Source organism: Enterobacter sp. DNB-S2 (genome assembly GCF_019443845.1).
Lineage (GTDB): Bacteria > Pseudomonadota > Gammaproteobacteria > Enterobacterales > Enterobacteriaceae > Enterobacter > Enterobacter asburiae_B.
In genome coordinates this window covers 1,086,961-1,317,646 of record NZ_CP050520.1, presented here as the reverse complement: position 1 = coordinate 1,317,646, position 230,686 = coordinate 1,086,961, and the positions used below count along the sequence as shown (strand labels likewise).

Sequence of the window (230,686 nt, the reverse complement as noted above, 5' to 3'; positions counted from 1 at the left end):
CACGGCTGCCGCCAGTCGGCCATCGACGGGCATAAAGAAATCAGCAAGCGCTGCCGCGAGCTGGGCGTGGACACCATCATCGTGTTCGACACCCACTGGCTGGTGAACAGCGCGTACCACATCAACTGTGCGGACCATTTTGCGGGCGTCTACACCAGCAACGAGCTGCCGCACTTTATCCGCGACATGACCTACGACTACGACGGCAACCCGGCGCTCGGCCAGCTGATTGCCGACGAGGCGGTGAAGCTCGGCGTGCGCGCCAAAGCGCACAACATCCCGAGCCTAAAGCTGGAGTACGGCACGCTGGTGCCGATGCGCTACATGAACGCAGATAAACACTTCAAAGTGGTCTCCATCTCGGCGTTCTGCACGGTTCACGACTTCGCCGACAGCCGCAGGCTGGGCGAGGCCATCGTCAGCGCCATCGAAAAATACGACGGCACCGTGGCGGTGCTCGCCAGCGGCTCGCTGTCGCACCGCTTTATCGACGACCAGCGCGCGGAGGAAGGGATGAACAGCTACACCCGCGAGTTCGACCGCCAGATGGACGAGCGCGTGGTGAAGCTGTGGCGCGAGGGGCAGTTCAAAGAGTTTTGCAGCATGCTGCCGGAGTACGCCGACTACTGCTACGGCGAGGGCAACATGCACGACACGGTGATGCTGCTGGGGATGCTCGGCTGGGACAAATACGATGGCAGGGTGGAGTTCCTCACCGAGCTGTTCGCCAGCTCCGGCACCGGCCAGGTCAACGCCGTTTTCCCGCTGCCCGCGTAAGGAGCCAACATGCCGCACTTTATTGCTGAATGTACCGACAACATCCGCGAGCAGGCCGACCTGCCGGGGCTGTTCGCCAAAGTGAACGAGGCGCTGGCCGCCACGGGCATCTTCCCCATCGGCGGCATCCGCAGCCGCGCCCACTGGCTGGACACCTGGCAGATGGCCGACGGCAGGCACGATTACGCCTTTGTGCATATGACGCTGAAGATTGGCGCCGGGCGCAGTCTGGAGAGCCGGGAAGCCGTGGGGGAGATGCTGTTTGCGCTGATCAAATCGCACTTCTCGGCGCTAATGGCGAGCCGCTATCTGGCGCTGTCGTTCGAGCTCGACGAGCTGCATCCGACGCTCAATTACAAACAAAACAACGTGCACGCGTTGTTTAAGTAATACCGTCCCCTCTCCCTTTGGGAGAGGGTTAGGGTGAGAGGAAATCTCTGCGGCCTGATGCCCTCACCCCGTCCCTCTCCCACAGGGAGAGGGAGAAAACAAACGTAAAACAGGATATCGCCATGCTCGACAAACATACCCATACCCTGATCGCCCATCGTCTGCATCAGGCGGAACAATCCCGGGAGCAGATCCGCGCGATCTCGCTGGACTACCCGACGATCACCATCGACGACGCCTACGCCGTCCAGCGCGAATGGGTCAGCCTGAAAATCGCCGAAGGCCGCGTGCTGAAGGGCCACAAGATCGGCCTCACCTCCAAAGCGATGCAGGCCAGCTCGCAGATTAGCGAGCCTGACTATGGCGCGCTGCTGGACGACATGTTTTTCCACGACGGCAGCGACATCCCGGTCGATCGCTTTATCGTTCCGCGCATCGAAGTGGAGCTGGCGTTCGTGCTGGCGAAACCGCTGCGCGGCCCGAACTGCACCATCTTCGACGTCTACAACGCTACGGACTACGTCATCCCCGCGCTGGAGCTGATCGACGCCCGCTGTCACAACGTTGATCCGGAAACCCAGCGCCCGCGCAAGGTGTTCGACACCATCTCCGATAACGCCGCCAACGCGGGAGTGATCCTCGGCGGCCGCCCGATTAAGCCCGACGAGCTGGATCTGCGCTGGATCTCCGCCCTGCTCTACCGCAACGGCGTGATCGAAGAGACCGGCGTGGCCGCAGGCGTGCTTAACCACCCGGCGAACGGCGTGGCGTGGCTGGCGAACAAGCTGGCGCCGTACGACGTGCAGCTTGAACCGGGGCAAATCATCCTCGGCGGCTCGTTTACCCGCCCGGTGCCCGCCAGCAGAGGCGACACCTTCCACGTCGACTACGGCAACATGGGATCCATCAGCTGCCGCTTTGTGTAAGGAGGCAACCATGCAAAACGCATTCAAAGCAGCGCTGAAGACGGGCCGCCCGCAAATCGGGTTATGGCTGGGGCTGACCAGCAGCTACAGCGCCGAGCTGCTGGCGGGGGCAGGCTTCGACTGGCTGCTGATCGACGGCGAGCACGCGCCAAACAGCGTGCAGACCGTGTTAACCCAATTACAGGCCATCGCGCCCTATCCCAGCCAGCCGGTAGTGCGCCCGTCGTGGAACGACCCGGTGCAGATCAAGCAGCTGCTGGACGTGGGCGCGCAAACCCTGCTGGTGCCGATGGTGCAAAACGCCGACGAAGCGCGGCTGGCGGTACGTGCCACCCGCTACCCGCCCGCGGGCATTCGCGGGGTCGGAAGCGCCCTGGCGCGCGCCTCGCGCTGGAACCGCATCCCGGATTACCTGCAGCAGGCCAACGACGCCATGTGCGTGCTGGTGCAGATTGAAACCCGCGAGGCGCTAAAAAATCTGCCGCAGATCCTCGACGTTGAAGGCGTCGACGGCGTGTTTATCGGCCCGGCGGATCTGAGCGCCGACATGGGCTTTGCCGGCAATCCGCAGCACCCGGAGGTGCAGGCCGCCATCGAGCAGGCTATCGCGCAGATCCTCAGCGCGGGCAAAGCGCCCGGCATCCTGATGGCGAACGAGCCGCTGGCGAAACGCTACCTCGAGCTTGGCGCGCTGTTTGTCGCCGTCGGCGTCGACACCACCCTGCTCGCCCGCGGCGCCGAAGCGCTGGCGGCACGCTTTATCGAACAACCGGTTACGTCAGTTAATAACAATAAATCCGTCTACTAAACGTAAGATCTGGAGCGCACCATGACGACCTCTACCCTGCAAACCCATGATAATAAAGCTGTTGAACATCGCGCCATTAACAAGCTGTTCCGACGCCTGATCGTCTTTCTCTTTATCCTGTTTGTCTTTTCGTTTCTCGATCGTATCAACATCGGCTTTGCCGGGCTGACGATGGGCAAAGATCTGGGCCTCACGTCGACCATGTTTGGCCTGGCCGCGACGCTGTTTTACGTCACCTACGTGCTGTGCGGGATCCCGAGCAACATCATGCTGGCGAAGATCGGCGCGCGGCGCTGGATCGCCGGGATCATGGTGGTGTGGGGCATCGCCTCCACCTGCACCATGTTTGCCACCAGCCCTGAAACGCTCTACGTTCTGCGCATGCTGGTAGGCATTGCCGAAGCGGGCTTCCTGCCGGGGATTTTGGTCTACCTCACATGGTGGTTCCCGGCCTATCACCGCGCCCGCGCCAACGCGCTGTTTATGATCGCCATGCCGGTGACCATGATGCTCGGCTCGATCCTCTCGGGCTACATTCTGGCGATGGACGGGCTGTGGAACCTGAAGGGCTGGCAGTGGCTGTTCCTGCTGGAGGGGCTGCCGTCGGTGGTGCTCGGCGTGGTGACCTGGTTTTATCTCAACGACACGCCGGATCAAGCTACCTGGCTCGACGACGACGAAAAGCAGGCGCTGAAAACGATGATCGCCCGCGAGCAGGAGGTCGCCATTGCCCAGTCCGTCACGCCGCGATCGACGCTGCGCGAAGTGCTGACCCCGGCGGTGCTGCTCTACACGCTGGCCTACTTCTGCCTGACCAACACGCTCAGCGCCATCAACATCTGGACGCCGCAGATCCTGCAAAGCTTCAACACGGGAAGCAGCAATATCGTCATCGGCCTGCTGGCGGCGATCCCGCAGTTTTGCACCATTCTCGGGATGATCTGGTGGAGCCGACGCTCCGACAGGCTGAAAGAGCGAAAAAAGCACACCATCCTGCCGTACCTGTTCGCCGCGGCGGGATGGATGCTGGCCTCGGCCACCGATCACAGCCTGATCCAGCTGCTTGGCATCATTATGGCCTCAACCGGATCCTTTACCGCCATGGCGATATTCTGGACCACGCCGGATCGGGTGATTAGCCTGCAGTCCCGCGCGGTGGCGCTGGCGGTGATCAACGCGATCGGCAACGTCGGATCCGCCGTCAGCCCGCTGCTGATCGGCATTCTGCGTGATGCGACCGGCAGCTTCAGCTCCGGACTGTGGTTTGTGGCCGGGCTGCTGGTGGTCGGCGCGCTGGTGCTGACGCGCATTCCGATGACGCAGCGCGAAAGCCTTGAGCGCGAGCCGGGCGTCGCGGCGCATAAGATCCACTAGGGAGCCGCCATGTGCCAGAGCCCCATTACCAACATCGACATCAGCAAGGAGTACGACGAAAGTCTGGGCACCGACGATGTGCACTACCAGTCGTTCGCGCGCATGGCGGCCTTTTTTGGCCGCGACATGCAGGCGCACCGTCACGACCAGTATTTTCAGATGCACTTTCTCGATACCGGGCAGATTGAGCTCCAGCTCGACGATCACCGCTACTCGGTGCAGGCTCCGCTGTTCGTCCTCACGCCGCCGTCGGTGCCGCACGCGTTTATCACCGAATCCGACAGCGACGGACACGTGCTGACGGTGCGCGAGGATCTGATCTGGCCGCTGCTGGAGGTGCTCTACCCCGGCACGCGGGAAGCGTTTGGCCTGCCGGGGATCTGCCTCTCGCTGGCCGACAGGCCGGACGAGCTGGCGGCGCTGAAGCACTACTGGCAGCTTATCGCCCGGGAATCCACGGAACAGCTGCCGGGGCGCGAACATACTCTGGTCCTGCTGGCGCAGGCGGTGTTTACCCTGCTGCTGCGCAACGCGAAGCTCGACGACCACGCTTCGGGCGGCATGCGCGGCGAGCTGAAGCTGTTCCAGCGCTTTACCCAGCTGATAGATGCCCACTACCACCAGCACTGGACGGTGCCGGAATACGCCAGCGAGCTGCACCTGACCGAATCCCGCCTGACCGATATCTGCCGCCGCTTCGCCAACCGCCCGCCGAAGCGGCTGATCTTCGACCGCCAGCTGCGGGAAGCCAGGCGGCTGCTGCTCTTCTCCGACAGCGCGGTCAGCGACATTGCCTGGCAGCTGGGGTTTAAGGATCCGGCCTATTTTGCCCGGTTTTTTAACCGCTTAGTGGGGTGCTCGCCGAGCGCGTATCGGGCGCAGAAAGTACCGGTGTCGCCTGTTCCCCTCTTCCAAAGGGAGAGGGAGTAACCGTCCCCTCTCCCTTTGGGAGAGGGTTAGGGTGAGGGAAATCACACTCTGCGATCTCTCGCGAAAAGTACCCGCCGTTGTCCCAATCGTCCCTTCACGTTCCGCCCCTCTCAGGCTTCAATTAAACAACAAAAACAAAACATAAATTTAACAACCTTATTCCGATACGAGGTCCCTATGAAGCCTGAAGATTTCCGCGCTGATGCCAAACGTCCGTTAACCGGCGAAGAGTATTTAAAAAGCCTGCAGGACGGCCGTGAGATTTACATCTACGGCGAGCGCGTCAAAGACGTCACCACCCACCCGGCGTTTCGCAACGCGGCGGCCTCCATCGCACAGATGTACGACGCGCTGCACAAGCCGGAGATGCAGGACACGCTCTGCTGGGGCACCGACACCGGCAGCGGCGGCTATACCCACAAGTTCTTCCGCGTGGCGAAAAGCGCCGACGACCTGCGCCAGCAGCGCGACGCCATCGCCGAGTGGTCGCGCCTGAGCTACGGCTGGATGGGCCGCACGCCGGATTACAAAGCCGCGTTCGGCTGCGCGCTCGGCGCCAACCCGGCCTTCTACGGCCAGTTCGAACAGAACGCCCGCAACTGGTACACCCGCATTCAGGAAACCGGCCTGTACTTCAACCACGCCATCGTTAACCCGCCGATCGACCGCCACAAGCCGGCGGACGAGGTGAAAGACGTCTACATCAAGCTGGAGAAAGAGACCGACGCCGGGATTATCGTCAGCGGCGCGAAAGTGGTGGCAACCAACTCGGCGCTGACCCACTACAACATGATCGGCTTCGGCTCCGCGCAGGTGATGGGCGAAAACCCGGACTTCGCGCTGATGTTCGTCGCGCCGATGGATGCCGAAGGCGTGAAGCTGATCTCCCGCGCCTCTTACGAGATGGTGGCAGGCGCAACCGGATCCCCGTACGACTACCCGCTCTCCAGCCGCTTCGACGAGAACGACGCGATCCTGGTGATGGATCATGTGCTGATCCCATGGGAAAACGTGCTGATCTACCGCGATTTCGACCGCTGCCGTCGCTGGACGATGGAAGGCGGCTTTGCGCGGATGTACCCGCTGCAGGCCTGCGTTCGCCTGGCGGTGAAGCTCGACTTCATCACCGCCCTGCTGAAGAAATCCCTGGAGTGCACCGGCACCCTGGAGTTCCGCGGCGTGCAGGCGGATCTCGGCGAAGTGGTGGCCTGGCGCAACATGTTCTGGGCGCTGAGCGACTCCATGTGCTCCGAAGCCACCCCGTGGGTCAACGGCGCGTATCTGCCGGATCACGCCGCGCTGCAAACCTACCGCGTGATGGCGCCGATGGCCTACGCGAAGATCAAGAACATCATCGAGCGTAACGTGACGTCCGGGCTGATCTACCTGCCGTCCAGCGCCCGGGATCTGAACAACCCGCAGATCGACCAGTATCTGGCGAAGTACGTGCGCGGCTCCAACGGCATGGATCACGTCGAACGCATCAAGATTTTGAAGCTGATGTGGGACGCCATCGGCAGCGAGTTTGGCGGCCGTCACGAGCTGTACGAAATCAACTACTCCGGCAGCCAGGATGAGATCCGCCTGCAGTGTCTGCGCCAGGCGCAGAGCTCCGGCAACATGGACAAAATGATGGCGATGGTCGACCGCTGCATGTCCGAGTACGACCAGCACGGCTGGACGGTGCCGCACCTGCACAACAACAGCGATATCAACATGCTCGACAAGCTGCTGAAATAGCGCAGCGGGAGGTTGCAATGCATTCAGATGAACAACGCCTGCGTTTTCGCGACGCAATGAGCAGCCTGTCGGCGGCGGTCAATGTGGTCACCACCGAGGGTGAGGCCGGACGCTGCGGCATCACTGCCACCGCCGTCTGTTCGGTCACGGACACCCCGCCGTCGGTTATGGTGTGCATCAACGCCAACAGCGCCATGAACCCGGTATTTCAGGGCAACGGCAGGCTGTGCGTTAACGTGCTGAACCACGAACAGGAGATCATGGCTCGCCATTTTGCGGGGATGACCGGTATGACGATGGAGGAGCGCTTTGCCCTCTCCTGCTGGCAGAAAGGACCGCTGGCGCAGCCGGTGCTCAAGGGCGCGCTCGCCAGCCTTGAGGGCGAGATTAGCCAGGTGCAAACCATCGGCACGCATCTTGTCTACCTTGTTGAAGTTAAGAACATTATTCTGAGTGACGCGGGACACGGTCTGATCTACTTCAAGCGCCGTTTCCACCCGGTCATGCTGGAGGCGGAAGCCGCCGTGTGATCCCCCCCTCGCGCTGGCCTTTTTTTCCGGCCAGCGCCGCTTTCTACAAAAACTCCTAAGGTTTCCGCTAAATCACGCCGTTATATACCCATAAGAGAAATTTTCTGTGACTGAATACTGACACCCTTTGTCAGTGCATCCGCATCATTCAGCGCATACCTAAATATACAGGATGACCTTATGGCTAAAACGACGCGGAGCCGCTCGGCTGAACGTCTGGTCGATATTCTGGTTGAGCTACATTTAAACGGTGTGGTAAACCGCAGTGCGCTAATGGAAAAATTTAAAATTACCGAGCGTACCGTCTACCGGGATTTAAATGCCCTCTCTCCCATTGTTGAGCATACCGGTAACGGGCTATATCGGCTGATCCATTCTGCACAATCGCCCGGCGGACAAGGCTTACATCACACCCTTGCTAACTTCCTGAATGCTGACAGCTTTTTCCCTGAAAGAAATATGGAATTCTGGCAAAAGCTTGAAACGCGCGTTGACGAAAACCATATTCTCATTCTTGGAAATGAGGCAGAACACACGGTAGAACGTGATATTCGCCGTCATTTAACGAAAATCGAGAGATCGATTAAAAACCATAATGTTTGTCAGATCGTTTATAAGGGAAAAACCCGTCTGATTAATCCCTATAAACTCATTAACAAAAAAAATATATGGTATTTACAAGCCACCGAAAATAGCCGCCTGAAATCCTTCTCATTGAGCCAGATTAGCTGGTTTGATATTCAGAAAACGACCTTCACGCCCGAAGAAAATGTCCTTGAGCTGCTGGAGAAAAGCCTCGACCCCTGGGTGTCTGAAAATACTTTCGCGGTGAAAATATTTATCAAAGATAATATTTCACATTACTTCCTGCGCCGCGATCTTCTGCCGGAACAGGAGCTGCTGGAGGAGCAGCAGGGCGGCGTCACGCTGCGCTGCCAGGCGGCGCACGAGAACCAGATCCTGCCGCTGCTGTTCTACTGGCTGCCCCATATTCAGATTCTGGAACCGAACTGGCTGAAGGAAAAACTGATTAGAACGCTGGAGAACTATCTGGCGGTAGAACGTAACCCGAATAATCAAGTGATCTCAATCACATAATTTCGCCCCCTGGCGGCGAGCCGGAACCGCTCGTCGCCCCCTTTGACCGCTCACCCGGCGCTTTCAACCACTCATTCATTTACCGTCCTTTACACGCGCGAGGATCTGGCACGATCGCTCCAGCATTAATCAATACCTCCTCACAACGAACCCTGACCCTTTTTTCTTTACATAAAAAACCAGGTCTTACTATGGATACTAAAAAACTACTGAAGCACGTGCCCTGGGCCTTACTCGGGATCCTCGGCGCTTTCTGTCTGGCGGTTGTCGCATTACGCCGGGGCGAACACGTAAGCGCCCTGTGGATCGTGGTCGCGTCCGTTTCCGTCTATCTTGTTGCTTATCGCTACTACAGCTTGTACATCGCGCAGAAGGTCATGAAGCTCGACCCGACGCGCGCCACCCCGGCGGTCATTAACAATGACGGCCTGAACTACGTGCCAACCAACCGCTACGTGCTGTTTGGTCACCACTTTGCCGCTATCGCCGGCGCAGGCCCGCTGGTCGGCCCGGTGCTGGCCGCGCAGATGGGCTACCTGCCGGGTACCCTGTGGCTGCTCGCCGGCGTGGTGCTGGCGGGTGCGGTGCAGGACTTTATGGTGCTGTTTATCTCTTCTCGCCGTAACGGCGCCTCTCTGGGTGAGATGGTCAAAGAAGAGATGGGCCGCGTGCCGGGGACGATCGCTCTGTTCGGCTGCTTCCTGATTATGATCATCATCCTAGCGGTGCTGGCCCTGATCGTGGTGAAAGCGCTGGCCGAAAGTCCGTGGGGCGTCTTCACCGTCTGCTCAACCGTGCCGATTGCGCTGTTCATGGGGATCTACATGCGCTTCCTGCGTCCGGGACGCGTGGGTGAAGTGTCGGTGATTGGTATCGTGCTGCTGGTAGCCTCCATCTACTTCGGCGGCGTGATTGCGCACGACCCGTACTGGGGCCCGGCGCTGACCTTCAAAGACACCACCATTACCTTCGCGCTGATTGGCTATGCGTTTATCTCCGCGCTGCTGCCGGTCTGGCTGATTCTGGCCCCGCGTGACTACCTCGCGACCTTCCTCAAAATCGGCGTTATCGTCGGTCTGGCGATCGGTATCCTGGTGATTAACCCGGATCTGAAAATGCCTGCGGTAACCCAGTACATCGACGGTACCGGCCCGCTGTGGAAAGGCGCCCTGTTCCCGTTCCTGTTCATCACCATCGCCTGCGGTGCGGTCTCCGGCTTCCACGCCCTGATTGCGTCCGGCACCACGCCTAAGCTGCTGGCGAACGAGAAAGACGCGCGTCTGATCGGCTACGGCGCGATGCTGATGGAGTCCTTCGTGGCGATCATGGCGCTGGTTGCCGCGTCTATCATCGAACCGGGTCTCTACTTCGCGATGAACACCCCGCCTGCGGGCCTCGGCATCACCATGCCAAACCTGCACGAGATGGGCGGTGACAACGCGGCGCTGATTATGGCGCAGCTGAAGGACGCGAGCGCACACGCGGCGGCGACCGTCAGCTCCTGGGGCTTCGTGATTTCGCCTGAGCAGATCATGCAAACCGCGAAGGACATCGGCGAACCGTCCGTACTGAACCGCGCCGGTGGCGCGCCGACGCTGGCCGTCGGTATCGCACACGTGTTCCACAAGGTGCTGCCGTGGGCGGACATGGGCTTCTGGTACCACTTCGGTATTCTGTTCGAAGCGCTGTTCATCCTGACCGCGCTGGACGCCGGTACCCGTGCGGGCCGCTTCATGCTGCAGGACCTGCTCGGTAACTTCGTGCCGTTCCTGAAGAAAACCGACTCTCTGGTAGCGGGCATTCTGGGTACTGCGGGCTGCGTCGGCCTGTGGGGCTACCTGCTGTATCAGGGCGTTGTCGACCCGCTCGGCGGCGTGAAGAGCCTGTGGCCGCTGTTCGGTATCTCTAACCAGATGCTCGCAGCCGTTGCTCTGGTGCTCGGTACCGTGGTCCTCGTGAAGATGAAGCGCACCAAATACATCTGGGTAACCGTTGTTCCTGCGCTGTGGCTGCTGCTCTGCACCACCTGGGCGCTTGGCCTGAAGCTGTTCAGCGCCAACCCGCAGCTGGAAGGCTTCTTCTTCATGGCTAACCAGTACAAAGAGAAGATTGCCGCAGGCGGCGCGGACCTGACCGCGCAGCAGATTGCCAACATGAACCATATCGTGGTGAACAACTACACCAACGCGGGTCTGAGCATTCTGTTCCTGGTGGTGGTGTACAGCATCATCTTCTACGGCATCAAAACCTGGCTGAACGTGCGCAACGCCGACGGCCGTACGGATAAAGAAACCCCGTACGTGCCGGTGCCGGAAGGCGGCGTGAAGACCTCTTCACACCATTAATCCGCAATCCTCCCCCTCTCCCTTTGGGAGAGGGCTGGGATGAGGGGAACATAAGCCCAGCGGACTCACATCGCCGGGCTTTTTCTGTCTGGAACCCACAATGTTTGGTAACTTAGGCGAAGCAAAAAAATACCTCGGTCAGGCGGCGAAAATGCTGATTGGCATTCCGGACTATGACAACTACGTTGAGCACATGAAGACCAACCATCCGGATAAGCCGTACATGACCTACACCGAATTCTTCCGCGAGCGCCAGGAAGCGCGCTACGGCGGAAGTGGAGAAGGCGGCGTCCGCTGCTGCTAAAGGAGAGACCATGACCCCGATTGCCGTTACCCTGCTGACCGGTTTCCTCGGCGCCGGTAAAACCACCCTGCTGCGCCACATCCTGAACGAACAGCACGGCTTCAAAATCGCCGTCATCGAAAACGAATTCGGCGAGGTCTCCGTTGACGATCAATTGATCGGCGATCGCGCCACCCAGATCAAAACCCTGACCAACGGCTGCATCTGCTGCACCCGCTCTAACGAATTAGAAGACGCCCTGCTGGATCTAATCGACAGCCGCGATCGCGGCGAGATCGACTTTGACCGCCTGGTGATCGAGTGCACCGGCATGGCCGACCCCGGCCCGATTATTCAGACCTTTTTCTCTCACGAGATCCTGTGCCAGCGCTACCTGCTGGACGGCGTAATTGCCCTGGTCGATGCGGTTCACGCCGACGAACAGATGAACCAGTTCACCATCGCCCAGTCTCAGGTGGGCTACGCCGACCGCATCCTGCTGACCAAAACCGACGTGGCGGGCGAAAGCGTTAAGCTGCGCGAACGCCTGACGCGCATTAACTCTCGCGCGCCGGTTTACACGGTGACGCATGGCGACATCGATCTGTCTCAGCTGTTCAACACCAACGGCTTTATGCTGGAAGAGAACGTCACCGCAAAACCGCGCTTCCACTTTATGGGAGACAGGCAAAACGACGTGGCGTCGATAGTGGTGGAGCTGGACTACCCGGTGGACATCGGCGAGGTTTCGCGCGTGATGGAAAACCTGCTGCTGTCGTTTGCCGACAAGCTGCTGCGCTACAAAGGGATGCTGTGGATTGACGGCGAGCCGAACCGCCTGCTGTTCCAGGGCGTACAGCGCCTGTACAGCGCAGACTGGGATCGCCCCTGGGGCGAGGAAGCGCCGCACAGCGTGATGGTGTTTATCGGTATCCAACTCCCGGAAGAAGAAATTCGGGCGGCGTTTGCGGGTCTGAAAAAATAACCGCTATGCATCTCCTCTCCCCTGTGGGGCTGAGGGATCCCCATAAAATATTACCTGCACAGACGGCCCCCTCTCCCTTGAGGGAGAGGGCTGGGGTGAGGGGGAACATACGGCTGTGGAGGTTATTCCGTTCACTTTATGTTTCTTGCTACTCTGTAACGATGTGACCGGTGAACGTGCCAGGGTGGCTCAGTCGCCGCCACCCTGGCAACCCGGGCTCCCGGCGGTAAATCGCCGCTGCGCGGTACCTTCGGCTTATTCCTTTCGGCTTATCGGGGACGGGCGGAGGTAACATCCCTGTAAAGCCCGCCCTCTCGGCGCATCCCTGCGCCTCGCCCCGGCCTGCAGGAAACGCCTCAGCGATTTACAGCCGGACCAGGTCGTCGCTATAAGCCCTTAATTTTCTTGAAACTACGCTCGTCGCTTTCAGTAAAAAATTACTGGAGATTCCTCAGCCTGGGGAAGAGGGTGTGGGGTAAACTTATTTCACCGCCTCCGGCAGCGTCACAATCCACAGCTCGCTGTCCGACTCCGGCTTTTTCAGCGGCTTCACGCTGAGCGTGGTTTCAACTGGCTTATCATCCAGCGTCAGCTTGCCTTCCGCGTTCACCCGATAATCCTTGAGCTTCTTGCCCTCGACCGGGTTTTGCATCGCCACCTTTACGCCAAAGTCGTTATCGTTCGCTACCGCAAGCGTTTTGCTGTCGATCAGCGCCAGCCCTTCGGCCTTCTCCTGCTGCCAGCCCAGCGCGCGCAGATCGACGACCTGCGTTTTAGCCGCAAGGGTAATGCCGCGCTGCGCCAGGGTTTTCTCATCATCAAACTCCGGGTATTCGCCCGGCTTGTCGAAGGTGGTCAGGTCGCTCGCCTTGCTGAGATCCACCTTGTAAATCAGGTTACGCATCCCGTCGTTTTTATCGCTTCCCTGCTCAATCAGCAGGATGTGCTGGTTATCGAGCGCCACGATGTCGCCGATTTTGGCGTCGCTGTTTTTGCTGTAGGCCGCGCTGTCGATAGGGTAACCGTACATCGCCGTTTTCCCGGTCGCCGGGTCGAAGCTCACCAGACGCGTAAACAGCGCCTGCTTTTTGCTCTTGCCGTCAATATCCAGCGTGCTTTGCACGGCGGCGATAATCCGCCCGTCCGGCATCCGGGTCAGGCCTTCAAAGCCCCGGTTCGCCTGGCGCCATTTGATGATGTTTGGCAGGCCGCCCGCGATGGATTTCTCCCCTTCCGCGGCCTGCGGCCCGTGGATCGCCAGGATCTTCCCTTTGCTGTCGACGTTAATCAGGAACGGGCCATATTCGTCGCACAGCCAGTAGCCGCCTTTCCCATCCGGCGTGATGCCTTCCGTGTCCAGCCCGCGGTTGTCGCCCTTCAGGATCTTGAGGGTGTCGCTGAACGCCACTTCATTGGTGGAGCCAATCACGCCGCTTTGCAGCGGCAGACCGTTAATCTCGCCTTTATCATCATGCAGCGGGCGGGCGTCGACAGCCTCCGCTTTGCCGTTCTGAACGCGGATGGTCATCAGCATCGGCGCGAAATCAGGCGTGACAAATATTTTGGCTTCGTTTTTACCCATTTTTGGCGCATCGGCGTTTGGACCGCGATCGGTCACGGTCGCAAAGGTCAGGGCGTCGCCCTGCTTGCCCGTAAACAGCAGGCCGGAGCCAATGCCCACGGGTAGTCCGTTCGGAAAGGCGCTGGCAAACGCGCCGCTGTAGCTCACGTGGGAGCCTTCAGGGAAGCTGACGACATAGCGCTCAGCAGTAGGCTGCGCCGCCAGGCCAGAGAAAGAGAGCGCACAGCCGATTAGCAAAGGAATAATTTTTCTTTTCATATTGTTAGCATCCAGTTAGTGAAGCCAACAACGTAAAGAATAAACGTGTCAGAAAAATGACATGAAAAGGAAACCGACCTGCGCGATTGAACGTATATTCATCGCTCGAAATGTAAGGCTTTGTTGTTTTGTGTGACAGGCGAAACATTTTTGGAAATTATTAGAAACCCAATTAATTCATCTCAAATCACTATCCCCGCCTCGTTCAGTTTATGTTTAGTCAAAAAACTAAACGGTTCCTAAATGCTAAAAACATCCCCTGTTGACACCCCGACAATCAAACATCATTGCAACAACTTCAATAAAAAAGTTAACAATATCAGTATAAAAACGCGATTTATATCACATTTGCAGTCATTAACATCGCTTGTTAAGGTGCGCCCAGATGAATTTAATGACGAGGCATAAAACATGAAAAAACTGAATATCCTTCTTCTTTCTGCTCTGGCTGCCGTATCGGGTTCCGCACTGGCGATGGGCGGCACCGTTGAGCAGGGTAAAAACTTTACCAACCTCAATCTGGAAATGGGGAAATCCTCATCCGGTGTTTATCTGGAAAGTAACTGGCTCAAAAACACCGACGACGGTACCCAGACCGGCGGCGTGGGCGCAGGCTACAACCTGGGTCTTGGCCCGGTGAGGCTGAATGCGGGTGCAAAAGCCATCTACCTCGGCCCGAAAAAAGGCGATAACGGCGTGGCGTTCCCGATTGGCGGCGGCGTAAACGTTGCCCTGACCGACAGCATCCACGTGTACGGTGAAGGCTATGTCGCACCAGAAGGCCTGAACAACAGCGTGAAAAACTACGTCGAAGCCAACGGCGGCATAAGCTGGACGCCAATTACGCCAGTGACCCTGAAAGTGGGCTACCGCCACGTGAGCGTGGACGGCAAAGACGGTCGTCCTGGCCACACGCTGATTGACGGCGCATATGTAGGCGGTGGAGTCACCTTCTGATGAAACACCGCATGACCGCGCTTTGCGTTCTGGGCCTCACGCTGATGCTCGCCGGCTGCGTCCAGTACAAATGGGTGAAACCGGGCGTCAGCGATGCGGAAATGAATAAAAAGCTCACGGAATGCGAAGCGCAGGCGCTGATCGATCTGCCCCCGGATAACGTCGTAACCGGATCCAGCTCGGAAAAAACGGACAAAAAGAACAAGAAAAAGGATATTTCCACGAGCTACACGGTTGAAGACGCGAATGAATATCGCCGGGATACGTTAGTTGACAGCTGCATGTTTAAAAGCGGCTGGGACAAGATCGAAGTGCAATAATCTCTTTAAAAAAACCTGCCGGCTGGCAGGTTTTTTTATGACCTCTTACTTATGCACCACCACCAGCTTCTGGTTCACAAACTCTTTGATCCCCAGATCCGACAGCTCGCGCCCGTAGCCGGAGCGCTTCACGCCACCGAACGGCAGCTCTGGCGCGGTATCGGTGAGCCAGTTGATGTACACCATCCCGGTCTCAATCCGCGACGCCATTTTCTTCGCGCGCTCGATATTCTGGCTGAATACCGCCCCGCCCAGGCCGTAGTGGGAGTCGTTCGCCAGCGCGACCGCCTCGTCGTCGTTTTTCACCACGTACATCTGCGCCACCGGGCCGAAGAACTCTTCGAAATACGCCGGGTTATCGCGGGAAATATTCGTCAGGATCGTCGGTTCGAAGAAACTCCCGTCGCGCTGCGCCGGTTTGCCGCCGTAGTGCAGCGTGGCGCCGTTTTTCACCGCCTCGTTAACCTGTCTGGTCAGCGTTTCGAGCGCATCTTTAGACGACAGCGGCCCCAGCGTGGTGCTTTCGTCCAGCGGATCGCCAATCTTCACCTGCTTAAACGCCTCGGTGAATTTGCTCAGGAAGGCCTCTGCAATCTTTTCATGCAGGATAAAGCGCTTCGCCGCGGTACAGACCTGCCCGGCGTTGTTGAGCCGCGCGTTAACGCCAATTTTCACGGCCTTCTCAAGGTCTGCGTCATCCAGCACCACGAAGACGTCGTTACCGCCCAGCTCCAGCGTGGATTTCTTGATGTGCTTCGCCGCCTGCGCCGCCACCACGCTGCCAGCCTTTTCGGAGCCGGTTAATGCGGCGCCCTGCACGCGATCGTCGGCAATGATGTTTGCCACCTGCTCGGACGAAATAAACAGGTTGGTCCACGCCCCTTCCGGCGCCCCCGCCTCGCGCACCAGATGGGCAAAGGTCTCGGCGCAGTGCGGCACGATGCTGGCATGTTTGGCGATGACGGGGTTACCCGCCGCCAGGTTTGGCGCCAGGACGCGCATCAGCTGGTAGTACGGGAAGTTCCACGGCTCAACGGCCATCAGCACGCCGATGGGGTGATGCTCCACCCAGGCTTCACCGAGCTCAGAGTCGTACTTCTCCGGGGCCAGGAACCGCTGCGCGTTGTCGGCGTAGTAGCGGGCGATCTGCGCGCACAGCTTCACCTCGCCGCGGCTCTGTTCGATGAGCTTACCCATCTCCTGGCTGGCGATTTTAGCCAGATCCTCCACGCGCTCGTCGATCAGATCGGCAAGCTTATGCAGCACCGGCAGGCGCTGGCTGATGTCGCCTTTCGCCCAGTCCGAATGATAAAGCGCATCGGCCGCCTTCAGCGCCGCTTCGATATCCGCGTCGGTATGTGAGGGGTATTCTTTGATGAGCTGGTTAGTGGCAGGATTTACTGTCTGATAAGCCATGTCGAATCTCCTTGTTTTACCGCTTAGGGTATTAAGGGTAGTCAACATGACTGGCTATGGACGTAAAGTTGGGTATATCCGGAAGGTTCTTAATGAAGCGCTGCCGGACGGTTCGCTGACGTGGTATAAAAAATTTTCAGAAGGAGCGCCCATGACCGATACCCGACATATCCGCCAGACTTTTCACCGCGCCTCAGGCCTTGAGCTGCGCAGCACCTGGCAGAGTACGCAGGCGTACAAACGCCACAGTCACCCTCAGCTCTCCATCGGCGCGATTGTGGAGGGCCAGACCTGCTGCGTGTGTCATGACAGAGAGTACATCCTTAACCCCGGGGACCTCATCGCGATCCCGGCCGGTGTGCCGCACAGCTGCAACCCCGTCGCCGGGCAACCGCGCAGCTACCATATGCTCTACATCGACACCGGGCTTCCGCTGGCGCTACAGGTGATTCGTAGCCCAACCCTGTTTGCCCATTACCTGGACGTTGTTGAGACCCTGTCTCCGGCGTCCCTTGAGACCCTGCTTTCTGCCCTTCCCCGCGCCGCGGATAACGCTGACGCGCTTCGCGCAACCAGCCAGCAGATTCAGCAGGCGTTTCTTTCCGATCTCACCTGCCCGCCTTCCCTCGACGAGCTTGCCCAACGCTTCTCGCTGCGCAAGGAGACGCTGATCCGCACCTTCAGGCAGGACACCGGCCTGACGCCGGGCAGCTTTCTCAACATCTCCCGCGTGGAGTACGCCAAGGCGCGTCTGCGCGCCGGGGATGATATTGCCGACGTCGGCTACCAGAGCGGCTTTGCCGACCAGAGCCATTTTCATAAGACCTTCGTCAGCTATACCGCCGCCACGCCGCGCCAGTACGCCACCGGCCGATCAATATCAGACAATAAATAGGCTCTGCAGCGCCGTACTCTGACCGCAGATTGTTAACTGAGGTCGCTATGGAACTGTTCTTCCCTTCCGCTTTTCTCGCCCTGGCGCTGACGCATTTTGTTGCCCTGCTAAGCCCGGGCCCGGATTTCTTCCTGCTGGTGGGCTACGCCGCGCGCTATCGGCTGCGGGGTAGCGCCGGACTGTGCCTCGGCATCGCCGCGGGTAACGCGCTGTACATCCTGCTGGTGATTATCGGCTGGAGCGCGCTGCGCCAGTTTACGTGGCTGTTTACGCTTATCGAGCTTTGCGGGGCGCTGTACCTGCTGTGGATCGGCTCGCATCTGATTCGCAGCCGCCAGCAGGCGCGGGCGCTGAATGAAACCCACCAGCGCTTCCCGTCGCTGCAAAAGCAGATCCTGCTGGGGCTCGGTTCGGCGCTGCTAAACCCGAAGAACGCGCTGTTCTATCTGGCGCTGATGACGGCCTTGCTGGGTCCGGACGTCACGCTGCTTCAGCAGGCGACCTGCGGCGTCTGGATGGTGGTGGTGGTGCTGGCGTGGGATCTGGCGCTGGTGTCGCTGATGGGGTTGACCGTGGTTCAACAGAAGCTCAGCCGTTCGCTGTGGCTGATAGAGCGCACGGCGGGGGTGGTGCTGATGGGATTTGGCGGGTGGGTGCTGTGGCGGCTACTGGAAAATATACGCTGAGATAGCGGGCAGCCTGACGCCGCCCGTTGCTTATTTTTTGTTTTGATCGCGCAGCATAGCTTCACGCAAAATGGCATTGAGCCTCGTCTGGTAACCTTTTCCAGGCCGTTTAAGCCACTCCATCACGTCAGCGTCGATACGTACAGATGCCTGAGTTTTGAGTGGCCGATAGAACTTCCCTCGCACCGCCCCTGACCACTGTTCATCTCCCGTGGCAGGGATATCGCTGTAATCAATCTCTGCTTCCGATTTTTCGGCTAGTGCTTTGAGCTCAGCCTCACGGCGAGCACTCATCTCAGGCGCACTACCGCGTTTATATTTAACCATGCTCATAACGGCTCCTCTCTTTACGGTCCGCCTTTCGTACGCTAATGATTCGAATGACTTCGTCACCACTTTCAAAACGTACCGTGTGTGCGACCATAATGACAATTAGACCATGTACAAGGCCAATGGTCTGCCAACGGAACTCTCCATTTTCATGACGATCCTGCAAAGATAAATGGTAAGGATCGTCAAACACCAGAACAGCTTCTTCAAAGCGGATCCCATGCTTAATGAGATTGCTTTTCGCTTTGTTGGTATCCCATTCAAACTCCGTTGGCATAGTGTACCCTTCCCTTATTGTATATACAAAAAAGCATATACAAAACGTTCGTAAATTGAACCGGTCGACATCGTTCAATTTCAATATCTGAAGGCGCATTCCAGAAGCTGAAACGCGGAGGTCCTTCTCCTTCTTTGCACTTTCCCCCCGCTTCCCTCTATCCTTAACCCATGGAAAAAATAGCTGAACTCAAACGCGCCAAGCTGCTGGCGCTGTCGCTGCTGCTGGTTGCCGCCGCAGCGTTTATCACCACCCTGTTCCTGCCGCAGACCTTCTGGGTGCGCGGCGTGAAGGCCATTGCCGAGGCGGCGATGGTCGGCGCGCTGGCAGACTGGTTTGCCGTGGTTGCGCTTTTCCGCCGGGTGCCCATTCCGTTTATCTCGCGCCATACGGCGATTATCCCGCGCAATAAAGACCGGATCGGCGACAATCTCGGCCAGTTTGTGCAGGAGAAGTTTCTTGATACCCAGTCGCTGGTGGCACTCATCCGCCGCTATGAACCTGCGCAGATGATCGGCGCCTGGTTCAGCAAACCGGACAACGCTCAGCGCGTCGGGCTGCACTTGATGCAGGTGATGAGCGGTTTTCTCGAACTCACCGACGACGGGCGTATTCAGCGGCTGCTCAAACGGGCGGTGCATAAGGCCATCGACAAGGTCGATTTCACCGAAACCAGCGCCGTTATGCTGGAGAGCATGACCAAAAACAACCGCCACCAGGTGCTGCTGGATGCGATCATCAACCGTCTGATTACCCTGATTCAGCGGGAGAGCACGCGGGACTTTATTGCCGATCAGATTGTCCACTGGCTGAAGACCGAACACCCGCGCAAAGCGATGGTGCTGCCCACCGAGTGGCTGGGCGATCAAAGCGCGGAGATGGTGTCGAACGCGGTGAACGCGCTGCTGGACGATATCAGCCACGACCGCACGCACCAGATCCGCCAGGCGTTCGACCGCGCCACGCTGAAGCTTATCGACAACCTGAAAAACGATCCGGAAATGGCGGCGAAAGCCGACAACATCAAGCACTACCTGAAAAACGATGAGGCGTTTAACCGCTATCTGGGAGAGATGTGGGCCGACCTGCGCCAGTGGCTGAAAGCGGATATGCAAAGCGAGGATTCGCGCGTGAAGCAGCGCATCGCCAACGCCGGGCTGTGGTTTGGCGAAACGCTGTCTAACGACGCCAGCCTGCGGGCGTCGCTGAACGAGCATCTGGAGCAGGCCGCGCACCGCCTCGCGCCGGATTTCGCCGCGTTCCTGACCCGCCACATCAGCGACACGGTCAAAAGCTGGGACGCCAAAGACATGTCCCGACAGATTGAGCTGAATATCGGTAAAGATCTGCAGTTCATCCGCGTCAACGGTACGCTGGTGGGCGGGACGATTGGCCTGATCCTGTTTTTACTCTCGCAGCTGCCTTCCGTGCTGGGGCATTAATCTACTTTGGGCGGCGCGATGACGTAGCGCGTCGCCTCGAAGCGGTTGAGGATCAGGTGCACCAGGAAGACCATCGTCAGCGTTGCGACCAGCGAAAAGGTAACGGAGGTGATGCGGTAGAGATCGCTGAACACCAGGTCAGTGTCCGGGTGCATGTTCTGCCCGAACATAATGCCGATGGTCGTGATGCTGGAGAACCCCACGCCCGCGCCCACCTTTTCCATCACGTGCAGACGCGCGCCAAACGCCAGCCCGAGGCCAATCAGCGGCATCATCAGCAGCATATGGCTGCTGTGATCATAGAGGATCAGCTGCACCACCAGAATGTAGAGGCAGCCCAGCACCACGCCGACCACGCGCCAGATCGAGCTCATCACCGAACCGCGGTAGTGCATGGGGAACAGAATTAAAATCCCCGCCATCAGCGCCGAAAGCGAATCGCTTAAGTCGCTGATCTGAAACACCACGAATATCAGCGTCGCCACGGTGCCGGAGAGCAGCGACTCGTGGCGCACGCGAGCATCGTCTTTCTCAATCAGCGGCGGCGGCCTGCGGGGCTCCACGTCAGGCAGGAGATAGTTCATCAGCGCGCTCAGGCACACCGCCATCACGCTCGCTTCGATGTTGGAAAACAGCAGCGTGTGCCAGCTGGTAGTGGGGTAGCTCATAAAATTGAGCATCACGCTCTGGCACACCACGCCCATTGAGCCAAACAGGAACAGCGGCCCCTTGCTCATAAAGCGAAAACGCATCACGTACAGGGCGAACACCACCAGCGTCATAATGACCGGCCATTGCGACAGATAGCCAATAATGAAGATCATTTCGACGCAGTTTAGCGCGGCGCTGAAGATAAACTGCTTCGCCACGTGGCGGTTAAACACCGGCACCAGCGACAGCAGCATGATCGGATAGACCACGAAAAATACGCCGTAGCTGGTGTTGTAGAAGCTGGAGATGCTGAGCGCAATCATCCCGGCGAAGACGATGCGCAGGGTCTGGCGAAAGTCGTTTGCCGTATAGACGATGTTGCCGTGCGGGGTAAACACCCGCGCCAGGGTGCTAATAGACATAGTGAAGCAGGCTCACCAGGTGGATCTGCATCCCGGAGAAAAAGCGCGCAAACGGCCCTTCGCTGTTATAGAGCTGCACGGTCGCGCGGGCGCCGGTCGGCAGATGCTTCGGCAGCGCTTCATCCAGCGTCACGTGAATGCGCATGCGTTGGGCATCGCGCACCCAGCGGTTGGAGGTTTCCGGCTCGGACAGCTGGCCGTTCACGGCCTCCTGACCCGCCAGTATCCCCGCGTCGCTGCTGGTCACGTGGGCGCGGAAAACGTGCCCCGGAAAGGCGTCAAACACCACGGCGGCATCGGTGCCCTGATGGGTATGGCGCAGGCTTTTTTCGCGAAAATCGGCGACGATATCGGTCTGGTTGTTCACCAGCGCCAGCGCGGCGGAGCCGGATGAGGCATAGAAACCAGGGCTTAACTGGAGGTTACTGACCGTGCCGTCCGCCTGGGCGTAGACCTTCGTCCAGCCGAGGTTAAGCTCTGCCTCATCCAGCGCGTTACGGTATTTTTGCAGCGTAACGTTGCGGTGCTCGTCCCGCTCGCCGCGCTGAATGCGCAGGTTATGGATATTGGCCTGGATAGAGCTGACGGACTGCTCGCTGCTCTGCCAGGTGGTGCGGACTTTGTCCAGATCCGCCTGCGAGACGTTCTGCAGGGTGCTCAGCTTCTGGTAGCGATCGAAGGTCACTTTATCGTTACGCGCGGTCAGCACGGCGGTTTTCAGGCTGGCCTGCGCGGCAGCGATCTGCGCATCCAGCTGGTCGTTGGAAAGGCGTGCCTGCTCAAGCGCGATTTGCGCCGCTTCCACTTTATTGCGAAACGGCGCGTCGTCGAGCTCAAACAGCAGATCGCCTTTCTTCACCTGGCTGTTGTTGTGGACATGTACCGCCGCCACGTAGCCGGAGACGCGCGGAGAAACCGGCGTCACCACGCGCATCACGGTGGAGTCCGGCGTCAGCGGGATCCAGATATCCGCGACGATAAAGTAGACAAACATCAGCAGGAAAGAGGCAATACTCACCCTTACCCAGCGGGCAAACTTTTGTTCAGGGGTCATTATTTTTCGGTCTTGTTATCTTCTTCGCGGATTGTCCGCAAATTGCAGGCGAATTGATTCAGGGTGGCGCTGAAAATGTCGATATGTTCCGGCGCGATGTTTTGCGATACGCGCGCCTGATAGGTCTCAATCACCCGAGTGAGCCTTTGTAATAGGGCTTTTCCCTCAGGCGTCAGCGTCAGAAGCCGGATGCGCTTGTCATAAGGCGATACGGAGCGCAGCAGGTAACCCTGCTTTTCCAGCTGTGTCAGGGTGCGCATCAGCGGCGGCAGTTCAATGCCCTGCACCTCCGCCAGCTCACTCACGGAGACGTTATCCCCGAGCTGATGAAGCTGCATCATCACCGTCCAGCTCGACTGGGTTAACCCGGTATCGAGAATGGCGTCGTCGATTACCGCACGCCACTGGCGCACGATCATCGCCATCCGCATGCCCATCGGCCTGCGGCTAAACAGTTCTTCTTCGCTCATGGGGAAACCTCTCGTCACACGCGGTAACGATAATAGTTATCAGGGTAAGTATCAAGAAACAAGAGGTAAAAGAGCAGGAATTGCGAAACGATTTTCTCCCTCTCCCCGTGGGAGAGGGTCGGGGTGAGGGCACCAGCCCGCAGCGAAGTTTAGCCGCTAAAAAGTCTCTGAACGGCACTTTTCCCCGAAGCCGTCACCACCACCTCCCTGTACCCCGCCACCCGCTGGATCCACCCTTTGCTTTCCAGATGAATGAGCAGCGCCGCGCCCGCCTCACCGCCCAGATGAAACCGCCGCTCGCTCCAGTCCAGGCAGGTGATCAATTGCCCTTCCACCAGCCGGGCGAGATGCCCGCTGGCCGTCGACGGCGCAACGTCCGCCGCCGCGCTCAGCTCAGTGGCTGTCCACGCCCGCCCGTCCATCAGCGCGCACAGCATCTTTACACGCGACGGATCGGCCATTGCGGCAGCCACCAGGAAAGGGACAGGATTTTGCCGTCGGTCGTCAGGCTCTGAAAACGTTCGATATCAATGAAGCCGTCGATGTCCGCCAGCAGAGGTTTGAGTTCGGCAGCGAGCTGCAGGTAGCGCGCCTGATGGGCGGGCGCGGCTTTGGCTTCGAAAATGACTGCAATCATGATGGTCTCTCCGTAGTGATGTCGGGGAGAGAATGCAGGGTAGAGAGGAACGATGCTTCGGCAAAGAGCGAAGTGTTGTGCCGGATGGCGCTGCGCTTATCCGGCCTGTGGGCTCCTGTAGGCCCGGTAAGCGCAGCGCCACCGGGCAGGTTTTAGCTCAGAATCGACCTCGGCTCCATAAACGCCCGAATTCCCCACTCGCCCATCTCGCGCCCCACGCCGGAGTGCTTAAACCCGCCGAACGGCGCTTTCGGCTCATGGGTAAGGGTATTCACCAGCACGCGACCGGAAACAATCTGCTGCGCCACGCGTCGCGCGCGGTTCGCATCGCCGCCCAGCACCATCGCGCTCAGTCCGTAGTCGGTATCATTGGCAATCGCGATCGCCTCCCCCTCGTCACGATAAGGGATCGCGCACAGCACCGGGCCGAAAATCTCATCACGGGCGACCGTCATCTGGTTGTTCACGTCGGCAAACAGCGTAGGGCGCACAAACCAGCCGTCTCGCGTGCCGTCTGGTCTCCCTTCACCACCCGCCAGCAGGCGCGCGCCCTCTTCGATTCCTTTACGGATATAGCCCTGCACCCGCTGCCACTGCTTTTCGCTGACCATCGGGCCGACGTCCGTCGCGCTATCGCGCGGATCGCCCGATTTCACCGCCGCCACGGCCTGCGCCAATGCGGCTTCGATCTCCGCCTTGCGCGCCTGCGGCACCAGAATGCGCGTTCCGGCCACGCACGCCTGCCCGCTGTTCATAAATCCGGCCTGAATCACCAGCGGGATCGCCTGCGCCAGATCCACATCATCCAGCAGGATCGTCGGCGATTTACCGCCTAACTCCAGGGTAACGCGCTTAAAGCTCTCCGCCGCGTTGCGCAGGATCGCCTTGCCGGTATTCGTCGAGCCGGTAAACGAGATTTTTGCCACGTCCGGATGACGGCTGATGGTTTCACCGACGGTTTCGCCGCGTCCGGTGACGATGTTAAACACCCCCGGCGGCAGCGCGGCATCGCGCAGCGCTTCGGTGACAATCCGGGTTTGCAGGGCGCTCATTTCGCTCGGCTTGATGACTGCCGTACAGCCCGCAGCCAGCGCGGCCGCCAGCTTGCCGCAGATAAACCCCGCGTCGCTGTTCCACGGCGTGATGAGCCCGGCCACGCCAAGCGGCGTCATCTGCACCGTCGCTGCGCCTGCGGGGGTGATAAATTCAAACGCCTCCAGCGCCTCAATGGCCTGAGCAATCACCTCCGCCGGATAGCTAGCCATCCACGCAGAGCGCGAGGCGGGCGCGCCGTACTCTTCAATGACCGCTTCCAGCAGATCGTCGTGACGGGCGGCCACGGCGGCGTGCATACGTTTTAGCGCCGCGAGGCGTTCCTGTTTAGTGGTCTGCGACCACGCCGGGAACGCCGCTTTCGCCGCCGCAACGGCGCGCTCCGCGTCAATCTCATCCGCCAGACGAACCTGGCCGATGACCTGCGCCGTCGCCGGGTTGTACAAATCAAACCACTCGTTGCCGTGCGGGGTAACAAATTCGCCGTTAATAAAGATCTGTTCGATGGTGTGCATATAAACCTCCTCAGGCTGTGTGAGCACAGTCTGTCACGGCTTCTCCATTCCGATAATCCACACTATGCTGCAAGGGTTGTTTCGATTTTCAGGATAATCTATGCATCGTTCAGGTCTGACAGAGCTGGAAGTGGTGATGGCGGTCGTGCGACGCGGCAGCTTTCGCGCCGCCGCGCAGGAGCTGGGCATGTCAGCCACGGCGGTAAGCAACGCCATCGCCGGGCTGGAGAGCCGCCTTGATACCCGCCTCTTTAACCGCACCACCCGCAGCGTGGCGCTCACCGACGCCGGACAGCGCTATGTGGCGCGTATCGGCCCGGCCCTGCAGGAGATCCGTCTCGCCAGCGAGGAGATCCACAGCGACACCGGGGAACCCGCCGGCACGCTGCGTCTGAACGTGCCGAACCATATTGGCACCCTGTTTCTGGACCAGCTGCTGATCGACTTTATGATCCGCTATCCGAAGATGCGCGTAGAGACCGTCAGCGAAGCGCGAATGATCGACATCGTCGCGGAAGGCTATGACGCGGGGATCCGCCTTGAAGAGTCCGTGCCGCAGGACATGATCGCCGTGCCGCTGACCGGGGAGATCCGCCAGCTGGTTACCGCCACGCCGGACTATTTTGCCCGTCACGGCATTCCACAGACGCCGGACGATCTGCTTTCGCATCAAGGGATCGGCATGCGCATGGCCCACGGCGGGATCTACCGCTGGGAGCTGGCGCGTCGGGGGGAAACGTACGCCCTTTCCGTCCCCCCGCGCTTTGCGACGTCCGATCTTTTTGCCTCGATCCGGGCAGTAAAAGCGGGATTAGGGGTGGGATTTTTGCCGGAACTGTATATCCGGGAAGAGCTGGAGCGTGGAGAACTGGTGAGCGTCCTAAACGACTGGGCGCAGCCCTTTGCCGGACTGCGCCTGTACTACCCCGGCCATCGCCACGTTCCGCCAGGCCTGCGGGCGCTGGTGGCAACGATCCGCGAGCGCGGGATTATTCCAGGTTAGCCTTGTTCAGCCCGTAAGCCGCGTCCAGCGAGCCCGGCGCCATGCGGGAGGTGATCCCCAGACGGTTCCAGGCGTTGATCGCCACGATGGCGAAGTTCAGCTCTGAAATCTCCACATCCGAGAAGTGCTCCGCCACGCTGCGGTACAGCGCGTCGCTCACGCCGTGAACACCAATCTGGGTCAGCGCTTCGGTGAAGGCCAGCGCGGCTTTCTCGCGGGCGCTGAACAGCGGGGACTCGCGCCAGGCCGCCAGATGGTACAGGCGCAGCTCGCGCTCGCCGGCGATTTTGGCCTCTTTCGAGTGCATATCCAGACAGAAGGTACAGCCGTTCAGCTGCGACACGCGAATGTCGATCAGGTGCTTCAGCGCCGGGTCGATGGAGGTTTTTGCCACCTCCATGCTCAGGGCGGACAGGGCGTTGGCGAGGGCGGGTGTAACTTTGTGGTGGTTAACGCGAGTGCTCATTGTCTTTCCTCTTTTTTGTGCGGCATATGTCATGCGATGCGGCAAATCTACGCCGTTCATGACATAGTAAAAAGATACAAAAAGCGTGAAACGAGGTAGGACATGAAGCCGGGCTATCACGAGATTTATTCCCGCTATCGCGACAACATCACGCGCGGCGTGCTGAAGCCGGGCGATAAGGTGCCTGCTATCCGCGTGCTTGCGGAAGAGCTGAAGGTGGCGCGTAAAACGGTCGAAACGGCGTATGCCATTCTGACGGGGGAAGGGTATCTGGTGAGCCAGGGGGCGCGCGGCACGCGAGTCAACCCGGATCTACTGTTGCCGGATAAGAGTGCCCCTGCGGAACAGCCCACCGGCACGCTTCCGGCATCGCTCATCAGCCAGCGCGAGCGGGCCGGGTTTCTGCGCCCCGGCATCCCCGCCCTCGACAGCTTTCCGTATAAAAAATGGCTGCTGCTGGCGGGACAGGCGACGCGCGCCATGCGTCAGGAGGAGATGCTCAATCCGCCCGTTCTGGGCTGGTATCCGCTGCGCCAGGCCATCGCCAGCTATCTTAATATTTCACGCGGGCTGTCCTGCAGCGCCGAACAGGTGCTGATCACCAGCGGCTATAGCGGCAGCCTGCGGCTGATCCTCGACACGCTTGCCAGCCGCAGCGACAAGGTGGTGTTTGAAGATCCGGGCTATTTTATGGGCCAGCAGCTGCTCAAGCGGATCGTGCCGCGCCTGCACACGGTGCCGGTCGACCGCTGCGGCATTGATACGGAATACCTGCTCCGTCACCATCGCGACGCCCGTTTTGTCATCGTGACCCCGTCGCACCAGAGCCCGCTGGCGGTCACGCTATCGCTGCCGCGCAAGCAGCAGCTGCTCGACTGGGCCAGCCAGAACGAGGCGTGGATCATCGAAGACGATTACGACGGTGAGTTTCACTACACCCGCAAGGTGCTGCCGTCGCTGAAAAGCCTCGACCAGCACGATCGGGTGATTTTTATGGGCACCTTCAGTAAAACCATCATGCCGTCGCTGCGCATGGGCTACGTGGTGATGCCCGCCAGCACCGTCGGGGCCTTTACCGACTGCGCGGACATTACCACCAGCGGCCAGCCGGTGCTGACGCAAAAGATCCTCACCGCGTTTCTCAACGAAGGGCATTTTTTCCGTCACCTGAAAAAGATGCGCGCGCTGTATCAGACCCGCCGCGACTGGATGATTGCGGCTCTCCGCGAGGTGTATGGCGATCTGTTTTTCACCGAGCAAAACGACGGCGGGATGCATATCGTGGCGTTCCTGACCAGAGGCAGCGGTGACCGGGAAGTGGCGCGCTGCTGGCAGGAACAGCAGCTGCAGGTGAATGCGCTTTCGGAGTGGTATCGCGGCTCGGGCAAACGCTACGGGCTGGTGATGGGCTATAACAACGTGCGGTCGTATGAAGAGGCGCTGGCGTTGCTGGAGAGGCCGAAGCGGCAGACGCTTGCGCTGTTGAGCTGAAATCGCCGGGTGGCGGCTACGCCTTACCCGGCCTACGGTTTAAACATCATTGCGGGACAACCCAACGTCCTTGAGCTGCTCGTCGCTCATCTGGCTCAGGATGCGCCGGGTACGGTTGATGCGATACCAGTTGCAGATCGTTTTGCCGATCCAGACAAACACGACGAACGGACGTTTTGAACGGTTCTCATAGAATTCCATGATGCTCTCCTCACTGTACCAGTGGGGTTATCATCCTGGAAATCGGCCTGTGCAATACAGACTCAAAAACAGCTTTTGTTTAACATACAGATCCGCTAAAACAGTATCTGCATGCCAATTTTTACGGCAATCTGTACTGGTTTTACAATCTGTATGGTGAAAACAAAGGATACAGCATGACGCGCTATCAACATCTCGCCAACCTTCTGGCAGAACGCATTGAACAAGGGCTGTATCGCAGCGGCGAACGTCTGCCGTCGGTGCGCACGCTGAGCCAGGAGCACGGCGTGAGTATCAGCACCATACAGCAGGCCTATCAGATCCTCGAAAATCTCCAGCTGATCACCCCTCAGCCGCGCTCCGGCTATTTTGTCTCGCCGCGCAAGGCCCTGCCGCCGGTTCCGGCCATGACGCGCCCGGTGCAGCGCCCCGTGGACGTCACCCAGTGGGATGAGGTGATGATGCTGCTGGACGCCCGCGCCGACAAAGAGATGATCTCCTTCGGCGGCGGCTCGCCGGATATTAACCAGCCGAGCCTGAAGCCCCTGTGGCGCGAGATGAGCCGCATCGCGCAGCATAATCCTGCCGAGATGCTGAGCTATGACGTGCTCGACGGCCGCCTGGAGCTGCGCGAGCAGATCGCCCGCCTGATGCTGGACGGCGGCTCCACCGTAGCGGCGAACGAGATTGTCATCACCAACGGCTGCCACGGCGCGCTGTCGATTGCCCTGCTCTCGGTGTGCAAGCCGGGGGATATCGTGGCGGTGGAGTCGCCGTCGTTTCACGGCACCATGCAGATGCTGCGCGGGTTTGACATCAAGGCGATTGAAATTCCTACCGATCCCGAGACCGGGATCAGCATAGAGGCGTTAGAGCTGGCGCTGGAGCAGTGGCCGATCAAGGCCGTGATTCTGGTGCCCAACTGCAACAACCCGCTCGGGTTTATCATGCCGGAAGCGCGGAAAAAGCAGGTCTTAGCCCTGGCCCAGCGGCACGATATCGTGATTGTCGAGGACGATATTTACGGCGAGCTGGCGGCGGAGTACCCGCGCCCGCGCACCATTCATTCGATGGATATCGACGGCCGCGTGATCCTCTGCAGCTCGTTTACCAAAACCGTGGCGCCGGGCCTGCGCGTCGGCTGGATTGTGCCGGGGCGCTATTACGACCGGGTGATGCACATGAAATACGCCGCGGGCGGGTTTAACGTGCCGGGCACGCAGATGGCGGTGGCGGCGTTTATTCGCGACGGCCATTACCATCGCCACGTGCGTCGTATGCGCCAGATTTATCTGCAGAATATGGAAACCTACACCTGCTGGGTGCGGCAGTATTTTCCGGCGGAGATTTGCGTCACGCGCCCGCAGGGCAGCTTCCTGCTGTGGATTGAGCTGCCGGAAAAGGTCGACATGGTGTGCGTCAGCAAGCAGCTGTGTCGGCTGAAGATCCAGGCCGCGGCCGGGTCGCTGTTTTCCGCCTCCGGGAAGTACCGCAACTGCCTGCGGATCAACGTGGCGCTGCCGCCGACGGACAAAAATCGCGAGGCGTTGAAGAAGATGGGTGAAGCGATTGTGATTGCGATGGAGGAGTAGTGCGGCCTGATGCCCTCACCCCGACCCTCTCCCACAGGGAGAGGGAGAAAACCGATCCTGTAGGCCCGGTAAGCGCAGCGCCACCGGGCAACAGGTAGGTTATTCGTCGAAGTACCAGTATCCCTGGTTAATCAGCCCGGTGAGCTCTTCAACAAACGCCGGGTTTTTCAGCGCATCGCCCAGCTCGGCCTGGCCGAGTTCGGTGTAGCGGCACAGCGCATCCGCCGCTTTCGCGTCTACCGTCTCCAGCTGTTCGCTGTTGATAAAGAAGCTGCCGTTGACGTTCAGCACGCGCAGGCCACTCAGGCGAGACAGCGTTTCGCCGCCCTGCAGCGCGTCCAGCACCTCTTCCGGCGCGTACGGCGGCTCGGCGGCGGCGATATCCAGCTCGTGGCGCGGCGTGGAGACAAAGCTGCCGAACCATTTTGTGAAATCATCCGGCTTGCTAATCATGTCGAACATCATCTGGCGAATGCGATCGAGCTCGTACTGCTCCACGCGGCCCGGGTGTTCGCGACAGGTCAGATCCGGATCGCTGTAGTGCTCGCCGCCCAGATCGTTTTCCAGCGCATAATCGGCGAAGCTGCTGATCAGATCGCGACCGTTCGGCCCGCGGAAACCGACGGAGTAGTTGAGCGCCGTCTCATGGGTAAAGCCGTCGTGCGGGAATCCAGGCGGGATGTAGAGGATATCGCCCGGGGCCAGATCTTCGTCGATGATCGGCTCAAACGGATCGACATGCAGCAGCGCCGGATGCGGGCAGAACTGACGCATCGGCAGCTTATCGCCCACGCGCCAGCGGCGACTGCCCATCCCCTGAATGATAAACACGTCGTACTGATCGATATGCGGACCCACGCCGCCGCCCGGCACGGAGAAGGAGATCATCAGATCATCCAGACGCCAGTCCGGCAGGACGCGGAACGGACGCACCAGCTCAGCTGCGGGCATATGCCAGTGGTTCACCGCCTGCGCCAGCAGCGACCAGCCGGTTTCGCCCAGATCGTCAAAGTGCTCAAACGGACCATTGCTGGCCTGCCATTTGCCGTTGAAATGGCTCACCAGACGGCTATCGACTTCCGGCTCCATCGCCAGCCCTGCCAGCTCGTCCGGGGTGATCGGGTCGACAAAATTCGGGAAGGCATTTTTCAGCACTACGGGTTGTTTTTGCCAGTATTTCTCAAGAAATTCCGGCCAGTTCAGGTTCAGTTGATACGCCATGGGTAGCACCAGTGAGAGGGGAAACAGGCGCGATTATAGGCAAGAAGGCAGAGGGGGAACTTGTCATGGGTCAAACGAGGGCGTGTAGGTCGGGTAAGGCGAAGCCGCCACCCGACACAAACACGCCGCGAAAACTTAATCCAGCTTCAGCTCGTCATAATGGGTAATCAGTTTACCCACGATGCCGTAGTCCAGCGCTTCTGCCGGAGACATCCAGAAGTTGCGATCGGTGTCTTTTTTCACTTTTTCCAGCGGCTGGCCGGTGGCGTCGGCGATCAGCTTGTTCACGCGATCCAGCATGCGGATGATCTCGCGCGCTTCGATCTCAATATCCGTTGCCTGACCGCGCACGCCGCCCAGCGGCTGGTGGATCATAAAGCGGGTATTCGGCAGCGAGTAGCGGTGCTCTTTTTTCGCCGCCAGGAAGATGGTGATCCCGGCGCTCGCCACCCAGCCGGTGCCGATGACGTGCACTTCCGGGCGGATGAACTTGATGAAGTCGTGGATGGTATCGCCCGCTTCCACGTGGCCGCCCTGGCTGTTGATGTACAGCTTGATCGGATCGTTGCTGACGCTTTGCAGCAGGATCATCTGGGTGATGACCTTCTGCGCCAGCTCCTGGTTGATCTCACCGGAGATCACAATCGAACGAGACTCCAGCAGTTTTTGCTGCAGAGCGCCCGCGCCGTTTGCCCCTTCCGCTTTTTCCTTGTCGCTATCTTTCAGTGTGTAGTGCATTGTTATTTCCTCAGCTTGTCGCGCTCAAAACCAGAGTGTAGCCTGTTTTACCGGTGAAAGTCCTCACAGACAAATAACGAGGGAGCTTATGAATATTGCCCATGTCGCACTCTGGACCCGTAGCCTGAACGCGCAGGTTCAGTTCTGGGAAACGGTGTTTGGTGGCCGCAGTAACGAACGCTACGTCAGTAAAAATCGCCCCGGTTTCGAATCACACTTTATTACGCTGGATGACGGGCCGACCATCGAGCTGATGACGCTGCCGGATCTGCCCGACGCCCCTGCGCACCCGGAGTTTATCGGCTGGGCGCATATCGCCATCAACGTCGGCAGCAAAGCGCAGGTCGACAGCATGGCCGGGCGTGCACAGGCCAACGGCACGCTGCTCAGCGCCCCGCGCATGACCGGGGACGGCTTCTATGAAGCGGTAATTGCGGATCCGGACGGCAACCGCATTGAGCTTGTGGGTGCATAAAATCAGCGTTTCGTTGCTTAGCCGCCCCGGTCACGTATCGCTATACTTCATCTTCATACGGTTATCATATTGTTAAATGATAATGATAGTTAATGTGTTAAGATGAAAGTCAGCATAAACAGTCCCTTACGTAACCGGCGGGATTGTTTGCATCCTCGACATGTAAATCAGCACCGGGGCGGTGAATGGAACACATTGTGTATGTGGTTGATGACGATGACGCAGTCAGGCAGTCCGTGATCGGGCTGCTGGATTCGGCGGACCTGAACGCCGTCGGCTTTTCATCGGCAGAAGCGTTTCTTCAACACCGCTTTGAAGAGCTCCCGTCGTGCGTGGTCCTCGATATGCAAATGCCCGCCATCTCGGGCTTTGAGGTGGCTGACGCCCTAAAGGACAGCGGGCGCGAGATCCCGATTATTTTTCTTACCGGCCACGGCACTATCCCGATGTCGGTGCGCGCCATTAAAGGCGGCGCGTACGAATTTCTCACCAAGCCCGTCGAATCCACCGCGCTTATCGACGCCATTGAGTCCGCGCTTCAGCTGGCGGAACACAACGCCGTGCGCAATAAAGAGCACTACGCCCTGAAGCAGCGCCACATGTCCCTCACCCCGCGCGAGCACGAGGTGCTGACGCTGGCGATAAGCGGCATGCTGAACAAGCAGATTGCCGCCGAGCTGGGCGTCAGCGAGATCACGGTGAAGGTGCACCGCCGCCGCGTGATGGAGAAAATGCAGGTGCGCTCCGTCGCGGAGCTGGTCAGGGCCGTTGAGCGCCTGACCAATAGCCAGCCTGCGGAGTAACCTTTACCCTTCCTGCGCCGCCAGCGGCAGCGCAAACGCGAACACCGTGCCGTACGGCTCGCGGCGGCGCGCGCTCAGCTTCCCGCAGTGGCGCTCAATGATGCTGGCGCTGATGGTCAGCCCCATACCCATCCCCTGCGCCTTGGTGGAGTAGAACGAGTCAAAAATCTGCTCCAGCCGCTCGGGCTCAATGCCGCTCCCGGTATCGGCGATCTCGACGATCACTTTTCCGTCCGCGTTGGCGGTGCTGAGGGTTATGGTGCTGGCGCGATCCTTCACCTCGGCCATCGCCTCTACCGCATTCATCACCAGGTTCAACAGCACCTGCTGGATCTGCACGCTATCGCCGGTGATAAAGCTGTTCTGCGCCTGTAACAGATAATCAACGCTGATGTGTCTCTGCTCCAGCTCGCTGCGGGAGAGCGTGATGATATGGTGGATCAGGTAGTGCATGTCGATGCGCGAGAAGGTGGGATCCTGCTTGCGCGTCAGGGACTGGATGCTGCGAATGATCTCCCCCGCCCGCGCGCCTTCCGCGGCGATCTCCTCCAGCCCCTCACGCACTTTATCCAGACGGGCGGGCTCGCGGTTGAGCCAGCGCAGGCTCGCCCCGGCGTTCGAGACGATCGACATCAGCGGCTGGTTGATCTCGTGGGCAATGGATGAGGTCAGCTGTCCGACGGTGGTGGCCCGGGACACCCGTGCCAGATCCGCCTGCGCGACCCGCATGGCATCCTCCGCCGCGCGCTGGCCGGTGATATCGGTGATGATGCCATAATACTCGTTCACCTCGCTGCCCACGCCCACCGGATCGCCAATCCCGAGGATGTAGCGCGTTGAGCCGTCGGTACGCTTAACGCGAAACTCCGCGCGCATGGAGAGCCCGTCGCGCACGCTTTGGGTGACGATGGCGCTGATGCGGGCGTAATCGTCCTCATGGACGAAGGTCAGAAACTCCGCCATGGAGATCGTCTTTTGCTGCCCGGGCAGGCCGAGAATGCGGGCGTACTCTTCCGAGACAAACATCAGATCCTGCTCCAGCTCCCAGCGCCAGCTGCCGGTGTGGCTGATCTGCTCGCCGAGCATCAGCGAGGTCTGGCTGGATCGCAGCTCTTTCTCCACCCGTCGGCGCTGGATGTTCTCCGCCAGCAGCTCGGCGTACAGCCGCGCCGTCTCCAGGGATACCGCGGCCTGGGCGCCCAGCAGGCTCACCACGCGCGAGTGCTCGGCGGTGAAGACCTCCGGCATCAGGCGGTTTTCGAGGTAGAGCACGCCTACCAGCCGCGCCTGTTTGAACATCGGGACGCACATGACCGCCGCCCCCGAGGTCACCAGATAAGGGTCCTGACTGAAGGGATGGAACTCCTCCGGCCTGCCGGTGCGGATCTCCTGTCCGGTGCGGATCACCGCCGCCAGCACCGACAGCGGCAGGTCGGTCGCCGTCGGCACGTCTTTCAGGATCCGCACCCGCACGCCCTCGGTGCTGGTCCAGGCGCTGGCCTCGATCTCCGGAATGAGGCTCTCGCTCACGCGCAGCAGCAGGCCCCGCTGCGCCCCGGCGCGTTCGAGCAGGATGGTCATCAGGTTTTCGATTAAGCGCTCAAGGTTAATCTCTTCCGACAGCGCGCGGGAGGCTTTGATGACGCTCTGGAGATCGCGGATCGTCTCATTCTGGGCGAACGCCACCGTGTCGTAGGCGCTGGCCTGCCCGGAGGCCAGCAGGTGCGGGAAATCCTGCTCCAGCTGGCGCACCTTGGCCTGCGCGCCCGCGCGTCCCCAGGCGGCAATCGAACCGCGGAAGTGGGCGTCCGAGGCGGTCGGGTAGCCGCAGGCCAGCGCGAACCGGCCCGCCAGCTCGTGGGCCAGAGCGTTGATCGGGTTAAACCCGCCCTCGCGGGAGAGCCGGACCGCCTTCTCATACTGCTCGAGCGCAATGCTGTTCATCCCGTCCAGACGCACGATTTCGGCGTAAATCAGCGCCTCTTTATCCGCGAACGTGCCGGGATTAACGCGCGCCCAGAGGGCGATTTTGTCGTAGTGGGCGTGAATGCTGCGGCGGTGGTTCGCCGAGAAGGTCTCCGGCGTCAGCTGACGTGACAGCGCCAGGGCGCTGTAAAGATGGTAATCCAGCAGATGGATATGCCCCGGCGCAGACCACGCGTACCAGCCCGCCATCTCAAGATCCGCCTGCGCGTCGGCATATTCGCCGCAGGTAAAGTGCGCCATGCCGCGATACAGCCAGTACCAGAACAGCATGGTGGCGTTCTTCTCCGGCGCCTGCTCCGGCGACGCGGGAAGCAGCGCCTCCGGCAGCACCTGCGACGCGGTCCAGGTGCCGATGACAGGCGTGCGCAGGAACTCAACGTAGCCGCGCTGGACCATCAGTATGGTCTCCACGTCCTGGAAGTGGGTTTTACGCACGAACGCCAGGCCGCGATCGATGCTGGTCAGCACCCCGTCCAGGTGATCGCCCCGCGAGAGGAAGTTAATCACCTGGTGGCAGGCCGCAAAGCAGGCCATCGTCATATCTCCATGGGTCACCGCCGAGGTGAAGCAGGCCTTCGCGCATTCGATGGTAAACGATAAAGGCTGGGTCCAGACGCTGAGCTGGTCGAGCGGCAGCAGGGTTTTGGCTTCGAAGGCGTCGTAGCCGTGGCGATTCACCAGCTCGCGGGCCAGGGTGCCGTACTGGAACCCGAGGCGGTACTCGGCGTAGCGGTGGCCAATCAGCACGCCAAACCAGGCCATCGCCGTGGTGGACGCGCCGGTAATGCCGTGGTCGAGAGTCAGGTGCATCATGCGGCAGAGCAGCAAAAAGTGCAGGCGCGGGCAGATGAAGCTGGCGCAAATGCTGGCGCTGTAGAGCAGGTTCATCACCGCTTCGGTTTCCGGGTTATCCATCCGCGACAGTTGGGCAAACAGGTTTTTCGGCGCGTCGGCCGTGCGGTTGCAAAACAGCGCCCAGGCCTCGTCGCAGTCGGCATCTTCCGGATAGCGGCTAATCTGGATCCCAAAAATCCCCAGCCAGCAGAGTGCCGCCTCCAGCGCCAGACGGCTGTCCGACTGGCGAATGTACACCTCCACCAGCAGGTTGGCCGCCAGCGCCTTTTCGGTCAGCCCGCCGGGGCAGCCGAGAATGGCGTCACACAGCTCGCGGGTGCGCTCCAGATGCCCCAGCGCAAACTCGCAGCCCGCCTCTTCGATATCGAGCATAAAGTCCGACACCGTCCCGGCGTTGCCCAGCGCTCTGGCGGTCTGGATATAGCCGAGCGCCGAAGGATAATTCCCCGAGCGCTTCGCGCGTCGCGCGGCCAGCAGGCTCAGCTCGCGGAACATCTCGCGCTGCGGGGCGGGCTGGATGCTGTCCAGCGCGGCAGTGACGTGGTGAACGGCGCGGAACAGCAGATCGTTCCCCGCCGCCTGACGCGCGGCGTCGGCCAGCAGGCTGGCGGTGGTCAGGTGAATATGGCTTCTCTCATGCCGATCCAGCAGCGCAAAGGCGGCCTCCTGCACCCGGTCGTGGGTGAAGGCGTACTTTTTTTCCGCCAGCACGATGAGCTGGGCCATCACCGCCGGGTGCAGCGCATAGCGCATTTCCGCCATCGACATGCCGACCACGCGGCAGATCATCTCCATCTCGCCCGTGCCGCCGAGGCAGGCAATGCTGCCCAGCAGGCGGCGCGTCTCGTCGGGCAGCTCTTCAAGCTGCTCCAGCACCAGGGTGACGAGGTTTTCGGTGTAATGCCTGGCGCGGATCGCCTGCAGATCGTAGTGCCACTTGTCCTGATATTTGTTGTGCACCACCAGGCCGTCATCCACGATGCGGCGGAAAAACTCGTGCACAAAGAGCGGGTTGCCACCCGTTTTCTCGTGGATCAGCGTGGCGAGGTCGGTCGTCGCCGCGCTGCGGGTGCGAAATACCGTCGCCAGCCAGCGCGCCACTGCTTTCACGGAAAGCGCCTGCGGGACAATCTCGCTCGCGTTTTGCGCCGCCTCCGGCAGGCCTGCCAGCAGCGCCTGCAGGGCGGCGTCGGGCACGGCGCTGATATCCCGGTGGGCCGCGACCACCAGCAGCGGAACAGCGCCGCAGTTCATCAGCAGATATTTGAGCGTGTGCAGGCTGGCGGCGTCGCTCCACTGGAGATCGTCGAGCACCAGTACCAGCGGGCAGCCCTGCGAGGCAAAGGTTTTTACCAGCGCCAGCACCATATGGCTGAAGCGCGCCCGGGCATCTATGGAAAACGTATCGGCCGAGAAGCGCGGCTTGCTCTCCAGCAGCAGGCCCAGCTCGGGCACCAGGCTGACGGCCAGCGCCTCGTGCCCCTCCAGGGCGCGAGACAGGCGGATTTTCCACTTCGCCACCTCCTCTGCGGGCAGCCCCAGCAGGTGCAGCGTCAGGGTGCGGAACGCGGAGCTTAATACGCCGTAGGGCAGCGACGGCGAAAACTGGTCGACTTTGCCCACCGCCAGCAGCACAGTGCGCTGCTGCAGCGTTTTAAGCGCCGTCGCGATAATTGAGGATTTGCCGATCCCCGACGGCCCGCCAATTGTCACCAGCTCCGGCACCAGGTTCTGACTCACCCGCTCAAACGCCGCAATAACGTCGTTCGCCTGCGGATGCGTCGCGAACAGGGAGTCCGCCAGATGGATCGCCGGAGTGCGGTCCTGCTGGCCGGGCGTAAAGGCGACGATCTCGCCCTCGCAGGTCAGCGTCGCCTGGCAGCGGCGGAGGTCGGCAATCAGCCCGTCGACCGTCTGGTAGCGGTTATCGGGGTGCTTTTCCAGCAGCTTCAGGATGATGGTCGACAGCATTCCCGGCACGTCCGGGCGGATCGCGTCCGGGGCCAGCGGCGCGGAGGCAATATGGTAATGCGCCCAGTTGTCCCGATCGTCCTCCCCCAGCTCAAACGGCAGGCGTCCGGTCAGAAGTTCATACAGCACCATGCCGAGGCTGTAGAGATCGCTGCGGCCGTCGACGGGGCGCTGGGTGCGGGTGGTGTGCTCCGGCGACATATACGCGGGCGTACCGCCTGAAACGGCAAGCCGGGTCTGGGTGATGGCATCGGAGAGACTGCTGGAAAGGCCAAAACTGCCCAGACGGCAGGTGCCGTCGTGATGAACAAAAATACTGCCGGGCTTGATATCGCCGTGGATCAGGTTTTGCAGATGCATCTGGCGCAGGGGAACGCAGATCTGGATCGCCATCTCGAGAAAGCGCGTGATGCCCGAGATCGCCCTGCCCGCGCGCCGCGCCAGCAGTTCAAACGAAAACGGGGCGTACACCAGCGCGAAGCGCCCCCGGTACTGCGTTGACGCAACGGCGCGAATGGCCCAGCTGTCCTGCAGCACGTCGCGCAGCGCAAACTCGTTTTTGAGCAGCCGGGTGGCCCGCTCTTCCTCTTCGTCGCTGACCGCGGTGGCGATAATGAACGAGCCGCCGGAATGAGGATGTCGCGCGTGCATCCAGGCGATTCCGCCCTCCTGCGCCAGCACGGTAAAAATCACATCCTCTTTAAGGACAAAAACCCGCCCCTGGTGAAGATTCCCCTGGGCGGGCCAGAATGCAGGCTGCTCGTGTTCGTTCATCCGCGATCCTTATTGTCGGCGGGCCATCTCCCGCTGAATATGATCCAGCAGAATATCGATGTTAATAGGCTTACGCAAAAATGCAGCGGCGCCCAGATCAAGAGCGTACCGCTGCATATTTTCATCAGCATGACCGGAGATAAAGAGCACGGGCGGAGGCGGTACGGCCAGCAGCCGCAGCTTTTCAAACAGCTCCAGGCCGCTCATGCCCCGCAGCTTGATGTCGGTGATCACCAGCGCCGCGCCGGACAGGGCGAAAGGATGGCTCAGAAACACCTCTGCCGAATCAAACGTATCGGCGGCATAGCCTTCCGACTCGAGGAGATTACTCAGCCCGCTGCGGACGGATCGTTCGTCATCAATGATGGCAATGCGCCACGGCAGCGTCATGCTCTCTTTCCTCTCACAAATCATTAAACGTCGCGATCGTCCTTCGCGGGCGCAGGGGGCGCCGTGCCGCTGATTTTCGGCACGCATTCGTGACGAAACCAGGCGAGGGTAAGCGGTTCGCGACTCAGTAAACGCCGTCCCACCGGGATGAGCTGCTCGCCCACCAGCATGCCAAACAGACCAAGCAGGGCGACAACCGGCGGTGCCGGGGAATGCACGTCGAGCAGGGCGTAAATTACCCCAGCAACCACGCCGCACACCAGCGAAATTATCCATGCTTTCATGACGACGCTCCCGTCTGCGATTTGACCTGCGGAACGGTCACCGGAGGCGGCGGCGCGCCGTCGCGGGATAACAGATGACGCGTCGCCTGTTCACCCGCCAGCATCCCCAGCAGGCCAATCAGCGCCAGCGCGGGCGGCGCGGGGGAGCGCACCTTCAGCACGGCATACATCAGGCCAATCAACACGCCTGCCGCAAGGGATATCAGCCCAGTACTCATTGTGAACTCCAGAGAAAGAGGCAGCGGCGAGCCGGATGAGGGACCAGCCCGCCAGCGGAACTTAGCGTGCCGGGACCGGCGCTAAGGTGCGGTGCTCGCTCTTCTGGCGAGACGGCGCTTTGTGCACCATGGTGTAGGCGTAATCGACGCCCATGCCGTACGCGCCGGAGTGCTCGCGCACGATATCCATCACCGCGGTGTAGGTCTCTTTACGCGCCCAGTCGCGCTGCCACTCCAGCATCACCTGCTGCCAGGTGACCGGGATCACGCCCGCCTGGATCATGCGCTGCATCGCGTAGTCGTGGGCTTCTTTGGAGGTGCCGCCGGACGCGTCCGCCACCATATAAATTTCGTAGTCGCCTTCCAGCATCGCGCACAGGGCAAAGCTGTTGTTGCACACTTCGGTCCACAGGCCGGCAACCACCACTTTCTTCTTGCCGTTGGCCTGCAGCGCGTCGCGCACCTTCTGGTCGTCCCAGGAGTTCATGGAGGTACGCTCCAGAATGTCCTGGCCCGGGAACACGTCCAGCAGCTCCGGATAGGTGTTACCGGAGAAGCTTTCGGTCTCAACGGTGGTGATGATGGTCGGGATGTTGAACACCTTAGCCGCTTTCGCCAGCGCCACGGTGTTGTTTTTCAGCACCTGACGGTCAATAGACTGCACGCCAAACGCCATCTGAGGCTGGTGATCTATAAAGATTACCTGACAGTTCGCAGGGGTTAACACTTCGAGCTTTGAAGAGGTCATAGCATTTTCCAGTGGTTAAGGGTGAAATCGCCGCGAGCGCCGCGACGATAAAGTCACCCTCATCCTGCGGTTTTCCGTCTTTGCGCGTAATTATCTCTTCGTATAGTTAACCTTAGGTATAGTTATACTTTGGTATACCTATCCTATTGTATAACTGGATCTTTGCCGAAACCGGTTCCCATAATCCTGACCATTCCCCTCTCAGTCAGGAGCAGTTTATGGTTACCCTTGGTAAAGCCGATCTCATTCTGGTTAACGGCCAGTTTCACACCGTCGATCGCGAGAACCCCGTCGCGGAAGCCGTTGCCGTGCGCGACGGAAAATTTCTGGAAGTGGGTACCGTCGCCGAGGTGATGCAACACCACTGCGACGGCACCAAAGTGGTCGACTTAAAAGGCCACACCGCCATCCCCGGCCTGAACGACTCGCACCTGCACCTCATTCGCGGCGGGCTGAACTACAACCTTGAGCTGCGCTGGGAAGGCGTGCCGTCGCTGGCCGACGCCCTGCGGATGCTGAAAGAGCAGGCCCTGCGCACGCCGTCGCCCCAGTGGGTGCGCGTGGTGGGCGGCTGGACCGAGTTCCAGTTTGCCGAGCGCCGCATGCCGACCCTCGATGAAATTAACGACGCCGCGCCGGATACCCCGGTCTTCATCCTGCACCTGTACGACCGCGCCCTGCTCAACCGCGCCGCGCTGAAGGTGGTCGGCTACACCAAAGACACGCCAAACCCGCCGGGGGGCGAGATCCAGCGCGACGCCAACGGCAACCCGACCGGGATGCTGATTGCCCGTCCGAACGCCATGATCCTCTACGCCACGCTCGCCAAAGGGCCGAAGCTGCCGCTGGAGCAGCAGGTGAACTCCACCCGCCAGTTCATGCGCGAGCTGAACCGCCTGGGGCTGACCAGCGCCATCGACGCGGGCGGCGGCTTCCAGAACTACCCGGAAGATTACGAGGTGATTGCCGAGCTGCACGAGAAAAAGCAGATGACCATCCGCATCGCCTACAACCTGTTTACCCAGCGTCCGGGCCACGAGCTGGAAGACTTTGAAAAATGGACCGACATGCTCACGCCGGGCCAGGGCAGCGACTTCTTCCGCCACAACGGCGCGGGCGAGATGCTGGTCTTCTCCGCCGCCGATTTTGAAGACTTCCTCGAACCGCGCCCGGACCTCGCGCCGGGGATGGAGGACGAGCTGGAGCGCGTGGTGCGCCATCTGGTGGAGCACCGCTGGCCGTTCCGCCTGCACGCCACCTATAACGAATCCATCAGCCGCATGCTGGACGTGTTCGAGAAGGTGAACCGCGACATTCCGTTCAACGGCCTGCACTGGTTCTTCGACCATGCAGAAACCGTTACCCAGGCCAACATCGACCGCATCAAAGCGCTCGGCGGCGGCATTGCCGTGCAGCACCGCATGGCGTTCCAGGGCGAGTACTTTGCCGAGCGCTACGGCATCGAAGCCACCCGCCACACGCCGCCGGTGGCGAAAATGCTCGAGACCGGCGTGCCGGTGGGCTTAGGGACGGACGCCACCCGCGTGGCGAGCTACAACCCGTGGACCGCGCTCTACTGGCTGGTCTCCGGCCGCACCGTCGGCGGGATGCAGATGTACGACCATAGCGCCCGTCTGGATCGCGATACCGCCCTGATGCTCTGGACCCAGGGCAGCGCGTGGTTCTCCAGCGAGCAGAATCAGAAGGGGCAGATCAAGGTCGGCCAGCTCGCCGATCTGGCGGTACTGAGCAAAGACTTCTTCCGCGTGCCGGAAGAGGAGATCAAGGGCATCGAGTCCGTCCTGACGGCGGTCAACGGCGATATCGTTTACGCCGCAGGCGCTTTTGGCCCGCTCGCGCCGCCGGCCATTCCGGTTCTGCCCGAGTGGTCCCCGGTGGTGAAGGTGCCGGGCCACTACCGCAGCGCGCCGCCGCAGGCCGCCCGCGTCGGGATGAGCGCCATCCATCACTGCAGCGGCCCGTGCGGGGTTCACAGCCACCAGCATGATTTCGCCCGCACGTCAGAGATGCCGGTGTCCGACGATAACGCTTTCTGGGGGGCGCTGGGCTGCAGCTGCTTTGCATTCTGATGAAAAACACCTTTGCTCCGCCCCGGGTCGACCTGGGGCTGTTCTTCCTGCGCCTGACCGGCAGCCTGCTGCTGCTGTACGTGCACGGCCTGCCGAAGGTGCTGCACTTCAGCGAAGAGCTGACGCGCATTGAAGATCCATTCGGCTTCGGGCCTTACGCCAGCCTGATCCCGGCGATTGTCGCCGAGGTGATTTGCCCGCTGTTTATCATTGCGGGCGTGTACACCCGCCTGGCGTGCGTGCCGATTATCGCCGTGCTGCTGGTGGCGATGCTGGCGGTCCACCCGAACTGGTCGATTGCCGAAGGGCAGTTTGGCTGGCTGCTGCTGATTATCTTCACCACCCTCGCCCTCACCGGGCCGGGCCAGTGGCGGCTGCAGCGTAAGACAGCGGAGAGGTACGCATGACGCAGGTTAACGACGTTCGCGACGCACACGTCGAGACGACGCCCGCACCGACGGTTTCGCCCTGGCAGCCGCTGAGCCAGCCGGTGTTCCGCATGCTGTGGATCGCCACGGTGGTCTCTAACGTCGGCTCATGGATGAGCGACGTCGGTATCAACTGGAGCATGCTGACCCTGAGCACCGACCCGCTGGATATCGCGCTGGTGCAGGCGGCCAGCAGCCTGCCGATGTTCCTCTTCGCCCTGCCGTCCGGGGTGATGGCGGACATCGTCGACCGACGTAAATACCTGCTCTTCTCCCAGCTTTGGGTGTTCATCGCCGCCGCCGGGCTGACGGTGCTCTCCTTCACCGGACACGTCACCCCCGCCGTTCTGCTGGTGGCGACGTTTCTGCTGAGCGTGGGCGCGGCGATGAGCTCGCCGCCGTTTCAGGCCGTGGTGCCCGATCTGGTGAGCAAGCCGGAGCTGGGCGCCGCCGTGGCGCTGAACTCGCTCGGGGTGAACATCAGCCGGGCGATTGGCCCCGCGCTGGGCGGTTTTCTGCTGTCGCTCGCCGGGCCGTGGATGGTGTTTGCCCTGAACGCGCTGTCCGTGGTCGGCGTGGCGTGGGTGCTGTGGCGCTGGCGTCCGGCACCGTCCATACAGCGCCTGCCGCCGGAGCACTTCTTCTCCGCGGTGCGCTCCGGCATCCGCTACGTGCACGCCGCGCCGGTGCTGCGCAACGTGCTGGTGCGCACCGTGGCCTTCTTCGTTTTCGGCAGCGCGGGCTGGGCGCTGCTGCCGCTGGTGGCGCGCCGCGAGCTGGGCTTAGGCCCGGCGGGCTACGGCGTGATGCTGGCGTGCATTGGCCTGGGGGCGATTGCCGGGGCCATTCTGCTGCCGCGCCTGCGCCAGCGGCTCGACGCCGACCGCCTGATGGTGGCCGCCAGCCTGACCTTTGCCCTCACCATGCTGGCGCTGGCGTTCGTGCGCCACGTCTGGCTGCTCAACCTGTTTGAGTTCTTCACCGGCTTCGCGTGGATTGCGGTGCTTTCAACGCTGAACCTCGGCGCGCAGCGCAGCGCCGCCCGCTGGGTGAAGGCCCGCGCGCTGGCGGTTTACCTGACGGTGTTCTTCGGCTCGATGACCGCGGGCAGCGCCATCTGGGGGCAGATCGCTTCCCGCTTCGGCACCCCAACCTCGCTGGTGGTCGCCACGCTGGGGATGGTGCTGGCGAGCGCGACGGTGTTCCGCTGGAAGCTGGGGAAAGATCCGGATCTGAACCTCGACCTGAGCGGCCAGCCGCTGGACGGCGTGGAGATCGATCTGCCCAACGAGCGCGGCCCGGTGCTGGTATCGCACGAGTACATCATCGACCCGAACAACACCAAGGCCTTCCTGGAAGCCGTACACGAGTTGCGCCGGGTGCGCCGCCGCGCCGGGGCGATGAGCTGGGCGGTATACGAGGATATTGAGCGCCCCGGCCTGTTTATCGAGACCTTCCTGATGGGCTCCTGGATTGAGCATCTGCGCCAGCAGGAGCGCCACACCATGAATGACCTCCTGCTGCAGAGCCGAGTTCTGGCTTTTCATCAGGGCACAACATCACCGGCAATACGCTACCTGGTCGCGCCGGTATAACCATAATCATCACCTGCACAGGAACACACTATGGCAACGTTTAAGGCAAAAGACGGCACGCAGATTTACTACAAAGATTGCGGCGCGGGCAAACCGGTTCTCTTCAGCCACGGCTGGCCGCTGGACGGCGACATGTGGGACAGCCAGCTGAACTACCTGGCCGAGCGCGGCTTCCGCGCCATCGCCTTTGACCGTCGCGGCTTTGGCCGCTCGGATCAGCCGTGGAACGGCTACGACTACGACACCTTTGCGTCCGACATCAACGACCTGATCACCACCCTGGATCTGCGCGACGTGACGCTGGTGGGCTTCTCCATGGGCGGCGGCGACGTGACCCGCTACATCAACAACTACGGCAGCGCGCTCGTGGCCGGTCTGGCGCTGCTGGGCGCGGTGACGCCGATCTTCGGCAAATCCGACTCCTTCCCGCAGGGTGTGGATCAGAGCGTGTTCGACGGCATTCGCGACGGACTGCGTAAAGATCGCGCCCAGTTCATCAGCGACTTCGCGACGCCGTTCTACGGCATCAACGCCGGGCAGACCGTTTCCGCCGGAGCCCTGACCCAGACGCTGAACATCGCCCTGCTGGCGTCTTTGAAGGGCACCATCGACTGCGTGACCGCGTTCGGCGAAACCGACTTCCGCCCGGATATGGCGAAAATCGACGTGCCGACGCTGGTGATCCACGGCAGCAACGACCAGATCGTACCGTTTGAAAGCACCGGCAAGCTGGCGGCGGAGATGATCAAAAACGCCACGCTGAAGGTGTACGACAACGCGCCGCACGGCTTCGCGCTGACCCACCAGGACCAGCTTAACGAAGACCTGCTGGCGTTTGTGAAGTCGCTGTAATTTTTTCCAGGCCGGGTAAGGCGCAGCCGCCACCCGGCGCTTTCGCTCCGCCAGCGTCACGTAGCCAATGATTGCTGAGACAGGACCTGCAGGCTGAAGGTGCGCGGCTCAAGCCTCGTCTGAGGTAAACACCATGCCCGCATAGGGCTTCTCCCGACACGCCGCCAGCCGCGCGGCGAGGCTGCCCACGTGCAGCTCCAGCTTGTGCCCGTCCGGGTCGAGAAAATAGAACGACGCCCCCTCGCTTTTGTTCTGCTTCCAGACGGTGACGCCCGCCTGCTCAAGCCTTTGCGAGAGCGGTTCAAAATCTTCTTCCACCACGGTAAACGCGTAGTGGGTGTAGTCGCTCTCCTGCGGCGGCACGTACTGGCGCGCCTCGTCGTACGACAGGCAGACCCACAGATCGCCGCAGGTGAGATAGGCCCCGGTATTCCAGCGGGCGTGCAGCGTCAGCCCCAGCAGCTCGTGCCAGAAGGTGACGCTTTTTTGCAGGTCGCTGACCGCGAGGGTCAGATGGTTGAGAGATTGCATCATGACGTGCCCTTTTGTTTTTCGCGCCGGACGTGGTACGGTAAAGAGATGAACATAAACCACGCCGTGCTCACCGTAAACCGCTGGTGGCTGCCTTCTTAAAGGCGGCACGGAGTTGTTTTCCCCATTTTCAGATAGCCGCCGAAAGGCGGCTTTCACATTTCTAAGACCCCTTTCGGCAACTGCACATTAAGGAGTCTTTATGAACGCAACCACCATCCTCACCGGCGACCGCCCAACCGGCCCGCTGCACCTTGGCCACTTCGTCGGATCGCTGCGCCAGCGCGTGGCGCTCCAGCAGACGCACAGCCAGTTTGTACTGATCGCCGACCTGCAGGGGCTGACCGACAACGGCAGCAACCCGCAGAAAATCCGCGACAACATTCCCGAAGTGCTGGCCGACTACCTCGCCGCGGGCATCGACCCGAACCTGACCACGATCTGCCTGCAGTCCGCCCTGCCCGCACTCGCCGAGCTGACGATGCTGTATATGAACATCGTCACCGTCGCCCGCGTGGAGCGTAACCCGACGGTCAAAAACGAGATTGCGCAGAAGGGTTTTGCCCGCTCGCTGCCGGTCGGGTTTATGGCCTATCCCATCAGCCAGGCGGCAGACATCACCGCGTTTAAGGCCGAGTGCGTGCCCGTCGGCGACGACCAGCTGCCGATGATTGAGCAGACCAACGAGATTGTGCACAAGATGAACAGCCTGCTGCCCGCCCCGGTGCTGCGCCACTGCAAGGCGATGCTGAGCGACACCAGCCGCCTGCCCGGCATCGACGGCAGCGCCAAGATGTCGAAATCGCTCGGCAACACGCTGCACCTTTCGGCCAGCGAAGAGACCATTCATCGTGCGGTCAGCGCCATGTACACCGACCCGAACCACCTGAAGGTGAGCGACCCGGGGCAGATTGAGGGGAACGTGGTGTTTACGTATCTCGACGCGTTTCATCCGGACAGGGAAAAAGTGGCGGCGATGAAGGCGCACTATCAGGCGGGCGGGCTGGGTGACCGGGCGTGCAAGAACGAGCTGGAGGGGTGTTTGCAGGAGCTGATTGCGCCGATGCGGGAGCGGAGGGCGATGTACATGCGGGATAAGGGGGAACTGATGGCGATGCTGAAGCGCGGAACGGAACGAGCACAGGGGGTGACGCAGGCGACGTTGAGGGAGGTGAAGGTTGGGCTGGGGGTGCCGGTGTTTAGTTAAGTTGGAATTAGCGGTGGAGTGAGTGGGAAGAGTACGAAGCCGCTAACTCGATTATTACGGAAATAAACGAGGCGCAATAAAGTATTAAATCCTTTATTAGCCAATGCCGTTTATCATTCTTTCAGGAATGCTATATTCATGGCTTCTTTATATTTTTAATGCGCGGCGTAAAATGATATGAGTAAGTTTATTATTTCCATGCTGAATACGTTACTGTGTGTTTTTGTGATTGCACTGTGCCTCATTTGCTTAGGCATCTCTGATAACTGGAAAGAATGCACTCTAGCTATAATCATTATTTTAGGAGGCACACACCTTACTTGTGTTTTACTGAATCGTGTATTGCCTCATAAGTTATCTATCTTAGAAGGAATACTGGAAGTATTGGGAGGACCACTATTAGTTATAGGCGCAATTGTGTGCTTTGATATATTCGAACCCTGGCCGCTAAAAATCATTGGGATGTTTGTGTGGATTGTTTTGATTTTTTTTGTACCTTCAATAATAAGCCCCAGGCGTTAACTCGGTCTATTAATCAATGTCTACGTCATTTCTTCACCCACGGAATCCAACATAATGTACCCCACTCTTTCGCAGGTCATTGAGATTGTACGTCAGTCCTCGGGACATCATCGCAAGCGCATTGATGAGAACCCCCTAATCGAAGCCGACTTTGATATATGCGGCATGGATGGCGATGCACTGATTGAAGACTGCGAGGCAGCGTTTGGCGTTACGCTTGTCACTGAAGAAGATGGCTATGAGAAAACTTTTTCCCTCGCTGAAAACGAGTTTCTTTTTAGCACCGAGGGCATAGATTACTTTGGTATCTGACGCTTAGTTCGCAGGCTACGAGGCATTCCGGAACCTGTGATACGCGATTTAACCGTTGGCGAACTCCATGCTGTGCTGGTTAAGGCTGTGAAAAAACGAATACATCATGATTGAGTGACTTCTAGCATAGTGCGGGCATGTGCTCACATGCCCGCGCATACTGGCTTGAAGTTTAAACAGCCTGCCCACTGCCACGCTTAATCACCGGAACATCGCCTGTATCATTCAGCGCTCCCGGAAATGTTTTCAACCACTGTGCGACTTTCTGCTTATTAATATTCACCACACTCATCCCTTCCAGGCATCCCCATAATTCTCTTGTATGCTGTGGCGTAATCACGATGCAGTCTTTCATGGCGCGGATTTTTACGGGCATGCCGTTGATAAAGCCCGCACGGGTTAACCACTCGCCGCCCAAAAGAAGGTATTTCATGTCTATGCGTGCATAGAGTTCACAGCAGGCGGCACTGTCCTGAGGCGTTTCCGCGCGCGGATGGACGGGCGCCGCGTTGAGCTGGTTGCCGTGTAAACGGCGGGCGCTGTTTTTGCGTACCAGCTCGCGGTTTTCAATCATGCCGGTGAAAGCGTCTGATTCTGTTTTGCAAACAGTAAACTCTGGCTTAAAATTCGTCGCAGCCATTTTCAACTCCTTGTAAGTTGTTTGTGGTTAGCGGTATGGGGGTGTTGCAGCACCTTCATATCGCGAATTCTTCGTTAAATATTCTTCGATAATTCCTTTGCCTTTCGGCGTAATTTCTGGTGCTCATTATACAGGGCTGAATATAAATACAGCGGTATGGTGTGGGGTAAATTTAGAATTTGCGAGGGGGATTCAGAAAATAAGGTTGAGTGCGGTAAGGTCATGTTTTTGTTAGTTGCAGGTTGATTGGTCTGGGTTTTGCGAGCATCATCGCATTTATTTACCTTCTACCGTAACGCGATGGCTTCCAGCAAAACTCTCGAACAGGCAATTGCCGACATCACCATCTGGCGCAAAGGCGAACAGCGTGCGCCGCATAAGCCTTTATTGCTTCTCTACGTGCTGGCGAACTATCAGCAGGGGCATGCGCGATTGTTTGATTATGGAACCGAGGTCCACGAGCAGTTGCTTAGCCTGTTAGAACGTTTTGGCCCGCAGCGGAAGGCGCATTACCCGAATATGCCCTTCTGGCGGCTGAAAGGGGACGGTTTTTGGGATCTTCAGAACACTAAGTTTTGTTCGACCACTGGCAGTAAGCAACCGCCCGTTAAAGAACTTGTGGAACATAACGTCGCTGGCGGGTTTGATGCAGAACACTTTGCGCTCCTGAGTAAGAACAAAAACCTGATCGGCTCGCTCGCGCAGCAGATCCTTGAAGCGCACTTTCCTGAGAGCATTCAGGAAGAGATCGCGGATGAGATGGGCTTTGATATTCAGCAGATCCGTAAGGGTCGCGATCCGCTGTTCCGCCAACAGGTGCTTCGCGCTTATAACTATGAATGTGCCATCTGCGGATTCAACATGCGGCATGATAACGCCTCCGTTGGACTCGAAGCCGCGCATATCAAGTGGAAGCAGTTTGGCGGGCCGTGTGAGATCCCAAACGGACTGGCGCTGTGTGCGATTCATCATAAGGCGTTCGATAAGGGATCGATTGGGCTGGATGAGAGTATGCGGGTACTCGTATCTGAGGCGGTGAATGGGGGCGGAATTGTTGGGCGGCTGTTCTGGGATTTTGCCGGGAAGCAGATTGCGCTGCCGATGGTGAAAGGGAATTATCCAAGGGAGGGGTTTGTGGAGTGGCATCGGAGGGAGGTATTTAGAGAATGAGTGCGAAGGCCGGACTCGAATTTCACACCTAATAGACTGATATCAATGTTTTTTAGAAACAGGGTTAAATAGTTATACCCGCACTTGTACCCACACGTTGTAATCCGTATAAAAAATTGACATTTCGAGTGGGTATAAAGCCATAGCAGTAGAACACTGTTATGGCTGTCGAAGCAAGACTCAGGCAGGCAGGAACGTTTTCTTCAGAGGCACCAAAAGTTTAGTCTCGATATCAACTTGTTCGTAGTTCTCAATAAGCGCACGGACGAGATCATCAAGCGTCCAGAGCGTTAGTGGTATCGTCGAACGGTCGGCTTCATATCGAGCATCTTTTGTAAAACCACCGGTACTGACATAAAGCCCGCGATCATCTTTATGGCGACCTCCGATAAAGCTGCGGATCTGTTGGCTTCCCATTTGCTCCCTGCGATGTTTTACCTCAACGATAATACGTGGATTTTCAAAACCGAATCCATCAGGTGAAGCAATGATATCTTTACCCCGATCGGCTCCCGCAGGTGACACCTGCGTTTTATAACCCATACTGCGTAAAACTCCGGCAACCAGATTTTGCATCTCGTCCCAGTCAAGAGAGTTAATGCGATCTTTGATACCTTCAAACGCGAGCATTTCCATATCGCGGAGCGGATCAGAAACGACCTCATCTTCATCCATCGCAATTGGATTCTGTGTAATCACATCTACAGTGGGTTTCTTATCCTGCAAAAGCTCTTCTAGAGCATATTCTGGAAGCTGGAAAACCGTCAGCGTAGAGCCCAATGTGTTTTTGGTAGCAACAGACAATCGATCGCGATCGATTTCTTCAGTATTCCATTTTACCTGTCGAGCGATTCCCATCCCCTCTTCCACCCATTCAGGGTGGTACTGGAAATCAGATGTAACTTTACCTAGCAGATAAGTACGGTTGGCAGGCGAATAGGTAATAACCCAATCACCCTTTTGGATTTCGTTCACAAAACGCCAGACCTGCGATGCACCAGAACGCGCAGTTCCCAGCTTTGTTAATGGATCTGCCTCCTGGTATAAGGCGAGTAACTGAGCTCGGGACAGGCCGGGTTTGACTAATGGAGCCAGCTGAGACCAACCGATGCCTACAATTTGCTTATCGCGAAAATCGTCATAGAGCTTGCCGCCGTCACCACGGATCATCCACATTCTGTTGCCCATAGCCGTCCCTTCATGAGGAAAAGAAATTAAGCTGGATCATAAGCTTGTTCGCAGTATGCGTCAAAACCATCAATAACGACGGCCCAGCATTCCCGGATTGTGCTTGCGATAATGTGCCCAGTTAAAATTACAGCTTCAATTTGCATGATATTTCGTCCATATAAGCAAAAGCACCGGCCAGTATCGGCAGGTGCTTTCTGGAATGAGTAAATAAGTAAGGAAAGCTGCAGTGTGAATCAGAAAGGTTATTCCCAATGTTCACTGTGCCGCGCTAATACGATTTCTTTTCAATAAACCAGTTGCCTGCCGCGCCCGCAGAATATCGACTGCCCGCAGATATGGGGACTGTTCCTGCCAGTTGAATCCCCTGCGATCGATACGAACCAGTTCGTACTTTTCTACCAAAAAGTTAACGGCATCGGCCAAAGTTATACCGGCATCGATATGTTCCTGAATTACCGTTTCATCACTGAATGGTGTGTCGTTGAGTGTCAGGCCATAATGTTGTTCCAGCAGGCATGCAAGCAGCATTTGCCACACTGCTACGGGCGACAGACATAGCGTCGCCGCCTGCGGAGTTGTTGCAGGTAGAGTTTTCATATTTGCTCTTGTGAAAGTAGTTAACGATGAGTGGGGTAAACGGCGATGTATACGTAGCCGCAACTGCCAAGGGTATCGGCTTCGCAGGTGAAACCATTGTGGTACAGGGTGACACAGTGGGCATGGCGAGGATTCATTTCACCAGTAGTCAGCATCGATTCCATCTGGCTGATAAAATGCGGGAATGCCACATCCAGCTTAAGACATTCTGCTTCGCTGAACTTACCGGTGATACTGGCCCGGTCAGCCAGATAGTGCAGCCGGTTTCCCACCTGTACCAGACGAGCGACAAAGCAAGGTGTCACATTACGATTCAGACCCCACTTGAGAAATGAATCGTTCTCTGAGTCAGTATATTTCATTGAAGTGCCCTCATATCCAGCCTCGCTCTGCAAACGACACAATTCCATCTGAACCGATAACCAGATGATCGAGAGTGTTCACATCAACCAGTACCAGCGCTTCTTTAAGCCTGCCCGTAATGTTGCGGTCACATTGGCTGGGCTCCGGATCACCCGATGAATGGTTATGCGCCAGCACAACAGCAGCAGCATTGAAGCGAAGCGCTGACTTCACCACCTTACGGGGATGGACCTGGACATGGTTAACCGAACCGGCAAATAGCGTTTCACTCTCCAGTAAACGGTGCTGGTTATCGAGATAGAGCACCATAAACACTTCCCGTTCTTGTCCTGCCAGCAGTAACCGAAGCCAGTCACGGGCAGCCGTGCTTAAGGTAAAGGACATGCCGGGCTGACGCAGATATTTATCCAGTAGATTGATAGCGCGGCGAATGGTGCGTTGGGCATAGGGAGTTAATCCGGAGGTCGCAGGTAGCAAATAACCATGCGGGGCCATAATCGCCAGTGGAAAGAGTTCAGGCTGCGTTGACACCGGGGATAATGCGGTATTCATGTCAGGTATTCCTCAGTCGATTAGATGCATAATGGCGCTGCATTCCGGATGGTTTAGCGCGTAGTCGCGTAAGAGATAATAGTGTTCAGTCATCGCGTCACACTCGGTGCGACAGGCATGGTGGTTGTAAGCCATCAGACAGGCGACCATCCCTGCAGCTTCACTGGTAAGCTCTGCGCCATTGCCGTTCATGCTGTTGAACAATGCCCACGTCTTATCGTGCTCTGACTCAGGAGCCATGAAAGCACCGCCGTTGCTGAGTGTCGAAAAGCGCCAGATACCACCGTGGTAATCGGCACACAGCCGATCCATCCAGGCGAAAATGCGAGGTTCAAGGGTTATCCATTGTGGGATGGAGCCAAAGTGCTGCGGCCAGAAGCCGATGCGTAGCTCGTCAGGGACCACCGAGGCAGTAATTGCGGTATGCTCCGCGAACTGATGATTTTGTGTATTCATTAAACTATCTCCTTATGCCGGAACTGTTGTTTAACGCCCGAAAAAATCGAGCATGTTTTCTGCCATTACCCACAGGGCACGATTGAGCTTCACATCACCATCAATACCGGTAACAGCACGGGTGCGGCTGCTTTTCCCCTGTGCGGTTCGCCCTGACAGACCTCCTTTCATCAGGTTCTCCTGCACGCGCTGGTAGACGGTCCACAGGTCATCGCTGTAGTCCTCCCGGCGACGTGGGGTCAGCAACTGCGATACCGTGACCGGCTGGTGGTCTTCACCAAAGCGATACTTCAGCGCGGCATTCGCCAGGGCGTTACGGGCGGGTTCTGGCAGTGCCAGTGACTGCATTACATCGCGCTTCTCCTCCACCCGGTCAAATACACCGAGCACTTCGTAAGCCCCTTCAATCACCTTCTCAACAACATTCCCTTTATGCGGTACCCGCACTTCGCCGAATGACTGGCCGCAGACCAGGCCGTTGGTACAGACGCCGCGAAATAGTCCCGGCAGCATCTGGTAGCTCGAGGAGCCGTCATGGCTGTTGAGCAGGATGATTTCCGGTACCTGATGCCCGGTAAGTTGACCGGCACGACGCAGGCGAAGCATGTGTTTGGTGTGTTCCCGCTTGCTCTGGTCACGGACCTTTGTCTGGCAGGCAAAGAACGGCTCAAAGCCTTCACGCTGCAGGCTTTCGAGGATGGTGATGGTCGGGATGTAGGTGTAACGGTCTGAACGAGATTCATGCTTGTCACTCCCGAACACGCTGGGGACATGACTCATCAGCTCTTCGTTGGTCAAAGGCCGGTCACGGCGTATCTGATTTATACGGCCAAAGCGGCTGGCTAATCGCATAGCTAACTCCTTATCTGATAATCAAATAAAAACAAAAAAGGCCATGTTCCCGAAGGAGCATGGCCTGTTGCTATCTGGTGTTGGTATGTTGTGGGGTGGAGAGGTCTGAAATGTAAGTAACTAATCGCTGTAATGTGTGGTCCGGCATTCACTGAGGTCAGACAGCTCTTTCTGCGTATTCTTCAGCCCCGGACTGAAGGTGCCGACTTTTTTATCGTTGACGTAAACATCAAAATTCGCAGCCTGGCTCAGGGCGTCAATAAATGACACCCAAGCATTGTCACCGTTTCGCCAGCCCAGGGATGACGGTAACGGATACTGACTGTTATCCATGACGACCGTTATTTCCGTCCCGTCGTCATGAGAACTTACTGATGTTCCATCAGGCAGGGTGAGATCAACACCGTGTTGCAGAATATTCTGCGCATCCGGATTGCCAGTACAGTTCAGATTAAACACCACCTTATCCGGGCTGGTAATGATATATTCGGTCACGCCCATCCCAAAACCACTCGTCCACATATTGGGAATAGCCTGTGCTGTTGATACAGAAGCCAGCATAGCTAATGTAACTATTACGTAAGGCAGTCGCATAATGTTGTCCTCAAATCATGTAATAAAGCTTTTGTTGTTTAAAACAATAAAGTAATGAAAAAACAGTTGGATTATTTTATTTGTTTGTAGCGAAACGCTTCTTTCCCGGCATAAATCCCGACGAGATCGTCATAACGAGGGTCCTTTTTATTCGGGCGGAACGTTACTTTCATATCCGGACTGCACATATCCTTTATGGTCAGATTGAATTCTTTACCTGGCGTAATGGTATACCCTATTGCCACATCGTCTTTACTGGGAGTGATCCACCCCCATATGCCACCCGGACAATCTCTGGAAGGTTTTCGAGCGAACAACAATAAACCATCCCATTGAATCCACTTCCGTCGCTGTACACAGTTTTCTGACCTGTCGGTGAGCATCGCACCAGAAGATATTCCCACTCTTATTATTCACTGCCGCAGGCAGGAACCCGCTATAAGGACGTGCTGCATGAGCATTACCTGCGATAAGTAAGGGGAACAACATGACTGGTAGTAAAGACAATAAGTTCAATTTTTTCATTGCATTAACCTTACATTTAATTATGGAGACCATCTCTAATCAGTTTGTCCGGATTGCCCCCGACTTTCTGATGGAGAAAATGAATTCAGCGACTGTTGAATAAAACGGAAATGAGGTAAGGCTAAGATAAAATGTTTGTCCTCCGACAGCTGATGGAGAAGCTCACTGCGAATAAATGTTTCCCGGGATGGCCTTACCAGATGAATCTCATCCAACCGGAAGACACGTAATTGCCTGTTATATTCAGCGACCAGATACCAGTAACCATCCAGGGCGATTAGCCGGTAAGGTGCAACGGCCTCATGACGCTCCCCTTCAGTCAGAATGGTGATGCGCTGACATCCCGAAATAGCTCTGACCAGCCTGTAGAAGCAGAGCTTTCCTGCGGGGGGATGAGGTCTGTCCTGATGCCATACCAGACAAGGTCGCTCATCACAGTCCAGCAGGCTGCTAACCAGTCGTCGGTCAAAGCCCGGGAAAACCCCGGCCAACCCCGTGCGGTCAGCAAAGGTCAGAATATCTATTTCCTGCCGCGTACTGTGAATATCTGAGCGCAGACTGCACTGCCCCTGGTAGTAATCCAGGTCGAGATACATCAGACGTTCCCGAAAGTCACGACGTAACGTGCGCTCTGACACCCCGAATTCAGTTGCCAGTTTGCGAATAAACAGAGTTTCACCGGACACCAGGCGGCTGATAATCAACGACAACCTGACGGCAAGCCGGTCATGTCGCCGCTCCTGAAACGTCATGAAAGATTTCTCCTGAGAAGTTAACTCTCTGAATTAATGCTGATTACTTTAAAGGAAGGGATGGACAGGGTATGGACAACATCGGAACTATTTTTTATGAGCAGCACGGGCTTGTGGGCGCTCGTCTGACAGATAATGATACTTCGCCTGATTTAATTGATGATAAAACGTAGTGGAAAGGACGTGTCCACAATCAACACATCATTAACAACCAGTTCATCATTCGCAGAGAAAATTGCGATATCAGAAGAATATCCAGACCCAGACGGCCCGTGCGACCGACACCACCGCATCACGCACGCTACGAATCACCGTTTTCAGCGATGCAGGCATGAACGAAGATGATTCTGCTGTATCGAAAACCCGGCCCACAGCTTCACCAAAATCGTTACGGGCTTGCGACTTTACCGGCTCTGTGCATAGCCTCCCGTGCAGTTGTGTCGCTACCGGGCTGGTGGCGCGGTCAGGCAGACAGCGCATCATGGCTGCCACCATCTCCTCAATGCCCCAGCCAGTGCGGGCTAACACCACACAGACCGGATGATGCGGTTTAAACATCGCCATAATTGCAGCCTGCTTCGCTTTAAGATTTCCCAGTTGGTGCGGTGAAGGTTTGCTGGTGAGGGTATCCCATTCATAACAGGGTTCGATTTTGTCGGCCTGGTTAATCACAAACTGTACCTTTTGCCTGTAAGGTTGCATCACGCCGTGCCACAACTGCTCGTCCACGGTCAGTGCCCTATCATCGGCCTTAATGATCCACAGCACCAGATCCAGCTCCGGCAGGATTCGACGGTACAGGGCCCGGTACTCATGATCCCGTCGCCCGCTTTCACCTACACCCGGTAAATCGACAATCACCAGACTGTGACAACCGCTGCACAGCCGGAAGCGCAGTACGTCGCGAGTACAGGCGTTCACGTCACTCACCGGGGACACCTCGCCCCGGAAAAGTTCGTTGCAGAGAGAGGATTTACCAGCACCACTTTTGCCCATGATGCCAATCACCGGCTCGTAGTGAGTCAGGTTCTGGATACGTTCAAGAATAAGCTGGCGAAGCGTGCACGGAAGCGACGCGAGCGGTTGTTCAAAGGCCTGAAGGCCGTCAGGTTTATTCATACAGTAGTCTCAGCGTGAAAAATTAAAAACCCCGCGATCCAGTCAGGAAGGCGGGGGGTTCACAGAGATGATATCTATCTGAAATTATTTTGAATTTTAGATTATTACGTAAAGGACTTTGTGTAGTCTAGGGCTGAAAGATGTCCGCTTCGTACCAAAAGCGGAAGTAGCTAACAACAGCCTGTGTTGATAGGTCATATGTGCCTTTTCGTAATTTTTACTGCCTTTGTCAGAGGTTTATCTGCGAACTGAGATCCTATCGCCTTGCCTATCTCCGTGCGATAATTCTCCATGCTATGAGCAGCGGTTTTTGTACTCAAAAATCTGGTCCAATTGCATAGATCACTCACAAGCCATGAATTTAAACTTGTGTCTATGTACTCTTCACCGTTGGTGGCGAACTCATTAGGGTGGTCGCAGAAACCATATGAACGTGGGGGAACGGTTGGTACTAAATCACCAAGTCGGCGTATCTGGATTGGATAATTGTCGAAACAATTCAGATAGAAACCAGCATCAGCATACCTTGGTGCACCGAATATACACGCCGTAGCTGGCCATTGTGTTATCAGAGACTTCGATACTGCCGCTACGGCTCCGCCCAGTGAATGGCCAGCGAGTACAACATGCTCGATAGATGAACGGTCTGCTTCAGGTATTGCGTCAAAAATGCGCTTTGTTATCCGAACGGCTTCTTCCGCAAAACCACTATGCAATCCACCAGATATAATTTTTTTATCTTCAATGTGGCAATGGTCAAACCAATGATATTTTGTTACGCGGTGAGCGGAATCCACGCGCACAAGCTCTGCACGTAAGTTAACCTTCCAGTCGAACAGCAGTGCCGTACCACGGAATCCAATGAACATAATCCCGTCGATTACCACTCCAACCACTACAATCCCTGCAGATGACGCAATGAAGGGTTTTGGTAGTTCCGCATCAATGAAAGCTTCGAAAACATTTTCACTGCCCCGGATACCTTGGTCGACCAATATCTGATAGCCTTCACTCGGGACTCTGTAGAGCTTTGCGCGTTTATGCTTATCCACTTCCCATTCTGGTACCAAGTGATAAGACATTTCGGCAAAAAGCGCGGCAAGGTATCTCAGTTCCGGAGCATTCACATTAAGCGGGCTGTTCTGTGTTATGTTGAGAGCTCGGATCAGCGTGTGAATTTCATTAAAAGCGAAATCTTCCCACCTATTCATTAATATTCCTCAATTCTCAATCGCATTGACAAATACAGAGGCTATCACCCAGCATTACCAGAATGCTAGTATTCCTTCTGCAGCCTCTAGAGTTACGCCATTAATTGTATTTTTCGATTCAAAACGTCCGCTCCTCGCTCACAGCTGACCTTCAACTCAGTTAGCTTATACGCTTCGAGCCAGAAGCAGACACTCTAGTAAGCATGCAACCGCTCCAACTTCCATACCTCGCCATATTAATCCTTCACAATGAGAAATCAGACGAAGAAACCACTGGGATCACAATGCTATTTAGCAGATCGCCGATAAGATTTTGCCGCCTGCCAGGCATGTTTCATCTTCTCAATAAACTCCAACTTCTCTTCAGGTTGGACGTTCCACACATCTATAGCCGCAATAATCATGTCATAACGCATAGACGTATTATAAGGGCGAAGATAGCCCGCTATTCGTCCTTTTCCTTTGAGATAGTCCCAGAGATATACTAACTGAGTTTCATCATCTCGTGACATCCAGTCAAAATCTGTCAGAAAAAAATCATATTGCTCAAGCCAACGCTCATGCAGTTTTCTGAAATAAGAGATCTTATCTCCAAGTGAGCATGGAGCTTCATCAATATACCTCATCACACCATTGATGAGTTCACGCTCAGTTACCGGAGTGGGGTTGTACAGATCGGTACTTGCTCCCGCGTTCAGATAAAATCGGGAGAAAACACGTTTCGGTTTTTTCGAAGCAGTAGCCTGTGGATTTGTTATCAGATCCCAATCAATATCGTCCAGGTCGAAATTAAATTTAGAGAAATCAAGCTCTGTGAGGATATTATCGTTCATTAAAAGAGAATTAAAACCACCTGAACAACCGACGTCATTCCCCAATCCACCAAGTGTCAACCCTGCAGATTTTACTGGGTATTCGAAAATATAATGGTGAGCAAACCACGATGCTCTTGGTGAACCTTTGAAACAATCAAAATAATCTTTATCAATCAGTTGCAGGTCGGCCCATTCTTTAAGTGTTTTCCGCGCAGCTTTGATTCTGTCCTGATCGCCAAGAAAATGTCGTTCAAGTATCTGAGAGATCAAACGTCGAAAATCATCCGGCGTATCATAAGTACTGCACAGTAACGAGTGATCTGTATTGAAAAAACTATCCAGCGCTTTTAGGTACATTATCTCGCTGCGGATCATATCGTAATGCAACATCGTCTCTTCCCTCTGCTTCTGACTCCCAAAAACAGATTAGCATGAGTACCTTTTTGTGTGGTGGAGTCTAGTCACAGACCTGAAGAATGACTGATTTTTAACTGATATCCTGCTGATTTTATTGTGATAATGCTCTGACTTATTACTGCGTTATTCCTGTGGTTTTACTCTACGAATCTCCTCTGTTCACCTCATTAGAATCGTTCAACAGCAGATATGAACATTTGGGTTTTTAGTATAATTAAGGGGCACTTCCTGTTTCTATACCACCCTGTTCACAACGCCTCCCCCCAATCATTAACCCTGTCTGTCATCCCCTGGATACACAGTTCCCTGTATCTGCCATATCTCCGCTTCTCTTAAAAATTACATCTCATCCCAATCCTTTGTACTCCACCTGACAAAGGATAAATCAATGCACACACCTTACCCTTTCAATTCCAGATACACGATGAACTGGTTTCTACTGTCTCTACTCAATGACCACCTGAATCAGCTACTGAACCGATACTCCCGAATACAGGCACTCAGACTCGACCTGTTCTATCAGAAAGGTACAGAGCGTTATAAACGTCATTCATGGTATGAAACCGAGCGAGAGGTACGCATGCTGGTTGAACGCACCATGCAGCACACAAATCTGGCTGGGTATTTCTGGGTACTAGAGAATTCTGTAGACCACGGCTGCCATGCCCATATCGTGTTCTATCTCGACAGGCACCTTAACCAGGCTACCTACCCAATAGCTGAGAGAGTAGGAACAATATGGCGGGAAATAACGCGACGAGAAGGCTATTACAACCGCTGCGAATACAAACCCTCTTATGAAGTCAGTATTGATAGACCGGTGAACTACGATGATACCGAAGCCATTGATAACCTGCGCTACATTATCAGCTATCTCGCCAAAGAAGAGCAAAAGCACGGTCACTATCACTACGGAGCCAGTGAGGTACCGCCCCCCAGTGGACTGGGGCGTCCTCGCACGTTGTAACTTACGTTCTGCACTTTTTTACGTATCAATCCATTGATGTGGAAGGGCTGGTAGTAACGAGCAATCAACCACCAGCTCAGAATAATCCCACAATGGAAGACAGCATTATGACAGAACAAATTTCTTTGCTTGATAACCAACTGGTGGATATGCGGTTCCTCACGAAGCTAACGGGACTTACGGATAAATGGTTCTATAAGCTGATTAAAGATGGTGACTTCCCCAAACCAGTCAAACTGGGGCGCAGTTCTCGCTGGTTAAAGAGCGAAGTAGAAAACTGGCTTCAGGAACGCATTAACCAGTCCCGTAAATAACACCACTCTGACCTAACCCCCGGCAAAAAAATAACTATCCGAGTCGTTCGGAGGTTTTCTGCTGTCTGTCATTAAAGCCAGAAGGAATATGAACAATGAAAGATTACAAACCACGTTACGAAGAACTTTATAAATATTATCAGGTCTGGTTGACTGATTTTACGAAGCTGACGGTCAGATCGGGTATGTGTCACCAGAATATCTACCACCATCATACCCTGACGGTTGGCAGCCTTAAGTTTCCGGGAGAGGAAGAGGTTATTGCTATTGTCCCCCAGTGCCTGCACCGGATTATTTATGGCAGAGCAGCAGCCCCACTGACTGTTAATGATGACCTGAGTGTCAGTTTATTTACCCAGGAGCATCTGCTGGCTCACCATCCAATGCTGGAGGGGGTTTTGCTGTCTGAGTGCGTGCGTTTAAAACAACGCCCTCTGGCAAATAAGCTCATCAGTCTGTTCCGCCAGTTCGGCGGTAGCGAGCTGCGCCTGAAGCTGGTCTGGCTGTGCTGGTACGATTTGATGCTGGGTAATTGCCTTGATGACTGGACCGACAACCTCAGGTTCAAAAAAGACAAGGAGATGGATATCTGGATCAATGACCGGCAGGCTGAAAACCCTGCGCTGACCAGTCTGATGGACGAGTATGTCTGCTTTGCATGGCGGACGACAGCGGAGCCACTGAATCAGGCTTCATCCATAGTCATGCAAGGGATTTGAGGGTTATTGGGGAGTGAAAATTAATTTAGGTTAATTAATATAATTAATAGGCACTCCCTTTTTACAACCATCCTCTTAATCCATGCGGTTCCCCCAGCCATGGCTCTTCCTTAAGGCCAGGTGCATTCCATTGACTGGCCCTCGCCAGCACTAAAGAAATTCATCCTATGCAAAACAAACAACGATGGGAGCCAGACTGGTTTCGACAGTCACTTCTGAACAACCATATCGACAAACTGATAGAGCGCTATTCCTGCCTGCTGGCACTCCGAACAGATCTGTTTTACCAGGATCATACCGCTAAGTTTTTCCTGCGGGATCATCGGCAACTCGAATGAGATATCCGAAAGCTGATGAACCGTATGATGCAACTCGAAGCGGTGGTCGGTTTCTTCTGGGTTATCGAATGGACAGAAGACCACCACTACCATGCTCATGTCGTGTTCTGGCTGGATGGTAGTAAAACTCAGAATACCTATCCCTGGGCACAGCAAGCCGGTTTGTACTGGTGTATATGACCAAAACCCAGCAGAAATATGGGCTGTTACTGTTCGGTTGCAATGAGGTCCCCGAACGACCTTCAAGCAGACGGCCACGTAAGAATGTCTTCTAAGTAAGGCAATTTTTTACGCCAGCATCTCATCGTGTGAGAACCACACTACTCCCACCCTCATAACACCTTTAAACCATCCAACCGCACGGTGTCTGTCAGTCCTGCTGGGACGGTTAGACCTGCGAATTGTCTGGTAGGAACCAATACTATTTTTGCCAACTCCTTGATTGCTTTCGACGATAACGCTCTGGCCCCCTCAGGGTCAGGATAATTGCCGACAAAGAAAACTGAGATTTATGCTGGCAGAACTAGTGTCTGCACCACTGTTTTTTCTGGCACTGCGTTTTATGTAAAAATGATTGCGATGGAAAAAAATACTGCCTGACCTGTGGTGTTGTGACCCCAGTTTCTATTTAAAATAGTTTCCTGCAAAAAACTGCTCGTAACCACCTGATATATTATTACCGCATAAATGATAAACACTACTGATCAAACTTGGCTGGGTAAGGATCTTCTTTATCTTTATCCTTACAAGGATGCCGTAGCCATTTTTGCCAACCTTGAGGATCCTCCTGAATATCAATTTCGCTGTCAAAATCCTCCAGCTCGCAACTATCTAACTTCTCTTCAACACTGTGTTTATGGCGTATAAATGATGCCAACTGATCCTGGTCGAAGGTACCTGCAAGGTAGGGATAATTGATAATCATCTCAGCCGCCCCCTGGACTTGAAGCATTGTATTGATTCGACCAAAGAGGCGATCAACCCGTCCATTCCTCTGCTCGTTATCACCAGGAGTCCAGGCGATGCCATAATGATGAACTTGATTGCATTGAAGATGAAGATTCACGCCTTCCTGCAACACAGAGGTTGCTACCAGCACATTAGGGAAGAAAGGTGAATTAAATCCACGAATTAAACGTTCGCGATTTTTTGACTGCCCGCTGGCATACCAACTTGGACTACTCAAGCTAGTGAACTCGCGCCAAGTATATTGAGTATTATCTAGTTTCTGGCCAACAATTTTCACACATAGCGTTTCGAAAGTTTCAATGGCAGCCACAAAATAACGTAGCATCAGTGATCCATTCAATTTTGGGGTGACCCATTCTACAAAATGCTGATATCGCTGCTGGACCTCACCTGTTTGAGGTCGACGGTTGAACTCTGTAAACCAGCAATAGAGCTCAATGATCACAGGGCTGGCAAACAGGTAACCCGTGCGAAGATAGTTGGCAAAGTTCTCAATAATTGCCATACCGTTAGGCTGGTCACGCCACTTAATCAATTGCTCTTTTGCTGGCCGCGGCAGCTCATGAAACATCAATCCCCAGGCTGTGGGCAAAGCAGTGATATATTTGATTTTCTGAGCTGTTGTCGACTGCTGCAGCCGGGCATCTCTCGCGGCATCACCATAGCTGTCACGTTGACGTTCACCAGACTCTTTGCGGTAATGATAATGATAGGTCCCGGTCGTACCATCCAATGCAGGCTCAAGAAATAATGAAAAGAGGCTTTCAGGGCGACGGAAACGCAAACTAACGTTGGCGCAGTCGGTACTGCGCAGGCCCGTTTTCTTCATAACAAATAGCTCGGCAATTTTACTTGAAAGCTTTAGCTCGTTATCCGTTTCAGGCTCATCTGTCTCCCCGTCCTCCAGCATATGCTCATCAAAATCGGACTTTTCATTGGATTTTTCCGATAAAAGCTTAACAAAAATATCTCGGGACCAACCCGACTCTCGCCATTCTGCCAGCGCCTTTGCAGGTAGCTGCCAGACATTCATCAATCGCTCAGCCATTATTTCATCATAACGTGCGTTGATGCGCTGAGTAATTTCGCGTACAGATGGTATTCGACGAACAAAAACCAAATGCTTACTACAATGTAGCGGCTGAGACTGCTTGAACGGATCACTGGTAAAGCAGGCCTCTACCAGAGTGTCGTATTTGGGATGATCTGGAAAGCGGTTATAGATATCGTGAAACTGCCGGGTCAAGCTATTGAGCAGAGCAGAATCCGGCGCGTGGTTGAAGTCATTATGGATTTGCCCCTCTTCATCACTACTATTATCCCGCTCACTTGCGGTACTGCCCGTTGATTCAAACCCTTCAAGATAGCCATATAGCATGCGCCTGCCGCCACCTGCCTTTTTCTCTTTGTCCAGTCGAACCACGAGTTGTTTCTGATATAGAGCAAAAAACAACTCAGCATCCATCTTATTAGTAAAACTGGAAATGCTAGCGCGCTCATGACGATATTCATATTTGCTGTGGCTGCTCTCTCTGCCCTGCATTTTGCGCAGTCGGCGGATGGCAAAATCATTCATCAGCGCACGGACATCATCCTCTGCATAACGTTTTGGCATGTCACTGAAGTAGCTAAATATGTCATAAACATTTCGCGATGCTGAGTGATTTGGAGTTGCCGTCAACAACAGTACATTGCTCCCCAGCCGGTCCTGCGCATCACCAAAGAAGGCCTGAGCGGCGGCGGCACGCTGTGATCCGCTTCGGTTACGAAAGTAATGAGCCTCATCGATTATAATTAAGTCAAACCCTCCTTTTCCAAGAGCTTGCTTAATCTGCTGACGATATAACACGCCATAAGACGCGGCAGCATTTAAAGCATCTTTTTTTTCATCTGGAGGGACCAGACCGCTTAGTGAATGGATAGTAGTAAGGTAAAAATGGTGAGATTTTTTTTCCACAGCGGCCGCCAGCTCCGCCAGTCTGCCATAAATTTGTGGGGCATATTTTGTCTTACCCTCTAAAGTGGTAAAGGCATTATGTTCAGCCCGATAGTGTATCTCTGTGAAAATGCTAAATTCTCTCTCCCAGTTATCACAGAGCGTCCTGTTAGGTGCCATAACCAGAATGCGTGCATCAGGTTTTGCCTGCCATAACAACAACATTACTCCCATCGCCTGATAAGTTTTCCCCATGCCGACTTCATCAGCAAGGAGTGCCAGTCGTTGTTTATTCAGCAAATTCCACAACCCAGCCACCCCCTCTGCCTGCTTCGCCGCCATGCTGGAAGCACCGGATTGATACTGCCAGTGCGTATCAGTTGCATCGAAATTCATCACGGCTGAAACCTCAACCGGGGTAATGATCTGTTTTAACTTATTCGCCATAACTACAGTCTTCCATGATAGCAGCGAGATAACGTAGGCTAGTGGCATCGCTAGTTAGGGGGGGAATTGCAACCTGTAGAGACTCCCACAAGTGCACAGCCACAGATATGGCTTCAGCCCCTTGTTTGTGACGTATGCTTTTAACACGCTTTCTTGCCAGAGCGGCCAGAGTGTTAACTTCTTGGGCCAGAAACCAGTTAAATACTAGCTGAGTCGGTTGATTTATACGCTCCCTGGCTATTTCAGCCAATTCCTGTAAGCAACCTGGTTCACTGAACAAACGACGATACAGCTGAGTGCCATCGTCCGCGTCTGCTAGCCAGTTGCGCCGTTGTTGGATAGCCTGAAAGAGGCGGAAATAGCTAGTGGCATCTAAATTCATGGCTTGCGCCATCCCCTCACTTTGCTCTTCATCCTGCGCGCCAGCACAGCGCAGCATAAGGCGATCACTCAATGCGGGATCCACTGAATTCAGATAGCTGTTAAGTAAGTCATCTAGCGACTTAAAGCTCAACGCACGCCGGTGTTCAATACCGCTTTCAACGATCATGCCCTGCCAGTCGGTTATTCCAGTTCTACGAAGGGTATAAAAAGGGTTATCCAATACGGCATTGCTTTTTAATACCGTCAATTGCCGGGGCGATTTCAGACCTATACCGGTAGCTTTCCATACCAATTCATTTGCCCCGTTGATACCGGGCAATATCAGTTGATAACCTGACGCAGGCTTACCACCGAACCATTGCCCGGAAATCTGATACTCACATCGAGTCCAGTCAAAAATAACGCTCAGATCGAAAGGTTGAAGTTCATCAGGCTCCAGCGCCTCTTCCTCCAACAATGCTTCACTGGCGAAATTCTCTTCATTAACATCATCCCATTCTTTGCCGCAAATCGTGATGTTACGAGAGACCGGATGCACAATTCCCGCTTCTACATTCCAGTTTGCCTCAGGTAAGCTGCTGCAACCCGGGTTGGTGAAATTCCAGGACCCCACGGCAAGTTGCGTACCGGTATTGCTTTTCGCCAGCCAGAGCTTGGCGTGGGTCATCAATGCCCTATCGTCCTTGGGCACTGGAGAGCGATACACGGTAAGCTTTTTATTTGTAATCATTGCCTGAATACTGTCACTCCATCGAGTGCGGATATAACGTCCCTCAACCAAATCCGGAACCAGTTCTACGAGCACTTCATGCCCAATATTGTCGATAAACCCTGCTAAATCCTCAGCAAGATAAGGCGACCAAACACTGAGTGTATGAATCTCACCGCCGTTTTTTAATGCATCTAGCAGTGTGCAACCAGCCAGACTGTGAATAAATGACCAACCAGGATCATCACCGAGAAACTTGCGACGGGTTGGGAAAAATTCTTCATCATTCAGACTGTTATCAATTGTGGTAAAAAATCGTTTTACCTGCTGGTATTGGGCATTACTTGCAACACAACGAAAATCCACAGTTTCTTGATTTCGCCCCCACCCACTAAGCGTAAGGTTGGCACTGCCCGCACCCACAATAATCTTTCTGTAGTGATCTTCGAGATAAAATACTTTTGGGTGAAACAGCCCGCGCTCTTTATCCAGATAAGACTCTTCGCTTTGAGCCAGCTTACGCACCGACACCGGATATACCGCAATGGAGGTACGTTTCGGCTTTTCTTTCGCAATCATGCGCGGATCGCAGTAGATGCGGAAATCAATACCACTCTCATTCAGCGCACGCTGCAGACCTTCGTAATCCATACGACTAACGGGCGGGTCCATACCCAACACAGCAGGAAGTACCCACGTTTCAACAAAAGAGATATCCAGATTAAAGGTGGTGAGCCAGACACGTTTCAACATACCCATATCAGCAATTTGCTTTTTGAAGACATCTAACAGCTTCATGCAGAATGCCCCCATAAACCGTTCAGCAAATGTCTGAACTGTGGTAGATAATAACGGTTTACCCAGTCGCTATTCTGACGATCTTCGCGTAGCGAACATGGTGGTACCTGCAGCAAAATATCATCCCCATCAAGCATGAGCCACGGAAACTGCCCTCTCGTCTCCATTATCTTGTGATGATAATCCAGCAAGCCTCGAACCTGATCTTCCAGCGACGACATACTGGCCAGTGCTAATAGTTGCTGAAAACGTCTGGCGGGCGTACCGGAAAGCGAGGAAAGGAGCACATCATTTTCCAGAAGCTGAGTCGCCTTTTGTGGCAAATCAAGTTCCGTAAGACCGCGCGACTGCCAGAATTGACGAAATTCTGCCAATGTCTGACTACTCTGTCGGCGTAAGCCTGAAAACATCAGGTCGATCAGGGATAAAAATGGCTCCGCCTGACTGATATGTTGTAACGCCCTGAGGTCACTTTCATTCATTTCAGGCACACTTTTCGCCTGATGCATGGCACGTTTGAAAACTTCAGCATCTGTAAGCTCTAACTCGTCCGAACGTTCCTGCTTGAGTACCCGATAAATAGCACCTGCTGCATATTTATCTAACCCCGTTCTTTGTAGCCAGAATCTCCGAGAATAATCACCGACCATTTTCGGATCGCGGAATGCCTTTACATACGCCTTTTTTAGGCCGACAGGAATATCTTCGAAAAATGGGTTGAGGTCGCGCTTATGCGAAGCCTGCATTTTCAATTGCATGTAAGTCAATGCCGCTGCATGTAATTTTTTCAGCTCTGGTACATTCCGAATAAATGCCTCTGCTGCCTGCCACACTGGCTTGCTTTCCGGCAGATCATAGCGATAATCAGTAGAGAAAAATTGCATTTTCATCATTGGCGATTTATAGCGCCCATTGGTACCAAGAGCGATCTGATTAGTCAGTAACTCACTACTTTTCTCATGACCAAAAAGTATCTGAGGATTTTTATTTGCAGCGTTCCATTTAGATCTGGCTTTATTAATACCCTGCACACCAGTGAGAGTGACCCCTCTTTTTTCAGCCGCCAGCATGGAGTAGATATAAATATTTTCCAAATGGATCAGACAGGCAACTCTAAACTCATGTAATTGCTTTTTTGGATACAGGCCTTTCATCACGCCTGAAGTTTGCAGCTTTTCATCGACCAGTATCTGGCGCAATACGCTGTGATGCAGCAGATTCAGCGTGTATTGCCGTACATCATTTGCGATAGAAGTAATACGGCTATGAAAGATGTCCTGCCCCCAAGACGACCAGATGACTAATTGCCCAAGCGGATCAACATTCAACTCACCCGTTAGCGAGTCATCGTATTCAGTCAGAAATTTCTCGATGTACATATCGTTGCGTCAGTCGCTTATGCCCACAGGGCTAACAACACGCAATCAGTGCACTGCGAAAGCCCTTCCATGTTCCACTTTCTTTCCTGGCACTTATCAAATCAGCAAATCAATAGCCGATATTGATGAATGCTAAAATGCAGATAACCAGAAGCTGTAGCTTCTGGTTATCTGGCTGGGTTACTCGCTTTCAGGCTCCAGTAAAAAACTAGGTTTACCGTAAGATGAAACAAACAGCCCTTTTACCGCACGGGTTGCTGCAACATGGAGTAGCGCACGTTCATTAAATAATGCATCACGTTGTTCAACAGGATCATCAGAGGATATGGCTTTCACTTCCGGCACGACGCCATCGTTGATACCCGCAAGAAACACATACTGGAACTCTAGCCCTTTAATGCGGTGCATAGTTGCCATACGCACACCAGGGCGTTGATCACTATCACCACTATCCTGACCTAAATTATAGGTCTCGATTCCAGCATCATTCAGAGCAGAAGCATAACGCTCGTAAGCATGCTTCGTACGAGCGGTAATGCAGATATCCTGGGAACGGACATCATTGGCTAACAACGCCTGAATTTGCTTGATAATCGTCGCAGCCTCTTCTTTAAAATCTGAAGCATGAGTGATCATGGGTTTTTCACCATGAAGCAATGATAAATAATCGTTGCTGGCATCAGTTTCACCATCCAGGTTGTCAACCTTAACGCCGGTTAACAACCCGACAGCAAACTGTCGCGTCTCTTCTGTAGTCCGGTAGTTAATTTTCAGTTTTTTACTACGGCGCCCACGAACGTTAATCCCACACTGACCTAGAACGACTTTATTGCGGTAAATACGCTGATGTCCATCACCCACGATAAAGAGATCGTTAGGAGACTCTGGAACCAGGCTACGAATAAGGGTAAAGGCCGGTGCGCCTATATCCTGAGCTTCATCGACTACGATACTGCTATAAGGCAATTGCACCTGTTTTTCTTTAAACAGAATGATAGCCTCATGCATGGCATCTCCCATCTCTCGCAGTTTGGCTCGCGCCATTTGTGCCCGGAACTCTTCGAACACAGGCCAGATTTTCGCACGCTGAATACGGGATAACGCCGTGCCACGACCAATACGACTCACCTTCAGATATTCTTCACGGCTGTAAACCGCATTCGGCTGAACAACACGTTGCCACTCTTCAGAATAAAAGTTATCCGGTAATCCCAATTCAGCAGGAACTTGCTGCAAGGCATAGTTCCAGCATTTACGTCGCCCTTCATCGCTGTCATAGACCACGCGGAAATCATATCCATGGCGTTTAAGCTGCTCGCTCATCCAGGCATCAATGTTAACAACTTCAATACGCGCCATCTCCTCACGGCTACACAAACGCTGGAGGTTGGCGCGAATATCCGCCGCCAGGTTACGGGTGAAGGTTGTGAACAGAACTTTTTTACCGGGTTTATCGGCCAGGCGTTGGGATAACCAACGTGCACGATGCATCGCAACAACTGTTTTACCCGTGCCTGCACCACCTAACACTCGCACCGGACCATTTGCCGGAGACTCCACCAGTTTTCGCTGGCTCGGGTGCAGGAATACACGCCATTTTTCCAGTGGCGCATTGAGCATTTGCAGTAGCTCCTGTTCATTTTCAACGACATGGAAACGACGTTTACTTCTCTCAATTGCCTCAATAAAGTCGTTGGTATCAACAGGCTCATCACGGTGATCGTTAAACTCCTCCAGCACTTCCTGGTAATCCAGACCTTCTGCCAGCCAGTGTAGGGGCTCCCAGGCTTCTGCTGGCATCACGCTTTCCAGCTGATTCAGCCCTGTGGTATCCACAAGAGCCATCACCTGCTCAATAAACACAGGAGGAACACCCAGCGCGAGGATCTGCTCTGCCGTATACGCAGCAAAGAGTTTGGGTTTATCGACAACAGTCGGCTCGGGGGTAGGTTTGATATAGCTGGTATCAATCACCTGAATCGCACCGGTTACCGGGTGAATCGCACATTCGTGTCGCCGCGCCCAGTCGTAGGCTTCGTCGTGCTTATCCACCCACATCAGCATATACAGAGCACCCTGCTCAGGTTTCAGGACGATCCCCCGGTAGGTTTGGTCTATACGCACGGAATGCACATTATTGCTGCGTGCATCGTGGATCTTTTCGTAGTTCAGCCCATTACTCGTCGGATCCTGGCGGAACTTAGAGATGAATTCCTGGACCTTTTTTTGCTGCGCTTTAGGAATCCGCGCAAAAGCCCCCAGAAAACCATCAGAAAGTGCCACCTTTGGCGTTGGAATCGTCATTTGTCACCTCCGGACAGATGCTGCAATGTATTTTCGTCAATTGGCCCGAATGCAACGTGCCAACCCTTACTTGCGAATAAAGCAGTAAACTCCTGATTATCAATAATCAAGGCTTGCTTTTGTAATGGCCAGGCGAGATCGGCTTCTGCAATAATTTCGCCATCGTCATCCTGCAATTCATATCCAACCGTCGGTGCCGGTAGTGATAACGACTGAAGCAAAGCGATTTCTTCTGCGCCCAATAAGCCAAACTCAAGTATTTCTGCCCAGCTCTCGTCAGGCTGAATATCCACTACAACCGAAGTCTGCATTTTTACCGTTTCAGCCTCCTGCGGTAAATGAACCGCTTTACGGCTGGTAAATGTCATATCTGGCAGGAACTGCAGTAAATTCACCATCCACCAGAAACCGTTAAATCCGGCTTCATAGCCATCATCCTGGGAATAACGATCGTCAAAGCAAATATGCAGCCTCAACCAATTTCGCATTTGTTCAATGCTTGTCGTTGATTTAATGGCTTGTTGCGGTACAACAGCTGCCAGCTCAATGAACTGTTGTGATGAACTACAGCTATCCAGTAAACCACCAAATACAAAAGGTTCATCAGGCAAAAGTGCATTCAACCGATAAGCGGGAGCGTTCTCCTGCATTTCATAGGCGTACTTTTGTTTGGCTCCAGTATCCTGCGACTTTTTAGGATCCAGCCACACCCAGGCAAAGGCAGCGGCCATTTTCTGCCATAGCATAGTTTTATTACCGGGATCAGAGAGATAATCGAGTAGCAGTGCAAAACTGTTTCTCTCCCGGAATGAACCTTCAAGCGTAGCAAAGTTTGTATCATGGAACAGGTTATAAAACTTAGGCTGTTTCATATCCGGGTTATGGCCAAGCCCCATAACATTCTGTACATGTTTAATGCCTTGTTCTTGAAGGTCAGCCCAGGTCAGTGTCCATACCCAAAAATTACCGCTGTCTTTAATCGCCTGCCGTTTTTGGACATCATCCGACACGCTATCTTTATGAAAAGCAAAACCATCCAGGAAAATTGCTACCGGTTTTATCTTTTCTGACTGCATCAGAGGATAGAGCACATAATCTGGTCGGCTAAGGATGCCTACTCCTTCTTTAACCCCTAAATCAACCTGTGCTTTGAGATGCCAGCTCATCGCCGGTTCTGTACGGGTATTAATAATCCAGCCTGCATTCTGATGGGCATAACTCCGGCTCACGAGAAGATTTTTGTTATCCTGCAGGCAGTGAATGAACCGTTTTTCCAGTTCACTCCCCATCATGGCATCAAGCGAAATGTTTTTGATGGAATCAATAACGCGTATAGCAGCACTGGCCTTCAGGATTTTCGCCAGTAAGAGACGCGCCTGATCTCTTGATACATACTTCATACGCCCGCGGTCACGGTAAGCGTAAACACAGCGATAGCAGCCGTCTTTATGCGTATCATGGTTGCAGCTGCATTCCACTAGCGCCTTGTAGGCCAGCTCAAGTAATTTCAGCAGGTTGTCAGGTGTACGCATCAATTCTTTGAGTGAGCCGGTTCCCCCTGGTACGGTGTCGTAAATCACCAGATACTGACGCCAGGATTCGCCCTCATTTTCCGGCTCGCGATACACCACGCCTTTCAGATGATCCACGTTACCTTTGAAGTAATGTTTAAGCCCAAGCTGAATGGCTGCCCCTAGGGAGGCTTCCACCACGCGATCGTTGCTGTAGCTGGTCACTGGCAGCAGGATACGCAATGCCTCAGATTCCAGTTGGCGATAAAGGTAGAGATAATCTTCAAACTTCGCTTTTTCGGGTTCAGCGCGATATTTACAGCTCAGGTCATGACGTGGTTCATGATCTCGAGGGCGCTGCACCATGCCGCAGCCGAGGCAAACTTTAAACCCGGTGCGTTTCTTTGCCTCTCCTGCGATCATCAGCTCATTGGCATCATCCGCCATTTTGCCAAAGTTGATATCTCGCAGAGTCACTTTGCTCAAAAACTCAAAGCCAAACGGGATTTCTCCTTCATCAATAGCATAAGCGGCCGATACATCCTCTTTTTCGAAGCTGACCAGTAGCTGTCGCTGGAAGAATGCCGGTTCGCGACTATCGCTCTCATCACTGATCTGGCTGTCACGCGCGCTTGAGCGGGCATAAACCTGACGAAGCTTCAGTAATGTCGTTTTTTGCCCGGCATCAGCCCAACCTGGTGTGCCGCATTTTGGACAGTATTTATGCTGATCGCCGGTCTGATCGATATTCTCGCTGTAGTTACAGTGGCTGCAAATACGCCAGTTTTCAGGCTCAGACACTTTCAGATCAATCTGTTCGATTTCAACTTTATGCCCACCCGCATAGAAGTTATTCAACGGGGCAAGCTCAGCCAACGCCGTTGAAGCCGGACGTTCGTATTCGTAGGTCGTGTTCTGATACTCACGCGTTTCCCCACCGTCCTTGCGCCGCCACAGCACAGAACGCAGCGTAATACCGGCCTCCGGGAAGGCATAGTTGGGAAGTAATCCTTCATCGGTGAGGAAATTAAGCGTTTGCTTGTTATTGATCTGGTTCACCAGCGTCATTAGCGCCTGACGTTCCGAAGTCAACTCGCGCATATCGCTGTCAAAGTTTTGATCGTGCGGGTCGCTATCCAGCTTGTCGATACTGCGCTTGAGTTTATCAATTCGGGAACGCAACGATTTGCGATCCTCCACCAGCAGTTTTAATGCTTGTTCGATACGTTGAACCAGAGAACGCTGCCCTGGTGCCCCTTGCAAATATGACAGTAACTGTAGACGAGTGTCTTCCGTAAGATCAGGGAAGATGGATGAGAACTGCTGAGCAATATACACATGATGCTGATCAATATAACGCAGGAAGTTATAAGGGAACCCAGACTTGTGTCCAAACTCCAGCTCGTCCAGCATCTGCTTCACGTTTTTGCTGATAGCAGATGCCGGGACGCCGGTTTTCACCCAGTTGTCCATGCAGAATGCAGCCAGCTGACGCTCCAGGATAGCCGTTGCGTTCAGGAACACACCAGGGGCCTGTACCTGCCCTTGCATCATCTCCAGAGGCTCTTCAAAGAAGAACTGATCGTGCGGGTTCCCCTCAGCCACAGTGATGTTAAGTGCATTGCCGTCTTTACGCCCGGCACGACCAATACGCTGTAAGTAATTAGCCTGCGCGGGTGGAACAGAACAGAGTAATACCGTAGAAAGGTCACCCACATCGATACCCATCTCCAGCGTCGGTGTTGCCGAAAGCAGGTTGATATTCCATGGCTGATTACCGCGGTAGAACGATTGTTCCGTAGCCTCACGATCTTCACGGCTCAGTAATCCGGTATGCTCTGCCCCCTGAACACGAGCGATGTCCATATTATCCCAGTGCCAGGTCACTGTATTTTCAGTTTCCTGATAGCGGCCTTCACAGCGCAGAGAAAGACATGGCGCGTTTCGCCAGTGCCACCCCTGATCGGCCGGTGCCCGAACAACCTCACGACAGCAAGAGCAGTTTAGCTGAACAACATCGCGGCTCACCACCAGCGCCGAAGGTACTAGCCCCCATGCTTCTTTGCCTTTTGTATCAAAATCTTTTACCAACCCGGCCATTTTCAGTGCCGCAAACAGACGTCGTAAAACCGTCTCTGCCAGGCTGCTGATAAACAGATTATTACCGTTGCTGAGTGTGCGGTTGATCCAATGCTGATACCAGCTGGGGTTGGATTTCGCACCAATCAATCGATGGAAGCCATTTATTTTTTCAAACGAGGCATAGGCCGGTTTACGCGTTTTCGGACCAATAGATGGCATATAGCGTGAAGTTCGCTCCTTCTGCGTCATCATAAAGGTCTTACCCTCACGACGATAACTTTCGAACGCCGGATGCAGAACAGCTCCCGCCTGCCGCTGATGCCAAAGAACGCCAATCACCAGGTGTGCCACCTGCTCAACGCTGACCCCAACCATTTCATCACCCAGCTCTTCGACAAGCTGTTGGTGAAGCGCCGTTATCGCTGAATTGAAACGTGCAACATCAATTCCTGCAGCTGCGTAACCGGTGGCCTCCAGCGTACGTCCAATTCGTGCGCGTAGGGTAAATTCGCTGTATACCTCCCAGTCGAGACGAAGAGAAACCAGCTCCGGTAAATCGGAACTCTCTGCCAGCTGGCCTTCGTTCTTCAACGTCTGGTAATCGTTCATCCACTGCATGTTGGGCGCGATGAAGCTCGCGGCAAAATGGGCATCATCCGGTGAACGTTCACGCGTCTGCTGGCAGACACGTGCCGCAAAGGCATCCAACGGTAGCGTTTCTTTTTCACCCAACACGCTGGCGATTTGTCCGCGTACCATCAACGGCCAGGTTCGGGCGGTAAAGAAACTGGCGCGGTGTGCGGCATCCTGTACCGAGTCAGAAAACGTAATCAGTTTTTTATGTTCGTTGAACTGGCTGCCATAAAGCTGATGGATCATCACCGCCGACAGGCTGGCTGCCTGTGACCCAAGAATCGAAATACCCTGTTTGCTGTTGCAGTACGGGCATTCGTTGGCAAATTCCAGCTCATCCTTACGCTCTTTGAGCATATCCGGGATAAGTACTTGTAGCAGACCAGTATGGCCACAATGCCCGCACTGCACGTTAGATTGCTTATTGAGCTTTAAACAGGAAGGGCACAGCTTCTGGTGAACACCGCTGACAGGTTTATCGTTGTTATCCGGGAAGGCCAATACAATAGAACGGCCTTTTTCGAAGAACTGACGATAAATACCGTCCAGATCAGTTTCGAGTTGAACGCTCTGACCATGGCGCAGGCTCGCCCACCCGGTAGCATGGCAGTCACGACAGTGAATAACGGGAAGATAATGTTCGCGATCTTCCACCGCGACATCATCAGCAAAAACAAGCTCAGGTGTTTTTGACACGCTGGCAACCAGGCGGCGCATCTCGCGCAACCACAGCTGAGAACGTAGTTGCACAAAAGGCAGTACGGGCCGCGCTTTGTTCACCTGTAGGCGCTTTTCCCGATCTTCCTGTTTTTCTGGAACCTCCAAGCGTGCCTGGGCAATTAGTGCCAGAATGCTTTGCAGCACGCGGGTTGCATGCCCGGCGCTTTCCGCCAGCATCACCTGGAGATTTTCCAGGCACTGCTGTTCCGACAAAATTCCCCCCTGCAAATCCTCAAGGAGTACGTGCAGGATGCTGTGGCGACGTAACAATGAGCCCAACTCAATACGCTTTTCACGTCCGAGATCGCTGTCCAGATCGGCAGGTAATTGCAGTGAACTATCCGGAAACCATAGTGGAATTTGTCCGTTCAGATAATCTACCGGGCTGGCGTACGTTTGCGGATCCAGCGCAGCGCTGACATCCTGGCCCGGATACTGACTGTACTCGATGGTATAACCTTGCAGATATTCCGCCGCCGTGTAGCGATCTTCGCGAATAACCGCGTCATCGCTAAACGGCTGATCAAAGATCGTTTTCGCATAATCGAGTAGTTGTCCCAGTTCGTCACCTACGGTAGCCGACGTCCCCACACAGGCAAAACGCTTGTCATCGACACCAATATGATGCTTTAAGCGACGCACCAGACAGGCCAAATCCGACCCCTGCGCACCATCAAACGTATGCAGTTCATCCACCACCAGATAACGCAGTGACCCAGGCTGGTTATAGCGCCAGAGCTTCTGATCGCCGGGGCGCATCAGCAGGTAATCCAGCATCTTATAGTTGGTTAGCAGGATATCCGGCGGGTTCTCACGCAGGGTATGTTTGCAGGTGATGACTTTATCCGCAGACATCTTTTTGCTGGGTTCGATTTCACTGTCGCCAACAAACAGGCCGACGGTCACTTTGCCATGCAGTTGCGGATCGCTGGCGATGGTTTTGGCGAAACGGCTGGCCTGATCGGTTGCCAGGGCGTTCATCGGGTAGATGATGATCGCTTTAACACTGGCCTCTGATGCGCCTGCACAATGGTTAAGCAGCGGGAACATAAAACATTCCGTTTTACCGGAACCCGTCCCGGTCGCCACCAGCGTCGGCTGAGGCATCTCGATACCCAGGCGTTGGAACGCCTGCGCCTGATGCGCGTGCGGCGGGAACGGCAGCGTCAGGTTGGGAAAGAAATTCAGCGATAAGTCACTTTTACGAAACGGCAGCTGAGCGGAAAGATATGGCCCTTTCAGCAGCGTTTCCGGCTGGGACAGAAATTGCTCCAGCATAGAGACGTTATTGTTTTCTTCACCATTAAACAGCGGGCTGTTAAGCGGAAAGGCAGCCCGTAAAAAGGAAGCAACGCTGTCGGCAACCTGCCGACTAACAACGGAAGGCAACATCAGGCGCTCCTGCGTTCAGAATAAGTAAGTAAACATGTTGCGACAGTGTCGGGTAAATCATAGTAATTACCAAACATAATCAGCCGCTTCCTTGGCCTTGATATCGTTACATATACTTTGTTGAGCTCTTGTGGATTTGCCCAGTCTATTTTCTCAAGCCCAACATAAATCATGGTGTCAAACTCCAGGCCTTTGACATTCTCAGCACAGGAGAAATGAATCTGATACTTTTGGGCGAGATCAATTTGTTCTGCAACGCGCGGAGTCCTTGAGGACTTCTGAATCAAATCATTGCGTACACGCTCCTCCAGTTTCCGGGCCAGGGCCAGGTCTGGACAGATAACAGCAATAGTCCGCCCATGAGGTTGTTCACTAATGAGATCGACCAATTCAGCATCAATGTTATCGAAAGGCTGGTTGATGAATTTTTTATTTGTCCCGTTTTGCGCTTGTTCTTGCCAGAGAGAGAGCTGTTCTGCCGACTCCTGCAGGCGACTATCGTTCTGAACTAACGCGCGAAAGAGCATCGACGTCGCCGCCAGCTGTGGCTCTCGTTCCTGTCTTTTATTTTCTCTTAGCAGAAACTTTGTCAAAGAATGGTAAGGGAAACAGGCGTCAAGATCGTGCACATTCCCACGACCTAGCTGCTGATGCATATCCCCCACTAGCGTTACCGCGTGATATTTCGGATCGGCCTGTTGAGCCATCAGGAAAACCTGCACTTCTGTAAAATCCTGAACTTCATCAATAAAAACAGAAGGATACCAAGGCTGCTCCTGCAAACGCGGAGGAAGCCGACTGGATTGCGCACCGCGCGTTATGATTTGAGCAAGCGCTAACAGAATATCTTTGTCATGATCTGCCAGTAATTTCGCTTTCAGACGTTCTGACGCCTGACTCACATGCGGATAGTCCTGCCAGTATTGCGGGAAGGAGAGCAATGCATCCCGATAGAGATCGGCATACTGCCACGAGCTATAAATCCGTTGCATCTGAGAGCGAAGCCGTACTGCGAGAGAGGTTTGCGTTTTCTCTTCACCCACTTCAATTTTGCGTACAAAGGGGTTCGGCTCAGACAAAGAAAAAATGCGTTTCTGATTAATGCCAAACAGTTTGTGGTTGATAAGATGGATGTTGACCGCGTCAAAATCTTTCGCCCACGTGATTTTGATGCTATTCACCACCGATGGAATATCACACACCAGTTTAAGCTCAGTGCGACATTCCCAAATAATCTCTGCATCTTCAGCGGCATAAACGCTCAGACCATCTTTGCTTCGCACGCTGCCGTTTTGCGCAAAAATGTTGAGCAAATCGGTGTATGTTTCAATCAATATTTCCGTCGCCTTCCGGCGGATTCGGTCGTTCTCATCACGGACCCGCTCGACAACGACTAATACCACGCTCATTTCACGGAGAGTTGTAACTGCCGCTTTAGCCTCTTTAACAATCAGCCATTTTTCTTCAGACGGATGCATCCAGAGCGTATTCTTATCAAACAAATCACGTTCGATCCGCTCATGTACATTGACCAACCGGCTCAGAAGGTTATCCAGTGCAAAAGCGTCGCCAGAATGCCCGGAGAGCTGATTGAAAAGAGAAGCATAATCTGACGCCAGGCTCCGTTTCACGAGCTCCAGTAAGGCATTTCCAGCTTTAGTTTCTGCCAGGAAACGCGCTTTGAGTAGCTCAGCGGGGATGTTTAGTGAGGCCAGTTGTTTTTGCAGTTCAAGCTGAAGAAGAGCGCCGATCGCTTGCGCTGACGCATGAAGCCAGTTCATGGTTGTTTCAGCAGAGAAATCATAGGAAAGATTTTCTGAGACATTCGTATACTTAGCGCGAGTCACTTTCTGCCCTTCCGCGCTGGTCGACATAGAGCGCTGCTCAAGCTGGCGTACATTGTTAAGCCGATAAACTAATGAACGGTACTCTTCTATCGGTAGTTTATCGATGCTCAGCGACTGGCAGGAAGCCTTCAGATAGTTTACCAGCTCTCCCGTTCGTACAAATCCCACACTGCTTTCATCTAAAAAGTCAGCATTAAACCGTTCTTCATCGGGGGTACGGGCTAAGTCGCATAGCGTTTTCGCACGCCCAAGTGCGACACAGGTTTTTCCTGACCCGGCGACGCCTTCAACAAGCATGGGGCCCGTAGTGGTCGCGCCAGTCATAACGCTGAGCTGTTCTTCTGTCGGGTTAAGAAAGAAATAGTTGCTCAGCCCAATATAATCATCACGGTCATCATCACTGCGACCATAAATATCGTAGTGATTTAATTGCTCTTCGGCATCATCCTGGAACAACTCATAATCTTGTCCAGTCGCAAAATCCAACCAGTTTTCTGATTCCTGCTCGATAGTGTCGGCGGGAGTGTTTTCGAGTAGCGGTGACAATGCCATATCCGTCACCACGGCCTGCGGATGTTTTGGCCGATACCAACGCTGCAACGAGAGCTTCAGATTATTGACGATGCTCTGGAGACCCTGTTTACCTTTTCCCGCAATTGACGTTGATTCCATGACCTGAAAATTCTTGATGTTCTGTACCGCTTCAATACCGCTAAAACGAGCGAAATTGCGGATTTCGACAATGGTATATCGCCCCCATTGTTCGCTTTCAAATTCCTGTCCAGGCCGGGCAATCCGACATAAATGTCCCTTTGGCGAGCCGGGTGTCGCATATCCTAACGTAGTGCTGGCGTAATCACAGGTCGCGAGCGAGGTGCGCAATATCTGGCGTCCCGCATGTTGAGTGTCGATAACGACGGTTTTCCCGAATCCATAGCGATAAAGCTCTTCGTAGCCTCTTCGTTGAAACGCACTTGCGGAGCGACGACGCTCTTCTGCATAACTAATTACTTCATCGAGTGCATCCAGTTCCGTTTTTACAACGCTATGTCGCTCGGAAGATTGTTCGTCAGAGAGTTGATCCAACTGCTCAGGTAACCGGTATATCGCCATGTAAACGTCCTGAAAAGGGCGTAGCTCGTAGGGCTACGCCTGATACATTAATTGATATGTTCAGAAAAGAATGACCAGGCAACTTTATAGTCGTCTTCACGGTCAGGTTTGATAAAAGGTGCCAGCCAGGTGACGGTTCGGCGCTCACCTTCATCGCTGCGGGTATAGTCATCAAAAGTGACGCTGACGGTACCGGTTTGCAGATGCTTGACATCATCCCAGCCGATGGCTTGATCGGTGCAATCGCCGCCGGTCCAGTCTGGGCTGTCGACGTTAAAGACAAAACCGTTTTTCAGGTCCGCTTTACGCGCGGTACGCGGCAGGCCGACGCCCACCAGCCCTTTGCTTGGGGTAAAGATAATGCGGCCGTTTTGATCATACCAGGTATCGGCTTCATACTGACGCATGACCGGGAACTGAACGCGGTAGATAGTAAGCAGTTCTTCGAGGGTTAAACCCAGTGCCTGTGCCACCAGCACGTCGATTTCCACCAGCGCCTGACGGCGACTGTAGTCGGAGCGTAAGGCGCAGTTACGCTGCCACTCTGGGGTCAGATCAGCGAAGAAATCCTGGGGGAGTTGTGGGAGATCGCGGCTCCAGCGCTGAGTGTTGAAGTCTGAGTTATAACAGGATTCCCAGAGAGCTGCATAATCATTTACCAAAGATACCAAACATAGGGCTCGGGTATGCAATGCTTTACGGTAGACAGCTTTAGTTAATAATGGCAGCTGATTAAGCATTGAAATATTAGCATGCCCGGAACCTGTACTTTTAACTCTAAAGTCTAGCGGTAGCGATATAGTCTGACAAAAGAAATCCAAGAGTTCTTTTTGGTTACTAAAAACAGTACTTAAACAGGTGTGAATATGGCTTACGCCCGGAGGCACGATTGTAGTAATCAGTGTTCTTTCAGATGAGGAACCAATCATTTCGCGATTCACAAAACGATAATAATCCGTCACCTTCCTCGGCTCGTCTTCATCCTGTTCTGTCCACGAAACCCGTGGAGTGCGCTTTGCATACTCCTGTGCATCACATGCCGGAATATAGTTAGTGCGCGGCAGATAGTCGTCGGGTAGGGTTAACAGGTCCAAACAATCGTAATCGCTGTTTAACGTACAGTTTTCGCGCGGAGTCTTGTAGAACGGTGTCCCAACAAAGAAGTGCGGGCCAGATAAAATCCATTGTGAGGCGTTCTCTGAAAACTGGGTTTCACGAATCATCGTTCCATCGTTTTGAGCGTTAACCTCATTCCAATGCTGGGTTGAATAATAGCTATCCCCTAAATCCCCTAGTTTCCTTTTCTGGTCAGCAAATTTGTCCAACACAGCTACTAATTGGGTTGCATGTAGAGCAGGCAAGCGGGCTTGGCACGCAGTAGTTCCTTCACTGTCATACAGACGAGCAAATAAAGAAAGCTCCTTTACACCAATATGAATCAGCCGTGAGCGGTGACCAGAGGTGTTCCAGGAAACCTTCAGTTTTCCATCAATTTCCTGTTCATCTTTGATACCAGGCACTGGACCTAAATTATTGTGTTCAAACGAGGCATCAATTGCACTTACTGCGTAAACGTTGGACATGTTAATAAAAGACGGCGCTGTATTCTTCGGTCCATAGATATTTATACTGAACATCGTTGCATGGTGAACCTCAGCAAAAAGACTCAACTCATTATGAAACTGAAAATGCGCTCTCAACCTCGGATACACCGACGCGCGCAATTGCCCGCCTTTCGGATCATCATAAATCCCTTCCGGGTGTAAGAACCCTGCCACACCTTTCTGCGCTCCCAAACGCCACGCCTGTGGTAAGAAACATTTATAGAGATTTGCTTTTTGGCCTACAAGTACAGAATAATTCTGCTGCGCATTCAGGAAGTTTTGCATCCCTTCGCAACCCTCATACTCGCTGCGCCAGGCATTTTCGAGCAGCGGAATTCGATTGAAGGTTTCATGACGCAATGTCGCCAACTTCGAAGCACTCAATCGGCCTAGAACAAACTCCGGCTCGTAGTCGCCCAGCACACCAGCTTCCTGCCATTCCACTTTCAGCCACGGCGGGTTTCCGAGCATCAGGTCAAAACCACCGCGCTCGGCGAACAGATCGCAGAATTCCAGATCCCAATGAAAGAAACGGTGCTGCTTTTTCAGCGCATCGACAATCGCCAGACGAGGTAAATGGCGGAACAGCACATCGGTTTTCAGGCGACCAGCGCCGGAAAATAGCGAAGACTCTTCACGCACAATGCCCTCATCGGCAAACAGATCGCCGGTAGCCTGTTCTGTACTTTCTATCACTCTTTCCGTGACGACAATACCGTCGAGCAGAGTCTCCATCTCCATCAGCCACATACCGCGGTCCGGCAGTTCGTCCGCTTTGTCGATCGGCCAGAACCACAGCGCGCACCAGTAGTCCATCACCCAGCGCAGTTTCTGATAAGTACTGTTATCTTCGAGGCGACCGCTGAAGGTTTCATCTTTGCTGCTTAAAGAAGAGCGAACTTGAGCCGTATTTTCCGCAGGCCATACCGGGTAATTGTCGGCGGTTTTCTGACGCTCGGCTTTCAGCTGCTGACGGAACGTGTTCCAGAGCGCTTCCACTTTGCCGCTGATGCGCTGCACATCAACAATCTCATGTGGAGCAAAGCTTTTAGTAAACTCTTTGCGCCAGCTGTCCAGCGCTTTGAAATCATCCGGATAGCGCTGCTTAACGGTTTTGTCGCTGTAGTTGGCCATGCCGCTGTCCGGTAGCAGGAAGTGGAAAATCTGCTTCTCTTCGCGTGGAATATTCATCGCCAGCTCGGCTGGCTCGCTGTTAAGCCAGCTCGGATCTTTCGCTTTTTTGTAGGTCAGTTCGCTCTTGTTGAACACCTGACGCCGCGCCCCAACCAGCGAGTTGCCGCAGTGCAGCTGGTAGCCAAACCACGGTACAAATGCATCGCCGCTGATGGCGTTCAGCCACAGCGACACTTCCGCCAGCTCCACCGCCACCGGGTTTAAGTCCACGCCGAATACGTTGTTGTCGGCAATGTACATTTTCACCCGTTGCAGCTCCTGGGTGTAGCGATCCTGAGGAATGCGGCGACCTTCCGCCTGCTGTTTGTGGAACAGGTAAGCTTCCGCTAGCTGGTTGATGGCTTCGTTAAGGAACGCCGCGCTGCCCATCGCCGGTTCGCACACGGTGAGGTTTAATATTGCGTCGGCTTTGGCGTGCGGATCGGTAATCGGATCAATCTGCTCTTTAAACAGTTCTTTCAGGGCATACTTGACTAACGATCGGGTCAGTACTTCCGGGGTGTAGTAAGAGGCTGATTTTTCGCGGTCTCGCCCGGCCATGCGGTAGATAAAGCTGCCTTTACGGTGAATACGCAGGCTGCCGTCTTTTTCGTAGACCTTCTCATCGTCGTGGTATTTACCGATCTCGTCTTTGCTAACGAAATAGCCAGTCTCCAGCTCGTTAAACTCTTCTCCAGCTTTTTTCACCTCGTAGAGGTCATCACTGGCAAAGAATCCTCGATAGGAGAGCAGCGCTTCATACACTGCACCTAACTGGTTGATACCCAACTGACGATAGGAGATACGCCCCCGGCGGTTGAAACGTCCTTTACCCGGGCGGCTTAACGACATCGCCTGAATAATTTGTTGCAGGGTTTCGTTGCGAAACACCACGCGGTTAAGAATACGGGTGTTACTCGCTTCAAACAGATGGCTTTCAAGGCGCGGTACACTGAACTGATGGCTATGAATAGTGATCCGGTCGCCGCTCTCCAGGTCGCCCTGCATTTTCACGCCGCCGCTGTAGCCGTCACGCACCAGTTTGAACAGCATATTCAGGCTATCGTGGAAGTAGCGCCCATTGCGATCTTCTTCGCTGGTCAGCGGGATCATCTCCAGATCGCGCAGCGTTTCCAGGCTGTAGCCCTGTAGATAAGTTTTGGCGGTCATCGGCGCATAGCCTAGTTCCGGGCGCGCTTCGATATAGAACAGGAACAACAGACGATACATATACCGCAGGCATTCGCGGCTCAACTCATCCGGGTTAATAGCACGTTTCCCGGTATAATAAGCCAGCTCGTTGTCGATGAGATAACGCATCGCTTCATTACCCAACAGCTCAATGCTCTCACGCAGGGCATATTTCAGATCTTCCGACACGCCAAACGCATGTTTGTGCGAATTGTCATCCAGCGAATCGAGGTACGGCGCACCGCTGCCTGGCAACAGCGAATCTTTGTGTAGCAATACCGACGTGGCTTTCAACGTATCCGTTTCACGACGGCTTAAAATTTCTTCAAAGTCAAAGCGCAGCAGGCGGTTTTGCGCCCACTTAGTACGATCCAGCAATAACAGCTGGCGGTTACCGAGCAACAGCACAAAACGCGGTGGTTCATTTTGCGTGAAGACCGCCGTGGAGAGCAGATCCTGCCAGCTACGGTATTCGCCGTTCGCTTTTTTACGCAGACTGTCGCGCTTATGTTTATCGGTATCTGCCGGGAACTGCGCAGTCAGCAGCGACAGCGCCAGCGGATCCAGCGTTCCTTCATCCTGATCATGTGCTTCAACAATCCACAGCCACGGACTACCGTCGGTACTATTGTAACGAGCCAACACTGGCAAAGGCGTATCGTCATCCAGCATCTGTATGTGCGGATTGAGTTCATAACCCAATGCCTTTAATAGCGGCTGCCAGCGAGTGCGCTGATCGGCAAGACGCTGCGGGATCTGGCGCTGTTTTTCATGATCAGTGAGTCTACGGAAAAACTCTGTCGCCAGGCTGTTAAGCTGGTTCCACGGCGCGCGGTAACCCGCCTCAACCTCTTTGCCCTGTTCACGGGCAGCGCGTTCAGCTTCGCGAGCGGCATTTTCCTGCTCCATCCAGGGCTCCAGAACATCGCGGATGTCGCTGGTAAAGACTTCGCCCAGATAATGGTTGGAGTAAAATTCGTTTTCGTTATTAATACCGACCAGCGCCATAATTAGCCCTCCGCTCCGGTGATTACAGCAATAACCTGAATGTAGGGCTCTTTTTCGGTGGTCATGGTGTCCTCAATCCATTGGATATAGCTGTCAAAATTGTGTTCGATTTCGCGCTGACGTTGTTCTTTGCGGCTCTTTTTCACTGAAAGCTGCTGTTTATTATCGGCAAAATCCAGTTCCAGTTGGCTCAGCTGACGCCCACGCAGAACGTCCAGCTTTTGCAGATGTTCACTGAGTTGCTGATTGATATGCTCCTCAAAAGCATTTCGATCGTGAACAAACACATCCCGCGCATGGGCGATTGCCGCTTCCAGCAGAACCTGCTGGCGTTGGTGGTTACGATCTTTACCACCACTGTTAGTCAATTTGCTTCTCAATTGCGGATGTCGTTTCAGAAACTCAGCAAAAGGCAGGCTACCGCTTAACGTTTCGTGGTTAAAGCTCACCACCAGCCACGGATTCACCATCGGGTGCGACTTACGGTTCGGGAACAGCCCGGAAAGGATGAAGTGATCTTCATCAGGCTCAAACAGGTGCGGCAGGCGCATCACCGGAGCCTGGTGGCGACCAAAGGCGGACTGAATTTTGTCGTCTAACCACTGCACGACCGGGTTAATTTGCCAGAGATACTGCACATCGGGCCAGGCATGTTGCTCACCACGCGCACGCGAAATGGCTTCCGTGATAACGGTTTTGTCCTGGCTTAGATAAAGCTGCCAGTTTTCCGGCGCAATTTCCGGCGGTAACTGGTTAAAGCGACGGCGTAACTCCTCCGGTGCGACCAGCGATAAGGTGTTATCAGGTAAGGTATCGTATTGCACGGTCTGACCGCTGGCCTTCAGATAGCCCAGCGCTTTTTCGCAGTATGCCTGCTCATTATCAAACAGGCTAATGTCGCTTTCGGTCACGGCTGAGGCATCGTTGGACACTGCGCTGCAGATTTCGCCAAACAGGTCGTTTCCAGTATTTTCAGTGACATTGCTATTCAACAGATCATCGAACAGGCTGGCACCATCGTCCTGCATCATGAATTCAGCAACCTGCTCTTCTTCCTCTTCCTGCGTAAATTTGCCAGTAAATTCGGAGCTGTCACCGATATTCTTCTGCGCCTGTTCGTCTTTATTGATCAGCACTTCCAACACACGCATATCACCGTTGATCTGCGGTTCACTGGCTTCAGTCAGCAAGTAACGGATCTGTGGCTGGTGTTTTTGTCCGTAGCGGTCAATACGTCCGTTACGCTGCTGGAATACCATCAGCGACCACGGAATATCGAAGTGAATCATTTTATGGCTGAGGTGATGCAGGTTGATACCTTCAGACGCCACATCCGAGCAGATGAGCAGGCGTAGCGGAGACTGGGTTTTGCCAAACGCTTCGACGGTTTCCATCAGAACTGTATCGCCCTGATCGCCTCGCAACGTGGCAATTTGATCGTCTTTCAGCTTGAGATCGGAACGCAGTTGCTGCCCAAGGAACTCGAGCGTTTTGATACTCTCGGTAAAGATCACCAAACGATCTTCTGTGTTATTCGCTTTCCAGCGGAGATCGTTACGGATGGTCTCCAGCAACAACTGATACTTGCTGAACTGACTGGCATCAATATTATTGAGCGCCAGCAGCAGTGACTCTAATTCGTTAATCTGGCTCTGACTGTTTATTTCTTTGCGGTTCTCAAGCCGCTTCAGGCGGTTAGCCACCACGCTGGCACATGCCATTGGACTTGAGAACAACGCTTTTTCGAGCGTAATTTTGAACAGGCGGCCTTTGTTTGATTGCGAGTCTTCATCATCGTCGTCACGGAACTGGCTCTCAACCAGCCGACGATAAGCTTCTTCTTCGGCCCCGGTTGCCGGGTGCGTTAGTTTGACGATATTACGTTCCGGAAACTCGCCAGCCATCTGATCTTTCACGTCTTTTTTGAAGCGACGCACAACCAGATTTTTATCGGCAAAATCGGCGTATTCATACTCTTTCGGATTAGCAATGGCCGTCGGGTCGAGCATATTCATCAGGCTGGCAAAACTTTCAGCCTTACCGTCATGCGGCGTGGCCGAGAGCATAATCAGCGTATCGCTGCGTCCGGCAAGCAATTTTGCCAGTTTGCTGCGCAAGGAGCTGGTCCCACGTTCAGCGACGTTATGCGCTTCATCGATAACAATAATATCCCACCAGGCATTTTCCAGGTGGTGGCGATATTCGATGTCCTGTTTCAGAGTATCGATGGAGATAATGGTCTTATCGAAATAGTGAAACGGGTTGTGGTTGGTTGGGATACGGTTACGCACCTTTTGTAAACCAGCGGAATCAAGCCGCGTCAACGGAATAGCAAAACGGCTCCAGAACTCTTTCTGGAATTGCGTGAGCATGGATTTAACCGCCAGCACCAGAATGCGTTTGCCACGTCCGCGGCGAATCAGCTCTGAAACCAGGATACCGGCTTCCAGCGTTTTACCCAGCCCTACCGCATCAGCAATTAATATCCGCTGGCGCGGCTGCGCCAGTGCCATGCGCGTGGGGTCGAGCTGAAAGGGCATGGAATCCATCGCAGCCTGATGTCCAAAATGGACTTTGCTGTCAGTCGGGACGCGTTGGCGTAGCTGGCTCTCTATGTACAATTGAGCCGCCTGGTAATTGGCTGACTCATCTTCCACCAGATTTGTTTTTGCTGGATCAAGAATCTCGACTTTTTGCTCCAGCTTTGTCAGAAATAGCCCTTCTTTACCGCGTACCAGCTCCGAAATTCCATCACAGGTCAGCAGGTGACCACCATCTCCGCTGTCATCCGCCCGGCGAATGCGCCACTCTGCATCACGAATAACCACCCGCATCCCAGGTGCATAATTTTGCTTATTCATCGGTTTTTCTGTCTGTATGAGGCAGTGGCGGTAACACTATCCCGAGCGATGTGGTGCGGCACACTGCGATAAAAAAGAGGGCCTTAAAGATAACATGAAGGGCAGCGTCAAGGGGATAAAATGGAATGTAATGCGCAGAAATCACGCATAAATTTCAAACAACGATAGTTAAAAAGTGAGCTGGGTCAACTCCCCCACACTGAGTCGGTGGGGGAGAATTCGTTTAGCCTGCGATGATATAACTCTTCAATCCATTATCCGGGGCTATAACCAATGCCCGGCATGTTGCCAGGCGCTCGACCTGATTCGGTATTCGTCCTGAAAAATCGAAGAATGTGTCACCTGTACAACGCCAGTAACTCAGTCCCATATCGAGCAACACATAATGTTCACTGCCATCGCTGAAGGTCACGGTCAGTTCACGTCCGTGATCGGTGTTCTGATTATCTCCTGCTAACCATGAGATTTTCCCTGACCAGGCTGGCCCAAGGTAGCCCTCTTCCAGCAACGTGGTCATAACTTGCTGGCGATCCTGCTCATCAAGCCATGCGTTATAGAGTGAATCGTGTTGGCGAGAACTGTACTCTAACTTTTTAACTGAAACAGTGAGTTCGGCACGTTCTGCCAGCCCCTGTTCAACCAATTCCGTCAAAATTTCACCTAACAAACGTACAGTAAATGGGCTATTGAGATAACGATCACTATAATGGACGTGAGTAATTTCGCGTCCATTAGTAAAAACCTTCTTCCAGCCAGCATGCTGCTGAGCTATCAGTGCCCAGAAACGCGAACCAAAACCTTCCACCTGACCGTCAAGTTGTTGGCTGAGATTGATGCGTACCGCCCCGGCGGGCAATGCTGGCAGTAAGTCTTCTGCACTCAAAGTCTGACCCGAGAATGTTTTTCTGGACGCCCCTTTAATCGTCACTACCGGCGATGCCGAGCTTTGTCCCCATAATTCACCGGGCGAAACGGTGGCACTGTCGGCAGCGGCCCACTGTTGGGTTTGCCCCTCACGAGTGACCTGTGCCAGTAAGTGCCCATTCCCTTGCACAAGTTGCGCAGTATCTATAGATTTCACTTGCAAGCATTCACCCGGTATCGCCGCTAGCGCGGAAAGCTGATGTCTGGTGCTATCAGCTAAGTTTTCCAGCTGCGTGGCAATCAGCAACTTAACATTGCCCCCAGAGGAAGCAAACTGGAGTAACTCTTTAAATAATGGCCATTGCGCAAAACTCCACTGTTCCTGCGACCCAGCAAGAACCAACGAGCAAGAATCATAAACCTCGCTGTTCAGGCATTGCGCAATACGCAAACTGAGTGGGTTGGTTTCAACCCGACTACTTTCTCCGAAGTACTGATATTCTGGCGCGAGATTAAGCCGCTGTAGACGAAGATTAGTGAGCAGAGTTAATGCCTGGTGACGATCTAATTTGCCGACATAATGCTGACTGTCGTAGCTGAGCAAGCAGTGGTGGCAGAATTTATCACAGCTGCAATCGAGCAATTTTCTGGCGTAATTAAAGACATCCGACCAATTATCGATCAATTGCACTGCATAACCCGCACCACCAGCATTATTATCGTAAATAAAGATAGAATATCCAGTGAAGCCATCGATATCGCGCGCTTGCTGTGTCGTCACGCCCAGCTCAGTATTTTCGATACCCAATTTATGCGCTAATCCTTCACGCAAAGCAACCGCAAGGGAACGCGCGGCAACATCATCCCTGATCAGTAAGCCACTATCATCACTGAGTTGCAGCTCAACCATATCTGTACGGCTGCTATATCCCAACCACAGATCTTTATGAACATGACCGTGGCACAATTTATTGTTCCCCTGCCGATCATTACTACCGCCTCTCAACAGGTAGTGTGTATTTTCCTTCTCCGGGTTCTTTAGATTCTCCGGAGTACGCTGGGGCTGGGTTTGAGATTCTGCCCGGCCACAGGAAAGACAAATTGCGTAGCCATGACCAAATTCACCCTCACTAAAGTGGAACAATTCCCCGCTATGACTAAAACGGTAACGTCCGAGTCCAGCATCGGGTAAGGAGACCCATACCGAAGAAGGTACAAGAACACGAGGATCTTTCCAGGGAAGTTGCGCAGGCATGGATACATCATTATGTGCCTGATAACGAATGTCTGTCGCGAAACCGACAGGCTGTAAATACCGCTTCACATCAAGCTGCTGTATATCTGCCTTGCAGTGGCAACATTCGACAGGCCGGGTGGCGCTGGTCGCTCCCGCGCCGCATTTACGGCAATGCCAGAACCACGGAATATGATGATCGCCAGACAGCTCCTGCCCGCTGGCAAGTACTTTACCAAGCATAATACCCGAGGAACGATATACTTTTCCGCCCAATACCACATCAGCACCAGGAGCATATTCACGTAATGCTGTGGGCAGGTCACGGCTGGGCAGTTTTTCAATGCGGCGAGAAAAGTTTTCTCCCCCTTCATTAGGGTCAGCCTGAGTGGCTTTTATTGCGCGACGTCTTTCCAGTTCATCCGCGGTCAGATAATTGAAATTGACCACGCCAACCGGGAAACCATGACCCGGCAGGAACGCTTCACTGATGAGTTTAGAAAACAGATAAGCACCGCGATAATCACGAAGCTGATAAGTGATTGCTTTGCCTGCTGGCGTTTCTTCCCACGCGCTGTTATCTGTTTTCAACGCTTCGATGTTTTCCAACAGTATGGCAAGTTGGCTTCTCCAACGAGTATCAACCAGCTGCATCATCGTTTGCGTACGAGTCAAGAGCTGTGGCGGCGTCAATGACATCAGTACAGTTCCCTGGGTAAGGCGTTTAAGTTTATCCGCCAGCTGATCGGCCTGATGATTTAACCAATGGAGAAAACGAAGACACTGGCTCTCATCACCTTCAAAGAACCATTTACAACTCAGTTTTGTCGCATCAGGAACTTCAGCCCGTAAAAACGCACCTAAAACCAATGCGTTAACATGCCGCTGAACAATACTACTGCTACCAAAACGAACCCGTGGGGCACTCGCAACGGTGTTGAACGCCCAGAGAGGGTCTTTGAATACCTCCATTCCATGCGCGGTGTTTTTACATAACGTAATGGCGGCAGATGCGCTTTCACCGCGACGGCCAGCACGGCCAGCACGCTGCAAATAATTCGCCGGAGCCGGAGGAACGTTATTCATCGCGACCAAACTCATACCACCAATATCCACGCCCATTTCCATGGTCGTGGAACAGTTCAACACATTGACTTTCCCTGCTTTAAATTGTTTTTCATTAAACTGGTTCTTCTCTGGTGTTCGCTGCGCTGAGTGTTCCTCCAGACGATACCAGCTATCTTTCAGGGCCAATCGATCACTGCGAGTAGACCATACCCCCTCCTCCCGAGCATGTTGAATGCGTTCATTACATTCCAGCCAGTGCAGGCGCTCTTCTCGCGCCATTTCTCCACCACCAGATAAACGCCAGTGACGCGCAGGAAGCTCAGGCATTTCAATCAATACAGCTTTTTCAGGTGCTATCTCTTTGCTACCTGGTAAATACGGAGAATAACCCAATAAAGTGACATCTAACGCACGGCGAGTATAGGGGCAACGCCAGACTTGCTTTGGACTGTAAAATTCAGCTTGTTGTTTAATGTCCAATTGATAACCCGATTCAAACTGACGCAGGCATGGTCGAATAGCTTCCCAGACCTCATTCATTAAGTAATTAACCAGCGCTTTCCAGTGAGCCTGCTCAGGCTGTATTGCCGGAAAGACAGCAATTAATAGCTTAATGACCCGGTTATAATGACGATCGCGTATTTGTGGCCAAAGTTGATCACGTTTCTGCCCTTTGTATTTTTTATCTGGCCCCTGCAGCATTTTTACCGGGAAACGTGCTCCCATCCAGCGAGGGTACTCCTCGTTTTCGTAAAAAACGGCACTGTTTTCACGTATAAAGAAATCAAGGGTAATCTTCAATAAATTACGCCATTCCGGTAATTGCTTATCGGGGTCGGGTAATAATGTCTTCCAGTCCTGCGGGCAGGTTGTGACTTTATCAATAAATGGATAGTGAATGGCCACCAGCCCCAGACTTTCGAGGGTCCAGGCATTTTTAGGGCGGCGACCAAACTCACTGTATAAACAAAAATCAGCAAACTGTTGTTTAGTAAGCTCAAGTCCAGACAAGTCTTTAAAACTGCCTCTCATTCTGTCCGCAAGATCCACACTGCCAACAAGTTGTTCAGACAGAGTTTGCCACGACATGGTTTTCTTCTGCTGATTGCCTGAATTGACGAGGAGTATTTGCATTGCTTCAGCATGTTCCTGACTTAAGGAACTAACCATCGGCTCGATAATTCTAAGCGCCTGAACGTCTGCTGGGCTAAGCTTCTCATTCGAAACCATCGCTTTTCTCAGTGCGTCGATGGAATTTTTTAACGGAGGGATAGAAAACTGGGTAATAAAACTCTCTAACAATGCACAATGTGCCGGACTGAGCTTTACTGATGGCTCATTAATATTTGCCAGTTCCTGATAACAAAGGGTTCGTAACGTAGCTTTATCTGCGTCCTGCTGTAATCGGGCAGAGATACGGGCGGTTCCCTGACGTGAATCCGTAAAGGTGAGCAAACGTCGACCATTAAACGGTCCTAACTGCTCTTCTCTTGTTTGCGGTAAAGGCGAAAATTCAAGCAGAGTAGGAATAATTTCATTTAAAAAAAAGGGTGCACCGAGTCGAAGCGGACGGAACAAAGGATTATTTTTCCGTTGGGTGTCACCACAACAAACACAAGCAAAGGAATTATTGCGTCCCTCACCTCGAGATTCAGGTCTTAGCAGATTTATCTCATAGTGCTTTTGCGCCTCGCGGTCGATTTTACCCGCCGTCGCTTCCTCCAGTGAAATGATATATTTTTCACCATCGCTCGCTATAAGACGATCAAATTGGGAGTTATTTTCTAATTCGTTGTTATCTTCATCTTCAGAATAAACATCGAGATCAAGAGCAAACTCATCCTCTTCGGCAGCAGCAGGTTGCGCCACCAACCAGCTCGTTCCATCACCGCGCACTTCCTCCTTGGCAGACAAATAAGCTGAACCACACCCGGAGCAACGTAAGATTTCAAATACAGGCGCACCACAGTCACAATATTGGCGTTGTTCAAACCATACCTGACCAAATGGCCAGTCACTCTCACCTAATTCACTCGCTTTATGTGCGCATTGTTTATTTGAACATGCCCATAGGCCCGCGAGTGTTCGGATAAACCCATGCATACGTAATGGCGTAAAAGCTAGTGAAAATTTAGATTCACCCTCTCGCGATTTCGCCATCAGATCGAGAAGCTGCAGCAGCTCACGGTGATTAATGTCTGGCCAGGTTCTTCTGGCAACATTGAGCAATTCACTCAAACGTACCGCCAGGCGTCCGGGGCGAGTTAACGCCTGACGCAATTGCTGGGCCACACGGTAATGGCACAGCTGTTGGTAAAGTTCCTGAGAACTTAGTGAGTTAAGAGATGCTAAAGATGTGGGATATTCATGACGAATAAGAGACTCCGATATCGGCGGTATTTGTCGATAGCCGCGAACTACTTTTACATCACGTTCTGTGACCCCCGCGAGATCGGCAACAAATTTAGCAAGTTCTTTATTACCTTCAGGAGAATCTTCACCAATAGTGGCCGAGGTAGCAATGATTTGCACAGGTTTATCTGTACCAGGTCCAACATTGAAGGCCTGCATGACGCGACGTAAAAGCATCGCTAATTCAGCTGCCTGAGAGCCAATATAACTGTGAGCCTCATCAAGGACGATATACTTCAGCATTCCCTGGGACTTTTCAATGACAGGGGCATCTTTGCGACGAATCAGCATATATTCCAGCATCGTGGTATTCGTCACCATGATGGACGGTGGGGCTTCATAAATGGCTTCCCGACTCAATGCCTGTTCAGGTACTTTGAGCTGGTCTTCCTGAACTTCATATTTGGTATGCCGGGTTTCGCCATTATATAGCGCAAAGCGTATCTTCCCTTTAAACCCGCGAGTCCACTCGCGAAGCCGCTCTTGCTGACTATTTATTAGCGCATTCAACGGATACAAGAAAATAGCCTGCGTCCCTGTTAGTGACTGCCGGGTCAAATTTTGCTGACGAATAAGATCTTCCAGCACCGGCACCATAAAACATTCTGTTTTTCCTGACCCTGTACCACTGCTCACTAATAGGGACTGCTTGTCTTCAAGAATCGTTCGCCACGCAGTTAGCTGATGACGAAACGGCACTGGCGCATTGCTCAAAGCATCAACCAGCGGGCTGGAGATCAGTTTGTCACGCAAATCCTCCATTGTTTCATCCGCGGGCATCCAGCCAAACGTACTTTCGAATACCGGATCTGCAAGCAGTGACCCCCCCAGACCTGGAGGCTGGAAATATTGAGATTCCAGATATTGACTCAACGACTTGCTCCGCAATGCCAGCTGACTTACCACCGACCTCACCGCACGCTGATGAAGCTGATTTAGAAGTGGCGCATAATGCAGTTGCTGAACGTTCATCAATGACATACTCCTGCTTGTTCAAAATAATACTGATAGATAACCCCCAATTGCTGCGGGGCTTGCTGATAGTGAAATTCAAAAAGTGCAGTTAGCTGATGCATAAGTTTATTGTTTCTTTGGGAAAGCAGCGCCGCGACTAACATCAAATTAAAACGTTTTTCAAAACGAGTGTGATATGTGTTTTCGATCCAAAATTTATTAAAAACAGATTTAAGGTCTGGAGTAATAGCACTATCCCAAAGCTCTTTAGAAAAAATGCTGACACGTCCAAAACTATCTGGGTTTCTTAATAACATCTGTTTGGCATCATTAAACTGCTCGCGGCTTACAGATGGCAATACAGTGCAACCTGCAGGTAATATCTCACTATGTGTAAGCAACATATTAGCGATGGGAACTAATCGACGATCGATATGCGCTTGATGATTTATAAATGCAATAAATGGCTGTAGTATATTTAATGCAAATGCCTTATCATTAATCTGTTTTTCCAGAGAATACCAACACTGTTCAAAGACATCTTTCCATATTGAAACAGGAATCCATCCCCATGAGAAGGGTAATTCCTCCTGTATATCATAAATAGCATCACTATCCCCAGAAAGACATGATGATATTAACAACTGAACAACCACGCAATAATTACTCGAAATTTCTCTAAATAAATCCAGTTCCAGCAAAGGCAAGCTATTATTCAACTTATATTTTTTAATGTACTCAACCAACAAATAACAAGAGTTTTGCAAAGGATTATTTTTCATTTCCAAAAACAGCGCATTACAATATTCCTTGCGTTGTTCTGGCGATGCGTTGCATATAGCATTTAGAAATAAATCATCTGTCTGTAATGTAGGTAGCATCCATTTAATCACTGGTGCAATACGAATTGCACCATCAATTTTACCCACAATTAACCATGGGCCACCTTGATTATTCAACGTCGAGAAATCATAACCAGACTCATCTTTTTTCAGCAGGACTGCGCATAAGTCAGGAGTATTAAGAGAAATGGCTTCAACAACCATGTCGTCTATTTTATGGTAAGGAAAAACAATAGAATCTTTTATATCAACCAGCAATCTTTCATCACCCTCAATAAAACGGCCATCGTAGCGTTTAATATTGAGTGTTGTTTTGTCCTTACCAAATCTGTCAGAGTAAAAATCAACACGTAATGTACTATCATTTTTCCATGCACATACAAGCATGGCGTTCAGCAGATTATAATTCTCATAAAGTGAAATCTGTTGCAATTTTTCATTACGGCCAGATAACAATGGAATATCCGCATGTAAATAATGAAATTTTTCAGACATCGGGTTTTCATCCAACAACTCGATATTAAGATATCCTTTCCCGGCACAAGATATTGTTAACAGCTCAGCGTCCACGCCATGCAAATGTGCTATAGATGCAACACCGTCAAAATGAACAGAACCATCATTACTTACAAACCGTCCACCGCTAACGGGCTTAGGTAATAACAATTTAAGATTAGAACCATCTTTCCAGGATACTCGTAAATTGATGGTGCTCTCTAGCATCTGTGATGAATTACAATCAATAACACACTCGTTTTGCAAATAATCTGATTTAAGTGTTACTTTTTCATTGTTTGAATATTTATCAACCCTTGCATCCGTTATACCAGAGAGTACAATAACTCCTTGCTGAGCAGTCTCGGGAATAATTTGAATATCGAAATCTGCTGGCAAAATCACAACTTTACCGCTAAATAAAACCTCACCATTGACTATTCGCCTGACTTCTATCTGCCCTTTCGGCATTACTGATGCGACAGAAAACCAGGAGTTGTTACCTGAACGAATGGATCGCCAAAAAAGTTCGTTCTCTGGGACAATGCCATGCTGCATATCCTTTTTCCAGCCGATCTTTGGCCAAGCACGATGGACAGGATAATCAGATTTTACCAGATCGATCTCTGTCGGTTTTATATAATACTCAATCGCAGAATCATAAAGTTGCTGCGTGCGAATCGTACAAACTGCGCCATCATGTAAAACAACACTGAATACTCCGCTTATTTTAGTTAAGCTACGTTCACTATTTTTCAGCAACCTCGGGATATCAAACTCACCTTCTCCACTAATATCCAAATGACTATTTGTCGGTAGCGAAATAAAAAGAGAGTTTTGCCTGGAACTAACAGAGCCCATGCCGACAAGTTTTAACTGTGACTCGCTCTCATTCATCGCTTCAAAAACCCATGGTAAATCTTCGGTAAGCTCATAACCCCCTTTGGGAATTACGTGACCTAGCAGAATCGGCCCTTCATGGAGCGACAACGATATTTCGGTCATCGCATCTGCCCCAGAGAGTTTTTGCATAGCGAAGGGTAATAACTCTACTCGCCAATCTTGCTGTTCATAACGGCTTAGCATTGCCAACCGGGCCCCACCATTTCTCCATTTTGCAGAAATGATGAGTCGTGTCTGTTCCGGCTGAATATTGCTTTCAAACAGGGATATTAACTGTTCAGTACGCATTGTGGCCGGAAATCGAAACCGGGCATCGCAATACCAACTGTCATCAACATCAACCCATATCCTTTCAACCAGCACATTGCTTGATATACGGGGCTCTGAAGATTGAGAAATTAATCGTCTTACAATCTCTGAGGCATTCTCTTCCGGGAGTACCAACGGAAGTTGAAGATGCCAGTCAGGATATTGTTTGCGTAGTGAGGAAACGGGGTCCTGACCATGAGTGGGATGCTCATTGAGTAACGTATGAAGTGTCTCGCAAAATTCACCAGCTATTTCATAGACGAGTTCATTTTGCATTGTCGCAGGAATAGTGTCGCCCAGTTCTTGTGCGATTATTTCCGCAGGACGCCTTGACGATTGCCCACGTAGTGCCTGATAAACTCGTTTGAAATAGGTTATTAAATAGCCACTTTCATTTTCAATCATCCGGATGGGCAAACCGCCTTCGCAAGCCAGAGTATGCAGATAACCCGATGCTTGACCCAGACTTCTCACCTTTCTTTTCCAGTAACGAATCCCATCATTTACCAGCTTTTGCCGATGTGCGTAAGGTACCTTCCAGCCAATCGATTCTAAAATAACGTCCCATCTTGGATGTCCTGCAGTATGGTTACGGCGGATAAACTCAGCGGCGTATATGCTGAACAAAACATCACTGTAAGAAATGAATATGGTTTTGGGGTAGTTACGTGGAACATGGGCACGAAGAAGAGCAGCCAAACTTTCATACTCTGCATCATGACAACGGTAAGCATACAGCGCCCTCCCATCAGCTCCGGGTAATGAACGACTGCTAAAAAACGCATTGAGCCATCGCAAAAGTGGGTTAACTGGAGTTTTCACAAGCAACCTGCCTTCGATTGATACAATTAGTAACAGATTACTATGATTGCAGGAAAGCTCAACGCCTGAGACCAACAAAATATGATAGAAATCATGTATATCTTGGCGAAAGTTGATACAATCAACGAAGATTCACTGGTTTAAAGGCCACATATTTTACAAGGTGTACATACAATTTTTACACCAGCATTACTAACTGTGATTATTACAGGAATAACAATGTTAGCTCAGCTTTTTGAACATTTGTTTCAATCAATTGATTCCACACTCGTCACAAACATTTTTATTTGGGCTGTTATCTTTGTATTTTGTGCTGCTTGGTGGTGTGATCATAAAAATATTCATAACAAATTCCGAGAGTACGCTCCAACATTAATGGGAGCATTAGGCATACTGGGTACTTTTATCGGTATCATTATTGGATTGCTTAATTTTAATACTGAAAGCATTGATACCAGCATCCCTGTATTATTAGGAGGTCTTAAGACAGCATTCATTACCAGTATTGTTGGAATGTTTTTCGCAATTTTCTTTAATGGATTAGATGCTTTCTTTTTTGCCAATAAACGTCGCCTATTGGAGGCGAATACTCCAGCGTCGGTTACTCCTGAGCATATCCATCAAGAATTAAAAGAACAAAATAAACATTTAGTGAAGTTAATCTCTGGCATGAGTGGTAGCGAAGAGGGTTCCATTGTTGCCCAAATAAAACTACTGCGTAATGAAATCAGTGATGCCTCCCGGGCACAAATATCTAACCATTCTAATTTCAGTAATAAGCTCTGGGAACAATTACAGCAATTTGCAGACCTGATGGCAAAAGGAGCAACCGAACAAATTATCGATGCCCTTAGGCAAGTTATTATTGATTTCAACAATAATTTAACTGAACAATTCGGTGAGAATTTCAAAGCACTTGATACTTCTGTAAAAAAACTTGTCGACTGGCAGGAAAACTATAAAAACCAAGTTGAGCAGATGGGTGAGCAATACCAACAAAGTGTTGAATCTTTAGTCGAAACCAGAAAAGCTGTCGCAGGGATCTGGGAAGAATGCAAAGAGATTCCTCTTGCGATGGCTGAGCTTCGTGACGTGCTGCAAGTGAATCAGCACCAAATTGGTGAACTCTCCCGTCATCTGGAAACCTTTGTCGCCATACGCGATAAGGCAACTGATGTTTTACCTGAAATTCAAACAAAAATGTCTGAAGTGGGTGAACTCTTAAAATTAGGTGCCGCGAATGTCAGCGCGTCTCTTGAACAAACCAGTCAGCAGATACTTATCAATGCTGATTCGATGCGAGTTGCCCTTGATGAAGGCACTGAAGGTTTCAGACAGTCAGTGACTCAGACACAGCAAGCTTTTGCATCAATGGCCCATGATGTCAGCAATTCCTCTGAAACTCTTACCAGCACGCTAGGAGACACTATTACGGAGATGAAACAAAGTGGTGATGAGTTCCTGAAATCTCTGGAAACACACTCAAGAGAATTGCATCGAAATATGGAACAAAACACTACTAATGTTATTGATATGTTCAGTAAGACAGGTGAGAAATTTAATCAACAATTATCCAGCAATGCCGATAACATGTTTGGTTCAATGCAATCTTCGTTTGATAAAGCAAGCGCGGGACTGACATCTCAGGTGAAAGAGTCAATTGAGAAATTTGGTAGTTCAATTAACGAGCAGTTACATGCTTTTGAGCAAGCAACAGAGCGCGAAATGAATCGTGAGATGCAATCACTAGGGAATGCTCTGCTCTCAATCAGCAAAGGTTTTGTCGGTAACTACGAGCGACTACTCAAAGAGTATCAAGCTGTCATGGGACAACTGCAAACATTAATTTCTGCTAATCAAAAACGAGGATAATTGCTAATGGATAAAATCCTTGGCAAGCAGGCCCCTAAAAAAGATCAAGATAATGAACATTGGGTTTCAATGTCAGATTTAATGGCAGGTCTGATGATGGTATTTATGTTTATTTCTATCGCCTACATGCACTATGTGCGTATTGAAAAAGAAAAAATTAAAGAAGTGGCTGTCGCCTATGAAAATGCTCAACTTCAACTCTATAATGCACTAGAAACTGAGTTTACAAAGGATTTGCCAGCTTGGGATGCTGAAATTGACAAACAAACTCTTGAGGTCCGTTTTAAATCACCCGATGTCTTATTTGGTTTAGGTAGCACAGAGCTTAAGCCAAAATTTAAACAGATCCTTGATAATTTCTTCCCTCGCTACCTTAAAGTTCTTGATAACTACCAGGAACATATTACTGAAGTACGTATTGAGGGACATACAAGTACTGACTGGACTGGAGCGTCCAATTCTGACATGGCCTATTTTAATAACATGGAACTCTCGCAAGGGCGAACACGAGCAGTACTGCAGTATGTCTATGGTTTAAAAGAAAGCGCAGCACACCAGAAGTGGGTAAAAAGTAAATTTGCTGCCGTTGGATATTCTTCCGCACACCCTATTCTTGATAAATCTGGTAAAGAAGATCCCAATCGCTCTCGCCGAGTAACATTTAAAGTTGTAACAAATGCCGAGTTGCAGATTAGAAAAATAATTCAGGAGTAAGAGATGAAATTATCTATCGACATTTCTGAACTTATTCAGTTAGGAAGAAAAATGTTGCCGGAAGGCGTTGATTTTTTCCTTGACGAAACGCCTGTAGTTTTTGATCCAATTGATATCGAACTTTCTGCAGGTAAAGAAGTTAGAATTGAAGATCTTGATCCCGGCAGTGGTCTTATTTCCTACCAAGGGAGACAGGTTCTTTTGTATATTAGAGACCATACCGGACGTTATGATGCGGCTATTGAAGATGGAGAGAAAGGGAAGCGATTTCATATTGCCTGGTGTAGAACATTAGATGACATGCGCCAAAAAAATCGATTTGAACGGTATCATGCAACAAATCGTGTTGATGGCTTATTTGAAATTGATGATGGGCTCGGTCGGAGCCAAGATGTCGCTCTTAAAGTTTGTATGAACTGCCTAGAACGCCTTAATTACAAAGGAAGTATAGATAAACAACAGAAAAGAGTAATATTTAAATCATTTTCTTTGAATGAATTTTTTTCAGATTATAGTACCTGCTTTCGCCATATGCCTAAAGGAATCTATGATAAATCAAATAGCGGCTATGTAGAAAATTGGAAGGATATATCCAGAACTACTCGAGAACAAGCTAACTACAAATGTAATGATTGTGGTGTGAATTTAATGTCCATGAAAAGTCTATGCGATGTTCACCACAAAAATGGTATTAAATATGATAACTCAGCTGAAAATCTACTCGTCTTGTGTAAAGATTGCCATCGAAAGCAACCTTTGCACGAAGGAATATTTGTCACTCAGGCTGACATGGCAATCATTCAACGCTTACGTTCCCAACAAGGGCTTTTGAAGGCTGAATCCTGGAAGGATATTTACGATCTGACAGATCCATCGATTCATGGTGATATAAACATTATGCAACACAAAGGATACCCGCCACCAGTTCCGGGATTAGACTTACAAAACGCGGAGCATGAAATTATTGCTACCGTAGAAGCTGCCTGGCCGGTTTCAAAAATTGCAGTAAATTTAACACCGGTAAAAGTCGATGGTTGGAAAGTATTCTCCGTGGGAGAACTCGTTAAAGAAATACAATCTGGGGTTATTTTCTAATTATACAACCCAAGTCTGAACAAACAGCAGTTGATTATTAATACTAATCTCTGTAAATTTTGACTTGGGTTCTCTTAATAATTCATATTTATCTATCGTCAAAAGACTGTTTGTAAATCTTAGAATAATCAAATGGTGAAGTCTGCTTCTCCCGATTCGCATCCAGAAAATCAGCCCACCACTGCAACATTAATCTACGCTCCCCGAGATGCTCCGCCTTATGGATGTAAGCAGCCCGAACAGAGCTACGTTCCTGATGGCTCATCTGCCGCTCCACTGCATCCCTCGACCACAATCCTGATTCAATAAGTGAACTACACGCCATCGTCCTGAAACCATGTCCACATACTTCCGTTTTGGTGTCATAGCCCATAACTCGCAAAGCCTTGTTCACCGTGTTCTCACTCATCGGCTTACTTGGATCGTGATCGCCAAAGAAGATCAGCTCTCGGTTTCCATTCATGCTTTTGATCTTTTCCAAAATAGCTAAGGCCTGACGCGACAAGGGAACAAGATGAGGAGTCCTCATCTTCGAACCGCGTTGAGAATGCTTAACTCCTTCCAGTGGCTCACGCTCGCCCGGAATCGTCCACATAGCTGTTTCAAAATCCACTTCTGACCAACGGGCAAATCGCAGCTCGCTTGAACGGATGAAAACCAACAAAGTGAGCTCAACCGCCAGTCGAGTTAACGGTCTACCAGAATAGTGATCGATGCGATGAAGTAATTCAGGAATGCGGTTAAGTTCTAATGCAGCACGGTGCTGTCTTTTTGCCGTAGCAACCGCACCGGCAATCTCTTGCGCGGGGTTATAGTCGATTAAGCCGCTCTGCACTGCAAAGCGCATAATCGCGGTAGTCCGCTGCTGTAAACGGGCGGCGACTTCAAGACGCCCAGATGACTCCACCGCTTTGATGGGCACAAGCAAATCCCGTGTCTTCAACTCAGCAATGTTCCGCTTACCGATAGCAGCGAAGAGATTATCTTCCAGGCTTTTCAATACACGAGCGCTATGCGATGCCGACCATTTCTGGTTGCTGGCATGCCAGTCTCTGGCAACCACTTCAAACGTTATCGCCTCTTGTTCCTGCTCGACTTTGACGGCTTTCTTGTTCTCACTGGGATCGACGCCGTTAGCTAACAGCTTACGGGCTTCATCGCGACGAGCCCTGGCATCCGCCAGCGAAACCTCGGGGTATTTCCCTAAAGCCAGCATCTTTTCTTTACCGCCAAAACGATAACGCAGCCGCCAGTATTTTGAGCCATTCGGGTGAACCAGCAAAACCATACCGTCGCCGTCAGTGAGTTTATAGGCTTTTGCTTCAGGCTTAGCCGAACGAACCTTCACATCACTCAGAGCCATGATGAGTATCCTTTCAAAGGTTCTGTGTGGGTATAAACATTATCGAACCGCGATATACCCGCAGTTGTACCCGCATCAGTTAGTTGATTTAAATTGAATCAAGTTGACTTAGGTTGAGTGAAAAAGCGAGGAAAGCCTTGTGGATACTGGATTTCAGACACAAAAAAAGCCGCCCTTAAGCGACTTTGATTTGCATCTTTTGGTGCCGAAGGCCGGACTCGAACCGGCACGTATTTCTACGGTTGATTTTGAATCAACTGCGTCTACCGATTTCGCCACTTCGGCACTGAAGGGGATGCGGAAACGTTGTGGATTATACCTGTCGCGCGCCGCCATGCAAGCGACGACGCGCTAAACCCGCGCTAAGTGCCCAAAAAACCAGCGTCCTTCGTCACTCCAGCTCAGACACCGCCAGCCGAATCACCCCCGCCGCCTTCTGCTCCGGCAGCGCCAGCACCTTCGCCCACATCTCCTGCACCATATCGCAGGAGAGCTTCTCTTTGCCCGCCGCCTTCTCCGGCATCTGCAGCAGCTGGATGTCCTCGCCGTACTTATCGGCAAGCTCTTTCATAATCGGCCGCACGTCCTCAACAGCCGCCTCGCGTTCTGCTGGGGTCACGGTGTGGCGGTTTTTGCCGTAGGCCGCGCGCATCATATCGGCGTCGGCCTGCATGCGCCGCGCCATCAGGTCCTTATCCAGCATGCGCATCGGGTTCACGCCGCCCTTCACCGTCGGGTAGAGGAAGCGGAAGCAGGCGTCGTCGCTCACCTTCTGGATGGCGGCGGTCTGCTCCATATTGATGGTCATGTAGTTCACCACGTTGGCGTCCGGGGCGTTTTGCAGGCGCGACATCTGCAGATGCAGGATCTGCGGCTGGATGGTGTCGATAATCTGCTGCTCCGGCTCGCCCGCTTTTTGCAGGGCGGCCATCTGGTCGAGGATGCGCTGATGCAGCGCGGGCTCCTGCTCCTTAATCACCTGCCAGGCGGGCATCGCGTTAAGGGCGGAATCCATCTGCCGTTCCGGAGCGCGCTGCCTGTCGAAGAACACCCAGAACGCCACGGCGGCGGCCACCACAACAACCATCACGGTACGGGTCCACGTTTTATTCATCTCGCATCCTTATCCTTGAGTTGTGCCGGTTTACACCGGCACGCCGCTGTGGAAGCGAAACTCGTTGTCCGGTGTCGAGATAAGTGTGGCTTCAATTTCGCCAAAAAGCTGTATGCGCGGTGAGATATCGTCGTCGCTCACCTGCTGGGCCAGCGTCAGGTAGTCCTGATAATGGCGCGCTTCCGAGCGCAGCAGCGAGAGATAGAACTTCTGCAGGTCATCATCGAGGAACGGAGCCAGCGCGGCGAAGCGTTCGCAGGAGCGGGCTTCGATGTAGGCGCCGCAGATGAGCTTGTCGATCAGCGTCAGCGGTTCGTGGGTGCGCACGTCCTTCAGCATCCCTTTGGCGTAGCGGCTGGCGGTGATTTTGACGTACGGAATATCACGGGCCAGCATCGCCTCGCGCACCTGCCAGAAGTGGTGCAGCTCCTCTTTAATCAGCAGCACCATGCTGTCGATGAGCGCCTGGCCCCACGGGTCGTCGGTTTTGGGCATCACGCTTTTGCCAATCTGCTTGTGCAGGGCGATGAAGTCTGGCTCCGGGCCGTCGCGGAAGGTGAACTGTTCGTAGGGTTTAAGCCAGTCGAGCAGCGCGTCGGCACCGCTTTCGTCGGCGACGTATTTACGCACCAGCAGCAGCGCGGTCTGGGCGGCCTTGAGCTCGCACACCATGTGGTCGGTGAGCAGCAGCGGCAGGTTTGCCGGGTCGCGGGCTTTATCAATCCATGCTTGCGGGGTCGGGCACTGGAGGAAGCTGAGTACGGGGGCGAGTATCTGCGGGTAATCCATGGTTCTGCCTTGAAAAAGCGGTGGCGCGCGCCACCGCCTGAAACGCTTAGTGACGCACGCCGTCGTCGTCTTCGTCGACGTAATCTTCGTCGTCGCCTTCTTCGCCGTCTTCACCGTTCGGATCTTCGAAGTAGGTTCCCCAGCCGTCGTATTCCACTTCAAACTTCTCGGCCAGGTTCATCAGCTGTTCTACCTGCGCGTCGATCAGCTCCGCCTTCAGCGCGCCTTCGCTCAGGATGTCGCAGCAGATGACGGTGTCGCCCTCTTCCACTTCCAGCTCTTCCGGCTCGGTCACTTCGTAACCCAGCTTGAAGGCTTCCACGGCCAGTTTTTCCAGCGCGTCGAAATCATCCGCAGAGAAATGGTGCTCGATGGTGTACAGCGCGTCCGGATCGCTACCGTCTTCCAGCAGTTCTTCAATAATCAGACGCGTCTCTTCGCGTTGCTCTTCCAGGTGTTCCGGGTTTGCCATGGCTCAATCCTCTTTAAAGTGCGGCAGATACTTCTATTTTCACACACGGACGGGTTTGCCTCCACCTTTGTAAGAAAGATTTGTGAAACGGGGTTGCAAATGAATAATTACACATATAAAGTGAATTTTAATTCAATAAGTGGCGTTCGCCATGCGAGGATAAAATGTCCGATTTATACAAGAAACACTTTCTGAAATTGCTCGACTTTACCCCTGCACAGTTCACTTCTCTGCTGACCCTTGCCGCACAGCTCAAAGCCGATAAAAAAAATGGCAAGGAAGTACAGAAGCTTACCGGTAAAAACATCGCGCTCATCTTCGAAAAAGACTCGACCCGTACACGTTGCTCTTTCGAAGTTGCCGCATTTGACCAGGGCGCGCGCATCACCTATTTAGGGCCGAGCGGCAGCCAGATTGGGCATAAAGAGTCAATTAAGGACACCGCGCGCGTGCTCGGGCGGATGTACGACGGCATTCAGTATCGCGGTCACGGCCAGGAAGTAGTCGAAACGCTGGCGCAGTACGCGGGCGTGCCGGTGTGGAACGGGCTGACCAACGAGTTCCATCCGACCCAGCTGCTGGCGGACCTGCTGACCATGCAGGAGCACCTGCCGGGCAAGGCGTTTAACGAGATGACGCTGGTCTACGCGGGCGATGCGCGCAACAACATGGGCAACTCGATGCTGGAAGCGGCAGCGCTGACCGGGCTGGATCTGCGCCTGGTGGCGCCGAAAGCCTGCTGGCCGGAAGAGAGCCTGGTGGCGGAGTGCAGCGCGCTGGCGGAGAAGCACGGCGGAAAAATCACGCTGACGGAAGACGTGGCGGCGGGCGTGAAGGGCGCGGACTTTATCTACACCGACGTGTGGGTGTCGATGGGCGAAGCCAAAGAGAAGTGGGCGGAGCGGATTGCGCTGCTGCGCGGGTATCAGGTGAACGCGCAGATGATGGCGCTGACCGGCAACCCGGACGTGAAGTTCCTGCACTGTCTGCCGGCATTCCATGACGACCAGACCACGCTCGGCAAGCAGATGGCGAAAGAGTTCGACCTGCACGGCGGGATGGAGGTGACGGACGAGGTGTTTGAGTCGGCGGCGAGCATCGTGTTCGACCAGGCGGAAAACCGGATGCATACGATTAAGGCGGTGATGGTGGCGACGCTTGGGGAGTGAGCCTCTCTCTTACCTTGAGATGGTGATTATCTGCTGAATTATTTTTCAGCAGATAATCATTTCCAGTTTACGCGCAAAAAAAAATCATTTTACTGACGCATCCTCAGATAAGCATCAACCATAATATGTATTTATAATTTTATTAACCATTATTTATTAGATTAATGATGGTTAATATTAGATCATTATCAATTACAAACCATTGTAAATATCCGGTGTAATGTTTCCTTATTACTACGTTTCGTTAATAAAATAAGGATTATTTTATGTCATGGAATAAGCATGAAGCTGTGTCATATGCCCGCAGCCACGCACATCATAACAGTACGGGTTACTGCGCTCGCGCCGTCGCTGCAGCTATTCGTGCCGGAGGTTTGAAAATTGATGGTGCTGATGCAAAAAACTTCTGGCGCTCTCTTGAGAAGGCAGGATTCAGCAAGGCGTACGGCACACCCATTGAGGGTGATGTCGCAGTAATTGACGCATTACCAGGTGCGCATCAGAATGGGCATGCATGTATCTACGACGGATCGGGTACCTGGTATTCAGATTTTAAACAGAACAGCCTTTATCCCGGCCAGACATATCGTAAGATACAGCCAAAAATCACCCTTTACAGGCACTACTGATATGAAAAATATCTTACTGCTTCTCTTCATATTTTCTTTCTCTGTAATGGCTGTCCACTCTGACCCGATTGAGCGTGCTGTAAAATTTAACAGCTGGTACGTTAATCATATCAACAAAGATGCATTTCCCATTACTGATGGAAACGAAATAGATAAATATGTCACAGCATCAACAATGAAAAAACTCCGTCATACGCAGGATCCGCGTTATGCCGACGAAGAGTTTTACGAAGCCGATATGTTTTTAAAAGCGCAATACGTTGGCGATGACTGGCCCCAGAATGTAACAGCCATAGCCGGGGATACCGATCCAGTTTGTGTCAACGTATACATTGCATTTGGCAAAAAGCAGGAGCACGTAGTCATAGACTGCATGGTTAAAGAAAACAACTTATGGAAGGTACAGTCAGTTTCTAATGCGGATTTTTCAAGAAATCTGGCTATCTCTAAATGAGCCAAACAAAGTTCTTATCACTCTAGTGGTTCAGTGCGCCTTTCTTGCCGGGTGGCGCTGCGCTTACCCGGCCTACTTTGTGCAACGATATCAATAATCGTAGGCCCGGTAAGCGCAGCGCCACCGGGCAAATCAAGCACCGATACGGCCCTCTCCCACAGGGAGAGGGAGTAAACCCGATTAGCTAATCAGCATTTTCACAACAACCTTGCGCACCTTCGCAGGCGCGCCCACCGCGCACAGCGGCTTATGCACTTCACCCGGCCAGAACACCACAAAATCCCCTTCGCTCAGCACCACGGTTTTCTCCTGCTCGCCTTCCGGCAGGAACGCGATGTCTTTCTCCGCCAGCCAGTCGGTGTCGGGCGCACCGTGCGGCAGGGTGCTGAAGGTCATCCCTTCCTGGCCCTTCATAATTATCTGGATGTCCAGATAGCGCGCGTGGTACTCGGCGCGGCGCTCGGCGAACGGCTGGGTCATATCTTCCGAGACCAGATAGAACAGGCTGCTGCCGTTGATGTCGTGTTTCCCGAGCGGCGTGGCGTCAGTGACGTGGGCTTTAACGTGCTCAATCGCCTGGCGCAGCGCGTCAGGCAGCCAGGGCTGCAGATGGTGGATGTTGCCGATAATCATGTGAAATCCCTCTATGTAAAACAACGTTTCATTTTTATCTTTTATACGAGAGTTAAGACTGCCATACCAGCCCTTTTTCGAAGAGGTTTGCGCGAGCGCATGTTTATCGGGAAAGGTGTTAACCCACTGTTAATCCTGTCCAGGCAATTATGCAGGGGTTATGCATAACCTCGATCAGCGCTTGTCGGACGGCTGTTCTAACCTCTTGATCATGCTCTCTAATTAACAAAACCCGTTGCCGTCTCACACTTTACTGATTTGATAATTTGCTCTAAAAAACCATAATTATTTATTGATTTTCCTTAAGTCGAAAATAGTTAATTACGTTAATTGCATAGCCATTCTTGATCATGATGTTTTTCATTTAAAATCAGATGCATAACATTGTATTTCAAAAGATTAAAATCTACAAAATAATAACAATCTCAAATAATGCCACCGAATCCTGCTTAGCTATTCACCCCTCAATAATATGAAATTAATCATTATCTGATGCGAATCATGCAAATGAAAACAAACCCCTTAATATCCGGTTTCGCGTGAGCGATATCACAATACGGATTATTTAACTGCCTAGTATGAATCACGAAATCAATTGAGCTTAGCCGCCATGAAATTAAACACATCACATGGCGCATGCCCTTTTTATTCTGAAAAACAGTTAAAGGAATAATTATGGAAAAGCATTACGTCGGTTCTGAAATTGGTCAATTGCGTAGCGTTATGCTGCATCGTCCTAATTTAAGTCTGAAACGTTTAACGCCATCAAACTGTCAGGAGTTGCTTTTCGATGACGTGCTCTCGGTTGAGCGGGCGGGTGAGGAGCATGACATCTTCGCCAACACGCTGCGCGAGCAGGGTGTGGAAGTCCTGCTGTTGACCGACCTTCTGACACAAACCCTTGATATTGCAGAAGCGAAAGCCTGGCTTCTGGACACCCAAATCTCTGACTATCGCCTCGGCCCGACCTTTGCCGGCGACGTCCGCGGCTGGCTGGCGGATATGCCGCACCGCGAACTGGCGCGCAGATTAAGCGGCGGATTAACCTACGGCGAAATTCCGGCGGCCATTAAAAATATGGTGGTGGATACCCACACGGCGAATGATTTTATTATGAAGCCGCTGCCGAACCATTTATTTACCCGCGATACCTCGTGCTGGATTTATAACGGCGTCTCTATTAACCCAATGGCGAAACCGGCCCGTCAGCGTGAAACCAATAACCTGCGGGCAATATATCGCTGGCACCCGGCGTTTGCCGACGGCGATTTTATTAAGTATTTCGGCGACGAGAATATTAATTACGACCACGCCACGCTAGAAGGCGGCGACGTACTGGTGATTGGCCGCGGGGCGGTATTGATCGGCATGTCCGAGCGCACGACGCCGCAGGGCGTGGAGTTCCTCGCCAACAGCCTGTTCAAACACCGTCAGGCCGAGCGCGTGATCGCCGTTGAGCTGCCAAAACACCGCTCCTGCATGCACCTCGACACCGTCATGACCCACATCGACGTGGACACCTTCTCCGTCTACCCGGAAGTGGTGCGCAAGGACGCCCAGTGCTGGACGCTTACCCCGGACGGACGCGGCGGCCTGCTGCGCACCCAGGAAACCGACCTGCTGCACGCCATCGAGAAAGCGCTCGGCATTAACCAGGTGCGCCTGATCACCACCGGCGGCGACGCCTTTGAAGCCGAACGCGAGCAGTGGAACGACGCCAACAACGTGCTGACCATCCGCCCGGGCGTGGTGATTGGCTACGAGCGCAACGTCTGGACCAACGAGAAGTACGACAAAGCGGGCATCACCGTGCTGCCTATCCCGGGCGATGAGCTCGGACGCGGTCGCGGCGGCGCGCGCTGCATGAGCTGCCCGCTGGAACGCGACGGAATTTAAAGGAGCCATCATGGAACGAAAACCCACTCTGGTAGTGGCCCTGGGCGGCAACGCGCTGCTCAAGCGCGGCGAGCCGCTGGAAGCCGAAATCCAGCGTCAGAACATCGAGCAGGCCGCGCGCACCATCGCCGGATTAACAGAACAGTGGCGCGTGGTGCTGGTGCACGGCAACGGGCCGCAGGTCGGGCTGCTGGCGCTACAGAACAGCGCCTACGACAAAGTCACGCCCTACCCGCTGGACGTTCTCGGCGCCGAAAGCCAGGGAATGATCGGCTACATGCTCCAGCAGGCGCTGAAAAACAATCTGCCGCAGCGCGAGGTGAGCGTCCTGCTCACCCAGGTGGAAGTGGACGCCGCCGACCCGGCCTTAAGCAACCCGACCAAATACATCGGCCCGGTGTACAGCGAAGCCCAGGCGAAAAGCCTGGCGGCGGAAAAAGGCTGGGTGTTTAAGGCCGACGGAAGCTACGTCCGCCGCGTGGTGCCGTCACCGCAGCCGAAGCGCATCGTCGAGAGCGACGCCATCACGGCGCTGATCCAGCGCGATCACCTGGTGATCTGCAATGGCGGCGGCGGCGTGCCGGTAGTGGAGAACGCCAACGGCTATCGCGGCATTGAGGCGGTGATCGACAAAGACCTCTCCGCCGCCCTGCTGGCGCGCCAGATCGAGGCCGACGCCCTGCTGATCCTGACCGATGCCGACGCGGTGTACCTCGACTGGGGCAAGCCGACCCAGCGCCCGCTGGCGCAGGTGACGCCGGAGCTGCTCAGAGGCATGCAGTTCGACGCCGGATCGATGGGGCCGAAAGTGGCCGCCTGCCGCGAGTTTGTAGAAGCCTGCAACGGCATTGCCGGGATCGGCGCGCTGGCCGACGGCGCTGAGATCCTGGCGGGCGAGAAAGGCACGTTGATTCGTAACTGAGTCGTTTTCCCCTCACCCTCTCCCTAAGGGAGAGGGAATGTAAGCCCCCCTCTCCCTGTGGGAGAGGGCCGGGGTGAGGGCATCAGACAGCTAATTTTTAAAAGGATTTCCCACATGACCATCAACCTGAAAAACCGCAACTTCCTGAAACTGCTGGACTACACCCCGGCGGAGATCCAGTACCTGATCGACCTCGCCATCGAGCTGAAGGCCGCCAAAAAAGCCGGGCGCGAAAAGCAAACCCTGGTCGGGAAAAACATCGCCCTGATTTTTGAAAAAACCTCCACCCGCACCCGCTGCGCATTCGAAGTGGGCGCGTTCGACCAGGGCGCGCAGGTGACCTATCTCGGCCCAAGCGGCTCGCAGATCGGCCATAAAGAGTCGATGAAAGACACCGCCCGCGTGCTGGGCCGCATGTATGACGGCATCGAATACCGCGGCTACGGCCAGGCCATCGTCGAAGAGCTGGGCGAATACGCGGGCGTGCCGGTGTGGAACGGCCTGACCGACGAGTTCCACCCAACGCAGATCCTCGCCGACCTGATGACCATGCTGGAGCACGCGCCGGGCAAAACCCTGCCGGAGCTGAGCTTTGCCTACCTGGGCGACGCGCGCAACAACATGGGCAACTCGCTGATGGTCGGCGCGGCCAAGATGGGGATGGATATCCGCCTCGTCGCACCGAAATCCTTCTGGCCGGAAGCCGGGCTGGTTGAGCAGTGCCGCGCCATCGAGAAAGAGACGGGCGCGCGCATCACCCTCACCGACGACGTGGAAGAAGGCGTGCAGGGGACCGATTTCCTCTACACCGACGTGTGGGTCTCCATGGGCGAGCCGAAGGAGGCCTGGGCCGAGCGCGTCAGCCTGATGAAGCCGTATCAAATCAACGCGGACGTGATGAAGGCCACCGGCAACCCGAACGTCAAGTTTATGCACTGCCTGCCGGCGTTCCACAACGAACACACCAAAGTGGGCCGCGAGATCGAGATGGCCTACGGCCTGAAGGGGCTGGAGGTGACGGAAGAGGTCTTCGAATCACCGAACTCCATCGTCTTCGACGAAGCAGAGAACCGCATGCACACCATTAAAGCGGTCATGGTGGCGACACTCGGCGACTAATCACCGCCCGGCGCGCCGCGCGGTGCGCCGGGTTTAAGGAGAACATCATGGGCAAGTTTAAGTTTCCCTCCGCTTACACCATTCTCTTTTTCCTGATTGCCGTTGTGGCGGCGCTGAGCTGGGTCGTCCCCGCCGGTCAGTACCAGATGGCGATGAACGAAACCCTCGGTAAAGAAGTCCCGATTGCCGGAACGTACGCGCACGTGGCGGCACATCCGCAGGGGCTGGTTTCCGTCCTGATGGCGCCCATCGCCGGGCTGTACGATCCGGTCTCCGGCCAGGCCGGGGCGATCGACGTCGCGCTGTTTATCCTGATCATCGGCGGTTTTCTCGGGATCGTCACCAAAACCGGGGCGATTGACGCCGGGATCGAGCGCGTCACCACCCGGCTGCGCGGCCGCGAGGAGTGGATGATCCCGATCCTGATGGCGCTGTTTGCCGCAGGTGGCACCATTTACGGCATGGCCGAAGAGTCGCTGCCGTTCTACACCCTGCTGGTACCGGTGATGCTGGCCGCCCGGTTCGATCCGGTTGTCGCCGCGTCCACCGTGCTGCTCGGGGCGGGGATCGGCACGCTCGGCTCTACCATTAACCCGTTTGCCACGGTGATCGCCGCCAACGCCGCCGGGATCCCCTTCACTAACGGCATCGCCCTGCGCGTGGCGCTGCTGGTCATCGGCTGGGTCATCTGCGTGGCGTGGGTGATGCGTTACGCCCGTAAGGTGCGCCAGGATCCGTCGCTGTCGATCGTCGCAGACAAACAGGAAGAGAACCGCGCCCACTTCCTCGGCGACAAGGGCGAACAGTCGCTGGAATTCACCCCGGTGCGCAAAATCATCCTGGTGATTTTCGCCCTCGCCTTCGCGGTGATGATCTACGGCGTGGCGGTGCTGGGCTGGTGGATGGCGGAGATCTCAGCGGTATTTCTCGCCAGCGCGATTATCGTCGGCCTGATTGCCCGCATGAGCGAAGAGGAGCTGACGTCGACGTTTATCAACGGCGCGCGAGATTTGCTGGGCGTCGCGCTGATTATCGGCATCGCGCGCGGTATCGTAGTCATCATGGATAAGGGCATGATTACCCACACCATTTTGCACAGCGCGGAAGGGCTGGTCAGCGGGTTGTCCACGGTAGCGTTTATCAACGTGATGTACTGGCTGGAGGTCGTGCTGTCGTTTCTTGTGCCTTCTTCATCCGGCCTGGCCGTTCTGACGATGCCGATCATGGCGCCGCTTGCCGATTTCGCTAACGTCAACCGCGACCTGGTGGTGACGGCTTACCAGTCGGCCTCCGGCATCGTTAACCTCGTCACGCCCACTTCTGCCGTCGTGATGGGCGGGCTGGCCATCGCCCGCGTGCCCTACGTGCGCTATCTGAAATGGGTGGCGCCGCTGCTGGGCATTTTAACGGTGGTGATTATGGTGGCGTTAAGTCTGGGTGCCTTGTTGTGATTTGCCGGATGGCGCTGCGCTTATCCGGCCTACGGATCGGTGCGGTGCCACCGGTTATTTCAGGAACTGATATGGGAACTATGATGGATTACGAAGAGTACTCTCCCAAAGAGCAACTACAGCTGACGGTCTGCCAGCGCCTGATCGCAGAAAAAAGCTATCTCTCTCAGGAGGAGATCCGCCGGGATTTGCAGGAGCGTGGTTTTGAGACCATCAGCCAGTCCACCGTTTCACGTTTGCTTAAATTGCTCGGCGTCATAAAAATTCGAAATGCCAAAGGGCTAAAGATTTATTCGCTGAATCCCCAGCTGCGCCCTGCCCCCGACGCCGCGCGTACCGTGTCCGAAATGGTGGTCAGCGTCGAGCACAATAGCGAGTTTATCCTTGTGCACACCGTCGCCGGATATGGCCGCGCGGTGGCGCGTATTCTGGATTATCACCAGCTGCCGGAAATTTTAGGCGTGGTGGCCGGCAGCAGTATCGTCTGGGTCGCTCCCCGGGTCGTGAAGCGCACCGCACTGGTGCATAAGCAAATTAATTATTTACTCAGAACGCATTAATATTCATAAAGAACCGTTTGCATTGAGTAAAGCGTGCATTAAATCGCTTGATCCGAAAAACGAGCTGCGTATAATGCCCGACAATTTGCCGGGAGGAAGCATGGTCAAGCGTGTACGACATAACGTCTTACCGCGTCTGAAATCAGACGCTGGCCTGCCGTTTTTCTTCCCGTTGCTAAACCTATTCCCAGAGCCCCTCATTTGAGGGGCTTTTTTTTGCCCGGCGTCAGGAGATAAACATGAATCCGCTTTATCAAAAACACATCATTTCCATAAACGACCTCAGCCGCGAAGAGCTGGAACTGGTTCTGGAAACCGCGGCAAAACTGAAGGCCAATCCGCAACCGGAGCTGCTGAAGCACAAGGTGATTGCGAGCTGCTTCTTCGAAGCCTCGACCCGCACCCGCCTCTCCTTTGAAACCTCCATGCACCGCCTGGGCGCGAGCGTGGTGGGCTTCTCGGACAGCAGCAACACGTCGCTGGGTAAAAAAGGCGAAACCCTGGCGGACACCATTTCAGTGATCAGCACCTACGTCGACGCGATTGTGATGCGTCATCCGCAGGAGGGCGCGGCGCGCCTGGCGACCGAGTTTTCCGGCGGCATTCCGGTGCTGAACGCCGGTGACGGTGCCAACCAGCACCCGACGCAGACCCTGCTGGATCTGTTCACCATTCAGGAGACGCAGGGCAAGCTCGAGAACCTGAATATCGCCATGGTCGGCGACCTGAAATATGGCCGCACCGTCCACTCCCTGACCCAGGCGCTGGCGAAATTTAACGGCAACCGCTTCTTCTTCATCGCGCCTGACGCGCTGGCGATGCCGCAGTACATTCTCGACATGCTGGACGAAAAAGGCATTCAGTGGAGCCTGCACGCCAGCATCGAAGAGGTGATGAGCCACGTGGATATTCTCTACATGACCCGCGTGCAGAAAGAGCGTCTGGATCCGTCCGAATACGCCAACGTGAAGGCGCAGTTCGTGCTGCGCGCCAGCGACCTCGAGGGCGCGCGCGACAATATGAAGGTGCTGCATCCGCTGCCGCGCATCGATGAGATCACCACAGACGTGGATAAGACGCCGCACGCCTGGTACTTCCAGCAGGCCGGAAACGGCATCTTCGCCCGCCAGGCGTTACTGGCACTGGTTCTGAATCGCGAATTGGCACTGTAAGGGGAAACGACCATGACACACGATAACAAACTCCAGGTTGAAGCCATCAAGCGCGGCACCGTGATTGACCACATCCCTGCGCAGGTGGGCTTTAAGCTGCTGACGCTGTTCAAACTGACCGAAACCGACCAGCGCATCACCATCGGCCTGAACCTGCCGTCGGGCGAGATGGGCCGCAAGGACCTGATCAAAATCGAGAACACCTTCCTGACCGACGAGCAGGTCAACCAGCTGTCGCTGTACGCGCCGGACGCCACCGTCAACCGTATCGACGAGTATGAAGTGGTCGGCAAATCCCGTCCGAGCCTGCCGGATCGCATCGAAAGCGTGCTGGTCTGCCCGAACAGCAACTGCATCAGTCATGCTGAGCCGGTTTCTTCCAGCTTTGCAGTGAAAAAACGCGCCGATGACATCGCGCTCAAATGCAAATACTGCGAAAAAGAGTTTTCTCATTATGTGGTGCTGGCCAACTAATTGAGGTTGGTAATGAAATCCCGGCTGTTATAATGGCCGGGAACATTCTTAACGCTGTAATTCTGGAGAAAACATGAGCAAAGTACTCGCGACGGAAAATGCACCAGCGGCTATCGGCCCTTACGTTCAGGGCGTTGATCTGGGTAGCATGATCATCACTTCCGGTCAGATCCCGGTGAACCCAAAAACCGGCGCGGTGCCGGAAGACGTCGCGGCACAGGCGCGTCAGTCGCTGGAAAACGTGCAGGCTATCGTTGAATCTGCCGGTCTGAAAGTGGGCGATATCGTGAAAACCACCGTTTTCGTGAAGGATCTGAACGATTTCGCGACCGTTAACGCCACTTACGAAGCGTTCTTCACCGAACACAACGCCACCTTCCCGGCGCGCTCCTGCGTGGAAGTGGCCCGTCTGCCAAAAGACGTGAAAATTGAAATCGAAGCGATCGCCGTACGTCGCTAATTCGCTTTGGCGATAAAAAAAGGCAGCTCAGGCTGCCTTTTTTGTTGCTTGCTACTGATTCCGCGTCGCCCTGAGCAGCGTCTCCAGCGGATAGACCGCCGCAATCACCACTTCGTCCTGAACCTTCGCCGCGTTATCCAGCTCGCTCTGAATCGACGCTATTTCTTTATCATCCAGCGTGCCCTGGCGCGCGACCAGATCCGTCAGGCGCAGGCCAATCGAGGCCAGCTTATCCACCTCCTGGATCACCGGCTTCATGGCCTTCAGCTGATAGCTGTTTTCGCTTAGCGCCAGCGCGTCGCTGGTGTTGCTCTGCCAGCGATTAAAGACGTGGCGCAGCGCGTCGGCGCTTTCCGCATCTTCCGCATCGCTCACCAGGCGGTCCGCCCATTTGTTCATCTGCCGCACCGTGGCGCTTTCGGCGTTCAGCGCATCGGCGAAGCGGTTGAGCGGTTCGAACTGATGATAATTTCCCGCCTGGAACTTCAGGTGCTGGCGGGTGTAATACTGCGCGGGCTCTACCGCCTGAGCGAGGATCTGCAGCGGCAGCGTGTCGGCATTACCGGCGAGGCGCGTGAACTGCACCTGCTGCTGGGTATGCTGCTGCAGCCCGACGGACACCGTCGACCAGCTGTCCATCGCCTGCAGGCGGGTGTACATGTTGTCGACGTCGTTGACGTCCTGCGCGGACCACAGCCGCTCCGCCACCGCAAAGGTGCGCGGCCACAGTCGGATATCCAGCACCGGCGCCACCACGTTTTCCGCCCACAGCGCCGCTTCACCGCCGAGCAGGTTGGCCTGGTTCGCCACGTCCGGCACGACCGGCGGAACGCCTTTCGGCACGTCCTCCAGACGCGTGCCGCTGATTGGGTAACGCGTATTCCCCACCAGGAAATAGCCGGTGAGCTTGTCGTTATCAACGGAAACCACAGGGCGCGTCTCGCCCATCCACGTGTCGACGGTGAAGGTCACCTGGCTGTCATCGCGCCATTCAATATCCTGCACCGCGCGGCGCGATTTCCCGGCAAAATCAATAAATCCGCGCCAGCCTGCGTCCCCTTTCACCAGCGTGAAGCTCCCCTCCACCGGCTTGCCCTTCAGGCGCGGCATGGAGAAGGCCCAGCTCTGGACGCTGTCCGTGTCTGCAATCACATCCACGCCGTTCAGCCCCTGCGGGACAATTTCGTTGCGGTAGTGATAGGCGGTGGACTGGGGCTGGTCGAGATAGAAACCGGTCGAGAGAATGCCCTTGTAGCCGTTTTGCGCCACCTGCCCCAGCGCGTCCTGCCCCTGCCAGGACTGGATCAGAATGCTTTTCGGCAGGTCGGGATGATAGATCTCGTCCCAGCCGACCATCTGCCGGTGATGCTTCTCAAGGATCGTTTCCAGCTTGCGGTTGAAATACGCCTGCAGCGCGTGGCTGTCCGCCAGCCTGTTGTCGCGCATGAAATTCTGGATCGCGGCATTCGCTTTCCACTGGCTGTCGTCGACCTCATCGCCGCCGATATGCAGATACGGATCGGGGAAGATCGCCGCCAGTTCGCTGACCATCGCGTCAGCAAAGGCGTAGGTTGCCTCTTTTGTGGGATCTAAAACCGGCTTCAGCACGCCCCAGTGGCGCTCCATGGCGTACGGCCCCGGGGCGCTCATCAGCTCCGGATAGGCTACGGCAATCGCCGAGGCGTGGCCCGGCATGTCGATTTCCGGCACCACGCGAATACCGCGCTCGGCGGCGTATCGCACCACCTCGCGCATCTGTTCAGGCGTGTAGAACAGCCCGTCGCTAGCAAGCTGCGTCAGCTTAGGGTAGCGCTTCGAGCTGAAGCGCCAGCCCTGATCGTCGGTCAGGTGCCAGTGCAGGACGTTGAGCTTCGCCGCGGCCATGCCGTCGATCTGGCGCTTGATATCCGGCAGCGGAATAAAGTGGCGCGCCGAGTCGAGCAGCAGCCCGCGCCACGGGAAGCGCGGCGAATCTTCAATGGTGACCCACGGCAGCGAGGTGTTTTCCGCCCCGTTCTGCATCAGCTGGAGCAGGGTTTCCATGGCGCGCAGCGCGCCGAAGCGGGTGTTGGCGGAGATATCGACGCCGTTAGCATCCACCGTGAGCTTATAGCTTTCATCGCTGTCCGGCAGCGGCTGCGGTTTTACCTTTTTGGCAATCGCGATGCGGATGGTCGGCTTTTCAGGCTTGTCGGCCTGGGGCTGCAGCGTCCAGCCGGTTTGCAGGGCAATGCGCTGGCGCAGGCGGTTGACGGCGTCACCGAGATCGTCCCCGCTGACGCTAATGGATACGTTGTTGTTGAGCACCAGCGCGCCCTGGGTCGTCGGGCGCTCGACCTTCGCAGGCCAGGGCATCAAAGGGAGATCGCCTGCCGGGGCGGCAAACGCAGAGGCGCCGAGCATCAGCCCGGCGGTTAAGAGACTGTACCGTAACATGAATGTTCCTTATCTGACGGGCCAAATAAAGGCAAAACATTCTGTTAACATGCGCTCAATTTGTCGTCAAGCGAATGCGCCGACGGAGATCACAGGTTGTTGAATTTGGGAGGAAAGCCAGCCCCCTCTCCCCAAATGAGCGAGGGTGAAAGGCGACACCGAGCGGTCCCCTCTCCCTTTCAGGGAGAGGGTTAGGGTGAGGGTAAAAAATTACTGCCATCCATACCGACGCGCATAGAATCCTTTCACCATCTGCGTCAGCACCATATAGCCCGCGAGGATCGCCACCAGCCACGGGAAGTAGCTCAGCGGCAGCGCCTGAAGCTGCAGGTAGCCTGCCAGCGGCGAGAACGGCAGCGCGATGCCGAGAGCCATCACAATGCCCGTCATCACAATCAGCGGCCACGCGGCGCGGCTCTGGATAAACGGAATGCGGCGGGTGCGGATCATGTGCACAATCAGCGTCTGCGACAGCAGACCTACCACGAACCAGCCGGACTGGAACAGCGTCTGGTGTTCCGGGGTGTTGGCGTGGAACACAAACCACATCAGGCAGAAGGTCAGGATATCGAAGATGGAGCTGATCGGCCCAAAGAACAGCATAAAGCGCCCCAGATCCGCCGGGTTCCAGTGCTGCGGCTTCTGGATCTGCTCGTCGTCCACGTTATCAAACGGGATCGCCACCTGAGACACGTCGTACATCAGGTTCTGGATCAGCAGATGCAACGGCAGCATCGGCAGGAACGGCAGAAACGCGCTCGCCACCAGCACGCTGAAGACGTTACCGAAGTTGGAGCTGGCGGTCATCTTGATGTACTTGAGCATATTGGCGAAGGTACGGCGCCCTTCGATCACGCCCTCCTCCAGCACCATCAGGCTCTTTTCCAGCAGGATAATATCCGCCGCTTCGCGGGCGATATCCACCGCGCCATCGACGGAGATACCGATGTCCGCCGCACGCAGCGCGGGCGCGTCGTTGATGCCGTCGCCCATAAAGCCCACCACGTGCCCTTCACGCTTAAGAAGGGTGACGATGCGCTCTTTGTGCATCGGCGTCAGGCGGGCAAACAGCGTGGTACGCTGGGCAAGCTTCGCCAGCTCGTCGTCGGACAGGTGCTCAATATCGCTTCCCACCACCACGTCGCCCGCGTCCAGCCCCACTTCATGGCACACTTTGGCCGCCACCAGCTCGCTGTCGCCGGTGAGAATTTTGACGGTAATACCGCTCGCCTTCAGCGCTTTCAGCGCTGGCGCGGTGGTCTCTTTCGGCGGATCGAGGAAGGCGATGTAACCCTCGAGGATCAGATCGGATTCATCGATACGCTGATAGTCACCCTCGCGCGCGGGCAGGAACTTGCTCGCGACCGCCACCACGCGCAGCCCCTGACGGTTCAGGTTGTCGGTGACGCGCCTGATACGGCGCAGCATGGTGTCGTCCAGCGGCACGATGTCGCCGTTATAGCGAACCTGCGTCGACACGTTGAGGATCTCCTGCAGCGCCCCTTTGCAGATCAGCTGATGCACGTCCGTCTGCTCGCTCACCACCACCGACATGCGGCGGCGCTCGAAGTCGAACGGGATCTCATCCACCTTCTGCCAGCGGCCGGAGAGCGAGCGGGCGGATTCCTCGTCCACCCCTTCCAGCACCGCGACGTCGAGCAGGTTTTTCAGCCCGGTCTGGTAATGGCTGTTCAGCCACGCGCTGTGCAGGACGCGCTCGCTGGTTTTGCCGGAGATATCGGTGTGGTTCTCCAGCACGATTTTGTCCTGCGTCAGGGTGCCGGTTTTATCGGTGCAGAGGATGTCCATCGCGCCAAAGTTTTGAATGGCGTCGAGGTGTTTGACGATCACTTTCTGTTTAGAGAGCTTCACCGCCCCGCGCGCCAGCGTGGAGGTGACGATCATCGGCAGCATTTCCGGCGTCAGGCCAACGGCCACGGAGAGCGCAAACAGGGCCGCCTCCCACCAGTCGCCTTTGGTGTAGCCGTTGATCAGCAGCACGATCGGCGTCATCACCATCATAAAGCGGATCAGCAGCATGCTGACGCGGCCAATCCCTTTCTGGAAGGCGTTTGGCTCGCTCTCCTGCTCGCTGACGCGCCCGGCAAGCTGACCAAACCAGGTGTCGCCCCCGGTGGCGGTGACAATCGCCTGCGCGGTGCCGCTGACCACCGTGGTGCCCATAAAGCACAGGGTGTCGCACTCGAGCGGGTTCATCTGCTGCGGGTCGCGGCTGCGCGCTACCTTTTCAACGGGCAGGGATTCCCCGGTCAGGGAGGCCTGAGCGACGAACAGATCGCGCGCCTGGATAATGCGTAAATCCGCCGGGATCATGTCCCCCGCGGCCAGCTTCACCAGATCGCCCGGCACCAGCTGGTCGATAGGCAGCTCCACCCAGGCGTTTTCGCCGAGATCGTTAATCACGCGCGAGACGGTCGCGGTGTTGCTGACCATCGCCTTCAGGGCGTCCGCCGCTTTGGTGGAGCGGGCTTCCTGAATAAAGTTCAGCAGCGTGGAGATACCCACCATCAGGGCAATCACCCCTGCGGCAAACAGATCTTCCGTCGCGTAGGAGATGAGGCCGAGCACGGTCAGCAGCAGGTTGAACGGGTTGCGGTAGCAGAGCCACAGGTGCACCCACCACGGAGACGGCTTTTGCGCCGGGATCTGGTTATCGCCGTGCACGGCGCGGATTTTTTCCACTTCGGCCGCGTTTAGCCCTTCCGGGTGTCCGCCGAACGCGCGCCAGACTTCGTTTTCATCCATCGCCGCCACGTTCAGGCAGCGTTCGGTCAGGGACGCGGGGATCGCCGCCCCCGCCATGTTTTTGGCGTTTGGCAGCGGGTCGCGCTGAACAAGACGGTGTGGCAGGTGGCGGCTCAGCAGGGCCTGCAGCTGCCGGGTGATATTTTTAAACATAGTCATTCCTCCGCATCCGCCTGGGCGGACGCAGCAATTCCTTCAGGCGTGGCAAAGCCGTACCTGAGAGGCACTCAATTTTTCAAGCAGGAACGTTTAAGACGTTGCTGCCTCACGCCGGTGAGACAGCAAAAGCTGGCTTACCGGAAAGAACGCATTCTCCCGTTCAGGAGAGGTGTGGGATCGGGATCCATGAAGCCTCCGGTAAGTAAAAAGTAGGGTGTCGCCGCGCAGTACAGGGATTTAGGCATACCCTTTATGACGATTCGGGCGGTATTATACCCCCCTGCAAATAAACCGAACGTAAACCAGACTTTGCCCATAGCGAAATCGCGCTATAGCATTAGGCTCAATTCACTACATCGTCGTTGTTACAGGGAATACAGCATGCAGAACCGCCTTACGATTAAAGACATCGCGCGTTTAAGCGGCGTGGGGAAATCGACCGTCTCACGCGTGCTGAACAACGAAAGCGGCGTCAGCGAACGCACCCGCGAGCGCGTTGAGGCGGTTATGAATCAGCACGGTTTTTCCCCTTCCCGCTCCGCGCGCGCCATGCGCGGGCAGAGTGACAAAGTCGTCGCCATCATTGTCTCGCGTCTGGACTCTTTGTCTGAAAACCTCGCCGTGCAGACCATGCTACCCGCCTTCTACGAGCAGGGGTATGATCCGATCATGATGGAGAGCCAGTTCTCTGTGCAGCTGGTTGAAGAGCATCTGGGGATGCTCCAGCGGCGCAACATTGATGGCGTGGTGCTGTTCGGTTTTACCGGCATTAAGGACGAGATGCTGAAACCCTGGCAGCCTTCGCTGGTGCTGCTGGCGCGCGATGCACACGGGTTTGCCTCCGTCTGCTACGACGACGAGGGCGCGATTATCACCCTGATGCAGCGCCTGTTTGACGAGGGCCATCGTCACATCAGCTTCCTCGGCGTCCCGCACGCGGACGTCACCACCGGCAAGCGCCGTCATGAGGCCTATCTGGCCTTTTGCAAAAAGCACAACCTCTCCGCCGTGGCCTCCCTGCCGGGGCTGGGCATGAAGCAGGGCTACGAGCAGGCCGCCAGCGTTCTGACGCCGCAGACCACCGCGCTGGTGTGCGCCACGGATACCCTGGCGCTGGGTGCCAGCAAATATCTGCAGGAGCAGCGTATCGATAACCTGCAGGTGGCGAGCGTCGGCAGCACGCCGCTGATGAAGTTCCTGCACCCGGAGATCATCACCGTCGATCCGGGCTACGCCGAGTCCGGCAGACAGGCCGCCGCGCAGCTGATCGAGCAGATAAACGGGCGTTCAGAGCCTCGTCAGATCGTCATTCCCGCTCACCTTTCGTAACCCCTCTTAAACAGATTATTGTGATCTTTGCCTGATTTCGGGAACGTTCCCATTTTCGCCGTCACGCTGAAGGAGTAGGCTTGCGCTCAGGTCATTACACCCCTCACCATCTGTCATGAGGTTTCATGATGAGTAAAGTCAAACAAGCAGATATCGATCGGCTGATCGTCCTGGTCGGCGGACGCGAAAACATCGCCACCGTCAGCCATTGCATTACCCGCCTGCGCTTCGTGCTGAACGATCCGGCCAAAGCCAACCCGAAGGCCATTGAAGAACTTTCCATGGTCAAAGGCTGCTTCACCAACGCCGGGCAGTTCCAGGTCGTTATTGGTACCGAAGTGGGCGATTACTATCAGGCTCTGCTGGCGACAACCGGGCACTCTTCTGCCGATAAAGAGCAGGCGAAGAAGGCCGCGCGCCAGAATATGAAGTGGCACGAGCAGCTGATTTCCCACTTCGCGGAAATTTTCTTCCCGCTGCTGCCCGCGCTGATCAGCGGGGGCTTAATCTTAGGCTTCCGTAACGTCATCGGCGATGTGCCGATGAGCGACGGCAAAACCCTGGCGCAGATGTATCCGGCGCTGAAAACCGTTTACGATTTCCTGTGGCTGATTGGCGAGGCGATCTTCTTCTATCTGCCGGTCGGGATTTGCTGGTCCGCGGTGCGAAAGATGGGCGGCACGCCGATTCTCGGTATCGTGCTGGGCGTCACGCTGGTCTCTCCACAGTTAATGAACGCTTACTTACTTGGTCAGCAGGTGCCTGAGGTGTGGAACTTCGGCCTGTTTACTATCGCCAAAGTGGGCTATCAGGCGCAGGTCATTCCGGCCCTGCTGGCGGGTCTGGCGCTGGGCTTCATTGAAACGCGCCTGAAGCGCATCGTGCCCGATTACCTCTATCTGGTGGTGGTGCCGGTCTGCTCGCTGATCCTGGCGGTGTTCCTGGCGCACGCCTTTATCGGTCCGTTTGGCCGCATGATCGGCGACGGCGTAGCCTTCGCGGTGCGTCACCTGATGACCGGCAGCTTTGCGCCAATCGGTGCAGCGCTGTTTGGCTTCCTGTACGCCCCGCTGGTGATCACCGGCGTGCACCAGACCACGCTGGCCATTGATATGCAGATGATCCAGAGCCTCGGCGGCACGCCGGTCTGGCCGATTATCGCCCTGTCTAATATTGCACAGGCGTCGGCGGTCACCGGCATCATCATCGTCAGCCGCAAGCACAACGAGCGTGAGATCTCCGTTCCGGCAGCCATCTCTGCTTACCTCGGCGTCACCGAACCGGCGATGTACGGTATCAACCTGAAATACCGCTTCCCGATGCTCTGCGCGATGATCGGTTCCGGTCTGGCGGGCCTGGTGTGTGGTCTGAACGGCGTGATGGCGAACGGGATTGGCGTCGGCGGCCTGCCGGGCATTCTCTCCATCCAGCCGGCTTACTGGCAGGTGTTTGCTCTGGCGATGGCCATCGCGATTATCGTCCCTATGGCGCTCACCACCGTGGTTTACCAGCGTAAGTTCCGTCAGGGCTCGCTGCAGATTGTTTAACTTCTTCTTTCGGGGCGCAGTTGCGCCCCTTCGCATTTGCAGGAACGCATTATGAATACCCTTCCTTACTGGTGGCAGAACGGCGTCATCTATCAGATTTACCCAAAGAGTTTCCAGGATACCACCGGCAGCGGCACCGGCGATCTGCGCGGCGTGACGCAGCGGCTGGACTACCTGAAAACCCTCGGCATCGACGCCATCTGGCTGACGCCGTTTTATATCTCCCCGCAGGTGGATAATGGCTACGACGTGGCGAATTACACCGCCATCGACCCGGCTTACGGCACGCTGGATGATTTCGACGAGCTGGTTGCCCGGGCGCACGAGCGCGGCATCCGTATCGTGCTGGATATGGTGTTTAACCACACCTCCACGCAGCACGCCTGGTTTCGCGAGTCGCTGAACAAAGAGAGCCCGTACCGCCAGTTCTACATCTGGCGCGACGGCACGCCGGAGCAGCTTCCCAACAACTGGCGCTCCAAGTTTGGCGGCAACGCCTGGCGCTGGCACACAGAGAGCGAGCAGTATTACCTGCATCTGTTCGCCCCGGAGCAGGCGGATCTCAACTGGGAGAACCCAGAAGTGCGCGCCGAGCTGAAAAAGGTGTGCGAGTTCTGGGCCGATCGCGGCGTCGACGGCTTGCGTCTCGACGTGATTAACCTGATTTCGAAAGATCAGGATTTCCCGGACGACAACACCGGAGACGGCCGCCGCTTCTACACCGACGGGCCGCGCGTTCACGAATATCTGCAGGAGATGAGCCGCGACGTCTTCACTCCGCGCAACCTGATGACGGTGGGCGAGATGTCCTCGACCTCGCTGGAGAACTGCCAGCAGTACGCCTCGCTCGACGGACGCGAGCTGTCGATGACCTTTAACTTCCACCACCTGAAGGTGGACTACCCCGGCGGCGAAAAATGGACGAAGGCGAAGCCGGACTTCGTGGCGCTGAAAACCCTCTTCCGCCACTGGCAGCAGGGGATGCACAACAGGGCGTGGAACGCGCTGTTCTGGTGTAACCACGATCAGCCGCGCATCGTGTCGCGCTTTGGTGACGAAGGGGAATACCGCGTACAGGCCGCGAAGATGCTCGGCATGGTGCTGCACGGCATGCAGGGCACGCCGTATATCTACCAGGGCGAGGAGCTGGGGATGACCAACCCGCACTTCAGCCGCATCACCGACTATCGCGACGTGGAAAGCCTGAACATGTTCGCCGAACTGCGCGCCAACGGCCGCGAACCGGATGAATTACTGGCGATTCTGGCGAGTAAGTCCCGCGATAACGGGCGAACCCCAATGCAGTGGGACGCTTCGCACAATGCGGGCTTTACCGAGGGCGAGCCGTGGATTGGGGTCTGCGATAACTACGAAACGGTGAACGCCCGCGCCGCGCTCGACGACCCGGATTCGGTGTTCTACACCTATCGGTCGCTGATCGGCCTGCGTAAAACCCTGCCTGTGCTGACGTGGGGAGATTATGAGGATCTTCTGCCGGAACATCCTTCTCTTTGGTGCTACCGTCGTCAGTGGCAGGGGCAGACGCTGATGGTGGCGGCGAACCTGAGTAATACGCCGCAGGAATGGCAGACAGACGCTCTCAGCGATAGGTCGCAGGTGCTGATGAGTAACTACCCGGCACCGCAAACGACGTCGCTGCGTCCGTTTGAAGCCGTCTGGTGGTTGCAGCAGTAACTTTCCCTGCCGGGTGCGGCTCAGCACCCGGCTTACTTTACTGTTTTTGTTGAGTAAATAATCAGATTTTTCTCTCGCGCCTTTACAATCGCTGAAGCGCCCGTCGTTTGTACTCTCGTCTTTTTACTTTGTTCTGCATCAAATAAATCGCAAACATGTTTGATGCAAATCACTATATGTAGCACTTAAAATGCACGCCGACCCAACATCTTGTATTTATCGTCTACTATTCCAACAACAAGACGGCGCTTACGCTGGCCGGAATTGTGGATAACACGAGCTGGGAACGCGGGAAGTCTTTGGCCCGGCGGGGAATATGCCCGGTTATGACTTCTCCACCTCTGTGGATAACCTGTTTTCAAAAAATGGAGTGATCATGACACCGCATGTGATGAAACGTGATGGCTGTAAAGTGCCGTTTAAATCAGAGCGCATCCAGGAAGCCATTCTGCGTGCAGCTAAAGCAGCGGGAGTCGATGACGCAGATTACTGCGCCACCGTCGCAGAAGTCGTTAGCAGCCAGATGAACGAACGCAGCCAGGTCGATATCAACGAGATCCAGACCGCGGTTGAGAACCAGCTGATGGCGGGGCCCTACAAGCAGCTGGCGCGCGCCTACATTGAGTACCGTCACGATCGTGACGTGCAGCGTGAGAAGCGCGGTCGTCTGAACCAGGAGATCCGTGGCCTGGTGGAGCAGACCAACTCCGCCCTGCTCAATGAAAACGCCAACAAAGACAGTAAAGTGATCCCAACCCAGCGCGACCTGCTGGCCGGTATCGTCGCCAAACACTATGCCCGTCAGCATCTGCTGCCGCGCGACGTGGTGTCGGCGCACGAGCGCGGTGAAATTCACTACCACGATCTCGACTATTCGCCGTTCTTCCCGATGTTCAACTGCATGCTGATCGACCTGAAGGGCATGCTGACCCACGGTTTTAAAATGGGTAACGCCGAGATTGAACCGCCTAAATCAATCTCCACGGCCACCGCCGTCACCGCGCAGATTATCGCTCAGGTCGCCAGCCATATTTACGGCGGCACCACGATTAACCGCATTGATGAAGTGCTGGCCCCGTTCGTGACGGCAAGCTTCAACAAGCATCGTAAAACGGCCGAAGAGTGGCAGATCCCGGACGCCGACGGCTATGCGCACTCCCGCACCGAGAAAGAGTGCTACGACGCCTTCCAGTCGCTGGAGTATGAAGTGAACACGCTGCATACCGCCAACGGCCAGACGCCGTTTGTAACCTTCGGGTTTGGTCTGGGCACCAGCTGGGAATCGCGCCTGATCCAGCAGTCCATTCTGCGCAACCGCATTTCCGGCCTCGGCAAAAACCGCAAAACGGCGGTGTTTCCGAAACTGGTGTTCGCCATTCGCGACGGCCTGAACCACAAGTTTGGCGATCCGAACTACGACATCAAACAGCTGGCGCTGGAGTGCGCGAGCAAACGCATGTATCCGGACATCCTGAACTACGATCAGGTCGTCAAAGTGACCGGTTCGTTTAAAACGCCAATGGGCTGCCGCAGCTTCCTCGGCGTGTACGAAGATGAAAACGGCGAGCAGATCCACGACGGGCGCAACAACCTGGGCGTCATCAGCCTGAACCTGCCGCGCATCGCACTGGAGGCGAAAGGCAATGAAGCGGAATTCTGGACGCTGCTGGACGAGCGCCTGCAGCTGGCGCGTAAGGCGCTGATGACCCGTATTGCACGTCTGGAAGGGGTCAAGGCCCGCGTGGCGCCAATTCTCTATATGGAAGGGGCCTGCGGCGTACGTCTGAAAGCGGACGATGACGTGTCGGAGATCTTCAAAAACGGCCGCGCGTCGATTTCGCTGGGCTATATCGGTATTCACGAGACCATCAACGCCCTGGCGGGCGATACGCATATGTACGACAGCGAGGCCCTGCGTGAGAAAGGCATCGCGATTGTTCAGCGCCTGCGCGACGCGGTAGACCAGTGGAAAGAGGAAACCGGCTACGGGTTTAGCCTCTACAGCACGCCGAGCGAGAACCTGTGCGACCGCTTCTGCCGTCTGGATACCGCCGAGTTCGGGATTGTGGAAGGCGTGACCGACAAAGGGTATTACACCAACAGCTTCCACCTCGACGTGGAGAAAAAGGTGAACCCGTACGACAAGATCGACTTCGAAGCGGCCTATCCGCCGATCGCCAGCGGCGGCTTCATCTGCTACGGCGAGTACCCGAACATTCAGCACAACCTGAAGGCGCTGGAAGACGTATGGGATTACAGCTATCAGCACGTGCCGTATTACGGGACCAACACGCCAATCGACGAGTGCTACGAGTGCGGCTTTACCGGTGAGTTCGAGTGTACGAGCAAAGGCTTTACCTGCCCGAAATGCGGCAACCACGATGCGGCTCGCGTCTCCGTGACCCGTCGCGTGTGCGGCTATCTCGGCAGCCCGGACGCGCGTCCGTTTAACGCCGGCAAGCAGGAAGAGGTGAAGCGTCGCGTGAAGCATTTGGGGAATGGGCAGATCGGGTAAGTTCTGCGCAGGGTTCTCCCCCTCACCCTACCCCTCTCCCTCAAGGGAGAGGGAACTCTTCCCCCTCTCCCTGTGGGAGAGGGTCGGGGTGAGGGCATCAGCGCGCACAAATTCTCTGGACATTTTCTATGCGATATCATCAATACTACCCCGTCGACATCGTCAACGGCCCCGGCACCCGCTGCACCCTGTTCGTCTCAGGCTGCGTCCACGAATGCCCCGGCTGCTACAACAAAAGCACCTGGCGTCTGAACTCCGGCATGCCGTTTACCGCTGAAATGGAAGACCGGATCGTCAACGACCTCAACGACACCCGCATCAAACGCCAGGGGATCTCGCTCTCCGGCGGCGACCCCCTGCACCCGCAAAACGTGCCGGATATCCTGAAGCTGGTGAAGCGCATTCGGGCAGAGTGTACGGGAAAAGATATATGGGTCTGGACAGGCTACAGGCTGGATGAGCTGAACGCGCAGCAGATGGAAGTGGTGGATCTGATTAACGTCCTGGTCGACGGCAAGTTCGTGCAGGATTTAAAAGACCCGGCGCTGATCTGGCGCGGCAGCAGCAACCAGGTTGTGCATCATCTGCGTTGAAAAAAGGCGGATGTTATCCGTCCGCCCTTACCTCAAAACCGGCTCAAACTCTCCATTGCCACCGCCTTAAACCCGGCAAAATCTCCGCAGCTACAGAGCCGCGACATCGCCCGTTCACGCAGGAAGGTGACGAAGATATCGTAAATCGCCATCGCCTCTTCGTATTCGCTTTTGCTGATGGCGAGCAGGAAGATGACGTGCGCGGTTTCATCTCCCCACTGAACGCCGTGCGGGGCGAGCACGGTATAGACCACGGTTTTCTGCGCTAAAAGGCCGAGGGAGTGCGGCAGCGCGATGCCGTCGCCGAGCATGGTGCTGACGATGGCTTCACGCTCGACGACAGAATCCAGGAACTCCGCGCCGACAAACCCCTCGCCTTCAAGCTGCGCGCACAGTTCACGGAACAGCGTTTGCTGATCGATCGGCTTGTCGATAATGCGGAAATGGGACGCGTCGAAGTATTTATCCAGCATCCACGGGCGGGTGCGGTCCACCAGCACCAGTTTGCCGATCTGCTCTAACTGGTAATCGGTCGGGAACGGAGCGATCGTCACCACCGGTTTGGACTTTTCGCTTACGCGGGCGGTGGCGATCACAAAGTCTTCGCTAATCGTTTCCGCCAGCTCGTACTCGCGCAGGGTGAGCGTGCGGGCCACCTCAATTTGCGGGTACTTGCGCTGCAGCACCGCTTCAATCATGCGGACCATGGCATTACCTGCGTCGCACACCAGCAGCACGCGCGGCTGGCGCTGGTAGCCGATGTTGTAGTGGCGCTCCAGCCCGACGCCGATGTGCAGCACCAGGAAGCCGATTTCGTTTTCGCTGATCACATAAGGCGTGTATTTTCCCCAGCTCGACACCGCCGCCAAAGTCATATCCCACGCCATCGGGTAGTGCTGCTTGATGTTATCCAGCAGCGGATTGGGGATCATGATTTGATACCGCACACGGGTGATCATGGTTTTGATGTGCGTGAGCAGGTCCGCGTGCAGCTGCGCGTCGCTGAGCAGGTTGTAGTTATAGTGGGTGTTGATATAGCGCAGGATGTAGTTGACCAGCGCTTCGTCGTCGTCCGCGTTAATTGCGCTCGGGGCAATCTCCTGAATCTGCCGCGCCGCAATGTGCACGCACAGCCAGCTCTCCTCCGAAGGTGAAAGCGCTTTGCCCGCCAGCTGCTGGATAGTGACGGCGATATCTTTCGCCGCCTCGCGCACGTTCTCTTCTACGTCTTCGGCGTGGAATTCCGGCAGCGGATAGCCCTCGCTGATGCGCCGCACCGACACCGCGCAGTACAGGCGCAGGAACAGCTCGCCTTCGTCGGTCAGACGGATGTGATGACGCGTCAGCGCCTCGTGCAGCACGGGCACCATCTGCTCCGCCACGCCTGCATTCAGCGCCACGTCGGTCACCAGCGGGTTCAGGCTGTCCTGCTGCGCCAGCTCCCAGAGCAGATCGGTCAGGCAGGCGCGGGTCGACATCTCGCTGCCAAACAGCTTCATCCCGTGGCGCGGGCGCGTTTCCAGCGTCAGGTTATAGCGGTGGAACCACTCGCGGACTTCGGTCATGTCGCTCTGCAGCGTGGCGCGGCTGACGAACCACTCGTCCGCCAGATCCTCGAGCTTAAGAGAAAATGCCGAGGTCAGAAAACGCACCACCAGATAGTGCACGCGCTCCGGCCCGGTCCGGGGAATACGCAGCGCGCGCGGGTGGGATGCCTGCAGCTGCTGGTAGCGCTGGGCATCATCAATTTTGAGCTGATAGCCGTTGCCCCGGCTCAATATAAACTGCGCGCCGTGGCCTGCCAGCAGCGCGTTCAGGGCGGTGATATCGGCACGGACGGTTCGCGTGGAGACCGACAGCCGCTGCGCCAGCTCGTCCTGCGGCAGCGTCTCGTTTTGCAACAAATCGAACAGTTGCGCTAAACGTTGGTTCGGAAATCGCACGGGTTTGTCCTCTTACAGCTTAAGGTGAAATGACCATCTGAGATGGGCTGCCGACCGGGGTATAGTCCGGCTCGAAGCTTAATTTCCCGTCCTGCGCCACGCGGAAACGGGTGATGTTGTCGCTGCGCTGGTTCATGACGTACAGCCAGTGTCCCTGCTTATCGAGCGTCAGGGTGCGCGGGTAGTCGCCGCGCGTCCACACGTCGTCCTGATGCGTCAGCGTGCCCTCCGCTGTTACGGTAAAGTGCCCGATGCTGTTATGCAAACGGTTAGCCACATACAGCTGTTTACCGTCGGCGCTTAATGCGAGCCCGGCAGCAAAGCTGGTGCCTTTGTAACCTTCCGGCAGGGCTGAGAGCGTTTTGCCCTCTTTCAGGGTGCCGTTGGCGTTCACGGTATAATGGGTGAGCGTAGACGCCTCTTCGTTAATCAGCCACAGGGCATCGCCTTTTGGCGTAAAGACAAAGTGGCGCGGCCCGGCGCCTTTTGAGGAGGCGCTGATAAACGGCGGATCGTTCGGCGTCAGCTTCCCTGTTCGATCGTCAAAACGGTACTGGTAGAGGCGATCCAGCCCAAGATCGGTGGAAAATACGTATTTCCCGCTCGGATCGGCGGCGATCATGTGCGCGTGGGGGCCGTTATGATCGCTGATGGCAAAGCTGCCCTCCGCTGCCGCTTCCGGCTTCGCCGCGCCCGGCTCGCCCTGATCCTGATGCTTATCCGTAGCCTCACCCAGGCTGCCGTCTGCTTTAACGGGCAGCACTGCGATAGATCCGCTGACATAGTTCGCCACCAGCAGATGACGACCGTTCGGGGTCAGCGACAGGTAAACCGGCCCCGCGCCGCCGGAGGCCACCTGATTCAGCTCGCTCAGCGTGCCGTTATCCCCCACCCGCAGCGCCTGCACCACGCCCTGCTCCACTTCACTTGCCAGATAGAGCGTTTTGCCGTCGTGCGAGACGGCCAGCTGCGCGGCGTTCGGCAGCCTGCTCACCAGCGTTTTATTCGCCAGCGCGCCGCTTTGCGGGTCAACGGTAAAGCGGTACAGCCCTTCGCCGTTGGGGTTGTAGGTGCCCACCCAGGCGTACTGCGGCTGGGCGATAGCGGCGGTGGCGAACATTGAGAGTGAAGCAACAAGCAGGGTACGGGTGTGCATGGTGGCTCCTTCAGGTGTGTGCGGTTTGTTTTCCCTCACCCCGGCCCTCTCCCAAAGGGAGAGGAGGTAAAAGTTCCCTCTCCCTTTGGGAGAGGGTTAGGGCGAGGGCAGATACTACTTCACCAGCTTCTTCGTCATCGCAAGCAGCGTACGCACGTCTTCCGGGCGCGTGTCGCCGCTGGCTTTGTCGATAATTGAGCTGTAGATATGCGGGATGATTTTGCTCACGCCCGCGTCGAGGGCGATCTGCAGGATCTCCTCATAGTTTTCCAGATCGATACCTCCGGTCGGCTCCAGCCAGAAGTCGTGACGGGCGCAGGCTTCCGCCACCGCGTTGTACTCGTCACGGCACTTCAGGCCGCCCATCGGGAAGTATTTGATGGAGCTGCCGCCGAAATCCTTCAGCAGGGCAATCGCGGTTTCAACCGGTACGATGCCGTCCGGTGCGTTGCTGCTCAGCGGTCCGGTGGAGATTTTGACCATCCCGACGGTGCCGGTCGGAGAGACCAGGCCGTTGACCACCGACTCATTCTGCCCCAGCAGCGCGCGGCTGGTGGCCACGCCGGTAAAGACCTGGTTGACGTGCTGCGGCTGCACCTGACGGGAGATCTCGCTCACCATCGCCGACTGGTTCGGATCCCCCGCGCCGAGGCCGACGGAGAGCGCGTTATCAATCAGCGCGGCATATTCACGCATATCGGCAACGGCGCTCGCCACGTCCGGGTAATTTTTGGAGAGCACGCCCACCAGCACGTGACCTTCCGCCGCCTCGTAAATGGCGCTGGCGTTGGCTTTCGATCCTGCCAGCACGTTCAGGCAGACGCGGTCACGGTAAAAGTTGGGGGTCAGTTTCATGCTTTTTTCTCCTGTCCTAATACTTCGCTAATGCGGCGATACACGATGTTCAGCTGGTCAGCATTCACGCTGCGCACGTCCGCCTCGATAATCCCTTCGTTGGCCTTGTAGCCACGGAAGTAAATGGCATATTCGCCCTGCTTGAGCTTCGCCACCAGATCGCCCGTGCCGACGCCCGTTGCGGCTTCGTCGAACTTAATCTCGGTGCGCGCGATATCGCGACCGGCGCTGTCCCAGACCACGCGCGCGGTCACGCCGTTGAGGGTGTTGAGCGCCTCGATAAACGGCGTCATCTTCGCCACCATCTCGGCCCCGCTCTCTTTGGTCGCCGTCAGGTAGTGTTCGATGGCGCAGGTCAGGCCAAGAATGCCCTCTTTGCCCACCTTCATCGCGCGGCCAATGCCCGCGGTCTGGCGCTTCACCCACTCAACGTACTGGGTTTTGCCGATCACCAGCCCGCTGGTTGGGCCTTCAATCGCCTTCGCGCCGCTGTAGATCACCAGATCGGCACCGGATCGGTAGTACGCGTGCAGATCTTCTTCCGCCGCCGCATCGACGATCAGCGGGAGATCGTGCTTGCGCGCCACCACCGCCGCCTGCCCGACGCTGAGCATGCTTTTCTGCACGCAGTGGTGCGATTTGATGTAGAGGATCGCCGCCGTGCGCGGGGTGATCGCCGCCGCCAGCTGATCGGCGGAGCATTCGTTGGCGTAGCCCGCCTCCACCAGCTTGCCGCCGCCCAGCGCCACCATGGTGCCCACCGGCGCGCCAAAGTTTACGTTGTGGCCTTTCGGCAGGACGATTTCGTTGTTCTCAATCGGGGTCACGTGCAGGTTTTCCAGCAGCCAGTCGCTGTCTTTGACCAGCACCGCCGCCACGGACTGGGCTATGCCCGCCGACGCGCAGGAGACCACCGTCGCGCCTTCCACATCCAGCAGCTTCGCGATGTATTCCCCGGTTTTGTTGACCAGATCCTTCATCTCGAAATAGTGATTCATGCCGTCCATCGCCGCCTGCACCACTTCCGGGCGCGGCGTGGAGACGCCCAGCGCCGTCATGCGGCCAGAGGTGTTGATAACCTGCTTTAAATGGTACTTCTCATAAATCGAAGGCATGTTCCGTGCTCCCTTGTTCGGTCATGTAGCCCTTGCCCGCGCGGATCGCGGCAAGCGGTACCAGAATGTGTTCAGCCTGCAGGCTGTCGTTTTCGGCATCCGTCAGCACCGTCGGCTGGCGTTTGAGCGTAAACAGCGTCAGGTCGGCGTCGAGACCCGGCTGAATGCGGCCTTTGCGCGCCAGGCGCAGGCCGTCGGCGGCGTTCGCAGTCACGCAGTCAATCACCTGCGGCAGCGACATGCCGATGGCGAGAAACTTCGACATCACGCTCGCCAGCGAGCCGACCGGACCGTTGATGCGGTTGCGGCAGTAGATATCCGAGCTGATGGTGTGCGGCAGAATGCCCATCGCGATGGCGCGTTTCGCCACCTCAAAGCTAAAGCTCGCCGTGCCGTGGCCGACGTCCAGGCGCACGCCGCGCTTCAGGGCGGAGGTGATGGAGGCGCGCAGCTCGCCGGAGGGCGTCAGAATGCGGTTGGGCTTGCCGTTGTAGCAGTGGGTGATGATGTCGCCGGAGCTCAGCAGCTCGGCAATTTCGTCGAGGTTCGGCGGGTTGTTGCCGATGTGCACCATCAGCGGCAGGTCGCCGTTCTCTTTCTGAATGGCTTTCGCGCGCTCCAGCGGCGTGATGCCGTTTTCACCGACCACGCTGCTGCTCATGCGCGCCTTCAGGCCGACGATAAAATCAGGGTGGCGCTTCACCGCCTGCTTCACCGCGTCGGCGTCAATATTCGCCATGTTGGCCAGTTCGTTCTGGGCAATCAGCCCCACGCGGGAGATGTTCAGCAGGGCAAACACCTCGGTAGAGGCCCTGCGGGTGATGTCATAGAAATCGTCCACGTCGTCGGCACCGGTACTGCCCGCGTCCACCACGGAGGTGACGCCGGTGGCAATGCCCACGCTGTCCGGCTCGTCGTGGTAAATCGGGGAGTTCGGGTAGCAGTGAACGTGGGAGTCAATCCAGCCTGCGCTGACGAACACGTCGCCGTTCAGCTCAACCGTTTTATGCGCGGGGGCGTTAATCTCGCCCAGCGCCGCGATCTTCCCGTCCTGAATGGCGATATCGGTCAGGGTATCGTCGGCAAGGCGCGCACGGCGCAGGAGTAAATCAAACATGAGGATCTCCTGATAAGGCGGGCGCCTGAGCGCCCGCGGGTATTAAAGGGCGACCGGGAACAGCCAGCCCAACAGCATTGCGCCGAGGATCGCGCCACCGGTGATTGGCTTCTGCCAGATGTAGAACACCAGCGCACCCAGCAGGGAACCGACGCCGATAGGAATGGAGGCGGTCATGGCGCTGAGGATAATCAACGGCCCGAGGAAGCGGCCGGAGGCGTTACCCGCGCCCATCATCACGTCTGCGCCGTAGGTGGAGTTGCTCTGGTTGATGGTGAACTTACGCGCCAGGATGATGACGTAGCCAATCGCCAGACCAATCACCAGGCCGGTAATCAGCGCGGCAATGAAGTTGGTCACCGGGAACATGATGCCCGCGCCCAGCAGCAGCGCCGGAACGCCGAGGCCCACGCCGGTCTGGATGGCGCCGCCGATGTCGAGAATACCCACCAGCGACCCTTCGATAATGCGGGCGAACAGGAAGCTCGCGCCGAACGCCGCCACCGCGCCGTAAACCCCGGTATCGATCCCCGCTTTCAGCATCGCCACGAAGGCCACTTCGTTAAACGCGCCGATGCCGTAGAGGTAGTACATGTGCGTCCCGGCGAAAACGCCGGAGGAGAGCAGGCCAACGAAGATCGGGAACGACCAGTCGGCATACCAAAAACCTTTATTCTGTTCCATTTAGAGGCTCCTGTTATTTACCGCTGAGCGAGTTGTGGATCATGTCGAGCCAGTTCGGCACGGTCAGATGGAAGGATTCGATCATCTTCATGTCGAAGCCGCGGAAGAAGCCGCTCAGCACGAAGAGCAGGACGATCGCCGCCATCATCACTTTGGTGACGTGGTTCCAGCCGCTCTCTTCCACGCCTTTCCCGATCAGGATCCCCAGCACCAGGCCCGGTACGGCGTTCCCCATAATCAGCTGCGCCGCGCCGCCAAAGATGGTGGCCCAGAAGCCCGATTTTTTACCCGCGTCGATAGCTGCCAGCCAGAAGATCACCGGCATCACGGTGTTCACCAGCAGGTTTGCCGCCGGTACCAGAACCTTCACGGCGGTGACCTGAAGCGCTGCCGGAACGGAGGAGGCGGTCAGGTTCAGGAAGGTGACGACGAGCATGCCAATCACGCCGCAGGTAATCGCCATTTTGCGCGGGTCGTGCAGCGTTTCGCCGACGTTACGGTTTTTGATCATCAGCGCAGCAGCACCCCAGTTCGGGATGATGCGGTGGTCAACGTCCTGTGTGAAAGCCCCTGCGGCCACGGAAGAGGCCCAGGCGTTAAAGAAGAAACCTAACCCAAAGGAGAAGTGGGACGCCGGATCCCCTTCGCAGGAGTTCAGTTCCCCCAACGTACGAAACGCGCCCATACCCTGAGTGGTAGGCGCATGAAACATGCGTGCAGCCCCGGCTCCGACACCGACGCCAACCAGGCCGCCAATGATGAGCGATTTTATTAATATAATTAAGAACATCAGTCTGCCCTTTTATGAATAATCAGCGTTGCGTGACGAAATCCACCTGGTCAAGATTGATAGCGGTCACGTTGACGGTCACATCCAGCTCCACGCTGTAGGTGCGTCTTTCCCGGCGCAGAAAGAAGAACAGAAACGCTTCTTTTCGCACCGCTTCTTGCGCCTGAACGACCTGCACATCCTGTGGCTCAATACGCAGTAAGATATGCGGTGAGGCTTTCATCACCGCGGCCTGAACGTGGTTGAGCGCGTCGGCAAAGGCGCGCGCTTTGGCGTCGCCTTTGCCCTTCACTCTCACCGTGGTTGTGAACTGTTCTTTCATGCTTATGCGCCGTATTTCTTCTGCCACGCCTGCACCAGACGCTCGCCCAGCTCTTCTTTATCCATAAAGCCGAAGCCCAGCACGTTGCAGCCTTCGTTGATGGCGGTCACGCCCTCTTCCACCGAACGCATGCCGTATTTGGCCTTGTAGCCATATTTGGTTTGGGCCGTGATGGCACCCGCGCCGCCGCTGCCGCAGAAGGAGATGCCGAAGGTGGCGCTTTCCGCTTTCATCACGTCGCCGAGCTTCATGTCCGCCGCCATGCCCGGTACAACCACCGCGCGTCCACCTGCTTTTTCCACACCGGCAGCCACTTTCTGACCTTTACCCAGGCGATCGCCAATCACGACTGTAATCTGTTCCATGTGTTGCTCCTTAAAGGTTGTCTTTCGCGACTTCAAAGTGAACGGAGAGCAGCCAGGCTTCTTCATCAGGAAGATTGCCAAACTGCGCGACCACTTCACGGGCGAGCCGCATTGAATCCGGTGAAATTTCGTCAAACAGCTCTGCTTCAACCTCCGGCAGCGGCTCGCCGGTCACGGACCGGTGCGCCATTGCGCGCACGTGGGAGGTGAGCATCTGCTCCTGTACCGCATTGGGGATGATGTTGTTTCGGCCCAGCAGGGCATAAACCTGCTGCAGCATGGTGTTCGCGAGCTGTTCTGTTTGCTCTGCCTGTTCCCCAACGTCGTTCATTACCGCTCCGTTAATCACTGGTCTTACCCCGTTAATGGCTCTGGAATAAAACTAACGTTGGGGGGGAATTGTTTGTAGCGAGTTGTTTTCCACTTCGAAGTGGAAAGGCGAGCCGCAGCAGTGATCTGTGCCACATAAATGCGGTGAATCTGAATTAATCCCGGTATTTGCGTGATGAATATCACGTATTCCAGCGGCAAAACGCGCGCCGGGGAAACGAAACGTTCAGGCGCGGTGACGCAAAAATGTGATGGCGATAGGGTTTACTTATTACCGCGTAAAAAAAACGGGGGCCGCTGGCCCCCGCTGGTTGTTTGTCAGATGCGCGATCGGTTAACGATATTTCTTGTGATACGTGTTACGGGTCGTCACAAACTGCTCGGCCGCCGCCTGGGCTTCCTTCACTTTGCCTTCGTTAGCCAGCTTCAGCGCGCCGTCGATCTGGCCGACCAGCACGTCAAAGCCGTGGCGGTAGTCTTTCATTTCTGCGCTGTCTGCCGCTTTGCTTTCCAGCTTCGGAGGCGTCGCTTTTTGTGCGTCGAGCGCCGCTTCACGCATTTTGGTCAGCGCGTCTTTCATTTCAGCCGCATTGTCGGTTTTCTGCACCACCTTCAGGTTTTGACCGAGGATGCCCATGTCGTCTTCAAGATCGGCAGCAAACGCAGAAGAGCCAAGAACCAGCGTTGAAGCCGCGACGATCGCTAACAGATGTTTACGCATTGCTCACTTCCTTTTTTATTATTAAAACGCCTTTACGGGTATTACTGACCGGCGATTTTCATTTCCGGCAGAAGTACAGAACCACACTGTATATTGCTACGTGTTTCAATATCGTTACCGACCGTAACGATATTGCGCCACATGTCCTTCAGGTTGCCGGCGATAGTAATTTCGCTCACCGGATACTGAATTTCGCCGTTTTCCACCCAGAAGCCCGCCGCACCGCGCGAGTAGTCTCCGGTAATGCCGCTTACGCCCTGGCCCATCAGCTCGGTGACCACCAGACCTGTGCCCATCTCTTTCAGCATCTGCTCAAAGTTCAGGCCCTGACCGGCAATGCGCCAGTTGTGGATGCCGCCAGCGTGTCCGGTGCTTTTCAGCCCCAGCTTGCGCGCGGAGTAGTTGGTCAGCAGCCACTGGGTCAGAATACCGTCTTTGATGATATCGCGACGTTCGGTGCGCACGCCTTCGCTGTCGAACGGCGTGGAGGCCAGCCCTTTCAGCAGGTGCGGATGTTCTTCAATGGTGAGCCATTCCGGCAGGATCTGCTTGCCCAGCGAGTCGAGCAGGAAGGTCGATTTACGGTAAACCGAGCCGCCTGCGATAGCGCCCACCAGATGGCCAAACAGACCGGTCGCCACTTCGTTGGCAAAAATAACCGGGGCCTTCATGGTGGAGAGTTTGCGCGGCGACAGGCGTGACAGCGTGCGTTCGGCACACTCTTTACCCACCCACTCAGGAGACTGCAAATCCCCCAGCGCGCGGCCAATGGTATAGGCGTAGTCACGCTCCATGTCACCGTTCTCTTCAGCGATCACGCAGCTGGAGAGCGAATGACGGGTAGAGCAGTAGCCCTGCAGCATGCCGTGGCTGTTGCCGAAGACTTTGATGCCGTAATGGCTGTTGAAGCTGCCGCCTTCGGTATTGGTGATGCGCTTATCGGCCTGCAGGGAAGCCTGCTCGGCGCGCGCGGCGAGTTCGATCGCTTCGTCCGGGGTTACTTCCGCCGGGTGGAAAAGATCGAGATCCGGCGCGTCAAACGCCAGCAGGTCTTTATCCGCCACGCCTGCGTAAGGATCCGGAGAGGTATAACGGGCGATATCCAGCGCCGCCTGCACCGTACGGGCAATGGCATCCGGGCTGAGATCGGTAGATGACGCGCTGCCTTTGCGATTCTGGTGATACACCGTGATCCCAAGCGCGCCATCGCTGTTGAATTCTACGTTCTCCACTTCACCATAGCGGGTACTCACGCTGATGCCGGTGGTTTTGCTGACCGCCACTTCGGCGCCATCTGATTTTTCTGAAGCAAGCATCAGCGCGGTGGAGACGGCTTCTTCAAGAATCTTACGCTGCGCTTCAACTTGTGAGGTTACTTTCATCGCAAATGCCATACTGTAAGAGAGAGTTATCTGAAGTCTAACAGAGAACCGTTTTTCAGTGCGCGTCTTAACTGGTAACATTAGCCTCTTTTTTTAAGGAGCCTGACATGACTAAGCAGCCCGAAGACTGGCTCGACGACGTTCCCGGTGATGACATCGAAGACGAAGATGATGAGATCATCTGGGTCAGTAAAAGTGAAATTAAACGTGACGCCGAAGAGTTAAAACAGCTTGGCGCAGAAATGGTAGAACTGGGTAAAAACGCGCTGGACAAGATCCCGCTCGACCAGGATCTGCGTGATGCCATTGAACTGGCACAGAAAATCAAGAAAGAAGGCCGTCGTCGCCAGCTTCAGCTTATCGGGAAAATGCTGCGTCAGCGCGACGTCGATCCGATCCGCCAGGCGCTGGACAAGCTGAAAAACCGCCACAACCAGCAGGTTGCGTTTTTCCATAAGCTTGAGCAGATCCGCGATCGCCTGATTGAACAGGGTGATGATGCCGTACCGGAAGTGCTGAACCTGTGGCCGGATGCCGACCGCCAGCAGCTGCGTTCCTTGATCCGCAACGCGCAGAAAGAGAAAGAAGGGAATAAGCCGCCGAAGTCTGCGCGCCTGATTTTCCAGTATCTGCGCGAGCTGTCTGAGAACGAAGAGTAATCTGTTCCCCTCACCCCGACCCTCTCCCCGGAGGGGCGAGGGAGGAAAGAATGTAGGCCCGGTAAGCGCAAGCGCTACCGGGCTTTTTTTTACTCTGCGGCTGCCGCTTCCGCTTTCTTCGCCAGACCGTCCAGCAGCTTCTGATGGATCCCACCAAAACCGCCGTTGCTCATCACCAGAATGTGATCGCCAGGCTGAGCGGCTTTCACCACCATATCCGCGAGCGCATCCACATCCGCGCTCCAGTGCGCGGGCTGAATGCAGGCATCGGCCACTTCGGCCACCTGCCACGGAATATGCTGCGGCTGCAGCAGGAAGACCTCATCGGCACGTCCTAACGACGGCGCGAGATCATCTTTGCAGATGCCCATCTTCATGGTGTTCGAGCGCGGTTCCAGCACCGCCAGAATGCGGGCTGTCCCGCCGACCTTGCCGCGCAGGGCGGCAAGCGTTGCCAGAATGGCCGTTGGGTGGTGCGCGAAATCGTCATACACGGTAACGCCGTGGGCTTCACCGCGCAGTTCCAGACGACGACGGGCGTTGATAAACGAGCCCAGCGCATTGGCCGCATCCGCAGGCAGAACGCCCACGTGACGCGCCGCAGCAATAGCCATCAGGCCGTTGTGCATGTTGTGCTCGCCCACCAGGCCCCACTTCACCTCACCCACTTTTTCACCGTCGAGCAGCACTTCCCACTCGGAGGCATCGGCGTTGAGTTTCTTCGCCTGCCAGTGGCCCTGCTCGCCCACCAGCTCCTGCTCGCTCCAGCAGCCCATCGCCATCGTCTGCTTGAGGTTGATGTCGTTCTCAGGCAGGATGATGCGCCCCTGGCCCGGAACAATACGCACCAGGTGGTGGAACTGTTTCTGGATCGCTTTCAGGTCGTCAAAAATATCCGCGTGGTCGAACTCAAGGTTGTTGAGGATCAGCGTGCGCGGGCAGTAATGCACGAACTTGGAGCGTTTGTCGAAGAACGCGCAGTCGTATTCGTCGGCTTCGATCACGAAGAACGGGCTGTCACCCAGACGCGCAGAAACGTCGAAATTACCCGGTACGCCGCCAATCACGAAGCCCGGCTTGTAGCCGCAGGCTTCGAGGATCCAGGTCGCCATGCCCGCGGTCGTGGTTTTGCCATGGGTACCGGCAACGGCAACCACCCAGCGGTCGCGCAGGACGAAGTCATGCAGCCACTGCGGGCCGGACATGAACGGAATATTGCGTTCCAGAACCGCCTCGACGCACGGATTGCCGCGGGTCATGGCGTTGCCGATGATCACCAGGTCCGGCTCGGGATCCAGCTGGCTGGCATCGTAGCCCTGAATTAACGAGATGCCCTGTTTCTCCAGAAGTGTGCTCATTGGCGGATACACATTGGCGTCCGAACCTGTCACTTCATGGCCCAGCGAGCGCGCCAGCATTGCCAGTCCGCCCATGAAAGTGCCACAAATCCCCAATATATGAATGCGCATACGTCACTATCCTTCTTCAATGTGGCGCACATTTTACTCACATGTTAGCGGCTGTGAAACGCATTTCAGGTAAATCCGTATGTTGCTGGCGCGATTCACCTCTGCGCTAATATTTGAATGTTTGTTAAGATTGTTGGGCTTTAGTCGTTTTAGTGAACATACAATCGCTCTACTCACAAAGATGCAGGGAAAGTGTTATGAAAACGTTAGGTGAATTTATTGTCGAAAAGCAGCACGAGTTCTCTCATGCTACCGGTGAACTCACTGCTTTGCTGTCGGCAATAAAGCTGGGCGCTAAGATCATCCACCGCGATATCAACAAGGCCGGTCTGGTCGATATCCTGGGTGCCAGCGGTGCCGAGAACGTTCAGGGCGAGGTTCAACAGAAGCTCGATCTGTTCGCAAATGAAAAATTGAAAGCTGCACTGCGCGCGCGCGACATCGTTGCGGGTATCGCCTCTGAAGAAGAAGATGAAATTGTTGTTTTCGAAGGGTGTGAACACGCTAAATACGTTGTTCTGATGGATCCGCTCGACGGCTCCTCAAACATCGACGTTAACGTTTCTGTCGGTACCATTTTCTCCATCTACCGCCGCGTCACACCTGTTGGCACGCCGGTAACCGAAGAAGATTTCCTGCAGCCGGGCATTAACCAGGTTGCTGCCGGTTACGTCGTTTATGGCTCCTCCACCATGCTGGTGTACACCACCGGCTGCGGAGTTCACGCCTTTACGTACGATCCTTCACTGGGCGTTTTCTGCCTGAGCCAGGAACGCATGCGCTTCCCGGAGAAGGGCAACACCTACTCCATCAACGAAGGCAACTACATCCGCTTCCCGAACGGCGTGAAGAAGTACATTAAATTCTGCCAGGAAGAAGATAAAGCGACCCAGCGCCCGTACACGTCACGCTATATTGGCTCTCTGGTCGCGGATTTCCACCGTAACCTGCTGAAAGGCGGTATCTACCTCTACCCAAGCACCGCCAGCCACCCGGACGGGAAGCTGCGCCTGCTGTACGAGTGCAACCCGATGGCGTTCCTCGCCGAACAGGCGGGCGGCAAGGCGAGCGACGGTAAAGAGCGTATTCTGGATATCGTGCCGGAAAGCCTTCACCAGCGCCGTTCATTCTTCGTCGGCAACAACCACATGGTTGAAGACGTTGAACGTTTTATCCGTGAGTACCCGGACGCGTAATGCCTCTCTACAGGGGAGCCGTTCTGGCTCCCCTGGTCATTTATATGTTTTACCGTATAAGTGTTTATAAAAAACATGCTTTAATATTCACCACTGCTCCTGCATTATTTCCATAACAGTTTGACAGATATTTCGTGGAGCAGAATCGCAATGAACAATTATTCCCGTGCTAATACCGGCATTGATTTAAATCTTATCCCTGTATTTATTGAAATCGTCCGCTGCGGCAGCATGGCAAAAGCCTCTTTGCGTCTGGAGATGTCGCGTCCGGCGGTGAGCCTGGCCTTAAAGCGCTTTAATCAACTCTTTGATGAACCGTTATTTTTCCGCAAAGGTTTATATCTTGAACCGACGGAAAAAGCGTTAGCCTTAACCAGCTCACTGGAAATATTAATGGGTGAAATTCACGATAATATTGCGGCAGTTAATTCCGGAAAAAATAAAACCCCGGCACAGAACGTACCGGGGCTGGGTAATATTATGCAGCGGTCTGAGTCGTCACTTTGAATGATGACATGGCTTCCATCAGCTGACGCGACTGCTCCTCAAGAGAGCGGGTCGCGGCGGAGGATTGCTGCACCAGCGCGGCATTCTGCTGCGCGGTTTCGTCCATCTGATTCACCGCAATATTCACCTGCTCAATGCCGCGGCTCTGCTCCTGAGACGCGGTCGCAATCTCACGCATCAGTTTGGTCATCCGCAGCACTTCTGTTGCGATTTCGTCCATCGTTTCGCCGGCCTGCTGTGCCAGCTCGCTGCCCTCGTTAACGTGGGTCTGCGAATCACTGATAAGCGATCGGATCTCTTTCGCAGCGTCGGCGCTGCGGCTGGCAAGGTTTCGCACTTCGCCCGCGACGACGGCAAACCCGCGCCCCTGCTCGCCCGCGCGCGCCGCTTCCACGGAGGCGTTAAGCGCCAGAATATTGGTCTGGAAGGCAATACCGTCGATCACGCTCAGGATGTCGGCGATGCGCGCCGAACTGCCGGAGATATCGCGCATTTTTTCAATTACGTAGCAGACCATTTCGCTGCCGTGATCGGCCGTGTCGGACACCGACTTCGCCAGCTGGTGCGCCTGCTCGGCGTTATCGGCGTTGAGCTTCACCGTGGCGGTGATCTGTTCCATGCTGGCTGCAGTCTGCTCCAGCGACGTGGCGGTGGATTCCGTACGCTCGGCAAGATCGCGGTTTCCCAACGTCAGCTCGCGGCTGCCGGTGTCAATTTGCGAGCTGGCATCGCGTACCCGCATAACCGAGTTCATCAGCGACTGTCGCATCTCCTCTATCACCGCGTTGAGGCGGTTAAACTCCTGGCTCGCGGGGGCATTCAGCGTATGGGTTAAATCCCCCGCCGCCACGTTCTCCAGCTGAGCGATCGATGCAGAGAGCGGCTTGAGCAGCATATGGCGCAGCACCAGCCACGCGAGCACGATAATGCCCGCCGTCAGCAGCGCTGCGACGATAATCAGGATCAGTACGCGGGTTTTACTCGCCTGCACGGCGCTCACTTCCGCCTGACCACGCGCTTCGCTCCATTTCTGAAACGCCTGCATGTCGTTATCAAACTGCTTCGCCACCGGAATCAGCGTCTTCTCCAGAAGATCGTAGTACCCGTCCGCGCTCTGATCATTCAGGGTTTTCAGCATCGGGTTGATCCCCTGCTGGCTATACGTCGCCAGGCTGGCCGCCACTTTATCGAGCAGCTGTTGCCCCTGCTCGTCAGCCACGCCGCCGTCGATCACGCCTTTCAGCGTTTTCTGGGCCAGGGCAACTTCCTGAATGATGTTTTTTACCGCTTTGGCCGCATCGTCCAGCATGCCGATTTCCATCAGGCGGACGGCCTGGCCCGCCTCATTGCGCGCGCGCAGGATCAGCGTATAGCCTGAATTAAGCTGCACCATCTGCTCACCCTGAAGGTGATTAATACGCTGCAGTGAAGAAGAACTCTGTGTGAGGGCATAAATGCCAATGCCGCTGACAATCAGCAGCAGAAGGGTCATAACGGCCAGTAAAGAGAGCAAGCCGGTACGAATCGATAGCGTTTTAAGCATGATATTATTTCCGGTAGCGAGATATTTCTGGGCATAAAAAAAGAGTATCGGCCGCTACCGGAAAATGTTTAGACTTTAAGCAAATTCAGCGTGTTATCGCTCTGTTACCGATGTGTTTACGCGGGTAACAGGTGAGCTTTGGCGGTTCTCCCAGAGCACCGTCAGGCCACGCTGCAGGGCAATAAAAATAAACAGCAGAATGCCGATGGCGATCTTCGTCCACCAGGAGCTGAGCGTGCCGTCGAAGTTGATATAGGTTTGTATCAGCCCCTGGATAGCCACGCCGAACAGCGTCCCCAGCACGGTACCTACCCCGCCGCTGAGCAGCGTGCCGCCGATAACCACGGAAGCAATCGCATCCAGCTCAACGCCCACGCCTGCAAGGGCATAGCCCGCCTGGGTATACACCGAAAAGACGATCCCCGCCAGCGTCGCCAGGCCGGTCGAGAGCATATAGATGCGGATGGTGGTGCTGCGGGTGGAGATCCCCATCAGGTTTGCCGATGTGGCGTTACCGCCGATGGCGTAAACCTGGTTGCCAAACCGGGTACGGTGGGCGAGGAAGATGCCAATCACCACCACGCCCAGCATCAGCAGCCCCATCGCGCTCAGGCGGCCGCCGCCGGGAATTTTCCACGCCAGGCTGGAGAGCGTGTCGTACACCGGATGGTTAATCGGAATCGACTCTTCCGACACCAGATAGCTCACCCCGCGCAGGAAGAACATCCCCGCAAGGGTAATGATAAACGCCGGGATTTTTAACGCGTCGATAAGCAGCCCCATAAAGGCACCAAACGCGCAGCCCATCGCCAGCACCAGCGGAAACGCCACCAGCGGAGAGATCCCCCAGAAGCCGATCGCCTTCGCGAGGAATACGCCCGTGAACGCGATCACCGAGCCAACGGAGAGATCGATCCCGCCGGAGAGGATCACAAAGGTCATCCCGACGGCGATGATGCCTAAAAAGGCGTTATCGGTCAGGATATTGCAAATCACGCGGGTCGAGGCAAAACCGGGGAATTGGGTGAGGCAGTAGAGATACCCCAGCACAAACACGCCCAGCGTGATCATCAACGGTAAATTACGTTTTATCATGGCCACGGATCCCCTTAATGATGCTGACAAAGCGCGGCGACTGGACGATCAGCACGCAGAGCACGACCACCGCTTTCACCACCTGGTTGAGTTCCGGCTGGAACCCCGAAAGCAGGATCCCGGTGTTCATTCCCTGAATGATCAGCGCGCCAATCACCGAGAGCAGCAGGTTAAAGCGCCCGCCCATCAGCGATCCACCGCCGATCACCACCGCGAGGATCGCGTCCAGCTCCAGCCAGAGCCCCGCGTTGTTGGCATCGGCCCCGCGAATATCCGCCGCGACGATGACCCCGGCGATGGCGGCGCAGACGCCGCTCAGCACGTAGGTCAGCATCACCATCAGACGGGTGTTGACCCCGGCGTTGCGCGCGGCGCGGATGTTGATCCCGACGGCTTCAATGAACATGCCCAGCGCCGTTTTGCGGGTGAAAAGCCAGAAGACAACGAGCGTGACCAGGGCAACGATCACCGGCGTCGGGAAGAACAGAAGGTTGCCGCTCCCGATCCACGCCAGGCTCGGCGAGTTAAAGGTGACAATCTGCCCGGAGGTAATCAGCTGCGCCACGCCGCGCCCGGCCACCATTAAGATAAGGGTGGCGACAAAGGGCTGAATTTTCAGCACCGCCACCAGAATGCCGTTCCATAATCCGGCCAGCACGCCGGTGCCTAAGGCCGCCAGCAGTACCACCGGCAGGCTGTGTCCGGACACGGTCATGGAGGCTGCCGTGGCCCCGGCGATAGCCATCACCGCGCCGACGGAGAGGTCAATCCCGCCGGTGGCGATGACCAGCGTCATCCCGATGGCCAGCAGCGCCACGGGCGCGGCACGGTTTAGAATGTCTATCGGGCTGCCAAACAGGCGGCCATCCTGCACGATAATCTGGAAGAAATGCGGCGCGACCAGGCTATCAACCAGCAGAACCACCAGCAGCGCTGCGATTTGCGGCGTGCCGGTTGGCCAGCTGAAGCGGCGCTTTGACTCACCGGTTTGCGAAAGCGAACGGGGCATCACGATTTACTCCTTATGCCGCGATGGCATTCATGATCGCCGGAACGGACAGCTTATCCAGCGGGATCTCTGCCACCTGTTTGCGATCGCGCATGATGATGACGCGATCGGCATAGCCCACCAGCTCCTCCAGCTCGGACGAAATAACCAGCAGCGCCAGACCGTCCGCGCACAGGGTTTCGATAAGCCGGATAATTTCGGCGTGCGCCCCCACGTCAATGCCGCGGGTCGGTTCGTCGAGGATCAGGAACTGGGGTTTGGTCAGCAGCCAGCGGGAGAGCAGCACCTTCTGCTGGTTGCCGCCGGAGAGGAACTCGATGGGCTGTTCCGCGCTCGGGGTACGAATACCCAGCTGACGGATAAAGCGCTCGGCTATGGCGTTTTGCTCTTTACGGGGGATCGGGCGCAGCCAGCCGCGCTGGGCCTGCAGCGCCAGAATGATATTTTCCCGCACCGAGGCCGCGGCAATAATACCGTCCGTTTTTCGGTCTTCCGGGCAGAAGCCGACGCCCAGGCAGGAGGCCTGATGCGGCGATCGTAAGGTTTGCGGTTTGCCCTTGATCAGCGCGGTGCCGCTGTCGGCCGGTTTGATCCCGAATATCACCTCGGCGGTTTCGGTCCGGCCGGAGCCCAGCAGGCCCGCCAGCCCGACAATTTCGCCCGGGCGGACTTCCAGATTAAACGGCGATATCACGCCTTTCTTGCCGTAATCGCTGAACGCGGCGACCGGTTTCTCGCTGAGCAGCGTGCGCCCGGCGCGCTGAAGGGCGTTGGTTTCCAGCTCGCGGCCCAGCATCATTTTCACCAGCTCGATCTGCGGCAGCTCGCGGGTTTCGCGGCAGCCGACAAAGCTGCCGTTGCGCAGCACCGTGATGCGATCGCTTACCTCATATACCTGATCGAGGAAGTGGGTAACGAAGATCAGGCTGACGCCCTGATCGCGCAGCTGGCGCATCAGGGTGAAGAGCATCTCCACTTCCTGGGTATCGAGGCTGGCGGTGGGTTCGTCGAGGATCAGCACCTTTGCCGAGAGATCGATCGCGCGACAAATGGCGACGATCTGCTGCATCGCCACGGAAAAGCGGTTCAGCGGCTCGCGGACGTCAAGGGAGAAGCCGTACGATTCCATCAGCTTTGTCGCCCGCGCCTCCATCTCTTTGCGGCGCAGCAGGCCAAAACGTCGCGGCTCACGGCCAATAAACAGATTATCCGCCACCGACATATTCGGCAGCAGGTTTACTTCCTGGTACACCGTCCCGATCCCCAGCTGCTGGGCATGGGCGGTATTTTTCGGCGAAATGGCGTTGCCTTCCAGCCAGATGGTGCCGCGATCGGCGTGATAAACGCCGGTGAGGGATTTAATCAGCGTCGATTTTCCCGCGCCGTTCTCGCCCAGCAGCGCCATGATCTCACCGCGCCGCAGGCTGAAATCAACGTTATCCAGCGCCTTTACGCCGGGGGAGAATTTGCTTAAGCCCTCTGTGCGGAGGATTTCCTGGTGTTGTTCAGTGGTCATGGTTTTCCCCCTCACCCTGACCCTCTCCCCGGGGGGGAGAGGGGATTGATCGTGCCAATTGTTAATATCCAGCTCCGCCCTGCCTTTTCCCTCTCCCCTCCGGGGAGAGGGCTGGGGTGAGGGGCGCGGTTCTTAGTAGCCCATATTCTTCTTCTTCTCTAACTCTTCTTTCGCCGTATCAGGCAGGTAGAGCGTGGACTTAGTGACCGTCACCTTCTCAGGCATCGTGCCGTCCTTCTTGAATTTCTCCAGCGCGTCGAATGCCGGGCCAGCCATGTTTGGCGTCAGCTCCACGCTGGCGTTGGCTTCGCCGTCGATCATCGCTTTGTAGATGTCCGGCACGCCGTCGATAGAGCCGGTGAGGATATCTTTGCCCGGCTTCAGGCCCGCTTCTTTAATTGCCTGAATCGCACCGATCACCATGTCATCGTTGTGGGCGTAAACCATGCAGATGTTCTTGCCGTTGTTTTCAGCCTTGATGAAGCTCTCCATGACCTCTTTACCTTTACTGCGCGTAAAGTCGCCGGACTGAGAGCGGATAATCTTGATGTTTGGCGCTTTAGCGATGGCCTCAGCAAAGCCTTTTTTACGGTCGATGGCCACGCTCGCGCCGACAGTGCCCTGCAGCTCAACGACGTTACACGGCTTGCCGTCGACCTGTTTCACCAGCCAGTCGCCAATCAATTGCCCTTCAAGCACGTTGTTGGCGGTCACGGTGGTCATATAGAGGGATTTGTCTTTGACGTCGATGGAACGGTCGAGCAGGAAGACAGGGATCTCAGCGTCTTTCGCTTCCTTCAGGACGGGTTCCCAGCCGGTCGCCACGACGGGTGCAATAAAGATGGCATCCACGCCCTGGGCGATAAAGGAGCGCACGGCTTTGATCTGATTCTCTTGTTTTTGCTGACCATCGGCGATTTTCAGGGTAATGCCGCGTTTCTGAGCCTCGCTTTTGGCAACGTTGGTTTCTGCCGCTCGCCAGCCAGATTCAGAGCCGACTTGCGAAAAACCTACGGTTAAGGGAGCGGCCATCGCCATAGACGACATGGCTGCCGAAACTGCTGTGACAAGAAGTAAGCGCTTCCACATATGAGCGTCCTCGTAGGGGTGTTTATTGTTGGTTAAAAGATGTTCTGCGAAATGACTATAGCCCATGAAATATGTAACGAATTGCGTTACATCACACTTCAGAAAAGTGAATAAAACGTTAATCACAAGTTTGTAATCGCTTTCATTTCACCATGAAAAATGCGGCTGAGTTTATGGATTTTTCTGTCATGGAATCGGTCTGAAAAGTGGAGAAAGCGGGGAGAGAAAGCGAAAACAGGCGGAGACATTCAGCGCGAGTTGGCTATAATACCTGCCACTTGTTTACCATCCATTTTAAAGGACACCGACATGAGCTTACTCAACGTCCCAGCGGGTAAAGAACTGCCAGAAGACATCTACGTAGTTATCGAAATCCCGGCTAACGCAGATCCGATCAAATACGAAGTGGACAAAGAGAGCGGCGCCCTGTTCGTAGACCGTTTCATGTCTACCGCGATGTTCTATCCGTGCAACTACGGTTACATCAACCACACCCTGTCTCTGGACGGTGACCCGGTTGACGTGCTGGTCCCAACGCCATACCCACTGGAGCCAGGCTCCGTCATTCGCTGCCGTCCAGTTGGCGTGCTGAAAATGACCGACGAATCCGGTGAAGATGCGAAGCTGGTTGCGGTACCGCACACCAAGCTGAGCAAAGAATACGATCACATCAAAGATGTGAACGACCTGCCAGAGCTGCTGAAAGCGCAGATCACTCACTTCTTCGAGCACTACAAAGACCTCGAAAAAGGCAAGTGGGTTAAAGTTGACGGCTGGGACAACGCAGAAGCGGCGAAAGCAGAAATCATCGCCTCTTTCGAACGCGCTGCTAAGAAGTAATTCTTACTGCTGTTAATGAAGGCCCCGCGAGTCGGGGCTTTTTTGTGCCTTTAAAAAACACATAAACTCCTGACCGTCGCGATCGTGAGCGTTATACATGCTAAGTTTCTTTCTTCAAAGCATAAAGATGGGCTACATAAAGGCGTTTGACTGTTACGGTAAAGACAGTAAATGGCAGTATCTCTGCATCATGACATTCCAGCTTGCCTGGTTTTTGTTTTACTTATGGATCCCTTATCGAAGCGATTATGTGATTCTGCTGTTTTTACTGTTTTTCCTGCCCGTCATTTCAAGCAATACGCGGTGCATAAACTACTATGGCCGTTCACGCGCCTTGTGTTTTTTATGGCTTATTGCCCCGTACATCATGCTGTTCGTTCCTCTGTTTTTAACCCGACGCCGGGATACAGAAGAGAGTTGAAGGAATAAAAAAAACAACGCCACCTCACGGTGGCGTTGTTTTTTTCAGTACTGGTCTCTGTCTAACCAGTTACCGCTTACAATCCGCGTTAACCCTTCGACCGGACGCTGGTAGACGTACATCCACGCACTTCCGTACGGCGTCTGGATCAACTGGCGTGCGTATTCACCGCCCCTGGTGCGCAAGGCATCAAGTTCGGCAAGCGTCGCGTTATCAATACGATAGACTTCACCCTGTACTGTTCCTTCGCCCGGAACCGCGCCTGGATAGTGGCCCAGGCTGTACAACTGGTAGTTCTCGATATTGTAATTCCCCAGCAGCAGGGCATTGGTCATCCAGTGACTGTTGCCTTGCTTGGTTCGTAAACTGCCGTAGACAAATATTCGCATTGCTAAAACTCAAACTGATAGAGCAGATCAAGTGCCTGGTCTACGCCGGACACTGCTTCCAGATATAGCTTGGGCATCAGGCGATAGCGTAACGTGAGAGTTGCCAGTGAGTCAAAGATCCCCACACCATATTTTACCTGCAGACCCGGCAGTACATAGCCGCTGACCACCACCTGCGAGGAGTCACCCACGCCCTGGGTGTCCAGCGCCAGATTGCTTACGCCGAACGTCTCGCCGATTTTACCCACAACCTGCCCACTTTGTGCAACCCCCAGACCCACTAACATCGAGGTCATCGCCGCACTGTCGCTTTGTCCGCTGTTCAGACCTTGTCCACGCAGCAGATAAGAGAGCGCTTCCTGCTGCGACATCGCCGGGTCAGAGAAGATCTCCGCCTTCGGTTCGTCGGCGGAGCCGGTGACGCGAACGCCAGCAATGACGTCGTCTTCCGTCGCTTCCGGGTTACGAATCGCCTCGATGTTCAGCAGGGGCTGATCCGGTGGACCGGAGAACAGCAGCTCGCCTTTGCGCACAATCAGATCCTGACCATAGGCGTGGAAACGCCCTTCAGGAATAGTGATCTGCCCGTTCAGGCCAAGCCCTTGTTTATCCTGCGCGACTTTCAGATCGCCCGTGAGCCTCGCCTTCAGCCCAAACGCATTCAACCGCACGTTATTCCCCACGTGCACGATGAGGTTACTATTGATCGGTATGCCCGCGCTCTTCTGTTCGACAGGTTTCAGATTTTCATTGAGCATCACTTCATCACTTGAGACGCCGACCGCGCTTTCCGGCACGTCGTGAACCACGATGCGCGCCCACGGCACGTCGACGCGTCCGTCAAGCGTGAAGAGGCTTGGCGTGGCTTCAAAGACCACATCAGGCGAGACGTCCAGGCGCACCATCGGCGGTACGGTGATGCGCACCTTGCTGCCCTTCGCGGCAATTCGGGCGCGCCAGTTGTCGAGCTGGCTCCAGTCCGCGTCGCCGCTCAGGTTGATTTGCCCTTGCTGCGTCAATACCGAGCCGCTCAGCGTCGAGCTCATACCGTTGAAGTTCATCGCGATCTGGCTGGGCTGCATGTCAAACGGCATGAAGTTACCGTCGATATCCACGCCGCTGAGCCGCATCTGACCGAACAGCTGCGGACTTTGCACGTTACCGGCCAGCCGCAGGTTAGCGTTCAGCATGCCCTCCGCTTTTTCCCCGCGCGCGAAAATCGGGTTCACCATCGCCAGGTTGAAGTTACGGACGTTGACGTTGCCGCCCAGATTACGCCGTCCCTGCGGATCGGTAATCTGGACCTGCCCGTCCAGCTGACCGTTGTTGGTCAGGCGGATCGTCCACCCCAGCTGCGCGCGATTGTTATGCAGATCGGCACTCAGGTTCAGGGTGTCGAACGCCACCGGCAGCGGCGCGTCGTTGACCTCCTGCGTCACCTTCACGTTACGCCCGGACAGCGTGACGCTGCCCTGCGGCAGTCCCTCTTTGGTTGTGTCCCAGGCCACATCGGCTTTCCCGCTGAAGACGCCGCTGGCCTGGGTCGTATCCGGCATAAACGGCTTCAGCATCGCCAGATCGAAGCGGTTGAGGTTGATCTGCGCGCGCCCTTCCGCACCCGCATCGATGGTCTGCGGCACGCACAGCTCCGCATTCGGGTTGGTCCAGCAGTGTGGCCCAATGCTGATCTTCTGCTCAGCGTTGCGGTAGTCGAGGGCAATGGATCGCGAGAGCGCCAGCGGCCCGACCGGCGTATTGAAGCGCGTGTTATCCAGCGTCCCTTTCCAGCGTTCTTCTTTGCGGTCGAAGCTGCCGGTAAGGTGAAGCTGGCCGGAGACCGGCTCGCCCTGCACGCGCAGCTGGAGGTCGTGCTGTTTCTCGTTCCCTTTGGCGTCCATGGTGACCAGGTTAATGTTCACGTCCGGCTGAGAAATGCGCTCCACGCGCAGGTTCAGGCTACCGCCGATCTGATCGGTGGATTTCACATCCCCTTCCACGCGGACGCGGGCAACGCTCAGCTCCTGCCAGCGCAGGTTATTGGCGGTAATGTCCGCCAGCAGCTGCGGCGCCTCCACCGTACCGCGCACTTTCACGAGGCCTTTCGCCGTGCCGCCCAGACCCGGCAGGGCGTTGTCGAGATTCGGCGCGTCGATGGTGGCGTCCAGATTGAGATCTTTCACCCCCAGCTCGCCTTTGATATCCGCCGTGTTGCGGCCCAGCGCCACGTGCAGCCCCGGGATAACCCACTGCAGATAGCTGTTGCCTTTCACCGAGCCTTCAACGTTAACCTTGTTCTGCTTCACGTTCCCGGTGAGCTTGATTTCCGGCACGTCCATCTGCCACGTACCGCCGTACAGGCTGCCGCGGGTTTTAATCAGGCCATCCAGCTTCGACGGCCAGTCCGGCACCTCTTTGGCGGTGTTAATACCCGTCAGCTTCAGCTCGCCGCGCCAGCTGATCGCCTGCTGCCAGTCGAGCAGCGCGGTCAGCTCGGTTTTGCCTTCCAGCGCCGCGACGGTCAGCTTGTCGAGGTTGACCTGCTGTTCGTTGCCCTTCGCATCCAGCGTGATGTTCGCGGGCGGCACGCCCTGTCCCTTCACCGCGGTGCGGAACGAGAGCGCGTAGTCGGTCATCTTGCCGCTCAGCTTCAGCTTCAGATCATCGGCCTGGAACTGCTTTTCGCCGGTGAACGGCCAGTAAAGCTGCTTGCTGACAACCTCCAGATTGAGCGGCAGCCCGGCTTCCGCCAGCTGCGTTTGCGCGCGCAGGACCATGTCCACCGGGCCGGAGAGATTCACCCCGACATCCAGCTTATCGCGCAGCGCACCGCCCACTTTGACCTTCACCTTTTCGCCTTTCAGCGGATCGATGTTGAGGGCACTGTTAAGCGTAATGTCCACCGGCCAGTTATCGCGCAGCAGGGCATTCCCTGACGCATTCACCGAGCCCTGGTTGGTGTCGATATCCAGCGCGTCGAGCTTCATGTTGCCGTCAATGCTGCTGACTTTCAGCAGCATGGTGTAGACCGTCAGATCGGTATCGCCGGTCAGGCGCAGCTGCTCGCCTTTGAACTCCTCGATATTAAGGTTCAGCGGCAGATGAACGTCGGTCATTTCCGGCAGGACAGGCTTCGAGAAGAGATCTTTCAGCGTTTCGCCCAGCGGCTTTTCTTCCGGCTGCGGGTTCTGGATCTTCGGCTCGACGATCTCTTCCTGCGCCACGTCGGCCACCTTCGGCAACGCGATCAGCAAGCCCTGCAGGGACGTCGGCGTCAGGGTGAGGTTTTTCTCCTGCCAGCGTAGGCCGGAGGTGAAATCCATCACGGACACGGTAGTGTCGTCGATTTTGATATTGACGTTATCAAGCGCGACCCGATAGAGCGCGATCGGGTACGGCGTGGAGAGATTCAGCGGGCCGCTGTCCTCTTCCTCGACCGGCGCAGACTTCGGCATTTTTTTCGAATCTATCGCCACGTTGACGTCTTTAAGCGACAGATCGTTGACGCAGAGCTTGCTGTCGCGCAGGCAGCCCAGCTTCACCGCCAGGTGGAACTCCCCGGCGTTCACCGCCACGCCCGGCTGCTCGTAGCGGATATTCTTCAGACGCAGATCGCGCCAGCCGCCCGTTACCTGGCCAATCTCCAGCCCCGGCACCCAGCGGTTCGCAGCGTTAAACAGCAGATGCAGCCCGGTCGTCGTTCCCACCAGAAACGCCACCGTACCGAGCAGCAGCACGATAAAAATCAGCACCCCGAGGCTTATTTTCTTCCATAAACTCATAATTCAGGCCCCAGACCGATGTAAAACTGTAATCCGTGCTCTTCTTTGTCACCGACAGGCACGGCGAAGTCGAGCTTGATGGGCCCGACGGGTGACTGCCAGCGTACGCCCACGCCCGCGCCGGTTTTAAAGTCGCTGCGGCGGATATCGTTCACCGCCTCACCGCCGTCAACAAACATAGCGCCCCACCACTTTCCGCTGACGTTGTACTGATACTCCAGCGATCCGGTCGCCAGTTTTGATGCACCGGTCAGTTGGCCTTTCTCGTTCTCAGGTGAGATCGATTTGTACTTATACCCACGAATGCTGCGGTCGCCCCCGGCGAAGAAGCGCAGATCCGGCGGAACGCGCTCGAAGTCGCCCGTTTCAATCCAGCCGAGATTGCCGCGCATCACAAAGCGGTGTTTGTCGTACAGCGTGCGGATCCAGACGTTTTGCGCCTGAATCACCGAGAAATCCACGTCGGAGCCCCAGGCGGAGTTGGAATAATCAATGGAGTAGCGCTGTGAGTCGCCCCAGGTCGGCATCAGGCCGCCGCGCGAGCGGGTACGGCTGATCATCACGCCCGGATAAAGCAGCATGGTGGTATTGGTGACGTTGGCCTGGGTAAAGTGGTCCAGGCTCCAGCGCAGGTTAATGGCGCGCTGCCAGCCGCTGGAGAGATCCCAGAAGCGGGAGACCGCAAGGGTCGTCGAGTCCTGCTTGGTGTCGTTCAAGTCGGTGCGCTTGAAACCGCCCTGCACAAGGTAATATTGCTCAAGCGGGTTTTTCAGCAGCGGCATTTTATAGCTGAAATCCAGCTGCTGCTCGGGCGCAGAGAGGCTCAGGCTGGTGGTCAGGCTGTGACCGTACGAGTTCATCCACGGCTTTTTCCACGAGGTTCTCACGCGTGGTCCAACATCCGTCGAGTAGCCAACACCGGTCTCAATGGTGTTCTCGGTGCGCGGCGAGACAACGCCATGCAGCGGCAACACCTTCGTTTTGCGAGACTTATCAAATTCCGGTGCGACAACCACGGAGTTAAACCAGCCGGTAGCGGAAAGACGACGGTTCAGTTCCGCCAGGTCCCTCGACTGGTAGTAATCCCCTTTTTTGAACGGCACGAGGTTTTGCAGATACTCTTCACGAATTTGCGAACCTTCAAACGTCACATCGCCAAAGCGGTAGCGTTCTCCGCTGTCGTAGTCGATATCCCAGAAGGCCTGACGCCGATCCAGCGCAATCCCCAGTTGGCTTTTATTGAACTGGCTGTCGAAGTAGCCCTTACGCAGGGAAACGTTCGTCAGCTCTTTTTTGAAATGGTCGTAGTCACCGTGGTTAAGCACGGTACCGATTTTCGGCCGCGTGCTGAGCAGGTCCAGGTAATCCCGGTCGGTACGCGCCCCGCCGCGCAGGATAACGTTCGTGCCGCCAATCAATACCGGCTCACCCGGCGAAACGCGGGCAATAAGGACCTGACGCCCCTTCTTTGGCGGCGGGCGAAGATCGAAATCAATGGTGGGTTCGTAATACCCCAGCGCTTTCAGCCCTTCACGGATGGCGTCATCCACGCGCGCGCGAAAACGCCGGTCCGGCGTCACCTCATCACTCTGGATGGTCGACAACTGCGCACGCACGTTTTTTTCCAGCGCCCCGGATAACCCCTCAACCTGCAAACGGACATTCGCCGCGCTGGCAATCCCGCTTGTCAGCAACACACTGACTAAACATAACTGGCGGATTTTTGTCACGTTTTCTCCTGAATATCCCTGTTTCCACCCTGGAAGCAAATGAAGTACCGCTCCGCGGCAAAATACGGCCTGTTGGCCAAAAACCCAAATCACGGGTTGAAAACGGGTGTAACACCCAAATATTTCTTATGATTAAATCTAGACTCATTCAGCGCATTTATTGTGTTCAATTAAACGCTTCGTGACAACCTTAACCGAAACATCGCACCCCGGGAGGCCCCATCGTGAGTTTATTCGACAAAAAGCATCTGGTTTCACAAACTGATGCATTACCGGGACGCAACACCCCTATGCCTGTGGCGACCTTACACGCCGTCAATAACCATTCCATGACCAACGTGCCGGAGGGAATGGAAATCGCCCTGTTCGCCATGGGCTGCTTCTGGGGCGTTGAGCGCCTCTTCTGGCAGCTGCCCGGCGTTTACAGCACGGCGGCTGGCTACACGGGCGGCTACACGCCGAATCCTACCTATCGCGAAGTCTGCTCCGGCGAAACCGGGCATGCGGAAGCGGTACGCGTGGTCTATGACCCTGCAGTCATCAGCTACGAGCAACTCCTGCAGGTCTTCTGGGAAAACCACGACCCGGCGCAGGGCATGCGTCAGGGCAACGACCACGGCACACAGTACCGTTCGGCCATTTATCCGCTCACGCCCGAGCAGGATGCCGCCGCGCGCGCCAGCCTTGAGCGTTTCCAGCAGGCCATGCGTGAAGCGGGCGATACGCGCGAGGTGACGACGGAAATCACCACCGCGAAACCGTTCTACTATGCCGAGGACGATCACCAGCAGTATCTGCATAAAAACCCGTACGGCTACTGCGGTATCGGGGGCATCGGCGTCTGCCTGCCGCCACAGCTGGCCTGATTATCGACCCAGCGCCACGCGAGCCGCGTGGCGCTCAAAGAAGCGACAGCGTTGTCTCACAGCTTAACATTCATCCACCAGCCGCCCCCGCCGGCCATCTTCGCCAGATTGTGACCTCTGGCAGATTTACATCTCTTTACGCTATACTACCCGCTGAAATAATCGGCTCAACGCTACGAGCTGATTTTCAATGTGTTTTCACACAAATGGTATCAACTCCCCTTCTGAGGATCTGGCGAGAAGCCGGATAAACTATGTTAAACAGTATTTTAGTAATACTTTGTCTGATTGCCGTCAGCGCGTTTTTCTCGATATCTGAGATCTCGCTGGCCGCGTCCCGTAAAATCAAACTGAAGCTGCTTGCCGATGAAGGCAACATCAATGCTACCCGCATCCTGAAAATGCAGGAAAACCCCGGGATGTTCTTCACCGTGGTGCAGATTGGCCTCAACGCGGTCGCCATTCTCGGCGGTATCGTGGGTGATGCGGCGTTTTCCCCGGCGTTTTATAGTCTGTTTGTTAAGTACATGTCCGTTGAACTGGCCGAACAGCTGAGCTTTATCCTCTCCTTCTCGCTGGTAACCGGCCTGTTCATCCTCTTTGCAGACCTGACCCCGAAACGCATCGGTATGATTGCGCCAGAAGCTGTGGCTTTGCGTATCATCAACCCGATGCGCTTCTGTCTGTACGTGTTTCGTCCGCTGGTGTGGTTCTTCAACGGCCTGGCGAACGTCATTTTCCGCATCTTTAAGCTGCCGATGGTGCGTAAAGACGACATCACCTCTGACGACATTTATGCGGTGGTGGAAGCCGGCGCGCTGGCCGGGGTGCTGCGCAAGCAGGAGCACGAGCTGATTGAGAACGTGTTCGAGCTGGAATCCCGTACCGTGCCGTCTTCCATGACGGGCCGTGAAAACATTATCTGGTTCGATTTGCATGAAGATGAGCAGAGCCTGAAGAACAAAGTAGCGCAGCATCCGCACTCTAAGTTCCTGGTCTGTAATGAAGATATCGACCACATCATCGGTTACGTCGACTCCAAAGACCTGCTGAACCGCGTGCTGGCAAACCAGAGCCTGGCGCTCAACAGCGGCGTGCAGATCCGCAATACCCTGATTGTGCCGGACACCCTGACGCTCTCAGAAGCGCTGGAAAGTTTCAAAACCGCCGGGGAAGACTTCGCGGTTATCATGAACGAATACGCGCTGGTGGTGGGTATTATCACCCTGAACGACGTGATGACCACACTGATGGGCGACCTGGTTGGCCAGGGGCTGGAAGAGCAGATTGTTCAGCGCGACGATAATTCGTGGCTGATTGATGGCGGCACACCGATTGAAGACGTGATGCGCGTGCTGGATATCGACGAGTTCCCGCAGTCCGGCAACTACGAGACCATTGGCGGCTTTATGATGTTTATGCTGCGTAAGATCCCGAAACGTACCGACTCGGTGAAGTTCTCCGGCTACAAGTTTGAAGTGGTGGATATTGATAACTACCGCATCGACCAGCTGCTCGTGACCCGCATCGACAATAAACCGACCGTACTGGTACCGAAGCTGCCGGACGCGGAAGAGAAGGTGTCGGCGTAAAGCGCCAGCCTCTACAAACATCAACGGCTCCCATTGGGAGCCGTTTTTTTTAACTACTGCATAGCACGTTGGTTAAGCCATCTCAGTCTGCAGACGCATAACCTGACGGTTGACTTCGGACATCACAGACAGGTGCTGTTTGTCCTTCACTTTTGGGACAAGGATCTTGCCCTTATCAAACTCAAAAGCGCCAACATCCTTGATATACAACCGTCCACGGAACAGGATCTTCACGTACTTCGCCACCTGAAGCGGGTTGTAGCGTTGGAAAATTTTCATTCTTGTATCTCCTGCGAATCATACGCTCTTGCGGTGCCACAATCGGCCCGACTGTCCTGAGCGCAAATTTTAATGCCCAATGACTATAGACCAGAACTACGGTGTTACCCAGTGTGCATAAGTTTATTTACCGTTTGATTACAATTATTCAGAATAATCTTTGCAAAGCGTGACCGGGCGCAGTATAAGCCGTCGTTTTTTCATGGATATGTGCGTTCGCCCGCAAACTGGCATCGGGATTGCGGGAAAACCCCATTGATCGCACTTATGATTAAAAGCGCAAGACCAAGTGGTCGGATCACCTGCAAACAATAAGGAAACGCCATGACCCTACGTAATATCCTTGCAGCAGCCTGCCTGCTGCTGCCGCTGTGGGCTTCCGCTCACAACATTGAAAAAGGACAACGTGTACCGCCAGTCGGCATTGCTGACCGGGGAGAATTGATTCTCGACAATGATAAGTTTAGCTACAAACCCTGGAATAGCGCGCAGCTCGCGGGCAAAGTGAGAGTTGTACAACATATTGCCGGTCGTACATCCGCAAAAGAGAAAAATGCTACCCTGGTGGAAGCGATCAAGGCCGCAAAATTCCCTCACGACCGCTACCAGACGACCACCATTGTTAACACCGACGACGCCATTCCGGGCTCCGGGATGTTTGTGCGCTCAAGCCTTGAGAGCAATAAAAAGCTCTACCCGTGGTCGCAGTTTATCGTCGACAGCAACGGCGTAACCCGTAAGGCCTGGCAGCTGGAAGAAGAAAGCTCCGCGATTATCGTGCTGGATAAAGAGGGCCGCGTACAGTGGGCGAAAGACGGCGCGTTAACCCTGGAAGAGGTGCAGCAGGTTGTCGACCTGCTGCATAAGCTGCTGGCTCAGTAAATAGAGACGCGGAAGCCGGGGTTGAGGAAGGATTCGCGCGGGGTATAGTCAAGCGGCTTGCCCTGCCAGTCATGAACATGCGCCCCGGCGGCCGCGGCAACGGCATGACCTGCCGCGGTATCCCAGACGTTGGTTGGCCCAAAGCGAGGGTAGAGCTGCGCATGGCCTTCCGCCACCAGGCAGAATTTCAGCGATGAGCCAATCGAGGTGGTCTGGTGTTCACCCAGCTGCTGCAGGTACTCCTGCAGCTCGCTGTCGCTGTGCGAGCGGCTAATCACCACCAGCGGTGGACGCGCATCGCGCACCTGGATCTGCTTGCGCACGCCGCACTCTTCCTTCCACGCCTTCCCTTCTGCAGCGCTGTACATCACCTTCATCACCGGCGCGTAGACCACGCCCAGCACCGCTTTGCCCTTCTCAATCAGGGCGATATTGACGGTGAATTCACCGTTGCGCTTGATGAACTCTTTTGTCCCGTCCAGCGGATCGACCAGCCAGTAACGCTGCCAGTGCTGGCGCTCGTCCCAGCTTTGCGGCGCTTCTTCTGACAGAACGGGGATATCCGGCGTTAAAGCCTGTAATCCTTTCAGGATCACCTTATGCGCCGCGATATCCGCCGCCGTGACCGGAGAGTCGTCGGCTTTGCTGACCACCTCCATAGGTTTACTGCCGTCATACACCTGCATGATGGCATCTCCCGCATCCCGTGCGAGCTGACAAATTTTATCTAGCATTTTCCACCTCTTTGTTAACGCAGTGAGGTTAACTCTTTGTTTTAGTTATATCGTAATGTGAACAATTCCGCTATCTGTGAAGCAATTCCGGTTTCAGGTGACTTTTTTCTGTCAGGATTCACATTTCTGTAAGCAACAAGCTATAGATACATACTCTTTTGTGCTCTGCATCGAAAAAAGGACTCCTCTGATGATTAAGTTTAGTGCAACGCTTCTGGCGACGCTGATTGCAGCAAGCGTACAGGCGGCGACGGTAGATCTGCGTATTCTGGAAACGACCGATCTGCACAGCAACATGATGGACTTCGATTACTACAAAGATACCCCGACGGAAAAATTCGGTCTGGTACGCACGGCAAGCCTGATCGATGCGGCGCGTGGCGAAGTGAAAAACAGCGTGCTGGTCGACAATGGCGATCTCATTCAGGGCAGTCCGCTCGGGGATTACATGGCGACCAGGGGGGTGAAAAAAGGCGAGATCCATCCTGTTTATAAAGCGATGAACACCCTGGACTATACCGTCGGCAACCTCGGCAACCACGAATTCAACTACGGTCTAAAATACCTGCATGACGCCCTGGCCGGTGCGAAATTCCCGTACGTTAACGCCAATATCATCGACGTTAAGACGCAAAAGCCGCTCTTTACCCCTTACCTGATTAAAGAGACAAACGTCGTCGACCAGGACGGTAAAAAACAGACGCTGAAAATCGGCTATATCGGTTTTGTGCCGCCGCAGATCATGACGTGGGATAAGGCCAACCTCGACGGCAAAGTGACCGTTAACGACATCACCGAAACCGCGCGGAAATACGTGCCGGAAATGCGCGAAAAAGGCGCCGATCTGGTGGTCGTTGTCGCCCACTCGGGTCTCTCCGCCGATCCGTATCAGGCCATGGCAGAAAACTCCGTTTACTATCTGAGTGAAGTCCCGGGCGTCGACGCGATCCTGTTCGGCCACGCCCACGCGGTCTTCCCGGGCAAAGATTTCGCCAGCATAAAAGGAGCGGACATTGAGAAAGGGACGCTCAACGGCGTGCCTTCGGTGATGCCGGGCATGTGGGGCGACCATCTTGGCGTGGTGGATCTGGTGCTGAATAACGACGGCGGCAGCTGGAAGGTGACGCAGTCAAAAGCCGAAGCGCGCCCGATTTACGACGCTGCGGCTAAAAAATCTCTGGCGGCGGAAGATAAAAAACTGGTCGACGTGCTGAAGCACGATCACGACGCCACGCGCGAATTCGTCAGCAAGCCGATCGGCAAATCCGCCGATAACATGTACAGCTTCCTGGCGCTAGTGCAGGACGACCCGACCGTTCAGGTCGTCAACATGGCGCAGAAAGCCTATGCGGAACACTTTGTGCAGGGCGATCCGGATCTGGCAAAACTGCCGGTCCTGTCAGCGGCTGCGCCATTCAAGGTTGGCGGGCGTAAGAACGACCCGGCAAGCTATGTTGAAGTCGAAAAGGGCCAGCTGACCTTCCGTAACGCCGCCGATCTCTATCTCTACCCGAACACGCTGGTGGTGGTAAAAGCGACGGGCCAGGAGGTGAAAGAGTGGCTGGAGTGCTCTGCCGGACAGTTTAACCAGATTGACCCGCACAGCAGTAAGCCGCAGTCGCTGATTAACTGGGACGGCTTCCGTACCTATAACTTCGACGTGATCGACGGCGTGAACTACCAGATTGACGTCACCCAGCCGGCGAAATATGACGGCGAGTGTCAGGCGATCAACCCGCAGGCGGAGCGCATCAAAAACCTGACCTTCAACGGCAAGGCGATCGACCCGAATGCCACCTTCCTGGTGGTGACTAATAACTACCGCGCCTACGGCGGTAAGTTTGCCGGTACGGGAGATAGCCACATCGCCTTTGCCTCGCCGGACGAGAACCGCTCGGTGCTGGCGGCGTGGATCAGCGCGGAGTCGAAGAAGGCGGGCGAAATTAATCCGGCGGTGGACAACAACTGGCGCCTCGCGCCGATCCACAGCGATACGAAACTGGATATCCGCATAGAAACGTCGCCGTCCGATAAGGCAGCCGCGTTTATCAAGGATAATGCCCAGTATCCGATGAAGAAGGTCGCAACGGATGATATCGGGTTCGCGATTTATCAGGTGGATTTGAGCAAGTAAAAACAAAACGGCAACATACGTTGCCGTTTTTCGTGTTTGTTCCCTCTCCCTACGGGAGAGGGGGCCTCAGTAATTTTCCAACTCGAAGCGATGAATATTTCTTCAGAAAAATTAATGAATTGCAGCGATGCCCTGGTCCGGCTGTAAATCGCCGAAGCGTTTCCGCAAGGCCGGGGCGAGGCGCAAGGATGCGCCGAGAGGGCGTGGCCTGCAGGGATGCAGGCTCATGCCCGACCCGATAGCCTGAAAGAATAAGCTGAGGGCACCGCGAAGCGGCGATTTACCGCCGGGAGCCCGGGTCGCCAGGGCGGCGGCGATTGAGCCGCCCTGGCACGTTCACAGGCCATGTCGTTACAGAGAAGCAAGGAACATAAAGTGAACGGAATGACCACCAGAGTTATATGTTCCCCCCTCACCCCAGCCCTCTCCCTCAAGGGAGAGGGGGTCGCCCACGCAGGCATTAGGTCAGGGTGAAGACATCAGGCCGCACGATCGTCCCGATTCGCCATCACCTTCGGCGTATTCACCTCAATCCAGTCCGCCAGCGCGGCGACTTTCTCGCTGACCTCAATCCCCATCGGCGTCAGGCTATACTCTACGTGCGGCGGCACCACCGGATACGACACGCGATCGACAAACCCGTCCTGCTCCAGCGCCTGGAGTGACTGGGACAGCATCTTTTCGCTCACCCCGCCCATTTTACGGCGCAGATCGCTAAAGCGATGCGTTCCCTGGCGCAGGGCCAGCAGAATCAGGACACCCCAGCGGCTGGTCACATGTTTGAGCACCTCGCGTGAAGGGCACTGTTCCGCGAAAAGATTGCCATCGCGCATTTGTTCGCTGAGCGTCGGTATCGTTGTTTTCATACTTACCTTTTTGTACGTACTTACTAAAAGTTAGCTATGGTGCTAGTGTGCCACAACACCAGACAAACACGAAGGAGATTCATCATGATCGCGATTACCGGTGCTACCGGCCAGCTTGGCCATCTCGTTATCGAACAGCTGTTGAAAACCGTACCGGCCAGCCAGATTGTGGCCATCGTACGTAACCCGGCGAAAGCGCAGGCCTTAAGCCAGCAGGGAATTGTCGTTCGCCAGGCGGACTACACGGATGAAGCCGCATTCACCGCCGCGCTGAGCGGCGTGGATAAGCTGCTGCTGATCTCTTCCAGCGAAGTCGGCCAGCGCGCGACCCAGCACCAGAACGTGATTAACGCCGCCAAAACGGCAGGCGTGAAATTTATCGCCTACACCAGCCTGCTGCATGCGGACAACTCACCGCTGGGTCTGCATGTTGAACATGTTGCCACTGAAAAAGCGCTGGCGGCGTCCGGCATCCCTTATGCCCTGCTGCGCAATGGCTGGTATACCGAAAACTACCTGGCGAGCGCGCCGCCTGCGCTGGAACACGGCGTGTTTATTGGTGCGGCAGGCGAAGGCAAAATTGCCTCTGCCACCCGCGCCGACTATGCCGCGGCAGCCGCCAAAGTGATTGCTGAAGAGGGCCACGCGGGCAAGGTCTACGAACTGGCGGGCGACCACGGCTGGACGCTGAGCGAACTGGCGGCTGAACTCAGCAAACAGAGCGGGAAGCCGGTAACCTATCAGAATCTCAGTGAAGCGGATTTTGCCGCCGCCCTGAAAAGCGTCGGCCTGCCTGCAGGGCTGGCAGATATGCTGGCGGACTCGGATGTGGGTGCGTCCAAAGGGGGACTCTTTGACGATAGCCATACGCTGAGCAAACTGATCGGGCGCGCAACGACGCCGCTGGCGCAGAGTATTAAAGCCATTCTTTAACAGTGTCACCGTTCTTTCCTGCGGCCGGGTGATTTCCCTTACCCGGCCCGCTCATATTTATTAATAATAAAAACAGATATAACGATTAAAAGTCCGGGTATTCTTTATCCGTCGCGTACGTTATCGGTTTTTCAAATCCGGGAATGGTGATGCCATTCATATCAATCTTAATATCTTCCTCATTTATCCCCTGCTGGCCGAACAGATAAATGACATTCAGTTCCCCCTGTGACGCCGCCTGGTCGTAGGCGTTAGCCTGACGTCGCACCTGGCGGTTACGCTGCTGATAATCCGCAAACACCGTTTCCCCATAGCGTTTGCGCAACCATTGATGGGTAAGCTTTGGCGAGTAAACCACCCCCGTGGCATTATTACCGCCAAAGCCTTTTGAATTAATAAAGGCGATTTGTCCCTGACCTTCCTCTAATTTGCAGTCCTGAAGAGGAATGGTTAAGCGCGCGTTGTTCACCTGCGGTGCGATGTGGGACACGCTTTTAATTCCCGGCAAAATACCATAGCGGAAGACGCCGAGGCAGCCGATCAGCTGGTCGCCGCTGGCTGGGCCCAGGGAGTGACCGAGGTACGATTTCACCGCCGTCACCGGCCAGTCGCGAATCGAAAAAGCTTGCGCAACGCGGTCAAAAATATCGGCCTCGGAGACGCAATTCTTCGGCGTGCTTGAGCCGTGCGCCTGAATAAACGATCCCTTCTGCACCGTCTCTATCCCGGCCATCGATACCGCAGAGGCTACGGCTTTCGCCATGGTGATGTAGTTCCCCGGCCCCGGTGACGCAATAGAGCGTTTAAAGCCGTCAGCGTTGATGAAGACATTCCCCACCGAACCGTGGATCTCTGCGCCAAGCTGCAGCGCCAGCTCGTCGTCCATTAGCACGACATACTGGCTGGATTCTGCGATAACAAAACCGCAGCTGTTACCAAACGGGCGGCTGCTGTTGCGCCAGTCGGCCGTTTCCGTTTCATCAGTGTGCTTAAGCTTGCTCTCCGTTGCCAGGGCGCCCATGGCATCGAATCCTTCAATCACTTCTGAGGTGACCGGCGCTTCGGCGCTGCCAACGACGGCTACGCGAATGCGCCCCGCTTTGATATCCTCAACTGCCGCATTCAGGTTATACAGAAACGTGGCGCACGCCCCCAGCATGGCGCTGGTATGACCGACGCTACCCAGCACATACGCATTGAGGAAATCGGCGCACATGCTGTTCAGGCCCAGCGGGCATTGTTTGGCGCTGACGCGATGGCCTTTCAGGCGCGACTGCAGCATTCCGCCAAAGCCATAATCGTCGAGCTGCCCCATGATATTGCCCGAATAGACGCCGAGCTGATCCGGCGTGATTTTGGCCTGTACCTCTCGCCACGGGATCCCCAGCGCGTTGATGGCGTCTGACGCTCCGACAATCGCCATTTGTAACGCCCGCGGATGGAACTGCGAATTGTAATGGTCGCCCGGACGGAATCCCTGCGGCAACAGCCCTGCAGCCTGAACCTCCGTGCGCAGCAACGCCTCAATTTTACAGTCCATCTCTCCCTGGACGGTAATACGGACGCGCCGCTCCGCTAATTCTTCAACGTGCCATCCCGCCGGTAAGGGTTGAGGTAATTGCCTGGCAGATATATTAAAACTGAATCCCTCTTCGCCTGAAGCCATATTCAATTTTGCATGGCTGGCAATAGCATCGACATCAAAATAGTCGCGCGTAATTTTTCTGATAAGGGTTCCCTCAAGCGCCTCGTCTTTTATCCTCGCGGCGGCCTGAGCAGGTGTAAATCTTTTACCGGAAATATCGCAATATCCACCTTCATCATATTTAAGTACGCCCATCAGGATGGCTAACGATAATAACGTATCCTGCCGTTCCTCTTCCGATAATGACTCAATAATCATTCGACGAAATGCATGATGTGAAGAACTACGACCAGCTGGACCATAGCCGCCAAAAGCCGTTATTACGGGTAATTTCACCATAATTTATCCTCTCGTGGTCGTAGATTTATTTTATTAAGCAAGTGCGATAATTTCAGATATTAGTTTACAAATTACCAACAAAAGCTAATATGAAAATCCAGCCAAAATGCTGACTTTTTTGGCCTGGACAACGATGAGCCACCAAAAATAATAGTCAAAACAGGTATTAATCAAAAATGACAAATACACAAATAGGATTTGTGTTATGTGAACGCATGCTAAGTTCCGGTCTCAGTCTTCCGATTGAAATGTGGAAAGCGGCAGCCAGTAGCTATTTAGCTGAGCAAAAAACAACATCCCACGCAGGCACGCACAAACCGGAGAAGTCACCCTTCAGGCTCTGTCGCCCGGAGAATATTCTGAAGGTGAATACCATTGGCATAAACAGCGAGCCCATTCTGACGCACAGTGGTTTTAGCATTACCGCCGATACCACCCTTGCCGCAGACAGGCACTATGACGTGATCTATCTTCCTGCCCTGTGGCGCAACCCTCGCGCGGTGGTCAGACAAGAGCCTGAACTTCTGGAATGGCTGACCGAGCAGGCCGCGCGAGGAACCCGCATCGCCGCCGTCGGAACGGGCTGCTGTTTTCTGGCGGAGTCGGGATTGCTCAACGGAAAGCCTGCCACCACCCACTGGCACTACTTCAAACAATTCTCGCGCGACTACCCCAGCGTAAAATTACAGACAAAGCATTTTCTCACTCAGGCCGATAATATTTTCTGCGCCGCAAGCGTTAAGGCCCTGTCCGATCTGACGATCCATTTTATAGAAACGATATACGGGAAACGTGTAGCCACACATACTCAACGGACATTTTTCCATGAAATTCGTAGCCAGTTTGAACGTCAGTGTTACAGTGAAGAAAACAAACCCCATCCGGATGAAGATATTGTTCAAATTCAAATCTGGATAAAAGCCAACTGCGCCTCGGATATATCCATGCAGAATCTTGCAGATATGGCTGGCATGAGTTTGCGCAACTTTAATCGCCGCTTTAAAAATGCCACCGACATGTCCCCACTGCAGTATCTATTAACCGCCAGAATTGAATCCGCCATGACAATGCTGCAATCCACCAATCTGTGTATTCAGGAGATTGCAAATGCGGTTGGATATCAGGATATTGCGCACTTTAATCGCCAGTTTAAGCATAAAACAACGGTTTCACCGGGGGATTACCGTAAGACCGTCCGGGCAAAGATGTTTAGTGCATAAATTCCGGTCATCTCTGATAATGAAAAGATGACCACGAGGAGGCTCAACGTGCAAGGCGTACCGGAACAGTTTAATGATGAAAGAGACAGCGCGCGCTTTCGCCATCTGGCGCAGCTGCCGGGCCTGGAGCTTTATCACGCGCATATTTCTGACTACGCCTTTGAGCCGCACACCCATGAAGCCTTCGGGATCGGCACGATTGAAACCGGCGCCGAACGCTTTCGCTATCGCGGTACACAGCATCTCGCGGCGGAAAAATCCGTCGTCACCATGAACCCGGACGAGATCCATACCGGCGAATCCGCCACCGAAGGCGGCTGGCGCTACCGGATGGTCTATATCGAACCCGATCTGCTGGAAGAGGTGACCGGCCTCCGGCACTGGTGGTTTAGCGATGTCACGCGTCATGACCCGCTGCGCTCGCAGCAAATCGGCAGGCTGATTTACGGATTGTGGCATACGGACGATCCGCTTGCGCAAAAAGGATTACTGCTGGATCTGATTGAGACCTTCCGGCCGCTGGCCCATCACGCGCCGGTGATTCAGGAAGGCGCGCACCGCTTCGAACGCGTGCGCGAGTACCTGCACGACAACTACATGCACGCCCTGACGCTGGACGAGCTGGCCAGCGTCGTTTCGCTGAGCCCGTATCATTTCCAGCGCCAGTTCAAAGCCCATTTTCACGTTACGCCGCACCAGATGCTGATGGCCATTCGCCTCTGGCGCGCTAAAGCGTTCCTCACCCACGGCATGCCCGCCGCCGAAGTAGCAGCCGCGACCGGGCTGACCGACCAGTCCCATTTAACCCGCGCGTTTACCCGCCGCTACGGCATTACGCCCGTGCGCTACCAGAAGCAGGTCACCCGGCGCTAATGCGCAATCTCATACAATACGCGCGCATTTTCCCCTCCTACACTGCATGCAGCGTAAATACCTGTGGATGGAAAAATGATTAGTGGAGTGTTGTATGCCCTGCTGGCCGGGATGATGTGGGGGCTTATTTTTGTCGGCCCGCTGATCGTGCCCGAGTATCCGGCAATACTGCAGTCGACCGGACGTTATCTGGCGCTCGGGCTGATTGCCCTGCCCCTGGCGTGGCTGGGACGCGCGCGCTTGCGTCAGCTCAGCCATCAGGACTGGGGCACCGCGCTGGCGCTGACCATGATGGGCAATCTTATCTACTACGTTTGCCTTGCGAGTGCCATTCAGCGTACCGGTGCGCCGGTATCTACCATGATTATCGGCACGCTGCCGGTCGTCATTCCCGTCTTTGCTAACCTGCTCTACAGCCACCGCGATGGCAAACTGGCGTGGTCAAAAATGGCGCCGGCGCTGGTATGCACCGCCATGGGGCTGGTATGCGTCAATATTGCCGAGCTGCGTCACGGGCAGGCGGATGTTGACCTGTGGCGTTACGGCTCTGGCATTGTGCTGGCGTTCATTTCCGTGGCGTGCTGGGCATGGTATGCCCTGCGCAACGCGCGCTGGCTGCGGGAGAACCCTGACAAGCATCCGATGATGTGGGCGACGGCGCAGGCGCTGGTTACGCTGCCCGTCTCGCTGGTGGGCTATGCCGGCGCGTGCATCTGGTTAGGCCATCAACAGCCAGACTTCGCCCAACCCTTCGGGCCAAGACCCTGGGTTTTTATCGGCCTGATGGTTGCGATTGCGGTGCTGTGCTCATGGGTGGGCGCGCTGTGCTGGAACATTGCCAGCCAGAAGCTGCCGACGGTGATTTTAGGGCCGCTGATTGTCTTCGAAACCCTGGCCGGACTGCTTTATACCTTCCTGATGCGCCAGAGCTTACCGCCGTTATTCACGGCCTGCGGGATCGCGCTGCTGGTGGTGGGAGTGGTGATGGCGGTAAGAGCGAAGCCGGAAAAACCGAGGGTCATTCCGGCTTCGGAGATGTGAGCATTGCCCAGCGGCGCTGCGCTTGCAGGGCCTACAAAATCGTAGGCCCGGTAAGGCGTAGCCGCCACCGGGCAAGCCCTTAAAACGTTTCCCAGTTCCCTTCAGACGCCGCCGCTACGGGCTGCGCTTTAGGTACATAGGTTTTCACCGGCGCCGCTTTGACCGCCTGGTTGCGGGTGATTTTGAACACCGCCACCGCTTCGTTCAGGCGGGCAGCCTGATCTTCCAGCGCCGCCGCCGCGGCCGCAGATTCCTCTACCAGCGATGCGTTCTGCTGGGTCACGCGGTCCATCTCGGCTACCGCCTGGCCCACCTGGTCAATACCGCGGCTCTGCTCGTCAGAGGCCGAGGCAATTTCACCCATGATGTCGGTGACGCGGGTGACCGCATTAACGATCTCTGCCATCGTCTCCCCGGCTTCGTTGACCAGCTGGGAGCCCGCGTTCACGCGCTCGCCGGAATCATCGATCAGCGCTTTGATCTCTTTCGCCGCCTGGGCGCTGCGCTGTGCGAGAGTACGGACCTCCCCTGCTACCACCGCAAAACCACGGCCCTGCTCGCCCGCGCGCGCCGCTTCAACCGCCGCGTTCAGCGCCAGAATGTTAGTCTGGAAGGCAATACCGTCGATCACGTTAGTAATTTGCGCGATTTTACTGGAACTGGTGGCGATTTCGTCCATTGTACGCACCACGCCTTCCACCACGTTACCGCCCTTCTTCGCCGTTGAGGAGGCGTCCAGCGCCAGACGGGAAGCCTGACGCGCGTTATCGGCGTTCTGCTTCACGGTTGCCGTCAGCTGTTCCATGCTGGCTGCCGTCTCTTCCAGAGACGCGGCCTGCTGCTCGGTACGGGAAGAGAGGTCGTTGCTGCCGGCAGAAATTTCACCGGCACCGGTGTAGATGGTATCCGCACCTTCACGCACCACGCCCACGGTGTTCGCCAGCGAGGTCTGCATCTCCTGAACGTTGCGCGCCAGGATAGCCATTTCGTTCTTACCTTCAGCCTGAATCGGCTGGGTTAAATCTCCCGCCGCAATGGCGCGAATATGGTTAATCACCTCTTCCAGAGGCAGCAGCAGCACGCGGCGCATGGCTACCCAGCTGGAGATAATCACCACAATCACCAGCAGCATAACCGCAGAGAGGATCCACAGGATGCGCCTGTAGTCGCTTTCATTGTCCTGGATGCCTTTATCGGTAAGCGTTGCCTGCGCTTCACGCCATTCACGGTAAACCGCCTGCATTGCGGTCTGCTTTTGCTCCGCGTTCTGCTTGAACATGTCTTCCAGATTGCCCTGGCTCAGCAGGACGTTCATTTGCGTCAGCGTTGAGGAGTAAATGCGGTACTGCTCTTCCAGACGCTTGGCCAGGTTCTCGTCCAGCCCCGGCGTATTTGGCAGGGCATAGTATTTATCGTAATGGACCTGCGCATCGGCGAGCAGATTTTTCGCCGTGTTGACCAGCTCATTGAGCTGCCCACCGTTAATCTGAGAGGCCATGCTGCTTTGCAGACGCAGCATCCCGCGGTTCAGCGTCACGCGCGCCTGGTTCAGGCTGATCCACGCATCGGTAAACTCCGCCACGTTCTTGCTGGAGAGCTGCGACACGGTGAAGTTGTCTTTATCGTTATTCAGCGCGTTGATAAAGATACCCGCGGAAATCACTTGCATGATGCCGAGCACAAGCAGCACCGAAATCAGAAGGGTAATGACTTTTATACGTTTAAACATGCGTTGCCTTTGTTATATGCAGGTTTGTCTGACGTGGATATATCGGCAGGCGCGGCGGGTTGTTTACTGTTTCTACACCTTTAAAAAGTTTCTAAACCACTTTCCTAAGTCCATTCAGAGAGTTAAACGGGGTATTTTTTTGTGATCTGCATCCCACTTTCCCCCTTCCCTCTAAAGGGTTATAGCGCTGGCTTAAAGATGCATTTAATATACATCTTATATTATTGATGACGAGGTAACTGCTATGGCCTTTCGCGACCAACCCCTTGGCGAGCTGGCGCTCTCCATTCCTCGCGCTTCTGCGCTGTTTCGGAAATACGATATGGATTACTGCTGTGGCGGTAAGCAAACCCTGGCGCGTGCGGCCTCACGCAAGGAGCTGGACGTTGAGGTGATTGAAGCAGAGCTGGCGCAGCTGGCCGCGCAGCCCGTCGACAAAGACTGGCGAACCGCCTCGCTCGCTGAAATCATCGACCATATCATCGTGCGATACCATGACCGTCACCGTGAACAGCTGCCGGAACTGATCCTGCAGGCGACCAAAGTTGAGCGCGTACATGCCGACAAACCTTCCGTACCGCGCGGTCTGGCGAAATACCTGACCCTGCTGCACGAAGAGCTTTCCAGCCACATGATGAAAGAAGAGCAGATCCTCTTCCCGATGATTAAACAGGGAATGGGAAGCCAGGCGATGGGGCCTATCAGCGTGATGGAAAGCGAACACGATGACGCGGGTGAACTGCTGGAAGTAATCAAACACACCACCCACAACGTCACGCCGCCGCCAGAAGCGTGCACAACGTGGAAAGCGATGTACAACAGCATTAACGAGATGATTGACGACCTGATGGAACACATCAGTCTTGAGAACAACGTTCTGTTCCCGCGGGCATTAGCTGGGGAATAAAAAAGGCCGCTGCGGCCTGATGCCCTCACCCCGGCCCTCTCCCACGGGGAGAGGGTGCAAAAACTAAAAACGGCAACCGAAGTTGCCGTTTTGCTTTTACCTTACGCCTGCCATACGTTTCTTACCGATAAACACCCAGCCCAGCCCCAGCGCGATAAACCACAGCGGCGTGACGATGAGTGCCTGACGGGTATCATCTTCCAGCGTCAGCAGAACCAGCACGAAGACGAAGAACGCCATGCACACCCAGCACATCAGCTTGCCCAGCGGCATCTTGTAGATCGATTTTTCATGCAGGTGCGGGCGCTGCTTGCGGTACACCAGGTATGAACAGAGGATGATGGTCCAGACGAACATAAACAGGATCGCAGAGACCGTGGTAATCATGGTGAACGCGCCAATCACGCTTGGGTTCACGTAGAGCATCACCACGCCGCCCAGCAGGCACATGCAGGAGAAGGTCAACCCTTTTGCCGGTACCGCGCGCTTGGACAGCTTGGCGAACGCGCTCGGCGCCACGCCTTCCTGCGCCAGACCAAACAGCATACGGCTGGTGGAGAACACGCCGCTGTTCGCGGAAGACGCCGCAGAGGTCAACACCACGAAGTTAATCAGGCTCGCGGCAGCAGGCAGGCCTACCAGCACGAACAGCTCAACGAACGGGCTCTTGGTTGGCACCACGGAGCTCCACGGCGTCACGGACATAATGACGATCAGCGCGAAGACGTAGAACATGATGATACGCAGCGGAATAGAGTTAATCGCGCGCGGGAGAGACTTCTCGGGATCTTTGGTCTCCGCTGCCGTCGTGCCCACCAGCTCAATGCCCACGAAAGCAAAAACCGCGATCTGGAAGCCGGCAAAGAAGCCGCTAATGCCTTTCGGGAACCAGCCGCCGTCATTCCACAGATGGGTAAACGACGCCTGAACGCCCGTTGGCGACTGGAAGTGGGTGAGCACCATCACCAGACCCACGACGATAAGCCCGACAATCGCCACGATTTTGATCATCGCGAACCAGAACTCCATCTCACCGAACATTTTAACGGTGGCGAGGTTAAGGCTCAGCAGCAGAACAATGACCGCCAGCGAGGCGACCCAGTCCGACAGCCCCGGGAACCAGAACTGCGCGTAGGCGGTAATCGCCACGACGTCCGCCATACCGGTGACGACCCAGCAGAACCAGTAGGTCCAGCCGGTGAAATAGCCCGCCCACGGCCCGAGCAGGTCAGAAGCGAAGTCGCTAAAGGATTTGTATTCGAGGTTCGAGAGCAGCAGTTCACCCATTGCACGCATCACGAAGAACAGCATAAAACCGATGATCATATAAACGAATATGATCGACGGCCCGGCGAGACTGATGGTTTTGCCTGACCCCATAAACAGCCCGGTACCGATGGCACCCCCAATCGCAATGAGCTGAATATGACGGTTTGTGAGATTGCGCCGTAGCGACTGTTCAGACGACGCCTCTTCGTCGGCGACGACTTTGACCTGATCTACCATGTGATATTTTCCTGTTTATGCCTGTCTGTGTTGTTAAGGCTCTTCTGGCCTTTAAATACGTCAAAAGATGACGTTCCCTTGTAAGGGCTAATCGATATTAGGTAAGAATCGGCGGGATGAATACTATGATTTAGATATTATGTTAATAATATGTTGAAAGTGAGTGTCATATCACTCATACAGCGCGAAACAGCTCACAAAAATACACGCAACAGTTTCGTTTGCAAGATAAAATGTTGATAGCACCGTAACTATAGGTTTTTACACTATTTTCCTCTCCCCTACCGGGGAGAGGAAATAAGAAAATTCGATTACAGAATTTCCAGCAGCTCGACTTCAAAGACCAGGGTGCTGAATGGCGGGATGGACGCGCCAGCGCCGCGCTCGCCATAGGCCAGGTTATGCGGGATAGTCAGTTCCCATTTGGAACCGACCGGCATCAGGGTCAGAGCTTCGATCCAGCCTGCGATCACGCCGTTGACCGGGAATTCAGCCGGTTCGCCGCGCGCCACGGAGCTGTCGAACACGGTACCGTCGATCAGTTTACCGGTGTAATGCACGCGAACGTGGTCGGTACGCGCCGGGATTGCGCCGTCGCCCTGATTGATCACGCGGAACTGCAGACCGGATTCGGTGCTGTTCACGCCTTCACGCTCGCGGTTCTCTTCCAGATATTTCACACCTTCGGCTGCCATCTCTTCGAAGCGCGCGCGACGCACGGCGTCAGCACGTTCGTGGATTTCACGCAGCGCACGGTGCACAACGTCTACCGGAACGGCAGGCTGTTTGCCTTCCAGCGCGTCAGCGATACCCGCCACCAGCGCTTCAGGTAACAGACCTTCCAGGCCGGATTCGCTCAGCTGCTGTCCTACCTGCAAGCCGATACCGTAACTTGCCTGCGCTTCGATAGTGTCAAAAGTGGGGGTGGTCATGGGTTTTCCTTCCATCACATTTAAAGTAGCGGGCAGCATATCAGCCATGCCCTTATGGGTAAAACTTTGTCTGAAGTTAAGGTGACAAACCGCGACGAAACAGAAACAATAGAGATAACCAGGATTAATCCCGAACTGATGTCACGGATGTCGGGTTTACTACGCCGTTCAGGCAGTTAGCAAACTATACTTCGGGGCACAGGATAAAAAATACGCGGAGCAGGAGGAGTGCCATGCCCGGGCGATTTGAACTGAAACCTACCCTGGCGAAAATCTGGCAGGCGCCGGACAATTTTCGCATCATGGACCCGCTGCCTCCTCTGCATCGCAGAGGGATCATCATTGGCGCGCTGATGGTGATCGTGGGCTTCCTGCTTCCTTCCGGGGGCGATGATGTCGATACCGCACCCGTCACCCGCAATGCTCAGCTGGACATTCAGTCGCAGACGCGGCCGCAGCCTGACGCACAGCCGATGCAAACGCAGCTTGTGACCCCGTCTAACGATCCGGGTCAGGTCGCGCCGGTTGAGCCAGAACCTATTCAGGATGAACAGCCGCAGGATCAAGCCGCCGCCCCGTCTCAGCCTCAGACGCAACAGCCTACCGGTATTGAGCAACAGTGGCGTTCTTATCGCGTAGAGCCGGGCAAAACGCTGGCACAGCTGTTCCGCGACCACAATCTGCCGCCAACCGACGTGTATGCCATGGCGAAGGTGGAAGGTGCGGGTAAACCGCTCAGTAATCTGCAGAATGGACAGATGGTACAGGTTCGCCAGAATGCCAGCGGGGTGGTGACAGGGTTAACGATTGATACGGGAAATGGACAACAGGTGCTGTTTACCCGCCAGCCAGACGGCAGTTTTATCAGGGCGCGTTAAGGCCCGGATCTGCCGGATCTGTAAAAAGCAAAACGCCGGCACAAGGCCGGCGTTTCAACGTGAGCAGAGTAAAAAATTACTCAGCTACAACGTTAACAACCAGTTTAGCGAACACTTCGCTGTGAACCTGGAAGTCAACTTCGTGCTCACCAGTGGTACGCAGAACGCCGTTCGGCAGACGAACTTCGCTCTTAGCCACTTTAACGCCTGCTGCAGAAACTGCATCAGCGATATCGCGGGTACCGATGGAACCGAACAGTTTACCTTCGTCGCCAGATTTAGACGCGATGGTAACGGTGCCCAGTGCGTTGATTGCTTCAGCGCGAGCGTTAGCAGCCGCCAGAACGTCAGCCAGTTTGGCTTCCAGTTCAGCGCGACGTGCTTCGAAAAACTCTACGTTTTTCTTGGTAGCTGGAACAGCTTTACCCTGTGGAACCAGGAAGTTACGTGCGTAACCCGCTTTAACGTTAACCTGATCACCCAGGCTGCCCAGGTTTGCTACTTTATCAAGCAGAATAACTTGCATTACCTTATCCTCTTAAAGTCGTATTAATGGACCGTGCCCGATTACTGATGACGATCAGTGTACGGCAGCAGGGACAGGTAGCGAGCGCGTTTGATAGCGCGAGCCAGCTGACGCTGGTATTTTGCACGAGTACCGGTGATACGGCTTGGGACAATCTTACCGCTTTCGGTGATGTAGTTTTTCAGCGTTGCGATATCTTTATAGTCGATCTCTTGAACGCCTTCCGCGGTGAAACGGCAGAACTTGCGACGACGGAAATAACGTGCCATATGGCTAGTCTCCAGAATCTATCAAATCAATCTGCTCGGCATGCAGAACCATTTTGCTCAGGCCGTTCTTTGCCTTGTGGCAAGAGATGAACCCCTGAACGATTACTGCGCTACCGACCGTTAAACTGTGAGTAATGGCCTGGTTTTCGTGTCCGCTAATAATAACGGGCATTTGGCACCACGCCTGCCGGTGAAACCCGGCTTCCTCTTGCACAGAACGATGCTCAAGCACGAACTGGCAATGCGGAATTCCTGATGGACTGACCTTTCGAAGGGGAGCCCTGCATACGATGCCGGACAACGCCAGACGGTTGGTCATCAGAAATTACTCTTCAGAATCCCCAGCATCAGAATCATCTGCGGTTTCGTTTGCGAAATCATCGCGACGCTCACGGCGCTCGTCTTTCGCTTTAACCATCGGAGATGCTTCGGTAACTGCGTTTTTGGTACGCATAACCATGCTGCGGATAACGGCATCGTTGAAGCGGAAGGTAGTTTCCAGCTCATCGATCACTTCCTGCGGCGCTTCAACGTTCATCAGAACGTAGTGTGCTTTGTGCAGTTTGTTGATCGGGTAAGCCAGCTGACGGCGGCCCCAGTCTTCCAGACGGTGGATCGTACCTTCTGCACCAGTGATGGCAGCAGAGTAACGCTCGATCATACCCGGAACCTGTTCGCTCTGGTCAGGATGGACCATAAAAACGATTTCGTAATGACGCATCGAATTGCTCCTTACGGATTATTCAGCCTCCTGTCTGGGTCAGCCGAGGCCCGGGGAGGCAAGGAACGTGTTAAAGGTCGGCTGAAAAATTGACGCGTCATAATACTTGCGCGCCCCTGGAAACTCAAGCTGATTGCACAAATAATTCGCACAAAGCGCGAAGCGGGTCTAAGTGGGTGATTTAAAATTGGTCACACCCGGAAGCGTTGTTTTTTTGAACAACTGCATCAGAAATGGTCACGCATCCCCGCCGGATGAGTGATTACACTTTAATCAGAGATCGCCTGAATTAAAGAAGGAGCATCCCCCCTCTCGCAGCACGTAGTCGTGGAGCGCATATCATGAAAAAAATCGCATTAGCCATAATGGCGGCGCTTTTGCTCAGTGCAAACGCGATGGCAGCCATCAAGATAGACAGCCGACAGGCCAGAAACATGGATGATGTGCAAAGCTTGGGCGTAATTTACATCAATCATAATTTCGCCACGGAAAGTGAAGCAGATCAGGCATTAAACGAAGAAACCGATGCGCAGGGCGCAACCTATTATCACGTGATGTTAACCCGTGAGCCCGGCAGCAACGGCAACATGCACGCCAGTGCAGATATTTACCGATAACGCTTTAACGCTAGCACCAGGAAAGCCAACAACGAGAACATAGCCATAGTTGACGTTGCCCCCTGCCCGGGGGCTTTTTTTTGTGAATAGCTCCGGAATACTCCCGGTAAAAGAGCCCCCTGAGATCATCCACAAGCGGGAAGATCAGGGCGTCAAAGTCCTGCGCGTTTAAAGGTGCTGGCGGAAAAATGCCACCGTAGCGTCCAGCGCCGTTGGCGTGATGCGGTGGCGGACGCCCGGTTCCCACAGGCAGGTCAGATTACCGTCCAGCCCTTCATTGATTAACGCCTGCTGCAGACGGAAGGTTCCCTCGGGCGGGACCACATCATCCGCGTCACCGTGCCACAGCAGCAGCGGGCGATCGGCCACGCGCGGCAATGCCCGGGTCACTTCCCACTCTGCCAGCGTCGCGGTCATTTCCGTTAAATCCTGAGGGGGAAAGAGGGTCTTCGCCAGCGAAGTAAAGTAGCCCGAGCCCATCAGACAGGCGACAGACTTCACTTCAGGATGATGCGTCATAATCCCCAGCGCCGTCATACCGCCCATCGATGCCCCGGCTACCGCCAGACGATTGTCGGCCACCAGCCCTGCCTCATAAAGCGCATCGCGCAGCCCGGAAAACTCGGTCAGACTCCCGTGCAGAATGTGCCAGAACTGCCCCAGCCGCGCCTGTTCATTACCCGTAAAGCGTGCGCCGTGGTCGGGTGCATCTGGCATCACCACGCGAAAACCCGCCTGCGCCAGCGCTACCGCAAAATAACTGTAAACCAGCTTCGATGAGGTAAACCCATGATAAAAAACCACAACAGGCAGCGGTTTATCACGTTTACCCACCGGCATCGCGTGTAAAATTTCATGGTCGCCGAGGTGGCGTATTTCAATTTCAATCATTGTCGACCCTGTGCGAATCTATGATTCATAATGTTGAGAACTGGGTTACGCTTTCGCGTCATTTTCATTCGAAATATACGTCCCAGATAACACTTCGGGAACATTCCCCCAAAACTAAATTCACAGCCAACTACACTATGGCTATCAGGAAACGAGATATGGTTATGCGCAGGTTTGCTGCTTTATTGCTGGTGTTTCTGCTGAGTGGCTGTAGCGCGCTGCAGGGAACGCCGCAACCCGCTCCACCGGTCGCCGATCGTCCACAGGAGATTCGTCGTAATCAGACGGAAGGATTACAACGAATGGGCACCATCTCCGCGCTGGTTCGCGGCTCTCCGGATGACGCAGAATCGGCAATAAAAGCACAGGCCGTCGCCGCCAAAGCAGATTATTACGTCATCATTATGATCGACGAAACCATCATAACAGGACAGTGGTATTCACAGGCCATTTTGTACCGCAAATAATGGTTTTCCTTTGAACGAGATTTACACTGCTTTGCGTCCATAGACATTTTCCTGTCCACAATAAACTCCACGCCCGCATCAATGGAAGGGAGTTTATTAGCGAAGGATTGCCCGGCGGATACCGGATATATGTGAAATGGAGCTGACGATGAAACGAACTCTTGCTTTGACCTCACTGTTGCTCTCAGCAGGCCTGCTGAGCACCACCGCGCAGTCAGCAGAATTCGCCAGTGCTGATTGTGTGACTGGCCTGAATGAAATTGGCCAGATCTCCGTGAATAATATCTCGGGGAGCCCGCAAGACGTTGAACGTGTCGTGGCATTAAAGGCCGATGAGCAGGGTGCTTCATGGTATCGCATCATCCAGATGCAGGAAGATAACCATATCGATCGCTGGCGGGTACAGGCCATTCTCTACGTGTAAACTCCCTCCTGATAAAAGCCACTTACTTTTAGTGGCTTTTCGTTTTTGCAAATTTTTTATCTTATATAAAACCAATAAAGAACAATTAAATAACATTTTGTTACATTAAAACAGTAAACGTAATCCCCGCTCTGCCGTTGAAGAACCATAACTTTTCAATAATGAGCAATTTATGATCAACTTTTTCCGCCGTGCGGGCCTGGGGTCGAAACTCTCGCTGCTAACTGGCGTCAGTGTCGCCACGCTGTTTCTGCTATTCACTTTTCTGCTCAGCCAAAAAGCCAGCCAGCAGCTTGAAGCCCTTGCGGTCGAAGATCTGCATAATCAGTCCACCGGCATGGTCGACATGGTGCAGATGTTCAACACTAGCCTGAGTGAAGAGGTTGAGAGCTATACCCGTCTGTTTACCACCTTTTTACCGCAGCCCCTGAACATTGATAATTCCCAACGCCAGACGATTAACGGACTTAGCGTTCCGCTTCTGAAAGGCGGAGACACCGGGCTGCATGAAAATAACACCCTTTCGGACGAGTTCCTGAACCGTACGGGAGCCATTTCGACGCTGTTTGTACGCAGCGGTAACGACTTTGTGCGCGTAGCCACTTCCCTGCGCAAAGAGAATGGCGATCGGGCAATGGGTACCGTTCTGGATAACGCCAGCCCGGCCTTTGCTGCCGTCAACAAAGGTGAAGTCTACCGCGGCCTGGCGCTGCTTTTCGGCAAACGCTACATCACCCAGTACCAGCCCGTTAAAAACGCCGAAGGGCAGGTCATTGCGATCGTCTTTGTCGGGGTGGACATCACCCACTCCTGGAACGTCATGCGAGAGAAAATCCTCAACCGCCGCCTGGGCGAGAGCGGTCACTTCTTCGTGCTGGATCGCAGCAACGGCAAAACGCGCGGGCAATACCTGTTCCACGCCAGCGAAGAGGGAAAACTGCCGCAGTGGGACGGCGCGACGCAGCAACAGCTTCTGAGTGACAAACCCGGCACGCTGGAGCGTACAAGCGACGACGGCCGGACGCTGAAAATGGCCTATACCCCGCTGCCGGGCTGGAACTGGACTATCGTGGGCGAAGTGGATAAATCGGTGCTGCTCTCAAGCGTTACCGCCATGCGCGATCGCTTCCTGCTGGCCGGCGTAGTCTTGTCCATCCTTTTTGCTGGCCTGTTTGTGGTCATTATTCGCCGCGTGCTGACCCGACCGCTGCGCAACGTGATCCATATTGCCCGTCAATATGCCGCAGGGGATCTCCGTTCCAGCCTGCCCGTGACGCGTCAGGACGAAGTCGGCCAGCTGATCGATGCCATCAACGGCATCGGCGGCGGCCTGCAAAAAATTGTCCTGCAGGTCCGTGAGGCCGCAGGCGAGATCCATTTGGGCACCAACGCGCTGGCCGCCGACACTGGCGAGATTTCAGAGCAGATCAACAAGCAGGCCAGCAGCGTGGAGGAGACGTCCGCCAGCATGGAGCAGCTGGCCGCCACCGTGCAGCAAAATGCCGCCAACATGGAGCAAACGCAGCAGCTGGTGGGTGAAACCTCGCTCGCGGTCCATCAGGGCGGTGAGACGGTCACCCATGCGGTGTCGACCATGGACGACATTCGCGAAGCGTCAAAACGCATCGAAGACATCACGCGCGTGATCGAATCCATCGCTTTCCAGACCAATATTCTGGCGCTGAACGCGGCAGTGGAAGCGGCCCGCGCAGGCGAGCACGGAAAAGGGTTTGCGGTAGTCGCGCAGGAAGTTCGCGCGCTGGCGGGTCGCAGCGCTAACGCGGTGAAGGAGATTGAACAGCTGATTGGCGATACGCTCAGAAAAGTGAGTGAGGGTCATGCGCTGTCTGAACGGACGCGCCTGGCGATGGACGACATCATCATTCATATCGATAACATCAGCCAGCTGGTCACCGAGATTAACCATGCCTCACGCGAGCAGTCCGCCGGGATCGGCCAGGTGAACCTTGCCATGACCCATATTGGCGAAGCGTCGCATATCAATGCCGATCGCATCTCACGCAGCGAACAAACCGCTCAAACGCTGCGCGAGAAGGGTTCACACCTGACCCAGCTGGTGAGCCTGTTCCAGCTAAAAGGCTAACCAACTCTGCCCGTCGCACGCAGCAGCAGGTCGCTTTGCACCTGCTCGCTCATCAGCGTGCCGCCACGGGTATCCAGCATCATACGGCACCACGCCTGCGCCACCGGGGGCGATGCGTGCCGCAGCATCTGGCTTCCGGCACCCAGCAAGAAAAGCTGCTGCGCGATCTCCCGCCCCTGCGCCTCCTGCGGTTTACGCAGTTTTTGCTGAAGCTGTCGCCAGCTGCGGTCGAAGTGTCTGTCCTGCCCTTTCACCTGCGCAAACTCATCGGCAAGCAGGTCGTGAATACCCGGCTGCTTCGCCAGCACGCGCAGAACGTCCAGGCACATAATATTTCCTGACCCTTCCCAGATGCTGTTCACCGGCATCTCGCGGTACAGGCGGGGAAGTTCGCTCTCTTCGCAATATCCATTCCCACCCAGCACCTCCATCGCCTCAGCCACAAACGGGATGCCTGCTTTACAGACGCTAAATTTCGCCGCCGGGGTAAACAGCCGCGCCCAGGCGGCCTCTTGCGGATCGGCACGCTTGTCCCACGCCCGGGCCAGGCGGAACAGCAGCGCCGTTTGCCCCTCCAGCACCAGCGCCATCCGGCTTAATACCTCGCGCATTAAAGGCTGATCGATGAGGTTTTTGCCGAAGGTCTGACGCTGGTGGGCATGGTACAGCGCCACCGAGAGCGCCCGACGCATCAGTCCGTGGCTGCCCAGCGCGCAGTCAAAGCGCGTCAGACCGCCCATTTTGAGGATCTGCCGTACCCCTTCGCCCTCTTCCCCCAGCAGCCAGCCGGAGGCATCGAGAAACTCCGCCTCGCTGCTGGCGTTGGAACGGTTACCGAGCTTGTCCTTAAGGCGCTCCAGACGCACGGCGTTGCGCTGTCCGTCAGGCAAAAAGCGCGGCACAAAAAAGCAGGATAGCCCGCCCTTCGCCTGGGCCAGCACCAGGTGCGCATCGCTTTGCGGGACGGAGAAAAACCATTTATGCCCCACCAGCCTGTAGCTGCCGTCGCTGCATTTTTCCGCTTTGGTGGTGTTGCTGAGCACGTCCGAGCCGCCCTGCTTTTCCGTCATCCCCATGCCAATCAGCAGGCCGCGCTTTTGCGCGCCAGGGGCAAGGTGCGGATCATAGCGATCGCTGAGCAGCGGCGTCAGCCAGTCGTGAAATGCTTTGGGGAGCGCCTGCTGCAACAGCGGCGTGGCGGCAAACGTCATGGTGACCGGGCAAAGCGTGCCTGCCTCTACCTGAGCATGAAGCACAAAGCGTGCGGCCCGAGCGACAAACGCCCCTTTACGCGCCTCCTCTTCCCACGCCAGGTTATGCACGCGGTTGGCGCAAAGCCCCTGCATCAGCAAGTGCCATGCCGGATGAAAACGCACGTCGTCCAGCCGCTCCCCGGTGGCGTCATAGCGTAGTAACTCCGGAGGATTAACGTTTGCCAGCCGGCCCAGCTCCAGAGACTCCGCGGTGCCCAACTGCTGCCCGATGCTGGCGAGCAGCTCAAAATCCCACTCGGCTCCTTCACGCGCGACCGCATCGCGCAGGGCGCAGTCCGAGAGGAAAAGGTTGCTATTGGAAAGCGGTGCAGGTTGATTGAAAACGGTATGGGTCTGCCAGTGCATGCTGTCTCCCTCCTTCAGTGGCAATGACGATAAGTATGGACAGACCGCGCGCACGCTGCATGGGAGGGGAGTCACACGTTCACGATCCCGCTGATATCATTCGTGAAATAGCTCACAGAATATAAGAATAAACTATTTCATGACTTCGCTTTTATTGAATAATTTATTCTTACCCCTTTCAGTGAGGATCGTTATGCAACCGGATGCGCACAAGCGAGCATTAATTGCAGGCTCCATTGGTAACTTTATCGAGTGGTATGAGTTTGCGGTCTACGGTTTTCTGGCGACCGTCATTGCGAAAAACTTCTTCCAGCTTGAAGGAGAGGCGGGGCTGACCAGCCTGATCCTCACCTACGCCTCGTTTGCCATCGCCTTCTTCTTCCGCCCGCTGGGTGCGGTGGTGTTTGGCCGCATCGGCGACCGGATTGGCCGTAAACCGACGCTAATCATCGTGCTGGTGCTGATGACGCTCGCTACCGCCGCCATCGGCATTGTGCCGGTCTACGCCAGCATCGGGATTGCCGCGCCGCTGATTATTACGCTGCTGCGCATCCTGCAGGGGCTGTTCGCGGGCGGCGAGTACGGCGGTGCGGTCTCGCTGATGACGGAGTTCGCCCCGCGCGGCAAGCGTGGGCTCTATGGCGCGTGGCAGTCCTTTACCGTGGCGCTGGGGCTGCTGGCGGGCGCAGGCATCGTGGCGCTGCTCTCCACCCTTCTCACGCCTGAAGCCATGCACGACTGGGGCTGGCGCATTCCGTTCTTCCTGGCGCTGCCCATGGGCGTTGTGGCGCTGTGGCTTCGCGTCAGTATGGAAGAGACACCGAGCTTTGTGCAGCAGCAGGATAAACCGGCTGTCGCTCAGGCGGATACTGCCGCCACGCTCCGGGCCATCGTGATGGGAATCGGGCGCGTCATGGTCTGGTCTGCGGCGGGGTATACCTACCTGGTGATTATGCCGACCTATCTTCAGTCGGCGCTGCACACCGGGTTCAACCAGGCGCTGTTGATAGCGGTGATTTCAAATATTGGTTTTGCACTCACCATCATTCCGTCGGGGATCCTGAGCGACCGGATCGGCCGCCGCACGGTGATGATTCTCGCCACCGCGCTGCTGCTGATCCTCGCCCTGCCGCTGCTGAAAATCCTGCAGGCGGAGTCGAGTACGCTGGCGGTGAAGGCTGTTGTGGTGCTGATTGCGGGCGGTCTGGTGGGCATGCTGGCGGGTCCGGGCCCGGCGATGCTATCTGAGATGTTCCCGACGCGCGTGCGCTATACGGGGCTGGGGCTGGCCTACTCGTTGTCGAACGCGATTTTCTCGGGATGCGCAGGGTTAATTATTACCGGGCTGATTAAGCAGACGGGCAACCTGGATATTCCGGCGTATTACGTGATGGCGACGGCGGTAGTGAGTATTTTCGCGCTGATGACGCTGAGGAAGGACGACCATTTGCGGTCACTGGAGGAGTGAGGTTGTCACCGTCAGGTGCCCTCGGGGAGAGGGAGAAAACACAAAAGGCCGTCCTGTGGACGGCCTTGCTGTTTATTCTCCCCGCTGACGCACCGCTTCAAACAGGCAGATGCCCGTCGCAACGGAAACGTTCAGGGACGACACGCTGCCCGCCATCGGGATGCCGATCAGCTCGTCGCAGTGCTCGCGGGTCAGACGACGCATGCCTTCGCCTTCCGCACCCATCACCAGCGCCAGACGGCCGGTCATTTTGCTCTGGTACAGAGTATGATCCGCTTCACCGGCGGTACCGACGATCCAGATGTTCTCTTCCTGCAGCAGACGCATAGTGCGCGCCAGGTTGGTCACGCGGATCAGCGGAACGTTTTCCGCCGCGCCGCAGGCCACCTTCTTCGCCGTCGCGTTCAGCTGCGCGGAGCGATCTTTCGGCACGATCACCGCGTGCACGCCCGCCGCATCGGCGCTGCGCAGGCACGCCCCGAGGTTGTGCGGATCGGTAACGCCGTCGAGGATCAGGAAGAACGGGTTATCCAGCTCGGCAATCAGATCAGGCAGATCGTTTTCCTGATACTGACGACCCGGCTTCACGCGGGCAATGATCCCCTGGTGGACCGCGCCTTCGCTTTTCTCATCCAGGAACTGGCGGTTCGCCAGCTGAATCACCACGCCCTGCGCTTCCAGCGCGTGGATCAGCGGCATCAGACGCTTATCTTCACGCCCTTTCAGAATAAACACTTCCTGAAAACGCTCCGGTGCGCGCTCGAGAAGGGCCTGCACCGCGTGGATGCCGTAAATCATTTCACTCATTGATGGTTCTCGTAATAAGTATTTTCCCTCCCCCCGCTGGGGAGAGGGTCAGGTTGAGGGGAGAATTTACTCCGCCTGCTTTTTCTTGGCCGCGCGCTTCGCTTTGGTGGCGGCAGCGATTTTCTGCGTTTTCGCGGAAGGTTTTTTCGCTGAACGAGCTTCTTTCTTCGCCGCCTTCGGCTTCTGTTTCTTCTCGCCGCGGAACGCGCTGTCCGGCTCGAAGTTTACCTTCTTGCCCGCCTGACGACGTTTACCGCCGCCCGGTTTACCGTTACCGGTTTTTTTCGCCCTTTCACGCTCGGTTTTACCGACGTTACGCGGCGCGCGCTCGCTGGAGATCAGGCTGAAGTCGATCTTACGGTCGTCCATATTCACGGCTTCGACCTTCACTTCCACACGGTCGCCCAGACGATAGGTCTGGCCGCCAGACTCGCCAATCAGGCGCTGGCCGACCTGGTCGAAGCGGTAGTAGTCGTTATCCAGGCTGGAGACGTGCACCAGACCGTCGATGAACAGCTCGTCCAGACGAACGAAGAAACCAAAGCCGGTCACGCTGGCAATCACGCCTTTAAAGACGTTACCGACCTGATCGAGCATAAAGTCACACTTCAGCCAGTCCGCCACGTCACGTGTTGCTTCATCGGCACGACGTTCGGCCATGGAGCAGTGCTGACCCAGCTGCAGCATCTCTTCCATCGAATAGTGGTAGCCACCGGTTTCGGTGGTGTTCCCTTTATGGCCCTGCTCCTGCGCCAGCAGATACTTGATCGCACGGTGCAGAGAGAGGTCAGGATAACGACGGATCGGCGACGTAAAGTGGGCGTAAGACTGCAGCGCCAGGCCAAAGTGTCCGCGGTTTTCCGGATCGTAAATCGCCTGCTTCATAGAGCGTAACAGCATCGTCTGCAGCATTTCTGCGTCAGGACGGTCGCCAATAGACTCCAGCAGCTCAGCGTAATCGCGCGGCTCTGGCTTGTTGCCCCCGGGCAGTTCCAGACCCAGTTCAGCCAGCACGGAGCGGAACGACGTAATGGCTTCCGTGGTCGGCTTATCGTGAATACGGAACAGCGCAGGCTCTTTGGCTTTTTCAACGAATCGTGCCGCCGAGATGTTCGCCAGGATCATACACTCTTCGATCAGCTTGTGCGCGTCGTTACGCTGGGTCTGCTCGATACGCTCAATGCGGCGTTCGGCGTTGAAAATGAATTTCGCTTCTTCGCTCTCAAACGAGATCCCGCCGCGCTCTTCGCGCGCCTGATCCAGCGTTTTGTAGAGGTTATGCAGCTCTTCGATGTGTTTGACCAGCGGCGCGTATTGTTCGCGCAGATCCTGGTCGCCCTGCAGCATATGCCAGACCTTGGTATAGGTCAGACGCGCGTGCGAGCTCATCACCGCTTCGTAGAACTTGTAGCCGGTTAAGCGCCCTTTGGTGGAGATGGTCATCTCGCAAACCATACAGAGGCGGTCAACCTGCGGGTTCAGGGAACACAGGCCGTTAGACAGCACTTCCGGCAGCATCGGCACGACCTGGGACGGGAAGTAGACCGAGGTACCGCGGCTGCGGGCTTCGTTATCCAGCGGGGTGTGCGGACGGACGTAATAGCTTACGTCAGCGATAGCAACCCACAGACGCCAGCCACCACCGCGTTTTTTCTCACAGTATACGGCGTCATCAAAGTCGCGGGCGTCTTCACCGTCGATAGTGACCAGCGGCAGGGAGCGCAGATCCACGCGGCCCACTTTGGATTCTTCCGGCACTTCTTCGCGCAGGCTTTCGATCTGCTCTTCAACCGCTTTCGGCCAGATGTACGGAATTTCATGGGTACGCAATGCCATATCAACGGCCATCGTGGTGCCCATGTTGTCGCCAAGCACTTCGACGATTTTACCTACCGCTTTGGTGCGACGGGTTGGGCGCTGGGTGAGTTCAACCACCACCACAAAGCCCATGCGGGCGCCCATCACCTCTTCAGGTGGGATCAGAATGTCGAAGCTCAGACGGCTGTCGTCCGGCACCACGAAGCCCACGCCCGCGTCGGTAAAGTAGCGGCCGACGATCTGGCTGGTTTTTGGCACCAGAACGCGTACCACGCGCGCTTCGCGGCGACCTTTACGGTCAGCGCCCAGCGGCTGCGCCAGGATCTGGTCGCCATGGATGCACATTTTCATCTGTTCAGATGAGAGGTACAGATCGTCCTTACGGCCTTCCACGCGCAGGAAGCCGAAGCCATCGCGGTGACCAATGACGGTCCCTTTCAGCAGATCGAGGCGTTCTGGCAGCGCGTAGCACTGGCGGCGGGTAAAGACCAGCTGCCCGTCACGCTCCATCGCGCGCAGGCGGCGGCGAAGGGCTTCAATTTGCTCTTCACCTTCAATGTTTAATTCAACGGCAAGTTCTTCACGATTGGCGGGTTTTTCGCGTTTTGTTAAGTGTTCAATGATGAACTCGCGGCTGGGAATAGGATTCGCGTATTTTTCGGCTTCGCGTTCCTGGAAAGGATCATGTGACATGTCGGTTCCTCCGTTGTCAGCTCCGGTGGAAATTTTCTTCATTCCACCAGCAATAATTTATAAAGCGGTTGATTCTCTTCAACCAAATCGGCCAGCGTGTAGTTATCCAGTTCCATGAGAAAACTTTGCACGGCCTTTGAAAGCGCCTTTTTCAGGCGGCAAGCGGGCGTGATGTGGCAGAACTCGCTGCTGCAGTTCACCAGAGACAGCGGCTCCAGTTCACGTACCACATCGCCAACACGAATACTCTGTGCCGGTTTACCGAGACGGATCCCACCATTCTTCCCGCGGACGGCAGCAACGTATCCGGCACGACTAAGTTGATTGATTATTTTGACCATATGATTACGGGATACGCCGTAGACCTCTGTCACTTCAGAGATACTGGTCATCTTCCCCTCGGGTAACGACGCCATGTAAATCAGCGCACGTAAGCCGTAATCGGTGAAACTTGTTAACTGCACATCAACCTCAGGAAAAAGGGAAAACGCGGTCAAACCGCAGAGATATTCATTAATGATGATAAACCAGCCAGATAGTTAGCGGCTAATTTATTTGACAGACGGGGCGAAAAAGCGGAGATCCAGGAGCGGTCGCCGGATGGCGCTACGCTTATCCGGCCTACGGGTCTCCCCGCAGGCCAGCAGTCACGAAGATTATGCGTCGAACGGGTCGCGCAGGATCATCGTTTCAGTACGATCCGGGCCGGTAGAAATAATATCGATCGGCACTTCGGTCAGTTCTTCAATACGCTTGATGTAATCCAGCGCCGCCTGCGGCAGGCCGCTACGCTCTTTCACACCGAAAGTGGTCTCAGACCAGCCCGGCATGGTTTCGTAGATTGGCTCAATGCCTTCCCAGTCGTCAGCAGCCAGCGGAGTGGTGGTCACTTCGCGGCCATCTGGCATACGGTAGCCTACGCAGATTTTCACTTCTTTCAGGCCGTCCAGTACGTCCAGCTTGGTCAGGCAGAAGCCAGACAGGGAGTTGATCTGCACTGCGCGACGCACTGCAACCGCATCCAGCCAGCCGGTACGACGACGACGACCGGTGGTCGCGCCAAACTCGTTACCCTGCTTGCACAGGAACTCGCCGGTTTCATCAAACAGCTCGGTCGGGAATGGACCCGCACCCACGCGAGTGGAGTACGCTTTGATGATGCCCAGTACGTAATCCACATAACGTGGACCCAGGCCAGAGCCGGTCGCCACGCCACCTGCAGTGGTGTTAGAGGACGTTACGTACGGATAGGTACCGTGGTCGATGTCCAGCAGCGTACCCTGCGCACCTTCGAACATGACGAAATCGCCACGCTTGCGCGCCTGGTCCAGCAGATCGGATACGTCAACAACCATACCGGTCAGAATGTCAGCGATCGCCATGACGTCATCCAGCACTTTCTGGTAGTCAACAGCGTCAGCTTTGTAGAAGTTCACCAGCTGGAAGTTGTGATATTCCATCACTTCTTTCAGTTTTTCAGCGAAGGTTGCTTTGTCGAAGAGGTCGCCCACGCGCAGACCGCGACGTGCAACTTTATCTTCGTAAGCCGGACCGATACCACGACCGGTGGTGCCGATCGCTTTCGCGCCGCGCGCTTTCTCACGCGCTACGTCCAGCGCCACGTGATAATCCAGGATCAGCGGGCAGGCTTCGGAGAGCAGCAGACGCTCACGAACAGGGATACCACGGTCTTCCAGACCTTTCATCTCTTTCATCAGCGCAGCAGGAGACAGCACAACGCCGTTACCGATGATGCTGGTGACGTTATCACGAAGAATGCCTGATGGAATAAGATGGAGGACGGTTTTTTCACCGTTGATTACGAGAGTATGGCCTGCGTTGTGACCGCCCTGGTAGCGTACAACATATTTAGCCCGTTCAGTCAGAAGATCAACAATCTTCCCTTTACCTTCGTCACCCCATTGGGTGCCCAGTACGACGACGTTGTTACCCATTTTTTTCAAAATCACCGTTTGCTTAAAAATGGATTCTACCATCGCTTTTTCAGATATACAGCACTTTTTGACCTCAAAATACGCCGATTGCGTCTACTTTTTGATCAGCCAATCGTTTTCCTCAACATGTAGTAGATCACGATGCCCGCAACCACAAGACCGCCGCCAAAACGACGCAAAATATTATCCGGCAGCTGACTCATCGTGGCGATCATTCGGCGCCAGGCACGCGGATAAAGCATCGGTCCAAGACCTTCCAGCACCAGGACCAAAGCCAGTGCGAGCCAGATCGTTGAATTCATTTTTATTCCTTATAAAAGAAAACCACCGCTCCGTTGGGAGCGGTGGTTTGAATACTCAAACGGGCCTGAGTTTATCGCGTTGCGTTAGTCGGCGTCTTCATATAACGGAAGAAATCGCTGTCCGGGCTGAGCACCATCACATCCTGGTTGCTCTGGAAGCTATTCTCGTAAGCGCGCAGGCTACGGATAAAGGCGTAGAAGTCAGGATCCTGGCTGAAGGCATCCGCGAACAGCTTCGCCGCTTCGGCATCGCCTTCACCGCGCAGGATACGGCCCTGTCGCTCAGATTCCGCCAGCGTCTTGGTGACTTCGTAGTCCGCTGCGGCACGCAGCTTCTCAGCCTCTTCCTGGCCCTGTGAACGGTGACGACGGGCTACCGCTTCACGCTCGGCGCGCATACGGTTGTAAATCGCCTCGGACACTTCTACTGGCAGGTTGATCTGCTTAATACGCACGTCAACCACTTCGATACCCAGCGCAGCCATACTGTTCGGGTTGATCACCGGCACTTTACCGTTGGTCTCCGCCTGAACGCGTTCAGCCGCTTTGGCAATCGCATCATCTGCTGCCGGCGTTGAAACTTCGTCTTCAGTGCCCGCTGTACCGGAGTTCAGCGCATCGCGAACTTCCAGGGTCAGACGACCACGGGAGTCGGTCACGATGTCTTTCACATCCAGACGACCAATCTCGGAACGCAGACGGTCAGAGAACTTACGTTTCAGCAGCACTTCTGCCTGAGAAACGTCGCCGCCGCCCGTTGCCAGGAAGTAACGGCTGAAATCGCTGATGCGCCATTTGATATAGGAATCAACGATCAGGTCTTTCTTCTCTTTGGTCACGAAACGGTCGGCCTGGTTATCCATGGTCTGGATACGCGCATCAAGCGTTTTCACGGACTGAATAAACGGTACCTTGAAGTGCAGACCCGGCTCGTAAATCACCGGGCGTTTGTCGCCATCACGCACGACGCTGCTGAACTGGAACTTGATCCCACGCTCGCCTTCTTTCACCACAAAGATCGAGGTATAAAGCGCGACCAGTACGATGACGATGATCGCAATAACTGACTTACGCATCCTTATTCCCCCTGACGCTGGTAGTCGTTACGCTGCGCGTTAGCACGGCGTTGGTCCATAATGTCACCATCGTTCGAAGAAGGCGTTGTGTTCGTGCTGGCGCTGCCTGTTGAGGCTGGCGGCAGACGCAGCAGGTTGTTCGCGCCGCTGGTGTCGCCTTTCGCTGCTGGTGCAGAACCGCCTTTCAGCATCTGATCCAGCGGCAGAACCATCAGGTTTCCGCCTTTACTGTCGTTAACCAACACTTTGCGGGTGTGGCTCAGCACTTTTTCCATGGTCTCGATATAGAGACGCTCACGGGTAATTTCCGGTGCCGCTTTATATTCCGGCAGGATTTTCGCGAAGCGGGCCACTTCACCCTGAGCTTCCAGGATGGTCTGCGTCTTATACGCGCGCGCTTCTTCCAGAATACGCTGCGCCTGACCGTTAGCGCGTGGCTGAACTTCGTTGGTGTACGCTTCTGCTTCACGGATGTACTGCTGTTCGTTTTCACGGGCAGCAATCGCATCGTCAAATGCGGCTTTCACCTCTTCCGGCGGACGCGCAGCCTGGAAGTTGACGTCCAGCAGGGTAATACCCATGTTGTACGGACGAATGGTCTCTTCCAGCTCGCGCTGGGTATCGCTACGAATAACGGTACGACCTTCGGTCAGAATACGGTCCATGGTGTATTTACCGATCACACCGCGCAGGGCGCTGTCGGTCGCCTGACGCAGGCTGTCATCGGCGCTGGTCACGCTAAACAGATAACGCTCAGGATCGGTCACGCGGTACTGCACGTTCATCTCAACGCGCACCACGTTTTCGTCAGAGGTCAGCATCACGCCAGAGGCGGCCAGTTCACGGACGGATTCCACGTTTACCGCGGTCACATCGTCAATGAAGGTCGGCTTCCAGTTCAGACCCGGCTCAACCAGATGGCTGAACTTACCGAAACGGGTGACTACGCCGCGTTCTGCTTCTTTAATGGTGTAGAACCCGCTGGCTGCCCAGATGATGACTACCGCAGCGGCCACGATGCCCACTACGCGGCCACCCATTGGCGGGCGCGAACTCTGAGTGGAATTGCCACCCGAGCCAGAACCTTTTCCTCCGCCAAGGCCACCAAGCTTCTTGCTCAGTTTGCGGAAGATATCATCCAGATCCGGCGGCCCCTGCTCGCGACCACCTTTGTTGCCATTTCCCTCAGAGTTGCCGCCAGGTTTGCTGCTTCCCCACGGGTCGCGGTCTTGTCCGTTATTACCGGGCTGATTCCACGCCATGTATATGCTCCATATTTGTTATGCAAGGGCGAATTATTCAGGCATCCCCTTTCTGATCAGACGATGTAGTCGACCAGCGCAGGTTCTTGTTTACAGAGGCGACGCCAGTCAACGATCGGCATACGCACCTGCATCCCCACGCTGCCGTCATCCTCCATCCACTCTTTTTCTATCGCCTGAAGCTGATAAAACCGGCTGCGCAGCCTGCCTTCCTGTGGCGGCAGTCGCAGCGTGTGCTGAGCTACCTCACCGGAAAGACGTTCTGTCAAAGCCTGGAAAAGCAGTGGCACACCAATACCGGTCTGGGCAGAAAGCCAGACCCGAATCGGTTTGTTTTCTTCATCTCTGTCGATACGCGGTTCGAAATCGTCCAGCATATCGATCTTATTCATGACCAACAGCGTTGGGATCTCGTGGGCGTCGATCTCTTCGAGCACCACGTTCACCGCGTCGATGTTCTCCTGCACGCGCACGTCTGCCGCATCAATCACGTGCAGCAGCAGAGTCGCCTGTCGCGTCTCCTGCAGGGTGGCTTTAAACGCCGCCACCAGGTCATGCGGCAGGTGGCGGATAAACCCTACGGTATCCGCCAGCACCGTTTCACCGACGTCTGCAACGTCAATACGGCGCAGCGTAGGGTCCAGGGTCGCAAACAGCTGGTCTGCGGCATACACCTGGGCCTCGGTTATCTGGTTAAACAGGGTGGATTTACCGGCGTTGGTATAGCCCACCAGCGACACCGTCGGGATGTCGGCTTTGGTTCGCGCCCGACGCCCCTGTTCACGCTGTTTCTCTACACGTTCCAGACGTGAAAGGATCTGGGTAATTCGGCCACGCAGCAAACGACGGTCGGTTTCGAGCTGGGTTTCACCCGGGCCGCGCAAACCAATCCCGCCTTTTTGTCTTTCAAGGTGTGTCCAGCCACGCACCAGACGCGTTGCCAGATGGCGCAGCTGCGCCAGCTCAACCTGCAGTTTCCCTTCGTGGGTACGTGCACGCTGAGCAAAAATATCTAAAATCAAACCCGTGCGATCGATAACACGGCATTCGCAAAGGGCTTCCAGGTTGCGCTCCTGGGCTGGAGACAGCGCATGATCAAACAACACGACTGACGCGCCGGTTGCTTTTACGGCATCCGCAATTTCGACTGCTTTACCTTCACCAACAAAATACTTTGGGTGCGGCGCTTTACGGCTACCGGTAATCACCTGCATTGCTTCGACACCGGCGGAAGAGACCAGAGATTCAAACTCCTGGAGGTCTTCCATATCTTTGTCTTGCGAAAAATAGATGTGTACCAGCACCGCCTGCTCACCGGCATCATAACGGTCAAACAAGCGTAAACCTCTCTAAAAAGATCAGCGGGGAACGCAGGATCCCTGGCTCCCCGTGTGGATAACAGTGCGAAACCTTATTCGGTCTCGTCGCTGTCCTGCGCCGGCGTTGAAGAACCCTGCGCGCTGCTGCCATGATGGTAGTTACTACCAGTGCCGCCGCCAGCGTTATTGCTGTGATGAGATACCGGACGGGACGGAACAACAGTAGAAATAGCGTGCTTGTAGACCATCTGACTGACCGTGTTTTTCAACAGAATCACAAACTGATCGAAAGACTCAATCTGACCTTGCAGCTTAATACCATTCACCAAATAAATAGAAACTGGAACACGTTCCCGACGCAATGCGTTCAGGAACGGATCTTGTAAAGATTGCCCCTTAGCCATTCTATCTTTTCCTTATATGCTTGTTTTGTACTTAGAACCTTGCGATTCTGAAAAATTGCGCACGATACGTCTCAATTGTACACATTCAGTGAGCGATATCACCAACAACCTCAATCACTTCGTTTAACGCCTGTTGCGGTTTTTCACTGTCTAACCAGTGAACCCCCTCCCAACCGCGCAACCAGGTGATCTGGCGCTTCGCTAACTGTCTCGTGGCGCAAACACCTCTATAAACCATTTCATCGTATGAAATCTCACCTTCAAGATACGACCACATCTGGCGGTATCCCACACAACGAATGGAAGGCATGTCCGTATGCAAATCTCCACGGGCAAATAGCGCCCGCACTTCTGCTTCAAAATCTGAAGCTAACATCTGATGAAAACGCTGCTCAATTCGCTGATGGAGCAGTTCACGGCTCGCCGGGGCGATGGCGAACTGATGCACCTGATACGGCAGAGCGTCTCCTGACGTTTGCGTCAGTTCCGTTAAAGTTTTACCCGAAATGAAAAAAACTTCCAGTGCCCGGGAAAGCCTTTGCGGATCATTTGGATGGATCCGTGCTGCAGCAACCGGGTCAATCTCCGCCAGTTGCTGATGCAAAACGTCCCAACCCAGCTCTGCCGCCTGCTGCTCAATTTTCGCTCTTATTTCCGGATCCGCGGATGGCAGAGGTGACAACCCCTCCAGCAACGCCTTGAAATAGAGCATGGTTCCGCCAACCAACAGCGGTATACGTCCCGCCGCCGTTATCTCGGCCATCTCGGCTAAGGCATCCCGGCGGAAATCCGCTGCGGAGTACGCCTGAGCCGGGTCGAGAATATCCAGCAAACGGTGCGGTGCCGCACGCAACTCTTCTGCGTCAGGCTTCGCCGTGCCGATGTCCATCCCCCGGTAGATGAGGGCGGAGTCGACGCTAATCAACTCTACAGGCAAAACTTTACGCAACTCAATGGCTAGCGCCGTTTTGCCGGAGGCCGTTGGGCCCATTAAAAAAATTGCCTTAGGCAGGCTCGCCTTACTTGCGTCAATCATGTTTCAGGGCGTTCATCGCCGTTTGTAAATCAACAGGTTGTAATAACCCACCCGGCGGCGTTTTCACCAGATGCGGACAGAGGCGTTCTACCTCCGCCAGCACGCTAATGGCCTGCGCCATACTCCACGGCGCGTGTTCGCTTGCCAGATGGCGGGCGATCCACTGCGCGGTGTTGGCGGCATCAAACGATGTTTGCTGCGCCAGGTAGCCTATCAGTTCAGGAATCAAGTTTTGTAAATTTTGTTGGCGTAAGGGTAAAGGCACTGCACGAATTGTCACATGTTGTGGTTCGAGCACAGTTTCAATACCCATTTGCGCCAGCTGCGGCTCTGCGCGCTGCAATACACTTGTTTCTTCAGGGGATATTTTCAGGCGAACCGGAATTAAGAGCGGCTGCGCGCAGGCTGCATTTTCACCTGGCGTGAGCTGCACCTGCTTGAGCCAGCGTTCGGCGACCGGCAGTGCCAGAAGCATCAATTTGCCGTCACGTTCAAGCAGTGCCATATCCGGCGCGATAATCGTCAGCACCCGGCCAAAACTTTGGCTATGGCCGTCCAGAGAAGGCTGAGCGGCGGGAATGTGCTCTTTTCGCTCCACGGCGGGCGTTTCCAGCAGCTTGCGGTACAACGCTCCCTGCTGCTTCTGATAGCCCGGCTGGGCATTCGGGTAGTTCGCGCCCGTTGGACGCGGTGCGCTCCCGGCCTGGGAGAAACGCGGAGCTTCCGGTTCACGCGCGACGGCAGGCTCAGCAAAATGGTTGCGCCCTGCCGCTACACGGTTTTCAGGCAGCGGACGCGGCGCAGGGGCGTCCTTCTCCAGCGGCAGAGTTGGCGCTGCCTGCTGCTGCAACACGGCGGCCACGCCCTGATAAATGAAGTCGTGAACCAGACGCGACTGGTGGAAACGCACCTCATGCTTGGCAGGATGAACGTTTACATCCACCTGATGGGGGTCGATTTCCAGATAAAGGACGAAAGCTGGCTGCTGATCGGCCCCGAGTTTGTCTTCGCAGGCCTGGCGAATCGCGTGATTGATGAGACGATCGCGCATCATGCGCCCGTTCACGTAGCAATACTGAATTTCAGAGAACGCAGCACTGCTCGCGTTTGGATCGGCAACCCAGCCGCGTAAAGCCAGATCGCCGTGCTGCCACTCAATGGCCAGAGCCTGTTCCAGAAACGGCGTCCCGCAGATAGCGCCCAGGCGACGCTCTTTCTGTCCACCTTCCGCCACCGCGCGGTACTGGCGCATCACCTTACCGTTATGGCTAAGGTTGATGGCGACATCGAATCGGGCGAGCGCGATACGGCGAATGATCTCGTCGATATGGCCGAACTCGGTCTTCTCGGTACGCATAAACTTGCGTCGGGCGGGGGTGTTGTAGAACAGATCCAGGACTTCCAGCGTCGTGCCGACAGGGTGCGCCGCGGGTTTGACCGTCACATCCATATCGCGCCCTTCGGCGTAAGCCTGCCAGGCTTCCTGCTGTTCAGCGGTACGGGAGGTCAGCGTTAAGCGCGAAACGGAGCTGATACTGGCCAGCGCTTCGCCGCGAAAACCGAGGCTAATAATCGCTTCCAGATCGTCCAGAGAGGCGATTTTACTGGTGGCGTGACGAGCCAGCGCCAGCGCCAGCTCCTCTTTTTTAATGCCACAGCCGTTGTCGCGAATACGGATAAGCTTCGCGCCACCGCGTTCGATATCAATATCGATGCGGGTTGCGCCCGCATCGAGGCTGTTTTCCACCAGCTCCTTCACCACCGACGCAGGGCGTTCCACCACCTCACCGGCGGCGATTTGGTTCGCGAGCTGCGGCGGTAGAACCTGAATCGGCATGAATGCTCCTTAGTTGGTCGCGGTCATCTCACCCGGCAGCGCTGCGCTGGCCGTCTGTGCTGAGCCGCTCTGCGGCGCAGACTGCAGAGGATGCGCCTCAAAATATTTACGTAAACCGTTATAAATCGCTTCGGCAATTTGCTGCTGGTAACTGTCGCTTCCCAACAGACGCTCTTCACCGTTGTTACTGATAAAGCCCGTCTCTACAAGGATGGACGGAATATCCGGGGAGCGCAGAACGCCGAGGCTTGCATGTTCCGGACGGCGCTTATGCAGCACGCCAACGCTTTGCAGCTGGTTCAATACGTTAGTGGCGACATCATACCCGACGCGCTGCGAATGACCGAACTGTAAATCCAGCACCGCCTGGCTGAGGTACGGATCGGACTGGCTGTTCGCCAGCACGTCGCCCGCGCCGCCTAACAGTTCAGACTGCTTCTCGTGCTCTTCCAGCCAGTTGGCCATTTCGCTGTTAGCGCGACGGTTCGACAGCACCCAAACCGAGGCGCCGGTGGCGCTACGATTCGGTGCGGCGTCCGCATGAATAGAGACCAGGAAGTTCGCGTTTTGCTTACGCGCCACGTCCGAGCGTCCCATTACGGAGATAAAGTAGTCCCCGTCGCGGGTCAACACGCCTTTAAACATGGGGTCGTCATTGAGTAGCGAACGCAGTTTACGCGCGATAGCGATAGTGACGTTTTTCTCTCGCGTGCCGCCAGGGCCAATCGCCCCCGGGTCTTCCCCGCCGTGGCCCGCATCAATGGCGATAATCACTTTGTCACCGCTGACCGTCGCGCGTCGCGCGCTGGCCGCCGGACGCGTCACCGTATTGCTGCTGGTTGCCGCAGTAATACGATCGTTCTGCGATTTAAACGGATTACGCGCAGGTTCAGAAGGACGCGGCGTATACACCGGTTCTTCCACGCGCTTCGCTACGACCGGCGGCGGTGGAGGCGGTGGCGGCGCGTCGGCATTGATGGTAAACACCACCGTATAGTTCGCCCCGTTTTGCTGCTTCACCGCCTTCGTTTTGCCCTTTTCGGTCAGATCAACCACCAGGCGTAACGACTGGCTATCCTGCGGCGTTCCCGAACGGATACTTTTCACCAGATTATTACCGCTGAACCGCAGCGGTAACCCCTGGATCACGCCTGTTTGTTTGATATCCAGCGCCACGCTGTGGCTGTCTGGCTGTGAGAACGCATATTCAGGATCGCCCATAAAGCTGAACGTGATCCGGGCCTGGCTTTCGCCGTTTGATACCTGAATATCTGAGAGGTTTGCCGCCCCGGCCTGCGCGCACAGCAGCACGGTGGCAGCCAACAACCAACCTTTAACGCGATTTATCATCCCGTCATCCCTACGCTTAACCGGCCAGTCGCGCCAGTAAGGAACTGCCTGATGAGGAAACAGCACTGATGCGCGCCTCACGCCCTTGTGCCTGGTAATCTAAGTGAATTTCGACATCCGGGTCAGGCAGCACACCCGCACCTTGTTGCGGCCACTCCACCAGGCAAATGGCGTCGTTGGCAAAATAATCACGGATCCCCATAAATTCCAGCTCCTCAGGATCCGCAAGGCGGTATAAATCGAAGTGATACACCATGAGATTTTCAAGGGTGTACGGTTCTACCAGCGTGTAGGTTGGGCTTTTCACATTCCCGTTATGCCCTAACGCCTGCAAAAAACCCCGGCTGAAGGTGGTTTTACCCGCACCTAAATCACCATACAGATAAATGACGGTTGCCCCCTGACAGGCCTGCGCCACGCGCTTGCCGAGTTCTAAAGTGGCTTGTTCATCAGGTAAAGGAATCGCTCGATTAGTCATTTTCTACGTCAATCACATCCGGGTTAACAACACGCCGCAGCGTGCAAAAAAGATCGGTGGCCAGCATGCCGCGTGTACCGTAACGCGCGGCCAGTTTATCCGCCGCGACACCGTGGGCCACGCAGCCCGCGCAGGCTGCATCATAAAGGGGAAGTTTCTGTCCAAGCAATGCGCCAATGATGCCGGAAAGCACATCGCCCATGCCGCCGCTTGCCATGCCCGCATTTCCGGCATCAATAATGCCCTGCGTCTCGTCACTGGCGACAACGGTTCCAGCCCCTTTCAAAACAGCAACACCTCCGTAACGTTTTACCAGACGCTGAGCAGAAAGTAAGCGATCGCTTTCAATTTCTGCCACGCTGCAGTTAAGCAGGCGCGCGGCTTCGCCGGGGTGTGGCGTCAGAATGCGATTGTGACGCTTATCGGGGGTTAATGCCAGAAGGTTAAGCGCGTCGGCATCCCACAGCATCGGTTTACGAAAATTCTCGACCTTTTGCAGGGCCTGTTTGCCCCATGCCTGCTGCCCAAGCCCGGGGCCGATCACCACCACGTCCGCCCATTCCAGGCTTTCTTCAAGCGACTGAGGCGTAAGCTCATGGACCATCAGCTCCGGTCGGGCCGTAACGATCGGCGCAATATTCTCAATGCGAGTGAGTACTCGCACTAATCCGGCACCGCAGCGCAGGGCCGCTTCGCCGGTCATGCGAATTGCACCTGCCGTACCATGGTCGCCGCCAATAATCACCAGCCTACCGTGATCGCCCTTATGGGACGTCTGCCGGCGCGGCGGGAGCCACGCCGCAAGCTGCGAAGCATCAAAACGCGCGAGGTGCGTTTCCTGCCCGGACAGCCAGCTCTCCAGCCCCAGCGCATGGTGGTGCAGCACGCCAACAACGTCTCGTGCTTTACCGGTCAGTAGCCCCGGCTTGAGGGCGATGAAGGTTACCGTATGTGCAGCCTGAATGACCGCCCCCGGCGTCGCGCCGGTTTGTGCAATCAGGCCAGAGGGAATATCCAGGGCAATTACCGGCGCGGAATGTCTGTTAGCGTGTTCAATAAGGGCGGCAATGTTCTCGCGAGGCGCACTGCGTAGCCCGGTACCCAGCAGACCGTCAACAATCAGATCCACCTCTTCCGGCCAGACGATATCAGGCGCATGAATCACGCCGCCTGCGTTAAGCCACGCCTCCCGCGCCCCGCTGGCCTCTTCCGGCAGCGGTTTATCACTCTCCAGGGCCAGCAACGTCACGCGGATACCTGCCGCAACCGCGAGACGGGCGACGACGTAGCCGTCGCCGCCGTTATTGCCGTGACCGCACAGAATCAGCCAGTGGGCGGCCTGAGGGTACGCGCTGCGGGCAACGTTAAACGCCGCCTCCCCCGCGCGCAGCATCAGTTCATAAAGGGTAATCCCGAGGCTGTCTGCGGCCTCTTTTTCGGCGCGCCGGAGGTCATCCGCATGCCAGATGGAATGTGGTATACTTGTGGGGTTTTTCTTCACCGTATGGTCCGTCATGTCACAGCCCCTCGATCTCAATGAATTAGCGCAAAAAATAAAACAGTGGGGTGCTGAGCTTGGCTTCCAGAAGGTGGGCATTACCGATACCGACCTTTCCGCCAGCGAGCCAAAACTGCAGGCCTGGCTGGACAAACAATACCACGGCGAAATGGAGTGGATGGCGCGTCATGGCATGATGCGCGCCCGCCCTCACGAGCTTTTGCCGGGCACGTTACGCGTCATCAGCGTGCGCATGAATTATCTGCCCGCCAACGCGGCCTTTGCGCGCACGCTAAAAAATCCCTCTCTGGGTTACGTCAGCCGGTACGCCCTGGGACGTGATTACCATAAGCTCTTGCGTAACCGTTTAAAAAAACTCGGGGAAACTATTCAGCAGCACTGTGTTTCGCTGAATTTTAGACCCTTTGTCGATTCTGCGCCTATTCTTGAGCGCCCGATCGCCGAAAAAGCCGGGCTTGGCTGGACAGGTAAGCACTCACTTATCCTTAGCCGCGATGCCGGATCGTTCTTCTTCCTGGGTGAACTGCTGATTGATTTACCGCTGCCGGTAGACGGCCCGGTAGAAGAAGGCTGCGGACGCTGCGTGGCCTGCATGACCATCTGCCCGACGGGTGCCATCGTCGAGCCTTACACCGTTGATGCGCGCCGCTGCATCTCCTACCTCACTATCGAACTGGAAGGGGCCATTCCAGAGGAATTTCGACCGCTTATCGGCAACCGCATCTACGGCTGCGACGACTGCCAGCTGATCTGCCCGTGGAACCGCTATTCGCAGCTCACGGACGAAGAGGATTTCAGCCCGCGTAAGGCGCTGCATGCGCCGCAGCTGGTTGAGTTATTCGCCTGGACCGAAGCCTGGTTCCTGAAAGTGACGGAAGGTTCGGCCATTCGCCGTATCGGTCATCTGCGCTGGCTGCGTAATGTTGCCGTCGCGCTGGGTAATGCCCCGTGGGATGAAGCGAATATTCGGGCGCTTGAAAGCCGTAAAGGTGAGCACCCACTTCTTGATGAACACATAGAATGGGCGATTGCGCAGCAAATAGAGAAGCGTAATGCCTGCACGATCGAGGTGCAGCTACCGAAGAAACAGCGTCTGGTGCGGGTGATTGAAAAAGGGCTTACGCGGGATGCCTGAACTATTCACAGCCTGTGAATAAAATTACAAACTCAAGCGCCATCTGGGCTGGAGAAGAGGTCAAGTGATCTCAATAACATTTTGAAATGAAAATTTATTTAATAAATACAGTGCGTTACAAAGATATTATTCACCCTGCTAAGTTTTAACCCTGTTACGGTTAAGCGTAGTTTCTGTGGATAACTCTGTTCACAAGAGTATTTCAGAGACAATACAAAACGTCCCCAACGACTCTTTTCGCTGTGGATATTTTAGAGATTAAGAAGAATTTGGAGCGGGAAACGAGACTCGAACTCGCGACCCCGACCTTGGCAAGGTCGTGCTCTACCAACTGAGCTATTCCCGCTTGGGTGGTCCGTGCTTTAGAAGCACTTTCAAATTTTGGAGCGGGAAACGAGACTCGAACTCGCGACCCCGACCTTGGCAAGGTCGTGCTCTACCAACTGAGCTATTCCCGCTTGGGTGGTCCGTGCTTTGGAAGCACTTTTCAAATTTTGGAGCGGGAAACGAGACTCGAACTCGCGACCCCGACCTTGGCAAGGTCGTGCTCTACCAACTGAGCTATTCCCGCAAATCTGCACTGCTTTTGTTGCTGTCGTAACGTGTAATTCTCTGTCGTTACGGGAGGCGCATTATACGAGAAATCCTTTTAGCTGCAACCCCCCTTAAAGCGATTTTTTCGAAATTAAGTTCAAATGCTTAATTAATCGGCAAGCTGAACAATTTAACGACAAAAACCCGGCCACGCAAGGCGCCGGATCGCAAAATCACAGCTTAATAAAGTTTTCGCGGTAGTAGGAAAGCTCCGCCACAGACTCACGGATATCGTCCATCGCCTGGTGAGTCCCCTGCTTTTTGAAGCCGTCGAGGATTTCAGGCTTCCAGCGACGCGCCAGCTCTTTCAGAGTGCTGACATCCAGATAGCGGTAGTGGAAATATGACTCCAGCTCCGGCATGTACTTAAACAGGAAACGGCGATCCTGGCCGATGCTATTCCCACAGATAGGCGATTTGCCTGCCGGAACCCACTGTTTCAGGAACTCAAGTGTCGCCAGCTCCGCCTCGCGATCGCCGAACGTGCTAGCCTTCACGCGCTCTACCAGGCCACTGCCGGTGTGGGTGCGCACGTTCCATTCATCCATCAAAGCCAGCTGGTCGTCGGACTGATGCACCGCAATCGTTGGCCCTTCAGCCAGGATATTCAGGTTAGCGTCCGTCACCAGCGTTGCAATTTCAATGATGCGATCGCGCTCGGGATCCAGCCCGGTCATTTCGAGATCGATCCAAATCAGGTTGTTTTCATCCGCGCTCATGTTATTTTCCACCCTTCTCGCATAACCGGCAGTAGCAGGTTAACTAGTATTAATTAGAGTGTATCATAGAGGTTTTGCCCTTTACGGGCGACCAGGAGCCAGCGCGATTGAGTAAAAATAAACTCTCCAAAGGGCAGCAGCGCCGCGTAAACGCCAACCACCAGCGCCGTCTTAAAACCACTTCGGAGAAGCCGGATTATGACGACAACCTGTTTGGTGAAGCGACAGAAGGCGTAGTTATCAGCCGTTTCGGTATGCATGCCGATGTCGAATCCGCCGACGGGGATATCCACCGTTGCAATATCCGTCGCACCATCCGTTCACTGGTTACCGGCGATCGCGTGGTCTGGCGACCGGGTAAAGAGGCGGCGGAAGGCGTTACGGTAAAAGGTATCGTTGAAGCGGTTCATGAGCGCACGTCCGTGTTAACCCGTCCCGATTTCTACGACGGGGTCAAACCTATTGCCGCCAACATTAACCAGATCGTCATTGTTTCGGCGATTTTGCCCGAACTTTCGCTCAACATTATCGACCGATATCTCGTCGCCTGCGAAACGCTGCAGGTTGAACCGATTATCGTGTTGAACAAAATCGATCTGCTGGATGACGACGGTATGGCCTTCGTGAATGAGCAGATGGATATCTACCGCAAGATTGGTTACCGCGTGCTGATGGTCTCCAGCCACACCAAAGATGGCCTTAAACCGCTGGAAGAGGCGCTGACCGACCGCATCAGCATCTTTGCGGGCCAGTCCGGCGTAGGTAAATCGAGCCTGCTGAACAACCTGCTCGGCCTCCAGCAAGAGATCCTGACCAACGATGTGTCCAACGTCTCTGGCCTGGGCCAGCACACCACCACCGCCTCGCGTCTGTATCATTTCCCGCACGGCGGCGACGTGATCGACTCCCCCGGGGTGCGTGAGTTCGGTTTGTGGCACCTTGAGCCGGAACAAATCTTTAACGGATTTGTCGAATTCCATGATTATTTAGGCGCCTGTAAATACCGCGACTGTAAGCACGATAACGACCCAGGCTGCGCTATCCGTGAAGCGGTTGAGAAAGGCGAGATCGCGGAAACCCGCTTCGAGAATTACCACCGCATTCTTGAGAGCATGGAAGACGTAAAAACGCGTAAAAACTTTTCTGATTCTGATAACTGACAACTAAGCTAAGCATCGCTAAAATCGTCCCCCTTTTTCAGGTTCCGGCGGCTTAACGCCGGATCAGGAACGACAAAACAATGGCCTGGAGGCTACCTTGTTAAACGCATTTAAACTTTCGCTTCAATACATTCTGCCAAAACTGTGGCTCACTCGCCTGGCGGGCTGGGGCGCAAGCAAACGCGCGGGCTGGCTGACCAAACTGGTCATCGACCTTTTCGTAAAATATTACAAGGTCGATATGAAAGAGGCGCAGAAGCCGGATACCGCCAGCTACCGCACCTTCAACGAGTTCTTCGTACGCCCGCTGCGTGACGAAGTGCGCCCGCTGAACACCGACCCTAACGTCCTGGTGATGCCGGCAGACGGCGTGATCAGCCAGTTGGGTAATATCGAAGACGACAAAATCCTGCAGGCGAAGGGCCATAACTACAGTCTGGAAGCGCTGCTGGCGGGTAACTACCTGATGGCGGATCTGTTCCGCAACGGAACGTTTGCCACCACCTATCTGTCACCGCGCGACTACCATCGCGTGCACATGCCGTGTAACGGTATCCTGCGTGAAATGATTTACGTCCCGGGCGACCTGTTCTCCGTAAACCACCTGACCGCGCAGAACGTGCCGAACCTGTTTGCCCGTAACGAGCGCGTCATCTGTCTGTTCGATACTGAATTTGGCCCTATGGCACAGATTCTGGTCGGTGCGACCATCGTAGGCAGCATCGAAACCGTCTGGGCGGGCACCATCACCCCACCGCGCGAAGGCGTGATCAAACGCTGGACCTGGCCTGCCGGTGAAGCGGAAGGCTCGGTGGCCCTGCTGAAAGGTCAGGAGATGGGTCGCTTCAAGCTGGGCTCTACCGTAATCAACCTGTTTGCGCCGGGCAAAGTGAAGCTGGCTGAACAGCTCGAAAGCCTGTCGGTCACCAAACTGGGCCAGCCGCTGGCGGTCTCTACCGAAACCTTCGTTACGCCGGATGCAGAACCAGCGCCGCTACCGCAGGAAGAGATCAACGCCGAGCACGACGCCAGCCCGCTGGTTGACGACAAAAAAGACGAAGGCTAACAACAGAAGGATCGCTGACGTGCGCCCGATTATCGTTCTACTGATGGCCTGGTGCCTCAGCATGGGGGCGTACGCAGCGACAGCCCCCGACGCCAAACAGATAACCCAGGAACTGGAGCAGGCAAAAGCGGCTAAACCCGCTCAGCCAGAGACCGTCGAGTCGCTCCAGGCTGCCCTGAACGCGCTTGAGGAGCGGAAAGGCTCTCTTGAGCGCGCTCAGCAGTATCAGCAGGTTATCGACAATTTCCCCAAACTCTCGCAGACGCTACGCGCGCAGCTCAATAATTTGCGTGACGAACCGCGCGATGTGCCAGCAGGTATGACCTCCGACGCCCTGAACCAGGAGATCCTGCAGGTCAGCAGCCAGCTTCTGGAAAAGAGCCGCCTTGCCCAGCAGGAGCAGGAGCGAGCGCGTGAAATTGCCGACTCCCTCAGCCAGCTTCCGCAACAGCAAACCGATGCCCGCCGCCAGCTTAATGAAGTTGAGCGTCGCGTGGGTACGCAAAGCGGCAATACGCCACAGGCTCAGGCTCAAAATCTGGGCCTGCAGGCAGAATCGGCTCGCCTGAAGGCCCTTGTCGATGAGCTGGAGCTAGCGCAGCTTTCCGCCAATAACCGCCAGGAGCTGTCGCGGATGCGCTCTGAACTCGCTCAGAAGCAGAGCGAGCAGCTGGATGCGTATCTCCAGGCCCTGCGCAATCAGCTTAACAGCCAGCGTCAGCGCGAAGCCGAGCGTGCCCTTGAAAGCACCGAACTGCTGGCGGAAAACAGCGAAAACCTGCCTGCCGGTATCAACGAACAATTCAGGGTCAACCGCGAGCTTTCTGCCGCGCTGAACCAGCAGGCGCAGCGCATGGATCTGGTTGCCTCGCAGCAGCGTCAGGCCACCAATCAAACCCTGCAGGTTCGCCAGGCGCTCAACACCCTGCGCGAGCAGTCCCAGTGGCTCGGATCATCAAACCTGCTGGGCGAAGCGTTACGTGCCCAGGTCGCGCGCCTGCCGGAAATGCCGAAGCCGCAACAGCTGGATACCGAGATGGCCCAGCTGCGCGTTCAGCGACTGCACTTTGAAGATCTTCTCAATAAACAGCCGCAAATCCGCCAGATCCGTCAGGCTGACGGACAGCCCCTGACCAGCGAGCAAAACCGTATTCTGGAAGCCCAGCTGCGTACCCAGCGTGAACTGCTGAACTCTCTGCTCCAGGGCGGGGATACGCTGATTCTGGAGCTGACCAAGCTAAAAGTCTCCAATAGCCAGCTGGAAGATGCGCTGAAAGAGGTGAACGAGGCTACGCACCGTTATCTCTTCTGGACGTCCGACGTGCGTCCGATGACCTTCTCGTGGCCGATTGAGATTGTCCAGGACCTGCGCCGCCTGATTTCGCTGGACACCGTCAGCCAGCTGGGACAGGCCAGCGTGATGATGTTTACCAGCAAAGAGACCATTTTCCCGCTGCTGGGGGCGTTGATTCTGGTGGGCTTCAGCATTTACTCGCGCAGACATTTCACCCGCTTCCTGGAGCGTTCCAGCTCCCGGGTCGGGAAAGTCACCCAGGATCACTTCTGGCTGACGTTGCGCACCGTATTCTGGTCGATTCTTGTCGCCTCTCCGCTGCCGGTGCTGTGGATGACGCTGGGGTATGGCCTGCGGGAAGCCTGGCCCTATCCGCTCGCGGTCGCGATTGGCGATGGCGTCACCGCCACGGTGCCGCTGCTGTGGGTGGTCATGATTTGCGCCACCTTCGCGCGCCCCAATGGCCTGTTCATCACCCACTTTGGCTGGCCGCGTAATCGCGTCGCGCGCGCCATGCGTTACTACCTGATGAGCATCGGGCTGATTGTGCCGCTGATTATGGCGCTGATCATGTTCGATAATCTCAACGACCGGGAGTTCTCAGGCTCGCTGGGGCGCCTCTGCTTTATGCTGATATGCGGGGCGCTGGCCATCGTTACGCTCAGCCTGAAACGCGCGGGTATTCCGCTCTATCTCGATAAATCCGGCAGCGGCGAAAACATGTTCAACCGGCTGCTCTGGAACCTGCTGCTTAGCGCGCCGCTGTTTGCGATGCTGGCAGCCGCGGTGGGCTATCTGGCAACCGCGCAGGCGCTGCTGGCGCGGCTGGAAACCTCGGTGGCCATCTGGTTCCTGCTGCTGGTGGTGTACCACGTGATCCGCCGCTGGATGCTGATCCAGCGCCGCCGTCTGGCCTTTGACCGAGCCAAGCATCGCCGGGCGGAGATCCTCGCCCAGCGCGCGCGGGGTGAAGAAGAGCCAAACCACGTCAACAGTACGGAAGGCACAACGGAAGCGGACGAGGTCGAACTGGATCTGGATGCCATCAGTACCCAGTCCCTGCGCCTGGTTCGTTCCATCCTGATGCTGATTGCCCTCCTGTCGGTGATCTTCCTCTGGTCAGAGATCCACTCCGCATTTGGCTTCCTGGAGAACATCTCGCTCTGGGACGTGACGTCTACGGTGCAGGGCGTGGAAAGCCTGGAGCCGATTACCTTAGGGGCGGTGCTGATTGCCATTCTGGTGCTGATCATCACCACGCAGCTGGTACGCAACTTCCCGGCGCTGCTGGAGCTTGCGCTGCTGCAGCATCTGGATTTAACGCCGGGGACGGGCTATGCGATTACGACCATTACCAAATATCTGATCATGCTGTTTGGCGGGCTGGTTGGCTTCTCGATGATCGGTATTGAGTGGTCGAAGCTGCAGTGGCTAGTGGCGGCCCTTGGTGTAGGGTTAGGTTTTGGTTTACAGGAGATCTTCGCCAACTTCATCTCTGGCCTGATCATTCTGTTCGAAAAACCGATCCGTATTGGCGATACCGTAACGATTCGCGATCTGACCGGCAGCATCACGAAGATCAACACCCGTGCGACGACGATCAGCGACTGGGATCGGAAAGAGATCATCGTGCCAAACAAGGCGTTTATTACCGAGCAGTTCATCAACTGGTCGCTGTCAGACTCCGTTACCCGCGTGGTGCTGACGGTACCGGCGCCGTCGGACGCCAACAGCGAAGAGGTCACCCAGATCCTCTACACTGCCGCTGAGCGCTGTTCGCTGGTAATCGACAACCCGGCGCCGGAAGTATTCCTTGTGGATTTACAGCAGGGGATCCAGATTTTCGAGCTGCGCATCTACGCCGCCGAAATGGGACACCGTATGCCGCTGCGCCATGAGATCCACCAGCTGATTCTGGCGGGCTTCCGCGAGCACGGTATTGATATGCCGTTCCCACCGTTCCAGATGCGTCTCGAAAGCCTGGACGGGCGTAAAACGGGAAGAACGCTGACGTCAGCGGCGCGTACGCGCCCGGCGGGAAGTTTGTAAGGTAAGCGGGGCAACCCTCTCCCACGGGAGAGGGTAAACTGCCGTCAGGCGCGATCTACGGTAAACGCAATCACATCGCCAAGCTGCTCTGCGCCCAGGGCCAGCATCACCAGACGGTCAACACCCAGCGCCACGCCGGAGCAATCCGGCAGACCTGCTTTTAATGCTTCAAGCAAATTCACATCAATAGGCTGCTGCGGCAGACCGCGCGCGGCGCGCTTGCGGTTATCCTGCTCGAAGCGCTGCTGCTGCTCGCGGGCATCCGTCAGTTCGTGGAAGCCGTTCGCCAGCTCGATGCCTTTGTAATAGACCTCAAAACGCTCTGCGACACGATGATCTTCGGTACTGATCTGCGCCAGCGACGCCTGGCTTGCCGGGAAGTGGTAGACAAAGGTCGGACGATCCTTGCCAATCTGTGGTTCTACGCCGAAGGTGAACAGCAGCTGCAGCAGCGTGTCGCGATCCTCTTCGGTATCCGCCACGTTGCTCAGATCCAGTTTTGCCGCCGCTTCGCGCAGCTGGGTTTTGTCCGCCGACAGCGGATCGATTTCCAGATGGCGCTGGAAAGCCTGCTGATAGGAGAGCGTTTCGGCTTCTGAGCAGTCCAGGACCTGCTGGAGCAGATCGTCCACCTCATTCATCAGGCGGTACATATCATAATGCGGGCGGTACCACTCCAGCATGGTGAATTCCGGGTTGTGGTGACGACCCATCTCTTCATTACGGAAGCTGCGGCACAGCTGATACACCGGGCCACACCCCGCCGCCAGCAGGCGTTTCATGTGGTATTCCGGGCTGGTCATCAGATACAAATTCATGCCCTGAGAGTGGCCGGGGCCAACAAAACGGGTTTCAAACGGCACCAGATGAATATCCGTTACCGTTGCCTGACTCATGCACGGCGTTTCCACCTCCAGGACTCCGCGGTCGGCAAAGAAACGGCGGATCTCCGCCATAATTGCAGCGCGTTTTAACAGATTAGGGATGGATGCGCTCGGCTGCCAGGTGGCCGTTTCGCTCATGAGTTGTTCTCCGATTTCATACAAGGGCACGAAGTCTACTCGTTAGCAGGGGCAGAGACAAATTTTGCGCAGTAAAAAAGCGCGTTTCATTTAGGTGAACTTTTTCGTGACGTATTTCATCAATCTTCATGATAAATCGCCGTACAGAACAGCAAAAAAATCGAACACGTCAAATTTCCCTGACATCTACACGGTTATACTGTTTTACCCATAAAGGAGCAGTGGAAACGCTTTCGCAATCGTCCTTTTGGACGGGTGAACTACCTTTAGTTTGTCGCGTTGCGAAATAACAAAAATCTGGAGGAATGTCGTGCAAACTTTTCAAGCCGATCTTGCCGTAATAGGCGCTGGCGGGGCTGGATTACGTGCTGCGATTGCTGCAGCACAAGCTAATCCCAACGCTAAAATCGCATTGATTTCAAAAGTCTATCCAATGCGTAGTCACACAGTGGCAGCAGAAGGAGGGTCCGCCGCCGTTGCGCAGGATCATGACAGCTTTGAATACCATTTCCACGACACGGTTGCAGGGGGCGACTGGCTTTGCGAGCAGGATGTCGTTGACTACTTTGTGCATCATTGTCCCACGGAAATGACCCAGCTTGAACAGTGGGGATGTCCGTGGAGCCGCCGCCCGGACGGCAGCGTCAACGTTCGCCGCTTTGGCGGTATGAAGATTGAACGCACCTGGTTCGCCGCCGATAAAACCGGCTTCCACATGCTGCACACCCTGTTCCAGACCTCCCTTCAGTTCCCACAAATTCAGCGCTTCGATGAACATTTCGTCCTCGACATTCTGGTTGATGACGGCCAGGCGCGTGGCCTGGTGGCGATGAATATGATGGAAGGCACGCTTGTCCAGATCCGCGCCAACGCGGTAGTGATGGCAACGGGCGGTGCGGGTCGCGTTTATCGTTATAACACCAACGGCGGCATCGTCACCGGTGACGGCATGGGCATGGCGCTCGGTCACGGCGTACCGCTGCGCGATATGGAGTTCGTGCAGTATCACCCAACCGGCCTGCCGGGATCCGGCATTCTGATGACGGAAGGCTGCCGCGGTGAAGGCGGTATTCTGGTCAATAAAAACGGCTACCGCTATCTGCAGGATTACGGCATGGGCCCGGAAACTCCGCTCGGCGAGCCGAAGAACAAATACATGGAACTCGGCCCGCGCGACAAAGTCTCTCAGGCCTTCTGGCACGAGTGGCGCAAAGGCAACACCATCTCCACGCCGCGCGGCGATGTGGTCTATCTCGACCTGCGTCACCTTGGTGAGAAGAAACTGCTGGAACGTCTGCCGTTCATCTGCGAGCTGGCGAAAGCTTACGTCGGCGTCGACCCGGTGAAAGAGCCGATTCCAGTGCGTCCAACCGCGCACTACACCATGGGCGGGATCGAAACCGACCAGCAGTGCGAAACCCGTATTAAAGGCCTGTTCGCCGTCGGCGAGTGTTCCTCCGTGGGTCTACACGGCGCCAACCGTCTCGGGTCTAACTCGCTGGCAGAGCTGGTCGTCTTTGGCCGCATGGCGGGCGAGCGCGCGATGGAGCGGGCAGCTACCGCAGGCGAAGCCAACGGTGCCGCGCTGGATGCGCAGGTCGCAGACGTTGAAAAACGCCTGAAAGATTTGGTGAACCAGGAGGGTAACGAGAACTGGTCTAAGATCCGCGACGAGATGGGCCTGTCGATGGAAGAAGGCTGCGGTATTTACCGTACGCCAGAGCTGATGCAAAAAACCGTCGACAAGCTGGCGGAACTGCAGGAGCGCTTCAAGCGCGTACGCATCACCGATACCTCCAGCGTATTCAACACCGACCTGCTCTACACCATCGAGCTGGGCCACGGTCTGAACGTCGCGGAATGTATGGCGCACTCTGCGCTGGCGCGTAAAGAGTCGCGTGGGGCCCACCAGCGTCTGGACGAAGGCTGTACCGAACGTGACGACGTCAATTTCCTGAAACACACTCTCGCCTGGCGCGATGCAGATGGCACCACACGTCTGGACTACAGCGACGTGAAAATCACCACGCTGCCGCCGGCTAAACGCGTGTACGGTGCAGAAGCAGAAGCCGCCGAGAAGAAGGAGAAGGCGAATGGCTGAGATGCAAAAAATGAAGGTTGAAGTGGTGCGCTACAATCCGGAAGTGGACGCCGCACCGCACAGCGCTTTCTATGAAGTCCCTTATGACGAGCAAACCTCCCTGCTGGATGCGCTCGGCTATATCAAAGATAACCTGGCGCCAGACCTGAGCTACCGCTGGTCCTGCCGCATGGCAATCTGCGGCTCCTGCGGCATGATGGTCAACAAGGTGCCGAAGCTGGCCTGTAAGACCTTCCTGCGCGAGTACACCAAAGGCATTAAGGTCGAAGCGCTGGGCAACTTCCCGATTGAACGCGATCTGGTGGTCGATATGACCCACTTTATCGAAAGCCTGGAAGCCATTAAGCCGTACATCATCGGTAATCCGCGCACGCCGGATCAGGGGCCAAATACCCAGACGCCGGCTCAGATGGCGAAATATCATCAGTTCTCCGGCTGCATCAACTGCGGCCTGTGCTACGCAGCCTGTCCACAGTTTGGCCTGAACAAGGAGTTCATCGGCCCGGCCGCCATTACCCTGGCGCACCGCTATAACGAAGACAGCCGCGACCACGGTAAAAAAGAACGTATGGCGCAGCTTAACAGCCAGAACGGCGTCTGGAGCTGTACCTTTGTGGGTTACTGCTCCGAAGTGTGTCCGAAGCACGTCGACCCGGCCGCCGCAATTCAGCAGGGTAAAGTGGAAAGCTCGAAAGACTTTCTTATCGCAACCCTGAAACCACGCTAAGGAGTGCATGATGACGACTAAACGCAAAGCCTATGTGCGGCCTGTGCCGTCCACCTGGTGGAAAAACCTGCCGTTTTATCGCTTCTACATGCTGCGTGAAGGCACGGCGGTACCGGCGGTCTGGTTCAGCCTTGAGCTGATGTACGGCGTTTTTGCCCTCAAGCATGGCCCGGAAGCCTGGGCCAGCTTTGTCGGTTTCCTGCAAAACCCGATCATTGTTGTTCTGAACCTGATCGTGCTCGCGGCCGCGCTGCTTCATACCAAAACCTGGTTTGAGCTGGCGCCAAAAGCAGCGAACATCATCGTAAAAGGCGAGAAAATGGGGCCAGAGCCGGTAATTAAAGGACTCTGGGCAGTGACGATTCTGGTCACTGTGGTCATTCTGTTTGTCGCACTGTTCTGGTAAGGAGACACCTGTGATCAATCCAAATCCAAAACGTTCTGACGAGCCGGTCTTCTGGGGCCTGTTTGGCGCAGGCGGCATGTGGAGTGCCATCATCGCCCCCGTCATCATCCTGCTGGTCGGCATTATGCTGCCGCTGGGGCTGTTCCCGGGCGATGCGCTGAGCTACGAGCGCGTGCTGGCGTTCGCGAGCAGCTTTATCGGCCGCGTGTTCATCTTCCTGATGATCGCCCTGCCGCTGTGGTGTGGCCTGCACCGTATTCACCATGCGATGCATGACCTGAAAATCCATGTCCCGAGCGGAAAATGGGTGTTCTACGGTCTGGCGACCATCCTGACCGTGGTGACGCTGATTGCGGTGGTCACTATCTGACGCTTCTGGCCCGCCATCCGGCGGGCCTTTTATTTCTGCATCTTCCCCACCAGCCACTGGGCAAACTCGCGCATTGCGGGCGTTTCTGTCCGTGACTGTAGCCTTGTGAGCCAGTAGCTGCCGAGGTCAATCTGCGTTGCAAACGGCTGCACGATGCGCTCGCTGCTGAGTAAATGGGTAAACATGTCGACAGGCGCAATGGCAATCCCTGCGCCTGCCTGCGCGGCTTCCAGCATGGTCACGGACGAATCAAACACCATCACCCGGTGCGTCGGCGAGGGAGGATGTTCACCCGCTGCCTGCATCCACGCAGCCCATTCGTCGCGCCGGTAGGAGCGCAGCAGGGTAAACTTCAGGATATCTGCCGGGCTTTTGAGAACTGAGGCTATGTCAGGTGTACAGAGCGGAGACAGCGGCGCAGGGCAAAGGAATTCAGCATCGGTTCCATGCCACGCGCCGCCACCGTAGCGAATAGTGTAATCAAGCCCTTCGGCCGCCGGATCGACGCGATTGTTATGGGTGGAAAGCTGAAGATCAATATGCGGATAGCAACGGCGAAAGTCCGCGAGCAGCGAGAATAAAACACCCGTGGCAAAAGTCCCTACCACACCTATTTTAAGCTTCTCCTGAGCGCGCTGGCTGGCAAAACGATCCAGCATTCCGGCGATGCGATCGAACGAGTCATTCAGCACCGGCAGCAAATTCTCGCCTTCGGTGGTCAGCATCAGCCCTCGCGAAACGCGGACAAACAGCTGGCAATTAAGGTGCTGCTCCAGCGCCTTGACGTGCTGGCTAATCGCGGAATGGGTGACGTTCAGCTCGATAGCGGCATGCGTAAAACTGAGATGCCTGGCAGCTGCTTCAAACGCCCGAAGGGAATTAAGAGGGAGATAGCTGCGCGTCATGGTCTCGTCCGTTAGAAAAATTAACAGCTAATGCTAAATTTAACCGTTTGTCAGCCATAGTCAAATCCAACAGACTACAGCGGTCTGACGGGCCCGGACACTCCCTTGAACTGCTATTACGGAAGATAACTGATGATGACTAAATCCCTTTGCTGCGCCCTGCTGCTCAGCACCTCCTGCTCGGTATTGGCTGCCCCGATGTCAGAAAAACAGCTGGCTGAGGTGGTGGAACGTACCGTTACGCCGCTGATGAAAGCGCAGGCCATTCCGGGTATGGCGGTGGCGGTGATTTATCAGGGTCAGCCGCACTACTTTACCTTCGGTAAAGCCGATGTTGCGGCGAACAACCCTGTCACCCCACAAACCTTATTCGAGCTGGGTTCTATAAGTAAAACCTTCACCGGCGTACTCGGCGGCGATGCCATTGCTCGCGGTGAAATATCGCTGGGCGATCCGGTGACAAAATACTGGCCTGAGCTGACAGGCAAGCAGTGGCTGGGGATCCGCATGCTGGATCTGGCAACCTATACCGCAGGTGGTTTGCCGTTACAGGTACCGGATGAGGTCACGGATAACGCCTCTCTGCTGCGCTTTTATCAAAACTGGCAGCCGCAGTGGAAGCCGGGCACCACGCGTCTTTATGCCAACGCCAGCATCGGTCTTTTTGGCGCGCTGGCGGTCAAACCTTCCGGCATGAGCTATGAGCAGGCCATAACGATGCGGGTCTTTAAGCCGCTCAAGCTGGACCATACCTGGATTAACGTTCCGAAAGCGGAAGAGGCGCATTACGCCTGGGGATACCGCGACGGTAAGGCGGTACACGTTTCGCCAGGAATGCTGGACGCTGAAGCCTATGGCGTAAAAACCAACGTGAAGGATATGGCAAACTGGGTGATGGTCAACATGAAGCCGGACTCGCTTCAGGATAGTTCACTCAGGAAAGGCATTACCCTGGCGCAGTCTCGCTACTGGCGCGTAGGTGCCATGTATCAGGGTTTAGGCTGGGAAATGCTTAACTGGCCGGTCGATGCCAAAACCGTGGTTGAAGGTAGCGACAATAAGGTGGCGCTGGCACCGCTGCCTGCGAGAGAAGTGAATCCACCGGCGCCCCCGGTCAATGCGTCCTGGGTCCATAAAACAGGCTCTACCGGCGGGTTTGGCAGCTACGTGGCATTTATTCCTGAAAAGCAGCTCGGCATTGTGATGCTGGCGAATAAAAGCTATCCGAACCCGGCACGCGTTGAGGCGGCATACCGTATCCTCGACGCGCTGCAGTAAAACATTGCCGGGTGGCGCTAACGCTTACCCGGCCTACAAAATCCACGGGGTGGCCACCCAGCGAAACACACCGCACAAAAACCACATTTTCCTTGCCGTCATCTACACTTAACAAAAAACAGTAAGGAAACTCCTATGCGCATTCTGCCTGTTATCGCCGCGGTGACAGCCGCGTTTTTAGTGGTTGCCTGCAGTTCCCCTACCCCACCTCCAGGCGTTACCGTCGTCTCGCCTTTTGATGCACAACGCTTCCTTGGAACATGGTATGAAATCGCGCGCCTCGACCATCGGTTTGAGCAGGGCTTAGAGAAGGTCACCGCGAATTACAGTCCAATGGATGATGGCGGTATTCAGGTGATCAACCGGGGCTATAATCCCGATCGGGAGATGTGGCAGCAGTCGATTGGGAAAGCGTACTTCACGGGCGACCCGCGACGGGCCGCGCTCAAAGTCTCTTTCTTCGGCCCGTTTTATGGCGGCTATAACGTGATCGCGCTCGACAGAGAGTACCGTCACGCGCTGGTGTGCGGGCCGGATCGCGACTATCTGTGGATACTTTCCCGCACGCCAACTATTTCGTCAGAAATGAAACAGCAAATGCTGGACGTCGCGACCCGGCAAGGGTTTGATGTGTCAAAACTCATCTGGGTAAAACAGCCCCATTAATGGGTGCTGAGCTTCAGCCCAACGATGCCGGCCACAATCAAGGCGAGGCTGGCGATACGCGCCAGACTCGCTGACTCTCCCAGCAGCAGAATGCCGGTGATGGCGGCCCCCACCGCACCAATGCCCGTCCAGACGGCATAAGCCGTTCCCACAGGCAGCGAGCGCATCGCCCAGGATAACAGGACAATACTCACGATCATTGCGGTGACGGTTATGACGCTGGGCGTCAGGCGGGTAAATCCGTGGGTGTACTTGAGACCAATTGCCCATACCACTTCGAGCAGGCCAGCAATAAAAAGAATGATCCAGGACATTTCAGGCTCCTTAACTTAATTCAAGTTGGGGCCGTCCCCGGTGAAAGAAACGCTTACGGGTCGTCCCGTAAGGCAGAGATTACGCCCCATATTGTGGTTAGCGTGCTATTTTTTTTCAATCATTTTTTGCTGAACACGTTAAGGCAAGAAATAGCCGCAGTATGGCGCGTAGTTCCGGCATTTAGCACTCATCCGACTTCTCTATGATGATGTGCTTTCTGATGGCAGGAAGCCAAACCACTAGCCGACTGCGAATAAAATATGTTCAAAATTCTTTTGATTGACCGTTGTCACTTCACCCGCACGGGGTTTGAAGCATGGCTCAATCATTCCGGTTTGTTCCCGGGACACTACGTTGTGACCGGGCTAAATAATCTGTTCCTTGCCAGGGAGCACATTCTGCAATGGAAACCCACGCTGGTCATCGCCGACCTGTACGGCTTCAGGCAGGATATTCATCATTTTCAGCAGCTCTCGTCCTTGCTTAACGCCAGTGAACGATTACCGTTTATTATGCTGCAATCGGGAGAGGACCGCGGCATGACCGACTGGCTCGGACAGTTCCCGGTGTGGTCGTCGCTGTTGAAAAACGCCAGTCTCGAAGAAGTGGCAACGACTATCAACGACGCATTAAACTCGCGCGCCAGCGCTGAAAGGCCAACGGCAGCCGCCCCCTTGCTGACCCGGCAGGAAGAGAAAGTGCTGACATTGTGGATGGACGGTGCAAGCAATCAAAAAATTGCCGCTCACCTGAGTATCAATGGAAAAACGGTCTATACCTACAAACGCAATATCCGCATGAAACTGCATATGGATACGCGTTTTTCTCCGTTCTTATCCCTGCAGGAATCAGAAAGCTGACGGTACGAAACCCGCTGGTCTCGTACCGTATGTTAATTACTGCTGAGCTTTAGTTGCCGCACCAGAGATTGCGCTACCACCTTCAGAAATATCCTGACCGACGCCACGCGTGGTATTACAGGCCGTTAACACTGAAGAAAGTACCAGGACTGAAAAGATCGCTGCAATTGTCTTCTTAACCATAATATCTTCCTTTTATAGCCAAAGTTGTTTTGTGTATAGCAACTTAAGAATAGACAAGATCCCGCCGGTTGACGGAAAAGGAAGCATTTTTAGGAAAATTAGACGAACTTAGCTGGCGGCGTGAGAAATGATATGACCGAGATCCTGGATATCTTGTCCCATTCCACGGGTGGTGTTACAGCCGGAAAGCAATGCACTGGAAAGCGCTAACAGAAGCAGAATTTTAACGGTACGTTTCATCATCCCTGCCTGCAAAAATCAGGCGCAGCGGGCGCTGCGCCTTCAATCATGACGTAAATTACTTCACGCGGGATACGTATTCGCCGGAGCGGGTATCCACTTTGATCACTTCGCCAGTCTGGACGAACAGTGGCACTTTAACCACTGCGCCGGTAGACAGTTTGGCTGGTTTACCGCCGGTACCTGCGGTATCACCTTTCAGACCTGGATCGGTTTCAACGATTTCCAGTTCTACGAAGTTTGGTGGGGTCACAGCGATAGGCTGGCCGTTCCACAGGGTCACGATGCACTCAGCCTGATCCAGCAGCCATTTAGCGCTATCACCTACCGCTTTCTCATCAGCAGACAGCTGTTCGAAAGTGGAGTTGTTCATGAAATGATAGAACTCACCGTCGTTGTACAGATAGGTCAGGTTCATATCAACAACATCAGCGCCTTCAGCGGAGTCAGTAGACTTGAAGGTTTTCTCAACACGGGTACCGGTCAGCAGACGGCGCAGCTTAACGCGTGCGAATGCCTGGCCTTTACCTGGTTTAACGAATTCGCTGGCTTCAACCGCGTACGGTTCGCCGTCCATCATGATTTTAAGACCAGCACGAAAATCGTTGCTATAGTACGTTGCCATAAGGCCCTCTAAATTTGTTAACTGGTAGCTAAGCCACAAAATGGCGCATATTGTAACCCTAAACACCCCGTCCAGAGAAGATTGGTTATCGCAACTTGCCGATGTAATCACCAGTCCTGATGAATTGCTGCGTCTTTTAGACCTCGATCAGCACCCAGAGTTGCTTGCAGGCCGCGAGGCAAAACGCCTTTTCGCCCTGCGCGTTCCCCGTGCATTTGTGGCGCGGATGGAGAAAGGCAACCCCGACGATCCACTTTTAAAACAAACGCTTACTTCGCAGGATGAGTTTGTCACCGCACCGGGATACAGCACCGATCCGCTGGAAGAGCAGAACAGCGTGGTGCCGGGTTTACTGCACAAGTATCTCAACCGCGCCCTGCTGCTGGTAAAAGGCGGTTGCGCGGTAAATTGTCGTTATTGCTTCCGTCGGCACTTCCCGTATGCCGAAAACCAGGGCAATAAACGCAACTGGCAGGTCGCGCTGGACTATATCGCCGCCCATCCGGAGCTGGATGAGATTATTTTTTCCGGCGGTGACCCGCTGATGGCAAAAGATCATGAGCTGGACTGGCTGTTGACTCAGCTTGAAGCCATCCCGCACGTTAAGCGCCTGCGTATTCACAGCCGTTTACCGATTGTCATTCCGGCACGTGTCACTGACGGACTGGTGTCACGCCTGGAGCAGTCAAGATTGCAGGTGCTGCTGGTGAACCATATTAACCACGCGAATGAAATTGACGATGACTTTCGCGCGGCGATGGCGCGTCTGCGTAAAGCGGGCGTGACGCTGCTGAACCAGAGCGTGCTGCTGCGCGGCGTCAATGACAGCGCCCGCGTGCTGGCCGACCTGAGCAATGCCCTGTTTGATGCGGGCGTGATGCCCTATTACCTGCACGTGCTGGATCGCGTTCAGGGCGCGGCCCATTTCATGGTGACGGATGAAGAAGCCCGGCAGATTATGCGCGAACTGTTAACGCTGGTTTCAGGCTATATGGTGCCGAAGCTGGCACGCGAGATTGGCGGAGAGCCGAGCAAGACGCCGCTGGATCTGCAGCTGCGGCAGTGCTAGTTTCCCCTCACCCTAACCCTCTCCCACAGGGAGAGGGAAAAGGCAATCAGTTCGGGCACTTGTAGACCTGGCCGTTCATCTGGCTGGCGGTCGGCACGAAGCTGGACAGCATACTCTGCGTTGGGCTGCTCACGCCGTAAATCACGTTACCGCCCATTGCCGCAGCCTGGTTACGCAGGGCATTCGCCGCACCGCGCATCGAGCCGCCTTCTTCGCCATGCTGACCTGACATCCAGTTACTTTGCTCACCGGTTGCCGTGCCTAACAGCTGGCATTCACTGCCAGGCTTATCTTCCACAAAGCGAACGCCCTGGCCCGCTGCCGACAGCTCATTGCTGGAGCTACAACCCGCCAGCAGCAATGCTGCCCCTACAATCCCTGCACAGACTTTTACGCGCATGTTATTCCTCGTTTTCAATAAGCTGGACAGTAGTTGTCCGTGTGTAAATCTTATACCTAAAAGATGACCAAAAGAAAAACCCCCGAGCATTTCTGCCCGGGGGTTTTTCACATTCTACGACGTAGAGCGCACGATTACATCATGCCGCCCATACCGCCCATGCCGCCCATGCCAGCAGCACCTAAGTCTGGTGCATCGCCTTTAGGCATATCGGTGACCATGCACTCGGTGGTGATCATCAGGCCAGCGACAGATGCCGCGTACTGCAGAGCAGAACGGGTCACTTTCGTTGGATCCAGGATACCGAAGTCGATCATGTTGCCGTATTCTTCAGTTGCTGCGTTGTAACCGTAGTTACCTTCGCCCGCTTTCACGTTGTTCGCAACCACAGATGGCTCTTCACCGGCGTTAGAAACGATCTGACGCAGAGGAGCTTCCATTGCGCGCAGCGCAACTTTAATACCCACGTTCTGATCTTCGTTCTGTGCGGTCAGGCCTGCCAGTTTAGCGGCAACACGCACCAGCGCAACACCACCACCAGCAACCACGCCTTCTTCTACCGCAGCACGGGTCGCGTGCAGGGCATCGTCAACGCGTGCTTTTTTCTCTTTCATTTCAACTTCGGTCGCTGCACCGACTTTGATAACCGCAACGCCACCTGCCAGTTTCGCTACGCGCTCCTGCAGTTTTTCACGGTCGTAATCGGAAGTCGCTTCTTCGATCTGCTTACGGATCTGACCAACGCGGCCCTGAATAGCAGCTTCTTCACCCACGCCATCAATGATGGTGGTGGTGTCTTTGTTGATCACAACGCGTTTCGCCTGGCCCAGGTCTTCCAGGGTCGCTTTTTCCAGCTCCATACCGATCTCTTCAGAGATTACGGTACCGCCGGTCAGGGTAGCGATATCCTGCAGCATCGCTTTACGGCGATCGCCGAAGCCAGGTGCTTTAACCGCAGCCACTTTCACGATGCCGCGCATGGTGTTAACCACCAGGGTCGCCAGCGCTTCGCCTTCAACGTCTTCAGCGATGATAACCAGAGGCTTGCCTGCTTTCGCAACGGCTTCCAGTACTGGCAGCATTTCGCGGATGTTGGAGATTTTTTTGTCAGCCAGCAGGATGAACGGGCTTTCCAGCTCAACAGCACCCGTTTCTGGCTTGTTGATGAAGTATGGGGACAGGTAGCCGCGGTCGAACTGCATACCTTCAACCACGTCCAGTTCGTCTTCCAGACCGGTACCGTCTTCAACGGTGATCACGCCTTCTTTACCGACTTTGTCCATCGCTTCAGCGATCAGTTTACCTACGGTTTCGTCGGAGTTAGCGGAGATAGTACCAACCTGAGCAATGGCTTTAGAGTCAGAGCACGGTACGGACAGCGCTTTCAGCTCTTCAACAGCGGAGGCGACAGCTTTGTCGATACCACGTTTCAGATCCATTGGGTTCATGCCCGCAGCAACGGCTTTCAGACCTTCGGTGATGATTGCCTGCGCCAGTACGGTCGCGGTAGTGGTACCGTCACCAGCAGCGTCGTTCGCTTTAGAGGCAACTTCTTTCACCATCTGCGCGCCCATGTTTTCGAACTTGTCTTCCAGCTCAATTTCACGTGCTACAGAAACACCATCTTTAGTGATGGTTGGCGCGCCGAAGGATTTATCCAGCACTACGTTGCGGCCTTTCGGGCCCAGAGTCACTTTAACTGCATCTGCCAGTACGTTTACGCCGCGGAGCATTTTTACACGAGCGTCGTTACCGAATTTTACGTCTTTAGCTGCCATGTTCTTATTTCCTCAAATTCTCGTGCGTAAATTACGCTTCAACAATTGCCAGAATGTCGCTCTCGGACATGATCAACACTTCTTCATTGTCGATCTTCTCGGATTTCACGCCGTAGCCATCGTTGAAAATTACGATGTCACCAACTTTAACGTCCAGTGGCTGCACAGTTCCGTTTTCCAGGATGCGGCCCTTACCGACAGCGATGATTTCGCCACGCGTTGATTTGGCTGCTGCAGAACCGGTCAGAACGATGCCGCCAGCAGACTTGGTTTCAACTTCTTTACGTTTGACGATCACACGATCATGTAACGGACGAATACTCATTGATAGCTCTCCTTTGAGAAAGTCATTATCAGTTATGGATGACGCCGGCCCGCATGCGGTTTTCCGACTAGTGCCCTGAGAGATGGGGATAGCTTTTTCCCCCTTCAAGGGGGAGTCGAAAAAAAAATTTGCGAAAGTGTTACCATCGCCTCTCTTTTGGTACTGGCAGGGCGATGTGAATGAGTGGACTCAAGCAGGAGCTGGGGCTGGCGCAGGGCGTCGGACTGCTCTCAACCTCCTTGTTAGGTACGGGCGTGTTTGCCGTACCCGCACTGGCGGCGCTGGTGGCTGGAAATAACAGCCTGTGGGCGTGGCCGGCGCTGATTGTATTAGTTTTCCCGATAGCCATTGTATTCGCCATCCTGGGGCGGCATTTCCCCAGCGCGGGCGGCGTGGCGCACTTTGTCGGACTGGCCTTTGGCCCGCGGCTGCAGCGTGTTACCGGCTGGCTGTTTCTCTCCGTCATTCCGGTTGGCCTTCCTGCGGCGTTGCATATTGCGACCGGTTTTGGTCAGGCGCTGTTTGGCTGGCATAACGAGCAGTTATTGCTGGCCGAACTGGGTACGCTGGCGATCGTCTGGTGGGTGGGCTCTCGCGGCGCCAGCTCCAGCGCCAACCTGCAGACGCTGGTTGCGGTGCTGATTGTCGCGCTCGTTGTCGCAATCTGGTGGGCGGGCGATATCACAATAAAGGAAATTCCCTTCCCGGCGCTGACCGACGTCGACCATTCCGAGCTTTTCGCCGCGCTCTCCGTCATGTTCTGGTGTTTTGTTGGTCTGGAAGCCTTTGCTCATCTGGCCTCTGAATTTAAGCAGCCTGAACGTGATTTCCCCCGCGCGCTGATGATAGGCCTGCTGCTGGCTGGCACGGTCTATTGGGCGTGTACCGTGCTGGTCTTACACTTCCACGCGTTCGGAGCGGATCTCGCCGCCGCGGCATCGCTACCGGGTATCGTGGTGGAACTGTTCGGCGTGAAGGCGCTATGGATCGCCTGTGTCATCGGCTATCTCGCCTGTTTTGCCAGCCTGAATATTTATATCCAGAGCTTTGCCCGGCTGGTGTGGTCGCAGGCGCTCGACAAACCAGAGAATCGCCTCGCGCGCCTGTCTAAACGCCAGCTTCCGCTGAATGCCCTGAATGCCGTACTGGGCTGCTGCGTGGTGAGCACGCTGTGTATTTACGCACTGAAGATCAATCTTGACGCGCTGATCGTTTACGCCAACGGCATTTTCATCATGATCTACCTGCTGTGCATGCTGGCGGGATGTCGTTTGCTGAAAGGTCGCTATAAAGCTCTGGCGGTCGTCGGGGGTATGCTTTGCCTGCTGTTGCTGGCGATGGTGGGATGGAAGAGTCTGTACGCGATTGTCATGCTGGCAGGGCTGTGGGTGTTTTTGCCGAAGCGCGGTGCGCTCCCGGAGGCCCGGTAGGCGAAGCGCCACCGGGCAACAAAATCACCGATCGTCTTTATGATCTAAACGGTCGTGCTGTTCATCCTTACGCTGATACTCCCCTTCAAAGGTATCGCCCGGCCCGGTGCTGAACCCGCCCCCCGGCATACGGCTAAAGCGCAGATGCGGCAGCAGCTTCATGGTCAGGTGTTTTTGCACCGGCGGCAGAAGCAGCAGAAGGCCAAGGAAGTCAGTGAAGAACCCCGGCAGGATCAGCAGCAGCCCCGCAATAATCAACGACACGCTTTTGATCATCTCTTCCGCCGGGCTTTCCCCTGCGGCCATCTTCTGCTGCATTATCAGGAAATTTTTGAAACCCTGATTACGCACCAGCGACATGCCGATGACGGAGGTGAAAATCACCAGAATCAGCGTCAGCAGGACGCCCAGCACATGGGCAACCTGGATGAAAATGGAAATCTCAATGTAAACATAGAGAAAGAAAGCAATAAACGGTATCCAGCGCACTGGCATCTCCTGTGTGGCAGAGGCCATCGGGCCCCTGTCTGAATGTGTTCGCGACGCGCGTTTGTATGAAATGGTGACGGTTAGCGAAAATTCAATCAGTTTGCACGGATATTTTTTTTGGAAATTATAAAGCGGTGACCCATTTCACAGATTAATAATTATCATGGAATCGGCTCGATAATAAGTGATCCAGCTTACGGCAATTCGCTATCATCAGCATATGATCTCGAGCATCTGGCTGATTGAGGGAATAATCGTCGGCCAGAAAATATTCAAAACCACATAAATACTGTGTGTTTAGTACAATCCATCGGCAGCTTGAAAAGAAGGTTCACATGTTAAACAACATTCGTATCGAAGAAGACTTGTTGGGTACCAGGGAAGTTCCAGCGGATGCCTACTACGGTGTCCACACTCTGAGAGCGATTGAAAACTTCTACATCAGCAACAGCAAAATCAGCGACATCCCTGAGTTTGTCCGTGGCATGGTGATGGTGAAGAAAGCCGCAGCACTGGCTAACAAAGAGCTGCAAACCATTCCTAAAAGCGCGGCAAATGCGATTATCGCAGCCTGCGATGAAGTGCTGAACAACGGCAAATGCATGGACCAGTTCCCGGTTGACGTCTATCAGGGCGGCGCGGGCACCTCCGTCAACATGAATACCAACGAAGTACTGGCAAACATTGGCCTGGAGCTGATGGGTCACCAGAAAGGTGAATACCAGTACCTGAACCCGAACGATCACGTAAACAAATGCCAGTCTACTAACGACGCCTACCCTACCGGCTTCCGTATCGCGGTGTATGCCTCTGTGGTGAAACTGGTGGATGCGATCAACCAGCTGGGTGATGGCTTCCAGCGTAAAGCGGTTGAGTTCCAGGACATCCTGAAAATGGGTCGTACCCAGCTGCAGGACGCGGTGCCGATGACGCTCGGCCAGGAATTCCACGCGTTTAACGTACTGCTGAACGAAGAGACCAAAAACCTGCTGCGCACCTCCGAGCTGCTGCTGGAAGTGAACCTGGGCGCCACCGCCATCGGTACCCGTCTGAACACCCCGGATGGCTATCAGCAGCTGGCTGTACAGAAGCTGGCTGAAGTCTCTAACCTGCCGGTTGTGCCTGCAGAAGACCTGATTGAAGCCACCTCCGACTGCGGCGCCTACGTCATGGTACACAGCGCCCTGAAACGTCTGGCGGTAAAACTGTCTAAAATCTGTAACGACCTGCGCTTGCTCTCTTCCGGTCCGCGCGCTGGCCTGAATGAAATCAACCTGCCAGAGCTGCAGGCCGGTTCATCCATCATGCCAGCCAAGGTGAACCCGGTAGTGCCAGAAGTGGTGAACCAGGTTTGCTTCAAAGTCATCGGTAACGATACGACCGTGACCATGGCCTCTGAAGCGGGTCAGCTGCAGCTGAACGTGATGGAGCCAGTGATTGGTCAGGCGATGTTTGAATCTATCCACATCCTGACGAACGCCTGCTACAACCTGCTGGAAAAATGCATTAACGGCATCACGGCGAATAAAGAAGTCTGTGAGGGTTATGTCTATAACTCCATCGGGATCGTCACCTACCTCAACCCGTTCATCGGTCACCACAACGGTGATATCGTCGGTAAGATTTGCGCCGAAACCGGTAAGAGCGTACGTGAAGTGGTGCTGGAGCGCGGGCTGTTGACCGAAGCTGAGCTGGACGATATCTTCTCGGCCCAGAACCTGATGCACCCGGCATATAAAGCGAAACGATATACCGATGAAAGCGAACAGTAACCGTTCTGGCTAGGCTTCTTAAGGCACGTCACTTGTGACGTGCCTTTTTTCTTTTTAGGCGTTACCTAAATACAACAATTCAATATCAACTTGTTAATAAGCAAGGCAGGTCCTTATGTTTGGAGCAGAACTCGTCATCGTCTTGTTGGCGATTTATTTGGGAGCAAGACTCGGGGGTATCGGCATTGGTTTTGCCGGCGGTCTCGGGGTGCTCGTTCTTACCCTTATCTTTCAGATTAAACCCGGCGCAATCCCGTTCGACGTTATCGAAATCATCATGGCAGTTATTGCCGCTATCGCCGCCATGCAGGTGGCAGGCGGTATGGACTACCTGGTAAGCCTGGCGGAGCGTATGCTGCGCCGCCATCCAAAATACATTACCTTCCTTGCCCCGTTGGTGACCTGGTTTATGACCATTCTCGCCGGTACGGGCCACACCGCCTTCTCTACGCTGCCGGTGATTACCGAAGTGGCGAAAGAGCAAGGTATCCGTCCGTCTCGTCCGCTCTCTATTGCCGTCGTCGCGTCCCAGATTGCGATTACCGCCTCGCCGATTTCCGCTGCGGTGGTCTTCTTCGCCGGTATTCTGGAGCCGATAGGCGTGAGCTACCTGACGCTGCTGGCGATCTGTATCCCGGTGACGCTGATCGCGGTGATGATTACTGCCGTGCTGTGTAACTTCCTCGGCGCTGAACTGAAAGACGATCCGGTTTACCAGGAACGCCTCGCCAAGGGTGAAGTGAGACTGCGCGGCAGCCAGGTCTTCGAGCTGAAGCCGCACGCAAAGCGCTCCGTGCTGCTGTTCCTGATAGGTATTGTCGCAGTGATGTTCTACGCGACCGCCATTAGCGACACCGTGGGCCTGATCCAGAACCCTGTCCTGCCGCGTAACGAAGCGATTGTAGTGTTTATGCTGACCATCGCGACGCTGATTAGCATCACCTGTAAAATCGACACCAGCGAAGTGCTGAACGCCAGCACCTTTAAATCCGGTATGAGTGCCTGCGTATGCGTATTGGGCGTGGCGTGGCTCGGTGATACCTTCGTGAAAGCGCACATCAGCGACATTCAGACCGTCGCTGGCGATCTGCTCCACAACTACCCGTGGCTGCTGGCGGTGGTGCTGTTCTTTGCCGCTACCCTACTTTACTCCCAGGCGGCGACCACCAAAGCGCTGATGCCTGCGGCACTGATGCTGGGCGTGACGCCACTGACGGCGATTGCCTCTTTCGCGGCGGTTTCTGCCCTGTTCGTTCTGCCAACCTACCCAACCCTGCTGGCGGCGGTAGAGATGGACGACACCGGCTCAACCCGTATCGGTAAGTATGTGTTTAACCACGCGTTCCTGATCCCGGGCGTGGTCGCCATTTCACTTTGCGTGATCCTCGGCTTTATCATTGGCGGCGTGGTGCTGTAAACGGTGAGTGGTTGTAAAAATAGTTAAAATCGGGCCGCACTGCGGCCCGTTTCATTAATGACCAACCGCCTTGCGTGATATAGTGAAGCCTTTCGTGATGAGGAGGTCGACTTGTGAACACGCCTGATGCTGTTGTCGTACTGTGTACCGCCCCTGATGAAGCCTCTGCCCAGGATCTCGCCGCCAAAGTGCTGGCCGAAAAACTGGCTGCCTGCGTGACGCTCCTCCCCGGTGCCACCTCCCTTTATTACTGGGAAGGCAAGCTGGAGCAAGAGTACGAAGTCCAGATGTTGCTCAAAACCAATCTGGCGAATCAGCAGGCTCTCCTGGACTGCCTCAAATCTCATCATCCTTACCAAACCCCGGAGCTGCTGGTGCTGCCAGTGGTCCACGGCGATAACGACTATCTCTCATGGCTCAACGCTTCCTTACGCTGATCCTGCTGCTGTGCAGCACGTCAGCTTTTGCCGGGTTGTTTGACGCGCCCGGCCGTTCGAACTTTATTCCTGCCGACCAGGCGTTTGGTTTCGATTTTCAGCAGAACCAGCACGATCTGACGCTCACCTGGCAGGTGAAAGAGGGCTATTACCTCTATCGCAAGCAGGTGAGCATTACCCCTGCCCAGGCAAACGTGGGCGCATTACAATTGCCCGCTGGCGAGTGGCACGAGGACGAGTTCTACGGCAAGAGTGAAATCTACCGCCAGCGCCTGAGCGTGCCCGTTACGGTGAATCAGGCGGATAAAGGCGCGACGCTGACGGTGACCTACCAGGGGTGCGCGGACGCCGGATTCTGCTATCCGCCGGAAACGAAAGTCGTGCCGCTTAGCGAAGTGAAAGCGACTGCTGCTGTAACGCCGGTCCCTGCGGTTGAGAAAACCAACGACCGCGCTGACCTTCCGTTCTCAGCGCTGTGGGCGTTACTGATTGGTATCGGCATTGCCTTTACGCCGTGCGTGTTGCCGATGTATCCGCTCATCTCTGGCATCGTGCTGGGCGGCAAACAGCGTCTTTCTACTGCCCGCGCCCTGCTGCTGGCTTTTATATACGTGCAAGGAATGGCGCTAACCTACACAGCCCTTGGCCTTGTGGTTGCCGCTGCCGGGTTACAGTTCCAGGCGGCACTCCAGCACCCTTATGTTCTCATTGGCCTGTCAGCGATGTTTATCCTGTTGGCGCTGTCAATGTTTGGCCTGTTCACGCTACAGCTGCCCTCTTCGCTGCAAACGCGCTTAACGCTGATGAGCAACCGTCAGCAGGGCGGCTCCGCAGGCGGCGTGTTCGCGATGGGTGCCATTGCCGGGCTGATTTGCTCTCCCTGCACTACAGCACCGCTGAGCGCTATCCTGCTGTACATCGCCCAGAGCGGTAACATGTGGCTCGGAGGGGGTACGCTGTACCTCTACGCGCTCGGCATGGGCCTGCCGCTGATTCTGGTCACGGTTTTCGGCAATCGACTTCTGCCGAAGAGCGGCCCGTGGATGGAGACGGTGAAAACCGCATTTGGTTTTGTCATCCTCGCGCTGCCGGTGTTCCTTCTTGAGCGTATCATCGGCGACGCCTGGGGTCTGCGCCTGTGGGCGATACTCGGCGTAGCATTCTTTGCCTGGGCGTTTATCGTCAGCCTGGGGGCGAAGAAGCCATGGATGCGCCTGGTGCAAATCCTGCTGCTGGCTGCCGCGCTGGTGAGCGTACGCCCTCTCCAGGACTGGGCGTTCGGCACACCGGTGAGTCAGACCCAGGCGCATCTGAACTTTACCCAGATAAAAAACGTGGATGAACTTAACAGCGCACTGGCAGAGGCGAAAGACAAACCGGTGATGCTCGATCTCTATGCCGACTGGTGTGTCGCCTGCAAAGAGTTTGAAAAATATACTTTTAGCGATCCACAGGTGCAAAACGCCCTGAAAGAGACCGTTTTGCTCCAGGCTAACGTGACCGCCAATAATGCGCAGGATAAGGCTCTGCTGAAGCAGCTTAACGTACTCGGGCTGCCAACCATTCTGTTCTTCAATCAACAGGGCCAGGAGCAGCCTGAGCAGCGTGTAACCGGGTTTATGGATGCAGCGGCATTTAGCGCGCATTTGCGCAATCGCCATCCGTAAACAACACTTTAAGCGGGACAAACCGTTGGGAATAGCGGAGGAGATAACCGTGCAACGTGAAGACGTACTGGGACAAGCCCTGCAACTACTTGAGATTCAAGGGATCGCCAGCACCACGCTTGAGATGGTAGCCGACCGTATCGATTATCCCCTGGATGAACTTAAGCGCTTCTGGCCGGATAAAGAGGCGCTACTCTATGATGCCCTGCGCTATCTCAGCCAGCAGGTTGATGTCTGGCGCAGACAACTGATGCTGAATGAAGAACTGACCGCGGAGCAAAAGCTGCTGGCGCGCTATACTGCCCTGACGGAATGCGTCAGCAACAACCGCTACCCGGGTTGTCTGTTCATCGCCGCCTGCACTTATTTTCCTGACCCTGGCCATCCTATTCACCAGTTGGCGGATCAGCAAAAACGGGCGGCGCATGACTTTACCCACGAACTGCTGACCACGCTGGAAGTCGATGACCCTGCGATGGTGGCTAAACAGATGGAGCTGGTGCTGGAAGGTTGCCTCAGCCGCATGCTGGTGAACCGTAGCCAGGCCGATGTGGATACGGCACACCGCCTGGCGGAAGATATTCTACGCTTTGCCCAATGCAGAATGGGTGGAGCACTGACCTAAGCCAGCATGCCCGCCCAGGCGGAGACGAGCAGACACAGCGCCATCAGGCGCTGAAACCGCACCATCGCCACGGTGGTGCGAAAAATTCGGTTCACCGCTTTACCCAACCACGCCCAGCACATCAAACAGGCTATCGAGATCAGCAGAAACCATAGCGCCATTAGCGCAATATCCCGCAATGCATGGTCGCCAGCTGGGGCAAACAGGCTGACGACTGCCAGCGCCATCATCCAGGTTTTGGGGTTCACAACCTGCAGCAGCGCCGCCGCCCGAGCGGTGAATCGAATACGGTTCTCAGCGGAGAGACGGGCAGCCGGGGCGCGAAACAGCTGCCAGCTCAACCAGCTTAGCCACAGCACGCCTG

At 55.4% G+C, this 230,686-nt stretch carries 198 protein-coding genes, 4 tRNA genes and 4 pseudogenes (2 of these 206 running past the window's edge); 91 read left to right on the top strand and 115 right to left on the bottom strand.

Annotated elements, in window-relative coordinates; genetic code table 11:
• The 12 genes from hpaD to yjiA form a co-directional block, all read left to right on the top strand.
• A protein-coding gene (hpaD, locus tag HB664_RS06205) for a 3,4-dihydroxyphenylacetate 2,3-dioxygenase (RefSeq protein WP_219940497.1) crosses the window boundary here: on the top strand, nt 1–777 show its 3' portion. The gene continues 75 nt to the left of window position 1, outside the view; only the last 777 of its 852 coding nucleotides appear in the window; its start codon lies beyond the left edge, outside the window; the stop codon is at nt 775–777.
• Nucleotides 778–786: 9 nt separating this feature from the next.
• On the top strand, nt 787–1,167 hold the full coding sequence (locus HB664_RS06200; protein ID WP_214538735.1) for a 5-carboxymethyl-2-hydroxymuconate Delta-isomerase: 381 nt from the start codon (nt 787–789) through the stop codon (nt 1,165–1,167).
• Nucleotides 1,168–1,289: 122 nt separating this feature from the next.
• Nucleotides 1,290–2,093: a 2-oxo-hept-4-ene-1,7-dioate hydratase gene (gene hpaH / locus HB664_RS06195; protein ID WP_214538736.1), complete on the top strand. Its 804-nt coding sequence runs from the start codon at nt 1,290–1,292 to the stop codon at nt 2,091–2,093.
• 10 nt (nt 2,094–2,103) lie between these two features.
• Nucleotides 2,104–2,901 carry a 4-hydroxy-2-oxoheptanedioate aldolase gene (gene hpaI / locus HB664_RS06190; RefSeq protein ID WP_219940496.1) on the top strand — a complete coding sequence of 266 codons (798 nt, stop codon included), beginning with the start codon at nt 2,104–2,106 and terminating at the stop codon, nt 2,899–2,901.
• A 21-nt stretch (nt 2,902–2,922) separates the two neighbouring features.
• A complete protein-coding gene (hpaX, locus tag HB664_RS06185) occupies nt 2,923–4,275 on the top strand; it encodes a 4-hydroxyphenylacetate permease (RefSeq protein ID WP_047059024.1) in 1,353 nt (450 codons plus the stop codon).
• A gap of 9 nt (nt 4,276–4,284) precedes the next feature.
• On the top strand, nt 4,285–5,205 hold the full coding sequence (gene hpaA, locus HB664_RS06180) for a 4-hydroxyphenylacetate catabolism regulatory protein HpaA (RefSeq protein ID WP_219940495.1): 921 nt from the start codon (nt 4,285–4,287) through the stop codon (nt 5,203–5,205).
• Nucleotides 5,206–5,382: 177 nt separating this feature from the next.
• A complete protein-coding gene (hpaB, locus tag HB664_RS06175) occupies nt 5,383–6,945 on the top strand; it encodes a 4-hydroxyphenylacetate 3-monooxygenase, oxygenase component (protein ID WP_033144556.1) in 1,563 nt (520 codons plus the stop codon).
• 17 nt (nt 6,946–6,962) lie between these two features.
• The gene (locus HB664_RS06170) at nt 6,963–7,475 is read left to right on the top strand and encodes a 4-hydroxyphenylacetate 3-monooxygenase reductase subunit (protein ID WP_023310274.1); all 513 of its coding nucleotides are present in this window, start codon (nt 6,963–6,965) and stop codon (nt 7,473–7,475) included.
• A 180-nt stretch (nt 7,476–7,655) separates the two neighbouring features.
• Nucleotides 7,656–8,573 carry a YafY family protein gene (locus HB664_RS06165; protein WP_033144554.1) on the top strand — a complete coding sequence of 306 codons (918 nt, stop codon included), beginning with the start codon at nt 7,656–7,658 and terminating at the stop codon, nt 8,571–8,573.
• A gap of 191 nt (nt 8,574–8,764) precedes the next feature.
• The gene (locus tag HB664_RS06160; protein WP_023334384.1) at nt 8,765–10,918 is read left to right on the top strand and encodes a carbon starvation CstA family protein; all 2,154 of its coding nucleotides are present in this window, start codon (nt 8,765–8,767) and stop codon (nt 10,916–10,918) included.
• Nucleotides 10,919–11,018: 100 nt separating this feature from the next.
• Complete coding sequence (locus HB664_RS06155; RefSeq protein ID WP_003856610.1) at nt 11,019–11,222, top strand: YbdD/YjiX family protein; 204 nt, start codon at nt 11,019–11,021, stop codon at nt 11,220–11,222.
• Nucleotides 11,223–11,232: 10 nt separating this feature from the next.
• A complete protein-coding gene (yjiA, locus tag HB664_RS06150; protein ID WP_094935510.1) occupies nt 11,233–12,186 on the top strand; it encodes a GTPase in 954 nt (317 codons plus the stop codon).
• A 481-nt stretch (nt 12,187–12,667) separates the two neighbouring features.
• Here yjiA and HB664_RS06145 read toward each other — a convergent pair whose 3' ends face one another.
• Nucleotides 12,668–14,026 carry an esterase-like activity of phytase family protein gene (locus tag HB664_RS06145; RefSeq protein WP_219940494.1) on the bottom strand — a complete coding sequence of 453 codons (1,359 nt, stop codon included), beginning with the start codon at nt 14,024–14,026 and terminating at the stop codon, nt 12,668–12,670.
• A 411-nt stretch (nt 14,027–14,437) separates the two neighbouring features.
• Here HB664_RS06145 and HB664_RS06140 point away from each other — a divergent pair, with 411 nt between their 5' ends.
• Together HB664_RS06140 and HB664_RS06135 are read left to right on the top strand one after the other, a co-directional pair.
• Nucleotides 14,438–14,983, top strand: coding sequence for a YfaZ family outer membrane protein (locus tag HB664_RS06140; protein WP_219940493.1), 546 nt, complete (start codon nt 14,438–14,440; stop codon nt 14,981–14,983).
• Nucleotides 14,983–15,303: a hypothetical protein gene (locus HB664_RS06135; protein ID WP_143347568.1), complete on the top strand. Its 321-nt coding sequence runs from the start codon at nt 14,983–14,985 to the stop codon at nt 15,301–15,303. The genes HB664_RS06140 and HB664_RS06135 overlap by 1 nt, the downstream gene beginning before the upstream one ends.
• 45 nt (nt 15,304–15,348) lie before the next feature.
• Here the strand turns inward: HB664_RS06135 and HB664_RS06130 are convergent, their stop codons facing one another.
• Nucleotides 15,349–16,719, bottom strand: a complete 1,371-nt coding sequence (locus tag HB664_RS06130; RefSeq protein ID WP_143347569.1) for an NAD-dependent succinate-semialdehyde dehydrogenase — start codon at nt 16,717–16,719, stop codon at nt 15,349–15,351.
• A gap of 151 nt (nt 16,720–16,870) precedes the next feature.
• On the opposite strand from HB664_RS06130, the gene HB664_RS06125 reads away from it, so the two are divergent.
• Together HB664_RS06125 and HB664_RS06120 are read left to right on the top strand one after the other, a co-directional pair.
• Nucleotides 16,871–17,614, top strand: coding sequence for an AraC family transcriptional regulator (locus tag HB664_RS06125; RefSeq protein WP_143347570.1), 744 nt, complete (start codon nt 16,871–16,873; stop codon nt 17,612–17,614).
• Nucleotides 17,615–17,661: 47 nt separating this feature from the next.
• Nucleotides 17,662–18,300, top strand: coding sequence for a LysE family translocator (locus HB664_RS06120; protein ID WP_219940492.1), 639 nt, complete (start codon nt 17,662–17,664; stop codon nt 18,298–18,300).
• 30 nt (nt 18,301–18,330) lie between these two features.
• Here the strand turns inward: HB664_RS06120 and HB664_RS06115 are convergent, their stop codons facing one another.
• On the bottom strand, nt 18,331–18,633 hold the full coding sequence (locus HB664_RS06115; protein WP_214580031.1) for a BrnA antitoxin family protein: 303 nt from the start codon (nt 18,631–18,633) through the stop codon (nt 18,331–18,333).
• Nucleotides 18,620–18,907, bottom strand: a complete 288-nt coding sequence (locus tag HB664_RS06110) for a BrnT family toxin (protein ID WP_219940491.1) — start codon at nt 18,905–18,907, stop codon at nt 18,620–18,622. The genes HB664_RS06115 and HB664_RS06110 overlap by 14 nt, the downstream gene beginning before the upstream one ends.
• Nucleotides 18,908–19,077: 170 nt before the next feature.
• Here HB664_RS06110 and HB664_RS06105 point away from each other — a divergent pair, with 170 nt between their 5' ends.
• The gene (locus HB664_RS06105) at nt 19,078–20,349 is read left to right on the top strand and encodes a DUF445 domain-containing protein (protein WP_219940490.1); all 1,272 of its coding nucleotides are present in this window, start codon (nt 19,078–19,080) and stop codon (nt 20,347–20,349) included.
• Here HB664_RS06105 and HB664_RS06100 read toward each other — a convergent pair.
• The 6 genes and pseudogenes from HB664_RS06100 to HB664_RS06075 all read right to left on the bottom strand — a co-directional run bounded on the left by HB664_RS06100 (nt 20,346) and on the right by HB664_RS06075 (nt 25,151).
• Nucleotides 20,346–21,422 carry a DUF2955 domain-containing protein gene (locus HB664_RS06100; RefSeq protein WP_023310256.1) on the bottom strand — a complete coding sequence of 359 codons (1,077 nt, stop codon included), beginning with the start codon at nt 21,420–21,422 and terminating at the stop codon, nt 20,346–20,348. The two genes, HB664_RS06105 and HB664_RS06100, sit on opposite strands and share 4 nt — an antisense overlap.
• Complete coding sequence (locus HB664_RS06095; RefSeq protein WP_219940811.1) at nt 21,412–22,479, bottom strand: HlyD family secretion protein; 1,068 nt, start codon at nt 22,477–22,479, stop codon at nt 21,412–21,414. The genes HB664_RS06100 and HB664_RS06095 overlap by 11 nt, the downstream gene beginning before the upstream one ends.
• Nucleotides 22,476–22,946, bottom strand: a complete 471-nt coding sequence (locus HB664_RS06090) for a MarR family winged helix-turn-helix transcriptional regulator (protein WP_064673177.1) — start codon at nt 22,944–22,946, stop codon at nt 22,476–22,478. Before HB664_RS06090 ends, HB664_RS06095 begins: the two co-directional genes overlap by 4 nt.
• Before the next feature lie 149 nt (nt 22,947–23,095).
• The gene (locus HB664_RS06085) at nt 23,096–23,407 is read right to left on the bottom strand and encodes a helix-turn-helix transcriptional regulator (protein ID WP_258235879.1); all 312 of its coding nucleotides are present in this window, start codon (nt 23,405–23,407) and stop codon (nt 23,096–23,098) included.
• A pseudogene (locus HB664_RS06080) lies at nt 23,395–23,583 on the bottom strand (antibiotic biosynthesis monooxygenase family protein); the annotation flags it as partial. The gene HB664_RS06085 and the pseudogene HB664_RS06080, both read right to left, overlap by 13 nt.
• A gap of 152 nt (nt 23,584–23,735) precedes the next feature.
• Complete coding sequence (locus HB664_RS06075; RefSeq protein WP_219940489.1) at nt 23,736–25,151, bottom strand: aldehyde dehydrogenase family protein; 1,416 nt, start codon at nt 25,149–25,151, stop codon at nt 23,736–23,738.
• Between the two features lie 100 nt (nt 25,152–25,251).
• Between HB664_RS06075 and HB664_RS06070 the strand changes: the two genes are divergently transcribed.
• On the top strand, nt 25,252–26,154 hold the full coding sequence (locus tag HB664_RS06070; RefSeq protein ID WP_045888817.1) for a LysR family transcriptional regulator: 903 nt from the start codon (nt 25,252–25,254) through the stop codon (nt 26,152–26,154).
• Here HB664_RS06070 and HB664_RS06065 read toward each other — a convergent pair.
• Entirely contained in the window at nt 26,141–26,620 is a 480-nt protein-coding gene (locus HB664_RS06065; RefSeq protein WP_014882392.1) for a carboxymuconolactone decarboxylase family protein, read from the bottom strand. The genes HB664_RS06070 and HB664_RS06065 overlap by 14 nt on opposite strands.
• Nucleotides 26,621–26,722: 102 nt before the next feature.
• On the opposite strand from HB664_RS06065, the gene HB664_RS06060 reads away from it, so the two are divergent.
• Nucleotides 26,723–28,111, top strand: a complete 1,389-nt coding sequence (locus tag HB664_RS06060; RefSeq protein WP_219940488.1) for a PLP-dependent aminotransferase family protein — start codon at nt 26,723–26,725, stop codon at nt 28,109–28,111.
• A gap of 39 nt (nt 28,112–28,150) precedes the next feature.
• On the opposite strand, the gene HB664_RS06055 is transcribed toward HB664_RS06060, so the two are convergent.
• A complete protein-coding gene (locus HB664_RS06055) occupies nt 28,151–28,312 on the bottom strand; it encodes a DUF1127 domain-containing protein (protein ID WP_039260956.1) in 162 nt (53 codons plus the stop codon).
• Nucleotides 28,313–28,488: 176 nt separating this feature from the next.
• Between HB664_RS06055 and HB664_RS06050 the strand changes: the two genes are divergently transcribed.
• Nucleotides 28,489–29,904, top strand: coding sequence for a PLP-dependent aminotransferase family protein (locus tag HB664_RS06050; RefSeq protein ID WP_219940487.1), 1,416 nt, complete (start codon nt 28,489–28,491; stop codon nt 29,902–29,904).
• Nucleotides 29,905–30,003: 99 nt separating this feature from the next.
• Here HB664_RS06050 and HB664_RS06045 read toward each other — a convergent pair whose 3' ends face one another.
• Nucleotides 30,004–31,125: a cupin domain-containing protein gene (locus HB664_RS06045; RefSeq protein WP_143347578.1), complete on the bottom strand. Its 1,122-nt coding sequence runs from the start codon at nt 31,123–31,125 to the stop codon at nt 30,004–30,006.
• A 135-nt stretch (nt 31,126–31,260) separates the two neighbouring features.
• Nucleotides 31,261–31,863 (bottom strand): ATP-dependent Clp protease proteolytic subunit, encoded by a 603-nt coding sequence (locus HB664_RS06040; protein ID WP_033144526.1) that lies wholly within the window; start codon nt 31,861–31,863, stop codon nt 31,261–31,263.
• Nucleotides 31,864–31,951: 88 nt separating this feature from the next.
• On the opposite strand from HB664_RS06040, the gene HB664_RS06035 reads away from it, so the two are divergent.
• Complete coding sequence (locus HB664_RS06035; protein ID WP_045888820.1) at nt 31,952–32,338, top strand: VOC family protein; 387 nt, start codon at nt 31,952–31,954, stop codon at nt 32,336–32,338.
• A 185-nt stretch (nt 32,339–32,523) separates the two neighbouring features.
• Nucleotides 32,524–33,141, top strand: coding sequence for a response regulator transcription factor (locus tag HB664_RS06030; RefSeq protein ID WP_033144524.1), 618 nt, complete (start codon nt 32,524–32,526; stop codon nt 33,139–33,141).
• Nucleotides 33,142–33,144: 3 nt separating this feature from the next.
• On the opposite strand, the gene HB664_RS06025 is transcribed toward HB664_RS06030, so the two are convergent.
• From HB664_RS06025 to HB664_RS06005, 5 genes are all read right to left on the bottom strand, one after another.
• The gene (locus HB664_RS06025) at nt 33,145–38,727 is read right to left on the bottom strand and encodes an ATP-binding protein (RefSeq protein ID WP_219940486.1); all 5,583 of its coding nucleotides are present in this window, start codon (nt 38,725–38,727) and stop codon (nt 33,145–33,147) included.
• Nucleotides 38,728–38,736: 9 nt separating this feature from the next.
• Nucleotides 38,737–39,117, bottom strand: coding sequence for a response regulator transcription factor (locus HB664_RS06020; RefSeq protein ID WP_033144522.1), 381 nt, complete (start codon nt 39,115–39,117; stop codon nt 38,737–38,739).
• A gap of 23 nt (nt 39,118–39,140) precedes the next feature.
• Nucleotides 39,141–39,401 carry a XapX domain-containing protein gene (locus HB664_RS06015; protein ID WP_010427264.1) on the bottom strand — a complete coding sequence of 87 codons (261 nt, stop codon included), beginning with the start codon at nt 39,399–39,401 and terminating at the stop codon, nt 39,141–39,143.
• The gene (locus tag HB664_RS06010; RefSeq protein ID WP_039260948.1) at nt 39,398–39,619 is read right to left on the bottom strand and encodes a DUF1427 family protein; all 222 of its coding nucleotides are present in this window, start codon (nt 39,617–39,619) and stop codon (nt 39,398–39,400) included. Before HB664_RS06010 ends, HB664_RS06015 begins: the two co-directional genes overlap by 4 nt.
• A gap of 61 nt (nt 39,620–39,680) precedes the next feature.
• Nucleotides 39,681–40,367, bottom strand: coding sequence for a hydrolase (locus HB664_RS06005; protein WP_023334356.1), 687 nt, complete (start codon nt 40,365–40,367; stop codon nt 39,681–39,683).
• Nucleotides 40,368–40,585: 218 nt separating this feature from the next.
• On the opposite strand from HB664_RS06005, the gene HB664_RS06000 reads away from it, so the two are divergent.
• From HB664_RS06000 to HB664_RS05985, 4 genes are read left to right on the top strand one after another with little or no spacing between them, the layout of a single operon-like run.
• Nucleotides 40,586–42,457, top strand: coding sequence for an amidohydrolase (locus HB664_RS06000; protein WP_219940485.1), 1,872 nt, complete (start codon nt 40,586–40,588; stop codon nt 42,455–42,457).
• Complete coding sequence (locus tag HB664_RS05995; protein ID WP_214538774.1) at nt 42,457–42,864, top strand: DoxX family protein; 408 nt, start codon at nt 42,457–42,459, stop codon at nt 42,862–42,864. The genes HB664_RS06000 and HB664_RS05995 overlap by 1 nt, the downstream gene beginning before the upstream one ends.
• Entirely contained in the window at nt 42,861–44,480 is a 1,620-nt protein-coding gene (locus tag HB664_RS05990; RefSeq protein WP_094935530.1) for an MFS transporter, read from the top strand. Before HB664_RS05995 ends, HB664_RS05990 begins: the two co-directional genes overlap by 4 nt.
• Before the next feature lie 30 nt (nt 44,481–44,510).
• Entirely contained in the window at nt 44,511–45,332 is an 822-nt protein-coding gene (locus HB664_RS05985) for an alpha/beta fold hydrolase (protein WP_219940484.1), read from the top strand.
• A gap of 108 nt (nt 45,333–45,440) precedes the next feature.
• On the opposite strand, the gene fosA is transcribed toward HB664_RS05985, so the two are convergent.
• Entirely contained in the window at nt 45,441–45,866 is a 426-nt protein-coding gene (gene fosA, locus HB664_RS05980; RefSeq protein WP_219940483.1) for a FosA/FosA2 family fosfomycin resistance glutathione transferase, read from the bottom strand.
• A 199-nt stretch (nt 45,867–46,065) separates the two neighbouring features.
• Between fosA and trpS the strand changes: the two genes are divergently transcribed.
• A complete protein-coding gene (gene trpS / locus HB664_RS05975) occupies nt 46,066–47,070 on the top strand; it encodes a tryptophan--tRNA ligase (RefSeq protein ID WP_219940482.1) in 1,005 nt (334 codons plus the stop codon).
• 576 nt (nt 47,071–47,646) lie between these two features.
• Nucleotides 47,647–47,904 (top strand): hypothetical protein, encoded by a 258-nt coding sequence (locus HB664_RS05970; RefSeq protein WP_258235878.1) that lies wholly within the window; start codon nt 47,647–47,649, stop codon nt 47,902–47,904.
• 172 nt (nt 47,905–48,076) lie between these two features.
• Here HB664_RS05970 and HB664_RS05965 read toward each other — a convergent pair whose 3' ends face one another.
• Entirely contained in the window at nt 48,077–48,544 is a 468-nt protein-coding gene (locus HB664_RS05965) for a SymE family type I addiction module toxin (RefSeq protein ID WP_080940379.1), read from the bottom strand.
• A gap of 300 nt (nt 48,545–48,844) precedes the next feature.
• Between HB664_RS05965 and HB664_RS05960 the strand changes: the two genes are divergently transcribed.
• Entirely contained in the window at nt 48,845–49,714 is an 870-nt protein-coding gene (locus tag HB664_RS05960; protein WP_219940481.1) for a phosphorothioated DNA-binding restriction endonuclease, read from the top strand.
• 180 nt (nt 49,715–49,894) lie between these two features.
• On the opposite strand, the gene HB664_RS05955 is transcribed toward HB664_RS05960, so the two are convergent.
• The 12 genes and pseudogenes from HB664_RS05955 to HB664_RS05900 form a co-directional block, all read right to left on the bottom strand.
• Nucleotides 49,895–50,902: a restriction endonuclease gene (locus HB664_RS05955; RefSeq protein ID WP_049017154.1), complete on the bottom strand. Its 1,008-nt coding sequence runs from the start codon at nt 50,900–50,902 to the stop codon at nt 49,895–49,897.
• Between the two features lie 258 nt (nt 50,903–51,160).
• Nucleotides 51,161–51,502, bottom strand: a complete 342-nt coding sequence (locus HB664_RS05950; RefSeq protein WP_049017155.1) for a TA system toxin CbtA family protein — start codon at nt 51,500–51,502, stop codon at nt 51,161–51,163.
• Nucleotides 51,503–51,522: 20 nt separating this feature from the next.
• Nucleotides 51,523–51,864, bottom strand: a complete 342-nt coding sequence (locus HB664_RS05945) for a type IV toxin-antitoxin system YeeU family antitoxin (RefSeq protein ID WP_219940480.1) — start codon at nt 51,862–51,864, stop codon at nt 51,523–51,525.
• A gap of 10 nt (nt 51,865–51,874) precedes the next feature.
• Nucleotides 51,875–52,417 (bottom strand): DNA repair protein RadC, encoded by a 543-nt coding sequence (radC, locus tag HB664_RS05940; RefSeq protein WP_219940479.1) that lies wholly within the window; start codon nt 52,415–52,417, stop codon nt 51,875–51,877.
• Between the two features lie 12 nt (nt 52,418–52,429).
• The gene (locus HB664_RS05935) at nt 52,430–52,873 is read right to left on the bottom strand and encodes an antirestriction protein (RefSeq protein WP_047365977.1); all 444 of its coding nucleotides are present in this window, start codon (nt 52,871–52,873) and stop codon (nt 52,430–52,432) included.
• Between the two features lie 30 nt (nt 52,874–52,903).
• A complete protein-coding gene (locus HB664_RS05930) occupies nt 52,904–53,725 on the bottom strand; it encodes a DUF932 domain-containing protein (protein WP_049017158.1) in 822 nt (273 codons plus the stop codon).
• Between the two features lie 120 nt (nt 53,726–53,845).
• On the bottom strand, nt 53,846–54,319 hold the full coding sequence (locus HB664_RS05925) for a hypothetical protein (protein ID WP_049017159.1): 474 nt from the start codon (nt 54,317–54,319) through the stop codon (nt 53,846–53,848).
• Nucleotides 54,320–54,390: 71 nt separating this feature from the next.
• Nucleotides 54,391–54,844 (bottom strand): annotated as a pseudogene (locus tag HB664_RS05920) (hypothetical protein).
• Nucleotides 54,845–54,879: 35 nt separating this feature from the next.
• Nucleotides 54,880–55,596 carry a YafY family protein gene (locus HB664_RS05915; RefSeq protein WP_048291793.1) on the bottom strand — a complete coding sequence of 239 codons (717 nt, stop codon included), beginning with the start codon at nt 55,594–55,596 and terminating at the stop codon, nt 54,880–54,882.
• Nucleotides 55,597–55,839: 243 nt separating this feature from the next.
• Entirely contained in the window at nt 55,840–56,715 is an 876-nt protein-coding gene (locus HB664_RS05910) for a GTPase family protein (RefSeq protein WP_219940478.1), read from the bottom strand.
• 194 nt (nt 56,716–56,909) lie between these two features.
• Complete coding sequence (locus tag HB664_RS05905) at nt 56,910–57,926, bottom strand: hypothetical protein (RefSeq protein ID WP_048291791.1); 1,017 nt, start codon at nt 57,924–57,926, stop codon at nt 56,910–56,912.
• 287 nt (nt 57,927–58,213) lie between these two features.
• Nucleotides 58,214–59,131, bottom strand: a complete 918-nt coding sequence (locus HB664_RS05900; protein WP_048291789.1) for a hypothetical protein — start codon at nt 59,129–59,131, stop codon at nt 58,214–58,216.
• Nucleotides 59,132–59,546: 415 nt separating this feature from the next.
• On the opposite strand from HB664_RS05900, the gene HB664_RS05895 reads away from it, so the two are divergent.
• The 4 genes and pseudogenes from HB664_RS05895 (at nt 59,547) to HB664_RS22790 (ending at nt 61,771) form a co-directional block, all read left to right on the top strand.
• Entirely contained in the window at nt 59,547–60,125 is a 579-nt protein-coding gene (locus tag HB664_RS05895; protein ID WP_048291786.1) for an inovirus-type Gp2 protein, read from the top strand.
• Between the two features lie 107 nt (nt 60,126–60,232).
• On the top strand, nt 60,233–60,439 hold the full coding sequence (locus tag HB664_RS05890; RefSeq protein WP_049243962.1) for an AlpA family transcriptional regulator: 207 nt from the start codon (nt 60,233–60,235) through the stop codon (nt 60,437–60,439).
• Nucleotides 60,440–60,534: 95 nt separating this feature from the next.
• Complete coding sequence (locus HB664_RS05885) at nt 60,535–61,158, top strand: hypothetical protein (protein WP_058771415.1); 624 nt, start codon at nt 60,535–60,537, stop codon at nt 61,156–61,158.
• A gap of 167 nt (nt 61,159–61,325) precedes the next feature.
• A pseudogene (locus HB664_RS22790) lies at nt 61,326–61,771 on the top strand (inovirus-type Gp2 protein).
• Between the two features lie 422 nt (nt 61,772–62,193).
• On the opposite strand, the gene HB664_RS05875 reads toward HB664_RS22790, so the two are convergent.
• The 10 genes from HB664_RS05875 to HB664_RS05830 all read right to left on the bottom strand — a co-directional run bounded on the left by HB664_RS05875 (nt 62,194) and on the right by HB664_RS05830 (nt 97,466).
• Nucleotides 62,194–64,848, bottom strand: a complete 2,655-nt coding sequence (locus HB664_RS05875) for a DEAD/DEAH box helicase (protein ID WP_219940477.1) — start codon at nt 64,846–64,848, stop codon at nt 62,194–62,196.
• Nucleotides 64,838–66,739, bottom strand: a complete 1,902-nt coding sequence (locus tag HB664_RS05870) for a hypothetical protein (RefSeq protein WP_219940476.1) — start codon at nt 66,737–66,739, stop codon at nt 64,838–64,840. Before HB664_RS05870 ends, HB664_RS05875 begins: the two co-directional genes overlap by 11 nt.
• Nucleotides 66,736–68,118, bottom strand: coding sequence for a hypothetical protein (locus tag HB664_RS05865; protein ID WP_219940475.1), 1,383 nt, complete (start codon nt 68,116–68,118; stop codon nt 66,736–66,738). Before HB664_RS05865 ends, HB664_RS05870 begins: the two co-directional genes overlap by 4 nt.
• A 180-nt stretch (nt 68,119–68,298) precedes the next feature.
• Nucleotides 68,299–70,422, bottom strand: coding sequence for an ATP-dependent helicase (locus HB664_RS05860; protein WP_219940474.1), 2,124 nt, complete (start codon nt 70,420–70,422; stop codon nt 68,299–68,301).
• Entirely contained in the window at nt 70,419–76,760 is a 6,342-nt protein-coding gene (locus tag HB664_RS05855) for a DEAD/DEAH box helicase (protein WP_219940473.1), read from the bottom strand. Before HB664_RS05855 ends, HB664_RS05860 begins: the two co-directional genes overlap by 4 nt.
• Nucleotides 76,760–79,720 carry a hypothetical protein gene (locus HB664_RS05850; RefSeq protein ID WP_063867302.1) on the bottom strand — a complete coding sequence of 987 codons (2,961 nt, stop codon included), beginning with the start codon at nt 79,718–79,720 and terminating at the stop codon, nt 76,760–76,762. The genes HB664_RS05855 and HB664_RS05850 overlap by 1 nt, the downstream gene beginning before the upstream one ends.
• A gap of 47 nt (nt 79,721–79,767) precedes the next feature.
• Nucleotides 79,768–84,696: a class I SAM-dependent DNA methyltransferase gene (locus tag HB664_RS05845; protein ID WP_219940472.1), complete on the bottom strand. Its 4,929-nt coding sequence runs from the start codon at nt 84,694–84,696 to the stop codon at nt 79,768–79,770.
• Between the two features lie 2 nt (nt 84,697–84,698).
• Nucleotides 84,699–87,557: a DEAD/DEAH box helicase gene (locus HB664_RS05840; RefSeq protein WP_032948436.1), complete on the bottom strand. Its 2,859-nt coding sequence runs from the start codon at nt 87,555–87,557 to the stop codon at nt 84,699–84,701.
• Nucleotides 87,558–87,780: 223 nt separating this feature from the next.
• A complete protein-coding gene (locus tag HB664_RS05835) occupies nt 87,781–94,107 on the bottom strand; it encodes a DEAD/DEAH box helicase (protein WP_219940471.1) in 6,327 nt (2,108 codons plus the stop codon).
• Nucleotides 94,107–97,466: an STY4851/ECs_5259 family protein gene (locus tag HB664_RS05830; protein WP_219940470.1), complete on the bottom strand. Its 3,360-nt coding sequence runs from the start codon at nt 97,464–97,466 to the stop codon at nt 94,107–94,109. The genes HB664_RS05835 and HB664_RS05830 overlap by 1 nt, the downstream gene beginning before the upstream one ends.
• Before the next feature lie 213 nt (nt 97,467–97,679).
• On the opposite strand from HB664_RS05830, the gene zorA2 reads away from it, so the two are divergent.
• From zorA2 to zorE, 3 genes are read left to right on the top strand one after another with little or no spacing between them, the layout of a single operon-like run.
• Nucleotides 97,680–99,332 carry a type II Zorya anti-phage system protein ZorA2 gene (zorA2, locus tag HB664_RS05825; protein WP_219940469.1) on the top strand — a complete coding sequence of 551 codons (1,653 nt, stop codon included), beginning with the start codon at nt 97,680–97,682 and terminating at the stop codon, nt 99,330–99,332.
• Between the two features lie 6 nt (nt 99,333–99,338).
• Nucleotides 99,339–100,046, top strand: coding sequence for a type II Zorya anti-phage system protein ZorB2 (gene zorB2 / locus HB664_RS05820; RefSeq protein ID WP_023343022.1), 708 nt, complete (start codon nt 99,339–99,341; stop codon nt 100,044–100,046).
• 3 nt (nt 100,047–100,049) lie between these two features.
• Nucleotides 100,050–101,141, top strand: a complete 1,092-nt coding sequence (zorE, locus tag HB664_RS05815; protein WP_048291768.1) for a type II Zorya anti-phage system protein ZorE — start codon at nt 100,050–100,052, stop codon at nt 101,139–101,141.
• Between the two features lie 88 nt (nt 101,142–101,229).
• Here zorE and HB664_RS05810 read toward each other — a convergent pair whose 3' ends face one another.
• From HB664_RS05810 to rraB, 5 genes are all read right to left on the bottom strand, one after another.
• Nucleotides 101,230–102,504 (bottom strand): integrase arm-type DNA-binding domain-containing protein, encoded by a 1,275-nt coding sequence (locus tag HB664_RS05810; RefSeq protein ID WP_087652725.1) that lies wholly within the window; start codon nt 102,502–102,504, stop codon nt 101,230–101,232.
• A 200-nt stretch (nt 102,505–102,704) separates the two neighbouring features.
• Nucleotides 102,705–102,789 (bottom strand) — tRNA-Leu (locus HB664_RS05805).
• Nucleotides 102,790–102,895: 106 nt separating this feature from the next.
• Nucleotides 102,896–103,618 carry a hypothetical protein gene (locus HB664_RS05800; RefSeq protein WP_032662492.1) on the bottom strand — a complete coding sequence of 241 codons (723 nt, stop codon included), beginning with the start codon at nt 103,616–103,618 and terminating at the stop codon, nt 102,896–102,898.
• Between the two features lie 30 nt (nt 103,619–103,648).
• Nucleotides 103,649–104,407 carry a tRNA isopentenyl-2-thiomethyl-A-37 hydroxylase MiaE gene (miaE, locus tag HB664_RS05795; RefSeq protein ID WP_219940468.1) on the bottom strand — a complete coding sequence of 253 codons (759 nt, stop codon included), beginning with the start codon at nt 104,405–104,407 and terminating at the stop codon, nt 103,649–103,651.
• A gap of 46 nt (nt 104,408–104,453) precedes the next feature.
• The gene (rraB, locus tag HB664_RS05790) at nt 104,454–104,879 is read right to left on the bottom strand and encodes a ribonuclease E inhibitor RraB (protein ID WP_029739283.1); all 426 of its coding nucleotides are present in this window, start codon (nt 104,877–104,879) and stop codon (nt 104,454–104,456) included.
• Between the two features lie 99 nt (nt 104,880–104,978).
• Here rraB and argL point away from each other — a divergent pair, with 99 nt between their 5' ends.
• The 4 genes from argL to HB664_RS05770 all read left to right on the top strand — a co-directional run bounded on the left by argL (nt 104,979) and on the right by HB664_RS05770 (nt 107,131).
• Nucleotides 104,979–105,074 carry a putative translational regulatory protein ArgL gene (gene argL, locus HB664_RS05785; protein WP_213328991.1) on the top strand — a complete coding sequence of 32 codons (96 nt, stop codon included), beginning with the start codon at nt 104,979–104,981 and terminating at the stop codon, nt 105,072–105,074.
• Complete coding sequence (argF, locus tag HB664_RS05780) at nt 105,044–106,048, top strand: ornithine carbamoyltransferase (RefSeq protein ID WP_219940467.1); 1,005 nt, start codon at nt 105,044–105,046, stop codon at nt 106,046–106,048. Before argL ends, argF (HB664_RS05780) begins: the two co-directional genes overlap by 31 nt.
• 266 nt (nt 106,049–106,314) lie before the next feature.
• Nucleotides 106,315–106,677, top strand: a complete 363-nt coding sequence (locus tag HB664_RS05775; RefSeq protein ID WP_219940466.1) for a CHAP domain-containing protein — start codon at nt 106,315–106,317, stop codon at nt 106,675–106,677.
• Between the two features lies 1 nt (nt 106,678).
• A complete protein-coding gene (locus HB664_RS05770; RefSeq protein WP_219940465.1) occupies nt 106,679–107,131 on the top strand; it encodes a DUF3828 domain-containing protein in 453 nt (150 codons plus the stop codon).
• 180 nt (nt 107,132–107,311) lie between these two features.
• Here HB664_RS05770 and HB664_RS05765 read toward each other — a convergent pair whose 3' ends face one another.
• A complete protein-coding gene (locus HB664_RS05765; RefSeq protein WP_219940464.1) occupies nt 107,312–107,764 on the bottom strand; it encodes a YhcH/YjgK/YiaL family protein in 453 nt (150 codons plus the stop codon).
• 675 nt (nt 107,765–108,439) lie between these two features.
• Between HB664_RS05765 and arcA the strand changes: the two genes are divergently transcribed.
• From arcA to HB664_RS05740, 5 genes are all read left to right on the top strand, one after another.
• The gene (arcA, locus tag HB664_RS05760) at nt 108,440–109,660 is read left to right on the top strand and encodes an arginine deiminase (protein ID WP_029739276.1); all 1,221 of its coding nucleotides are present in this window, start codon (nt 108,440–108,442) and stop codon (nt 109,658–109,660) included.
• 10 nt (nt 109,661–109,670) lie between these two features.
• Nucleotides 109,671–110,582: a carbamate kinase gene (gene arcC / locus HB664_RS05755; protein WP_219940463.1), complete on the top strand. Its 912-nt coding sequence runs from the start codon at nt 109,671–109,673 to the stop codon at nt 110,580–110,582.
• A 114-nt stretch (nt 110,583–110,696) separates the two neighbouring features.
• Nucleotides 110,697–111,701 carry an ornithine carbamoyltransferase gene (argF, locus tag HB664_RS05750; protein WP_219940462.1) on the top strand — a complete coding sequence of 335 codons (1,005 nt, stop codon included), beginning with the start codon at nt 110,697–110,699 and terminating at the stop codon, nt 111,699–111,701.
• Nucleotides 111,702–111,748: 47 nt separating this feature from the next.
• Nucleotides 111,749–113,152 (top strand): YfcC family protein, encoded by a 1,404-nt coding sequence (locus HB664_RS05745; protein WP_033144505.1) that lies wholly within the window; start codon nt 111,749–111,751, stop codon nt 113,150–113,152.
• 80 nt (nt 113,153–113,232) lie between these two features.
• Nucleotides 113,233–113,712, top strand: coding sequence for an arginine repressor (locus tag HB664_RS05740; RefSeq protein WP_029739272.1), 480 nt, complete (start codon nt 113,233–113,235; stop codon nt 113,710–113,712).
• A gap of 3 nt (nt 113,713–113,715) precedes the next feature.
• On the opposite strand, the pseudogene HB664_RS05735 reads toward HB664_RS05740, so the two are convergent.
• A pseudogene (locus HB664_RS05735) lies at nt 113,716–113,833 on the bottom strand (hypothetical protein).
• Here HB664_RS05735 and HB664_RS05730 point away from each other — a divergent pair.
• From HB664_RS05730 to ridA, 4 genes are all read left to right on the top strand, one after another.
• Entirely contained in the window at nt 113,813–113,917 is a 105-nt protein-coding gene (locus tag HB664_RS05730; RefSeq protein WP_022646880.1) for a pyrBI operon leader peptide, read from the top strand. The pseudogene HB664_RS05735 and the gene HB664_RS05730 overlap by 21 nt on opposite strands.
• A gap of 34 nt (nt 113,918–113,951) precedes the next feature.
• Complete coding sequence (pyrB, locus tag HB664_RS05725; protein WP_023310198.1) at nt 113,952–114,884, top strand: aspartate carbamoyltransferase; 933 nt, start codon at nt 113,952–113,954, stop codon at nt 114,882–114,884.
• Nucleotides 114,885–114,896: 12 nt separating this feature from the next.
• Nucleotides 114,897–115,358, top strand: coding sequence for an aspartate carbamoyltransferase regulatory subunit (gene pyrI / locus HB664_RS05720; protein WP_023310197.1), 462 nt, complete (start codon nt 114,897–114,899; stop codon nt 115,356–115,358).
• A 73-nt stretch (nt 115,359–115,431) separates the two neighbouring features.
• Nucleotides 115,432–115,818 (top strand): 2-iminobutanoate/2-iminopropanoate deaminase, encoded by a 387-nt coding sequence (gene ridA / locus HB664_RS05715; protein WP_008501391.1) that lies wholly within the window; start codon nt 115,432–115,434, stop codon nt 115,816–115,818.
• 51 nt (nt 115,819–115,869) lie between these two features.
• Here ridA and HB664_RS05710 read toward each other — a convergent pair whose 3' ends face one another.
• Complete coding sequence (locus HB664_RS05710; RefSeq protein WP_219940461.1) at nt 115,870–118,254, bottom strand: beta-N-acetylhexosaminidase; 2,385 nt, start codon at nt 118,252–118,254, stop codon at nt 115,870–115,872.
• A gap of 210 nt (nt 118,255–118,464) precedes the next feature.
• Nucleotides 118,465–121,173, bottom strand: a complete 2,709-nt coding sequence (gene mgtA / locus HB664_RS05705; protein WP_219940460.1) for a magnesium-translocating P-type ATPase — start codon at nt 121,171–121,173, stop codon at nt 118,465–118,467.
• A 387-nt stretch (nt 121,174–121,560) separates the two neighbouring features.
• On the opposite strand from mgtA, the gene treR reads away from it, so the two are divergent.
• The 5 genes from treR to nrdG all read left to right on the top strand — a co-directional run bounded on the left by treR (nt 121,561) and on the right by nrdG (nt 128,858).
• Complete coding sequence (gene treR / locus HB664_RS05700; RefSeq protein WP_047174646.1) at nt 121,561–122,508, top strand: trehalose operon repressor TreR; 948 nt, start codon at nt 121,561–121,563, stop codon at nt 122,506–122,508.
• 128 nt (nt 122,509–122,636) lie between these two features.
• The gene (gene treB / locus HB664_RS05695) at nt 122,637–124,055 is read left to right on the top strand and encodes a PTS trehalose transporter subunit IIBC (RefSeq protein WP_029739268.1); all 1,419 of its coding nucleotides are present in this window, start codon (nt 122,637–122,639) and stop codon (nt 124,053–124,055) included.
• Between the two features lie 51 nt (nt 124,056–124,106).
• Nucleotides 124,107–125,750, top strand: a complete 1,644-nt coding sequence (gene treC / locus HB664_RS05690) for an alpha,alpha-phosphotrehalase (RefSeq protein WP_219940459.1) — start codon at nt 124,107–124,109, stop codon at nt 125,748–125,750.
• A 376-nt stretch (nt 125,751–126,126) separates the two neighbouring features.
• Nucleotides 126,127–128,265, top strand: a complete 2,139-nt coding sequence (gene nrdD, locus HB664_RS05685; protein ID WP_023310191.1) for an anaerobic ribonucleoside-triphosphate reductase — start codon at nt 126,127–126,129, stop codon at nt 128,263–128,265.
• Between the two features lie 128 nt (nt 128,266–128,393).
• Nucleotides 128,394–128,858, top strand: a complete 465-nt coding sequence (gene nrdG, locus HB664_RS05680) for an anaerobic ribonucleoside-triphosphate reductase-activating protein (RefSeq protein ID WP_219940458.1) — start codon at nt 128,394–128,396, stop codon at nt 128,856–128,858.
• A 32-nt stretch (nt 128,859–128,890) separates the two neighbouring features.
• Here nrdG and HB664_RS05675 read toward each other — a convergent pair whose 3' ends face one another.
• The 12 genes from HB664_RS05675 to pmbA all read right to left on the bottom strand — a co-directional run bounded on the left by HB664_RS05675 (nt 128,891) and on the right by pmbA (nt 139,650).
• Nucleotides 128,891–130,801 carry a transcription antiterminator gene (locus HB664_RS05675; protein WP_219940457.1) on the bottom strand — a complete coding sequence of 637 codons (1,911 nt, stop codon included), beginning with the start codon at nt 130,799–130,801 and terminating at the stop codon, nt 128,891–128,893.
• 19 nt (nt 130,802–130,820) lie between these two features.
• Nucleotides 130,821–131,957, bottom strand: coding sequence for a lactonase family protein (locus HB664_RS05670; protein ID WP_219940456.1), 1,137 nt, complete (start codon nt 131,955–131,957; stop codon nt 130,821–130,823).
• Between the two features lie 114 nt (nt 131,958–132,071).
• Entirely contained in the window at nt 132,072–132,812 is a 741-nt protein-coding gene (locus HB664_RS05665; RefSeq protein ID WP_033144496.1) for a KDGP aldolase family protein, read from the bottom strand.
• Nucleotides 132,809–133,927: a DgaE family pyridoxal phosphate-dependent ammonia lyase gene (locus HB664_RS05660; protein WP_048977034.1), complete on the bottom strand. Its 1,119-nt coding sequence runs from the start codon at nt 133,925–133,927 to the stop codon at nt 132,809–132,811. Before HB664_RS05660 ends, HB664_RS05665 begins: the two co-directional genes overlap by 4 nt.
• Nucleotides 133,911–135,044 carry an amidohydrolase/deacetylase family metallohydrolase gene (locus tag HB664_RS05655; protein WP_202773836.1) on the bottom strand — a complete coding sequence of 378 codons (1,134 nt, stop codon included), beginning with the start codon at nt 135,042–135,044 and terminating at the stop codon, nt 133,911–133,913. The genes HB664_RS05660 and HB664_RS05655 overlap by 17 nt, the downstream gene beginning before the upstream one ends.
• A gap of 42 nt (nt 135,045–135,086) precedes the next feature.
• On the bottom strand, nt 135,087–135,728 hold the full coding sequence (locus tag HB664_RS05650; protein WP_023310183.1) for a DUF4310 family protein: 642 nt from the start codon (nt 135,726–135,728) through the stop codon (nt 135,087–135,089).
• Between the two features lie 13 nt (nt 135,729–135,741).
• On the bottom strand, nt 135,742–136,518 hold the full coding sequence (locus HB664_RS05645) for a DUF4311 domain-containing protein (protein WP_219940455.1): 777 nt from the start codon (nt 136,516–136,518) through the stop codon (nt 135,742–135,744).
• Nucleotides 136,519–136,540: 22 nt separating this feature from the next.
• Nucleotides 136,541–136,840 carry a DUF4312 family protein gene (locus tag HB664_RS05640; RefSeq protein ID WP_006810338.1) on the bottom strand — a complete coding sequence of 100 codons (300 nt, stop codon included), beginning with the start codon at nt 136,838–136,840 and terminating at the stop codon, nt 136,541–136,543.
• 2 nt (nt 136,841–136,842) lie between these two features.
• Entirely contained in the window at nt 136,843–137,205 is a 363-nt protein-coding gene (locus HB664_RS05635) for an SFCGS family glycine-rich protein (protein WP_094935143.1), read from the bottom strand.
• Between the two features lie 10 nt (nt 137,206–137,215).
• Complete coding sequence (locus HB664_RS05630; protein ID WP_155739949.1) at nt 137,216–137,554, bottom strand: glycine dehydrogenase; 339 nt, start codon at nt 137,552–137,554, stop codon at nt 137,216–137,218.
• 315 nt (nt 137,555–137,869) lie between these two features.
• Entirely contained in the window at nt 137,870–138,256 is a 387-nt protein-coding gene (gene cybC / locus HB664_RS05625; protein ID WP_008501412.1) for a cytochrome b562, read from the bottom strand.
• Nucleotides 138,257–138,297: 41 nt separating this feature from the next.
• Nucleotides 138,298–139,650 (bottom strand): metalloprotease PmbA, encoded by a 1,353-nt coding sequence (pmbA, locus tag HB664_RS05620; protein ID WP_023310180.1) that lies wholly within the window; start codon nt 139,648–139,650, stop codon nt 138,298–138,300.
• A 95-nt stretch (nt 139,651–139,745) separates the two neighbouring features.
• On the opposite strand from pmbA, the gene yjgA reads away from it, so the two are divergent.
• A complete protein-coding gene (gene yjgA, locus HB664_RS05615; protein ID WP_029739257.1) occupies nt 139,746–140,297 on the top strand; it encodes a ribosome biogenesis factor YjgA in 552 nt (183 codons plus the stop codon).
• 89 nt (nt 140,298–140,386) lie between these two features.
• Here yjgA and mpl read toward each other — a convergent pair whose 3' ends face one another.
• Nucleotides 140,387–141,766, bottom strand: a complete 1,380-nt coding sequence (mpl, locus tag HB664_RS05610) for a UDP-N-acetylmuramate:L-alanyl-gamma-D-glutamyl-meso-diaminopimelate ligase (RefSeq protein ID WP_029739256.1) — start codon at nt 141,764–141,766, stop codon at nt 140,387–140,389.
• Between the two features lie 197 nt (nt 141,767–141,963).
• Here mpl and fbp point away from each other — a divergent pair, with 197 nt between their 5' ends.
• Together fbp and HB664_RS05600 are read left to right on the top strand one after the other, a co-directional pair.
• Nucleotides 141,964–142,962 carry a class 1 fructose-bisphosphatase gene (fbp, locus tag HB664_RS05605; protein ID WP_023310178.1) on the top strand — a complete coding sequence of 333 codons (999 nt, stop codon included), beginning with the start codon at nt 141,964–141,966 and terminating at the stop codon, nt 142,960–142,962.
• A 150-nt stretch (nt 142,963–143,112) separates the two neighbouring features.
• A complete protein-coding gene (locus HB664_RS05600) occupies nt 143,113–143,469 on the top strand; it encodes a LysR family transcriptional regulator (protein WP_033144492.1) in 357 nt (118 codons plus the stop codon).
• On the opposite strand, the gene HB664_RS05595 is transcribed toward HB664_RS05600, so the two are convergent.
• The 5 genes from HB664_RS05595 to ytfQ all read right to left on the bottom strand — a co-directional run bounded on the left by HB664_RS05595 (nt 143,441) and on the right by ytfQ (nt 149,721).
• A complete protein-coding gene (locus HB664_RS05595) occupies nt 143,441–145,012 on the bottom strand; it encodes a methyl-accepting chemotaxis protein (protein ID WP_219940454.1) in 1,572 nt (523 codons plus the stop codon). The two genes, HB664_RS05600 and HB664_RS05595, sit on opposite strands and share 29 nt — an antisense overlap.
• Before the next feature lie 93 nt (nt 145,013–145,105).
• Nucleotides 145,106–146,107 carry a galactofuranose ABC transporter, permease protein YjfF gene (gene yjfF, locus HB664_RS05590; protein ID WP_023293434.1) on the bottom strand — a complete coding sequence of 334 codons (1,002 nt, stop codon included), beginning with the start codon at nt 146,105–146,107 and terminating at the stop codon, nt 145,106–145,108.
• Nucleotides 146,094–147,119: a galactofuranose ABC transporter, ATP-binding protein YtfT gene (gene ytfT, locus HB664_RS05585; RefSeq protein WP_165356711.1), complete on the bottom strand. Its 1,026-nt coding sequence runs from the start codon at nt 147,117–147,119 to the stop codon at nt 146,094–146,096. The genes yjfF and ytfT overlap by 14 nt, the downstream gene beginning before the upstream one ends.
• 10 nt (nt 147,120–147,129) lie before the next feature.
• The gene (ytfR, locus tag HB664_RS05580) at nt 147,130–148,632 is read right to left on the bottom strand and encodes a galactofuranose ABC transporter, ATP-binding protein YtfR (RefSeq protein ID WP_219940453.1); all 1,503 of its coding nucleotides are present in this window, start codon (nt 148,630–148,632) and stop codon (nt 147,130–147,132) included.
• A gap of 132 nt (nt 148,633–148,764) precedes the next feature.
• On the bottom strand, nt 148,765–149,721 hold the full coding sequence (ytfQ, locus tag HB664_RS05575) for a galactofuranose ABC transporter substrate-binding protein YtfQ (protein ID WP_014882271.1): 957 nt from the start codon (nt 149,719–149,721) through the stop codon (nt 148,765–148,767).
• A 309-nt stretch (nt 149,722–150,030) separates the two neighbouring features.
• Between ytfQ and ppa the strand changes: the two genes are divergently transcribed.
• Nucleotides 150,031–150,561, top strand: a complete 531-nt coding sequence (ppa, locus tag HB664_RS05570) for an inorganic diphosphatase (RefSeq protein WP_010427397.1) — start codon at nt 150,031–150,033, stop codon at nt 150,559–150,561.
• Nucleotides 150,562–151,026: 465 nt separating this feature from the next.
• On the opposite strand, the gene HB664_RS05565 is transcribed toward ppa, so the two are convergent.
• From HB664_RS05565 to tamA, 3 genes are read right to left on the bottom strand one after another with little or no spacing between them, the layout of a single operon-like run.
• Nucleotides 151,027–151,371 (bottom strand): gamma-glutamylcyclotransferase, encoded by a 345-nt coding sequence (locus tag HB664_RS05565; RefSeq protein ID WP_014830431.1) that lies wholly within the window; start codon nt 151,369–151,371, stop codon nt 151,027–151,029.
• A 2-nt stretch (nt 151,372–151,373) separates the two neighbouring features.
• Nucleotides 151,374–155,150, bottom strand: coding sequence for an autotransporter assembly complex protein TamB (gene tamB, locus HB664_RS05560; RefSeq protein ID WP_219940452.1), 3,777 nt, complete (start codon nt 155,148–155,150; stop codon nt 151,374–151,376).
• Nucleotides 155,147–156,880, bottom strand: a complete 1,734-nt coding sequence (gene tamA / locus HB664_RS05555; RefSeq protein WP_033144487.1) for an autotransporter assembly complex protein TamA — start codon at nt 156,878–156,880, stop codon at nt 155,147–155,149. The genes tamB and tamA overlap by 4 nt, the downstream gene beginning before the upstream one ends.
• 224 nt (nt 156,881–157,104) lie before the next feature.
• Here tamA and msrA point away from each other — a divergent pair, with 224 nt between their 5' ends.
• Both msrA and HB664_RS05545 read left to right on the top strand, forming a co-directional pair.
• Complete coding sequence (msrA, locus tag HB664_RS05550) at nt 157,105–157,746, top strand: peptide-methionine (S)-S-oxide reductase MsrA (protein ID WP_029741954.1); 642 nt, start codon at nt 157,105–157,107, stop codon at nt 157,744–157,746.
• Between the two features lie 254 nt (nt 157,747–158,000).
• Nucleotides 158,001–159,338 (top strand): hemolysin family protein, encoded by a 1,338-nt coding sequence (locus HB664_RS05545; RefSeq protein ID WP_032662457.1) that lies wholly within the window; start codon nt 158,001–158,003, stop codon nt 159,336–159,338.
• A gap of 72 nt (nt 159,339–159,410) precedes the next feature.
• Here HB664_RS05545 and HB664_RS05540 read toward each other — a convergent pair whose 3' ends face one another.
• Entirely contained in the window at nt 159,411–159,617 is a 207-nt protein-coding gene (locus tag HB664_RS05540; protein ID WP_008501430.1) for a DUF1107 domain-containing protein, read from the bottom strand.
• A 324-nt stretch (nt 159,618–159,941) separates the two neighbouring features.
• Here HB664_RS05540 and HB664_RS05535 point away from each other — a divergent pair, with 324 nt between their 5' ends.
• On the top strand, nt 159,942–160,499 hold the full coding sequence (locus HB664_RS05535; protein WP_217072100.1) for a YtfJ family protein: 558 nt from the start codon (nt 159,942–159,944) through the stop codon (nt 160,497–160,499).
• Here the strand turns inward: HB664_RS05535 and cysQ are convergent.
• Nucleotides 160,493–161,233 carry a 3'(2'),5'-bisphosphate nucleotidase CysQ gene (gene cysQ, locus HB664_RS05530; protein ID WP_023310160.1) on the bottom strand — a complete coding sequence of 247 codons (741 nt, stop codon included), beginning with the start codon at nt 161,231–161,233 and terminating at the stop codon, nt 160,493–160,495. The genes HB664_RS05535 and cysQ overlap by 7 nt on opposite strands.
• Before the next feature lie 190 nt (nt 161,234–161,423).
• On the opposite strand from cysQ, the gene HB664_RS05525 reads away from it, so the two are divergent.
• Nucleotides 161,424–163,367, top strand: a complete 1,944-nt coding sequence (locus tag HB664_RS05525; protein ID WP_219940451.1) for a bifunctional 2',3'-cyclic-nucleotide 2'-phosphodiesterase/3'-nucleotidase — start codon at nt 161,424–161,426, stop codon at nt 163,365–163,367.
• Between the two features lie 479 nt (nt 163,368–163,846).
• Here the strand turns inward: HB664_RS05525 and HB664_RS05520 are convergent, their stop codons facing one another.
• Nucleotides 163,847–164,233: a helix-turn-helix domain-containing protein gene (locus HB664_RS05520; protein WP_023331869.1), complete on the bottom strand. Its 387-nt coding sequence runs from the start codon at nt 164,231–164,233 to the stop codon at nt 163,847–163,849.
• A gap of 84 nt (nt 164,234–164,317) precedes the next feature.
• Between HB664_RS05520 and HB664_RS05515 the strand changes: the two genes are divergently transcribed.
• The gene (locus HB664_RS05515) at nt 164,318–165,166 is read left to right on the top strand and encodes an SDR family oxidoreductase (protein ID WP_033144480.1); all 849 of its coding nucleotides are present in this window, start codon (nt 164,318–164,320) and stop codon (nt 165,164–165,166) included.
• Between the two features lie 85 nt (nt 165,167–165,251).
• Here the strand turns inward: HB664_RS05515 and HB664_RS05510 are convergent, their stop codons facing one another.
• Nucleotides 165,252–166,706 carry a beta-ketoacyl synthase gene (locus tag HB664_RS05510; RefSeq protein WP_258235877.1) on the bottom strand — a complete coding sequence of 485 codons (1,455 nt, stop codon included), beginning with the start codon at nt 166,704–166,706 and terminating at the stop codon, nt 165,252–165,254.
• 620 nt (nt 166,707–167,326) lie between these two features.
• Between HB664_RS05510 and HB664_RS05505 the strand changes: the two genes are divergently transcribed.
• From HB664_RS05505 to HB664_RS05495, 3 genes are all read left to right on the top strand, one after another.
• The gene (locus HB664_RS05505; RefSeq protein WP_258235876.1) at nt 167,327–168,370 is read left to right on the top strand and encodes a GlxA family transcriptional regulator; all 1,044 of its coding nucleotides are present in this window, start codon (nt 167,327–167,329) and stop codon (nt 168,368–168,370) included.
• A gap of 48 nt (nt 168,371–168,418) precedes the next feature.
• Nucleotides 168,419–169,243 carry an AraC family transcriptional regulator gene (locus HB664_RS05500; protein ID WP_058840437.1) on the top strand — a complete coding sequence of 275 codons (825 nt, stop codon included), beginning with the start codon at nt 168,419–168,421 and terminating at the stop codon, nt 169,241–169,243.
• Between the two features lie 75 nt (nt 169,244–169,318).
• A complete protein-coding gene (locus tag HB664_RS05495) occupies nt 169,319–170,284 on the top strand; it encodes a DMT family transporter (protein ID WP_219940449.1) in 966 nt (321 codons plus the stop codon).
• Nucleotides 170,285–170,363: 79 nt separating this feature from the next.
• Here the strand turns inward: HB664_RS05495 and HB664_RS05490 are convergent, their stop codons facing one another.
• The gene (locus HB664_RS05490) at nt 170,364–172,013 is read right to left on the bottom strand and encodes a methyl-accepting chemotaxis protein (protein ID WP_045888470.1); all 1,650 of its coding nucleotides are present in this window, start codon (nt 172,011–172,013) and stop codon (nt 170,364–170,366) included.
• 244 nt (nt 172,014–172,257) lie between these two features.
• Here HB664_RS05490 and ytfE point away from each other — a divergent pair, with 244 nt between their 5' ends.
• Nucleotides 172,258–172,920: an iron-sulfur cluster repair protein YtfE gene (gene ytfE, locus HB664_RS05485; RefSeq protein WP_219940448.1), complete on the top strand. Its 663-nt coding sequence runs from the start codon at nt 172,258–172,260 to the stop codon at nt 172,918–172,920.
• A gap of 96 nt (nt 172,921–173,016) precedes the next feature.
• On the opposite strand, the gene cycA is transcribed toward ytfE, so the two are convergent.
• Nucleotides 173,017–174,426 carry a D-serine/D-alanine/glycine transporter gene (gene cycA / locus HB664_RS05480; RefSeq protein ID WP_048977313.1) on the bottom strand — a complete coding sequence of 470 codons (1,410 nt, stop codon included), beginning with the start codon at nt 174,424–174,426 and terminating at the stop codon, nt 173,017–173,019.
• 311 nt (nt 174,427–174,737) lie between these two features.
• Nucleotides 174,738–175,358: an FKBP-type peptidyl-prolyl cis-trans isomerase gene (fklB, locus tag HB664_RS05475; RefSeq protein ID WP_008502892.1), complete on the bottom strand. Its 621-nt coding sequence runs from the start codon at nt 175,356–175,358 to the stop codon at nt 174,738–174,740.
• Nucleotides 175,359–175,591: 233 nt separating this feature from the next.
• Between fklB and HB664_RS05470 the strand changes: the two genes are divergently transcribed.
• Nucleotides 175,592–176,236, top strand: a complete 645-nt coding sequence (locus tag HB664_RS05470; protein ID WP_045402269.1) for an OapA family protein — start codon at nt 175,592–175,594, stop codon at nt 176,234–176,236.
• A gap of 76 nt (nt 176,237–176,312) precedes the next feature.
• On the opposite strand, the gene rplI is transcribed toward HB664_RS05470, so the two are convergent.
• From rplI to rpsF, 4 genes are read right to left on the bottom strand one after another with little or no spacing between them, the layout of a single operon-like run.
• Nucleotides 176,313–176,762, bottom strand: a complete 450-nt coding sequence (rplI, locus tag HB664_RS05465) for a 50S ribosomal protein L9 (RefSeq protein WP_023310148.1) — start codon at nt 176,760–176,762, stop codon at nt 176,313–176,315.
• Between the two features lie 41 nt (nt 176,763–176,803).
• Nucleotides 176,804–177,031 (bottom strand): 30S ribosomal protein S18, encoded by a 228-nt coding sequence (rpsR, locus tag HB664_RS05460; protein WP_000135199.1) that lies wholly within the window; start codon nt 177,029–177,031, stop codon nt 176,804–176,806.
• A gap of 4 nt (nt 177,032–177,035) precedes the next feature.
• On the bottom strand, nt 177,036–177,350 hold the full coding sequence (gene priB / locus HB664_RS05455; protein ID WP_008502895.1) for a primosomal replication protein N: 315 nt from the start codon (nt 177,348–177,350) through the stop codon (nt 177,036–177,038).
• 6 nt (nt 177,351–177,356) lie between these two features.
• A complete protein-coding gene (gene rpsF, locus HB664_RS05450) occupies nt 177,357–177,752 on the bottom strand; it encodes a 30S ribosomal protein S6 (RefSeq protein WP_014068637.1) in 396 nt (131 codons plus the stop codon).
• A gap of 341 nt (nt 177,753–178,093) precedes the next feature.
• Between rpsF and yjfY the strand changes: the two genes are divergently transcribed.
• A complete protein-coding gene (yjfY, locus tag HB664_RS05445; protein ID WP_010427445.1) occupies nt 178,094–178,369 on the top strand; it encodes a DUF1471 family protein YjfY in 276 nt (91 codons plus the stop codon).
• A gap of 168 nt (nt 178,370–178,537) precedes the next feature.
• Here the strand turns inward: yjfY and yjfP are convergent, their stop codons facing one another.
• Nucleotides 178,538–179,260, bottom strand: a complete 723-nt coding sequence (yjfP, locus tag HB664_RS05440; protein WP_219940447.1) for an esterase — start codon at nt 179,258–179,260, stop codon at nt 178,538–178,540.
• Between the two features lie 137 nt (nt 179,261–179,397).
• Here yjfP and bsmA point away from each other — a divergent pair, with 137 nt between their 5' ends.
• From bsmA to HB664_RS05425, 3 genes are all read left to right on the top strand, one after another.
• Nucleotides 179,398–179,727, top strand: coding sequence for a biofilm peroxide resistance protein BsmA (bsmA, locus tag HB664_RS05435; RefSeq protein ID WP_219940446.1), 330 nt, complete (start codon nt 179,398–179,400; stop codon nt 179,725–179,727).
• A 136-nt stretch (nt 179,728–179,863) separates the two neighbouring features.
• On the top strand, nt 179,864–180,151 hold the full coding sequence (yjfN, locus tag HB664_RS05430; protein WP_032665074.1) for a DUF1471 family protease activator YjfN: 288 nt from the start codon (nt 179,864–179,866) through the stop codon (nt 180,149–180,151).
• 172 nt (nt 180,152–180,323) lie between these two features.
• Nucleotides 180,324–182,255 (top strand): methyl-accepting chemotaxis protein, encoded by a 1,932-nt coding sequence (locus HB664_RS05425; RefSeq protein ID WP_219940445.1) that lies wholly within the window; start codon nt 180,324–180,326, stop codon nt 182,253–182,255.
• Here HB664_RS05425 and HB664_RS05420 read toward each other — a convergent pair.
• A complete protein-coding gene (locus HB664_RS05420) occupies nt 182,252–183,874 on the bottom strand; it encodes an isovaleryl-CoA dehydrogenase (RefSeq protein WP_219940444.1) in 1,623 nt (540 codons plus the stop codon). The genes HB664_RS05425 and HB664_RS05420 overlap by 4 nt on opposite strands.
• Nucleotides 183,875–184,067: 193 nt before the next feature.
• Here HB664_RS05420 and HB664_RS05415 point away from each other — a divergent pair, with 193 nt between their 5' ends.
• Complete coding sequence (locus HB664_RS05415; protein ID WP_219940443.1) at nt 184,068–185,342, top strand: MFS transporter; 1,275 nt, start codon at nt 184,068–184,070, stop codon at nt 185,340–185,342.
• Nucleotides 185,343–185,414: 72 nt separating this feature from the next.
• Here HB664_RS05415 and rlmB read toward each other — a convergent pair whose 3' ends face one another.
• From rlmB to nnr, 14 genes are all read right to left on the bottom strand, one after another.
• Nucleotides 185,415–186,149: a 23S rRNA (guanosine(2251)-2'-O)-methyltransferase RlmB gene (gene rlmB, locus HB664_RS05410; protein WP_033144466.1), complete on the bottom strand. Its 735-nt coding sequence runs from the start codon at nt 186,147–186,149 to the stop codon at nt 185,415–185,417.
• Nucleotides 186,150–186,215: 66 nt separating this feature from the next.
• Nucleotides 186,216–188,660 (bottom strand): ribonuclease R, encoded by a 2,445-nt coding sequence (gene rnr / locus HB664_RS05405; protein WP_039261027.1) that lies wholly within the window; start codon nt 188,658–188,660, stop codon nt 186,216–186,218.
• Nucleotides 188,661–188,698: 38 nt separating this feature from the next.
• The gene (gene nsrR, locus HB664_RS05400) at nt 188,699–189,124 is read right to left on the bottom strand and encodes a nitric oxide-sensing transcriptional repressor NsrR (protein ID WP_023334253.1); all 426 of its coding nucleotides are present in this window, start codon (nt 189,122–189,124) and stop codon (nt 188,699–188,701) included.
• A 192-nt stretch (nt 189,125–189,316) separates the two neighbouring features.
• A complete protein-coding gene (locus tag HB664_RS05395) occupies nt 189,317–190,615 on the bottom strand; it encodes an adenylosuccinate synthase (RefSeq protein ID WP_024907332.1) in 1,299 nt (432 codons plus the stop codon).
• A gap of 104 nt (nt 190,616–190,719) precedes the next feature.
• Nucleotides 190,720–190,917 carry a DUF2065 domain-containing protein gene (locus HB664_RS05390; protein WP_003855996.1) on the bottom strand — a complete coding sequence of 66 codons (198 nt, stop codon included), beginning with the start codon at nt 190,915–190,917 and terminating at the stop codon, nt 190,720–190,722.
• A 71-nt stretch (nt 190,918–190,988) separates the two neighbouring features.
• Complete coding sequence (hflC, locus tag HB664_RS05385) at nt 190,989–191,993, bottom strand: protease modulator HflC (protein WP_023334250.1); 1,005 nt, start codon at nt 191,991–191,993, stop codon at nt 190,989–190,991.
• A 2-nt stretch (nt 191,994–191,995) separates the two neighbouring features.
• Nucleotides 191,996–193,255 carry an FtsH protease activity modulator HflK gene (gene hflK / locus HB664_RS05380; protein ID WP_023310137.1) on the bottom strand — a complete coding sequence of 420 codons (1,260 nt, stop codon included), beginning with the start codon at nt 193,253–193,255 and terminating at the stop codon, nt 191,996–191,998.
• Nucleotides 193,256–193,311: 56 nt separating this feature from the next.
• A complete protein-coding gene (hflX, locus tag HB664_RS05375; protein ID WP_023310136.1) occupies nt 193,312–194,592 on the bottom strand; it encodes a ribosome rescue GTPase HflX in 1,281 nt (426 codons plus the stop codon).
• 74 nt (nt 194,593–194,666) lie between these two features.
• Nucleotides 194,667–194,978: an RNA chaperone Hfq gene (gene hfq / locus HB664_RS05370; RefSeq protein ID WP_023334248.1), complete on the bottom strand. Its 312-nt coding sequence runs from the start codon at nt 194,976–194,978 to the stop codon at nt 194,667–194,669.
• A gap of 85 nt (nt 194,979–195,063) precedes the next feature.
• Complete coding sequence (gene miaA / locus HB664_RS05365) at nt 195,064–196,014, bottom strand: tRNA (adenosine(37)-N6)-dimethylallyltransferase MiaA (protein WP_033144464.1); 951 nt, start codon at nt 196,012–196,014, stop codon at nt 195,064–195,066.
• Nucleotides 196,007–197,851 carry a DNA mismatch repair endonuclease MutL gene (mutL, locus tag HB664_RS05360; protein ID WP_219940442.1) on the bottom strand — a complete coding sequence of 615 codons (1,845 nt, stop codon included), beginning with the start codon at nt 197,849–197,851 and terminating at the stop codon, nt 196,007–196,009. Before mutL ends, miaA begins: the two co-directional genes overlap by 8 nt.
• Before the next feature lie 9 nt (nt 197,852–197,860).
• On the bottom strand, nt 197,861–199,201 hold the full coding sequence (gene amiB / locus HB664_RS05355) for an N-acetylmuramoyl-L-alanine amidase AmiB (RefSeq protein ID WP_033144462.1): 1,341 nt from the start codon (nt 199,199–199,201) through the stop codon (nt 197,861–197,863).
• A 16-nt stretch (nt 199,202–199,217) separates the two neighbouring features.
• A complete protein-coding gene (gene tsaE, locus HB664_RS05350) occupies nt 199,218–199,679 on the bottom strand; it encodes a tRNA (adenosine(37)-N6)-threonylcarbamoyltransferase complex ATPase subunit type 1 TsaE (protein WP_013095283.1) in 462 nt (153 codons plus the stop codon).
• Nucleotides 199,672–201,195: a bifunctional ADP-dependent NAD(P)H-hydrate dehydratase/NAD(P)H-hydrate epimerase gene (nnr, locus tag HB664_RS05345; protein ID WP_219940441.1), complete on the bottom strand. Its 1,524-nt coding sequence runs from the start codon at nt 201,193–201,195 to the stop codon at nt 199,672–199,674. The genes tsaE and nnr overlap by 8 nt, the downstream gene beginning before the upstream one ends.
• Between nnr and queG the strand changes: the two genes are divergently transcribed.
• The gene (gene queG / locus HB664_RS05340; protein ID WP_064673121.1) at nt 201,194–202,333 is read left to right on the top strand and encodes a tRNA epoxyqueuosine(34) reductase QueG; all 1,140 of its coding nucleotides are present in this window, start codon (nt 201,194–201,196) and stop codon (nt 202,331–202,333) included. The two genes, nnr and queG, sit on opposite strands and share 2 nt — an antisense overlap.
• Before the next feature lie 270 nt (nt 202,334–202,603).
• Here queG and HB664_RS05335 read toward each other — a convergent pair.
• The 4 genes from HB664_RS05335 to orn form a co-directional block, all read right to left on the bottom strand.
• A tRNA-Gly gene (locus HB664_RS05335) sits at nt 202,604–202,679 on the bottom strand.
• A gap of 36 nt (nt 202,680–202,715) precedes the next feature.
• Nucleotides 202,716–202,791: transfer RNA gene (locus HB664_RS05330), tRNA-Gly, on the bottom strand.
• 37 nt (nt 202,792–202,828) lie between these two features.
• A tRNA-Gly gene (locus tag HB664_RS05325) sits at nt 202,829–202,904 on the bottom strand.
• A gap of 196 nt (nt 202,905–203,100) precedes the next feature.
• Nucleotides 203,101–203,646, bottom strand: a complete 546-nt coding sequence (gene orn, locus HB664_RS05320; protein WP_023310130.1) for an oligoribonuclease — start codon at nt 203,644–203,646, stop codon at nt 203,101–203,103.
• Between the two features lie 107 nt (nt 203,647–203,753).
• On the opposite strand from orn, the gene rsgA reads away from it, so the two are divergent.
• The 3 genes from rsgA (at nt 203,754) to mscM (ending at nt 209,215) form a co-directional block, all read left to right on the top strand.
• On the top strand, nt 203,754–204,806 hold the full coding sequence (gene rsgA / locus HB664_RS05315; RefSeq protein WP_023334242.1) for a small ribosomal subunit biogenesis GTPase RsgA: 1,053 nt from the start codon (nt 203,754–203,756) through the stop codon (nt 204,804–204,806).
• A 97-nt stretch (nt 204,807–204,903) separates the two neighbouring features.
• Nucleotides 204,904–205,872 (top strand): archaetidylserine decarboxylase, encoded by a 969-nt coding sequence (asd, locus tag HB664_RS05310; RefSeq protein ID WP_033144458.1) that lies wholly within the window; start codon nt 204,904–204,906, stop codon nt 205,870–205,872.
• Nucleotides 205,873–205,891: 19 nt separating this feature from the next.
• Complete coding sequence (mscM, locus tag HB664_RS05305) at nt 205,892–209,215, top strand: miniconductance mechanosensitive channel MscM (protein WP_039261016.1); 3,324 nt, start codon at nt 205,892–205,894, stop codon at nt 209,213–209,215.
• A 44-nt stretch (nt 209,216–209,259) separates the two neighbouring features.
• Here mscM and epmA read toward each other — a convergent pair whose 3' ends face one another.
• Nucleotides 209,260–210,237, bottom strand: coding sequence for an elongation factor P--(R)-beta-lysine ligase (epmA, locus tag HB664_RS05300; RefSeq protein WP_069303550.1), 978 nt, complete (start codon nt 210,235–210,237; stop codon nt 209,260–209,262).
• A 310-nt stretch (nt 210,238–210,547) separates the two neighbouring features.
• On the opposite strand from epmA, the gene frdA reads away from it, so the two are divergent.
• From frdA to frdD, 4 genes are read left to right on the top strand one after another with little or no spacing between them, the layout of a single operon-like run.
• Nucleotides 210,548–212,338, top strand: coding sequence for a fumarate reductase (quinol) flavoprotein subunit (gene frdA, locus HB664_RS05295; RefSeq protein WP_023310125.1), 1,791 nt, complete (start codon nt 210,548–210,550; stop codon nt 212,336–212,338).
• Nucleotides 212,331–213,065 (top strand): succinate dehydrogenase/fumarate reductase iron-sulfur subunit, encoded by a 735-nt coding sequence (locus HB664_RS05290; protein ID WP_023310124.1) that lies wholly within the window; start codon nt 212,331–212,333, stop codon nt 213,063–213,065. Before frdA ends, HB664_RS05290 begins: the two co-directional genes overlap by 8 nt.
• 10 nt (nt 213,066–213,075) lie before the next feature.
• Nucleotides 213,076–213,471: a fumarate reductase subunit FrdC gene (frdC, locus tag HB664_RS05285; protein WP_029739890.1), complete on the top strand. Its 396-nt coding sequence runs from the start codon at nt 213,076–213,078 to the stop codon at nt 213,469–213,471.
• Nucleotides 213,472–213,481: 10 nt separating this feature from the next.
• Nucleotides 213,482–213,841, top strand: coding sequence for a fumarate reductase subunit FrdD (gene frdD, locus HB664_RS05280; RefSeq protein WP_219940440.1), 360 nt, complete (start codon nt 213,482–213,484; stop codon nt 213,839–213,841).
• Nucleotides 213,842–213,870: 29 nt separating this feature from the next.
• On the opposite strand, the gene ampR is transcribed toward frdD, so the two are convergent.
• The gene (gene ampR, locus HB664_RS05275) at nt 213,871–214,746 is read right to left on the bottom strand and encodes a LysR family transcriptional regulator AmpR (RefSeq protein ID WP_219940439.1); all 876 of its coding nucleotides are present in this window, start codon (nt 214,744–214,746) and stop codon (nt 213,871–213,873) included.
• A gap of 132 nt (nt 214,747–214,878) precedes the next feature.
• Between ampR and blaACT the strand changes: the two genes are divergently transcribed.
• Both blaACT and HB664_RS05265 read left to right on the top strand, forming a co-directional pair.
• Nucleotides 214,879–216,024, top strand: coding sequence for an ACT family cephalosporin-hydrolyzing class C beta-lactamase (gene blaACT / locus HB664_RS05270; RefSeq protein ID WP_219940438.1), 1,146 nt, complete (start codon nt 214,879–214,881; stop codon nt 216,022–216,024).
• A 135-nt stretch (nt 216,025–216,159) separates the two neighbouring features.
• Nucleotides 216,160–216,690, top strand: a complete 531-nt coding sequence (locus tag HB664_RS05265; protein ID WP_023310119.1) for a lipocalin family protein — start codon at nt 216,160–216,162, stop codon at nt 216,688–216,690.
• On the opposite strand, the gene sugE is transcribed toward HB664_RS05265, so the two are convergent.
• Nucleotides 216,687–217,004, bottom strand: coding sequence for a quaternary ammonium compound efflux SMR transporter SugE (gene sugE, locus HB664_RS05260; protein ID WP_008502938.1), 318 nt, complete (start codon nt 217,002–217,004; stop codon nt 216,687–216,689). The two genes, HB664_RS05265 and sugE, sit on opposite strands and share 4 nt — an antisense overlap.
• Before the next feature lie 261 nt (nt 217,005–217,265).
• Between sugE and HB664_RS05255 the strand changes: the two genes are divergently transcribed.
• A complete protein-coding gene (locus HB664_RS05255) occupies nt 217,266–217,865 on the top strand; it encodes a LuxR C-terminal-related transcriptional regulator (RefSeq protein WP_033144453.1) in 600 nt (199 codons plus the stop codon).
• A 36-nt stretch (nt 217,866–217,901) separates the two neighbouring features.
• Here HB664_RS05255 and ecnB read toward each other — a convergent pair whose 3' ends face one another.
• The 3 genes from ecnB to efp all read right to left on the bottom strand — a co-directional run bounded on the left by ecnB (nt 217,902) and on the right by efp (nt 218,913).
• Nucleotides 217,902–218,048 carry a lipoprotein toxin entericidin B gene (gene ecnB / locus HB664_RS05250; protein ID WP_003025482.1) on the bottom strand — a complete coding sequence of 49 codons (147 nt, stop codon included), beginning with the start codon at nt 218,046–218,048 and terminating at the stop codon, nt 217,902–217,904.
• A 108-nt stretch (nt 218,049–218,156) separates the two neighbouring features.
• Entirely contained in the window at nt 218,157–218,288 is a 132-nt protein-coding gene (locus tag HB664_RS05245) for an entericidin A/B family lipoprotein (protein ID WP_024907352.1), read from the bottom strand.
• 58 nt (nt 218,289–218,346) lie between these two features.
• On the bottom strand, nt 218,347–218,913 hold the full coding sequence (gene efp / locus HB664_RS05240) for an elongation factor P (RefSeq protein ID WP_010427766.1): 567 nt from the start codon (nt 218,911–218,913) through the stop codon (nt 218,347–218,349).
• A 40-nt stretch (nt 218,914–218,953) separates the two neighbouring features.
• Between efp and epmB the strand changes: the two genes are divergently transcribed.
• Nucleotides 218,954–219,982: an EF-P beta-lysylation protein EpmB gene (gene epmB / locus HB664_RS05235; RefSeq protein ID WP_045889002.1), complete on the top strand. Its 1,029-nt coding sequence runs from the start codon at nt 218,954–218,956 to the stop codon at nt 219,980–219,982.
• Between the two features lie 46 nt (nt 219,983–220,028).
• Here the strand turns inward: epmB and HB664_RS05230 are convergent, their stop codons facing one another.
• From HB664_RS05230 to HB664_RS05220, 3 genes are all read right to left on the bottom strand, one after another.
• Nucleotides 220,029–220,382, bottom strand: a complete 354-nt coding sequence (locus HB664_RS05230; protein WP_023310115.1) for a DUF4156 domain-containing protein — start codon at nt 220,380–220,382, stop codon at nt 220,029–220,031.
• Nucleotides 220,383–220,516: 134 nt separating this feature from the next.
• Entirely contained in the window at nt 220,517–222,160 is a 1,644-nt protein-coding gene (groL, locus tag HB664_RS05225; RefSeq protein ID WP_014882201.1) for a chaperonin GroEL, read from the bottom strand.
• A 31-nt stretch (nt 222,161–222,191) separates the two neighbouring features.
• Complete coding sequence (locus tag HB664_RS05220; protein WP_003855929.1) at nt 222,192–222,485, bottom strand: co-chaperone GroES; 294 nt, start codon at nt 222,483–222,485, stop codon at nt 222,192–222,194.
• Nucleotides 222,486–222,664: 179 nt separating this feature from the next.
• On the opposite strand from HB664_RS05220, the gene yjeH reads away from it, so the two are divergent.
• The gene (yjeH, locus tag HB664_RS05215) at nt 222,665–223,915 is read left to right on the top strand and encodes an L-methionine/branched-chain amino acid transporter (RefSeq protein ID WP_219940437.1); all 1,251 of its coding nucleotides are present in this window, start codon (nt 222,665–222,667) and stop codon (nt 223,913–223,915) included.
• A 24-nt stretch (nt 223,916–223,939) separates the two neighbouring features.
• On the opposite strand, the gene HB664_RS05210 is transcribed toward yjeH, so the two are convergent.
• Complete coding sequence (locus HB664_RS05210; RefSeq protein WP_023616652.1) at nt 223,940–224,404, bottom strand: FxsA family protein; 465 nt, start codon at nt 224,402–224,404, stop codon at nt 223,940–223,942.
• Nucleotides 224,405–224,739: 335 nt separating this feature from the next.
• Between HB664_RS05210 and aspA the strand changes: the two genes are divergently transcribed.
• The 5 genes from aspA to HB664_RS05185 all read left to right on the top strand — a co-directional run bounded on the left by aspA (nt 224,740) and on the right by HB664_RS05185 (nt 230,322).
• Nucleotides 224,740–226,176, top strand: coding sequence for an aspartate ammonia-lyase (aspA, locus tag HB664_RS05205; protein WP_003855923.1), 1,437 nt, complete (start codon nt 224,740–224,742; stop codon nt 226,174–226,176).
• Between the two features lie 115 nt (nt 226,177–226,291).
• Nucleotides 226,292–227,593, top strand: a complete 1,302-nt coding sequence (locus tag HB664_RS05200; protein ID WP_219940436.1) for an anaerobic C4-dicarboxylate transporter — start codon at nt 226,292–226,294, stop codon at nt 227,591–227,593.
• 113 nt (nt 227,594–227,706) lie between these two features.
• Entirely contained in the window at nt 227,707–228,030 is a 324-nt protein-coding gene (cutA, locus tag HB664_RS05195) for a divalent cation tolerance protein CutA (RefSeq protein ID WP_014168278.1), read from the top strand.
• A complete protein-coding gene (locus tag HB664_RS05190) occupies nt 228,006–229,697 on the top strand; it encodes a protein-disulfide reductase DsbD (RefSeq protein ID WP_219940435.1) in 1,692 nt (563 codons plus the stop codon). Before cutA ends, HB664_RS05190 begins: the two co-directional genes overlap by 25 nt.
• A gap of 49 nt (nt 229,698–229,746) precedes the next feature.
• Entirely contained in the window at nt 229,747–230,322 is a 576-nt protein-coding gene (locus tag HB664_RS05185; protein WP_032641387.1) for a transcriptional regulator, read from the top strand.
• On the opposite strand, the gene HB664_RS05180 is transcribed toward HB664_RS05185, so the two are convergent.
• Nucleotides 230,319–230,686 carry the 3' portion of a LysE family translocator gene (locus tag HB664_RS05180; protein WP_219940434.1) on the bottom strand. 223 nt of this gene lie beyond the right edge of the window, so only the last 368 of its 591 coding nucleotides appear in the window; its start codon lies off the right edge, out of view; the stop codon is at nt 230,319–230,321. The two genes, HB664_RS05185 and HB664_RS05180, sit on opposite strands and share 4 nt — an antisense overlap.

Coding starts and splice junctions, on each gene's coding strand:
- HB664_RS05810 (WP_087652725.1), bottom strand. CDS start 102,504: ATGGCTCTGAGTGATGTGAAGGTTCGTTCGGCTAAGCCTGAAGCAAAA.
- HB664_RS05525 (WP_219940451.1), top strand. CDS start 161,424: ATGATTAAGTTTAGTGCAACGCTTCTGGCGACGCTGATTGCAGCAAGC.
- rpsF (WP_014068637.1), bottom strand. CDS start 177,752: ATGCGTCATTACGAAATCGTTTTTATGGTCCATCCTGACCAGAGCGAA.
- yjiA (WP_094935510.1), top strand. CDS start 11,233: ATGACCCCGATTGCCGTTACCCTGCTGACCGGTTTCCTCGGCGCCGGT.
- miaE (WP_219940468.1), bottom strand. CDS start 104,407: ATGGATTACCCGCAGATACTCGCCCCCGTACTCAGCTTCCTCCAGTGC.
- treR (WP_047174646.1), top strand. CDS start 121,561: ATGCAGAACCGCCTTACGATTAAAGACATCGCGCGTTTAAGCGGCGTG.
- queG (WP_064673121.1), top strand. CDS start 201,194: ATGTCACAGCCCCTCGATCTCAATGAATTAGCGCAAAAAATAAAACAG.
- amiB (WP_033144462.1), bottom strand. CDS start 199,201: ATGATAAATCGCGTTAAAGGTTGGTTGTTGGCTGCCACCGTGCTGCTG.
- HB664_RS05710 (WP_219940461.1), bottom strand. CDS start 118,254: ATGTTACGGTACAGTCTCTTAACCGCCGGGCTGATGCTCGGCGCCTCT.
- tsaE (WP_013095283.1), bottom strand. CDS start 199,679: ATGACTAATCGAGCGATTCCTTTACCTGATGAACAAGCCACTTTAGAA.
- argL (WP_213328991.1), top strand. CDS start 104,979: ATGAATAATTACACATATAAAGTGAATTTTAATTCAATAAGTGGCGTT.
- tamB (WP_219940452.1), bottom strand. CDS start 155,150: ATGAGTTTATGGAAGAAAATAAGCCTCGGGGTGCTGATTTTTATCGTG.
- HB664_RS05845 (WP_219940472.1), bottom strand. CDS start 84,696: ATGGCGCTGGTCGGTATTAATAACGAAAACGAATTTTACTCCAACCAT.
- yjfN (WP_032665074.1), top strand. CDS start 179,864: ATGGAGCTGACGATGAAACGAACTCTTGCTTTGACCTCACTGTTGCTC.
- miaA (WP_033144464.1), bottom strand. CDS start 196,014: ATGATTGACGCAAGTAAGGCGAGCCTGCCTAAGGCAATTTTTTTAATG.
- HB664_RS06125 (WP_143347570.1), top strand. CDS start 16,871: ATGACCGATACCCGACATATCCGCCAGACTTTTCACCGCGCCTCAGGC.
- HB664_RS05965 (WP_080940379.1), bottom strand. CDS start 48,544: ATGGCTGCGACGAATTTTAAGCCAGAGTTTACTGTTTGCAAAACAGAA.
- HB664_RS05835 (WP_219940471.1), bottom strand. CDS start 94,107: ATGAACGTTCAGCAACTGCATTATGCGCCACTTCTAAATCAGCTTCAT.
- yjeH (WP_219940437.1), top strand. CDS start 222,665: ATGAGTGGACTCAAGCAGGAGCTGGGGCTGGCGCAGGGCGTCGGACTG.
- epmB (WP_045889002.1), top strand. CDS start 218,954: ATGGCGCATATTGTAACCCTAAACACCCCGTCCAGAGAAGATTGGTTA.
- HB664_RS05765 (WP_219940464.1), bottom strand. CDS start 107,764: ATGATTATCGGCAACATCCACCATCTGCAGCCCTGGCTGCCTGACGCG.
- HB664_RS05745 (WP_033144505.1), top strand. CDS start 111,749: ATGGGCAAGTTTAAGTTTCCCTCCGCTTACACCATTCTCTTTTTCCTG.
- HB664_RS06105 (WP_219940490.1), top strand. CDS start 19,078: ATGGAAAAAATAGCTGAACTCAAACGCGCCAAGCTGCTGGCGCTGTCG.
- HB664_RS06165 (WP_033144554.1), top strand. CDS start 7,656: ATGGCTAAAACGACGCGGAGCCGCTCGGCTGAACGTCTGGTCGATATT.
- HB664_RS05970 (WP_258235878.1), top strand. CDS start 47,647: ATGTACCCCACTCTTTCGCAGGTCATTGAGATTGTACGTCAGTCCTCG.
- ppa (WP_010427397.1), top strand. CDS start 150,031: ATGAGCTTACTCAACGTCCCAGCGGGTAAAGAACTGCCAGAAGACATC.
- HB664_RS05470 (WP_045402269.1), top strand. CDS start 175,592: ATGCCCGGGCGATTTGAACTGAAACCTACCCTGGCGAAAATCTGGCAG.
- ridA (WP_008501391.1), top strand. CDS start 115,432: ATGAGCAAAGTACTCGCGACGGAAAATGCACCAGCGGCTATCGGCCCT.
- mpl (WP_029739256.1), bottom strand. CDS start 141,766: ATGCGCATTCATATATTGGGGATTTGTGGCACTTTCATGGGCGGACTG.
- HB664_RS06160 (WP_023334384.1), top strand. CDS start 8,765: ATGGATACTAAAAAACTACTGAAGCACGTGCCCTGGGCCTTACTCGGG.
- HB664_RS06155 (WP_003856610.1), top strand. CDS start 11,019: ATGTTTGGTAACTTAGGCGAAGCAAAAAAATACCTCGGTCAGGCGGCG.
- HB664_RS05635 (WP_094935143.1), bottom strand. CDS start 137,205: ATGGAACAGATTACAGTCGTGATTGGCGATCGCCTGGGTAAAGGTCAG.
- HB664_RS05930 (WP_049017158.1), bottom strand. CDS start 53,725: ATGCGATTAGCCAGCCGCTTTGGCCGTATAAATCAGATACGCCGTGAC.
- treB (WP_029739268.1), top strand. CDS start 122,637: ATGAGTAAAGTCAAACAAGCAGATATCGATCGGCTGATCGTCCTGGTC.
- HB664_RS05950 (WP_049017155.1), bottom strand. CDS start 51,502: ATGAAAACTCTACCTGCAACAACTCCGCAGGCGGCGACGCTATGTCTG.
- HB664_RS06025 (WP_219940486.1), bottom strand. CDS start 38,727: ATGAACGAACACGAGCAGCCTGCATTCTGGCCCGCCCAGGGGAATCTT.
- hpaH (WP_214538736.1), top strand. CDS start 1,290: ATGCTCGACAAACATACCCATACCCTGATCGCCCATCGTCTGCATCAG.
- cycA (WP_048977313.1), bottom strand. CDS start 174,426: ATGGTAGATCAGGTCAAAGTCGTCGCCGACGAAGAGGCGTCGTCTGAA.
- ytfR (WP_219940453.1), bottom strand. CDS start 148,632: ATGACCACTGAACAACACCAGGAAATCCTCCGCACAGAGGGCTTAAGC.
- HB664_RS05505 (WP_258235876.1), top strand. CDS start 167,327: ATGACAAATACACAAATAGGATTTGTGTTATGTGAACGCATGCTAAGT.
- HB664_RS05645 (WP_219940455.1), bottom strand. CDS start 136,518: ATGTTCTTAATTATATTAATAAAATCGCTCATCATTGGCGGCCTGGTT.
- HB664_RS06065 (WP_014882392.1), bottom strand. CDS start 26,620: ATGAGCACTCGCGTTAACCACCACAAAGTTACACCCGCCCTCGCCAAC.
- HB664_RS06045 (WP_143347578.1), bottom strand. CDS start 31,125: ATGGCGTATCAACTGAACCTGAACTGGCCGGAATTTCTTGAGAAATAC.
- pyrB (WP_023310198.1), top strand. CDS start 113,952: ATGAATCCGCTTTATCAAAAACACATCATTTCCATAAACGACCTCAGC.
- HB664_RS05510 (WP_258235877.1), bottom strand. CDS start 166,706: ATGGACTGTAAAATTGAGGCGTTGCTGCGCACGGAGGTTCAGGCTGCA.
- HB664_RS06030 (WP_033144524.1), top strand. CDS start 32,524: ATGGAACACATTGTGTATGTGGTTGATGACGATGACGCAGTCAGGCAG.
- HB664_RS05670 (WP_219940456.1), bottom strand. CDS start 131,957: ATGCACACCCGTACCCTGCTTGTTGCTTCACTCTCAATGTTCGCCACC.
- hfq (WP_023334248.1), bottom strand. CDS start 194,978: ATGGCTAAGGGGCAATCTTTACAAGATCCGTTCCTGAACGCATTGCGT.
- HB664_RS05660 (WP_048977034.1), bottom strand. CDS start 133,927: ATGCCTTCGATTTATGAGAAGTACCATTTAAAGCAGGTTATCAACACC.
- trpS (WP_219940482.1), top strand. CDS start 46,066: ATGAACGCAACCACCATCCTCACCGGCGACCGCCCAACCGGCCCGCTG.
- HB664_RS05960 (WP_219940481.1), top strand. CDS start 48,845: ATGGCTTCCAGCAAAACTCTCGAACAGGCAATTGCCGACATCACCATC.
- HB664_RS05665 (WP_033144496.1), bottom strand. CDS start 132,812: ATGAAACTGACCCCCAACTTTTACCGTGACCGCGTCTGCCTGAACGTG.
- HB664_RS06055 (WP_039260956.1), bottom strand. CDS start 28,312: ATGGAATTCTATGAGAACCGTTCAAAACGTCCGTTCGTCGTGTTTGTC.
- HB664_RS05740 (WP_029739272.1), top strand. CDS start 113,233: ATGATGGATTACGAAGAGTACTCTCCCAAAGAGCAACTACAGCTGACG.
- HB664_RS05990 (WP_094935530.1), top strand. CDS start 42,861: ATGACGCAGGTTAACGACGTTCGCGACGCACACGTCGAGACGACGCCC.
- HB664_RS05995 (WP_214538774.1), top strand. CDS start 42,457: ATGAAAAACACCTTTGCTCCGCCCCGGGTCGACCTGGGGCTGTTCTTC.
- HB664_RS05985 (WP_219940484.1), top strand. CDS start 44,511: ATGGCAACGTTTAAGGCAAAAGACGGCACGCAGATTTACTACAAAGAT.
- HB664_RS05425 (WP_219940445.1), top strand. CDS start 180,324: ATGATCAACTTTTTCCGCCGTGCGGGCCTGGGGTCGAAACTCTCGCTG.
- yjfF (WP_023293434.1), bottom strand. CDS start 146,107: ATGATAAAACGTAATTTACCGTTGATGATCACGCTGGGCGTGTTTGTG.
- HB664_RS05245 (WP_024907352.1), bottom strand. CDS start 218,288: ATGAAACGTACCGTTAAAATTCTGCTTCTGTTAGCGCTTTCCAGTGCA.
- HB664_RS06140 (WP_219940493.1), top strand. CDS start 14,438: ATGAAAAAACTGAATATCCTTCTTCTTTCTGCTCTGGCTGCCGTATCG.
- blaACT (WP_219940438.1), top strand. CDS start 214,879: ATGATGACTAAATCCCTTTGCTGCGCCCTGCTGCTCAGCACCTCCTGC.
- HB664_RS05395 (WP_024907332.1), bottom strand. CDS start 190,615: ATGGGTAACAACGTCGTCGTACTGGGCACCCAATGGGGTGACGAAGGT.
- hpaI (WP_219940496.1), top strand. CDS start 2,104: ATGCAAAACGCATTCAAAGCAGCGCTGAAGACGGGCCGCCCGCAAATC.
- rraB (WP_029739283.1), bottom strand. CDS start 104,879: ATGGCAAACCCGGAACACCTGGAAGAGCAACGCGAAGAGACGCGTCTG.
- HB664_RS05870 (WP_219940476.1), bottom strand. CDS start 66,739: ATGAAGCTGTTAGATGTCTTCAAAAAGCAAATTGCTGATATGGGTATG.
- HB664_RS05265 (WP_023310119.1), top strand. CDS start 216,160: ATGCGCATTCTGCCTGTTATCGCCGCGGTGACAGCCGCGTTTTTAGTG.
- HB664_RS06005 (WP_023334356.1), bottom strand. CDS start 40,367: ATGACCTCTTCAAAGCTCGAAGTGTTAACCCCTGCGAACTGTCAGGTA.
- HB664_RS05655 (WP_202773836.1), bottom strand. CDS start 135,044: ATGTTTGATTTACTCCTGCGCCGTGCGCGCCTTGCCGACGATACCCTG.
- HB664_RS05925 (WP_049017159.1), bottom strand. CDS start 54,319: ATGCGACTGCCTTACGTAATAGTTACATTAGCTATGCTGGCTTCTGTA.
- HB664_RS06170 (WP_023310274.1), top strand. CDS start 6,963: ATGCATTCAGATGAACAACGCCTGCGTTTTCGCGACGCAATGAGCAGC.
- HB664_RS06115 (WP_214580031.1), bottom strand. CDS start 18,633: ATGAGCATGGTTAAATATAAACGCGGTAGTGCGCCTGAGATGAGTGCT.
- ampR (WP_219940439.1), bottom strand. CDS start 214,746: ATGACGCGCAGCTATCTCCCTCTTAATTCCCTTCGGGCGTTTGAAGCA.
- ytfQ (WP_014882271.1), bottom strand. CDS start 149,721: ATGTGGAAGCGCTTACTTCTTGTCACAGCAGTTTCGGCAGCCATGTCG.
- HB664_RS06090 (WP_064673177.1), bottom strand. CDS start 22,946: ATGAGCGAAGAAGAACTGTTTAGCCGCAGGCCGATGGGCATGCGGATG.
- HB664_RS05770 (WP_219940465.1), top strand. CDS start 106,679: ATGAAAAATATCTTACTGCTTCTCTTCATATTTTCTTTCTCTGTAATG.
- HB664_RS05390 (WP_003855996.1), bottom strand. CDS start 190,917: ATGAATTCAACGATCTGGCTCGCACTGGCTTTGGTCCTGGTGCTGGAA.
- HB664_RS06100 (WP_023310256.1), bottom strand. CDS start 21,422: ATGTCTATTAGCACCCTGGCGCGGGTGTTTACCCCGCACGGCAACATC.
- HB664_RS05915 (WP_048291793.1), bottom strand. CDS start 55,596: ATGACGTTTCAGGAGCGGCGACATGACCGGCTTGCCGTCAGGTTGTCG.
- HB664_RS05230 (WP_023310115.1), bottom strand. CDS start 220,382: ATGCGCGTAAAAGTCTGTGCAGGGATTGTAGGGGCAGCATTGCTGCTG.
- arcC (WP_219940463.1), top strand. CDS start 109,671: ATGGAACGAAAACCCACTCTGGTAGTGGCCCTGGGCGGCAACGCGCTG.
- HB664_RS05545 (WP_032662457.1), top strand. CDS start 158,001: ATGTTAAACAGTATTTTAGTAATACTTTGTCTGATTGCCGTCAGCGCG.
- HB664_RS06035 (WP_045888820.1), top strand. CDS start 31,952: ATGAATATTGCCCATGTCGCACTCTGGACCCGTAGCCTGAACGCGCAG.
- yjgA (WP_029739257.1), top strand. CDS start 139,746: ATGACTAAGCAGCCCGAAGACTGGCTCGACGACGTTCCCGGTGATGAC.
- HB664_RS05730 (WP_022646880.1), top strand. CDS start 113,813: ATGGTCAAGCGTGTACGACATAACGTCTTACCGCGTCTGAAATCAGAC.
- HB664_RS06015 (WP_010427264.1), bottom strand. CDS start 39,401: ATGAAAGCATGGATAATTTCGCTGGTGTGCGGCGTGGTTGCTGGGGTA.
- HB664_RS05900 (WP_048291789.1), bottom strand. CDS start 59,131: ATGTTGCATTACGATATGATCCGCAGCGAGATAATGTACCTAAAAGCG.
- argF (WP_219940467.1), top strand. CDS start 105,044: ATGTCCGATTTATACAAGAAACACTTTCTGAAATTGCTCGACTTTACC.
- nrdG (WP_219940458.1), top strand. CDS start 128,394: ATGCGATATCATCAATACTACCCCGTCGACATCGTCAACGGCCCCGGC.
- HB664_RS05420 (WP_219940444.1), bottom strand. CDS start 183,874: ATGCACTGGCAGACCCATACCGTTTTCAATCAACCTGCACCGCTTTCC.
- HB664_RS05495 (WP_219940449.1), top strand. CDS start 169,319: ATGATTAGTGGAGTGTTGTATGCCCTGCTGGCCGGGATGATGTGGGGG.
- HB664_RS05595 (WP_219940454.1), bottom strand. CDS start 145,012: ATGCTTAAAACGCTATCGATTCGTACCGGCTTGCTCTCTTTACTGGCC.
- hflC (WP_023334250.1), bottom strand. CDS start 191,993: ATGCGTAAGTCAGTTATTGCGATCATCGTCATCGTACTGGTCGCGCTT.
- HB664_RS05490 (WP_045888470.1), bottom strand. CDS start 172,013: ATGTTTAAACGTATAAAAGTCATTACCCTTCTGATTTCGGTGCTGCTT.
- HB664_RS05190 (WP_219940435.1), top strand. CDS start 228,006: ATGGCTCAACGCTTCCTTACGCTGATCCTGCTGCTGTGCAGCACGTCA.
- radC (WP_219940479.1), bottom strand. CDS start 52,417: ATGAATACCGCATTATCCCCGGTGTCAACGCAGCCTGAACTCTTTCCA.
- HB664_RS06075 (WP_219940489.1), bottom strand. CDS start 25,151: ATGCACACCATCGAACAGATCTTTATTAACGGCGAATTTGTTACCCCG.
- HB664_RS05535 (WP_217072100.1), top strand. CDS start 159,942: ATGACCCTACGTAATATCCTTGCAGCAGCCTGCCTGCTGCTGCCGCTG.
- hflK (WP_023310137.1), bottom strand. CDS start 193,255: ATGGCGTGGAATCAGCCCGGTAATAACGGACAAGACCGCGACCCGTGG.
- priB (WP_008502895.1), bottom strand. CDS start 177,350: ATGACCAACCGTCTGGCGTTGTCCGGCATCGTATGCAGGGCTCCCCTT.
- pmbA (WP_023310180.1), bottom strand. CDS start 139,650: ATGGCATTTGCGATGAAAGTAACCTCACAAGTTGAAGCGCAGCGTAAG.
- mutL (WP_219940442.1), bottom strand. CDS start 197,851: ATGCCGATTCAGGTTCTACCGCCGCAGCTCGCGAACCAAATCGCCGCC.
- fbp (WP_023310178.1), top strand. CDS start 141,964: ATGAAAACGTTAGGTGAATTTATTGTCGAAAAGCAGCACGAGTTCTCT.
- HB664_RS05875 (WP_219940477.1), bottom strand. CDS start 64,848: ATGGCGAATAAGTTAAAACAGATCATTACCCCGGTTGAGGTTTCAGCC.
- argF (WP_219940462.1), top strand. CDS start 110,697: ATGACCATCAACCTGAAAAACCGCAACTTCCTGAAACTGCTGGACTAC.
- HB664_RS05200 (WP_219940436.1), top strand. CDS start 226,292: ATGTTTGGAGCAGAACTCGTCATCGTCTTGTTGGCGATTTATTTGGGA.
- arcA (WP_029739276.1), top strand. CDS start 108,440: ATGGAAAAGCATTACGTCGGTTCTGAAATTGGTCAATTGCGTAGCGTT.
- mgtA (WP_219940460.1), bottom strand. CDS start 121,173: ATGTTTAAAAATATCACCCGGCAGCTGCAGGCCCTGCTGAGCCGCCAC.
- ytfE (WP_219940448.1), top strand. CDS start 172,258: ATGGCCTTTCGCGACCAACCCCTTGGCGAGCTGGCGCTCTCCATTCCT.
- rlmB (WP_033144466.1), bottom strand. CDS start 186,149: ATGAGTGAAATGATTTACGGCATCCACGCGGTGCAGGCCCTTCTCGAG.
- HB664_RS05255 (WP_033144453.1), top strand. CDS start 217,266: ATGTTCAAAATTCTTTTGATTGACCGTTGTCACTTCACCCGCACGGGG.
- HB664_RS05945 (WP_219940480.1), bottom strand. CDS start 51,864: ATGAAATATACTGACTCAGAGAACGATTCATTTCTCAAGTGGGGTCTG.
- rplI (WP_023310148.1), bottom strand. CDS start 176,762: ATGCAAGTTATTCTGCTTGATAAAGTAGCAAACCTGGGCAGCCTGGGT.
- HB664_RS06060 (WP_219940488.1), top strand. CDS start 26,723: ATGAAGCCGGGCTATCACGAGATTTATTCCCGCTATCGCGACAACATC.
- HB664_RS06040 (WP_033144526.1), bottom strand. CDS start 31,863: ATGCACTACACACTGAAAGATAGCGACAAGGAAAAAGCGGAAGGGGCA.
- groL (WP_014882201.1), bottom strand. CDS start 222,160: ATGGCAGCTAAAGACGTAAAATTCGGTAACGACGCTCGTGTAAAAATG.
- HB664_RS05885 (WP_058771415.1), top strand. CDS start 60,535: ATGAAAGATTACAAACCACGTTACGAAGAACTTTATAAATATTATCAG.
- orn (WP_023310130.1), bottom strand. CDS start 203,646: ATGAGCGCGGATGAAAACAACCTGATTTGGATCGATCTCGAAATGACC.
- cybC (WP_008501412.1), bottom strand. CDS start 138,256: ATGCGTAAACATCTGTTAGCGATCGTCGCGGCTTCAACGCTGGTTCTT.
- HB664_RS05220 (WP_003855929.1), bottom strand. CDS start 222,485: ATGAGTATTCGTCCGTTACATGATCGTGTGATCGTCAAACGTAAAGAA.
- rnr (WP_039261027.1), bottom strand. CDS start 188,660: ATGTCACATGATCCTTTCCAGGAACGCGAAGCCGAAAAATACGCGAAT.
- HB664_RS05955 (WP_049017154.1), bottom strand. CDS start 50,902: ATGGGCAACAGAATGTGGATGATCCGTGGTGACGGCGGCAAGCTCTAT.
- efp (WP_010427766.1), bottom strand. CDS start 218,913: ATGGCAACGTACTATAGCAACGATTTTCGTGCTGGTCTTAAAATCATG.
- yjfP (WP_219940447.1), bottom strand. CDS start 179,260: ATGATTGAAATTGAAATACGCCACCTCGGCGACCATGAAATTTTACAC.
- HB664_RS05565 (WP_014830431.1), bottom strand. CDS start 151,371: ATGCGAATATTTGTCTACGGCAGTTTACGAACCAAGCAAGGCAACAGT.
- HB664_RS06000 (WP_219940485.1), top strand. CDS start 40,586: ATGGTTACCCTTGGTAAAGCCGATCTCATTCTGGTTAACGGCCAGTTT.
- hpaA (WP_219940495.1), top strand. CDS start 4,285: ATGTGCCAGAGCCCCATTACCAACATCGACATCAGCAAGGAGTACGAC.
- HB664_RS05515 (WP_033144480.1), top strand. CDS start 164,318: ATGATCGCGATTACCGGTGCTACCGGCCAGCTTGGCCATCTCGTTATC.
- yjfY (WP_010427445.1), top strand. CDS start 178,094: ATGAAAAAAATCGCATTAGCCATAATGGCGGCGCTTTTGCTCAGTGCA.
- HB664_RS06070 (WP_045888817.1), top strand. CDS start 25,252: ATGCATCGTTCAGGTCTGACAGAGCTGGAAGTGGTGATGGCGGTCGTG.
- HB664_RS06085 (WP_258235879.1), bottom strand. CDS start 23,407: ATGGCCGATCCGTCGCGTGTAAAGATGCTGTGCGCGCTGATGGACGGG.
- fklB (WP_008502892.1), bottom strand. CDS start 175,358: ATGACCACCCCCACTTTTGACACTATCGAAGCGCAGGCAAGTTACGGT.
- hpaB (WP_033144556.1), top strand. CDS start 5,383: ATGAAGCCTGAAGATTTCCGCGCTGATGCCAAACGTCCGTTAACCGGC.
- HB664_RS06120 (WP_219940492.1), top strand. CDS start 17,662: ATGGAACTGTTCTTCCCTTCCGCTTTTCTCGCCCTGGCGCTGACGCAT.
- rpsR (WP_000135199.1), bottom strand. CDS start 177,031: ATGGCACGTTATTTCCGTCGTCGCAAGTTCTGCCGTTTCACCGCGGAA.
- HB664_RS05860 (WP_219940474.1), bottom strand. CDS start 70,422: ATGACGATTCCAACGCCAAAGGTGGCACTTTCTGATGGTTTTCTGGGG.
- zorB2 (WP_023343022.1), top strand. CDS start 99,339: ATGGATAAAATCCTTGGCAAGCAGGCCCCTAAAAAAGATCAAGATAAT.
- HB664_RS05910 (WP_219940478.1), bottom strand. CDS start 56,715: ATGAATAAACCTGACGGCCTTCAGGCCTTTGAACAACCGCTCGCGTCG.
- HB664_RS05855 (WP_219940473.1), bottom strand. CDS start 76,760: ATGTTGCCTTCCGTTGTTAGTCGGCAGGTTGCCGACAGCGTTGCTTCC.
- HB664_RS06010 (WP_039260948.1), bottom strand. CDS start 39,619: ATGAGTACTGGGCTGATATCCCTTGCGGCAGGCGTGTTGATTGGCCTG.
- HB664_RS05775 (WP_219940466.1), top strand. CDS start 106,315: ATGTCATGGAATAAGCATGAAGCTGTGTCATATGCCCGCAGCCACGCA.
- HB664_RS06020 (WP_033144522.1), bottom strand. CDS start 39,117: ATGACGCTGCCGTGGCGCATTGCCATCATTGATGACGAACGATCCGTC.
- treC (WP_219940459.1), top strand. CDS start 124,107: ATGAATACCCTTCCTTACTGGTGGCAGAACGGCGTCATCTATCAGATT.
- HB664_RS06110 (WP_219940491.1), bottom strand. CDS start 18,907: ATGCCAACGGAGTTTGAATGGGATACCAACAAAGCGAAAAGCAATCTC.
- zorA2 (WP_219940469.1), top strand. CDS start 97,680: ATGTTAGCTCAGCTTTTTGAACATTTGTTTCAATCAATTGATTCCACA.
- HB664_RS05290 (WP_023310124.1), top strand. CDS start 212,331: ATGGCTGAGATGCAAAAAATGAAGGTTGAAGTGGTGCGCTACAATCCG.
- HB664_RS05840 (WP_032948436.1), bottom strand. CDS start 87,557: ATGAATAAGCAAAATTATGCACCTGGGATGCGGGTGGTTATTCGTGAT.
- HB664_RS05520 (WP_023331869.1), bottom strand. CDS start 164,233: ATGAAAACAACGATACCGACGCTCAGCGAACAAATGCGCGATGGCAAT.
- nrdD (WP_023310191.1), top strand. CDS start 126,127: ATGACACCGCATGTGATGAAACGTGATGGCTGTAAAGTGCCGTTTAAA.
- HB664_RS05895 (WP_048291786.1), top strand. CDS start 59,547: ATGCACACACCTTACCCTTTCAATTCCAGATACACGATGAACTGGTTT.
- cysQ (WP_023310160.1), bottom strand. CDS start 161,233: ATGCTAGATAAAATTTGTCAGCTCGCACGGGATGCGGGAGATGCCATC.
- zorE (WP_048291768.1), top strand. CDS start 100,050: ATGAAATTATCTATCGACATTTCTGAACTTATTCAGTTAGGAAGAAAA.
- HB664_RS05890 (WP_049243962.1), top strand. CDS start 60,233: ATGACAGAACAAATTTCTTTGCTTGATAACCAACTGGTGGATATGCGG.
- fosA (WP_219940483.1), bottom strand. CDS start 45,866: ATGATGCAATCTCTCAACCATCTGACCCTCGCGGTCAGCGACCTGCAA.
- hpaX (WP_047059024.1), top strand. CDS start 2,923: ATGACGACCTCTACCCTGCAAACCCATGATAATAAAGCTGTTGAACAT.
- nnr (WP_219940441.1), bottom strand. CDS start 201,195: ATGACGGACCATACGGTGAAGAAAAACCCCACAAGTATACCACATTCC.
- aspA (WP_003855923.1), top strand. CDS start 224,740: ATGTTAAACAACATTCGTATCGAAGAAGACTTGTTGGGTACCAGGGAA.
- sugE (WP_008502938.1), bottom strand. CDS start 217,004: ATGTCCTGGATCATTCTTTTTATTGCTGGCCTGCTCGAAGTGGTATGG.
- pyrI (WP_023310197.1), top strand. CDS start 114,897: ATGACACACGATAACAAACTCCAGGTTGAAGCCATCAAGCGCGGCACC.
- epmA (WP_069303550.1), bottom strand. CDS start 210,237: ATGAGCGAAACGGCCACCTGGCAGCCGAGCGCATCCATCCCTAATCTG.
- HB664_RS05600 (WP_033144492.1), top strand. CDS start 143,113: ATGAACAATTATTCCCGTGCTAATACCGGCATTGATTTAAATCTTATC.
- HB664_RS05650 (WP_023310183.1), bottom strand. CDS start 135,728: ATGGAACAGAATAAAGGTTTTTGGTATGCCGACTGGTCGTTCCCGATC.
- HB664_RS05850 (WP_063867302.1), bottom strand. CDS start 79,720: ATGGCGATATACCGGTTACCTGAGCAGTTGGATCAACTCTCTGACGAA.
- HB664_RS06135 (WP_143347568.1), top strand. CDS start 14,983: ATGAAACACCGCATGACCGCGCTTTGCGTTCTGGGCCTCACGCTGATG.
- bsmA (WP_219940446.1), top strand. CDS start 179,398: ATGGCTATCAGGAAACGAGATATGGTTATGCGCAGGTTTGCTGCTTTA.
- HB664_RS05865 (WP_219940475.1), bottom strand. CDS start 68,118: ATGTACATCGAGAAATTTCTGACTGAATACGATGACTCGCTAACGGGT.
- HB664_RS06145 (WP_219940494.1), bottom strand. CDS start 14,026: ATGAAAAGAAAAATTATTCCTTTGCTAATCGGCTGTGCGCTCTCTTTC.
- HB664_RS06130 (WP_143347569.1), bottom strand. CDS start 16,719: ATGGCTTATCAGACAGTAAATCCTGCCACTAACCAGCTCATCAAAGAA.
- HB664_RS05540 (WP_008501430.1), bottom strand. CDS start 159,617: ATGAAAATTTTCCAACGCTACAACCCGCTTCAGGTGGCGAAGTACGTG.
- HB664_RS05640 (WP_006810338.1), bottom strand. CDS start 136,840: ATGAAAGAACAGTTCACAACCACGGTGAGAGTGAAGGGCAAAGGCGAC.
- HB664_RS06050 (WP_219940487.1), top strand. CDS start 28,489: ATGACGCGCTATCAACATCTCGCCAACCTTCTGGCAGAACGCATTGAA.
- HB664_RS05905 (WP_048291791.1), bottom strand. CDS start 57,926: ATGAATAGGTGGGAAGATTTCGCTTTTAATGAAATTCACACGCTGATC.
- HB664_RS05935 (WP_047365977.1), bottom strand. CDS start 52,873: ATGAATACACAAAATCATCAGTTCGCGGAGCATACCGCAATTACTGCC.
- ecnB (WP_003025482.1), bottom strand. CDS start 218,048: ATGGTTAAGAAGACAATTGCAGCGATCTTTTCAGTCCTGGTACTTTCT.
- frdC (WP_029739890.1), top strand. CDS start 213,076: ATGACGACTAAACGCAAAGCCTATGTGCGGCCTGTGCCGTCCACCTGG.
- HB664_RS06200 (WP_214538735.1), top strand. CDS start 787: ATGCCGCACTTTATTGCTGAATGTACCGACAACATCCGCGAGCAGGCC.
- HB664_RS05415 (WP_219940443.1), top strand. CDS start 184,068: ATGCAACCGGATGCGCACAAGCGAGCATTAATTGCAGGCTCCATTGGT.
- HB664_RS05800 (WP_032662492.1), bottom strand. CDS start 103,618: ATGAATAAAACGTGGACCCGTACCGTGATGGTTGTTGTGGTGGCCGCC.